This window comes from Paenibacillus sp. FSL H7-0350, assembly GCF_038593195.1.
Taxonomy (GTDB): Bacteria; Bacillota; Bacilli; order Paenibacillales; family Paenibacillaceae; genus Paenibacillus_AQ.
The window spans coordinates 1,095,759-1,326,444 of the sequence record NZ_CP151972.1 but is presented as its reverse complement, the minus strand read 5'-3'; the positions used below and the strand labels follow the sequence as shown (position 1 = coordinate 1,326,444).

Annotated in this window: 210 protein-coding genes (2 of these 210 only partly in view); 155 read left to right on the top strand and 55 right to left on the bottom strand. The window is 52.6% G+C overall.

Translation table 11 applies throughout. The features are described 5' to 3' along the window. Positions 1-745 carry the 5' portion of a LysR family transcriptional regulator gene (locus NYE24_RS06125; RefSeq protein WP_083677978.1) on the bottom strand. 146 nt of this gene lie to the left of the window's left edge, so only the first 745 of its 891 coding nucleotides appear in the window; the start codon lies at positions 743-745; its stop codon lies off the left edge, out of view. Between the two features lie 169 nt (positions 746-914). Between NYE24_RS06125 and NYE24_RS06120 the strand changes: the two genes are divergently transcribed. Genes NYE24_RS06120 through NYE24_RS06105 form a run of 4 tightly spaced genes read left to right on the top strand, consistent with a single transcriptional unit; the run spans position 915 to position 6,103 of the window. Continuing rightward, positions 915-1,919, top strand: a complete 1,005-nt coding sequence (locus NYE24_RS06120) for an ABC transporter ATP-binding protein (RefSeq protein ID WP_342478303.1) — start codon at positions 915-917, stop codon at positions 1,917-1,919. Between the two features lie 2 nt (positions 1,920-1,921). Then, the gene (locus tag NYE24_RS06115; RefSeq protein ID WP_036699181.1) at positions 1,922-3,007 is read left to right on the top strand and encodes an ABC transporter substrate-binding protein; all 1,086 of its coding nucleotides are present in this window, start codon (positions 1,922-1,924) and stop codon (positions 3,005-3,007) included. A gap of 25 nt (positions 3,008-3,032) precedes the next feature. Beyond that, positions 3,033-4,718, top strand: coding sequence for an iron ABC transporter permease (locus tag NYE24_RS06110; RefSeq protein WP_342478302.1), 1,686 nt, complete (start codon positions 3,033-3,035; stop codon positions 4,716-4,718). Next, the gene (locus NYE24_RS06105) at positions 4,715-6,103 is read left to right on the top strand and encodes an MBL fold metallo-hydrolase (protein WP_342478301.1); all 1,389 of its coding nucleotides are present in this window, start codon (positions 4,715-4,717) and stop codon (positions 6,101-6,103) included. The genes NYE24_RS06110 and NYE24_RS06105 overlap by 4 nt, the downstream gene beginning before the upstream one ends. Positions 6,104-6,573: 470 nt before the next feature. Here the strand turns inward: NYE24_RS06105 and NYE24_RS06100 are convergent, their stop codons facing one another. Then, a complete protein-coding gene (locus tag NYE24_RS06100; RefSeq protein WP_342478300.1) occupies positions 6,574-7,032 on the bottom strand; it encodes a GyrI-like domain-containing protein in 459 nt (152 codons plus the stop codon). A 223-nt stretch (positions 7,033-7,255) separates the two neighbouring features. On the opposite strand from NYE24_RS06100, the gene htpG reads away from it, so the two are divergent. Beyond that, positions 7,256-9,139, top strand: a complete 1,884-nt coding sequence (gene htpG / locus NYE24_RS06095; RefSeq protein WP_036699175.1) for a molecular chaperone HtpG — start codon at positions 7,256-7,258, stop codon at positions 9,137-9,139. Positions 9,140-9,322: 183 nt separating this feature from the next. Here htpG and NYE24_RS06090 read toward each other — a convergent pair whose 3' ends face one another. Then, entirely contained in the window at positions 9,323-10,192 is an 870-nt protein-coding gene (locus NYE24_RS06090; RefSeq protein ID WP_342478299.1) for a LysR family transcriptional regulator, read from the bottom strand. 161 nt (positions 10,193-10,353) lie between these two features. Here NYE24_RS06090 and NYE24_RS06085 point away from each other — a divergent pair, with 161 nt between their 5' ends. Both NYE24_RS06085 and NYE24_RS06080 read left to right on the top strand, forming a co-directional pair. Further along, positions 10,354-12,093, top strand: a complete 1,740-nt coding sequence (locus NYE24_RS06085) for an ABC transporter ATP-binding protein (RefSeq protein ID WP_076158473.1) — start codon at positions 10,354-10,356, stop codon at positions 12,091-12,093. Then, positions 12,090-13,829: an ABC transporter ATP-binding protein gene (locus tag NYE24_RS06080; protein ID WP_076158365.1), complete on the top strand. Its 1,740-nt coding sequence runs from the start codon at positions 12,090-12,092 to the stop codon at positions 13,827-13,829. Before NYE24_RS06085 ends, NYE24_RS06080 begins: the two co-directional genes overlap by 4 nt. Before the next feature lie 75 nt (positions 13,830-13,904). Here the strand turns inward: NYE24_RS06080 and NYE24_RS06075 are convergent, their stop codons facing one another. Continuing rightward, positions 13,905-14,777: an AraC family transcriptional regulator gene (locus tag NYE24_RS06075; RefSeq protein WP_063829056.1), complete on the bottom strand. Its 873-nt coding sequence runs from the start codon at positions 14,775-14,777 to the stop codon at positions 13,905-13,907. Between the two features lie 190 nt (positions 14,778-14,967). On the opposite strand from NYE24_RS06075, the gene NYE24_RS06070 reads away from it, so the two are divergent. Continuing rightward, on the top strand, positions 14,968-17,046 hold the full coding sequence (locus NYE24_RS06070) for a beta-galactosidase (RefSeq protein WP_341025605.1): 2,079 nt from the start codon (positions 14,968-14,970) through the stop codon (positions 17,044-17,046). A 106-nt stretch (positions 17,047-17,152) separates the two neighbouring features. On the opposite strand, the gene NYE24_RS06065 is transcribed toward NYE24_RS06070, so the two are convergent. Genes NYE24_RS06065 through NYE24_RS06055 form a run of 3 tightly spaced genes read right to left on the bottom strand, consistent with a single transcriptional unit; the run spans position 17,153 to position 18,475 of the window. Then, positions 17,153-17,788 (bottom strand): NUDIX domain-containing protein, encoded by a 636-nt coding sequence (locus NYE24_RS06065; RefSeq protein WP_036699168.1) that lies wholly within the window; start codon positions 17,786-17,788, stop codon positions 17,153-17,155. 26 nt (positions 17,789-17,814) lie between these two features. Next, positions 17,815-18,267 carry a hypothetical protein gene (locus NYE24_RS06060; protein WP_036699165.1) on the bottom strand — a complete coding sequence of 151 codons (453 nt, stop codon included), beginning with the start codon at positions 18,265-18,267 and terminating at the stop codon, positions 17,815-17,817. Continuing rightward, positions 18,254-18,475: a helix-turn-helix transcriptional regulator gene (locus NYE24_RS06055; protein ID WP_036699162.1), complete on the bottom strand. Its 222-nt coding sequence runs from the start codon at positions 18,473-18,475 to the stop codon at positions 18,254-18,256. The genes NYE24_RS06060 and NYE24_RS06055 overlap by 14 nt, the downstream gene beginning before the upstream one ends. A gap of 167 nt (positions 18,476-18,642) precedes the next feature. On the opposite strand from NYE24_RS06055, the gene NYE24_RS06050 reads away from it, so the two are divergent. Further along, positions 18,643-19,392 (top strand): ABC transporter ATP-binding protein, encoded by a 750-nt coding sequence (locus tag NYE24_RS06050; RefSeq protein ID WP_342478298.1) that lies wholly within the window; start codon positions 18,643-18,645, stop codon positions 19,390-19,392. Further along, positions 19,389-20,813 (top strand): hypothetical protein, encoded by a 1,425-nt coding sequence (locus NYE24_RS06045; RefSeq protein WP_342478297.1) that lies wholly within the window; start codon positions 19,389-19,391, stop codon positions 20,811-20,813. The genes NYE24_RS06050 and NYE24_RS06045 overlap by 4 nt, the downstream gene beginning before the upstream one ends. A 104-nt stretch (positions 20,814-20,917) precedes the next feature. Here NYE24_RS06045 and kduD read toward each other — a convergent pair whose 3' ends face one another. From kduD to kduI, 3 genes are read right to left on the bottom strand one after another with little or no spacing between them, the layout of a single operon-like run. Further along, positions 20,918-21,673: a 2-dehydro-3-deoxy-D-gluconate 5-dehydrogenase KduD gene (gene kduD, locus NYE24_RS06040; protein WP_036699159.1), complete on the bottom strand. Its 756-nt coding sequence runs from the start codon at positions 21,671-21,673 to the stop codon at positions 20,918-20,920. 38 nt (positions 21,674-21,711) lie between these two features. Beyond that, positions 21,712-22,467 (bottom strand): DeoR/GlpR family DNA-binding transcription regulator, encoded by a 756-nt coding sequence (locus tag NYE24_RS06035; RefSeq protein ID WP_036699156.1) that lies wholly within the window; start codon positions 22,465-22,467, stop codon positions 21,712-21,714. Between the two features lie 34 nt (positions 22,468-22,501). After that, positions 22,502-23,335: a 5-dehydro-4-deoxy-D-glucuronate isomerase gene (kduI, locus tag NYE24_RS06030; protein WP_036699154.1), complete on the bottom strand. Its 834-nt coding sequence runs from the start codon at positions 23,333-23,335 to the stop codon at positions 22,502-22,504. A 222-nt stretch (positions 23,336-23,557) separates the two neighbouring features. On the opposite strand from kduI, the gene NYE24_RS06025 reads away from it, so the two are divergent. From NYE24_RS06025 to ybaK, 4 genes are all read left to right on the top strand, one after another. Continuing rightward, positions 23,558-25,237, top strand: coding sequence for a hypothetical protein (locus NYE24_RS06025; RefSeq protein WP_076158385.1), 1,680 nt, complete (start codon positions 23,558-23,560; stop codon positions 25,235-25,237). A 239-nt stretch (positions 25,238-25,476) separates the two neighbouring features. Further along, the gene (aspA, locus tag NYE24_RS06020) at positions 25,477-26,901 is read left to right on the top strand and encodes an aspartate ammonia-lyase (protein WP_036699151.1); all 1,425 of its coding nucleotides are present in this window, start codon (positions 25,477-25,479) and stop codon (positions 26,899-26,901) included. An 89-nt stretch (positions 26,902-26,990) separates the two neighbouring features. After that, a complete protein-coding gene (locus NYE24_RS06015) occupies positions 26,991-27,263 on the top strand; it encodes a YolD-like family protein (protein WP_256706908.1) in 273 nt (90 codons plus the stop codon). 12 nt (positions 27,264-27,275) lie between these two features. Beyond that, positions 27,276-27,746, top strand: a complete 471-nt coding sequence (gene ybaK, locus NYE24_RS06010) for a Cys-tRNA(Pro) deacylase (protein ID WP_036699144.1) — start codon at positions 27,276-27,278, stop codon at positions 27,744-27,746. Between the two features lie 100 nt (positions 27,747-27,846). Here the strand turns inward: ybaK and NYE24_RS06005 are convergent, their stop codons facing one another. From NYE24_RS06005 to NYE24_RS05985, 5 genes are all read right to left on the bottom strand, one after another. Beyond that, the gene (locus tag NYE24_RS06005; protein ID WP_076158388.1) at positions 27,847-28,668 is read right to left on the bottom strand and encodes an aminoglycoside phosphotransferase family protein; all 822 of its coding nucleotides are present in this window, start codon (positions 28,666-28,668) and stop codon (positions 27,847-27,849) included. A 53-nt stretch (positions 28,669-28,721) separates the two neighbouring features. Then, positions 28,722-29,474 (bottom strand): YdcF family protein, encoded by a 753-nt coding sequence (locus tag NYE24_RS06000; protein WP_076158391.1) that lies wholly within the window; start codon positions 29,472-29,474, stop codon positions 28,722-28,724. Positions 29,475-29,739: 265 nt separating this feature from the next. Continuing rightward, a complete protein-coding gene (locus NYE24_RS05995) occupies positions 29,740-30,600 on the bottom strand; it encodes an IS3 family transposase (RefSeq protein ID WP_342479201.1) in 861 nt (286 codons plus the stop codon). Between the two features lie 11 nt (positions 30,601-30,611). Continuing rightward, positions 30,612-30,929 carry a transposase gene (locus NYE24_RS05990; protein WP_342477004.1) on the bottom strand — a complete coding sequence of 106 codons (318 nt, stop codon included), beginning with the start codon at positions 30,927-30,929 and terminating at the stop codon, positions 30,612-30,614. Positions 30,930-31,140: 211 nt separating this feature from the next. After that, a complete protein-coding gene (locus NYE24_RS05985; protein ID WP_342478296.1) occupies positions 31,141-32,103 on the bottom strand; it encodes an AraC family transcriptional regulator in 963 nt (320 codons plus the stop codon). A 174-nt stretch (positions 32,104-32,277) separates the two neighbouring features. On the opposite strand from NYE24_RS05985, the gene NYE24_RS05980 reads away from it, so the two are divergent. After that, entirely contained in the window at positions 32,278-34,395 is a 2,118-nt protein-coding gene (locus tag NYE24_RS05980; RefSeq protein WP_342478295.1) for a glycoside hydrolase family 52 protein, read from the top strand. A gap of 229 nt (positions 34,396-34,624) precedes the next feature. Here NYE24_RS05980 and NYE24_RS05975 read toward each other — a convergent pair whose 3' ends face one another. From NYE24_RS05975 to NYE24_RS05965, 3 genes are all read right to left on the bottom strand, one after another. Further along, a complete protein-coding gene (locus NYE24_RS05975; RefSeq protein ID WP_036699129.1) occupies positions 34,625-35,731 on the bottom strand; it encodes a glycoside hydrolase family 88 protein in 1,107 nt (368 codons plus the stop codon). A gap of 118 nt (positions 35,732-35,849) precedes the next feature. Then, a complete protein-coding gene (locus NYE24_RS05970) occupies positions 35,850-36,707 on the bottom strand; it encodes an AraC family transcriptional regulator (protein ID WP_051493913.1) in 858 nt (285 codons plus the stop codon). Between the two features lie 98 nt (positions 36,708-36,805). Beyond that, positions 36,806-37,912, bottom strand: a complete 1,107-nt coding sequence (locus NYE24_RS05965) for an endospore germination permease (protein ID WP_342478294.1) — start codon at positions 37,910-37,912, stop codon at positions 36,806-36,808. Between the two features lie 180 nt (positions 37,913-38,092). Here NYE24_RS05965 and NYE24_RS05960 point away from each other — a divergent pair, with 180 nt between their 5' ends. From NYE24_RS05960 to NYE24_RS05930, 7 genes are all read left to right on the top strand, one after another. Next, positions 38,093-39,601, top strand: a complete 1,509-nt coding sequence (locus NYE24_RS05960) for a spore germination protein (protein WP_036699126.1) — start codon at positions 38,093-38,095, stop codon at positions 39,599-39,601. 1 nt (position 39,602) lies between these two features. After that, positions 39,603-40,820 (top strand): Ger(x)C family spore germination protein, encoded by a 1,218-nt coding sequence (locus NYE24_RS05955; RefSeq protein ID WP_342478293.1) that lies wholly within the window; start codon positions 39,603-39,605, stop codon positions 40,818-40,820. A 6-nt stretch (positions 40,821-40,826) separates the two neighbouring features. Further along, entirely contained in the window at positions 40,827-41,057 is a 231-nt protein-coding gene (locus NYE24_RS05950; RefSeq protein WP_342478292.1) for a hypothetical protein, read from the top strand. Between the two features lie 173 nt (positions 41,058-41,230). Then, positions 41,231-42,769: a glucose-6-phosphate dehydrogenase gene (gene zwf / locus NYE24_RS05945; RefSeq protein ID WP_342478291.1), complete on the top strand. Its 1,539-nt coding sequence runs from the start codon at positions 41,231-41,233 to the stop codon at positions 42,767-42,769. A gap of 66 nt (positions 42,770-42,835) precedes the next feature. Continuing rightward, positions 42,836-43,729 (top strand): phosphogluconate dehydrogenase (NAD(+)-dependent, decarboxylating), encoded by an 894-nt coding sequence (gene gnd, locus NYE24_RS05940; RefSeq protein WP_342478290.1) that lies wholly within the window; start codon positions 42,836-42,838, stop codon positions 43,727-43,729. A 532-nt stretch (positions 43,730-44,261) separates the two neighbouring features. Further along, a complete protein-coding gene (locus NYE24_RS05935; RefSeq protein WP_036699115.1) occupies positions 44,262-44,456 on the top strand; it encodes a hypothetical protein in 195 nt (64 codons plus the stop codon). A gap of 106 nt (positions 44,457-44,562) precedes the next feature. Further along, positions 44,563-45,855 carry an L-serine ammonia-lyase, iron-sulfur-dependent, subunit alpha gene (locus tag NYE24_RS05930; protein ID WP_036699114.1) on the top strand — a complete coding sequence of 431 codons (1,293 nt, stop codon included), beginning with the start codon at positions 44,563-44,565 and terminating at the stop codon, positions 45,853-45,855. 32 nt (positions 45,856-45,887) lie between these two features. Here the strand turns inward: NYE24_RS05930 and NYE24_RS05925 are convergent, their stop codons facing one another. Both NYE24_RS05925 and NYE24_RS05920 read right to left on the bottom strand, forming a co-directional pair. Beyond that, positions 45,888-46,943 carry an ankyrin repeat domain-containing protein gene (locus NYE24_RS05925; RefSeq protein WP_342478289.1) on the bottom strand — a complete coding sequence of 352 codons (1,056 nt, stop codon included), beginning with the start codon at positions 46,941-46,943 and terminating at the stop codon, positions 45,888-45,890. Positions 46,944-46,996: 53 nt separating this feature from the next. Beyond that, positions 46,997-47,752: a DeoR/GlpR family DNA-binding transcription regulator gene (locus NYE24_RS05920; RefSeq protein ID WP_342479206.1), complete on the bottom strand. Its 756-nt coding sequence runs from the start codon at positions 47,750-47,752 to the stop codon at positions 46,997-46,999. Positions 47,753-48,017: 265 nt separating this feature from the next. On the opposite strand from NYE24_RS05920, the gene NYE24_RS05915 reads away from it, so the two are divergent. The 22 genes from NYE24_RS05915 to NYE24_RS05810 all read left to right on the top strand — a co-directional run bounded on the left by NYE24_RS05915 (position 48,018) and on the right by NYE24_RS05810 (position 73,643). Beyond that, positions 48,018-49,169: an iron-containing alcohol dehydrogenase gene (locus NYE24_RS05915; protein WP_076158409.1), complete on the top strand. Its 1,152-nt coding sequence runs from the start codon at positions 48,018-48,020 to the stop codon at positions 49,167-49,169. 29 nt (positions 49,170-49,198) lie between these two features. Further along, on the top strand, positions 49,199-50,671 hold the full coding sequence (gene rhaB / locus NYE24_RS05910; protein WP_342478288.1) for a rhamnulokinase: 1,473 nt from the start codon (positions 49,199-49,201) through the stop codon (positions 50,669-50,671). A gap of 15 nt (positions 50,672-50,686) precedes the next feature. Next, a complete protein-coding gene (gene rhaA, locus NYE24_RS05905; RefSeq protein ID WP_342478287.1) occupies positions 50,687-51,943 on the top strand; it encodes an L-rhamnose isomerase in 1,257 nt (418 codons plus the stop codon). A 70-nt stretch (positions 51,944-52,013) separates the two neighbouring features. Next, positions 52,014-52,859, top strand: a complete 846-nt coding sequence (rhaD, locus tag NYE24_RS05900) for a rhamnulose-1-phosphate aldolase (protein ID WP_342478286.1) — start codon at positions 52,014-52,016, stop codon at positions 52,857-52,859. 525 nt (positions 52,860-53,384) lie between these two features. Next, on the top strand, positions 53,385-54,479 hold the full coding sequence (locus NYE24_RS05895; RefSeq protein ID WP_342478285.1) for an NADH:flavin oxidoreductase: 1,095 nt from the start codon (positions 53,385-53,387) through the stop codon (positions 54,477-54,479). Between the two features lie 331 nt (positions 54,480-54,810). Then, complete coding sequence (locus NYE24_RS05890) at positions 54,811-55,128, top strand: transposase (RefSeq protein WP_342477600.1); 318 nt, start codon at positions 54,811-54,813, stop codon at positions 55,126-55,128. 11 nt (positions 55,129-55,139) lie between these two features. Continuing rightward, positions 55,140-56,003 carry an IS3 family transposase gene (locus NYE24_RS05885; protein WP_342477601.1) on the top strand — a complete coding sequence of 288 codons (864 nt, stop codon included), beginning with the start codon at positions 55,140-55,142 and terminating at the stop codon, positions 56,001-56,003. A gap of 43 nt (positions 56,004-56,046) precedes the next feature. Then, positions 56,047-56,391: a DMT family transporter gene (locus NYE24_RS05880; protein ID WP_342479205.1), complete on the top strand. Its 345-nt coding sequence runs from the start codon at positions 56,047-56,049 to the stop codon at positions 56,389-56,391. Between the two features lie 91 nt (positions 56,392-56,482). Then, positions 56,483-56,794 carry a cytidine deaminase gene (locus NYE24_RS05875; RefSeq protein ID WP_342478284.1) on the top strand — a complete coding sequence of 104 codons (312 nt, stop codon included), beginning with the start codon at positions 56,483-56,485 and terminating at the stop codon, positions 56,792-56,794. A gap of 449 nt (positions 56,795-57,243) precedes the next feature. After that, positions 57,244-57,942, top strand: coding sequence for an ABC transporter ATP-binding protein (locus NYE24_RS05870; RefSeq protein ID WP_342478283.1), 699 nt, complete (start codon positions 57,244-57,246; stop codon positions 57,940-57,942). Positions 57,943-57,971: 29 nt separating this feature from the next. Next, positions 57,972-60,173 carry an ABC transporter permease gene (locus NYE24_RS05865; protein ID WP_342478282.1) on the top strand — a complete coding sequence of 734 codons (2,202 nt, stop codon included), beginning with the start codon at positions 57,972-57,974 and terminating at the stop codon, positions 60,171-60,173. A gap of 62 nt (positions 60,174-60,235) precedes the next feature. Next, positions 60,236-60,544, top strand: coding sequence for a hypothetical protein (locus tag NYE24_RS05860; RefSeq protein ID WP_342478281.1), 309 nt, complete (start codon positions 60,236-60,238; stop codon positions 60,542-60,544). 669 nt (positions 60,545-61,213) lie between these two features. Further along, on the top strand, positions 61,214-62,764 hold the full coding sequence (gene miaB / locus NYE24_RS05855) for a tRNA (N6-isopentenyl adenosine(37)-C2)-methylthiotransferase MiaB (protein ID WP_076158415.1): 1,551 nt from the start codon (positions 61,214-61,216) through the stop codon (positions 62,762-62,764). A gap of 24 nt (positions 62,765-62,788) precedes the next feature. After that, on the top strand, positions 62,789-63,241 hold the full coding sequence (locus NYE24_RS05850) for a YlbF family regulator (protein ID WP_036699099.1): 453 nt from the start codon (positions 62,789-62,791) through the stop codon (positions 63,239-63,241). A gap of 140 nt (positions 63,242-63,381) precedes the next feature. Next, positions 63,382-64,152, top strand: coding sequence for an NUDIX domain-containing protein (locus NYE24_RS05845; RefSeq protein WP_036699096.1), 771 nt, complete (start codon positions 63,382-63,384; stop codon positions 64,150-64,152). A 47-nt stretch (positions 64,153-64,199) separates the two neighbouring features. Next, on the top strand, positions 64,200-64,751 hold the full coding sequence (locus NYE24_RS05840; RefSeq protein ID WP_036699095.1) for an isochorismatase family cysteine hydrolase: 552 nt from the start codon (positions 64,200-64,202) through the stop codon (positions 64,749-64,751). A gap of 57 nt (positions 64,752-64,808) precedes the next feature. Next, positions 64,809-66,260, top strand: coding sequence for a nicotinate phosphoribosyltransferase (locus NYE24_RS05835; RefSeq protein ID WP_036699092.1), 1,452 nt, complete (start codon positions 64,809-64,811; stop codon positions 66,258-66,260). Positions 66,261-66,617: 357 nt separating this feature from the next. Next, positions 66,618-67,847, top strand: coding sequence for a glycosyl hydrolase family 8 (locus NYE24_RS05830; protein ID WP_342478280.1), 1,230 nt, complete (start codon positions 66,618-66,620; stop codon positions 67,845-67,847). Between the two features lie 395 nt (positions 67,848-68,242). Next, positions 68,243-69,253: a 2-oxoacid:acceptor oxidoreductase family protein gene (locus NYE24_RS05825; RefSeq protein WP_036699189.1), complete on the top strand. Its 1,011-nt coding sequence runs from the start codon at positions 68,243-68,245 to the stop codon at positions 69,251-69,253. 26 nt (positions 69,254-69,279) lie between these two features. Next, a complete protein-coding gene (locus NYE24_RS05820) occupies positions 69,280-71,586 on the top strand; it encodes a thiamine pyrophosphate-dependent enzyme (protein WP_036699090.1) in 2,307 nt (768 codons plus the stop codon). A gap of 249 nt (positions 71,587-71,835) precedes the next feature. Beyond that, a complete protein-coding gene (locus NYE24_RS05815; protein WP_036699089.1) occupies positions 71,836-73,044 on the top strand; it encodes an MFS transporter in 1,209 nt (402 codons plus the stop codon). Beyond that, a complete protein-coding gene (locus tag NYE24_RS05810) occupies positions 73,044-73,643 on the top strand; it encodes a DUF1349 domain-containing protein (RefSeq protein ID WP_341025581.1) in 600 nt (199 codons plus the stop codon). Before NYE24_RS05815 ends, NYE24_RS05810 begins: the two co-directional genes overlap by 1 nt. A gap of 106 nt (positions 73,644-73,749) precedes the next feature. Here the strand turns inward: NYE24_RS05810 and NYE24_RS05805 are convergent, their stop codons facing one another. Together NYE24_RS05805 and NYE24_RS05800 are read right to left on the bottom strand one after the other, a co-directional pair. Continuing rightward, positions 73,750-73,965, bottom strand: coding sequence for a hypothetical protein (locus tag NYE24_RS05805; protein WP_084649044.1), 216 nt, complete (start codon positions 73,963-73,965; stop codon positions 73,750-73,752). Positions 73,966-74,074: 109 nt separating this feature from the next. After that, on the bottom strand, positions 74,075-74,590 hold the full coding sequence (locus tag NYE24_RS05800; RefSeq protein ID WP_036699087.1) for a molybdenum cofactor biosynthesis protein B: 516 nt from the start codon (positions 74,588-74,590) through the stop codon (positions 74,075-74,077). A gap of 183 nt (positions 74,591-74,773) precedes the next feature. On the opposite strand from NYE24_RS05800, the gene NYE24_RS05795 reads away from it, so the two are divergent. The 5 genes from NYE24_RS05795 (at position 74,774) to NYE24_RS05775 (ending at position 78,822) form a co-directional block, all read left to right on the top strand. Next, entirely contained in the window at positions 74,774-75,772 is a 999-nt protein-coding gene (locus NYE24_RS05795) for a GTP-binding protein (protein ID WP_342478279.1), read from the top strand. A 95-nt stretch (positions 75,773-75,867) separates the two neighbouring features. Next, positions 75,868-76,215, top strand: coding sequence for a four-helix bundle copper-binding protein (locus NYE24_RS05790; RefSeq protein ID WP_036699084.1), 348 nt, complete (start codon positions 75,868-75,870; stop codon positions 76,213-76,215). A gap of 205 nt (positions 76,216-76,420) precedes the next feature. Then, complete coding sequence (locus tag NYE24_RS05785) at positions 76,421-77,365, top strand: ABC transporter ATP-binding protein (protein WP_076158431.1); 945 nt, start codon at positions 76,421-76,423, stop codon at positions 77,363-77,365. A gap of 20 nt (positions 77,366-77,385) precedes the next feature. After that, entirely contained in the window at positions 77,386-78,072 is a 687-nt protein-coding gene (locus tag NYE24_RS05780; protein ID WP_342478278.1) for a hypothetical protein, read from the top strand. A 285-nt stretch (positions 78,073-78,357) separates the two neighbouring features. Continuing rightward, positions 78,358-78,822: a hypothetical protein gene (locus NYE24_RS05775; RefSeq protein ID WP_036699081.1), complete on the top strand. Its 465-nt coding sequence runs from the start codon at positions 78,358-78,360 to the stop codon at positions 78,820-78,822. Positions 78,823-79,389: 567 nt separating this feature from the next. Here the strand turns inward: NYE24_RS05775 and NYE24_RS05770 are convergent. The 3 genes from NYE24_RS05770 to NYE24_RS05760 form a co-directional block, all read right to left on the bottom strand. After that, complete coding sequence (locus NYE24_RS05770) at positions 79,390-80,709, bottom strand: winged helix DNA-binding domain-containing protein (RefSeq protein ID WP_342478277.1); 1,320 nt, start codon at positions 80,707-80,709, stop codon at positions 79,390-79,392. 173 nt (positions 80,710-80,882) lie between these two features. Continuing rightward, on the bottom strand, positions 80,883-82,976 hold the full coding sequence (locus tag NYE24_RS05765) for an ABC transporter ATP-binding protein (RefSeq protein WP_036699078.1): 2,094 nt from the start codon (positions 82,974-82,976) through the stop codon (positions 80,883-80,885). A gap of 22 nt (positions 82,977-82,998) precedes the next feature. Next, the gene (locus NYE24_RS05760) at positions 82,999-84,747 is read right to left on the bottom strand and encodes an ABC transporter transmembrane domain-containing protein (RefSeq protein WP_036699076.1); all 1,749 of its coding nucleotides are present in this window, start codon (positions 84,745-84,747) and stop codon (positions 82,999-83,001) included. 519 nt (positions 84,748-85,266) lie between these two features. On the opposite strand from NYE24_RS05760, the gene NYE24_RS05755 reads away from it, so the two are divergent. After that, positions 85,267-85,569, top strand: coding sequence for a hypothetical protein (locus NYE24_RS05755; RefSeq protein ID WP_036699074.1), 303 nt, complete (start codon positions 85,267-85,269; stop codon positions 85,567-85,569). Positions 85,570-85,795: 226 nt separating this feature from the next. On the opposite strand, the gene NYE24_RS05750 is transcribed toward NYE24_RS05755, so the two are convergent. Further along, positions 85,796-86,311 carry a hypothetical protein gene (locus NYE24_RS05750; protein ID WP_036699072.1) on the bottom strand — a complete coding sequence of 172 codons (516 nt, stop codon included), beginning with the start codon at positions 86,309-86,311 and terminating at the stop codon, positions 85,796-85,798. Positions 86,312-86,430: 119 nt separating this feature from the next. Between NYE24_RS05750 and NYE24_RS05745 the strand changes: the two genes are divergently transcribed. Further along, the gene (locus NYE24_RS05745) at positions 86,431-88,179 is read left to right on the top strand and encodes an ABC transporter ATP-binding protein (protein ID WP_036699069.1); all 1,749 of its coding nucleotides are present in this window, start codon (positions 86,431-86,433) and stop codon (positions 88,177-88,179) included. Between the two features lie 105 nt (positions 88,180-88,284). Here NYE24_RS05745 and NYE24_RS05740 read toward each other — a convergent pair whose 3' ends face one another. After that, positions 88,285-88,728 carry a DUF441 domain-containing protein gene (locus tag NYE24_RS05740; RefSeq protein WP_076158441.1) on the bottom strand — a complete coding sequence of 148 codons (444 nt, stop codon included), beginning with the start codon at positions 88,726-88,728 and terminating at the stop codon, positions 88,285-88,287. 21 nt (positions 88,729-88,749) lie between these two features. Beyond that, complete coding sequence (locus tag NYE24_RS05735) at positions 88,750-89,736, bottom strand: YpdA family putative bacillithiol disulfide reductase (protein ID WP_342478276.1); 987 nt, start codon at positions 89,734-89,736, stop codon at positions 88,750-88,752. 198 nt (positions 89,737-89,934) lie between these two features. On the opposite strand from NYE24_RS05735, the gene NYE24_RS05730 reads away from it, so the two are divergent. The 4 genes from NYE24_RS05730 to rsgA all read left to right on the top strand — a co-directional run bounded on the left by NYE24_RS05730 (position 89,935) and on the right by rsgA (position 93,781). Continuing rightward, positions 89,935-90,531: a metalloregulator ArsR/SmtB family transcription factor gene (locus tag NYE24_RS05730; protein ID WP_036699062.1), complete on the top strand. Its 597-nt coding sequence runs from the start codon at positions 89,935-89,937 to the stop codon at positions 90,529-90,531. Positions 90,532-90,651: 120 nt separating this feature from the next. Then, complete coding sequence (locus tag NYE24_RS05725; RefSeq protein ID WP_036699060.1) at positions 90,652-91,110, top strand: DUF3939 domain-containing protein; 459 nt, start codon at positions 90,652-90,654, stop codon at positions 91,108-91,110. A 155-nt stretch (positions 91,111-91,265) separates the two neighbouring features. Further along, positions 91,266-91,937: an HAD family hydrolase gene (locus NYE24_RS05720; protein WP_342478275.1), complete on the top strand. Its 672-nt coding sequence runs from the start codon at positions 91,266-91,268 to the stop codon at positions 91,935-91,937. A 740-nt stretch (positions 91,938-92,677) separates the two neighbouring features. Beyond that, complete coding sequence (gene rsgA / locus NYE24_RS05715) at positions 92,678-93,781, top strand: ribosome small subunit-dependent GTPase A (protein WP_235218522.1); 1,104 nt, start codon at positions 92,678-92,680, stop codon at positions 93,779-93,781. A 561-nt stretch (positions 93,782-94,342) separates the two neighbouring features. On the opposite strand, the gene NYE24_RS05710 is transcribed toward rsgA, so the two are convergent. Further along, positions 94,343-94,969 (bottom strand): FMN-dependent NADH-azoreductase, encoded by a 627-nt coding sequence (locus tag NYE24_RS05710; RefSeq protein WP_036699056.1) that lies wholly within the window; start codon positions 94,967-94,969, stop codon positions 94,343-94,345. A gap of 328 nt (positions 94,970-95,297) precedes the next feature. Here NYE24_RS05710 and NYE24_RS05705 point away from each other — a divergent pair, with 328 nt between their 5' ends. Next, a complete protein-coding gene (locus NYE24_RS05705; protein WP_179090468.1) occupies positions 95,298-95,435 on the top strand; it encodes a hypothetical protein in 138 nt (45 codons plus the stop codon). Positions 95,436-96,099: 664 nt separating this feature from the next. Here the strand turns inward: NYE24_RS05705 and NYE24_RS05700 are convergent. Next, complete coding sequence (locus NYE24_RS05700; RefSeq protein ID WP_036699054.1) at positions 96,100-96,339, bottom strand: hypothetical protein; 240 nt, start codon at positions 96,337-96,339, stop codon at positions 96,100-96,102. A gap of 183 nt (positions 96,340-96,522) precedes the next feature. Here NYE24_RS05700 and NYE24_RS05695 point away from each other — a divergent pair, with 183 nt between their 5' ends. The 23 genes from NYE24_RS05695 to ltrA all read left to right on the top strand — a co-directional run bounded on the left by NYE24_RS05695 (position 96,523) and on the right by ltrA (position 125,879). Continuing rightward, a complete protein-coding gene (locus NYE24_RS05695; protein WP_342478274.1) occupies positions 96,523-97,167 on the top strand; it encodes a hypothetical protein in 645 nt (214 codons plus the stop codon). A gap of 228 nt (positions 97,168-97,395) precedes the next feature. Further along, positions 97,396-98,406 carry an ABC transporter substrate-binding protein gene (locus NYE24_RS05690; protein ID WP_342478273.1) on the top strand — a complete coding sequence of 337 codons (1,011 nt, stop codon included), beginning with the start codon at positions 97,396-97,398 and terminating at the stop codon, positions 98,404-98,406. 14 nt (positions 98,407-98,420) lie between these two features. Then, a complete protein-coding gene (locus tag NYE24_RS05685; RefSeq protein WP_340753306.1) occupies positions 98,421-99,200 on the top strand; it encodes an ABC transporter ATP-binding protein in 780 nt (259 codons plus the stop codon). Then, positions 99,197-100,033, top strand: coding sequence for an ABC transporter permease (locus NYE24_RS05680; protein ID WP_342478272.1), 837 nt, complete (start codon positions 99,197-99,199; stop codon positions 100,031-100,033). Before NYE24_RS05685 ends, NYE24_RS05680 begins: the two co-directional genes overlap by 4 nt. Before the next feature lie 95 nt (positions 100,034-100,128). Further along, positions 100,129-101,118 (top strand): aromatic acid exporter family protein, encoded by a 990-nt coding sequence (locus NYE24_RS05675; RefSeq protein WP_341185488.1) that lies wholly within the window; start codon positions 100,129-100,131, stop codon positions 101,116-101,118. Between the two features lie 136 nt (positions 101,119-101,254). Then, positions 101,255-102,274, top strand: a complete 1,020-nt coding sequence (locus tag NYE24_RS05670; RefSeq protein ID WP_036699042.1) for an HD-GYP domain-containing protein — start codon at positions 101,255-101,257, stop codon at positions 102,272-102,274. Positions 102,275-102,534: 260 nt separating this feature from the next. Then, on the top strand, positions 102,535-103,092 hold the full coding sequence (locus NYE24_RS05665) for an outer spore coat protein CotE (protein WP_036699039.1): 558 nt from the start codon (positions 102,535-102,537) through the stop codon (positions 103,090-103,092). 411 nt (positions 103,093-103,503) lie between these two features. After that, positions 103,504-105,027: a hypothetical protein gene (locus tag NYE24_RS05660; RefSeq protein ID WP_342478271.1), complete on the top strand. Its 1,524-nt coding sequence runs from the start codon at positions 103,504-103,506 to the stop codon at positions 105,025-105,027. A gap of 904 nt (positions 105,028-105,931) precedes the next feature. Further along, the gene (gene mutS, locus NYE24_RS05655) at positions 105,932-108,790 is read left to right on the top strand and encodes a DNA mismatch repair protein MutS (protein ID WP_076158232.1); all 2,859 of its coding nucleotides are present in this window, start codon (positions 105,932-105,934) and stop codon (positions 108,788-108,790) included. A 476-nt stretch (positions 108,791-109,266) separates the two neighbouring features. Then, on the top strand, positions 109,267-111,351 hold the full coding sequence (gene mutL / locus NYE24_RS05650) for a DNA mismatch repair endonuclease MutL (RefSeq protein ID WP_076158229.1): 2,085 nt from the start codon (positions 109,267-109,269) through the stop codon (positions 111,349-111,351). A gap of 42 nt (positions 111,352-111,393) precedes the next feature. Then, complete coding sequence (locus tag NYE24_RS05645; protein WP_341025566.1) at positions 111,394-112,173, top strand: class I SAM-dependent methyltransferase; 780 nt, start codon at positions 111,394-111,396, stop codon at positions 112,171-112,173. After that, on the top strand, positions 112,163-113,143 hold the full coding sequence (gene miaA, locus NYE24_RS05640; RefSeq protein ID WP_342478270.1) for a tRNA (adenosine(37)-N6)-dimethylallyltransferase MiaA: 981 nt from the start codon (positions 112,163-112,165) through the stop codon (positions 113,141-113,143). Before NYE24_RS05645 ends, miaA begins: the two co-directional genes overlap by 11 nt. A 19-nt stretch (positions 113,144-113,162) precedes the next feature. Further along, complete coding sequence (gene hfq / locus NYE24_RS05635) at positions 113,163-113,402, top strand: RNA chaperone Hfq (RefSeq protein WP_036695479.1); 240 nt, start codon at positions 113,163-113,165, stop codon at positions 113,400-113,402. Positions 113,403-113,541: 139 nt separating this feature from the next. Further along, entirely contained in the window at positions 113,542-116,193 is a 2,652-nt protein-coding gene (locus NYE24_RS05630) for a PBP1A family penicillin-binding protein (RefSeq protein WP_342478269.1), read from the top strand. 158 nt (positions 116,194-116,351) lie between these two features. Continuing rightward, complete coding sequence (locus NYE24_RS05625; protein WP_342478268.1) at positions 116,352-116,906, top strand: DUF402 domain-containing protein; 555 nt, start codon at positions 116,352-116,354, stop codon at positions 116,904-116,906. A gap of 3 nt (positions 116,907-116,909) precedes the next feature. Continuing rightward, positions 116,910-117,566, top strand: coding sequence for a YdcF family protein (locus NYE24_RS05620; protein ID WP_051493564.1), 657 nt, complete (start codon positions 116,910-116,912; stop codon positions 117,564-117,566). Positions 117,567-117,656: 90 nt separating this feature from the next. Continuing rightward, positions 117,657-118,631 (top strand): AAA family ATPase, encoded by a 975-nt coding sequence (locus tag NYE24_RS05615; protein ID WP_036695476.1) that lies wholly within the window; start codon positions 117,657-117,659, stop codon positions 118,629-118,631. Positions 118,632-118,663: 32 nt separating this feature from the next. After that, positions 118,664-119,953, top strand: a complete 1,290-nt coding sequence (hflX, locus tag NYE24_RS05610) for a GTPase HflX (protein ID WP_036695475.1) — start codon at positions 118,664-118,666, stop codon at positions 119,951-119,953. Positions 119,954-120,155: 202 nt separating this feature from the next. Beyond that, positions 120,156-121,409, top strand: a complete 1,254-nt coding sequence (locus NYE24_RS05605) for a methionine gamma-lyase family protein (protein ID WP_341025563.1) — start codon at positions 120,156-120,158, stop codon at positions 121,407-121,409. Positions 121,410-121,469: 60 nt separating this feature from the next. Next, entirely contained in the window at positions 121,470-122,003 is a 534-nt protein-coding gene (locus NYE24_RS05600) for an ATP-binding protein (protein WP_305954386.1), read from the top strand. A gap of 260 nt (positions 122,004-122,263) precedes the next feature. Further along, positions 122,264-122,674 (top strand): MerR family transcriptional regulator, encoded by a 411-nt coding sequence (locus NYE24_RS05595; protein ID WP_019910684.1) that lies wholly within the window; start codon positions 122,264-122,266, stop codon positions 122,672-122,674. A gap of 29 nt (positions 122,675-122,703) precedes the next feature. Beyond that, entirely contained in the window at positions 122,704-124,032 is a 1,329-nt protein-coding gene (glnA, locus tag NYE24_RS05590) for a type I glutamate--ammonia ligase (RefSeq protein ID WP_036695473.1), read from the top strand. A 455-nt stretch (positions 124,033-124,487) separates the two neighbouring features. Further along, positions 124,488-125,879: a group II intron reverse transcriptase/maturase gene (gene ltrA, locus NYE24_RS05585; RefSeq protein ID WP_342477527.1), complete on the top strand. Its 1,392-nt coding sequence runs from the start codon at positions 124,488-124,490 to the stop codon at positions 125,877-125,879. 377 nt (positions 125,880-126,256) lie between these two features. On the opposite strand, the gene NYE24_RS05580 is transcribed toward ltrA, so the two are convergent. Beyond that, positions 126,257-126,844 (bottom strand): GNAT family protein, encoded by a 588-nt coding sequence (locus tag NYE24_RS05580; protein WP_342478267.1) that lies wholly within the window; start codon positions 126,842-126,844, stop codon positions 126,257-126,259. Between the two features lie 125 nt (positions 126,845-126,969). Next, entirely contained in the window at positions 126,970-127,095 is a 126-nt protein-coding gene (locus tag NYE24_RS05575) for a hypothetical protein (RefSeq protein WP_342478266.1), read from the bottom strand. A gap of 194 nt (positions 127,096-127,289) precedes the next feature. Between NYE24_RS05575 and NYE24_RS05570 the strand changes: the two genes are divergently transcribed. The 4 genes from NYE24_RS05570 (at position 127,290) to NYE24_RS05555 (ending at position 128,583) form a co-directional block, all read left to right on the top strand. Further along, on the top strand, positions 127,290-127,565 hold the full coding sequence (locus NYE24_RS05570) for a hypothetical protein (protein ID WP_342478265.1): 276 nt from the start codon (positions 127,290-127,292) through the stop codon (positions 127,563-127,565). Positions 127,566-127,580: 15 nt separating this feature from the next. Continuing rightward, complete coding sequence (locus NYE24_RS05565; protein ID WP_342478264.1) at positions 127,581-127,940, top strand: hypothetical protein; 360 nt, start codon at positions 127,581-127,583, stop codon at positions 127,938-127,940. Positions 127,941-128,032: 92 nt separating this feature from the next. Beyond that, positions 128,033-128,254 (top strand): hypothetical protein, encoded by a 222-nt coding sequence (locus tag NYE24_RS05560; RefSeq protein ID WP_036695469.1) that lies wholly within the window; start codon positions 128,033-128,035, stop codon positions 128,252-128,254. Between the two features lie 110 nt (positions 128,255-128,364). Continuing rightward, positions 128,365-128,583, top strand: a complete 219-nt coding sequence (locus NYE24_RS05555) for a hypothetical protein (protein ID WP_036695468.1) — start codon at positions 128,365-128,367, stop codon at positions 128,581-128,583. A 78-nt stretch (positions 128,584-128,661) separates the two neighbouring features. Here the strand turns inward: NYE24_RS05555 and NYE24_RS05550 are convergent, their stop codons facing one another. Together NYE24_RS05550 and lexA are read right to left on the bottom strand one after the other, a co-directional pair. Then, positions 128,662-129,000, bottom strand: coding sequence for a L,D-transpeptidase (locus tag NYE24_RS05550; RefSeq protein ID WP_036695467.1), 339 nt, complete (start codon positions 128,998-129,000; stop codon positions 128,662-128,664). A gap of 188 nt (positions 129,001-129,188) precedes the next feature. Further along, on the bottom strand, positions 129,189-129,815 hold the full coding sequence (gene lexA, locus NYE24_RS05545; protein ID WP_036695466.1) for a transcriptional repressor LexA: 627 nt from the start codon (positions 129,813-129,815) through the stop codon (positions 129,189-129,191). A 197-nt stretch (positions 129,816-130,012) separates the two neighbouring features. Here lexA and NYE24_RS05540 point away from each other — a divergent pair, with 197 nt between their 5' ends. The 18 genes from NYE24_RS05540 to NYE24_RS05455 all read left to right on the top strand — a co-directional run bounded on the left by NYE24_RS05540 (position 130,013) and on the right by NYE24_RS05455 (position 148,414). Beyond that, on the top strand, positions 130,013-130,429 hold the full coding sequence (locus NYE24_RS05540; RefSeq protein ID WP_051493562.1) for a LysM peptidoglycan-binding domain-containing protein: 417 nt from the start codon (positions 130,013-130,015) through the stop codon (positions 130,427-130,429). Between the two features lie 109 nt (positions 130,430-130,538). Further along, positions 130,539-130,748, top strand: a complete 210-nt coding sequence (locus NYE24_RS05535) for a DUF896 domain-containing protein (protein WP_036695465.1) — start codon at positions 130,539-130,541, stop codon at positions 130,746-130,748. 47 nt (positions 130,749-130,795) lie between these two features. Continuing rightward, complete coding sequence (locus NYE24_RS05530; RefSeq protein WP_036695464.1) at positions 130,796-131,323, top strand: hypothetical protein; 528 nt, start codon at positions 130,796-130,798, stop codon at positions 131,321-131,323. Positions 131,324-131,358: 35 nt separating this feature from the next. Then, positions 131,359-132,144 carry an HAD-IA family hydrolase gene (locus NYE24_RS05525; RefSeq protein ID WP_342478263.1) on the top strand — a complete coding sequence of 262 codons (786 nt, stop codon included), beginning with the start codon at positions 131,359-131,361 and terminating at the stop codon, positions 132,142-132,144. A gap of 425 nt (positions 132,145-132,569) precedes the next feature. Further along, positions 132,570-133,043, top strand: coding sequence for a FixH family protein (locus NYE24_RS05520; RefSeq protein ID WP_342478262.1), 474 nt, complete (start codon positions 132,570-132,572; stop codon positions 133,041-133,043). A 106-nt stretch (positions 133,044-133,149) separates the two neighbouring features. Beyond that, the gene (gene metH, locus NYE24_RS05515) at positions 133,150-136,587 is read left to right on the top strand and encodes a methionine synthase (RefSeq protein WP_076158198.1); all 3,438 of its coding nucleotides are present in this window, start codon (positions 133,150-133,152) and stop codon (positions 136,585-136,587) included. A 211-nt stretch (positions 136,588-136,798) separates the two neighbouring features. Continuing rightward, positions 136,799-137,749 carry a ribonuclease Z gene (rnz, locus tag NYE24_RS05510; RefSeq protein ID WP_036695461.1) on the top strand — a complete coding sequence of 317 codons (951 nt, stop codon included), beginning with the start codon at positions 136,799-136,801 and terminating at the stop codon, positions 137,747-137,749. 292 nt (positions 137,750-138,041) lie between these two features. After that, positions 138,042-138,830, top strand: a complete 789-nt coding sequence (locus NYE24_RS05505; protein ID WP_342478261.1) for a TIGR01457 family HAD-type hydrolase — start codon at positions 138,042-138,044, stop codon at positions 138,828-138,830. A gap of 45 nt (positions 138,831-138,875) precedes the next feature. Further along, the gene (locus NYE24_RS05500) at positions 138,876-139,691 is read left to right on the top strand and encodes a DNA-formamidopyrimidine glycosylase family protein (protein ID WP_036695459.1); all 816 of its coding nucleotides are present in this window, start codon (positions 138,876-138,878) and stop codon (positions 139,689-139,691) included. Then, the gene (locus NYE24_RS05495; RefSeq protein ID WP_342478260.1) at positions 139,681-140,538 is read left to right on the top strand and encodes a deoxyribonuclease IV; all 858 of its coding nucleotides are present in this window, start codon (positions 139,681-139,683) and stop codon (positions 140,536-140,538) included. The genes NYE24_RS05500 and NYE24_RS05495 overlap by 11 nt, the downstream gene beginning before the upstream one ends. After that, positions 140,535-140,858, top strand: a complete 324-nt coding sequence (locus tag NYE24_RS05490) for a thioredoxin family protein (RefSeq protein ID WP_342478259.1) — start codon at positions 140,535-140,537, stop codon at positions 140,856-140,858. The genes NYE24_RS05495 and NYE24_RS05490 overlap by 4 nt, the downstream gene beginning before the upstream one ends. Beyond that, positions 140,858-141,640, top strand: a complete 783-nt coding sequence (locus NYE24_RS05485; RefSeq protein WP_342478258.1) for an ATP-binding cassette domain-containing protein — start codon at positions 140,858-140,860, stop codon at positions 141,638-141,640. Before NYE24_RS05490 ends, NYE24_RS05485 begins: the two co-directional genes overlap by 1 nt. 17 nt (positions 141,641-141,657) lie before the next feature. Further along, positions 141,658-142,704 carry an SAM-dependent methyltransferase gene (locus NYE24_RS05480; protein WP_342479204.1) on the top strand — a complete coding sequence of 349 codons (1,047 nt, stop codon included), beginning with the start codon at positions 141,658-141,660 and terminating at the stop codon, positions 142,702-142,704. Positions 142,705-142,831: 127 nt separating this feature from the next. Next, the gene (locus NYE24_RS05475; RefSeq protein WP_342478257.1) at positions 142,832-144,352 is read left to right on the top strand and encodes a serine/threonine-protein kinase; all 1,521 of its coding nucleotides are present in this window, start codon (positions 142,832-142,834) and stop codon (positions 144,350-144,352) included. Positions 144,353-144,497: 145 nt separating this feature from the next. Continuing rightward, a complete protein-coding gene (locus tag NYE24_RS05470) occupies positions 144,498-146,054 on the top strand; it encodes an ABC-F family ATP-binding cassette domain-containing protein (RefSeq protein WP_036695454.1) in 1,557 nt (518 codons plus the stop codon). An 84-nt stretch (positions 146,055-146,138) separates the two neighbouring features. Further along, on the top strand, positions 146,139-147,206 hold the full coding sequence (locus NYE24_RS05465) for a ThiF family adenylyltransferase (RefSeq protein WP_342478256.1): 1,068 nt from the start codon (positions 146,139-146,141) through the stop codon (positions 147,204-147,206). 14 nt (positions 147,207-147,220) lie between these two features. Continuing rightward, complete coding sequence (locus tag NYE24_RS05460; protein ID WP_036695452.1) at positions 147,221-147,526, top strand: Dabb family protein; 306 nt, start codon at positions 147,221-147,223, stop codon at positions 147,524-147,526. Between the two features lie 129 nt (positions 147,527-147,655). Then, positions 147,656-148,414: a winged helix-turn-helix domain-containing protein gene (locus tag NYE24_RS05455; protein ID WP_342478255.1), complete on the top strand. Its 759-nt coding sequence runs from the start codon at positions 147,656-147,658 to the stop codon at positions 148,412-148,414. Between the two features lie 74 nt (positions 148,415-148,488). Here NYE24_RS05455 and NYE24_RS05450 read toward each other — a convergent pair whose 3' ends face one another. Continuing rightward, complete coding sequence (locus NYE24_RS05450; RefSeq protein ID WP_036695451.1) at positions 148,489-149,028, bottom strand: C40 family peptidase; 540 nt, start codon at positions 149,026-149,028, stop codon at positions 148,489-148,491. 281 nt (positions 149,029-149,309) lie between these two features. After that, complete coding sequence (locus tag NYE24_RS05445; protein WP_036695450.1) at positions 149,310-149,951, bottom strand: thiamine diphosphokinase; 642 nt, start codon at positions 149,949-149,951, stop codon at positions 149,310-149,312. Between the two features lie 166 nt (positions 149,952-150,117). Between NYE24_RS05445 and NYE24_RS05440 the strand changes: the two genes are divergently transcribed. After that, positions 150,118-150,591 (top strand): low molecular weight protein-tyrosine-phosphatase, encoded by a 474-nt coding sequence (locus tag NYE24_RS05440; RefSeq protein ID WP_342479203.1) that lies wholly within the window; start codon positions 150,118-150,120, stop codon positions 150,589-150,591. Positions 150,592-150,727: 136 nt separating this feature from the next. On the opposite strand, the gene NYE24_RS05435 is transcribed toward NYE24_RS05440, so the two are convergent. Then, entirely contained in the window at positions 150,728-151,459 is a 732-nt protein-coding gene (locus NYE24_RS05435) for an alpha/beta hydrolase-fold protein (RefSeq protein ID WP_342478254.1), read from the bottom strand. Between the two features lie 265 nt (positions 151,460-151,724). On the opposite strand from NYE24_RS05435, the gene pdhA reads away from it, so the two are divergent. The 7 genes from pdhA to NYE24_RS05400 all read left to right on the top strand — a co-directional run bounded on the left by pdhA (position 151,725) and on the right by NYE24_RS05400 (position 160,130). After that, positions 151,725-152,792, top strand: a complete 1,068-nt coding sequence (gene pdhA / locus NYE24_RS05430) for a pyruvate dehydrogenase (acetyl-transferring) E1 component subunit alpha (RefSeq protein ID WP_036695448.1) — start codon at positions 151,725-151,727, stop codon at positions 152,790-152,792. 15 nt (positions 152,793-152,807) lie between these two features. Beyond that, entirely contained in the window at positions 152,808-153,785 is a 978-nt protein-coding gene (locus NYE24_RS05425; RefSeq protein ID WP_036695447.1) for an alpha-ketoacid dehydrogenase subunit beta, read from the top strand. A 106-nt stretch (positions 153,786-153,891) separates the two neighbouring features. Next, complete coding sequence (locus tag NYE24_RS05420) at positions 153,892-155,544, top strand: 2-oxo acid dehydrogenase subunit E2 (RefSeq protein ID WP_076158180.1); 1,653 nt, start codon at positions 153,892-153,894, stop codon at positions 155,542-155,544. 3 nt (positions 155,545-155,547) lie between these two features. After that, complete coding sequence (lpdA, locus tag NYE24_RS05415; protein WP_036695445.1) at positions 155,548-156,960, top strand: dihydrolipoyl dehydrogenase; 1,413 nt, start codon at positions 155,548-155,550, stop codon at positions 156,958-156,960. Between the two features lie 243 nt (positions 156,961-157,203). Next, a complete protein-coding gene (thyA, locus tag NYE24_RS05410) occupies positions 157,204-157,998 on the top strand; it encodes a thymidylate synthase (RefSeq protein ID WP_036695444.1) in 795 nt (264 codons plus the stop codon). After that, complete coding sequence (locus NYE24_RS05405; protein ID WP_036695443.1) at positions 157,995-158,486, top strand: dihydrofolate reductase; 492 nt, start codon at positions 157,995-157,997, stop codon at positions 158,484-158,486. Before thyA ends, NYE24_RS05405 begins: the two co-directional genes overlap by 4 nt. Positions 158,487-158,642: 156 nt before the next feature. Continuing rightward, complete coding sequence (locus NYE24_RS05400; protein ID WP_342478253.1) at positions 158,643-160,130, top strand: glutamate synthase subunit beta; 1,488 nt, start codon at positions 158,643-158,645, stop codon at positions 160,128-160,130. A gap of 217 nt (positions 160,131-160,347) precedes the next feature. Here NYE24_RS05400 and NYE24_RS05395 read toward each other — a convergent pair whose 3' ends face one another. Further along, on the bottom strand, positions 160,348-162,348 hold the full coding sequence (locus NYE24_RS05395; protein WP_342478252.1) for a methyl-accepting chemotaxis protein: 2,001 nt from the start codon (positions 162,346-162,348) through the stop codon (positions 160,348-160,350). 528 nt (positions 162,349-162,876) lie between these two features. Here NYE24_RS05395 and NYE24_RS05390 point away from each other — a divergent pair. The 3 genes from NYE24_RS05390 to NYE24_RS05380 all read left to right on the top strand — a co-directional run bounded on the left by NYE24_RS05390 (position 162,877) and on the right by NYE24_RS05380 (position 167,477). Then, positions 162,877-164,607, top strand: coding sequence for a proline--tRNA ligase (locus tag NYE24_RS05390; protein WP_342478251.1), 1,731 nt, complete (start codon positions 162,877-162,879; stop codon positions 164,605-164,607). 64 nt (positions 164,608-164,671) lie between these two features. Then, positions 164,672-165,085 carry a hypothetical protein gene (locus NYE24_RS05385; RefSeq protein WP_076158169.1) on the top strand — a complete coding sequence of 138 codons (414 nt, stop codon included), beginning with the start codon at positions 164,672-164,674 and terminating at the stop codon, positions 165,083-165,085. 103 nt (positions 165,086-165,188) lie between these two features. Next, a complete protein-coding gene (locus tag NYE24_RS05380) occupies positions 165,189-167,477 on the top strand; it encodes a DNA topoisomerase 3 (RefSeq protein WP_342478250.1) in 2,289 nt (762 codons plus the stop codon). Positions 167,478-167,560: 83 nt separating this feature from the next. Here NYE24_RS05380 and NYE24_RS05375 read toward each other — a convergent pair whose 3' ends face one another. The 3 genes from NYE24_RS05375 to NYE24_RS05365 all read right to left on the bottom strand — a co-directional run bounded on the left by NYE24_RS05375 (position 167,561) and on the right by NYE24_RS05365 (position 170,101). After that, positions 167,561-168,298: a DsbA family protein gene (locus NYE24_RS05375; protein ID WP_342478249.1), complete on the bottom strand. Its 738-nt coding sequence runs from the start codon at positions 168,296-168,298 to the stop codon at positions 167,561-167,563. Positions 168,299-168,406: 108 nt separating this feature from the next. Then, positions 168,407-169,159, bottom strand: coding sequence for an HAD family hydrolase (locus tag NYE24_RS05370; RefSeq protein WP_036695436.1), 753 nt, complete (start codon positions 169,157-169,159; stop codon positions 168,407-168,409). A 24-nt stretch (positions 169,160-169,183) separates the two neighbouring features. Next, entirely contained in the window at positions 169,184-170,101 is a 918-nt protein-coding gene (locus tag NYE24_RS05365; protein ID WP_036695435.1) for a helix-turn-helix transcriptional regulator, read from the bottom strand. Positions 170,102-170,261: 160 nt separating this feature from the next. On the opposite strand from NYE24_RS05365, the gene NYE24_RS05360 reads away from it, so the two are divergent. The 5 genes from NYE24_RS05360 (at position 170,262) to NYE24_RS05340 (ending at position 175,699) form a co-directional block, all read left to right on the top strand. Beyond that, positions 170,262-171,422 carry an MFS transporter gene (locus tag NYE24_RS05360; RefSeq protein ID WP_036695508.1) on the top strand — a complete coding sequence of 387 codons (1,161 nt, stop codon included), beginning with the start codon at positions 170,262-170,264 and terminating at the stop codon, positions 171,420-171,422. An 89-nt stretch (positions 171,423-171,511) separates the two neighbouring features. Next, positions 171,512-172,237: an ATP-binding cassette domain-containing protein gene (locus tag NYE24_RS05355; RefSeq protein WP_342478248.1), complete on the top strand. Its 726-nt coding sequence runs from the start codon at positions 171,512-171,514 to the stop codon at positions 172,235-172,237. Between the two features lie 33 nt (positions 172,238-172,270). Beyond that, positions 172,271-173,578 carry a hypothetical protein gene (locus NYE24_RS05350; protein ID WP_179090463.1) on the top strand — a complete coding sequence of 436 codons (1,308 nt, stop codon included), beginning with the start codon at positions 172,271-172,273 and terminating at the stop codon, positions 173,576-173,578. Next, positions 173,571-174,269, top strand: coding sequence for a response regulator transcription factor (locus NYE24_RS05345; protein ID WP_036695433.1), 699 nt, complete (start codon positions 173,571-173,573; stop codon positions 174,267-174,269). Before NYE24_RS05350 ends, NYE24_RS05345 begins: the two co-directional genes overlap by 8 nt. Beyond that, entirely contained in the window at positions 174,266-175,699 is a 1,434-nt protein-coding gene (locus NYE24_RS05340; RefSeq protein WP_342478247.1) for a HAMP domain-containing sensor histidine kinase, read from the top strand. Before NYE24_RS05345 ends, NYE24_RS05340 begins: the two co-directional genes overlap by 4 nt. 87 nt (positions 175,700-175,786) lie before the next feature. On the opposite strand, the gene NYE24_RS05335 is transcribed toward NYE24_RS05340, so the two are convergent. Beyond that, positions 175,787-177,007 carry a glucose-1-phosphate adenylyltransferase gene (locus NYE24_RS05335; RefSeq protein ID WP_342478246.1) on the bottom strand — a complete coding sequence of 407 codons (1,221 nt, stop codon included), beginning with the start codon at positions 177,005-177,007 and terminating at the stop codon, positions 175,787-175,789. A 216-nt stretch (positions 177,008-177,223) separates the two neighbouring features. Between NYE24_RS05335 and glgB the strand changes: the two genes are divergently transcribed. Both glgB and glgA read left to right on the top strand, forming a co-directional pair. Continuing rightward, on the top strand, positions 177,224-179,140 hold the full coding sequence (glgB, locus tag NYE24_RS05330) for a 1,4-alpha-glucan branching protein GlgB (RefSeq protein ID WP_036695430.1): 1,917 nt from the start codon (positions 177,224-177,226) through the stop codon (positions 179,138-179,140). A 45-nt stretch (positions 179,141-179,185) separates the two neighbouring features. Next, positions 179,186-180,622 carry a glycogen synthase GlgA gene (gene glgA, locus NYE24_RS05325; protein ID WP_342478245.1) on the top strand — a complete coding sequence of 479 codons (1,437 nt, stop codon included), beginning with the start codon at positions 179,186-179,188 and terminating at the stop codon, positions 180,620-180,622. A 356-nt stretch (positions 180,623-180,978) separates the two neighbouring features. Here the strand turns inward: glgA and NYE24_RS05320 are convergent, their stop codons facing one another. After that, positions 180,979-181,350, bottom strand: a complete 372-nt coding sequence (locus NYE24_RS05320; protein ID WP_051493553.1) for a nuclear transport factor 2 family protein — start codon at positions 181,348-181,350, stop codon at positions 180,979-180,981. After that, the gene (locus NYE24_RS05315; RefSeq protein ID WP_342478244.1) at positions 181,343-183,106 is read right to left on the bottom strand and encodes an alpha-glycosidase; all 1,764 of its coding nucleotides are present in this window, start codon (positions 183,104-183,106) and stop codon (positions 181,343-181,345) included. The genes NYE24_RS05320 and NYE24_RS05315 overlap by 8 nt, the downstream gene beginning before the upstream one ends. A gap of 234 nt (positions 183,107-183,340) precedes the next feature. Between NYE24_RS05315 and NYE24_RS05310 the strand changes: the two genes are divergently transcribed. The 4 genes from NYE24_RS05310 (at position 183,341) to NYE24_RS05295 (ending at position 187,304) form a co-directional block, all read left to right on the top strand. Next, on the top strand, positions 183,341-184,165 hold the full coding sequence (locus NYE24_RS05310) for a transporter substrate-binding domain-containing protein (RefSeq protein ID WP_036695427.1): 825 nt from the start codon (positions 183,341-183,343) through the stop codon (positions 184,163-184,165). Positions 184,166-184,300: 135 nt separating this feature from the next. Continuing rightward, entirely contained in the window at positions 184,301-184,960 is a 660-nt protein-coding gene (locus NYE24_RS05305) for an amino acid ABC transporter permease (RefSeq protein ID WP_036695426.1), read from the top strand. Further along, on the top strand, positions 184,947-185,669 hold the full coding sequence (locus tag NYE24_RS05300; RefSeq protein WP_036695425.1) for an amino acid ABC transporter ATP-binding protein: 723 nt from the start codon (positions 184,947-184,949) through the stop codon (positions 185,667-185,669). Before NYE24_RS05305 ends, NYE24_RS05300 begins: the two co-directional genes overlap by 14 nt. A gap of 108 nt (positions 185,670-185,777) precedes the next feature. After that, positions 185,778-187,304, top strand: coding sequence for a Ppx/GppA phosphatase family protein (locus NYE24_RS05295; protein WP_342478243.1), 1,527 nt, complete (start codon positions 185,778-185,780; stop codon positions 187,302-187,304). Here NYE24_RS05295 and ppk1 read toward each other — a convergent pair. After that, on the bottom strand, positions 187,252-189,372 hold the full coding sequence (gene ppk1, locus NYE24_RS05290; RefSeq protein WP_036695423.1) for a polyphosphate kinase 1: 2,121 nt from the start codon (positions 189,370-189,372) through the stop codon (positions 187,252-187,254). The two genes, NYE24_RS05295 and ppk1, sit on opposite strands and share 53 nt — an antisense overlap. A gap of 300 nt (positions 189,373-189,672) precedes the next feature. Here ppk1 and NYE24_RS05285 point away from each other — a divergent pair, with 300 nt between their 5' ends. Continuing rightward, positions 189,673-190,356 carry a 3D domain-containing protein gene (locus NYE24_RS05285; protein ID WP_342478242.1) on the top strand — a complete coding sequence of 228 codons (684 nt, stop codon included), beginning with the start codon at positions 189,673-189,675 and terminating at the stop codon, positions 190,354-190,356. Between the two features lie 219 nt (positions 190,357-190,575). Here the strand turns inward: NYE24_RS05285 and NYE24_RS05280 are convergent, their stop codons facing one another. Continuing rightward, positions 190,576-191,475, bottom strand: a complete 900-nt coding sequence (locus NYE24_RS05280) for a polysaccharide deacetylase family protein (protein WP_036695421.1) — start codon at positions 191,473-191,475, stop codon at positions 190,576-190,578. A 179-nt stretch (positions 191,476-191,654) separates the two neighbouring features. Between NYE24_RS05280 and NYE24_RS05275 the strand changes: the two genes are divergently transcribed. From NYE24_RS05275 to glp, 8 genes are all read left to right on the top strand, one after another. Beyond that, positions 191,655-192,695, top strand: a complete 1,041-nt coding sequence (locus tag NYE24_RS05275; protein ID WP_076158153.1) for an NADH:flavin oxidoreductase/NADH oxidase — start codon at positions 191,655-191,657, stop codon at positions 192,693-192,695. An 86-nt stretch (positions 192,696-192,781) separates the two neighbouring features. Continuing rightward, on the top strand, positions 192,782-193,486 hold the full coding sequence (locus NYE24_RS05270; protein WP_076158150.1) for a dihydroorotate dehydrogenase electron transfer subunit: 705 nt from the start codon (positions 192,782-192,784) through the stop codon (positions 193,484-193,486). Next, positions 193,479-194,411, top strand: a complete 933-nt coding sequence (locus NYE24_RS05265) for a dihydroorotate dehydrogenase (protein WP_036695418.1) — start codon at positions 193,479-193,481, stop codon at positions 194,409-194,411. The genes NYE24_RS05270 and NYE24_RS05265 overlap by 8 nt, the downstream gene beginning before the upstream one ends. A gap of 57 nt (positions 194,412-194,468) precedes the next feature. Further along, complete coding sequence (locus tag NYE24_RS05260; protein WP_342478241.1) at positions 194,469-194,849, top strand: hypothetical protein; 381 nt, start codon at positions 194,469-194,471, stop codon at positions 194,847-194,849. A gap of 68 nt (positions 194,850-194,917) precedes the next feature. Continuing rightward, complete coding sequence (locus NYE24_RS05255; protein WP_036695416.1) at positions 194,918-195,586, top strand: PspA/IM30 family protein; 669 nt, start codon at positions 194,918-194,920, stop codon at positions 195,584-195,586. Between the two features lie 126 nt (positions 195,587-195,712). Next, positions 195,713-196,123 carry a DUF350 domain-containing protein gene (locus NYE24_RS05250; protein WP_036695415.1) on the top strand — a complete coding sequence of 137 codons (411 nt, stop codon included), beginning with the start codon at positions 195,713-195,715 and terminating at the stop codon, positions 196,121-196,123. A 38-nt stretch (positions 196,124-196,161) separates the two neighbouring features. Continuing rightward, on the top strand, positions 196,162-196,668 hold the full coding sequence (locus NYE24_RS05245) for a DUF4178 domain-containing protein (RefSeq protein ID WP_036695414.1): 507 nt from the start codon (positions 196,162-196,164) through the stop codon (positions 196,666-196,668). A 186-nt stretch (positions 196,669-196,854) separates the two neighbouring features. Continuing rightward, positions 196,855-198,129 carry a gephyrin-like molybdotransferase Glp gene (gene glp, locus NYE24_RS05240; protein ID WP_256706860.1) on the top strand — a complete coding sequence of 425 codons (1,275 nt, stop codon included), beginning with the start codon at positions 196,855-196,857 and terminating at the stop codon, positions 198,127-198,129. A 512-nt stretch (positions 198,130-198,641) separates the two neighbouring features. Here glp and map read toward each other — a convergent pair. From map to xerS, 4 genes are all read right to left on the bottom strand, one after another. After that, the gene (gene map / locus NYE24_RS05235) at positions 198,642-199,391 is read right to left on the bottom strand and encodes a type I methionyl aminopeptidase (protein WP_036695413.1); all 750 of its coding nucleotides are present in this window, start codon (positions 199,389-199,391) and stop codon (positions 198,642-198,644) included. Between the two features lie 43 nt (positions 199,392-199,434). Beyond that, the gene (locus NYE24_RS05230; protein WP_076158140.1) at positions 199,435-200,061 is read right to left on the bottom strand and encodes a TetR/AcrR family transcriptional regulator; all 627 of its coding nucleotides are present in this window, start codon (positions 200,059-200,061) and stop codon (positions 199,435-199,437) included. A gap of 142 nt (positions 200,062-200,203) precedes the next feature. After that, a complete protein-coding gene (locus tag NYE24_RS05225) occupies positions 200,204-201,073 on the bottom strand; it encodes a pentapeptide repeat-containing protein (RefSeq protein WP_036695411.1) in 870 nt (289 codons plus the stop codon). Between the two features lie 49 nt (positions 201,074-201,122). Next, positions 201,123-202,217, bottom strand: coding sequence for a tyrosine recombinase XerS (xerS, locus tag NYE24_RS05220; protein ID WP_036695504.1), 1,095 nt, complete (start codon positions 202,215-202,217; stop codon positions 201,123-201,125). A 135-nt stretch (positions 202,218-202,352) separates the two neighbouring features. On the opposite strand from xerS, the gene NYE24_RS05215 reads away from it, so the two are divergent. The 5 genes from NYE24_RS05215 to NYE24_RS05195 all read left to right on the top strand — a co-directional run bounded on the left by NYE24_RS05215 (position 202,353) and on the right by NYE24_RS05195 (position 206,182). Further along, on the top strand, positions 202,353-202,862 hold the full coding sequence (locus NYE24_RS05215) for a GNAT family N-acetyltransferase (RefSeq protein ID WP_036695410.1): 510 nt from the start codon (positions 202,353-202,355) through the stop codon (positions 202,860-202,862). A gap of 33 nt (positions 202,863-202,895) precedes the next feature. Continuing rightward, positions 202,896-203,963: a hypothetical protein gene (locus tag NYE24_RS05210; protein WP_342478240.1), complete on the top strand. Its 1,068-nt coding sequence runs from the start codon at positions 202,896-202,898 to the stop codon at positions 203,961-203,963. Positions 203,964-204,147: 184 nt separating this feature from the next. After that, the gene (locus tag NYE24_RS05205; RefSeq protein ID WP_342478239.1) at positions 204,148-204,780 is read left to right on the top strand and encodes a TetR/AcrR family transcriptional regulator; all 633 of its coding nucleotides are present in this window, start codon (positions 204,148-204,150) and stop codon (positions 204,778-204,780) included. Between the two features lies 1 nt (position 204,781). Next, positions 204,782-205,681 carry a hypothetical protein gene (locus NYE24_RS05200; protein ID WP_342478238.1) on the top strand — a complete coding sequence of 300 codons (900 nt, stop codon included), beginning with the start codon at positions 204,782-204,784 and terminating at the stop codon, positions 205,679-205,681. A 12-nt stretch (positions 205,682-205,693) separates the two neighbouring features. Beyond that, positions 205,694-206,182: a flavodoxin domain-containing protein gene (locus NYE24_RS05195; protein ID WP_342478237.1), complete on the top strand. Its 489-nt coding sequence runs from the start codon at positions 205,694-205,696 to the stop codon at positions 206,180-206,182. A gap of 731 nt (positions 206,183-206,913) precedes the next feature. Here the strand turns inward: NYE24_RS05195 and NYE24_RS05190 are convergent. Further along, positions 206,914-207,867, bottom strand: coding sequence for a Gfo/Idh/MocA family oxidoreductase (locus NYE24_RS05190; RefSeq protein ID WP_342478236.1), 954 nt, complete (start codon positions 207,865-207,867; stop codon positions 206,914-206,916). Between the two features lie 98 nt (positions 207,868-207,965). On the opposite strand from NYE24_RS05190, the gene NYE24_RS05185 reads away from it, so the two are divergent. The 8 genes from NYE24_RS05185 (at position 207,966) to NYE24_RS05150 (ending at position 217,077) form a co-directional block, all read left to right on the top strand. Further along, positions 207,966-208,937, top strand: coding sequence for a WYL domain-containing protein (locus NYE24_RS05185; RefSeq protein WP_342478235.1), 972 nt, complete (start codon positions 207,966-207,968; stop codon positions 208,935-208,937). 242 nt (positions 208,938-209,179) lie between these two features. Then, a complete protein-coding gene (locus NYE24_RS05180) occupies positions 209,180-210,970 on the top strand; it encodes a sensor histidine kinase (RefSeq protein WP_342478234.1) in 1,791 nt (596 codons plus the stop codon). Then, positions 210,963-211,730, top strand: a complete 768-nt coding sequence (locus tag NYE24_RS05175) for a response regulator (RefSeq protein ID WP_036695404.1) — start codon at positions 210,963-210,965, stop codon at positions 211,728-211,730. The genes NYE24_RS05180 and NYE24_RS05175 overlap by 8 nt, the downstream gene beginning before the upstream one ends. Positions 211,731-211,861: 131 nt before the next feature. Next, a complete protein-coding gene (locus tag NYE24_RS05170) occupies positions 211,862-213,151 on the top strand; it encodes a sugar ABC transporter substrate-binding protein (protein ID WP_342478233.1) in 1,290 nt (429 codons plus the stop codon). Between the two features lie 86 nt (positions 213,152-213,237). Beyond that, complete coding sequence (locus NYE24_RS05165) at positions 213,238-213,930, top strand: hypothetical protein (RefSeq protein WP_342478232.1); 693 nt, start codon at positions 213,238-213,240, stop codon at positions 213,928-213,930. An 18-nt stretch (positions 213,931-213,948) separates the two neighbouring features. Next, positions 213,949-214,863 (top strand): sugar ABC transporter permease, encoded by a 915-nt coding sequence (locus NYE24_RS05160; protein ID WP_341025522.1) that lies wholly within the window; start codon positions 213,949-213,951, stop codon positions 214,861-214,863. Beyond that, entirely contained in the window at positions 214,847-215,695 is an 849-nt protein-coding gene (locus tag NYE24_RS05155; protein WP_342478231.1) for a carbohydrate ABC transporter permease, read from the top strand. Before NYE24_RS05160 ends, NYE24_RS05155 begins: the two co-directional genes overlap by 17 nt. A gap of 14 nt (positions 215,696-215,709) precedes the next feature. Further along, positions 215,710-217,077 (top strand): FAD-dependent oxidoreductase, encoded by a 1,368-nt coding sequence (locus NYE24_RS05150; protein WP_342479202.1) that lies wholly within the window; start codon positions 215,710-215,712, stop codon positions 217,075-217,077. Between the two features lie 277 nt (positions 217,078-217,354). Here NYE24_RS05150 and NYE24_RS05145 read toward each other — a convergent pair whose 3' ends face one another. Continuing rightward, positions 217,355-218,596: an MFS transporter gene (locus NYE24_RS05145; RefSeq protein ID WP_342478230.1), complete on the bottom strand. Its 1,242-nt coding sequence runs from the start codon at positions 218,594-218,596 to the stop codon at positions 217,355-217,357. Between the two features lie 145 nt (positions 218,597-218,741). Between NYE24_RS05145 and NYE24_RS05140 the strand changes: the two genes are divergently transcribed. Next, positions 218,742-220,526: an ABC transporter substrate-binding protein gene (locus NYE24_RS05140; RefSeq protein ID WP_342478229.1), complete on the top strand. Its 1,785-nt coding sequence runs from the start codon at positions 218,742-218,744 to the stop codon at positions 220,524-220,526. Positions 220,527-220,683: 157 nt separating this feature from the next. Here the strand turns inward: NYE24_RS05140 and NYE24_RS05135 are convergent, their stop codons facing one another. Continuing rightward, positions 220,684-220,857: a hypothetical protein gene (locus tag NYE24_RS05135; protein WP_179090462.1), complete on the bottom strand. Its 174-nt coding sequence runs from the start codon at positions 220,855-220,857 to the stop codon at positions 220,684-220,686. Positions 220,858-220,932: 75 nt separating this feature from the next. Here NYE24_RS05135 and NYE24_RS05130 point away from each other — a divergent pair, with 75 nt between their 5' ends. The 6 genes from NYE24_RS05130 to NYE24_RS05105 all read left to right on the top strand — a co-directional run bounded on the left by NYE24_RS05130 (position 220,933) and on the right by NYE24_RS05105 (position 225,725). Then, positions 220,933-221,448, top strand: a complete 516-nt coding sequence (locus NYE24_RS05130; protein ID WP_342478228.1) for an AAA family ATPase — start codon at positions 220,933-220,935, stop codon at positions 221,446-221,448. Then, positions 221,445-222,449, top strand: a complete 1,005-nt coding sequence (locus NYE24_RS05125; protein ID WP_342478227.1) for a hypothetical protein — start codon at positions 221,445-221,447, stop codon at positions 222,447-222,449. The genes NYE24_RS05130 and NYE24_RS05125 overlap by 4 nt, the downstream gene beginning before the upstream one ends. 289 nt (positions 222,450-222,738) lie before the next feature. Next, a complete protein-coding gene (locus NYE24_RS05120) occupies positions 222,739-223,056 on the top strand; it encodes a transposase (protein ID WP_342477004.1) in 318 nt (105 codons plus the stop codon). An 11-nt stretch (positions 223,057-223,067) separates the two neighbouring features. Continuing rightward, complete coding sequence (locus NYE24_RS05115; protein WP_342479201.1) at positions 223,068-223,928, top strand: IS3 family transposase; 861 nt, start codon at positions 223,068-223,070, stop codon at positions 223,926-223,928. Positions 223,929-224,035: 107 nt separating this feature from the next. Beyond that, positions 224,036-225,256 carry an aminotransferase class I/II-fold pyridoxal phosphate-dependent enzyme gene (locus NYE24_RS05110; protein ID WP_342478226.1) on the top strand — a complete coding sequence of 407 codons (1,221 nt, stop codon included), beginning with the start codon at positions 224,036-224,038 and terminating at the stop codon, positions 225,254-225,256. Between the two features lie 112 nt (positions 225,257-225,368). Further along, positions 225,369-225,725, top strand: a complete 357-nt coding sequence (locus NYE24_RS05105; RefSeq protein ID WP_342478225.1) for a hypothetical protein — start codon at positions 225,369-225,371, stop codon at positions 225,723-225,725. A gap of 222 nt (positions 225,726-225,947) precedes the next feature. Here NYE24_RS05105 and NYE24_RS05100 read toward each other — a convergent pair whose 3' ends face one another. After that, positions 225,948-226,898 carry an alpha/beta hydrolase gene (locus tag NYE24_RS05100; RefSeq protein WP_342478224.1) on the bottom strand — a complete coding sequence of 317 codons (951 nt, stop codon included), beginning with the start codon at positions 226,896-226,898 and terminating at the stop codon, positions 225,948-225,950. A 135-nt stretch (positions 226,899-227,033) separates the two neighbouring features. Here NYE24_RS05100 and NYE24_RS05095 point away from each other — a divergent pair, with 135 nt between their 5' ends. Further along, complete coding sequence (locus tag NYE24_RS05095; protein WP_342478223.1) at positions 227,034-227,570, top strand: sigma-70 family RNA polymerase sigma factor; 537 nt, start codon at positions 227,034-227,036, stop codon at positions 227,568-227,570. Then, the gene (locus tag NYE24_RS05090) at positions 227,567-228,943 is read left to right on the top strand and encodes a DUF4179 domain-containing protein (protein WP_342478222.1); all 1,377 of its coding nucleotides are present in this window, start codon (positions 227,567-227,569) and stop codon (positions 228,941-228,943) included. Before NYE24_RS05095 ends, NYE24_RS05090 begins: the two co-directional genes overlap by 4 nt. A 98-nt stretch (positions 228,944-229,041) precedes the next feature. Here the strand turns inward: NYE24_RS05090 and NYE24_RS05085 are convergent, their stop codons facing one another. Beyond that, a complete protein-coding gene (locus tag NYE24_RS05085) occupies positions 229,042-230,316 on the bottom strand; it encodes an amino acid permease (protein ID WP_341025514.1) in 1,275 nt (424 codons plus the stop codon). A 119-nt stretch (positions 230,317-230,435) separates the two neighbouring features. Here NYE24_RS05085 and NYE24_RS05080 point away from each other — a divergent pair, with 119 nt between their 5' ends. Then, positions 230,436-230,686: the start of a LysR family transcriptional regulator gene (locus tag NYE24_RS05080; protein ID WP_076158094.1), read on the top strand. It continues 661 nt past the right edge of the window; only the first 251 of its 912 coding nucleotides appear in the window; it begins with the start codon at positions 230,436-230,438; its stop codon lies beyond the right edge, outside the window.

Here is a 230,686-nt window from a genome sequence, read left to right as displayed (position 1 = left end):
CCCACTGTACCGCCATCCGGGACATCACAGAGATGTGCCCGCCGAGCCGCACAAGCTGCTTGATAGCCTCCAGCGAATCCACCTCAATCGTATTGCGCAGCCGAAGCCCTTGCTGCTCGAACCAGCGTTCGGTCAGGCTGCGTGTGGTGGACTCGCTCCCATGCAGAGCAAAGGGAGTCTTACTGATCTCCTCCATGCTAAGCTGAGTCTTGCAGGCGAACGGATGCCCGGGAGAGCAGATCAGGACAAGGTCATCTGTAATCAGTGGCTCAGCCTGCAGGGCAGGCTCCGCGAAAGGCTCTGAGGAGATGACGCCTAAGTCAATTTCGTGGCGGATCAGCATCTCCCGGATCACAGGGGCGGGCTTTACGGACAGAGCCATACGGATGCCGGGGAACTCCCGGGAGAACGCATGTAATAAGGACGGCAGCAGATAGGTTGCAGGTACATAGCTGGCCCCAATCAGCAGCGCTCCCCGGTAGAGGGTGTCGAATTCGCCTGCTACCCGGCGGGCCTCACGGGCAAGCGCATTAATTTTCACGGAATAATGAAGGAGGGCTGCTCCGGCCTCGGTGAGAAAGGTTTTGCCGCTGCGGGCTTCGAATAGCCGGACCCCAAGCTCTTCTTCAAGCGACTTCATATGAAAGGTTACGGTCGGCTGTTTGATCCCGAGTACCTCGGCTACGCTGGTCATATGGTGCAGCTGGTCGATCAGTTCAATGATTTGCAGTTTCATCAGATTCATAGATGTACCTCTTCTATGCGTTAGTGGGAGATCCCCCACCATAGATTTTATCTATGAACGTTAACAGAATTCATATATAAAGTTAATTACATGTTTACATGAAAAATAAACAACCTGCGAATACAGACGTTAGACTGAGGACAGCTCAAGAAGACAGGCAGGGATCGAAATGAATATTCAGATGAAGGGGATTCATAAAAGCTTTGGCGGACAACCGGCGCTGCTGCCTGCGGGGCTTGAATTGAAGCACGGTAAGTTCACCACCTTGCTGGGGCCTTCCGGTTGCGGAAAAACCACGCTGCTGCGGATGTTAGCTGGCCTTGAGCGCCCGGATGGCGGGGAATTATACGCTGACGGGAAATGTTATTTCTCCGCTGCGCAGCGGATCGATCTTCCGGTACACAAGCGGAATTTGGGGATGGTGTTTCAGGATTTTGCACTCTGGCCGCATATGACGGTGTATGAGAATGTTGCTTTCGGGCTAAAGGCCTCAGGGCAACGTGCGCAGTTGCGGAGCAAGGTGCTGGAGACACTGGAGATGGTCCGGTTGCAGGGGATGGAGAATCGGTATCCGCATCAGCTGTCGGGCGGTCAGCAGCAGAGGGTTGCTTTTGCCAGAGCGGTAGTTGTCCGTCCGGGTGTGGTGCTCTTCGATGAGCCGTTAAGCGCGCTGGATGCCGTACTCCGGGAAGAGATGAGAGTGGAGATGATGTCGCTGGTCCGGGACATGGGTCTAACTGCACTCTACGTGACCCACGATCAGATCGAAGCGATGTCGATGTCCGACGAGATTGTAGTTATGAAAAGCGGGCGGATATTGCAGACAGGAACTCCTGAAGCAGTATACGAGGCCCCGTCAGAGCCGTTCGTCGCTTCGTTTATCGGCAAGTCCAACTGGCTTACGCCGGAGCAGGAGATGGTGCGGCCTGAGCATATCGGATGGAGCCGTACGGCGGGCGATGACCTGTGTTATTCCGCTGTTGTACGAAGTGTTAGTTATGTTGGAGAGCGTTATGAGATCCGCGCGGAGGTGGAGGGGGCCGGACTATGGACAGTTTATCTGAACAACCGGATTCCCGTAGGAGAAAGGGTCCAGCTCTATGTCACACCACGGCAGATATGCCGGATGAACTCGAATTCAAATGAAGAAGAACCTAAAAGGAGCGAATCATAACCATGAAATGGAACAAATCACGTAAACAAGGGGCAATGCTGCTGTTATCTGCTGTGATGAGTATGAGTCTGGCGGGCTGCGGTACGGGCAACAGCACCAGTGCCGGCGGGGCCAGCACGAGTACACCTGAGGCAACGGGTGCAGCTGCGTCAACTCCTGAAGCTACAGAAGCTGCGTTAAGCGGCAAGCTGGTACTGTATTCCGCCGGCCCGCAGGGCTTAGCAGACGATATTGTGAATGGCTTCAAGGCCAAGACAGGCCTCACGGTGGAGATGTTCCAGGGAACGACCGGCAAAATTCTGGCCCGGATGGAGGCGGAGAAAGCAAATCCGGTGGCCGACGTGGTGATTCTGGCTTCTCTGCCTTCCGCACAGGCGCTTAAGGCGGACGGTCTGACGCTACCCTACCCGGAAGCGGCCAATAAGGAGAAGCTGAATCAGGACTGGTCGGATGCCGAAGGCAATTATTTCAGTTCAAGCGCCTCTGCGCTCGGGATTGTCTATAATACGAAGCTGGTAGCGAATCCGCCCAAGACCTGGGCAGAGCTGGCAGGTATGGAGTGGAAGGATGCCGTCAACATTCCTGATCCGACGCTGTCAGGCTCGGCGCTGGATTTCATTACAGGCTATCTCAGTGTGAACGGCGAGCAGGGCTGGGATCTGTTCAAGAATTACAAGGCGAACGGTGTTGCTATGGCTGGAGCAAACCAGGAAGCACTTGATCCGGTGATTACAGGAGCTAAGAGTATTGTGGCAGCAGGAGTAGATTATATGGCCTACAAGGCCAAAGCAAAGGGAGAGCCGCTGGATATTATCTATCCTGAGGAGGGCACCGTGGTTAGTCCGAGACCGGCAGCGATTCTGAAATCAAGCCCGAACGTGGCGAATGCCAAAGCGTTCATTGATTATCTGTTGTCCGACGAAGCCCAGCAGTTGGTAGCGGATGCGTATCTCATACCGGGCCGCGAGGATATTGAAGCTTCGAACCGGACCAATCTGAAGGACATCCCGCAGCTTAAAGTGGACTGGGCCTGGATGAGTGAGCACGGGAATGAGACGGCTTCGAAATTCGCAGAAATATACAAATAAAGGCTTAAGGTTGAGGTGAAAAGCAATGAGTCCAGTCTCCATGGACAGTAACCGGATACTTCGGAGAGCGGGCTTGCTGCTCTCCTTCTTTTTGCTGGCGGTCAGCATTGGCATTCCGCTCCTGCTCATCTTCTTGCAAAGCGTCACCCCGAATCAGAGCCTGGACTGGATGGCCCCGCTCCGTACGATCACCGGACAGAGTCTGTCCGGGGTGCTGCTGAATTCGGTATGGCTGGGAATATGTGTAGTAGCTGGAACCACGCTGCTTGCGATGCCGCTGGCCTGGATGATGGCTAAGACCCGTATGGGGCTGTACCGCTGGATTGACGTTATTCTGCTGATTCCGTTCATGACCCCGCCGTATATCGGCTCCATGGGCTGGATTCTATTCATGCAAAAAGGCGGCTATCTTCAGCAGTGGCTTCCGGGTGCGGGTGCGTTAAGTGATTCTTTCTTCAGCTTCTGGGGGATGGTCTTCATCATGAGTATGCATCTGTTCCCGTTCCTGTATCTGCTGCTTAGGGATGCGCTTATTCGTATAGGCGGCAATCTGGAGGAGGCGGGAGCGGTGCACGGGGCAAAGGCAGGCTACCGCTTCCGGCGGATCATCATGCCGCTGCTGCTGTCGGCCTATGGCATGGGGGTGATGCTCGTCTTCGTTAAGACGATTGCGGAGTTCGGGACACCGGCTACCTTCGGCCGCAAGATCGGCTATTATGTCATGACCTCGGAAATTCATAAATACATTTCCAGCTGGCCGATTGACTTCGGCAAGGCTACGTCGCTTGCATCCGTGCTGCTGTCGGTCTGTCTGGTGATCTGGTATATGCAGTCGGCGGTCAGCCGCCGGTTCACTTACCGTCTGGTGGGCGGCAAGGGACAGCGCTCCAAGACGTATTCGCTGCGCGGCGGCGCAGGCTGGCTCGCAGGCTTATATCTGGCTTCACTACTGCTATTATCCATAGGCATCCCTTACTTCTCGATTATCGCCGCCTCGCTGATGAAGCTGCGCGGTGCCGGGCTGTCGCTGGACAACCTGACGCTCGATCATTACAGGGAGCTGCTCTCCTGGGGATCGGTGAGTCTGAAGGCAATTGGGAACAGTCTGGGGCTGTCGCTTGCCGCAGCATCGGTGGCTGTCATACTTGGAGCCGGCCTTGCTCTGGCCATCGGCAGGTCTTCTACCCGGCTGCAGCGGATCATTGATCTGCTGAGTCTTTTGCCTAATACGGTTCCGGGTATTGTAATGGTGGTAGGGCTGATTCTGCTCTGGAATGCGCCATGGATGCCCTTCACGCTCTACAACACCTACGGCATGGTAGTACTAACGTATGTGGTGCTGTTTCTTCCTTATACGGTGCAGTATGTGAAGTCCAGCTTCTCACAAATTAACGGGTTGCTGTTTCAAGCGGCCCAGGTTAGCGGAGCAGGCCCGTTCTATATCTTATGGCGGATTCTGCTTCCGCTCATTATGCCCGGTATGCTGGCAGGCTGGATGATGACCTTCACCATATCTGTAAGGGAGCTGGTCGGATCGCTGTTGATTCTGCCGCCTTCGATGCAGACCTCGGCTACGTATATTTTTGCCCAGTTCGAACAGGGGCAAGTATCGCTTGGTATGGCAATGGCGGTGGTATCGGTCGGCTTGACGGTGCTGCTGCTGCTCGGTATTGAACTGCTGAATTCCAGAAGAAAGTGGACCGGATCATGACGAAACTGACCATATGGGGCGGGGCCGGTGAACACGGGCGTTCTGCTTACCTCCTGAGTGGCGGCGGCTACCGTCTGCTGCTTGATTGCGGGGTGAAAAAAGGCGGAGCCGGACAATATCCCCTTATCGATCCCGGGCAGGTAGCCCTGCTGGATGCGGTACTGCTCTCCCATGCCCATGAGGATCATTCGGTAGCACTACCGCTGCTGTATGCGCAGGGTTACAAGGGAGAGGTATGGACAACGCGGGAAACCAGGGCTCAACTGGATGCCTATTTCCGCTCCTGGCGTTCGAGTATTAGCCGTGAGGGGCATGAACTGCCATACACTGAAGCAGATGTACAAGCGATCCGTTACCGGTATCTGGAGGAGGAGGGCAGCTGCCTGTCCTGGTTCGGACTGGTTCCCGGGGTTCAGGTCATGTGGGGGCGAAGCGGGCATCTGGCGGGATCAGTATGGTTCCTGATCGCTGGGGAAGGGCAGTCGATCTTCTATTCCGGTGACTATACGGCGGAATCTCTGCTGCTTGCTGCTGATTCACCGGCTGAAGCAATACAGGCAGCCGGGGGCATCCCTGACCTTGAACAGAGACTGAGGGCATGGTCACGCGGCCAGCGTCTTGATCTGGCGGTTGCCGATGCGGCCTACGGAATGGACGAGGAGAGCCAGTCTGATAAGCAGAGGCAGCTGGAGCAGGCCATACGCAGGACTGCGGCACGGGGAGGCAAGGTACTGCTCCCGGTTCCGGCAGGCGGACGCGGCCAGGAGATGATACTGTGGGCCGCCAAGCTTTATGCGGATCTGCCAATGGTAGTGGAGAAGAAGCTGATAGAGGGGATGAGGCAGCTGGCAGACTCGCCGTTCTGGCTTAGGAGCGCTGAGCGAACGGGAGAGTATTCCGCACTGGAGAACATAGCAGACTTTCTTGCCGCCCGCCGCTGGACGATGCCGCAGTGTGAGACGGAGCGGGAGGCGCTGCTGTCAGGCTCCGGCCCTTCCCTGTGGTTCGTACCAGATGGCATGATGCAATCGTCCTTGTCGCGTTGGTACTATGCGAGGTGGGCGTCCCATTCAACCTATTCCGTGCTGATCACCGGTCATGTAGCCGCCGGAACCTTCGGGTACAGGCTGCTGCATGAACCCGGACAGCATGGAGTATGCGAGGTGCTTAAGCTGCGTTACAAGGTGCATCAGGGCCGGAAAGATGTGCAGCGTATGCTGAAGTCCCTCCCCGTCCGGCACGCCGTGCTGGTTCATGCCGCGAAGCCGGAGACCGACAAGCTCCGTGAAGCTTTGATCCAGGGTGGACAGCTGACCGGCTGCACGCTGCATTCTATGGCGCCTGGAGAAGAGTTGGATTTGGAAGGCCAAGGAAATAACGGATGAAAAGAGGCTGTCTTATAAGTGGAATTTCACTTATAGAGATGGCCTCTTTTTTGTTGGGGGGTGACGCGTAGGCCAAATGTATGCGAAAACCGAACACAATGTGCAGACACGAAGGTAATCGACCCAATGTATGCGGAAATCCGAATACAATCGGTGCTGCTGCAGTGAGGAACGCGCCCCATGCTCCGCAGTCCGTAACATTGTAGAGAAATCATGCAAGAAATGCAGCAATACTGCCCGGTAGAAGCGACTGCTGCTGAAATCCTGCATAAAATGCAACAAATCCGGCGCTAACTTGCTCCCAGCACCGGAATTCCTGCAAGTGATGCAACAATGTACCACACCCAGTAACTTCTTTAGTGAAGTCCTGCAAAATGTGCAACAATACTGCTTCATACAAGTGGTCGGTGAGAGAAAATTTCAGAACTGGCTAGAGATGAGGAGCACTTTTTCAAAGCGCCTTCGCGCTCTTAATCAAGCACAGGAAAACACAACTCACAAAGATGCCTGCTGACCATGACTTCCGTGTATCTCTCTATAACCGGCCGTCCGGGATCAAGCTTATAGCTGCTGCGTGACAGCGCCGGGAGAATCTCGGCCCATGCTTGTAGTACAGCCTCAGCCGTATGCTGGATGGTTACCACTGCGTAGGCTCCGCCGGGAAGCTCGCCGTAAGGTACTAAGGCCTCGGCTGGAGAATTCTCAGGCAGGCTGATGCAGGCATCATATCTGCACTCCGCAGGTGGGGTGGTCTCAGGGTTGTCCTGCGGAATACCGAACAGCACCGCCGAGCCTTGAAGCAAGCCTTGTTCCCGCGCCCACTCCTTCAATTGTTCCATCGCCTGGACGTTACCGGGTCCGTAGGGACCTGTCCGCCGTACATAAGCTATGCGTGTTGCCGGAATGCTCTCGAGCTGAAGATTCATCATTGTTCATGATCCTTTCTGTGGTCAAATGAAGTACATTTCGAATGCTAACATGGACTAAAATAGAATGCATATCATTTTTCGGCAGCCTATTATATGCAGCAAGATATTGACATGAAAAACGAGAATATGGTATATAAAAGGGAGTGTTAGCACTCAAGTGAGTGGAGTGCTAAACGATGCTCCGCAATCCGAAGGTTACTTTTGAAAGGAGATTTATTTATTCATGGCTAAAAAAGAGTTTAAAGCTGAATCCAAAAGACTGCTGGAAATGATGATTAACTCCATTTATACGCAGCGCGAGATTTTTCTGCGGGAACTGATCTCAAATGCAAGTGATGCCATCGATAAAATCTATTACAAGGCACTGGCCGATGATAATCTTGTGTTCAATAAAGAGGACTACTACATTAAAGTAACCGCTGACAAAGAAAGCCGCATGTTAACCATTGCCGATACCGGCATCGGGATGACACAGGAAGAACTGGAGAACAATCTGGGGATTATCGCGAACAGCGGCTCGTTTGCTTTTAAGAAGGATAATGAAGCCAAAGACGGACACAACATTATCGGACAATTCGGGGTCGGATTCTATTCCGCATTCATGGTGGCTGACGATGTGACCGTAATTAGTAAGGCGCTGGGCAGCGAGCAGGCGTTCAAATGGGAATCCCAGGGGGCGGACGGCTATACGATTGAGCCTTGTGAGAAGGATACGGTCGGTACCGAAATTACGCTGAAGATCAAAGAGAACACCGAAGACGATAACTACGATGAATTCCTCGAAGAATACCGTCTGAAATCGGTCATCAAGAAATATTCGGACTTCATCCGCTTCCCGATCAAGATGGATATTACCGGCAGACAGCCCAAAGAGGGCGCTGAGAATGAATTCATCGATACGATTGAAGAACAGACGGTCAACAGCATGGTGCCGATCTGGCGCAAGAACAAGAAAGAGCTGACCGATGAAGATTACAACAACTTCTATGCTGAGAAGCGTTACGGGTTCGACAAGCCGCTGAAGCATATCCACATCAGTGCTGACGGCGCAGTGGTCTACAACGCGATTCTGTTCATCCCGGAGAATACTCCGTTCGACTACTACACTAAGGAATATGAAAAAGGCCTGGAGCTCTACTCCAACGGCGTGCTGATTATGAACAAATGCGCCGACCTGTTGCCGGATTACTTCAGCTTCGTCAAGGGGATGGTCGATTCCGAGGACCTGTCGCTCAATATCTCCCGTGAGATGCTGCAGCATGACCGCCAGCTTACAATGATCGCCAAGAACATCAAGAGCAAGATTAAGAGCCAGCTCTTGAGCTTGCTGAAGGATGAGCGCGAGCAGTATGAGACGTTCTATAAGTCTTTTGGCAGACAGCTGAAATTTGGGGTCTATAACGACTACGGTATGGAAAAAGAAACGCTGCAGGATCTCCTCATGTTCCACTCCTCCAAGGAGAAGAAGCTGGTGACGCTGGCTGAATATGTAGAGAGAATGCCGGAAGACCAGAAGTATATCTACTACGCTTCGGGTGAATCGGTAGAGCGCATTGAGAAGCTGCCGCAGACTGAAATGGTGCTGGATAAGGGCTATGAGATTCTCTACTTCACCGACGATATCGATGAATTCGCAATCAAGATGATCATGGCGTACAAGGAGAAGGAGTTCAGAAATGTCTCCAGCGGTGACTTAGGGATTGAAGAGAGTGCCGAGGATAAGCCATCCGAAGAGGAAGAGAATGAGAACAAGGGATTGTTCGAAGCCATGCAGGGCATTCTCTCCGGCAAAGTGAAGGCGGTCAAAGCCTCCAAGCGGCTGAAATCCCATCCGGTCTGCCTGTCCACCGAAGGTGAGCTGACGATCGAGATGGAGAAAATCCTCAAGGCTATGCCTAACGGCGGCCAGGATGTGCAAGCGGACAAGGTGCTGGAAATCAACATTCACCATGATGTCTTCCAATCACTTAAAGCGGCGGCCGAGGGCGATAAGGAGAAGCTGGGCCTGTACACCAACCTCTTGTACAACCAGGCGCTCCTGATCGAAGGTCTGCAGGTTAATGATCCGGTGCAGTTCACGAACGATATTTGTAAAATCATGGTCTAACACCGGCGCTGCCGCCGGTCAGTTGACCTTGGCTTATTAAAAGACCCCGCGACTGGCTTATGCCGGCGCAGGGTCTTTTTGAATGTTTGTGGGGGTATTTAGTGCATATATGGAAAGCATCCAAGGGCAGGATGACTGGCGCAGATAATGGACATCCTCCAGAAGGGAGGAGCCTGAGCGTATTCATAGTGACTTGAAGGTCTCGATGAACTTGGTCGCCATGGACGACAAATACTTATCCTTCATCCATACGGCGGCCACCCGGGTGCGCAGGGTCTCGCAAAGGATTTCTTTGTAGATCAGGTTGCTGTGATTAGCCAGCTCAAACGCCGACCTCGGCACAATGCCGATCCCTAGTCCCGCATTGGCCCATAGCAGCGTGGTGCGGGCATCATCGTTCATACAGAAGATCTGTGGCTCAAAGCCGTGCTCTAGACAGGTCTCGCGGATGAGCTGCTCGAAACGGCGGTAGATAATCAGCGGTTTGTCCTGCAGCTCGCCCAGCTGGGCAGCATTCTGGCTCGGGGCCCAGTCATAATCAGCGGTCATCACCGCGATCATCGGCTCCGAATGGAAATACAGGCATTCCAGATTACTGGTGTTGAACGGGGTGCGGACAATGCCCACCTCAACAATGCCCTTGTTCAGCAGGTCGATAATCATGAACGTATTGCCTTCGTGAATTTCAAAGGTTACACCCGAATAGCTCTTATGGAATGCTGTGAGCGGCTCGTGCAGCAGAGTAGCACCTGAAGAAGAGACCGTTCCAATGATAAGGCTGCCCTTCAGCCCTTTGGCATAGTCACTGATCTCCCGGGCGGTGGAATCCGTCAGCTCCAGGATCTGCTGGGCCCGGTTACGCAGAATGATTCCGGCATCTGTCAGCTGTATGCTGCGCGGTCCGCGCTCCACCAGCTTGACCCCCAGTTCCTTCTCCAGCAGCTTCAGCTGCTGGCTGAGCGGCGGCTGGGCCATCCTCAGCTTCCTGGCTGCGGATGTAATTTGTCCTTCCTCGGCAATGGCCAGGAAATACTTTAATTGGCGAATATCCATGGTTGAGCCTCCATTTGTAAGGGTTATGACATACGTTATCCATATGGGATTGATACGAAACCAATATTATCAATATGTAAGCAGGTATGACATAATCATAACGGGTCTTTTGTTTTTTTCAAGAGGGATTACATACTACGCTAAGTTAGGTGAGGATGAATGTGCGCAAAATTGCAGTTTTCTTAAAACCGTACAAAAAAGAAGTGACGATAGGGCCGATTTTCAAGCTGCTGGAGGCGATTCTTGAGCTGCTCTTGCCGACCATTGTTGCCCTGATCATCAACAATGGAATTGCCAAGCAGGATAGCAGCTACGTCTACAAGATGGGCTCCCTAATGGTGGTAATGGCCATCCTGGGCTTCGGCTGCTCTCTGGTATGTCAATATTATGCGGCGCGGGCTTCGCAGGGGTTCGGGACCTCGCTGCGCAACAAAATGTTCAAGCATATCTCTTCGCTGTCGTATGCGGAGCTGGATGTTATCGGCACACCTTCGCTGATTAATCGGATCACTAACGATGTTAACCAGCTGCAGGTGGCAGTAGCCATGCTGATCCGGCTGGTCATCCGTGCGCCGTTCATCTGTATCGGTGCTATTATTATGGCGATGTTCCTGGATTTCCGTCTATCACTGATCCTGATTGCAGCAACGCCGGTATTTGGAGTGATCCTGTACTTCATCATTACCCGCAGCTCGCCAATGTACCGCAAATATCAGGCGAAGCTGGACCGTCTGGCGCTGGTGCTCAGCGAGAATCTCTCAGGGATCCGGGTGATCCGGGCCTTCGCCGAGAGCCGCCGCGAGAAGCAGCGCTTCAATGAAGCCTCTGAGGATCTGACGCAGACGGCCATCCGTGTCGGACGGATCTCCGCTTGGCTGGGACCGATGACGACACTGGTAGTGAACGCGGCAATTATTGCTATTCTTTGGGTAGGCGGCATTCATATTGAAGCCGGGAGTCTGTCGCAGGGTGAGATTATTGCATTCATTAACTATGTAACCCAGATCCTGCTGGCCCTGATCGTAGTCTCCAATCTGGTCATTCTGTTCACCAAAGCCTCGTCGTCTGCCAGCCGCATCAATGAGGTGCTGTCTATGACAGCTTCGGTTGCTGAAGTGCCTGCTCTTGCACCTGCTGCGAAGCCGGACGGTGCAGCGCCGGTGATTTCCTTCCGCAATGTGTCTTTCGGTTATAACACGACCGGAGAGCTGGCCCTGGAAAATATCTCTGTAGATATCCTTAAAGGGCAGACGGTTGGATTGATTGGCAGTACCGGTTCAGGTAAGAGCACCTTCGTAAATCTGATTCCGCGCTTTTATGACGCTGTAGAAGGGGAGATTAGAGTCGAGGGTGTAAATGTACGGGACTACCGGCTGGAGCAGCTGCGCAGCAGAATCGGCATTGTACCGCAAAAGGCGGTATTGTTCACCGGGACGATTGCCGAGAATATCCGCTGGGGAAAGGCGTCTGCTACCCGGGATGAGATTATGGCCGCAGCAGAGGTTGCCCAGGCTGAGGAGTTCATCACCCGGCTGCCTGAAGGGCTGGATACGCTGGTCGTACGCGGCGGGCATAACCTGTCCGGCGGACAAAAGCAGCGGCTGACCATTGCCCGGGCTGTAGTAGGACGTCCGCCGATCCTTATCCTGGATGATTCCTCCAGTGCGCTGGACTTCGCTACGGATGCGGCACTGCGCCGTGCACTAAGCAAGAACAGTACAGATATGACCGTGCTGCTTGTATCCCAGCGGGTAAGCACAGTTAGGCAGGCCGGTCAGATTATCGTCTTCGAGGAAGGCCGGATTGCAGGAATTGGTACGCATGAGGAACTGCTGGAGAGCTGCGCAGTCTATCAGGAAATCTGCATGTCACAGCTCTCAAGCGAGGAGGCACTACAATGACCAGTACAATGACCTGGAAACGTTTGTTTCAATATACCCGTGAGTACCGGAAAATAACGTATGGAGCTATCTTCTGCGCCATCCTGAGCGTGGTTGCCAGCCTGATCGGGCCGCTCCTGATTGGCCGTGCCATTGACCACATGATCGGGCCGGACCGGGTGGAGTTCCCGGAGATTCTGCGCCTGCTGCTGATTCTGGGCAGTGTGTATCTGGTCGGCAGCTTCTTCGGCTGGCTGCTCACTTATTATACGAATAAGCTGGCGTTCCGCACGGTCTATGACCTGCGCCGCGAGCTGTTTGACAAGCTGGACGCCCTGCCCCTGAAATTCCATGATAACCATCCCCAGGGCGACAGCATCAGCCGGTTCGTGAATGACATGGATGCCGTCTCTGACGGTCTGCTCCAGGGCTTCTCCACGCTCCTGACTGGGATCGTAACCATTGCCGGAGCTATAGGGCTGATGCTCTATATCAGCCCTATAATGACACTGGTGGTGCTGCTGTCTGCTCCGGCAACCTTCTTCGTTGCCCGCTTCATTACGATGCGCTCCCAGCAGCTGTTCCGTGAGCAGGCCAAGATTCTCGGGGGGCTGAACGGCTATGTCGAGGAAATCGTCGGCGGGCAGAAGGTGGTGCAGGCTTATCATTACGAGGACCGTTCCTTTGCAGGTTTTGCGGAGCGTAATAATGAGCTGTACAAGACAGGGACGAAATCGCAGTTCTATGGCTCGCTCTCGAACCCGACCACGCGGCTGGTCAATAATATCACCTTCTCGCTGATTGCGATGATCGGGAGTGTGCTTGTTATCGGAGACCTGTTCTCCGTAGGGGATCTTTCCAGCTTCCTGATCTACTCCAGTCTGTTCGCGAAGCCGTTCAATGAGATAACCGGTGTGATCACACAGCTGCAGTCAGCCACTGCTTCGGCACAGCGGATCTTCACCATTCTGGATCTTCCGCAGGAAGCCCCGGATCAGCCGGATGCCTATGTGATGGAGAACAGCCGGGGAACAATCACCTTCGATAAGGTAAGCTTCGCCTATACACCAGAGCGTCCGCTAATCAAGGACTTCAGTCTGGAGGTGAAGCCGGGCACACGCGTGGCGATCGTCGGCCAGACCGGGGCGGGCAAGACCACTCTGGTTAACCTTCTGATGCGTTTCTATGAGGTTGACAGCGGAACGATTCGAATTGACGGAGTAGATATTACCTCCATCACCCGTGACAGTCTGCGGCGTAATTTCGGAATGGTGCTTCAGGAGACCTGGCTGTACGGGGCTTCCATCCGCGACAATATTGCTTATGGCAAGCCGGAGGCTTCCGAAGCGGAGGTGATTGCGGCTGCTAAGGCTGCGAATGCGCACAGCTTCATCAAGCGCCTGCCTGAAGGCTATGACACCAAGATCAGCACCTCGGGAGATAATCTCTCCCAGGGCCAGAAGCAGCTGCTCACCATTGCCCGCGTCATGCTGGTTGATCCGCCGATGCTCATTCTGGACGAGGCGACCAGCAGCATTGATACGCTGACAGAGGCGCGGATACAGAAGGCCTTCCTGGCAATGATCACCGGCCGGACCAGCTTCGTGATTGCCCACCGGCTGTCCACGATCCGCGAGGCGGATCTCATCCTGTTCATGAAGGATGGGGATATCGTGGAGAGCGGAACGCATGATGAGCTGCTGGAGAGCGGAGGCTACTACGCCCGCTTGTACAACAGCCAGTTTACGGCGGTGTAGGAATACTCTAATTTATTTAGCTGAGGCATAACTTCTCCGGAAGTGTGCCGCAGCTATTTTTTTTGCCCAGCAAGCTCAAAGTTGATCCTTGCCCGGATGCAGCCTGCTGCGCATCACCCCGGGAGTCACTCCATGGGCCTTCCGGAAGACCCGGATGAAGTAATTGGTCTCCATGCCGAGGTTGAGGGCGATATCCTGCACGGGACGCTCCGGGTCCTCGGTCAGCATCTGCATGGCGCGCTGAAGCCGCAGGTTCTGCAGATATTTATGCGGAGTGACGCCGTATTCCTGCAGGAACAGACGCTGGAAATGCTGGACGGAATAACCGACAGCCGCCGCCAGATTGGTGATCAGCAGCGGCTCGGTGAAATGCTCGTTGATCAGGCTGACTGCTTTGTTCAGTGCATCGTTGCGGACGTTTTCGTTCTGCAGCCGGGTCGCTGCACCTGTGGAGACTTCACTTTTGCGCAGCATCAGCAGCAGCCGGTACAGCGTCACCGATAACTCCTGCATCGGCTGTTCCTCCTGACGCGCCGAGCTGTTCCCGTTCACCGTGTGCCAGATCCCGCCGAGCATGTCCCAGCATTCCTCGAACCGCTCGGGGCGGAACGGGGCCGAAGGCAGCAGGCCGAGACCCTCCAGAACGGAGGCAGACTGGCTGCCGTGGAACCCGATGAAGCCGACATGCCACGGTTCGTGGGATAACGGATAATATTCATGTCCGCGGTCGGGCGGAAATGCATAGGCCATCCCCGGCTGCAGCACCGTTTCGGTGCCGTCCTCCAGATCACGGAACCGCCCGCTGCCGCTGCGGATCAGAAAAATCTGATGCACCGGGAATCCGGCAGGACGCACATGGTGATACTGGATATGACGGCCGACAGAATACGGATAGAGGGGAAAAGCACTCAGGTCACGCGGCATTTCAATCAGAGAGAAGGGGAGCATACGAACACCTCATATTCATTTTGTGCTATTCAAACGCTATTATTATCCTACCATTGAATACAGATTATCCTTTATTATAAATAGTGTAAATCGATACAAGCAAGAGGGAAAGCGCTACTGAAGAAATTGTATCAGTGAAAAGTCCCATCCTGACATCTACTACCACACATAAACGAGAGGATGAAATCATATGAGCAGCAAAGTTCCTGCAATCAGCAGCAAGGCTCCTGTAATGCTTCACGGTGCCGACTATAATCCCGAGCAATGGCTGAAATATCCGGGGGTGCTTGAAGAAGATATCCGCATGATGAAGCTGGCAGGCTGTAATGTCATGTCTGTAGGAATTTTCTCCTGGGTATCCCTGGAGCGCGAAGAAGGGGTATTTAACTTTGAGTGGATGGATCAGCTCCTGGACCGTTTTGCAGAGAACGGAATTTACGCCTTCCTGGCGACTCCGAGCGGTGCGCGTCCGGCATGGATGTCCGAGAAGTATCCTGAAGTGCTGCGGGTGGAACGGAACCGGGTTCGCAACCTGCACGGCGTCCGTCATAATCACTGCTTCACTTCACCGGTCTACCGTGAAAAGACAGCGCTGATCAACTCCAAGCTGGCTGAGCGTTACGCGCATCATCCGGCAGTGATCGGCTGGCATATCTCTAATGAATTCGGCGGCGAATGTCACTGTAATTATTGTCAGGATGCCTTCAGAGACTGGCTCAAGGCGAAGTACAACAATGATCTGGATGAGGTGAACCACGCTTGGTGGGCTACCTTCTGGAGCCATACGTATACTTCCTGGGAACAGATTGAGTCCCCTGCTCCGCATGGTGAGACACAGGTTCACGGACTTAACCTGGACTGGCGCCGGTTCGTAAGTGATCAGACGATAAACTTCTGCCAGCATGAGATTGACGCCGTGCGCGGCTTCAACCCTGATCTGCCGGTGACCACCAACATGCATATGATTGACGGCGTGGACTACCGCAATATGGCTAAGATTCTTGATGTGGTATCGTGGGATGCTTACCCGGACTGGGGATATACCGAAGACGATGATGACGCCCGCTTGGCCGCTTGGACAGCGATGCACCATGATATGTACCGCAGCTTCAAAAAGAAGCCGTTCCTGCTCATGGAAAGCACGCCTTCCCTCACGAACTGGCAGATTGTCAGCAAGCTGAAGCGTCCGGGGATGCACAAGCTGTCCTCACTCCAGGCCGTTGCGCATGGTTCTGATTCTGTACAGTACTTCCAGTGGCGTAAAAGCCGCGGCTCCAGCGAGAAATTCCACGGCGCGGTGATCGACCATAGCGGACATACGGAGACCCGTGTCTTCAAGGATGTAGCTGAGGTGGGCCGTACCCTGGCAGGACTGGAGGAAGTTGTAGGTACTACAACCCCTGCTGAGACAGCCATTCTGTTCGACTGGGACAACCGCTGGGCGGTGAAGGATGCTCAAGGTATCCGCAATTCCGGCCTGAAATATGAAGAGACGGTGCTTCAGCATTACCGGGGACTGTGGGAGCTGGGAATTCCGGTAGATGTGGTAGGTTCGGGCGATGACCTGTCCGGCTATAAGCTGGTAATTGCTCCGATGCTGTACCTGATCAGCGAAGAGAACGGGAAGCGGATTGAGAAGTACGTAGAGCAGGGTGGAACCTTCCTGGCCACTTATTGGTCGGGAGTGGTCGGCGAGACCGATCTGTGTCACCTGGGCGGCTTCCCTGGACCGCTGCGCAGAACGCTGGGCATTTGGGCCGAAGAGACAGAAGGGCTGCATAGCCGCGACCTGAACGGTCTGGTGCTTGACCCCGGCAATAGCTTGAAGCTGAGCGGGGAATACGATGCGCATGAGATTGCCGAGCTGATTCATCTGGAAGGCGCTGAGGCGCTGGGTCATTACCGCAGCGACTTCTACGCCGGACGTCCTGCACTCACAGTGAACAAGCTGGGAGCAGGTAAGGCTTATCATCTGGCAACACGTGTGAAGGACGCGCAGTTCTATGTAGACCTGTACGCCGCAATTACCGGAAAAGAGCGGATCAGCCGCACCCTTAACACTGAGCTTCCGACCGGAGTAACCGCACAGCTGCGTTCCGATGGCGAGCATGACTATGTCTTCGTGCAGAATTTCAGCGGCACCGAGCAAGTTGTGGCGCTGGACGGACAAGCCTACACCGATGTAGAGTCCGGCGCAGCCGCTCCGGCCGAGCTGAAGCTGGCAGTGAACGGACTGGCAATTCTGAAGCGTGAAGCGGCTAAGGCATAAGTGAAGCGGCTTAATCGCGTAATATAGTACATGTATCGGCAAAGTTACATTGAGTTACAGAAGAAGGCAGAACCCCATCGACGGGTTCTGCCTTTTTAAGTATGACTTAGGTTGTGGCTGGACCGTACAACCGCTCAATCCCCTCAATCACCCGCCTAAAATATTCATGCTCATGCGGGACAAAGCGCGTGAAGTCCACCAGCTCATCGATGCCCGTTCGTTCACCGTTCCCGTTAATCTGGAAGCCCTGTACTTGAAGTTTGCTGTCTGCTCCCGAGATGAAGCTGCGGAAATCAGCGAAGCGGGCCTCTACGATGCCTGCCACCTCTTCCAGCTGTGGGGTGAATGCACTGAGCGCATAGCGGTTCTCATAGACATATACATGTGCCCGTTCACGGTCCATGAATCCGGCAGAATCCATCTGGTAGGGGATGACCCCCAGCGGCTGCAACTCGTCAAAAGCTATCGCAAGCCCCAGTTCCTCCTGGACCTCGCGGATACCGTCCAAGGCCGTCTCCTCTGCCAGCAGATGTCCGGCAGCGGTGATGTCTAGCAGCCCGGCATAATCTTTCTTTTGCTGACTGCGCAGCTGGAGGCAGATTCTCAGCCCGCTGTCAGCTTTACGGACAAACCAGCAGTGGAAGGTCTCATGCCAGAGGCCTTGGCGGTGCACCTCGTCCCGGGGAGCCGTCCCCGTCCGGTTCCCTTGTTCATCAAATGTAGCTAATAATTCTTCGTTCATACAGTTCGCCTCCAATGTCCGGTAAGTTAAATTTTCCGGGAGTAGTATGCCGATAGCAGAAGGTACAACGACAGAAGTGTAATCAACGTAACGGCAATCGTTAAGAACACAGTTTGGTTAATCAAAGAGGCGGCGACAGCAGAAAGAGACAATAAAAGAAAGAAAAGCCGTATAGCAGCCCTGCCCGTTTTTAAGGCGATCATCCGGTTTCGTTCATCTTGCGCGGCAATATGTAACGCTTCTAGTATTTCAGGGTTTTTGAGCGCCTTGCGGAGTCTGGCAATACGGAGAGCGGCAGAAATCCACGAACCGGACAATAAACCGGCGAGAATCCCTATATCCCAGCTGTCCAGCGCGTCGAGCCTGCCCCACACGAATGCTTTGAGTATAAACGCCACAATAACGGTTATCCCCATACTTACCGCGTAGAAGGAATTGATAACGATCCGCCGCCGCAGCTCCTGTTCAAAAGACTTCATAGTCGATATCCTCCACATCTGAAAAATCAAAAATATCCTCGATCGGCAAACCGAAAAATTTTGAAATTTTATAGGCAAGCGGGAGGGAGGCGATGTACTTTTCATTCTCGATTGAAGTGATGGTGTGCCGTGTGACACGCAGTGCCTTAGCCAATTCCTCTTGGGAAATCCGCCGCTCTTTTCGCAGCTCGCGTATTCTTGTCTTCAATAATCAGCCACCTCCCCTGAAGTAATGTTATCTGCACCTCAACTCTGTTATTATGTTGCACGGTTACGGGCTTAGTCAAGTTCACTATACCATTTATGTGTAGTTGACTACACTAAATATGTGCAGTAAGCTATACATAAGATAACCTAAAGGATGGTGCGGGGAGCATGGAGAATATACGGTTCGCAGGAGTCAGAAAGTCCTTTGGCGATGTCGCTGCCGTAAACGGCCTGGATCTGAGTATCGCGGAGGGCGAGGTCTACGCACTGCTTGGGCACAATGGAGCGGGAAAGACCACAACGCTTCGCCTGCTGCTTGGTCTGCTGGAGCCGGACGACGGGGAGGTCATTGTTTTTGGGAAGAATCCTATACAGGAGGGGGATAGTGTGCGCGGGCTGTGCGGTGTTTTATCTGAAGATACAGGGCTGTACGAGTCTTTGAGCGTCTGGGATAACCTGATGTATTACGCTGATATTTATGGTATGAGCCGTGTAGAATCCAGTCGCCGTATTGACGAGCTGCTGCGGACATTTGAACTGCATGACAAGAAACGAACGATGATTAAGGGCTTGTCTACCGGCATGAAGAAAAAGGTTGCCCTGATCCGGGCCATACTGCATAAACCGCGCCTTCTGATCCTGGATGAGCCTACGAATGGGCTAGATCCTGTCAGCATAACCGATCTAAGGAAGATGTTATCGCGGCTGGCGAAGGAAGAGGGGACCACCATCATTATGACCACGCATCATCTGGAAGAGGTCCAGAAGCTGTGCGATAGAATCACGATTCTGCGGCACGGGCGGAATATTTTTACCGATTCCATCTCAGCGCTCCAAGACAGCAAGCATTACATGGACAACGGGCAATTCAGTCTTGAGAAGCTGTACATGGATATGGAGCAGGGGGGAGGCCGATGAACAGATCCTATCCCGTTTTTCGTATTCAGTGCGCAGAGTTTGTAAGTGACAAAGGGATGCTCTTCTTTTACGGCCTGTCCATAGGCATTACCGGTATAATCCTTCCACTGTTCATGCACGGGGTAGAAGTCTCCTTAACCGCCGCAGCATTACTTACGGCAGTCTTACTAAGACCCATGTTATCCGGCAGCATTGCGGGAGAACGGGAGCACCGCACTTTGGAGACACTCCTGTCCAGTCCCATCCATGGGAAAAGCATGCTCTGGAGGAAGTTTGAGTTCTGCTTCTTATTTGCGCTGGGCTACTTCACTATAACCGTTCTCTGCTCTGCGTTAACGAGCTATCTTGCCGGCGGCGGAGCGGCGTTGATTCTTTGGCAATGGATGTGCATCATGGTTGTAGCTGCATTGAATTATAGTGCAATATGCATGGGCGGGGTGTATGTTTCCTCCAATTCAGGAGATTTGCGGGCTGCCAACCAGCGGGTGTCGATAATGGCTTATCCTCTGAGCTTTCTGTTTGTCGTCTGTCTGTCGGTTATAGAAACCGCGGATTTGTTGTCGGCGCTGATCACAAGTTGTATCTGTACATTGATTTACCTTGGGGTTATATCGATGTTCGCAGCGAAGATCCGGAGGATGAAGCAGCCGGATTTCTTCCAGCCCATAACCATCCAGAAGCCGGAGAGCGCACATCAGCAGCGTATATCATTAGCTCTCCCGAGATCTCAGTTTGGCATAGTGTTGAGATTGGAGTGGAAGGTGTTAATGTCCTTGAAAAGGATGCTCCTGAGCTTTGGATTTCTGTGCTTCTCGCCCGTTGCTATGATGTGTCTGCTGCTGTATTATACGGGAACGCTTGACCTCAACTATGCCGTTCTGCTAACCGTGCTAATAATACTGAGAGTACCGACCAACTTAATAGCGTACTCCATAGGCGGGGAAAAAGTATATAAGACAGGGGAAGCCTTATTGTCTACACCTCTGCAGATCCGTCCGGTCTTTCTGGCCAAATGTATGATTCCAGTGCTGGTAACGTCGGTCATGCTGACCGTCTCATCCCTGCTGACGTTAACAGGCGTAACTATTGCAGCGCTGATCAAGCCTGATCTTGTCTCCATCCAAGGCTATACGGCTGCCCAGCTTATCCTGCTGTTTCCCGTTGGTCTGCTCTCATCCATCGCCATGATGTTCATAGCAGCTATTCTTTCTCTGCGGCTCAGAACTCCGCGTCAGGGCTTGTATGCGACAAGCCTTCTGTCGGTTCTGTTTGTGTTCCCGGTATTAGCGATCATCTACTTGGCTCCGAACATGCTAATGGGGTCCATGATCTATCTCGCAGTTCTCGTAATTGGTAATCTATTCTGTCTCAAAAGAATTTCGGACAACATAACCCGGCCTCAGCTCATGAGCAGACTATAAGGAACATACAAAACCCCCGGCCATGCTTCATTAAGAAGCAACCAGGGGTTCGTTGTATAGGTGCCGTTCCTGTAAGGACGGCACCCGTTTCCACTTGTCGTTCCTTATCTAGCCAACCAGCCGCCGTCCACATTGAGAATGTGGCCGTTCAGGTAGTCGGAAGCGGCAGAGGCCAGGAATACGGCAGGGCCCTTCACATCTTCGGCAGTTCCCCAGCGTCCGGCTGGAATACGGTCAAGGATGGAGTCGGAGCGGCTCTGGTCCGCACGGATTGGAGCGGTGTTCTCAGTAGCCATGTAGCCTGGAGCAATCGCGTTGATGTTAAGGCCCGAGCCTGCCCATTCATTGGCGAAGGCTTTGGTCAGACCGGCTACGGCATGCTTACTTGCTGTGTAGCCCGGCACGTTGATGCCGCCCTGGTAGGAGAGCATGGAGGCGATGTTGATGATTTTGCCGCTTCCCCGTTCCAGGAAGTGACGTCCGACAATCTGCGACAGCAGGAAGACCGTGTTCTGGTTGAGGTTAATGACATCGAACCAGTCCTTCTCACTATGGTCCTTGGCCGGAGTGCGGCGGATCATGCCTGCACAGTTGACGAGGATATCCACTTTGCCGGTGAAGGCAACGGCTTCGTCGAACATGCCTTGAAGCTTGGAATGGTCGCTGAGGTCAGTGGCGATGCTCAGTGCTTTGACGCCAAAAGCTTCACAGGCTGCTACAGTCTCGTCACTGGAATTAAGAGATACGGAGACTACGTCTGCACCGGCTTCTGCGAAGGCGATGGCAATGCCTTGTCCAAGCCCTTGCGCTGCGCCTGTTACGATTGCTGTTTTACCTGCCAAGCTGAATAAAGATGACATATGATTAATCTCTCCTTTGAGCTAGTTGAATTATATAATTACCCGCATTCAATGTTGACGCCAGCCTTGCGGAACAGCCCGGCAGTCTCCGGGGCAAGCCCGCTGTCTGTCAGCAGCACATCGACCTCCTGCAGGGAAGCGAAGGTGCGAAGCGCGGTCTGACCGAACTTGTGATGATCGCATGCGGCGAACACTTGGCGGGCTGTGGAGACTAAGGCCTGTTTGAAATCGATGAAGTCGCCGGTGTATATGGACAGGCCGTGTTCAATATGAACGGCTGTGGCCGAGAGAAAGGCTTTTTGAATATTAAGCTTCTGTACATAGGACACGGCTTCAGGACCGGCCAGCATATTGCGGACACGGTAACCGCCGGGAACGACCAGCCGGATGTTATCTCTGGAAACCAGCTCACTGATGATGTAGACATCATTGGTAATGACCGTAAGGGGAATATTCGTAAGCCGCCGGGCAATCTCAAGCGTTGTGCTTCCGCCGTCCAAGGCAATGATGTCATCTGGAGCGATATGCGCCAGCGCACACCGGGCAATCTCCGTCTTCTCCTCGGCGTATTTATCCAGCGGATTGCGCAGGGGCAGAATGCCGAACTGATCGCTCTGTGCCAGCACGGCGCCGCCGTGGACGCGCATAATCAGTCCCTGTTCCTCCAGCTTGCTTAAATCCTCGCGGATCGTTTTGCCGGTAACCTGGAGCTTGTCGCTCAATTCATTCACGGTTACATCCTTCTGGTTCAGCATAACTTCCATAATCATCTCGTGCCGCCGTATCGGGTTCATCCGCCTGCCTCATCTTTCCGTAGTTGATTTGCTTCTATTGTAATTCTTTCATCCCTACGGGGTCCATATCATCATACCGCTTATTGTCTCCGGCCATGCTCCAGATGAAGGTATAGTTATGCGTGCCCACACCGCTGTGAATGGACCAGCTTGGCGAGATGACAGCCTGTTCATTGTGCATTACAATGTGGCGGGTCTCGGTCGGTTCGCCCATCAGGTGGAAGACGATAGAATCATCCGGCAGATCGAAATAGAAGTAGGCTTCCATCCGGCGCGGATGCGTGTGAGATGGCATGGTGTTCCACATGCTGCCCGGCTTCAGCTGAGTCATCCCCATTACAAGCTGTGCGCTCTGCACGCCGTTCGTGTGGATGAAGCGGTGAATCGTCCGTTCGTTGGAATTCTCCAGACCGCCCATAGCCCCGGATTCGGATTCAGCCAGCGTAGTTTTCGTAGTCGGGTAGGACTGGTGAGCCGGAGCGGAATTCAGATAGAATTTTGCCGGTTTTGCGCTGTCCGCACTCTTGAAAATAACATCCTTCGAGCCTTGGCCCACATACAGGCATTCCTTGAAATCGACCTCATATTCAGTTCCGTCCACAACAACCGAACCTGGTCCGCCGACATTGATGATCCCCAGCTCGCGGCGTTCCAGGAAGTAAGTTACGCCAAGTTCCTTGAGGTCCGTAGTCAGAGCCACCTCGCCGTTCACCGGATTCGCTCCGCCAACGATCATGCGGTCTTCATGTGTCAGGACAAGCTTCAACTCGTCTGGTGCAAAGATAACCGGAATATGGAATTCCTTGCGCAGGCGCTCAGTGTCAAACTGCTTCACTTCATTCGGATGTGATGCAAAACGTCTTTCCATCGAATATTCAGTCTCCTTAGAAAACATATTTTCGTTCGTATAGGTACAATTTAATCCATATACGTTCATTTATCAAGTATAATCTTTTTTAGTGCGTTTATTTTAGTTTATTTATTCCGCAATATGATTGCCATCTGAACTGAAAGCGTCCACAATAGAGCGGGAGAGAGTGGATTGTATTGTAAGTTAACGACAGAAATATCACTGTGGAGGGTGAGCGATATGACAGACCAGCCTAAGCATCAGCAGAAGACTTCTTATAAAATGCGCCAGCGGGAGATTATATATTCGGCCGCGATGGAGGCAGAGCGCCTTCCGCTGCAAGCCAGCGGGCTATGGTTCCATGATGATGTGCGCAACAACTTCTATTATGCTTCCTATTTATTTGCCGCTGCGGTGGACGATACCCTGGAGCTGCCGTTCAACCGGGAGGAAGCGCAGCGGAAGGCGGATGCCGTCCTGCTGGAGACCGTTCTTCTGCAGAACCGTCAGCCTGGCACGAAGCTGTACGGACACTGGCCGCTGGGGCTAAATCCTGTTCCGAGAGAAGCAGCACCGCATGAGCTGCCGGTCGAAATTATGGGCAGCCTGATGGTCTGGTTCTGCAAGCAATATTCCGCCAAGTTCAGCGCGGGACTGCGCGTGGCATTCCATACGGCACTCGGACATATCTACCGCAGCGGCTTCTTCCGGAAGCAGGTAGCGGAGTTCGGCCACCATGAAGCGAAATATACGGCGGCGAAGCTGATCTTCGGCCAGCTGTTTGAGGATGAGGAGCTCAGGGAAGACGGGCGGCACAGCCTGGAGATTACACTTGCGCATATCCGTGCGAAGGGCATGCCGGAGTATGGCAGCCTGCCGTGGTTCTGGCACTGGGTGCAGGCGTTCACTTGTGCCTGGGAGCTTGAAGCGGACAGCAGCGTCAGAGAGACGCTTGGCGAGATGCTGGACTTCCTGTGGGCTGAGCGGAGCCAGTGGTATCTTCAAGGAGCCTGGGCAGGCGCGCATTCCCGGGGCTGGCCGCATGATATTCCGGCAGACGGCAATGTGCTGCATGACTATGTGCAGTTCGGGGATTTCGCGCTGCCTCCGGAGATGCCCCGTACCGAATACGCAGGGTTCCTCTATTATGAAGCGCCGGGGGAGGTGTGCTCTGCTGCATTGAACCGCCAGTTACCGGTAGAGGTCTGCAAGAAGACCGAGAAGGTGGTTGCCGGTTCCATGGAGCGCCAGCCGGCGCTGCATTCCTACGCCTATATCTGCCAGGATTACGCAGCAGGCGGGATGTGGGAGCGGGTGGAGGAATTCGACAATGAGCAGCTGCGTTGGGCCTTCTCACTGCCTGTTCCGGCGGCTGAAGGCGTGAACCGGCTTTACTTTTTCCATCCGGGTCAAGGCTACCAGCCGGGCGATCCCCGGCACCAGAGTCCTTATATGGAGGTGCTGTATCATCGGAACACGATCCTGTCGCTGTTCCCGGTGCCCGAAGGAGAGGATACGGCCATTGTCGGGGTGCTTCCGCTGGGCGAATGGATCAGGCAGCCCAAGGCGCTGCTTGGCTATGCGGGCAATGTGTATTTTGCCGTCTATGTATCACAGGAATATGAACTGCTGGAGCGGCCATCCTATCTGGAGGTAACGTCCATGAACATGCCGGGAGGCGTCGTGGTCGAAGCGCTTAGCACAGATCAGGCGGCAGAGCTGGGGATACACAGTCTTGACGAATTCGCCGCAGCCGCTATGAAGCGGGCACCGGAATTTACGGAGGGAGAGAACCTCTCGGCAGCGTATACGGCCTGGAGCGGGAATGAACACCTGCAGCTCAGCATTGACAATAAGCATACGGGAATACGTTCGCAGATTAACGGCAAACCGGTATCATTTGAACATTATAAGGTCTAAACGGGACACTCCGCCCCCTGGGGATCTTAAGATTTTTTCAGATTGGAACTATCTCAAATTTTAAGCTACAATGACATAGAGCCCGGGGGTCAGCAATGGCTGCCGGGTTCTTTGCGCTACTCGCATAGGGCCTGAGCATGGAGCAGCAATGAAGGTAATATCTTTAGGGCTGCAAGGAAAGAATAAGTTGACTAATTAGCAGCTGAGGATCTACTACTGAAGACATGGGGGAGAGCAGGATGACAGAGACAGAATATCGGCTGGAGAAGGATTTTTTGGGCAGCAAGCAGGTGGAGCATCAGGCCTATTACGGGATACAGACCCTGCGGGCGGTGGAGAATTTCCCGATTACCGGCTACCGTGTGCATCATGAATTAATCAAGGCGATGGGGATTGTCAAAAAATCCGCTGCGCTCGCCAACATGGAAATCGGCCGCCTCTATAAGGGCCTGGGGGAGGTCATCGTCCAAGCGGCAGATGAAGTGATTGCGGGGAACTGGGATGAGCAGTTCATCGTGGATCCGATTCAAGGCGGCGCAGGCACCTCGCTCAATATGAATGCCAATGAAGTGATTGCGAACCGTGCGCTGGAGCTGCTGGGCAAGGCCAAGGGAGATTACCTGCAGCTTAGTCCGAACACTCATGTGAATATGGCGCAATCGACGAACGATGCTTTTCCGACGGCGATTCATATTGCCACACTATCGCTGCTGGAGCAGCTGCTGATCACGATGCGGACGATGCACGGTGTGTTTTTGCAGAAGGCGGCTGAATTCGATTCCGTCATCAAAATGGGGCGGACCCACCTGCAGGACGCGGTGCCGATCCGTCTCGGACAGGAATTCGAGGCGTATAGCCGGGTGCTGGAGCGTGACATTCAGCGGATCGAGCATACGCGGGGCCATCTCTATGAGGTGAACATGGGTGCGACCGCCGTGGGTACCGGACTGAACGCCGATCCCCGGTATATTACGCGGGTCGTCGAGCTGCTGGCTGAGATCAGCGGTCTGCCGCTGGTCAGCGCGGAGCATCTGGTGGATGCCACGCAGAATACGGATGCCTATACCGAAGTCTCGGCTTCCCTGAAGGTCTGCATGATGAATATGTCCAAAATTGCCAATGATCTGCGCCTGATGGCCTCCGGCCCGCGCTCCGGCTTCAATGAAATTACGCTGCCGGCCCGCCAGCCGGGATCGTCTATCATGCCCGGCAAGGTGAATCCGGTGATGGCCGAGGTGATTAACCAGGTAGCTTTTCAGGTGATTGGCAATGATCATACGATCTGTCTCGCCGCTCAGGCCGGTCAACTGGAGCTGAACGTTATGGAGCCGGTGATGGTGTTCAATCTGATTCAGTCGATCAGCATCATGAACAATTCCTTCCGGGTGTTCACCGACTATTGTCTGGCAGGAATTGAAGCCAACAAGGAGAAGCTTGCGCGTGAGGTGGAGCGAAGCGTCGGCATCATTACCGCCGTGAATCCGCATCTGGGCTATGAGGTCGTCTCGCGGATTGCCAGAGAAGCCATTCTGACCGGAGAATCGGTGCGGGCCTTATGTCTGAAGTACAATGTGCTGAGCGAAGAGGAGCTGAACCTGATTCTGGACCCGTATGAAATGACCCATCCGGGCATCGCGGGGGCTGCGCTTTTGCATAATGATTGAATAATAATCGTGATTTGTGTAAAATCAGGCTTCCTCTCATGGTATAATAGACAGGAGCATTTACACCGGACATTATCCTATATTCTGTAATGGCTTACTGGAGGCAAAGTGTGGCGAAGGCAAAAGTGGCAAAACGTCCAACCCGCGACGAATTCGTGCTTGAAGAGCTGGGCAACCAGCTGGTAGAGGCGAAGCAGGAGAATTCTGAGATTCTGCTGACGGTCTGGGGGAAGGAAGAAGAGGTGCGCGGGGTTATTGTAGAGATGGATTCGCGTACCGGCAGGGTGCATGTCAGAAATAATGAAGAGATTATCAAGGTCCCGTTCATGGACATTATGCAAATCAATTACCCCCGGGATTAGGGGGAGCGGCAAATGAACAAAACGAATGCCATGCGCATACTGGATGCAAGGAAGATAAGCTACACCATTCATAGCTACGACAATGAGGATGGGCTCATTCACGGAACAGCGGTTGCTGAGAAGATCGGTCTGCCTCCTGAGGTAGTATTCAAGACACTGGTCGCACACAGCGGACCGCAGCCGTATGTCTATGTGATCCCGGTTGCTGAGGAGCTGGATCTGAAGAGAGCTGCCAGAGCTGCCGGAGTGAAGAAGATCGAGCTGCTGCCGCTGAAGGAGCTGCTGAAGCACACGGGATATGTGCGCGGAGGCTGTTCCCCTGTCGGCATGAAGAAGCTTTACCCTACGTTCATTCACAGCAGTGGGGCGGAGCTTGAGGTCATCGCAGTCAGCGCAGGCCGGATAGGCGTTCAGATGGAGCTTGAGCCGAAGCTGCTGGGCGAAGCGGTGTCTGCGGTTTTTACAGATTTGATTAAAGAGTAGAGTAAGCGGGATGCGAAATTCACTCTTCATTAGCAAAAATAAAAGCAGCAACTCTCCCCGGTCATGTGAGAATTGCTGCTTTTTTACTTTTTGCGCTTTTTCAAAGAGAAGCAGTAGTCCATTCGCTATAATGGTCAGCTATGAATTGCAGCTCGCGCTCGTAGTGGGCCAGGTGCCCTTCTTCCACCATTTTGACAAAAGCCGGGTTGCCTGCCTCAGCCTCCTTCTTCAGCGTATCGCACATAGCTGTGAGCCGCCGGGTCAACCAGTCGTGCAGATCTTCCGGGACAGGGAGTCCATAGGCTTCAAAAAACAGCTCAATCCGCCGCTGCCGGTCCGCTGCATGCAGGGCTGCCTGGTAAGGTACCGTGGAGCCTGTCAGATAGTCGGGTGCAAAACCGGCGAGCGGAACTGAAGTGTAGAGGGTATAGGCAATATCCCATAGGCGCGGGCCCGGACCGGCCATGTCGAAATCAATCAGCGCCACGGGCGCACCATGCTGAAACACCACGTTGTACAATGCCGCGTCATTATGGCAGATCACTTCATGTGCCGCAGGATCGGCATAGGAGAGCTGCCACTTCGTATGTATACTATTCGTTACAAAACCCTCCGTTGCATCATGATAGCTGCGTAACAGGCGCGCTAGGCTAGTAAGGGTCTCTTCAGACCACATGTACGGCTCCAGCAAAGGATAAGCATTGCCCGGAACCTCACCGGGAAGAAAGGATAGAATCTCGCGCCCTGCTTCATCTACGCCTAGGAATCTGGGTGCTCCTGCGAAATTCTGCTGCTCCAAATGATGGAGCAGTGCATGAATACTCGTGCTCCAGCTCCCTGTGGGACGGCGGACGGTGTCTGCCTTGCGGATGATCTCATTTACATTTCCGCCGGTTAACTTCTCTTCATCGTACGGGTTCATTGGTTATGTTACCTCACTTTCTTTGCTTCTTCCCTTCTTCACATACAGGCTACTTAAGGCAGCAGCTTCGCGGCCATTAACCCCAGATACTCCTTCAGCGCAAGTCCGGTTGTGGAGACGGCTCCGGCAGATGGAGTGAATTTGCTTACATAGAGTGACATAGGACGGCTGGCTTGGAAATCTACCGGAAAAGCCTGCGGCGTAAGTCCGGCATGCTCGAACTGGACCATGCTGCGCGGCATATGGAAGCCGGAAGTTACCAGAACGGGACGGCTTAAGCCATGTTCCTGCATGAGCTTCGCGGTATTGACCGCATTCTGCTCCGTATTGAGCGAGCGGTTCTCCGGCAGGATGTCCTCTGCGGGGATGCCGAGGCCGATGAGCTGCCGCCGGGCGATATCCGCTTCATTGCCGCTGTCGGCGAATACCTGTCCCCCGGAGAAAATGATGGGCAGGCCAGTCTCGCGGTACAGCCGCGCAGCCGCCAGCAGCCGGTTCGCCGCTGGACCGGACATATTGCCCTGCCCGTCCAGATCCGGGGTGCCGGAGGTGGCCCCTCCGCCAAGGATTACGATCACATCGCCCTCTGCGGCAGCAGGCTGAGGGTACTTCCGTTCCAGGCTCCCGATCAGCGTATCGCTGACAGCAGAGGTCATCGACAGATAGAGCAGGAGCGTGACGCATAGCAGCACGACCGCAGGACGGCGGCTATTTTTCCACAGCCAGACCACCATGCCCAGCAGCAGCAGGACGAATATCCCGGGTGGCAGGATGAAGCTGTATACGAATTTAATGAGATAGATCATAGGGTCACCAACTTTTACAAATATGATATAAGACATTTAACAAAAAATTCAACCGCATAGCAGCTCAATTCTAGTTGTATGGTACCACGGGTCCGGCTGGAGTCCCCGGCTTCACCCGGCTGATTCCGCAATTCTGCGCTGCGCTACTTCGTGCTTCTCGTGTCCTCCGTGTGCGCTCTCGGTGAGCTTACAACTGAAGTGGACTGAGGTACCTTTATTTTGCCATAATCAAGCTTGCTCTTCTGTCAATAAAGTGGACGCCCAATTAAACGACTGTCTGGTAGTAAAGTTGCTCAAAACGCACTGGCGACATGTATCCCAGAGTACTGTTGGAACGCTTACGGTTGTAAAACAACTCCAAATACCAGTATAGCTTTTGGTATGCCTCTTCCATGGTTTTAAACTTTGGATGACTGTAAATCAACTCGCGCTTCAGAATGCTGTGGAACGCTTCTATACAAGCATTATCGTAGCAGTTGCCCCTGCGGCTCATACTCGCTTTCATACGATAGGTTTGGAGCTGTTTCCGGTAATCCTTGGAGGCATACTGAGATCCTCGGTCGGAGTGGTGTATCAGGTCCTTCCCAGGCTTTTTCGCCTTGTAGGCCTGCTTGAGGGCGTCTAGAACCAGATCTGTGGTCATCCGGTCACTGAGCTTCCACCCCACAATCTGTTTCGTATACAGGTCCAGAATACTCGCCAAATAGAGTTTGCCTTGGCGACATGGAATGTACGTAATATCGGCCACCCATTTTTCATTTGGCCTTGTGGCCGAAAAGTCTTGCTTCAGTTCATTGGGCGCGATCGGCAGATTGTGATTCGAATCCGTGGTCGTGACCCGATATTTACGGGCCATACACGAACGTATCCCTTGCTCGCGCATGAACAGGCCGACGGTACGCTCGGAGACCTTCCAGCCCTCCTTTTGGAGTTCCCGATGAATCCTTGGGCTGCCGTAGGTGCCCCCTGAATCCTGGTGATACCACCGAATACGCTGAATCAGCTTCTCTTTTCGCTCGAGGCGTACCGGCTGCTCTGCCGCACGCCATTTGTAGTACCCGCTTCGGGATACCTTTAGGACCTTGCACATCTTCTCCAATCGAAAATCCGAGCGGTGATCTTCGATAAACTGGAACCTTAGTTCTTTTCTTTGCTGAAGATGTGCAGCGCCTTTTTTAGAATGGCCAGTTCTTCTTTCAGGTCCTCGATTTCACGTTCTTTGCGGTGATTCTCCGCTTCGGCATCCTTAAGCGTCTGTTCAATCTGACGCATTTTCTCCGGATGGTGAATGGCCTCCTGCTCGAATTGGCGGTACTGAGAGATCCATTGGTGAATTGTACTCTTGGGGATATTCAGCTCCTCACAGATATCCCCTATACTCTTGGTCTGCTCCTGCACATATTTCACCGTCTGCTTCTTAAATTCTTCATTGTATCGTTGCCGTCGTTCCCCCACATTGGACACCTTCCTTCGTTAAGCCTATTATCCAGTGTCTCTTAACGTGGCGTCCACTTTTTATTCTAATTGCACTCTGTCCGCTTAGCCCGGATTTTCACCTAATTTGCTCATATGGCGGAATCTCAGTCCTCTTAATTGTCAGTTAGAGAGTCATGTAGGCGGCGGGGTATGGGTTTGCCGGATTCTGGTTTGAAATAGTATATCTTCATTATGTACCTCTCCCTGAGTGTGGGAGGGGCGCTCCGTCGCCTGTCTTGCCCGGCTCTTCCGTAAGCTGGCGGTAGCCCATGGGGGGCAGACCGGTCCAGCGCTTGAACTGCTTGCTGAAATGGGACACATCGCGGTAGCCCAGCCGGTAGGCGATGCTCTCTACAGACAGGCTGTTATCCAGCAGCAGCAGCTTGGCATGGCGGATAATGAGATCGGAGAGATACTGCCTGGGCGGCAGCCCGTAGATCTGCCGGAAGGCGCGGTTGCAGTGGCTCGTGCTATAGCCGAGTCTGGCTGCGATCTCTTCGATACTTCCGGCTCTGCTTCCTGATGCCGCAGCCGTGAAGACGGATTCCTGCAGCAGCCCTTCAATGGCATTCGCCAGCGCAACGGTCTTCTCCGTCACTCCCGGCAGGGTGCTCCGGGCAGGGGAAGGCAGGGCAGCCAGTACCCAGCCGCTAAGGGCGGCGAAGAACTGGAGCGAAGCGCTCAGCATCACAAGCCGGCCCCGCTGCGCATCACTGGCCTCCGGGAGAATGGTCGAGCGGATGATGTCGTCCAGGGAAGAACGGATCGCCTTCAGCTCCGGGGTGTCTCCGCTTAGACTGACGGTATCCATTGTCATTAAGGAGCGGCGCAGAACCAGATCGTCAATGTCGAAGTGCAGGCAGTAATAAGACATCTCGTCGCCTGAGGCTGCGCCCAGACTGGAGTGCAGCACACCGGGGCGGATGAACAGAATGTCGCCGCTCTCCTGGATGTAGGATTGTCCGCCTACGGCCATGCGCTGCGAGCCCTGCAGAACGATGTTGATCTCGAACATCGGGTGAGTGTGTGCCGGATATTGCCACTCCTTGTTCACCTTGCGCCAGTGGGCGGCAAAGAGATGGAAGGCAGCCTGAACATCCGGGGACATGCGTCCATCCATGGAATGCTGTGTGCCGGGATCTAATACGTTCATGTTCAACCTCTTCTTTGTTAAAAGATGGATCTATTATAGCATAGGCCGCTGTGTCCGATTGATTTGTCCAAATAATTGGCGGCTTTGCGCCTGTTGCCTGAGGGGAGGATAGCGCTAACATAGAGCTAGAGCCCGGCACTGCCGGGACATAGCTGGAGGGAGTGTATATACTGTATGCCAACGAACAAATTCTTCAATGCCCATCATTCACCGATAGGATCATTCTCAAGCTTCACCCTCGGATTTCAAGGAGCGTCCGGTGGCTTTGACCTGGAACTTGGCAGACCGCCGAGACAGAACATATATATCGGCCTTGCGCGTAAGGATGGCCATGGTTACGACACGTTTCCTTTCCATGAGCAGGGCAGCGACGATGAGAGCAAACGCTACGACATCGAGAACCCGGACCCGAGTCCGGACAAGCCGCAGATGCTGTTTCACTTCGGGGAAGATGAAATTACGCGCGATTTCCGGCTTACAACGGACAGCTGGCAGGCCGGCGATCTGACCTTCCGTATTCTGTCACCCGTCCGGCCCGTTCCGGACCCGGAGACGGCCTCGGACGCAGAGCTGAAGGAAGTGCTGCTGCCAGCAGTGCTGGTAGAGCTTGAAGTCGATAACACAGCGGGCAGCTCTACGCGCCGTGCTTTCTTCGGCTTCCAGGGGAATGACCCGTATAGCGCCCTGAGAAGATTCGATGGCGGCCAGGAGGATCTGACGGGTGTCGGTCAGGGCCGGTTCCTGGCGATTGCCGCGAAGCAGGGAAGTGTTAAGGCGGCAATGCATTTTACAATGGAGGATATTCTTGCAGCGGAGCTGGAGGAGAACTGGACGTTCGGGCTGGGGCAGGTTGGCGCGCTTATTATGGATGTGCCCGCCGGTGAACGCAAGGTGTACCAGTTCGCGGTCTGCTTCCACCGCTCCGGTTATGTGACTTCAGGAATGGATGCGAGCTATTACTATAACCGCTATTACAGCAATGTGGAAGCTGTTGCGGAATACGCGTTATCCCGGTTCGACACGCTGAAGCAGCAGGCTGAAGAGGCGAACGGGATGCTGGAGGGAACGGGCCTCAGTGACGACCAGACTTTCATGCTTGCTCACGCTATCCGTAGCTATTACGGCTCTACCGAGCTCTTGGAGTACAAAGGCCAGCCGTTCTGGGTTGTCAACGAAGGCGAATACCGGATGATGAACACGTTCGATCTTACGGTAGACCAGCTGTTCTACGAGCTCAAGATGAACCCGTGGACCGTCCGCAATGAGCTGGATATGTTCGTGGACCGGTTCAGTTATGTCGACACCGTCCGCTTCCCTGGGAACCCGGCCGAGTATCCGGGCGGACTTAGCTTCACGCATGATATGGGAGTAGCGAACGCCGTGTCGCGTCCGGAGTATTCCTCCTATGAGCTGTACGGCATTGACGGCTGCTTCTCGCATATGACCCACGAGCAATTGGTCAACTGGATTCTTACTGCGGCGACCTATGTGGAGCACACGGGCGACCGCAGCTGGATGGAGCGCAACCTTACCGTTCTGGAGAGCTGCCTGCAGAGCATGCTGAACCGGGATCATCCGGACCCGGCGAAGCGCAATGGTGTGATGGCACTCGACAGCTCACGGACCATGGGCGGTGCTGAGATTACGACCTATGACAGTCTGGATGTCTCTTTGGGCCAGGCACGCAACAATATTTATCTGGCAGGAAAATGCTGGGCTGCTTATCTGGCTATGGAGCGGATTTTCCGCGACAACGGCAATACGGAGCTGTCCCAGACTGCCGGCCGGCAAGCTGAACTGTGTGCGGCTACCATCGTGGCTAGTGTGACCGAAGGCGGCTACATTCCGGCGGTCATCGGCGAAGGCAATGATTCGAAGATTATCCCGGCCATTGAAGGCCTGGTATTCCCTTACTTCACAGGCTGCAAGGAAGCCTTGGAGCGTGGAGGACGGTTCGGCGAATATCTTGAGGCACTGGACACGCATCTGAAGGCTGTGCTTGTGGAGGGAGTCTGCCTGTTCGAGGACGGCGGCTGGAAAATCTCCTCCACCAGCAATAACAGCTGGCTGAGCAAAATCTATCTCTCCCAGTTCATCGCCAGAGAAATTCTCGGCCTGGAATGGGATGAGAAGGGGCGCGCAGCAGATCAGGCCCATACGGCCTGGCTTACGCATCCGCAGCTCTCGATCTGGAGCTGGAGCGACCAGATTATCTCCGGCGAAATCACCGGCAGTAAATATTACCCGCGCGGGGTAACGGCCATTCTGTGGCTGGAGGAGCAGAAGAAGTAGGCAGTAGAAGCCGGATATCCGGCGGTGTTAACTTAAACAGCGAATCTCCCATGGCGGGGATTCGCTGTTTGTTTTTTATTGTTATTTTTGTATAACTGCGGCGGAACTCACTTGAAGAAAACAGGTGAAGTCGGAGAAATGCGCCCACGCAGTGCCGAATGTGATCGGTTTTCCGATTACATTGGACTCGCGCATCCATGCAAGCTGTCTGAGCCTGCTTCCAGCCAGACTAGAACAACCGGTGCTTCCAGCCGTTCAGCTTCGCTACGGCTTCAACATAGTAGTAGTCGCCGTAGATCAGCGACACATTTGTGAGCGAATCCCCGCTGGCGGCTCCATGCAGCAGAATGGCTTCATGGTCCGGCTGGTCCCAGGTGGCATAATTCTCTGTAAGTGAACGCAGAATCCGCTCCGCGGCATCCGCATACACACGTTTCTCACCCGGCGGCACAAGCTCTGCCAGCTCAAGGAGGCCAGAGGCGGCAATCGCGGCGGCTGAGCTGTCTCTGAACATGCGCTTGTCATCTGCAAGCCGGAAGTCCCAGTGCGGCACGTGATCCTCCGGGAGAGCCGCGATGAAATAATGGGAGATACGTTTAGCAGTATTCAAGAAACGCACGTCCCCGGTGTTACGGTAGGTGTTCGTGAAGCCGTATAGCCCCCAGGCTGAACCCCGGCTCCAGCAGGATTCAGGGGAATATCCCTGACCGCCGAAGTTCTCCAGATAAGCGCCGGTCGCGGCATCGAAAGAGAGAATATGCTTGGTGGACCCGTCCTCGCGCACACCATAAGTCATAGCGGTCTCGGCATGGCTGACCGCAATAAGACGGTAGCGCGGATCACCAGTCACCCGGCTGGCCCAGAACAGCAGCGAGATGTTCATCATGCAGTCGATGATCACCCAGCCGTGCTTGTCCCCGTTCCAGGCGCGGATGAACTTACCTGCAGGATTATAACGCGCAGCGAGGTAGTTAGCCGCTTCAAGTCCCCGGCGCAAACCCTCTGCATCACCGATCAGCGTATGCTTAATCACCGCAGTGGCCAGGAACTGAAAGCCTACGTCATGATGCAGCTCTTCGGTCGGTTTCGCGAACCACTGTCCAATCGTTTCGTCCCAGGGCCAGGCTGCATCCTTATAAGCTTCCTTGCCGGTCATGTCATACATAACCCAGAGTATTCCCGGCCAGAAGCCGGAGGTCCACCAGTCGGTCCCGGGATTATCGAATCTGCCGTCTGCTCCCGCAGCATGAGGACTCCGCGTTCCGATCTGCTGGATCATGCCGTTCACTTTCGGTTCCAGACGGTTCATTACTTCCTGCCAATAAGCTATAGTCATCGCTGAAGCCTCCAAAGGAATTAGATTATGGCCTCAGTATAACGCCTCTATCGAACTGGAAGTTGTCTTTTGATATCACGAAATGTTGTTATATTGTCCTATTCCTCGCAAGTACCTCTCAGGTTCCCTTGCGGTATTGCAGCGGAGAAAGGCCAAGCACCCGTTTGAACAGTTGGTTGAAGTAGGAAGGATTCGGGAATCCGACAGCGCTGCCGATTCGCTCCACCGTAAGGTCTGTGGTCTCTAGCATCCGGCAGGCCTGCTTCAGCCGCCGGGCTGTAAGATAATCTACGAGCCGTCCGCCGGTCTCCTGATGAAAAATCCGCGACACATAAGATTTCGACAGATGAGTCTCTGCGGCCAGCTGCTCCAGACTAATCTCCTCGTGGTAATGGGCTTCAATCCAGTTCATGATCTGCTCTGAATAGCGAAGCTGCCGCTTGTCTCCGGTATGGATCAGCGACTGTTCTCCAGTTCCCAGACAGCTGAGGAGCTGTAGAAGGAGCATGGAGATATCCTCACTCTCTTCCCCGCTCTTACTCCGGCACTGGTTATAATTCGAGTAGATCCATTCCACAGTCTCCATGCGGTCACTGAGATCGAAGCCGCAGGAGGGATTGCTGCCCTGCCAGAGTGTAGAGAAGGCGGCCCTGCGTTTGGGGAAGCCCTGGAGCAGCTGCTCGGCAGTATGCGGGTCGAGATAGAAGATGGTGCGTACGAACGGACGCTCTGGGGAGACCTCTGAATAGATCCGGTGCAGCTGATAGGGCTGGAAAAAGAATAGCATCCCTGGACCGATATCATACATCTGCTGGTTGACCACAATACTGCCTTGTCCCCGGTGCACGAACATGATTTCACAGCATTGATGCCAGTGGTAATACCCCTTGTAATGATCATCGGTATAGATCCGGTAGTCCCAGATCAGCGACTGCCGGTTATCGAACAGTACAGGCTCGAATAGCTGTTTCATCATGCTGCAGTTCATCCCCCACAATGACAAAATAGAAACATTTCATTGCTTCCTATTATAGGGGACCTGCCGGGAGAACGCTACAGTAACAGCTCCTTCTTTTATCCTTGTGAGGCAGGTTTGCGTTTTCTAACCTTATAGACGATAAAGATCGTCATTGGGAGAACGAAGGAGAGTGTGAGGTTCCAGTCGACCCAATAGGCCGGAATTTCTTTTACATAAAAAACAATATCATTGGAGCTGAGCTGGGACAGTCCATAGATCAGGAAGGCAACCGGGAAGATCAGCGGACGGTGGCTTTTCAGCTTGAACATTTGTGCAGTCCCCAGGACGAAGGCATAGAAATACAGCGCTGTTTTGAAATAAGTGGTAATAATCCAGGCGGTGGCCATGAGCGCTTCCAGCCGTTGCAGGAAGTTGGCAACATTGATTTTTTGGGCCAGGATATAAGCGGCATAGAAATTATGCTCCGAGAAATAGACGCCCAGCACGGTCAGCGAGAGGAACAGAATCAGATTCAGCCCAACGGATCCCGCGAAGAGTGCAATGAAGATGTCACGATTGATCTTGCTGTTCTTGCGGGTAAAGGGATACACCATTAAGAAGACGCACAGCTCCCCGAACGGGTAAAAGACCCCAAACATAATGGTATGCAGCATCCCAGGCAGCGGCGTGGTCATCATCGGGTACAGCCGGTCTATCTGAACCTGCGGAAATAAGAGGACCATCAGCGAGACCAGGAATAGGGCAAACAGCGGAAAAAACACCTGTGCCGCCCTGCCCACCACCTCCAGTCCCAGACGCAGGCCATACACCAGGATGACAAGACTCATGAACCGGATGACTCCGCCCGGTGTCCCCTCATAGATCTGGGTGGTCAGGAAATCCTCCATTTCGCGCACATATGTCGAGGCGGCCAGGACGAAGAAATTCAGATAGAATAAGCCTACTGCAATGCCCGCCCATTTTCCCAGCACCTGCTGACTGATCTCAATTATGGTTTGGTTTGGACTGATGTTCGCTACATTGATTAGCAGATAAATAAGGGCCATGCCGAGCGGTATGCTGATCAGTGCGGCGATCCAGGCATCCTGATGGGCTTCAGCCGTCATGGTGGTCGGATAGACCAGAGCCATATCCCCGATGAAAGTGAACAGACCGAGAATGACCATCTGCGCGGTGCTGATTCGTTCTTTTTCAATACCCACCTAACGCTCCTCCTTTCCTTTAACAAGTCATAAGGTTGCTTTGCTGCAATCTTCTTAGTATGACAGCTCCTTCCAGAAATTATGTGCTCATTGTCTTGTGTTCAGCAGCGGAATAATTAACTAGCCTTTCAACCAAACTATCAACGTACCGTATTGCTCAAATGAAGAGGGTGAAGCTGCATGGAGGATGAAGCGAACGGCAAATTATCTGCACGCCTGGAGGCCAATGAGGAACAACTGTCCCGGCTGCTCGGCCAGAGCACAGATCTGGTCAGCAAACGGCTGCAACTGGGAGAACATACGGAGCTTAATGTATTCTATATAGATGGTCTTATTGACAATCAGCTGCTGCATAACTCCATTCTGTATTCGCTGCAGGAAGGTAGGATCTGTGATCTGCTGGAAGCGGAGAGTCCTGAGCGGAAAATAGAGCTTCTCAGCAAGCGCATATTATTGGCTGGAGATGTTACTATCGTCCGGGACTATGTCCGCTTCATTCATGATCTGCTATCCGGCAATGTGATGATCATGGTGGAGGGGTCGGCAGAAGCGCTGCGCATCGGCCTGCCCGGCTGGGAGGACCGTAATGTAAGTGAACCCAACTCGCAGTCTGTCGTGCGCGGGCCAATGGAGGGCTTCACGGAGAACCTGCGAACGAACACAGCCCTGATCCGCCGCAAAATCAAAGACAGCCAGCTATGGCTCGAAACGATGCAGATCGGGCGTGTAACCCAGACCAGCGTATCAATCATGTATTTGAAGCATATTGCCAACCCGGAGCTGGTCGAGGAGGTTAAGCGCCGGTTGGACGCGATTGATACCGACAGTATTCTGGAGAGCGGTTATATTGAGGAGTTCATTCAGGATACGGTGGCTACACCTTTTCCCACAATCTATAACAGTGACCGTCCCGATACGATAGCCGGAGGTATCCTGGAAGGGAAGGTAGCTATTCTCGTGGACGGCACCCCTTTTGTGCTGCTGGCTCCGACGGTGTTTGTCTCCTTTTTCCAGTCGGCAGAGGATTATTATCAACGGGCGGATATTTCCTCGCTGCTGCGATGGATACGGTTTCTGGCTTTTTTCCTAACGATGTTCGCTCCAGCCTTCTATGTAGCAATCACCACCTATCATCAGGAGATGATTCCAACCAATCTGGTTATCAGTCTGGCTGCCCAGCGGGAGACGGTGCCGTTTCCGGCCTTTGTCGAAGCAGTGATGATGGAGCTGACCTATGAAATTCTGCGGGAGGCGGGGGTGCGAATACCGAAGAATGTCGGCCAGGCGGTCTCTATCGTCGGCACGCTTGTCATCGGCCAAGCGGCGGTTGCTGCCGGGTTCATCTCCTCGGCCATGGTCATCATTGTATCGATTACAGCGATTTCAAGCTTTGTTATCCCTGAAGCTGGAATGTCAGTGGCCGCAAGAATGATACGGTTCGTGTTGATCATGCTGGCCGGGTTTATGGGATTGTACGGGATTCTATGCGGAGTGTTCGTGCTGGTGCTGCACCTCGTAAGCCTGCGTTCATTTGGTGTACCCTATATGAGTCCGATCGGCCCCTTCGTCCGCGAAGATCTCAAGGACTCCATCTTCAGGCTGACCTGGCCGCTCCTGCGCACCAGACCTAGGCAGAACCGCACCCAGAACCTTAGGCGGCAGGCTCCGCCCAAGCGCGGGGGGTCTTAACATGAGGAAGCGAATGGCGAAGGTGCTGGCCGCCTGTATTCCGTTGTTGCTGCTTCCTATGCTGCTTAGCGGGTGCTGGGAGCGCAAGGAGCTGAATGAGCTGGCTTTTGTGCTGGGATTGGGTCTGGACAAGGCGGAGGACGGCTACAAAGTCTCCATGCAGGTAGTTATTCCTTCCTCCATCATCTCACAGAGCGCGGGTGGGTCAGGGGGAAGCGGTGTACCTGTCGTGCTCTATACCTTCAAAGTCAAAACGATTTATGAATCGCTGCGCAAATTCAATCTGGTCAGTTCACGTTCGCCTTATATGGGTCATATCCGTGTGCTGGTCGTAGGTGAAGAGCTGGCCCGTGAAGGCCTTGCCGAGACGCTGGATGTGCTCAAAAGAAGCCGCGAGCCGCGTATGGATTTCTATGTTATGGTGGCGCGCAAGACGACCGCTGAGAATGTGCTTAAGGTGCTAACTCCGCTGGACCGGCTGCCGGCGAACAAGCTGTTCAATTCACTGGACAAATCCTACCAAATCTCTTCCAAGACAGTTGCGGTTACAGTGGACGATTTCATCGAAGATCTAATCTACGAAGGCACGAACCCCGTGCTGACCGGAGTAGAGTTGCTTGGGGACCCTGAGGCAGGCGGCGACAAGGCCAATGTGGAACGGACGAATCCGGACGCAAGGCTTCATTATAAAAGCGTAGCCATCTTCCGAAGGGACAAGCTGATCGGCTGGATGGATGATGTTGTCACAGTCGGCTACAACTATGTCATTGATAATGTCACCAAGAACACGGGATATTTCAAAGACAAGAATGGAAGCCTGGTCGTTATGGAGGCGCTGACAACCACAACCAAGCGCAAGGTAAAGTTTATTGACGGCAAGCCGCATATTTACTTGAGTGTGGAGGCTTTATGCAATGTGCAGGAAATTGAAGGTCCGGACAAGATAGATACCGAGAGTAAAATCCATGAGCTGGAGCTGAAGACGCAGGAGCGGATTGTTCAGCGGATGGAAGCGGCAGTGAAGAACATAACTGAGCGGTATAATGCTGATGTTTTTGGGTTCGGCCAGTTGATATACCGCAAGAGTCCAAAAATATGGTCCAGCGTGAAAGAAAATGATGAATATCTCAAAAGCCTGCCTGTGCATTACAAAGCCGCTGTAACCATTAACCGGATCGGAACGATCGATAATTCTTTCATCGATGAAATCAAGGAGTGATCCTGCATGCTGATGTTACTGGTATTCCTCATCCTGGCTATGGGCTGTATGGTGATTGATCTCCCTAACCTGAAGGGCAGGCAGAAGCGGCGGGACCGCTGGGTGTACTTCGCCCTCTGGATTGGCGGACTCGCTGCTGCGGGCTGCACTATTCTGAAAATTAAGGTGCCAAGCCCGCTGCTGATGATTATGGTGATCTACAAGCCATTCAATGATCTCGTAGCCTCATGGTTCTGAGTAACGCAGCAGGTCTTCTAATAGAAGGCCTGCTTTTTGGCATGTTTGGGTATTTATCGTAAATGTCGAATTGAGATTGACGAATTGAGTTTATAGTCGTATGATGTGTTATAAAGTTCCTGAGTATTAATTAGTAACTATATAATAAAATGATAACAACGGGAGGAATGAAAGTGGAATCATCTACATTTGTACTTTTTGGCGCAACCGGGGACTTGGCGAAGCGGAAAATCTTCCCCGCTCTATACAACCTGTTTACTGATGGCAAGCTTTCCGGTCCTCTCTCAGTCATAGGGCTGGGCAGACGGGAACTCACTAATGAGACGTTCCAGCGTCAGGTGCTGGATTCGCTGCGCACCTTTTCGCGCCGTCCGGTAGAGGATACAGCGGTGCTGCAGAATTTCCTGCAGGCTTTTGAATATAGTGTGCTGGATGTCGGACGTCCTGAGGATTATGTGAAGCTGCTTGGCCATGTACAGCGCCGGGAGGAAGAGCTGGGGCTTCCGCAGAACCGGATGTTCTATCTGTCGGTCGGTCCTGAATTCTTCGGGGAGATTGCCGGTAATATCAATGCCAGCGGGCTCGGGGATACCAAGGGCTGGAAACGTCTGATTATCGAGAAGCCTTTCGGACGGGATTTGCAGTCGGCACGGGTGCTGAATGAGAGCTTGAGCGCAGCTTTTGCAGAGGAGGAAATCTTCCGTATTGACCACTTCCTGGGCAAGCCGATGGTGCAGAATCTGGAGGTGCTGAAATACTCTAACCCTGTGCTGCGGGCCTTGTGGCAGAACCGGTATATCGCGAATGTTCAGATTACCGCCAGTGAAACGGTGGGTGTGGAAGAGCGGGCGGGTTACTATGATAAGGCTGGCGCGCTGCGCGACATGTTCCAGAACCATATGCTCCAATTGCTCATGATGATGGCGATGCAGCTTCCGAAGGGCAGTACACCAGAGGACGTCCGCAGCAAAAAGCGGCATGTCATCCGTTCCGTCCGCCCTCTGCTCGCTGAAGAGGTAACACAGCATGTTGTGCGAGGCCAATACGCAGCAGGGGAGATGCGCGGACAGCAAGTGCCTGCGTATACCGCTGAACCGGGGATCGCAGCCGCTTCACAGAATGAGACGTATATTGCTGCACGCCTGTGGATTGAAGATCCGCTGTGGAACGATGTGCCGTTCTATATACGTACAGGTAAGCGTATGAAGGAGAAATCCACGCGGATTGTTATAGAATTCAAAGAGCCGTTTAATGATGTGCATAACAAGAACCGTAACAAGCTGCCGCTTGACCCTAATCTGCTGGTGATTGATATTGGTCCGAATGAGGGCATCTCCCTGACTCTGAATACCAAAAACCCGCTTCAGCATGGGGAGCTTGAGCCGGTTAGCATTAAGCATGAGCCGGGTAATCCCGACGTGCCGGAGGCCTATGAGAATCTGATCTATGATGCGATTCTCGGCGATGCCACATTCTTCGCTCATTGGGAGGAAGTAGAGTTGTCCTGGCAATGGGTTCAGCCTATAATCGAAGCAACAGCAGAAGGCAGCCTGCCGCTGCACCTGTATCCTGCCGGTTCTAACGGCCCGGCGGCGGCAGAACAGCTCCTTGGCGAGTTCCACTGGTGGCTGGATGAACCGGAGAATACAGAGCCTGCACGCGTTCACCGGACAGCAGGGATAGAGCCGGAAGTTATCCGGCCTGGAGCCTAAGCGGCGGCGGTAACAGCAAGTGGACAGTGTTAGGTTATATATGACTACAATTCGGAGGGATTCGTAATGAAAGTCGGTTTAATTGGACTAGGCAAAATGGGCTTCAATCTCGGCCAGAACCTGCTGGAGCATGCCCATGAAGTGGTAGCGTATGATGTGAATCCTGCTGCGGTGCAGGAATTGGCCGAACGTGGTGCGTCAGGGGCAGCAAGCCTGGAGGAGCTTACGGGCCGGCTTGATTCCCCGCGAGTTCTCTGGATTATGGTTCCCCATACTTTTGTAGATTCGGTTATTGCTGAACTGACGCCGCTATTATCCAAGGGAGATATCATCATTGAAGCCGGTAACTCACATTATAAAGAGTCGATCCGCCGTCATGAAGAGCTGGGTGCCCATGGAATTCACTTCCTGGATGCGGGAACCTCCGGCGGAATGGAAGGTGCGCGGAGTGGGGCCTGCTACATGGTTGGCGGCGATGAGGAAGCGTGGACGGTCGTTGAACCGCTGTTCCGTGACACTGCGGTAGAGAACGGATACCTGTACGCCGGCAAATCCGGGAGCGGACATTTCCTCAAGATGGTGCATAACGGCATTGAATACGGCATGATGGCTGCGATCGGTGAGGGCTTCGAGGTGCTGGAGAAAAGCGGATATGACTTCGACTTCGAGCAGGTGGCCCGCGTCTGGAACAACGGCTCGGTCGTCCGCTCCTGGCTGATGGAGCTGATCGAACGCGCCTTCTCCAAGGATGCCAAGCTGGAAGACATCAAAGGCGTCATGCATTCCTCCGGGGAGGGACGCTGGACGCTGGAGACAGCCTTCGACCTTCAAGCAGCGACGCCGGTCATTGCCATGGCTCTGCTCATGCGTTACCGGTCGCTGGAGACCGACACCTTCACCGGCAAAGTCGTCGCCGCCTTGCGTAACGAATTCGGCGGCCATGCGGTGGAGTCGAAGTAAGCAGAAGTAACTAGACTGAAGCGTTGATATCAGGGGGCTGTCCATAGCCATGCAATGGCTGTTTGGGCAGCCTCTTTGTTTTGGATTTGGCCGGAAGCCGGGCTGCAAGTTGGCTGTACGGGAAGTGAAAGGGATACATCCCCTTGAATCGGCCGAATCCCCGCCAATCGTGCAAATGAAGAGCATTAGTGCACCTGAATCGGCCGAATCCCCGCCAATCGTGCAAATGAAGAGCACTAGTGCACCTGAATCGGCCGAATCCCCGCCAACTAAGCAATCTGGCACCAGAGCAGTACTTTTCCAGCAATGTAGCCCATTGGAGAAGTACTGCTCTTTCTTGTGCCTGGCACAGAGAATCAGACAACCCGCAGACAGCATATAAGTACAGAAACATATATGATAACGGTTTTGCCGTCCTTTTCAGGCGGCACCGTTTCAGCGAGAAATGGAAGGACAATTTGTAGCTTGAAACATATATGTTCTGGCGTAATATATAATCCTTATATTTTGAAATAGACAGAAGGGGTGACCGGTGACGCACAATCAGGAATTCAGAGTCTATCTGATCACGAAGCGGGATATCCTGCGGTTTATTGTGGTCGAGGTGATTGTTGGCAGTATGACGTATTCGCTGGCCTGGAGCTTATTTCATAATACGATTCTGGCGGGAGCGGGCGGCTGGGCCTGTACGGAAGGGCTGAAGCGGCTGGTGAAGCTGGGCGGGTGATGGGTAATAACGGGGATTCCCCGGACTGTCTATCTGATGTACTATATAAAGAAATAGATATAGATACAGACATAGATCGACAGACAGAGGGAATGGTGATGCACAGATGATTAACCTACTGGAAGTACTACACAAAGAAATTATGCCCGCAGAAGGCTGCACCGAACCGATTGCAGTGGCTTATGCCGTCTCGTTGGCCGCTGAACTGGTGGAAGAGGAGATTACGGCGATTCAGCTGCTGCTCAGCGGCAATATCATCAAGAATGCGATGGGCGTAGGGATTCCTGGTACAGGCCAGACGGGCTTGCCGATAGCGGCGGCCTTGGGTGCGGTGGTGCGCCGCTCGGAGCGGAAGCTTGAGATTCTGTCCGGGCTGACCCCGGCGGAGCTGGCAAGTGCAGAGGGACTGCTGGAGCGTAAGCTGCTGGAGGTTGAGCTGAAGGATACGCCGGAGAAGCTATATATAGAAGCGAGAGTACACAGCAAGAACCATACCGCCACAGCAATCCTGGTAAAAGAGCACACGAATGTGCATTATCTTGCGAAGGATGGCCAGCGGCTTGAGCCGAAAATGGACAAGGCCGACTGCGGCGACCCGCATAGTCTGGACCCTGAGGTATACTCGGTCTCACTCGAAGATATCTATGCCTTCGTTCAGAATACACCATTCGAGGATCTTCGTTTCCTGCTTGAGGGAGCGGTTATGAATAAGGCGATCTCGGAGGAAGGGCTGCGCGGGGAATATGGCCTCCAGGTGGGCCGGAAAATGAGCCAGCAATCCGCCCTCAATCTGTTCGGCGCGGATGTGGCGAACCGGATTATCGCCGCAACGGCAGCGGCATCCGATGCACGCATGGACGGCAGTGCCATGCCGGTAATGACTACGGCAGGCAGCGGCAATCAGGGGATTGCCTGCACTATGCCGGTCATTGCCCTGGCCGAGCTCCTCGGCAAGGATGAGGAGACTCTGGCCAGAGCGATGGCGCTCAGCAATCTGATTACCATTCATGTGAAGCATTACATTGGCCGTCTGTCCCCGCTCTGCGGCTCAGGCATTGCCGGCGGAGTAGGGGCGGGCAGCGGTATTGTTTATCTGATGGGCGGAACGCTGGCGCAGATCAAACACTCCATCCAGAATACGATTGCCTCTACTTCAGGCATGATTTGCGATGGTGCGAAGCCAACCTGTGCACTCAAAATCTCCACGGCCACCAACGCAGCCATTCAGTCTGCCACCCTGGCTATGAACAATATCTCCGCGAGTCTGAATGACGGTGTCATCTTCGAGAAGGTGGAGGATACGATCAAGAATATGGAGACCCTGGTCCAGGAGGGGCTTGCCGCCACAGACCAGGCCATTCTGAATATTATGCTCTCCAAGGGAGCCGCTTCTTCATAAGGATCAGGACAAGCACTGGAATGTCTCAGCGTTTAGCGTTTGTAATCTGGTTGCGGTAAGGAAACAGGCTGTGGATTGGCTAGCACCCAATTCACGGCCAATTCGCATAATCTGGCTGGTTCATCGTTGCCGTTGCCTTGGCGCAGGTAACCGGCTAATTCCGCAGCTTCCTTCAGTTGCGCAGGGTCCAGAGGTATGCCTGAGGCGAAGTGCAGAAGCAGCGCACTGAGCATTTTACGGAAATCCGCACCCCAGTTGCCTCCGCCGTTATTCATGATTTCATAAGAGATCCGCCCAGTGATGCGAATGACCTCCCCTTGTACGGTAAGTGCGGGTCCTGAGCCGGGGATGAGCGCCTCCCATAGCTCTTGATGCTGATCCTGCCACCTTGTGCTCTTAACCTCGATCTTAGAAACACCGTCATGCATCACTCTCGCGGCTACAGGCTCCACACCGAACAGCTTGTAGAGCTTGTCCAGGGCCGTTACAGTTTCATCCAGGTAGTCTTTATTGAAATTAGCTTTGCTGAATTCAAATGCTTTGCCGATTGATTGTACCGACTCTTTCATCTCTGGAGTAAGAGTTGCCCCCGCCTCCAGCATCACCTGGGCGATCTCAGCCATGGCGGTGATATCAGCATTCCGGCAATTGATCAAGGCCTTCGCCAGCGGGGTATTCCCGCGCTTGCTCACAGCATGGATGTTGGCACCGTGAGCGATAAGATCACGGATCGCCCCAGTCCGGTAGTAGTTGGCAGCGGCGTGCAGCGGGGTCTCGTCCTGATAATCCAGAGCTTCCAGCTCAGCACCAAGCTCAAGGAACAGCGGGATATTACCCGACCAGTGTCCGGCCTGCGAATGCAGCGGAGTGCGCTGATATTTATCCCTGGCGTTGATGTCAGCACCCTGCTCCACCAGCCAGCGGACCAGCTCATCCGGAATTTGCCGGATGCTGAGCGCGGGTTCTTTGTAGGATCCCAAGGTTGCATTCCAGTCACATTTCTCAAAAACAGCCTTAAGTTGATCGATATCCCCTGATTTCACCAGCTCGCGGAAGTCCGCGGGTAAGGTTATTCTCTTTTTGCCCATTTGATTAACTCTCCTCCCTAAGATGAATCTCCTATGATAGATCTCTCATGAACTTAGTACAGCACTTCCACATTCTTCTCTGACAACAGCATCAGCCACGCTTCTGAAGGCTTGCGGTCGGTAATCAGCACATCGATCCGGCTTAGCTCTGCGAGCCTGGCGAAGGCTGTCTGGTCGAACTTGGTATGGTCTGCGAGCAGCACAACCTTGTGTGCCTGGCGCAGCATATATTTCTTCAGCTCACATTCCGGTTCATTGGAGTCGGTGACCCCGCGGTCCATATCCAGAGCCTTGCAGCTGATTATGGCAGTGTCCACATTGTAGCGCTGGATGGTCTCATGGGCTACAGGGCCGACAAGCGACAGGGAACGGTGGCGGAGTGAGCCGCCTGTAGAAATAATGCTGTGGCTTGAGCTCGCGAACTCATGAAGAATGTTGATCGAATTGGTGATAATCGTCAGATTACTTTTATTACCCAGCAGCTTCAGGAATTCAAACGAGGTCGAGCTGGGGTCCACCATTAGCGTATCCCCGTCATTAATCAGATCCAGCGCCTGGATCGCTATTCTGCGTTTGATATCCGTATTGAGTGCTCCCCGGGTCAGAAAAGGCAGGTCCTCATTGGTATGCCTGTTCAGCATGGCTCCGCCGTAGGTCCGGCTTACAATGCCATCCTTCTCCAGCTTCTCCAGGTCTCTGCGGATCGTCTCCTCTGTCACCTCGAACATCCGGCTGAGATCGGACACCAGCACCCGTTTGTCCTGATGGACAAGGTCGATTATTTTTTTGCGTCTTTCGGCAGCGAGCATACGTATCACCTTTCCAGAGTTGATAGTCTTAATATAGACTGTAATTTCTGTGTTGTACAACATAATGAACCTTATTTGCTCTGAAACCCACAATAATAATCGTTTATTCTCCATAAAACAAACAATAAACAAATAAAAACAACTTAAATAGTGTTTAAAGTGTTGACAACACAGATTAACGGCGATACGATGAAAAGGTCAACAGGTTGAATGTATGCTTACAGTGTTCATTAACTATTTATGTGCCCGGGAGGCTGGTTAAGCAATGAGTACTCATGTCTATTATGTGCCGTCAATTAACATTATGGGAAAGGGCTGTCTGAAGGACATCGCCCCGTACATTCAAGAGCTGAATCTGCAGAAGGCGCTTGTGGTCACAGACAAATTCCTGATGAAGAGCGGAATCGCCGGAAGGCTGCTGGCTGTGCTGGATGAAGCGGGAATTCAGTATGTGGTATATGATGAAGTGAAGCCGAATCCTACCTGCAAAAATGTTCATGACGGCGTGGAATTTCTGAAGCAGCACGAATGTGACTATCTGATCTCTATCGGCGGCGGCTCGCCGCAGGATACGGCCAAGGCCATCGGCATTGTTGCCACTAACGGCGGGCATATTGCAGAGTATGAAGGCGTTCACAAATCAAAGAACAAATCTCTGCCGATTGTCGCGGTGAACACGACGGCCGGGACTTCAAGTGAAGTGACGATCAATTACGTGATTACGGATGAAGAGCGCAAGATCAAGATGGTCATGGTAGACAAGAACAGTATCGCCACCATCTCGGTGAATGATCCGGAGCTGATGGTTGATAAGCCCGCTGCACTTACGGCGGCTACGGGCATGGATGCCCTGACGCATGCAATTGAAGCGCTGGTCACTCCAGGCGCATATCCGGTAACCGATGCTACCGCTCTGGCTGCGGTGGAGCTGATCTTCGCCAATCTGGCGCGGACGGTGACGAATGGACACGATATTGAAGCGCGTGAGCAGATGGTCTATGCCATCTTCCTCGGCGGCCTCGCCTTCAATAACGCAGGCTTAGGCTACGTGCATGCCATGGCCCATCAGCTCGGCGGGGTCTATGATCTGCCGCACGGCGTGTGCAATGCGATGCTGCTGCCATACGTGGAAGAAGAGAATGCCAAGCATGTGCCGGAGAAATTCAGAGCGATCGCCAGAGCTGCCGGTATGCAGACCGAAGGGCGAAGCGACAAGGAATGTGCGGATTACGTCATCGAGTCGATCAAGGCCCTGTCTAAGGAGGTTGGCATTCCTGCCAAGCTGTCCGAGCTGGGTGTTGCTGAAGTAGATCTCGATCTGCTTGCTGAGAATGCAATGAAGGATGCCTGCGCACCTGGTAACCCTTTTATTCCTACCAAAGATGAAGTAATCGCGTTATTCCGCAAAATTCTGTAAATCACCTTTCATAGAATAGGAGATTCCCTATGACCTATCATATCGCCGTCGATATCGGCGCCTCCAGCGGACGGCTTGTACTTGGACAGCTCGTGGACGGGAGACTCCAGCTTGCGGAGCTTCACCGTTTCAGCAATGGCTTCACGGAGCAGGACGGCTCCTGCTTCTGGGATATGGATTATTTATTGGATGAAATTATTAAAGGTCTGCACCAGGCGAAGCTAAGAGGCATTCACGAATGCACCCTCGGCATTGACACCTGGGCGGTAGATTATGTGCTGCTGGATGCCGAAGGCAAGCGGATGAACGAGGTCTATGCCTACCGTGACCGCCGGACGGACGGGGTGATGGAGGAGGTCGCGAAGCAGCTTCCGCCGCATAAGGTATACGCCAAGACCGGAATACAGCAGCTTCCCTTCAATACACTCTATCAGCTATATGCGCATGACCAGGAAGAGCTGAAGGCAGCCGATCAGATTCTGCTAGTGCCGGATTATCTCTATTACCGGCTCGGCGGACGGAAGATGAACGAGGCTACCAATGCCTCAACGACGCAGCTATTGAATCTTGCGACCCGTGATTTCGATGCGGAGCTGCTGGAATTCCTGGGTCTGCGGCGTGAACAATTTGCTCCGTTGACCGAGCCTGGGGAAGAGCTTGGCTTCCTCTCAGCGGAGCTGGTGGAACAGTATGATCTGCCGGAATGCCGCCTGATCTGCGTGGCCACACATGACACAGCATCTGCGGTACTCGGTGTGCCTGCTCAGAAGGACCGTTCGTCAGCCTATCTTAGCAGCGGGACCTGGTCTCTGCTAGGAGTAGAGCTGGATCACCCGCTCAATGACAGCAGAGCGATGGCAGCCAATTATACCAACGAATGGGGCGCTTACGGGACTTACCGGTTCCTGAAGAATATTATGGGCCTCTGGCTGATCCAGGAAGTTCGCAGACTGGACGGCGAAAGGTATAGCTTCGCGGAACTGGCAGAGCAGGCCGCTGATTGCGCAGCCTTTCGCAGCCTGATTCCCTGCAATCATCCGCGGTTTCTTAAGCCCGGCGATATGATTCAGGAGATCCGCCAGGCCTGCCTGGAGAGCGGTCAGCCTGTGCCGCAGACGGCGGGCGAGCTGGCCCGTTGTATCTTCGACAGTCTGGCGTTATCCTACTGCAGCTATTTGGCTGAATTGGAAGACCTCACCGGGGATTGCATAGAAGTGCTGCAGATTGTAGGAGGTGGAGCTAACAACAGTCTGCTGTGCCAGCTGACAGCGGATGTTACCGGCAGGGAAGTGCTGGCCGGACCGACCGAATCCACAGCCTTGGGTAATCTGGCTGTGCAGATGATTGAGGCGGGCCGCATGGCTGATATCCATGAAGCCAGGCAGATCATCAGCCAGTCCTTCGCGATTCCGTCTTATCTGCCGCAACCGGTTCCTCAGCTGGCGGAGCTGCTGATCCGCTGGGAGCAGCTTCAACCGGGAGCGAATGTTCACAATACGTAATTAGGAGGCAACAGCATGGATCAGAGCATCATTAACAGCTACAACGAAGCCAAGAAATTATATGCAGCCCATGGGATTCATACGGATGAGGTACTGGAGAAGCTGGCGCAGATCAAAGTATCTCTGCACTGCTGGCAGGGCGACGATGTACGGGGCTTCTTGTTCAAGGATAAAGAGCTGAGCGGCGGCATTGCCGTGACTGGCAGCTACCCCGGCCGGGCCAGTACACCGGATGAGCTGCGTCAGGATCTGGAGAAGGCCCTCTCGCTGATTCCCGGCAAGCATAAGGTCAATCTGCATGCGATCTATGCCGATACGAAGGAACAGGTGGATCTGGATGAGCTGGCGCCGCGCCATTTCACGAACTGGGTAGAATGGGCCAAGGAGCAGGGATTAGGTCTTGATTTCAATCCGACCTGCTTCTCGCATCCCAAGGCGGCGGACGGCTTCACCCTCAGCCATGCGGACGAAGAGATCCGCAGCTTCTGGATTAAGCATTGCAAGGCCTCCCGCAGCATTGCCGAGCACTTCGGCCGCGAGCTGGGCCAGCCGTGTGTCACGAATTTCTGGGTGCCGGATGGCTACAAGGATACTCCGGTGGACCGGCTGGCACCGCGCATGCGCCTGAAGGAATCGCTGGATGAAATCTTCAGCGAGGAGATGGATCCGCAGTACACGATCGATGCCGTGGAGAGCAAGCTGTTCGGTATCGGCTCGGAGAGCTACGTGGTCGGATCGCATGAGTTCTACATGGGCTACGGCCTGACACGCGGCAAGGCCATCTGCCTGGATGCCGGACATTTCCATCCGACGGAAGTGATCTCGAACAAGCTCAGCTCCATCCTGATGTTCAGCGAGCAGCTGCTGCTGCATGTCAGCAGACCGGTCCGCTGGGACAGTGATCATGTAGTCACGATGGACGATGAGCTGCTGGAGATTGCCCGCGAGCTGGTTCGCGGGGATCTGCTGCCGCGCACGCATATCGGCCTCGACTTCTTCGACGGCAGTATCAATCATCTGGCGGCTTGGGTAATCGGCACGCGCAATACGATCAAGGCCCTGCTGCGCGCCATGCTGGAGCCGGTAGAGGAGCTTCGGGCCATTGAACGGGCTGGAGATTACACCTCGCGGCTGGCCTTGGTGGAAGAATTCAAGTCCTATCCGTTCGGTGCCGTCTGGGATTACTACTGCGCTTCGCAGGGAACCCCGGTCCGCGAGGGGTGGCTGGCTGAAGTGAAGAGCTATGAGCAGGAAGTATTGGCTCTAAGATAAGATCAAGCTGCTGAAAACACAAAATAACAAGTACCCGCACGCTGAAGGGGCATATAGAAGGAGAGAGCATATGAGTACATCCGTAATTGAATCCAAGGGGTATATATCCGGCGTCACTGCACCTTTTATCGAGGAAATGTCCGAAATTACCCATCACATGTGGTCGCTGGGCTGGGATGAGCTGAACGGGGGCAATGTAAGTTACCTCCTGGATGAAGAAGAGGTAGCCAAATATATCAATATCCGCGAGCCGCTGCGTACGATCAGCCTTACCTTCCCTGTCGCGGAGCTGGCGGGCAAATACTTCATCGTTACCGGATCAGGCAAGTATTTCCGTAATGTGATCAAGGACCCGGAAGCCAACCTTGGTGTACTGCGTGTCAGCAGCAGCGGCGAGAGTGTGGAGGTATTGTGGGGACTGCGCAGCGGCGCTGTTCCGACCAGTGAGCTTGCTTCCCACTTCATGAGCCACATCGAGCGGCTGAAGGTAGATCCCGCGCACCGGATTGTGCTGCATACTCATGCAACGAACGTGATTGCCATGACGTTCACCCATGATTTGGATGAGCTGAAATTCACCAAGACTCTGTGGGAGATGTGCACGGAATGTCTGGTGGTCTTCCCAGATGGCGTCAGCGTCATTCCCTGGATGGTTCCGGGCAGTAGTGAGATCGGGCGGGCCACCGCGGATAAAATGAAGGATTACCGCGTGGTCATCTGGCCGCAGCATGGCATCTTCGTGACCGGCCAGACTATGGATGCGACGTTCGGATTAGTAGAGACCATTGAGAAGGCCGCCATCGTCTATAATCTGATCGGCGGACGAGAAATTAAGCAGAAGATTACCGATCAGCAGCTGGCTGATCTGGCTGCAGCCTTCCGGGTGACTCCGAAAGCCGGCATTCTGGATGTATGACCTGATGCGGCACAGGGATAATTGTAGAATGTACACTTAAAAGCAGCGAAAAAGTTTAATTTCATCCTATACCTGTAAGTCTATTCTAACTCCCATGTTAACCTAAGCGAATTGGTACTAACGGACCGGAGAGACCTTATTCCCAGGAAAACACCGCTTTGTGCGGCGAAACGGACCGAGTGGACCTTATCGTCTCTCTAAACGATGTTTAGGAGCATACTATCGGTGAAAAAGGTCGATGGGGTCCGTTGCTTGCCCGAATTTTGATTTGCAACCGGAATAAGTGCTGCTTAGTCCGTTACGCCAAACCAAACGCCCACGAAGAATACGCCTGTCTAGTGAGGCTATTCCTGAAGGCGAATTGAGAGAGCTTTACAAAATTAAAGCTGCTGCACTACTACCCATAAATTCTTATCGAATCTATTTGATTGACAGTCATTTGCATTTGCCGCCAGGAACCGTCATACTATGCTTACTTTAAGTAATTATCAAGTAATCATCGTATGAAATGGAGGCTTATGGATTATGAATGTTGCTGCATTGTTTGAACCTTTTGAAAGCGGAGGCTTGTCCCTAAGCAACCGCGTAGTTATGGCACCGATGACCCGGGTGCATTCACCTGAGGGCGTACCTGGCCCTGAGGTGGCGGCGTATTACCGCCGCCGAGCGGAAGGCGGGGTGGGCCTGATCATTACCGAAGGCACGGCCATCGATCATCCGGCGGCGGTCAGCCATCAGGATATCCCGAACTTCCATGGCGAAGCCGCCCTGGAGGGCTGGGCGCAGGTCGTACGTGAGGTGCATGCCGCCGGGGGCAAGATCATGCCACAGCTCTGGCATGTCGGCATGGCCCGTAGCATCGGTGAAGGGCCTAACACTTCGGCGCTGCCGATTGGCCCATCCGGGCTGAGTCTGGCCGGAGAGCAGGTCACGGAGCCGATGACGAAGAGCGAGATTCAGGCCATCGTCAGTGCCTTTGCCAAGGCGGCGAAAGCTGCCAAGGCCATCGGCTTCGACGGAATTGAGCTGCACGGTGCCCACGGCTATCTGATCGACCAGTTCTTTTGGGAGAAGACCAACCGCCGGACCGATGAATACGGCGGCGATCTGGAAGCGCGCACCACCTTTGCGGTGGAAGTGGTCGATGCCTGCCGCCGCGCGGTAGGACCGGATTTCCCGATCATCCTACGTTTCTCGCAGTGGAAAGCCGGAGCCTATGACGCCAAGCTGGCTGAGACTCCTGAGGACCTGGCCCGCTTCCTGGCTCCGCTCAGCAATGCGGGCGTGGATATCTTCCACTGCTCGACCCGGCGGTTCTGGGAGCCGGAATTCGCAGGCTCGGAGCTTAACCTGGCAGGCTGGACGAAGAAGATTACAGGCAAGCCTGCGATTACAGTGGGTTCTGTCGGCCTGGACAGCGCTTTTCCAAGCCCGGTTACGGAGAAGAATCAGGGGGACAACATCGAACGCGTGCTGGAGCGGCTAGAGCAGGGTGAATTCGATCTGGTGGCGGTCGGCAGAGCCCTGATCAGCGATCCGGCTTGGCCTGCCAAGGTACAGGCGGGTGCGATTCATGAGATCAATCATTTCACCTCCGATGCCACGAAGAATTTGTATTAATAGATAGAGTTGGAGAATATAGCACTCTATGCATAGTCATTTGAGATAAACCCAGGTTTATCTGCTGATGGCTGTCCGCATAGAGTGTTTTTTTTGCAAATATAAGCGCCAGGCTGTATTGATTTTACTCCATGAATCATTCTTCTATTTCTCGCTGGAACGAATACCCTCGTTTGAAAGACCGCATATCCAGCCGTTTCCGGTACTTATTTCGTTATGACATCATTTCAGATCCTTTCTAACGAAGAAAATCAGCGGGTTGGAGCTAGAATAGAAAGTGGACACCCGTTAACGGACGGAGCGATAATAGGGGCAACGGAGGTGTGTTCACGTGGGAGAACAACGACAACGCTACAACGAAGAATACAAGAAGCAAACGGTAAAGTTCATTCAAGAACAGACGAAGAGCATTGGTGACATCGCGGAAGAGCTTGATATTCCGAAAAGTACACTGCATCAATGGATGGGGCAATATCGGGAGCTAAAGAATGAACCGGCCGCGAGTAAGGATCGGGTACGGGAACTTGAAGCAGAGCTCCAAGAGATGCGCCGCCAGCTCCAGGAAAAAGACGTCCAACTTGCCGATACAAAGGAAGAATTAGCGATCATAAAAAAAGCAGTGCACATCTTCAGCAAACCAAGGAATTAAGATTCCAGTTCATGAAGAAGCATCGCTCCGAGTTTCGCTTGGAGAAGATGTGCATCATTCTACAGGTGTCCAGGAGCGGATATTACAAGTGGTATAACGCCAAACCCAGCCCACAAGAACTCCACAAGGCTGCGGTGCAGAAGCGAATCCAATATCATTTTGACGACCACCAAAAGCGGTATGGGAGTCCGAAAATCACCCGTCTGTTGCATCAGGAAGGCTATACGGTCACGGAACGTACCGTGAGTGTGTACATGAGAGAAATGCAGCTGCGCTCGGTCGTGTCTAAGCCCTACCGTGTACAAACCACCGACTCTAAGCATAACAACCCTATTGCACCGAACACGCTGAATCAAAACTTTAAAGTACTGAAACCCAATACCGTATGGGTGACCGACATCACGTATATCCCTTGCCGGGGAGGGCGCTTGTACCTGGCCAGCGTGATGGATCTATGCACGCGTGAAATCGTAGGGTGGCGGTTGTACAACCACATGGAAACCCGTCTGGTTCTGGACGCCTTACAGGCAGCATACACTGCAAAGCAACCTGGCAAGGGGCTGCTGCACCACTCGGACCGTGGGTCTCAATATACCTCTAAAGAATATGTCGACCAGTTAAAGACGTACCATATGGAGTCCAGCATGAGCCGCAGAGGAAACTGCTACGATAACGCATGTATTGAGTCTTGGCATAGTCTTTTAAAGAAGGAACTCATTTACTGTAACCCGCGTTTCAAAGATCCGGAGCAAGCATACACAGCCATTTTTCAATACATTGAGTTTTATTACAACCGCAAGCGAATGCACAGCGCGCTGGGGTATCTTTCCCCCGCTCGTTTTGCAAAACAATTCACTACAAAATCTGTTGCGTGAGTGTCTACTTTCTTGACAGAGGTCCAGGTTTCAATATAATACGATTCAGGCAACGCGGAGAGTTTTCTTATATGGATTGGTATTTATGATTCCGGCCTTGTTCATATTTGGATTTAAGCCAACCCTGAATGAGCTGCTGACACCAAACCATCTATTTAACATTCTTTTTCTGGGGTTGGCAGCATCCGCGCTTTGCTTTGTAACATGGAACTCAGCGGTCAGAATATTGGGTGCTGTAAAAACAAGCGTATACATATATATGGTTCCTGTAATAACTGTTGTTACTTCTGTTATTGTTCTTCAGGAAATATTGACAGTAGCCTCCGTGATTGGAATTGTACTTACATTAACAGGATTGTTTATATCGGAGAGAAAAAAACATAAATAAAGGGACTGAGAGATTACATATGAAGATTGAGCAGAGAGATCTGGAACTGATCCAGTAAGCAATTAAGGTCATTGACCGCAACTTCGATGGAGTGAATGAACGTCATACGGTAGGGGCGGCGGTGCGCTGTAAGAATGGTGAAATCTACACCGGAGTCAATTTGTACTCGATTCACGGCTCATGTGCGGAGTTTATTGCCATCGGTGCTGCAATTACGGCAGGGGAAAGGGAATTTGAGACTATCGTTGCAACCAGAACGCAAAGCGAAGGAGGGATTCTGCTTCCTCCATGCGGCAATTGCCGGGAGATAATGGTACGTTTTGCCCCTGATATCTATGTACTGCTAGAGACGGTAAACGGAGTGGAGAAGATTAGTATCAAGGAACTTATGCCGCATCATTAAGCTATCCTTACAATAGAGTACCTCCGCCTTCCCGCAGGTTTCGACAACCTGTGGAACATCTGCGTTCAGATTCTCGTGTAGAAAGTGGAATATACGGGTCAATCAAGCGCAGCACGCTGCAGGAGAGACAGACCGCCCGTAGGTATAGCTCTCGTCATCTACGAATTTACGCTGAATCACGTGCCGCCGTCACTTACTTTATACTGCATGGGGAGTTTATGCTTGTCTTAGACCAGCGGCGGCTGAGCCATGGCAAGGATTAATTAAAAATCTGAAAATCGTTGAGGCTCCTAGCGATCATTTAAACATGCTTGAGCAACGATCAATTACTATCGTGAAAAAAGAAATTGAGAAATTTATTTGTCGCAATAGTAAAGTGATGCTGTAAAGATAAATATATGAAAGTATAGATTTTATACCTTATAATGTAATAAAAGGGAGGTTGACCTATGTTTGTCGATATACAAAATATCACAAAAGAATATGAATCGGGTAATGTGTTATTTAAAGCCCTAAATAATGTGAGTTTAACTTTAGAGCAGGGACGGATCGCCGTTATACTTGGGCCATCGGGTTCTGGGAAGTCTACCTTATTAAATATCCTCGGAGGAATGGATTTGGTTAATCAAGGGACTGTCGAAATAGACGGCCGGGATATCACCAAGTGTAATGATTCCCAATTGACCGAATACCGGAGAGAGTGTGTCGGTTTTGTATTTCAGTTCTACAATCTTATACCGAATTTGACGGTATATGAGAACGTAGAAGTGTCGGCAAACATTAGTAAGCAGCCTTTAAGCATTGATGAAATGCTTAAGGCTGTTGGAATGAATGAAATGAAGCATCGTTTTCCCCGGGAACTAAGCGGAGGACAGCAGCAAAGGGTATCCATTGCCAGAGCCTTGGTGAAAAATCCAAAACTACTTCTCTGTGACGAACCCACAGGCGCACTAGATTACAAGACCTCCAAAGATATATTGAAAATAATTGAGGAAATTAATGAACAATTCAATACGACGATACTACTGATTACGCACAATCAGGCGATTGCACATATGGCACATCGAATTATCCGTATCCGCAGCGGTGAAATTATCGAGGATGTGATTAATGAAAATAGATTACCAGCGGAGAGGATTGAATGGTAATGGTCTTAGTTCGTAAATTAAGGAGAACGATGTTCGAATATAAAACACGTTATTTGGGTTCATTTATTCTAATCGTTTTGGGATGTATGCTGTTTGTTGGTTTGAATTTCGCTGGTGCTAGTGTCGATAGAAGCGTTGATCGTTATTTAAACGAGCATGTGGTAGAAGATGCCCAATTCATTGTTAAGGACCCGGTATCTTCAGTTTCGGAAGTCGAAAAGGACTATCAAATTCAATTGGAGGAAAGAGTTTCCTATGATTATCAATTCACTCCATCCTCCACCTTGCGAATCCTAAATTCCACCGAAAAAATAGATACTTATTCTGTGGTCAAGGGACAAAAACTACAACAAAATGGGGAGATTTTATTGGACCCCAAATATGCTAGAGCCCATGATCTCCCTATTGGTAGTAGCATGGATATTGAAGGGGAAAATTATAAAATTGTGGGTTATGTAGCTTTACCTGACTATATCCTAATGTTAAAGTCTGAAACGGACTTGATTTTTGACGCGAATGCATTTGGAGTTGCAGTGGTTTCCAAGTCAGACATGAATCATTTTCCTAATGTTGTGTCTTTTTACAGTGTTAAGTTTCAAAAGGACAATAAATCAGAATTCCAAAATTATCTTACACAATCCAACTCTATCGTCAAATGGATGGATCAATCGGACAACCCTCGTATTAAAGACATTGATGGAACAATTGATAGCTTTATTTTGGTCGGTAAAGTAGTACCGATAGTCGTTCTAATCTTAACATGCGTGTTAATTTCAATTGTTCAGTGGAGGCTTCTCAAAAATGAGTTTGTTCAAATTGGGACTTTCTATGCACTCGGATACCGAAAAGGAGAAATCGCTCGGCACTATTTAATGTATTCTCTGATTTTATGTTTAGCGGGAAGTATGGCGGGAACAGCAGCAGGTTTTCTCATCGCAAATCCGATAGCCTCTTTGCTAGATTACAAATTCAATTTACCTATAGTTACAATGCACTACGATGTTAATTATATTTGGGTGAGCTTCTTGCTTCCTTTTGTAATTGTATTGCCGACAACTTACGTTGTATTAAGGAAAGGACTTCAGATGCCTCCCTTGTTATTAATAAGTGGGGGGAAACATCTCGCTAAGGTCAACTTTTTGGAGCGTAATCTTAAATTAGACAAATTCTCATTTAATGTGAAGTATCGGATTAGGGAGTTTGTACGAAATATTCCGGTTTCGCTACTCCTGGTATTTGGTATTACATTTTCTTCCTTACTTCTATTGTTCGGATTTGCCACAAAAGATTCGTTGAATTATTTTGTGAAAGATAGTTATGAAGAGACTTATCAATATAATTACAACTATATTTTTAAATCTCCTCAGTCCGGAAAACCGAAGATAGGGGAAATTCTCTCTGCTTCACCACATGTGATTGTAGCGCAGGAGCAAAACGAAACAAAAATAGCGGTGTATGGAATTGAACCTGACGCGGAATTCATTCGTCTAGTGGATGGAAAGGGAAATGAAATCAACAAAGATCAAGTGATTGTAACTAAACCCTTGGCGGATACGTTGAATTTACGTATAGGGGATGAATTGGCTGTCCAGAATAAGCTGAACGCAAAGCAGTATAAAGTGCGCGTTGATCAGATAGCAGATACCTACATTGGAAACGCTATTTTCATGCCAATTTCTCAGTTTAACATCTTAAATGGATATCCTGTAGGGAGTTATATGCAGATTATGTCCTACGAAAAGTTGAATCTGGAGAAAGGAACTTTACTTTCAGAAGTGAAAAAAGATGAATTGATTAATAGTTACCGTACAGTTATCCGCCCTATTGAGTCTATGATCGGTGTTGTAGCTGTTATAGCTTTTATAATAGGTCTGATAATTATCTATATAATCACTTCTATGATCATTGAAGAGAATCATAAAACCATTTCCTTGTTAAAAGTGTTGGGATATAGTCAGAAGAGAATTTACACTTTGTTATTAAGTGGAAACAGTTTTTTGGTGTTATTAGGCTATCTGTTGGCGTTGCCCCTAATAATGAAAGCGATGGAATTCTTTTTTAGTACTCTTGGTGCTCAAATGCAATTGACGATTCCCGTGCGCTTGAATACAATTCATATATTTATTGCGTTTCTCATCATTTTCATAACGTATCATATTTCAAGTCGGATCAGTCGTAGGAAGGTCATTGATATCTCTATGGTAGACACATTGAAGTCAAGAGCGGAGTGACTATTAACACGACTTATGAGGTATGCGTTTTTTATATTCAGTTATCAAAAGGAAGTGGACCTATGGCGAAAGATTTAGAAATTAAAGAGCTGAAATGGTTAAGTGGAGAAATGGTGGATTGTTACATAAATTGTAATCAGGGGGTGATTGAAAATGTATATTTTCAAACCAATGATTCTGCTGCATCAGTAGATCTTTATACTAAGCTAATAAAGATATTTGAGGGCGTTTCTATTGAGGATTTATACTCAGATTCTTTTATCAAGAGATTATCATTTGAATTCATACCAAAAAGTTGCGAATCTATTGATATTGGGGTAAATATGTCGGAGAGGATACTACATGCTTATTTTAATAAATATTATACTTGATTAAAAAATGCCGATTCTTTTGTTTGAACTGTGACTTGAAAGATGGACACTTTGAAGGGGAAGACTCCATCGGAAATCTTTAATAAAGGTGGTTCTGGAAAGAGCAGTCCCAGAATTGAGGCACGAATAAAGCTCTTAGAAGCAGAGAATAAGTTCCTAAAAAAGCTCGAAGTGCTCGAGAAACAAGCCAAGCAGAACAAACGCGGGCGCCCACAGAGCGCTTCGAGCTCATTAAAAGTAATGTCCGTAAATACCAATTAGAAAAGATGGTGGATTATCTTTGTAAAATAGCTAGTGTCAGTAAGAGTGGCTTTTCGTCAAACGCAATGGAACAGTGGGAACTCTAAAGACGTGTCTAGACACAGAGATTAGCTATATGCTTTATGAGAAGGGTAATGTGCTTGTATATCATGTGTTAATATGATAAATTCGTTGCTACTAAGCAGATCCTCGCTCTTTACTTGTCCTCATACTTCTATTACTAGCATAGTCCCCTTAATACTATAGAATTTGGTCCTATCATACATAGACAGGTTTTTTATGAGTTTTATTAACTACTTCTTACAATAATAAGCCGGATACTTCTAAGTTATCCCAGCGTTATGATATAATTTGACATTAGAAAAGCACGGAAAATATGGGGACATCAGCAGAGGATGTGACGTTAGCATGGCGAAGGGGAGCAAGGATTACGGGCAGTATTTCGATTTCACAGATGCCAAGATCATCAGCGAGACTGAAGGCAAGACCACTTACCGGATCAAAGGCAGAAACGTACAGATCAACAGCCAGCCCGATTACAAGGAGGGCAAGCGGCGGGGCAAGGAAGAGATCGAGGTGCACTATCATTTCGACATTCCACCGGAGATGGCAGATTTCGGTGCAGGCAAGAGCTATCATATTACCACCTACGGCTGCCAGATGAATGAGCATGACACGGAGACGATGAAGGGAATGCTGGAGCAGCTCGGTTACCAGGCGGCGGAAGAACGCAGCGAAGCTGATATTATTTTACTTAATACATGTGCGATCCGCGAGAATGCGGAGGATAAGGTATTCGGAGAACTGGGCCATCTCAAAACACTGAAGCTCGAGAAGCCCGGCCTGCTCCTGGGGATCTGCGGCTGTATGTCCCAGGAGGAGGGCGTGGTCAACCGGATCATGAGCCGGTACGGCTTCGTGGATCTGATCTTTGGCACACATAATATCCACCGCCTGCCGGAGCTGATCAAGGAAGCGGTGTTCAGCCGTGAGCTGGTCATTGAGGTCTGGTCCAAGGAAGGCGACATCATTGAGAATCTGCCGAAGAAGCGGGAGGGTCTGCGTGCCTGGGTGAACATTATGTACGGCTGCGACAAATTCTGTACCTACTGCATTGTGCCGTTCACCCGGGGGAAGGAGCGGAGCAGACGTCCGGAGGATGTCATTGCCGAGGTGCGGGAGCTGGCCCGCCAAGGGTTCAAGGAAGTAACGCTGCTGGGGCAGAATGTGAATGCCTACGGCAAGGATTTTACCGACATTGATTATACCTTCGGCGATCTGATGGACGAGATGCGGGGAATCGATATTCCGCGTATCCGGTTCATGACCTCGCATCCGCGTGATTTTGACGACAAATTGATTCATGTACTGGGCAAAGGCGGCAATCTGGTGGAGCATATCCATCTGCCGGTGCAGTCGGGAAGCACAGCTGTGCTGAAGCGCATGAGCCGCAAATATACCCGTGAAGCCTATCTGGAGCTGGTCAGTAAAATAAAGGAAAACGTGCCGGATGCGGTGCTGACTACCGATATTATTGTCGGCTTCCCCGGTGAGACGGAGGAGCAGTTCGAGGAGACACTGTCCCTGGTGCGCGAAGTAGGGTATGATATGGCGTATACCTTCATTTATTCTCCGCGTGAAGGGACTCCGGCAGCCGGCATGGACGATAATGTTCCGTCAGAGGTCAAGAGCGCGCGTCTCCAGCGTCTGAATGATCTGATCAAGGAGCAGAGCCGGCTGGGGAATGAACGGATGCTGGGCCGGCGGGTGGAGGTATTGGTGGAAGGCGAGAGCAAGAATAATGCCCGGATGCTGGCCGGACGTACCCGTGACAGTAAGCTGGTGCATTTTGAAGGCCCGTCCTCCCTGATCGGCACGCTGGTGCAGGTGAGCATTACCGGCGCGAAGACTTGGTACATCCAGGGGGACTATCTGGCGGAAGCCGCAGCGGTCCTCTAATTATAGAGAAATGGGGCGAGAAGAATGAGCCAGGAAGAAGCACGACTGAATGAATATGGCATGCAGACCCACAATACCCGTGATTTAATTGTCCGGGAGGATATTATGGGCAAGGCGAAGGACTTGGCTGCACTCATCTCCACCAGTGAGGAGGTCCGTCATTTCCAGCAGGCTGAGCAGAAGATTCTGAATCACGAGCGTGTGCAGGGACTCATTGCTACGATTAAGAAGAAGCAGAAGGAGATCGTGGCGTTCGAGAGCTTCAAGAACCAGGCCATGGTCGAGAAGATTGAACGTGAGATCGAAGAACTGCAGGATGAAATCGACAGTATCCCGGTTGTGAACGAGTTCCAGCAGAGCCAGAGCGATATCAATTATCTGCTGCAGATGGTGATTTCAGTGATCAGGGATACCGTTTCGGATAAAATCAATGTGGAAGCAGGCACCGAGGCGCCGCCGTCCACATGCGGAGATTAAGGCGAACACCCCGGGGGCGGATGTGAATCCGTCCCTTTTTACATAGCAAGCGGGCCGGCTCAGGTTGATTTTGGGCGGACAGGTTTGGTACATTAAAAGATACGAACAACAAACAATAGCACGGCAAAGGATGATCTATAGTGACTGAGAACGCGGAACAAACCTATAACGCCAAGAAGTACCGCACACCGGATGGCGTTCCGGCGGATATTGTCATGTTTACACTAACCAAGCGCGAGCGGAAGACCGTCACGAAGACGTTGCCGCTGCGCGAGCTGAAGGTGATGCTGGTCCGGCGCAAAAAATGGCCGTGTGCAGGCATGTGGGCCCTGCCGGGCGGCTTTTGCCAGGAGGATGAATCGATCTATGATGCCGCTACGCGCGAGTTGAAGGAAGAAACAGGCGTGGACGGCGGACATTTGGAATATCTCGGCGTCTACAGCCAGCCGGGCCGTGATCCGCGCGGCTGGATTATCAGCCATGCCTTCTTTGCACTGGTCGAGGAGTGGATGCTGGAGCAGCGGCAGGCTTCGGATGATGCAGGCGAGGTTGGCCTGTTCACACTGCAGGAAGCGCTGGAGGAGCTGGAGCTGGCTTTTGACCACCATGATATTATTACCGATGCCTACCTGCGGATTCAGCAGCAGATGCTGCAGACGACGATTGCCCGGCAGTTCCTGCCGCGCCATTTCACGCTGAGCGAGCTGTACCAGGTGATCCAGACGGTGGTGCCGGAATTCAAAGAACCGAATTTTATCCGCAAAATTACGTCAACACGCAGCCGTCAGGGTATATTAAAAGAAGTGAGCGATGAAGCGGGGAATCCGCTCAGCTCCAATCAATACTCCCAGCGCCCGGCACAGCTCTATATGTTCACGGACCATGAGCCGTTATTATCCATTTATACGTAAGCTGCCGGGAAGTGCAGGCCCATTACCTTTTAGGAGGCTATCCTACCATGAGAGCACTGATTGTAATTGATTTCACGAATGATTTCATTGACGGGAACCTGCCTGTCGGCCAGCCTGGCATCGATATTGCGCCCAGAGTCAGTGAATTGACGGAGCAATTCGTGCGCAGCGGGGACTATGTGGTGATGGCTGTAGATCTGCATGAAGCCGATGACCCGTACCACCCGGAGGCCAAGCTGTTTCCGCCGCATAATCTGCGGGGAAGCCAGGGGCGTGAGCTGTACGGCAGCCTGAAGGCTGTCTACGAGGAGAATCGGGAAGCTATCTACTGGATGGACAAAACACGTTACAGCGCCTTCTGCGGCACGGATCTTGCGTTGAAGCTGCGTGAGCGGGGGATTACCGAGGTGCATCTGATCGGGGTCTGCACGGATATCTGTGTGCTGCATACGGCAGTGGATGCCTACAACCACGGCTTCGGGATTACGGTCCATGAGGATGCCGTCGCCAGCTTCAATCCTGACGGTCATGTTTGGGCGCTTGGACATTTCCGCGGCAGTCTTGGCGCGAAGGTTGTCACGGCGTTAGGAGAGCAGTAACACATCATCTGGGACAGAACCCGAATAACAACAGTGTAACGACTAGGAGATGAGGACTTGAGGAGAGAACTTGCTCTACATACAGACAAATACCAGATTAATATGATGTATGCCCACTGGATGAATGGCACACACAAACGCCGGGCAGTATTCGAAGCTTACTTCCGCAGGCTGCCGTTCGGCAACGGGTTCGCTGTGTTCGCCGGGCTGGAGCGGATTGCCCAGTACATCGCGGAGCTGCGGTTCACGGAAGAGGATATCCGCTACCTGTCGGAACAGGAGGAGAATTATGCGCCGGCCTTCCTGGAGGAGCTGCTGCAGTTCCATTTCCAGGGCAGTCTCCATTCCATGAAGGAAGGGGCCCTGGTATTCCCGGATGAGCCGCTGATCCGGGTCGAAGGCACAATTATGGAGGCGCAGCTGGTCGAGACTGCGATCCTTAACTTCATGAACTATCAGACGCTGATCGCTACCAAGGCGTCGCGGATCAAGCAGGTGGCCCCTAACGACACGCTGCTGGAGTTCGGAACACGCCGCGCACAGGAAGCGGATGCCGCAGTCTGGGGCGCCCGTGCCGCTTATGTCGGCGGTTTCCACGCGACCTCTAATATGCTGGCCGGTAAGAAATTCGGCATCCCTACGAAGGGCACCCATGCCCATTCCTGGGTGCAGAGCTTCCCGAGCGAGCAGGAGGCGTTCGACGCTTATGCGAGAGTGATGCCGGACGGCGTGACGCTGCTGGTGGATACGTTCGATACCCTGCGCAGCGGTGTGCCGAATGCGATCAACACGGCGAAGAAGCTGGAGGCGCAAGGCAAGCGGATGAACGGCATCCGGCTGGACAGCGGTGACTTGGCTTATCTGTCCCGCAAGGCGCGCGAGATGCTGGATGAAGCCGGGCTGCAGTATGTGAAGATCGTGGCCTCCAATGATCTGGATGAGAACACCATCATGAACTTGAAGTCGCAAGGGGCGGCAATTGACACATGGGGAGTCGGAACCCAGCTGATTACCGCTTCGGATCAGCCTTCACTGGGCGGCGTCTACAAGCTGGTCGAGATTGAAGCACCCGGCGGCGAGATGATCCCTACGATCAAGATCTCTTCCAATCCCGAGAAGGTCTCTACGCCCGGCAAAAAGGAAGTCTACCGCATTATCGGCCAGAACGGCAAAGCGCTGGCTGATTATATCAGCTTCGCGGATGAGCCTGCGCCCCGCAGCGGTGTCCGGCTGAAGCTGTTCAACCCGCTGCATCCTTATATGAAGAAGCATGTGGAGCGTTACGACGCGGTGCGGATGCTGGAGCCGATTGTGGTGAACGGCTTCCAGGTCTATACCCTGCCGGATTTGGCGGAGATCCGCCGCTACCATCAGGAGCAGCTTGACCTGTTCTGGCCGGAGTATCTGCGTAAGCTGAACCCGGAAGTCTTCCGCGTGAATCTCAGCGAGCAGCTATGGAACCGCAAGCAGCAGCTGATTGCAGAGCATATGATTACCGATGTGGAGTAGAACCTGGTCGGCATTTCATTAGAACAAGAATATAGTCAGCCCTCTCAGGCCTGCCGTGCGAACCCGGCGGTTTGAGAGGGCTTTTTGTGTGAGCGGCCATCTGCTTATTGACAGCAAGTCTATGAAATCATATATTGAATATGTTACAAATGACAAAAATGGAAGAAAGAGATCGATTTTTGCGACAAAATTGTAAGCGCTCTACAATCCGCCCTCAATCTCATTATATCTGCTACGCTCATTCATGTAGCCGCCACTCTCGGTGTAGGAGGTGAGCTTTTCCTGCCATTGCCCATTTGTGAGACAAGCAATTCTATAACGTTATCAATCCACTAACTGTTAAGGAGTGAAAGAATTATGAACAAGCAAACCAAGCGCAAGCTGCACTGGGCAAGTCTGCTGCTTCTATGTCTGGCCATCTTCATCCTGCCTGCCGGATCTGCCTTCGCCGCTGTGAACAAGCCGTTCCCGCAGCATACGGTCTACACCAGCGGAACTATTAAGCCGAATCATGTAAGCCAGACTGCACTTGATAATGCGGTGAAGACCAAATGGGATGCCTGGAAGGGGACGTACCTCAAGCCGGCCGGCACCGGGAAGTATTATGTGAAGTATAATTCGAACGGGGAGACCGTATCTGAAGCACAGGGCTACGGGATGCTGTTCACCGTTCTGATGGCCGGCTATGACGGCAATGCGCAGACCTATTACAATGGACTCTATAATTATTACACCGAGCATCCCAGCTCTATTAATCCTTACCTGATGTCCTGGAAGCAGAACAGCAGCTTCCAGAATGTCGAAGGCCAGAACTCGGCCACAGACGGCGACTTGGATATCGCTTACTCTCTGCTGCTCGCTCATAAGCAATGGGGAAGCAGCGGAACTGTAAACTATTTGCAGGCTGCGACCAATATTATCAACGCTATCATGAATAATGACATCAATCAGTCCCAGTGGACAATCCGTCTCGGAGACTGGGCGAACAGCGGCTCTTATAACACAGCCACCCGCCCGTCGGATTTCATGGTGAATCATTTCAAAGCCTTCCAGGCCGCTACGGGGGATGCCCGCTGGCAGAACGTAACGAACAAGACTTATACCTTGATCAACAGCCTATATAGCGGCTATAGCTCCACAACCGGTCTGCTTCCTGACTTCGTAGTCTATTCTAACAATACGTATCAGCCAGCTGCCGCGAACTTCCTGGAATCTCAGCGTGACGGGGATTACAACTATAATTCGTGCCGGGTTTCATGGCGGATCACCACCGATTACCTGCTCACCGGCGACAATCGTGCCTTATCCCAGTTGACTCAGCTTAACACCTGGATTAAGACCAAGACAGGAGGCACACCAGGCAATATCAAGGATGGCTACAAGCTCGACGGAACCACCTTCGGCAGCTACAACAGCGGAGCCTTTTACGGCCCCTTCGGTGTGGGTGCAATGACCTCATCCGCGAACCAGAGCTGGCTGAACTCCCTCTGGAGCCATACAGCTAACAGCGCACCAGAGAATTATTATGAAGACAGCCTTAAGCTGTTCTCGATGATTGTCATGTCTGGAAATTGGTGGGCTTACTAAGCAGGAATAGTAATGAAGATGGAACTCCTTCCTTGAGCGGACAGGAGTTTCTTTCTTTTGGTACCAGGCACCTGTGATATATATCATTATTTCTGTGATATTTTTAACATCTTAATTTTTAATTTTATTGCTAAATTAAGGATGACATCTCATCCACAGCTTGCTTAGGAAAGTGCGGAATTACACAGAATTTTCACATTTTGCCGTTTTCATGGAAGCTTTCCTTCTATTGAAATAACACCGCACTGTCGCGTATAAAGAAACCTGCATAAATCTATAAAGAATTGTGATTTCCTGAGTGTGGAAAATGCAAGATATGTCACTTCGCGGCTTACAAAATCAAGTTACAATCGTTGAAAAAGTCAAAAGGATGTACTAAGAAAGGGGTTATGTCGGTGGTACAATTGCCAATAGTAAATGAGCTGGGATTCTTTGAGATTCGTCTGGAGTCCATTGGAGGCCTGGGCGCGAACCTGGCAGGTAAAATGCTGGCGGAAGCAGGAGTGGTCGGCGCAGGGCTTAACGGCGTCAGCTTCTCATCGTACGGTTCGGAGAAGAAGGGGTCTGCGGTTAAGGCTCACATTCGTTTCTGTGATATGGATACCCATATCCGTGATACTTCGCCGGTCGAGCGTCCGCATGTTGTAGGCGTGTTCCACGAAGCACTTGCCAAGACCGTTAATGTAACCAGCGGAATTCATGAACACAGCACCGTTCTTGTGAACTCGGCCAAGACGCCGGACGAACTCAGAGAACTGCTGAAGATGAAAGCCGGCACGATTGCGGTGATCGATGCTACCAGCATCGCGCTCAAGGAGAAGAACCGCGTTAATATGGCGATGCTTGGGGCGCTGTTCCGGCTCTGCCCGTTCCTTGACACGGATATTATGAAGGGCGTCATTGAGAAGTCTCTCGGCAAAAAATATCCGCAGGCCGTCCAGTCGGCCATCTCCACCTTTGAGCGCGGCTACAATGAAGTGAAATTCATGCAGTTCGAGCTGGCTGCCGGCGACACTATGCCGGAATATGTACGTTCGGATATCTCGGCTCTCGGTTATGAGACTCAGCCGATCGGCGGAACGATCACGAACCCGGGCAGCAGCTTCCTGAAGAACCTCAGTATCTCCCGTTCCGGTATGCTTCCGGCATTTGAGATCGAGTCCTGTATCAACTGTGCACAGTGTGACACGGTATGTCCCGACCAATGCTTCGTGTGGGAAGAGCGCCTGGACCGCAAGGGCCGTTCGCAGATGTTCCTGCTTGGTATTGATTACCAGTACTGTAAAGGCTGCCTGAAATGTATCGGTGCCTGCCCGACCTCAGCATTATCCAGCATGAGAGAGAAGGAAGGCTTCGCAGACAGCCATACCGTGAAGCATCAGTTCGATCTGGTAACTCCAGTCTAAAACCCGGAAGAAAGGTGGAATACATTGTGGCTATTGATTATGAAAAAGAACTAGGCTCCGCCAAGGTGGAGCAGAAATTCCTATACGAGTCCGGCAATGAAATGGCGGCCTATGCCGCGCATCAGATTAACTATCATGTCATGGGTTATTTCCCGATCTCCCCATCGACTGAGGTGGCCCAGTTCCTCGATACGATGAAGGCCAGCGGCCAGCATGATATTATGCTGGTACCGTCCGACGGCGAGCACAGCTCCGCCGGGATCTGCTACGGCGCTTCGACGGCAGGCGGCCGTGTGTTCAACGCAACCAGCGCTCAAGGGTATATGTTCATGCTGGAGCAATTGCCTGTACAAGCAGGTACACGGATGCCAATGGTCATGAACCTGGTGTGCCGTTCGATCTCGGGACCGCTGAATATTCACGGAGACCACTCGGATCTGTATTTTGCCCTGAACACCGGCTGGCCGATCCTGATGTGCCGTGATCCGCAGTCGGTCTATGATATGAACCTGATGGCGCTGAAGCTGGCAGAACACGCCAAGGTCCGGCTGCCGGTAATGGTGGCCTCTGACGGTTACTTCACTTCGCACCAGAAGCGCCGGGTGCAGGCTTTTGCCCACCGTGAGGATGTCCACAAGTTCGTTGGCGAACAGCCGCCTGCAGGCTTCACCGATACCCTTGACCGCAATAACCCGGTCACTGTGGGACCTTACATGAATGAACCGGATTACATCAACAACCGCTATCAGCAATCCGTTGCGATGTACAATGCGGGTGAAGTCTTTGAAGAAATTGCCCAGGAATTCGCAGAGCTGACCGGACGCCATTATGAGATGATCGAGCAGTACCGGATGGAGGATGCCGATGTCGCTGTCTTCCTGATGAACTCCGCTTCGGAGATCATTAAGGACGTAGTCGATCAGCTCCGCGAGCAGGGAATCAAGGCAGGAGCGATCTCCCCGAACATGATCCGCCCGTTCCCGCAGAAGCAGATTGCCGAAGCGCTGAAGAATGTCAAAGCCATCACTGTAGGTGACCGTGCAGATTCGGTTGGCGGACACGGCGGTAATATGGTGAACGAGATTAAGGCAGCACTGTTCACTTACGGTAATACAACGACTAAGGTTATCAGCCGGATCTACGGACTTGGCGGTAAAGACTTCTACGCCGAAGACGGACACCACTTCTTCCAGCTGGCTATGGATGCCGTTGTTGCAGACCGTGTAGAGATTCCGTTCGATTACTATGGCCACAATCCGGGAGCGCCGGAGAATGCGCCGAAGCGTCTCTTGAAGCCGATGGACTTCGATAAGCTGAAGACCGGCCTGATCACGGTAACCCAGAACGAAGAGACCGGCAAGCTGAGTGTACGGGTTCCGCCGGTCCGCTCGCTGATGAAGAAGCCAAGACGTCTGTCTCCAGGGCACGGCGCATGTCCGGGCTGCGGGATTTTCTCCGGGCTGGAGCTGTTCTTCAAAGGGATCGAAGGCGATATCGTAGCGCTCTACCACACCGGCTGCGCGATGGTAACGACTACCGGTTATCCGTATTCCTCCCATAAATCGACGTTCATCCACAATCTGTTCCAGAATGGTGCGGCTACACTGTCCGGTGTGGTTGAGATGTTCTGGGAACGCAAACGCCGCGGTGAGCTTGACGGGCTGGGGCTGAAGGAAGACTTCACGTTCGTTATGGTTACCGGCGACGGCGGGATGGACATCGGAATGGGTCCTGCGATTGGTGCAGCGCTGCGCGGCCACAAGATGATCATCGTAGAATACGATAACGAAGGGTACATGAATACGGGTGCACAGCAGTCCTATTCCACACCGCTCGGACACCGTACTTCTACTTCAAGCATCGGCAAAACCCAACAGGGCAAGCTGACCCAGCACAAGGATACAGCGCAGATTATGGCGGCTACTAACATTCCTTATGTCTTCACCGGCTGTGAAGCTTATCCGCAGGATATGCTGAAAAAAGCGGCAAAAGCCCAGTGGTACGCGCAAAATGAAGGTCTGGTCTACGGCAAGATTCTCATTGCTTGTCCGCTGAACTGGATGAGCGAAGACAAGGACGGCACAGATATCGTGTCCCTGGCTGTCGAATCCTGCTTCTTCCCGCTATATGAAGTTGAGCAGGGAATTACAAGTATCACTTACAACCCGGAAGATAAGGACAAACGGATTGAAGTATCCGCCTGGCTGAAGACGATGGGCAAGACCCGCCATCTGCTGAAGCCGGAGAATGAACCGGCTCTGCGCAGCTTCGAGGGTGAAGTTCAGCGCCGCTGGAGCCGCCTCAAAGCGAAGCATGAGCATCCTGACTTGTAAGGTGTAAGATCTATTGGAAGCTTAGCATTCATAAGCATACGCAACAGCTAAAGTTAGCACCCGCCCGGCAGAGTCACTCTGCCGGGTTATTTGCAGCTGCAAATAACCCGAAAAAACTATTTATTAAAATACTTTTATAAAGTAATATAGTAACGAGGCGAAAGACAGTTAAAAAAGTGGTTTCGAGGTCAAGCCGCCACGCTACAGGTGGGGGAGTTCAACGATCATTGAAGGTTAGGCGGGGATAACATGGCAACGGTATTCTTAATCATTATTTATCTGGCGTTCATCAGCCTGGGACTGCCGGATTCGATGCTTGGCGCAGCCTGGCCGATTATCCGGCTGGATTTCGGAGCGCCGGTCGAGCTTGCCGGACTGCTGTCGATGATAGTAGTCGCCGGGACGATTATCTCAAGCTTGGCCAGCAGTGTAGTTCTGAAGCGGCTCGGAACGGGAATGGTTACTTTTATCAGCGTGGCGGTAACCGCTCTGGCCCTGCTCGGTTTCTCTTATTCCTCCTCGGTCCTCTGGGTGGCTATGCTGGCCTTACCGCTAGGTCTTGGGGCTGGTTCGATCGATACAGGGTTGAATAATTATGTGGCGACTCATTACAAAGCGCATCATATGAGCTGGCTGCATTGCTTTTGGGGAATCGGGGCTATGCTGGGGCCGATCCTGATGTCGCGGTATATTGCGAATGGCGAGTCCTGGAGAACGGGGTTTTTCGCGGTCAGTATGATTCAGTTCGCCCTAGTCGTGGTACTGTTCTTCAGCCTCCCGCTGTGGACAAAGGTAAGCAAACGGGGCGGACAGCAGCCTGTAGAGATGTCTGAGAAGTTAGATTCCCGGCCTGCGGCCGTTCCCGCTGAGGGTAAGGTGCTGCGGATCAAAGGCGTAAAGCTGGCGATGCTCACCTTCCTGTTCTATTGCGGAGTGGAAGCCACGGTGGGGCTATGGGGCAGCAGTTACCTGGTGAACGTCAAGGAGGTATCCCCGGCAACGGCGGCCGGATGGGTCTCGCTCTATTATGGCGGAATCACGGCCGGGCGGCTGATTACCGGCTTTATTACCTTTCGGTTCAGCAACCGTACGCTGATTCGCGGCGGGCTGGTGATTTCACTCGCGGGTGCGCTGCTGCTGGCCTTGCCGCTTCCGGCGGTATATTCACTGGTCGCTTTTATTCTGATTGGCCTCGGCTCGGCACCGATCTTCCCCTGCATGCTGCATGAGACGCCCGCCCGGTTCGGAGCGGAACATTCGCAGAAGATTATGGGGTATCAGATGGCACTGGCATACACCGGCGGTGCATTTCTGCCTCCACTGTTGGGTTGGGCGGCGGCGCGGAGTACCTTCATGATTCTCCCGCCGGCAATGATTGGGTATATCATAGTGATGATAGTAAGCTCTGAAATCATTAACCGGATGATGAGCAAACGACAAGGAGAGGTGAGCCTGTAATGAGATTCATAGATTGGCAGGATGGAGCATGGAGCAATGAACCGGTGTCAAGCAGGACCGCGGACGGTCAACTGGTGGCCCATGCAGCGGAGGGCAGCGATTACTGGGAAAAAACGATGTACGGCTTCCAGCATGACAACGGTCATGCTCTGCTTGCCCCATGGGATAAGGCAGAGGCGGTAGAGATCAGCTTTGCGCTGGACGGGTTCACGGAGCTGTATGACCAGGCAGGCATCATGCTATGGCACAGTGGTGAGCAATGGATCAAGGCCGGTATTGAGCTGAATGACGGTGTTCCTCATATAGGTGCAGTTGTGACGGACGGTTACTCTGACTGGTCATTGTCCCCTGTTCCCGAGTGGAAGGGCGAGGTGATTACCCTCCGGGCTTCGCGGATGAAGGATGCGGTAATCCTCAGAGCGCGAACGGAGAATCATCCATGGCGGACCATCCGCGTTGCCCGGTTCCCTTATGAGACTGGCAGCCAAGCGGGACCGTTCCTGTGTGCTCCAACGCGTGCCGGCTTTCAGGTCACCTTCACCCGCTGGGCGGCTACAGCACCCGATGCAGACGTTCATACAGATCCGCCAATCGTATAGCTTTCCCCGACAAAGGCAAAACCGCCGATGTGCTTATCCTTCAAGCGCAGACGGCGGTTTTGCCTTTTGCAATATACTATCTTATAGACCGGAGAGGCAGACTAGACTATCTTCTTCTGCTGCGCACCATTGCGGTAGGACCGCACATTTCATCCCGGACGGAATAAGTGTAGATATGGTGAGGGACCGGAACACAGTGGTGGCGTCTGACGACCTCGACATGGTGGACCACCTGGACCACCTGGGGATGATAGTAATCTTCATATACAACCTGTGTGGGATCTGTAACCGTTTCAGCAGGACATTTCGCACAATTTCTCATTACACTCAGCTCCTTCGCAGTGGACTTATGCCAGTATACGCGTTATGCAGGAGCCTGCTTGTTCATTCGTCTATTTTCCGGCAAAATAGGTGTCCGTCCATGCTGCGCATCAGGAACGCTTGTAGATCTCGCGCATGACATGGCGCAGTTCGGGCAGGATCAGCCGTTCCATGGCCAGCTTGATCGCACCGGTGGAGCCGGGCATGGAGAAGACAGCAGTACTGCCGATCGTCCCGGCTATGGCCCGGCTGAGCATGGCGGCAGAGCCGATATCTTCGGTGAAGCTCAGCAGCCGGAAAATCTCTCCGAAGCCCGGCAGCGACTTGTCCAGCAGAGAGGCTACGGCCTCATAGGTGGTGTCACGGGGGGAAATGCCTGTCCCTCCGGTCAGAAGCACAGCTTCGATGCCGGAATGTACCGAGCTTTTGTAGACCAGCTCCCGGATATCCTCATAATCATCCTTGACAATGGTACGGCCGATTACGGTATAACCGGCGGCTTCCAGCAGACTCTGGATCAGCGGCCCTCCGGTGTCCGTATCGATGGTCCGGGTATCCGAGACCGTTATGATGTAGCAAGCGACTGAATCCGGGGCTTCGCTCCGGTGTTCTTCGACGGATGATATACGAACCAGCTCCTTTTCTTATCTGCTGTGCAGCTTATATTTCTCATGATAGGGGATGGAAGCAGCAATAACAAGCTCCGGGGGAAGCTGCTGTAAGCCTCCATAGGCAGTGCCGCCTTGCACAGAGGCGGTCATTGTAGTACACTCGCTACCATAACCGATTGAGGCAGGGAGAGAGCAAACTTGGAACAGTCATTACCAGTATATATCTTGTCGGGATTTCTCGGCAGCGGCAAGACCACATTACTACAGCGTCTCTTGGATCATTGGAACATTCAGGGCCTGCGGCCGGCTGTAATCATGAACGAGCTGGGTGAGGTGAATCTGGATGGCTTGCTGGTGGAGCAGTCTGTGCCGATGGCAGAGATGCTGGGCGGCTGCATCTGCTGCACGAGCAGGGGCGACTTAAGTACGGAGCTGACCACGCTGGTCAAGAAAGAATCGCCGGATGTAGTTATCATCGAGGCTACGGGCGCAGCCAACCCGCTGGAGATTGTGGATGCCGTAACGGAGACCTCTCTATATCAGCAGGTGGAGCTGAAGGGGCTGATTACCGTCGTCGATGCCGCCCATCTCCTGGAGCTCTACCGCTCCCAGCAAGGGGCTACCTACCGTCTGATGCAGGAGCAGATCCGCTGTGCATCCGTCCTGATCCTGAACAAGACAGACCGCATTCAAGCCGCAGAGATTGCAGAAATCTCGGAGGTATTGCGCAAGTGGAACGCCTACGCGGAGATTCTGCCGGCGGTACGTTGTGAACTGGAGCCGGAAGTGCTGCTCGGCAGTGTGGGAGCCGTTCATATGGAAGACCGGCCCGCCGGGGAAGCGGGGGACAACGGAACTGAGGGAGCGATACACGCCTCACATGATCATGTGATGGCTTATACCCATTATTTCCAGAATCCCGTGAACAGCGAGGAATTCGAACGGTTTGTGAAGGAGTTGCCGCGCGATGTGTACCGGGCCAAGGGGATCGTAACTTTTACCGATACCTCTAGCCGGTTTCTGTTTCAGTACGCCTACAGGGAGGCAGATTTCATGAGAATTACGCCTCAGGGCGAGGTGCCGGATGTTGCGGTATTCATCGGTGAGCATTTCTCCTCCGGTGAGCTGCGCAAGGAGCTTCTGCGCCTGGAGAGACGTCTGCTGACCAGACCCGCAGCGGTCAAACGAAGCCTATAGTTAACAATCTGCAGTTCCTTATGAATGGTTCGTTCTTATTCTTGCAGGTTAATACATAGGCATACCCTATACTAATTGCAGGAGGTTGTAAGGCTATGACCCGAATTCAATATCAGGAATGCATTAATGCTTTGATTAAATGTATGGATGCCTGTAACTATAGCTATGTCTCAAGCCTCAAGGAATATGATCTGGCCGATCTGCGGGAAAGCATCCAGCTGGACCGTGAATGCGCAGATATCTGCTCCTTCGCTATTCAAGCGATGACCCGCCGAAGCCCGTTCGTGGCCGAAATCCTCAAATTATGCGCTGACATCTGTGACCGCTGCGCGGACACGAGCAGCCGTCATAAGCATAACCATTGCCAGGATTGCATCGATACCTGCCGCAATGCAGCCATGGCCTGCAGAAGGGTCAGTGAAGCTGTTGAAGTCTACGCCTGACATCACCCTTTAGGACTAACATATACTGCATTGAATACTTAACAGGAACCAGAGCGGCTGCAGACTTTATTCTGCACAGTTCTGGTTTTTTTGATGTGAAATGGATGGAACCGGGAAATTAAAAAGGAGAATAAAGGCATTCCGGCGAATGTTACATAAGAGAATAATCAGGCTGCCGTTCAGTGCGGCCCATAGGCATGCACGAATGGAAGGAGGCCTGAAAGCCACGAATGCATCACCTCTAATTACAATTATCGAAGGAAGCAAGCGGTATGGAAGCCGCCCGGTACTGACCGGGATATCGATGACGGTTCTTCCTGGCACGGCCACGGCTCTGGTTGGCCGCAACGGGTCCGGCAAGAGTACGCTGTTGTCCATCCTCGCGGGACTGCTGAAGCTGTCCTCCGGCGCTCTAACCTGTGACCGTCAGGCGATAACCACAGGTTATGCACCGGAAGCATTTCCCGGCTTGAAGCTCACCGCCGAAGACTATCTGCACTTCATGGGCCGGATTGCCGGACTCTCCGAAGCGGCTTCGGCGTCCCGGATCAACGAACTGTTGCAGTTGTTCAGTCTCGAATCCTCCCGCAGCCGCAAGCTGGCAGGCTTCTCCAAGGGGATGCTGCAGAAGATTAACCTGATCCAGAGTCTGCTGATCCGGCCACAGCTGCTCCTGCTTGATGAGCCCATGTCGGGACTGGATCTGCCGGCACAAGATAAGCTTATCGATATTCTGCTGGAGTTGAAGGCGGAGGGGACAGCACTCGTCTTGTCCGTTCATGAACCGCAGATCATCGAAGCTGTCGCGGATACAGTATATGTATTACATGAAGGGCAGACCATCCGGACGATTCATGGAGCGGAGAAGCTGAAGAGTGCTCCAGTAGTGAATATCGTCTATACAGCTCTGCCGGGACAAGCCCAGCAGGCTCTGGAAGCCTTGCCTGGAGTCATCCACGTGCTGCCGGAGCCGGACTTCGCCAGTACAACTAGTAGAGGGTTGACTGTAGATCAGCAAATGTCAGATACCTGCCTGAAGCAGATTCTTGCAGCGGGCGGTTCTATAGTTTCGGTGAAGCCTCTCGGGGGATTAAATGACCTGGCCGAGTGGATGGAACCCAAGGATCAGAGCGGGAGTGAACGCGGGTGAAAGGGCTAATCGGTTATTTTTTGCACAGTTATACAGTCTCCCAGCGGTTCTTCGGACCCGTTGCCGGCATTATGATTGCGGTATTAATTCTGTATTCCTATAAGCCTAACCCGGTCATGAGCAGCTACTCGGCAACGGCAGTCCTTCTATTCGTAGCCTGTGCGTGGCTCGGCCTAAGCTTCCTTAACCATGAGCAGGCGGTGCAGAAGCAGGTGGTTATCGTTCAGCTCCGTAGTGCCCGCCGCTACAGTATGGGCGGTCTGCTTACAATGATCTTGCTTACGCTGCTGCTGGATGTAGTTATTGTTATCTATCCGGTGTTGGCCGGAAGCTTCCAAGAACCTGCCGGACTTCAGCGGATCTTGCTTGGTTTGGCCGGACATGCTCTAATGGGACTATTAGGGATCACTCTATCCTTGTACCTGCAATCCTCGTGGGTACCGCGGGCTGGATATGCGGCCGGAATGATGCTGATTCTCCTCATTCTATCGATTAGCGCCGGTAAAGTGGCTGAAGTGGTGCCTGGGCCTGTTGTGTCCATTCTCCTGCCGCCGGTATACCCGGTCATGGATCGAATGATGAATGCTGAGACTCTGCCGGTGTCCTCCGTGCTAGGAGCCTATGCCCACGCATTGGCGTACATAATATTGCTTGCCGGATTCTACATTTACCGTTCCGGCCGCATGGACTATAACAAAACAAACTGAGCTGTCTCCTTTGAACTTGAAGATCTACAATTTGAAAAAAGTGACGGAGGGGAAATTTGGAACTGTAGGAGCGGTAGCGTCCGCCTGAAAGCTTTCCGTAGGAAAGCTCGCATCGTAAGCATAGGCTTGGTTTGGATTTCTACTGCGGCCAGCAGCTTGAATCGGGAAATCCAAACATAACAGCGGCCGGAAGTCCAAATGTTCACCGCAGTAACGGCCATTCCAAAATAGAACGATAGTTATATCTACACAGATCAAATAACCAGATTAAGGACGGGAGGAACGATGAAGGATACACAAATACCGGAGAGTGAACAATCCAAAGAGCTATTTGCCTATTTCGGGCTGGCTGTGTACTATTGCCAGGCACTGGAGCAGCAATTAACGAATCTGCTGCTCCTGACGAAGCTGTCGCAGGGCAAGACGCCAACCGATGCCGAAATCGCAGAGTTGTATCAACGCAAGCTTAGCAATTCACTCGGCCAACTCATCAAAGAAATCCAGCATCACTTCCCCTTCTCTGAGGAAGAGACCAGTCAATTGCAGGCCGTATGGAAGGAACGCAACTATATTGTCCATGATTACTTCAAGGAACGGATTCAAGAGACCTTCACTCCAGCCGGCCGGGCCCATATGATCCGTGAACTGAAACGCTTCAAGAACAAGGCAAGCCGGCTCGAGATTAAGCTGCAGGGCTATTGTACAGAGATGTACAGCAAGCTTGGTCTAGAGGAAGAGCATATCCAATAAGGCATCCAATAAAAGATTGCTAACCTTATCAGAAGCCTCCCCCTATGGCAGCAAGACTGCGCCAGAGGGGGAGGTTTTTTTGGATATATAAGTTTATAGGCACTTTCATATGTTACCGCATTTGCTACGGTCCTGCTGAAACGGTAGCGTTCCTGAAATGTATGCGGAAACCGAACACAATGTGCTGGTGTGGAGGTACGTGGGGGGAGTTGCTGACGGAGAGCCGCGAGGGGGAGAAGTACCCCTGAATTCAGCGGATCTGGGCAAAATAAGCAATTAAGGGCACTAGTGCTCCTGAATTCAGCAGATACAAGCCAAACGTGCGAATGTAGAGCACTAGTGCCCCTGAATCAATCGGATACGAGCCAAACGCCCAAATGAGGGGCACTAGTGCCCCTGGATCAGTCGCATATGAATCATACGTGCGAATGAGGGGCAGTAATACCCCTCATTCGCAGATTGCCCCTGAAGTGGGTGGATGAGTAATGGTGAGAGGTAGTCCACACAAGCTGTGTGGACCGCATAAGTCCCGACATCCTCCACCCGCTAGGGTATCAGATGATTGTATTAATTAGACTTTACAGGCGTAGCAGACAGCGCCTCCTCCAGCTCCTGCAGCCCGCAGGAGTGAACGACATCCGGCGCGAAGCGGATCGCGCTGGCCCCGGTCGAGCGTTGCAGCGAGGAGAAGGCTCCGGTGAGCGCGGGGAGCATGGTGCGTTCAAGCGTCTTCCCGTCCTCCCACCACCAGCGGACGATAGTCAGAACACCGGTCTTCCTATTCATCACCGGCTCCAGCCGGCCGATGAAGCGGTCGCCGTAGAGGAGGGGGAGGACATAGTACCCGTATTCCCGTTCAAGCACTGGCTTATAGACCTCCCAGCGGTATTGGAAGCCGAACAACTGGAGGATCAGCTCTCTGTCCCACAGCAGATTGTCCAGCGGGGCCAGTGCCGCCGCGAAGGAGGCCGCTCCTTCAGCATGACCGGCCCCGCCCTCATTACCAGCCTGAGACCCTGCTGCGGACTCATCTGCACCCGTAGTATCATCTTCAAGCAATACGGCTTCAAGCTCAGGGACGTCTGCTGTGCGGATGTATAGCGGGAGCTTCAGTCCGTCCACCTGTACCTCGCGGAGCAGGTCCTTCTGCAGCAGCCGCTGCACAGCCGCAGTCCGCTCCTTGCTCTTCAGGCCTGCGATGCCAAGCCAGCCGTCCCCCGACCGGTTCCATTGCAGGCCGATACTGCCGATCCGGCGCAGCACATACCAATCGTGATGCTGCTCCAGCGTCTCGTTAGGATCGCTTGCGCTAAGCAGTTCAGGAGGAAGCAGCTTGGCCGTGAAGTCGTAATAACGGCGGGTGTGCACCCGGTGATGGATGGATAGCTCGCCCCAGAAAAACATGCTCTCCATAGCAGCCCGGGAGAGTCTTGCCGGAGCCCAGGACCAGTCGATCTTCTCTTTGCTCGCAAGGTCCAGTGAAGAGAGTGGTCCGCGTGCATCCAGCTCCGTGCGGACATGAGTAATCATGGCCGCCATGGCCTCGTTATGCTGATGCCTGGCGGCAGCTTCCCGGCGCCGCTGGAAATACGGCCAATCCTCTGTACAGTAAATCGACATGTTCTTATCCCAGCCATCAATCAGCAGTCTGTCCTTATATAGCAGCTCATTGGCCATCTCGGGCACGAAGCCGGGGATTCTCGCCTGAAGCACCAGCTCGTGGTTATGTCCGGCTATGCTTAGCGGATCATACTGAATACAGCCTACATGCCGGACGAAGTCATAGATGCTCTGCTTGCCGCCGGTCAATCCGCCGCTGACGAGCCGCTGATGGCGCAGCAGGAACAGGCGGGCTTGCCGGTTGCTAAGACTGTAGGTTATCATCATCTTCACTCCATCCATAATATGTATTGCTCTATTATACAGAACAAACGTTCTGATATCAAGTGAAAGACACCCCCTGCTGCATAGCTGCGTCAGGGGGTGTTCTTGTTTCAATGTATAAGTGGTATATGCGGTTGCCAGCCATTGAACTTAATTTGCTGTATTCAAGCAGCCGCCTAGATCTGTTCCAGCGATGGCCGGAGTCCGGCGGCAGAAGCGTGGCCCCCGGACTCCGGAGCCAGCTCGCCCGGGCCGTTCCCGGCACCTGCACCAAGCTGAAGCTGATACATGCGGAAGTATCTGCCGCCCTGCGCCATCAGCTCATCATGGCTGCCGCGTTCGACAATCTGACCCCGGTGCAGCACCAGAATCTGGTCCGCACTGCGGATGGTGGAGAGCCGGTGGGCGATGATGAAGGTGGTCCGGCCCTTTTTCAGCACCTCCAGCGCCTGCTGGATAATGCTCTCGGTCTCGGTATCGATGTTGGACGTTGCTTCATCCAGAATCAAGATCGCCGGATCGAAGGATAACGCTCTGGCGAAGGAGATCAGTTGCCGCTGTCCGGCGGACAGGGTGCTGCCCTTCTCGATGACAGGTTCATCGAATCCTTGCGGTAGATGGGCCAGCAGTTTATCGGCTCCTACCTCGCGCAAGGCACGTTCGACACGCTCTCTAGAGATCCGTTCGTCACCCAGACTGACATTGGAGGCAATGGTACCGGTGAAGAGGTAAGGGTCCTGAAGCACGATGCCCATATGACTGCGCAGCCATTGCTTCGGCAGATCCTTGACCTCTTGCCCATCGATCGTTATGCTTCCTTGCTGCGGATCATAGAAGCGGAACAGCAGGTTGATGATGGAGCTTTTGCCGGAGCCGGTATGGCCGACAAGGGCGACGGTCTCGCCCGGGCGCGCCTCGAAGGAGATATCGCGCAGGACGAAGTCCTTTTTATAAGCAAAGGAGACATCCTTGAATACGACATTTCCCTTGTAACGCGGCATCGATCCGTCTGTGACCGGCTCTCCAGGCTCATCCATCAGCGTGAAGACGCGGCCGGCGGAGACCATTGAGCTGTCCAGATTCGCCAGCTGGTTGACCATGCCCGTAATCGGCTGGAACATCCGGCCCAGTACATCGACGAAGGCATAGAGGACGCCAAGCGATACGAAGGTTGAACCGTCCAGGCTGCCGAAGCCGAAGTACCACAGTACCAGCACGAAGGAGAGGCTGCGCAGCGAGTTCACCAGGTTGTGGGAGGTGAAGGCGTTGAGGTTCAGCATTTTGTTCTGATATTTCAGATAGTCGTCGTTGAGTTGCTCGAATTCAGCACTACTCTGCTTCTGGCGGCGGAAAATCCGGATGATTGACATTCCTTGAATCGATTCGTTGATAATGGCATTAATCTCACTAAGCCGCGAGCGGATGATCGTGTTGTATTTGGTAGCGATTTTGCGGTACAGCACGATCCAGAGAATAATAATCGGTACGACGAACAAACTGACCAGTCCCAGCTTCACATCGAGCAGGAAGAGGGCCACATACACACCGGTGATATTGATGATACCTGTAGCGAAGTTGGATAATACGGCAATGAACAGATCCTTGACCGCTTCCGTATCGTTGGTTACCCGGGAGACTACCTTACCGGCAGGCAGATTATCGAAGAAATAGACCGGCAGGCGCTGGATATGGGCATAGACATCGGTCCGCAGCTTGCGGATGACCTGATTGGCAGACGATTGCAGCCAGTAGGTTTTGCCGAATTCTGCAATAATGGAGATCACAAGGAACATGGCGTATAGAGCAACTAACTGATAGATTCCCGGAAGCTCCGGTTTGTAAAAGGAAAACAGATCACCAGCCGACAGCTTGACGGCCGGATAGACCGTCGTCTGCTCGCCGTATTTGATCTGGAGCTTCCCGTCCGCGAAGCTGCGCTCGCCTTCGGCCTTCGGTACAGCTTCATTGATGAAGTAGAAGCTTCTGCCAGCCTGAAGCAGGCGGACTTCCTGGCCCTTGGCTTCACCTGTGGCAAAGCGGTCACCGCGTTTGTAATAAGTGTTGTTATATTCTGCAGCATCCTCCGGCGAGGCTGTCTGGAAGTAGGGCTTCTCAATCGCAAGCAGATGATTGTCAATCATGCTCTTGGCGATAAAAGGCCCTGCCAGCTCAGCCGCTACTCCGATGGTCAGGAGCAGAAGGGCGGCGATGAAGGTCTTTTTGGCGGTCAGTGCATATTGCAGCAGACGTTTGCCTGTACTCTGTGTCAACGGTGACACCTCCTGTATGGGGTTATTCATTCGTCAGATTATTCTCGACCTGCTGGCGGTCGAACTGCTCACGGTACCAGCCGCCGAGTTCCAGCAGCTCCTGGTGAGTTCCTTGTTCTGTAATATGTCCGTCTTCGAGGACAACGATCAGATCGGCATGCTCAATCGCCGAGAGGCGATGGGTGGAGATGAGGGTGGTTTTGCCGCTGCGTTCCTCGCGGATATTCTCGATAATCTTTGCTTCTGTGCGCGCATCAACGGCGGACAGGGCATCATCCAGAATCAAAATATCGGGATTCGAGATGAAGGCGCGCGAGATCGAGACCCGCTGCTTCTGTCCCCCGGACAGGGAGACGCCGCGTTCGCCAACCATCGTATCCAGCCCGTCGGACAAGGTGCCGAGGTCATTCTGGAAGGCAGCGGCGGTAATCGCCTGCATGATCCGCTCATCGCTGGCCCCGGAATGTCCGAACTGGATGTTCTCGCGTACCGATTTGGAGAAGAGGATCTGTTCCTGCGGAACGTAGCCCATCCAGCTATGAAGCTTGTCGAGGGCGATCTGGGTGATCGGCACACCGGAGATCAGAATCTCGCCTGTGCCAGCCGGGTATTCATGCAGCAGCTGCTTCAGCAGCGTCGATTTGCCGCTGCCGGTCCGTCCGACCACGCCAAGCGTCTGGCCCTGGGAGAGGGACAAGCTGACTCCGCTGAGATTATTGATGGTAGAGGTTGGATACCGGAAGGTTACATCTTTCAGCTCGATGGTGGTTGGCTGGGCTACGGGAACCGGATGAGGTACATCCTTAACATCAGGCTTCGCATTCAGCGTCTCGTCGATCCGCTCCAATGAAGCGCCGCCGCGCTGCATGATATTAATCAGCTCGCCGATGGCGAACATCGGCCACACGATCATCCCGAGATACATATTGAACGATACCAGATCGCCCAGCGTAATCTGATTGCGGAATACGAGATAAATTCCGTAGGTCAGAGCGATGATATAACTGAGGCCCACGAACAAGCGGATCGTCGGCTCGAAGAAGGCATCGACCCGGGCAACCGCCATATTTTTGCGGTACACATCATCTGTAATGTCAGAGAAACGCTTCTCATCGTGCCGCTCTTGCACATAAGCACGGATGACGCGGATGCCTGATACGGATTCCAGTACTTGGTCGTTCATGTCACCGAAGGCATCCTGCGCCAGACTGTAACGGTCGTGGATCGCTTTGCCGTAGAACACCATGGCTACCGCAATCATCGGGAGCGGGATGACGGCGGCCAGTGTCAGCTTCCAGCTGACCAGGAACCCCATGGCGAACAGGACAACCGTGAGATACACGGTGGAGTCGACAAGGGTGAGCATCCCGAAGCCCACGGTGGCGGATACCGCCCGGATATCATTGGTGGCACGGGCCATCAGATCCCCGGTGCGGTTACGCTCGAAGAAGGCAGGGGTCATCGTCATGAGATGATTCATGAAGCGCGAGCGGAGCAGACGCTCCACCAGATTCGATCCCCCGAACAGCTTGTGCATCCATATGTAGGTGATCCAGTAAATGATCAGCAGCATAAGTACGATCAGGCCAATGTATTTCATGAGTGAACCTGCGGTGATGGCACCGGTGACGATTTCGTCAATGGCGTTGCCGAGCAGGCGTGGAGGCAGGAGTTCTAACACACCTACCACAATAAGAAGGATGAGGCCAATAGTATAGCGCCTTTTTTCCCGGCGGAAGAACCAGCCGAGATTTCGGAGTACGGAGAACAAGGTAAATCCCTTCCTTTCGTGCTTGGAGTAATTACTAAGTTAGCTTGTTTAACGGAACATTCATGGACACTTTGCAGCGGATCATGACCTCACAGCACGCGAAAAAGCGTACCATCCGAAAACGGATGATACGCCTGTAATTGCGGTTATCATGTCCACGGTGCTATAAGCAGCACAGAGACATGTGAGAGATAAGTTAAGCCTGTTCTCATACGTTACGCGTAATACGCATGAACCTCAGGAATTCTCCACTGCTCGGGCTGCTTCGGTATTCAGTTGGGTATAGTTTTCTACAATAGTGGCGAGGTATACCATATCCATGTTTAGCACCGAGATCACCCTTTCTTCATTTTGGTAATTACTTGAAGACGTTTCGTTATGTTCCGAGTTTATCATCACACTTTAAGAATTGTCAAATTTAATTTTGCGGCGCGGCAGGAGTTCTGGCAGGAGTGCTGCAGTGATTTGGTGAATTGAAGTTTTTTGAGTATGATTGGGGTAGAGGGGAGGAGTGGAGAGATGAACATATTAATTAGTCCGGAAGCAGCCGCCTGGTTCAAAAGAGAACTGAGCCTCCAGGAGGGTGCATATATCCGGTTGTTTCCCCGGTACAGCTCAGGCGGGGGCCTGCATCCCGGCTTCTCACTGGGTATTGCCACCGAGCAGCCTGGACGTCCTGCTGTACAGTTCGGGGAAGGCGGCTTGACCTTCTACATGGAAGAGCAGGATCTGTGGTACATGGAGGGGTACAATCTGTCGATTGTCTATTCGCAGGCGGACGATGACATCGATTACAAGTATGAGCCTGTGCCGGTGGCATAAGGGGTGAACTGGCGCGAATGGCAGATCCCGGCACTGCCGGGAATGCTGAACAAGCCCTTGCCGTCAGGCAAGGGCTTGTTCCAAAATATAAGAATTTATAGGTTTCACACAATAACTTATCCTTCTATTTCTCGCTGAAACGGTACCGTCCTTTAAAAGGACGGCCAAGCCGTTTCCACTTGTACGCACCAGGAAAGCGAAGCTGCCCGCTGCTCAGGTGACGCGATTAGTGCGAGCTGCGGAAGTTTTCTTCCTCCATGGCGAACTCGAAATCATCAATATCATATACCTGGACGGGAACTCCGCCTTCGATGATGCGCTGGATCAGCTCGAACTGGTCGGTCAGAATCGGCACCTTCTCACGCTGGGAGGCCAGCAGCAGCTCTGTCTCAATCGGATCGAACGCTTCTCCGTAGGAGGCATTGTCGATACTGTTGATGATGGTAATCTGCGCGTGTCCGCCGAGGAGGATGCCAGAGCTTTTGGCCCAGGGGATATTTAGGCAGCGGTTGATCTTCTTGGCATTCAGCGGCTCCTCGAAATAGTTGATCAGCTCGCGGATTCTGAGTCTGACATGCTTGTCGTCATCCGCCTGGCTCATCACCGGCTCATCGCTGTCGCGCAGCTCGTATAACTCCATAATTGTGGTATAAGGGACTATATATTCTACAGGGCTCCGCGGGATGAGGAGCTGGCCGTAAATCGCCATCATGACGGCTTCCGTCACAAATTGTCTGGGCATCATTATCCTCCTGAATTTTGGTACTGCAACCGTAACTGTTTAAAAATAATAAAACACTGCAGCGCGCAAATGTCAACTGTACCCTGATGAAGAATGAATTGGAAAGGACCTGACAAGCCGTGAAATCTTGGAAATCTTATTATACCTTTGTTCGGCCTTATATGAAATGGATTGTGCTCACTCTCATCATCGGGATGGTCAAATTCAGCATTCCGCTGACGCTGCCGATGATTCTGAAATATGTAGTCGATGAGCTGCTGGGCAATCCGGCACTAACGATAGCGGAGCGGGTCTCAAAGCTGATGACCGTGATCGGCGGGGGCCTGATTCTGTTCGTGATTGTCCGCGGGCCGGTTGAGTATTACCGCCAATATTTCGCCCAGTTGATTACGAGCAAGGTGCTATTCGATATGCGCAATAAGCTCTATGGGCATCTGCAGCGGCTGTCACTGCGTTATTACCAGAATACGAAGGTGGGCGAGGCCATCTCCCGGTTTATTAACGATGTGGAGCAGTCGAAGAACCTGGTTGAGGTCGGAATGATGAATGTTTGGCTGGATATGTTCACCCTGCTCTTCGCCCTGGGCTTCATGCTCTATCTGAATCCGGTGCTGACGCTGGTGGCGATTGCGATTCTGCCGCTGTATGGCATTGCCGTCAATACGCTGTACAAACGCCTCAAGGTGCTGACCAAAGACCGGTCACAGGCACTTGCCGTCATTCAGGGCTATCTGCATGAACGGATTCAAGGGATTGCGGTCATCCGCAGCTTCACGATGGAACGGGTAGACCTGCAGCAATTCGAGGAGATCAACGGCAAGTTTCTGCAAAAAGCGCTGGCGCAAACACGGTGGAATGCCTTCACCTTCGCTATTATCAACACCTTGACCGATATTGCACCGCTGCTTGTCATCGGATACGGGGGATACCAGGTCATCCAAGGCAATCTGACGCTCGGAACCTTCGTGGCCTTCTTCGGCTACCTGGACCGGATGTATGCCCCGCTGCGCCGGCTGATTAACTCTTCGACGGTGCTTACCCAGGCCTCGGCCTCTCTGGAACGTGTGCTGGAGCTGCTGAATGAGCCGTATGATATTGTCGATGCTCCGGACGCGAAGCCGCTGCTGAAGGCAGCCGGGAAGATCGAGTTCAACAAGGTGTGGTTCAAGTATAGCGACGAGCATGAGTGGGTGCTGCGGGACATTAATCTGAGTATCGCTCCGGGCCAGACGGTGGCTTTTGTCGGGATGAGCGGGGGCGGCAAATCCTCGCTGATTAGCCTGATTCCCCGCTTCTACGACATCAGCGAAGGCAGTCTGCGCATGGACGGCCACGATATCCGCGGGCTGACGCAGGAGAGTCTGCGGCGGACGGTGGGCATGGTGCTGCAGGATAATTTCCTGTTCAGCGGCTCAGTACGCGACAACATCCGGTTCGGGAACCCGGAAGCGGGGGAAGAGGAGGTCATGAAGGCGGCGGTAGCCGCGAATGCCCACGACTTCATCATGCAGCTGCCGGAAGGTTATGATACCGAGGTGGGGGAGCGTGGGGTGAAGCTGTCCGGCGGACAGAAGCAGCGCGTGGCGATTGCACGGGTGTTCCTGAAGGACCCCAAGGTGCTGATTCTGGACGAAGCAACCTCCGCGCTGGATCTAGAGTCCGAGCATCTGATCCAGCAGGCGTTGCAGTCCCTCGCTTCCGAGCGGACGACGCTGATTGTGGCCCACCGGCTGTCTACGATTACCCATGCCGACCAGATTATCGTGCTGGAGAACGGTGAGATCACCGAACGCGGCACCCATGAGGAGCTGATGGGACTTGCGGGGAGCTACGCCCGGCTGTTCAACGTTCAGCGGCTGGATGCTTAGCGCGTCTATACTATTCTTATTCAAATCAAACAGGCTGCAGTTCCACCCGTATAGGTGGACTTGCAGCCTGTTTCGTCTTGCCTTGGTCTTGAGGTTGATCTGGACTTACATCCGGCCAATCAGCAGCGACAGGATGCCTGCAGCAATTAGCGGTCCCACGGGAACGCCTTTGAACAGAGCCACGCCAAGGACAGTTCCGATGAGTAACCCGGCGACGATGGTCGGTTGGCTGCCCATGAGCACGGCTCCGCGACCGCCCAGGTAAGCAACCAGGACACCAACTCCGATGGCGGCCAGGGATTTCCAGTGCAGGAACGACTGTCCGATGGTCTGGAGGGAGATCTTCCCGCTGGCGAGCGGCGTCATGACCCCGATGGTCAGGATGATAATGCCGACGGTCAGCCCGTATTTCTCCAGCCAGGGAAAAGCCTGCTGAAGTCCCAGCACACGGATCAGCAGCAGCACGACCATGGCAATGGTAATCGGCGAGTTGCTGCTGATGACACCGAGCGCTGCCAGACCCAGCAACAATAACGAGGTTATATCCATAGCTTGGATACACTCCTTCTCTTAAGTAAGCCTTGTGCTCACAATATGATCGGCAATCAGCTTGCCGTGCCCCCGCCCGCTCTCGATGAATACCTCGTTGGCATTCCGTCCGGAAGCGATAACCCCGGCGACATAGATGCCCGGTATATTACTCTCCATTGTAGCGGGGTTAAAGGCTGGCTTATCCATAGAGTCATCCATCTGCACCCCGGCAGAGGTGAGCAGGGCCCTGCTGGGGCGGAAGCCAGTCATCGCCAGCACAAAGTCATTATCCAGCTCGGTAGGTTCCCCGCTCACGGAGGAGGTTAGCAGGACCGAGGCCGGGGTGATCTCCGTGACGCGCGATTCGAGATGCAGCGTTATGCTCCCCTTTTGCACCATACTCTCGAAGATCGGGCGCACCCAAGGCTTGATGTTGTCCGAGATACTGCTTCCCCGGTAGACCATATCCACCTTGGCGCCTACCCGCAGCAGCTCCAGCGCAGCGTCCACCGCTGAATTACTGCCCCCGATTACAGCCACCTTCATACCGGAATAAGGATGTGCCTCGCCAAAATAATGCGTGACCTTCGGCAGCTCCTCCCCGGGAATCCCGATCAGATTAGGCTGGTCGAAGTAACCTGTAGAGATGACTACGTTCGCTGCTCTACGTTGCTGTTCCTCGCCGCGCTTGTTGACCGTATGTACAACGAAGCTGCCATCCTCCTGCGGCAGAACGGACAGCGCTTCTTCATAAGCGGCAATCTCTAGCTGATGCTGCGCGGCAGCACGGCGGTAGTAGACCAGCGCCTCATGGCGGTAGGGCTTGTCGTTCGGAGAGGTGAAGGGCACATCTCCAATCTCGAGCAGCGGGGTGGTGCTGAAGAACTGCATGTTGGTCGGATAGAGGTAGATGGAATGGACAATGAAGTTCTTTTCCACAATCAGGCTGGAAAGCCCTTGGCGCTGGCATTCGATGGCTGCAGACAGTCCGCAGGGACCGGCGCCGATAATAATAACGTCTAGCATAATATCTATGTCCTCCTAAGGTAGTATTCTATTCAGTAAATGGTACCTTATATTTTTGTTTTTTGCCATGGCCGGTGAATTCCGCAAATTGGGGATTGATCAGATGTCAAGATGGGTATATAATTAGATATATATCTAAAATGTAAATTGGCAGTCCCCCCAACTGCCTTACGAATATCCGTAGGAGTGTGATCCCGCTTGCAGTTAGACAAAATTGTCGCCTATCACAAAGCTTTATCCGATCCCACCCGGCTGCGCATTCTTCTACTCTTGTCCCGGGGCGAGGTTCACGGTCACGCCTTAGCCGAGAAGCTGAATCTGTCTCAGCCTACGGTGACCCACCATGCAGCCAAGCTGCGTGAAGCCGCTCTCATTCAGGAGCGCAGAGACAAGAACACTGTATATTTCAAGCTGAATCCCGAGTTTATCCAGTCAGGCTCTGAGGCCTCGCTGAAATTTATTTTTGCAAAGGGGGTGGAGGAGATGGAAGAAGAGTCGCCTGAACACAGTCTGAAGGAGTCGGTGCTCCGTAATTTTTTTGCCAAGGACGGACGCTTGCGCCAGATTCCCGCACAATACAAGAAGAAATTAATCGCGCTGCAATATATGGTGGAGAAGCTCGAACCGGGTGTGGTCTATTCGGAGAAAGAGATCAACGAGTTCATTAAGCCGTTCCATGATGATTATGCCACAATCCGCCGCGAGTTCATTATGCACCAATTCATGTACCGGGAGAATGAGCGATACGAGCTCAACCCGCCCGAACTCTGGACTCGCTGGGAAAATGTCAAATAATGAACTAATAAATGGGGATTTTTTATGACAAGTGCGAAACTGCTGATTAATTGTTCAAATAACGAATAAAATGGTATTGTAAGCGTTATCTGACAAAAGCTTCGAAAGGAGACCTTCAGTATGATATTCAAACGTGCCAAAAAAAACTTGCAACCCAATTATCCAACCGTTACCTTGCCGCAGATCAAGCAGGCTGTAAGGCAATTTGAAGAAGATATGCCCGCTCCCATTAACCGTACCGCTCTGATCCAGGAAGATAAGAGTATTGACCTGAACCGGCTCAAACGATATTTAGGCGGGGTCCCGCAGCAGAAATTCTATATGTCGAGCGAGACCTTTGAGATTTTTGAAGAATCTGACAAGCTGGTGCCGTACTACCTCGACATGGTTCAATCGGCGGTAGACAATTATATCAGTGACACCGGCAAGCTGCCGCTGCTCGAAGATGCCTGGCTCCCTGAGGTTCATTACCGGCTGTTGTCCACCGAGCGTTATCTGAAGGAGACACCGCCGTTCCCGCTATATATTACCGACGAGGAAATGATGCTGACGCACCGGGCAGAGCATTTTGAATCCTGAAAGCTCACGTACCTGATTCCCCCTATACAGGCCATTCTGACGAAGGAGAGGTTGTCTTTCCGGGCAGAATGGTCTTTATTTTGCGACACGGGGCGTAGTACAATAAGCATCTGGTGTTTTATCGCAGAAATGGACGACAGAAGGGGAGCGTATACATGAGAGAGGTACGAGCTTTGCTATTTGATCTGGACAACACCCTGATGGACCGTGATCAGACCTTCCGCAGCTTCAGCATGAAGTTTGTGCAGGATTTCCTGGAACATCTTAGCGAAGAGCAGGCCGTGCAGGTGGTGGAGGATATGATTATCAGGGATGCCGACGGATACCGGGATAAGGACGGGTTCTTCGCGGAGCTGAGCGAGGTTCTGCCTTGGGAGAAGGCATTGACCGCTGCGGACATCCGGGCCTATTATGACGAGACCTATATCCGCCACGGGGCGATGATGAAGCATGCGGTGGAGACGCTGGAGTATTGCCGGGACCGCGGATATCCGCTGGGACTGGTCACGAACGGCGGCACGGATATTCAATATGGCAAAATCGATCTGCTCGGACTCCGCGGCTACTTCCGCACGATCGTCATTTCGGGCGAAGCCGGGATCAGCAAGCCTGATCCTGCGATCTACCGGTTAGCCCTGGAACGTCTGGGTTCCACGGCGGAACAGACTATATTCATTGGGGATCATCCCGTGAATGATATCTGGGGGGCGGCGCAGAGCGGGATGGATACGATCTGGCTGAAGCGCAATCATGCCTGGGATGAATCACTGAATGTGAAGCCGGTTGCGGTCATTCAGGAGCTGGACGAGCTGCGGGGCATTATTTGAGAAAGTTAGGGCCTGCTGTTGACAAACGGCATTCGGGCCGTATATTATAACAGCATATTATTTCGGAAGGAGACGATGTCAAATGGCAGTTTATACTAGCGGTTCAGGATTGGTTGCAACTGTTGTGGATACGTGTCTTCCGGGAAATGCGGCTGTGGAGTAGTTATTAATCCCCAGCTTCACAAGCAAGCTCTATGATGCCTTCTAGAGCCGCCGGGAACCGTATCGGTTCCGGCGGCTTTTTTGCGTGTGCAGTTTTGCTGCATCACGCCCGAAATAGCGGTGTCTGCTCCTTCTCGCGAAGAGAGAGAGTAGCCTCCGCTATTCTGGAATGACTCTGCCCAGCGGGCGGTTCTTTGCTGTATAGCAGCATAGAACCGAATCGCAGCGGAGTCTGCCTCTGCCGCCGGAACCTTTGGGTTCCAGCGGTTTTTTTGTGTACGCATGTGGAGCCAATGCTGCCCGGAGATACATGGATTTGTAGTAAGCGGAGGTAGGAGACGCACTTAAGAAATTAACAAAAAGCAAAAAGAAACGGAGGGGAAATTTGGAACTGGAGGAGCGGTAGCGTCCGCCTTTGTGTTTGGATTTCTACCGCGAGGAGCGGTTTTAAACCAAGAAATCCAAACACAACAGCGGCTGGAAGTCCAAATGTTCACCGCAGTTACGACCATGCTTCGAGTTTTAATCTTAAGTGCGTCTTAATAAAGAAAGATAATAACCCATTCAGGAGGAAATACATGAATATCGATATCAAGCTTGAACAGTATGGCTGGAATGAAGAATGGAACAGAAAATGGACAGATAAGCTGCGGCTGCTGGACGACAGGAAGTATGCAGCGGGCCGGATTGCCGGAGATTTCGGCAGTAAATACAGAGTAATTACCACAACAGGTGAAATATGGGGTGAGCTGTCAGGCAAGTTCCGGCATTCACTGAGCGGTTCCGGCGAATATCCGGCGGTAGGCGACTGGGTGGTACTGGCGATGCAGGATGGGGGAGCGCATGCTGTGATCCATGGCGTGCTTCCCCGTCACAGCGTCATCTCGCGTAAGGTGGCGGGCCCGACGCAGGAGGAGCAGATTGTGGCTTCCAATGTGGATACCTTATTCCTGGTCAGTGCACTGAATGATGATTTCAATGTGCGGCGGATGGAGCGTTATCTGATTATGGCGTGGAACAGCGGGGCGAATCCCGTCATTCTATTGACTAAGGCAGATCTGTGCACTGATGCGGAGCTGAAAATGGCCGAAATGCAGCAGGCGGCTCCCGGTGTCCCGGTCCATGTGGTCAGCGCCTTGCTGGGCGACGGACGGGAGGAGCTCCAGCCCTACATCAGCAGCGGCCAGACGGTAGCACTGACCGGTTCGTCCGGCTGCGGTAAATCGACGATGGTCAACTGGCTCAGCGGCCGCAATCTGCAGCTTACCCAGGATGTGCGGGAAGGGGACAGCCGCGGACGTCATACGACTACACACCGCGAGCTGTTCGTCCTCCCGGACGGCGGAATCATCGTCGATACGCCGGGAATGCGCGAGCTGCAATTGTGGGAGGATGACGGCGGATTGGACCTGGCGTTCGGTGAGATCAGCACCCTTGCGGCGGAATGCCGCTTCAGTGACTGTACTCATACACGGGAGGAAGGCTGCGCCGTGCTTGCGGCGGCCGCAAACGGTGTGCTGGACGGAAAGCGGCTGCAGAATTACCACAAGACGCAGAAGGAGCTGCAATTCCAGAACAGCAAGGAAGCGCGACAGAAGCGCAAGACAGCCGCCGCCTCCACCAAAAGCACCCCGCCCCGTGCGAAGGGCAAAAGCTGGCAGCGGGTGCTGGACGAATATTAAGCGGCGATGAAATCCCAGGGCGTTGTAGAAGCATGGAAGCTAGCATGGGAACAGGTATTAAAGTTTGCATAACGGAATAAGCTTGTTGGATGCTGAGGATTGTGTAAGTAGGAGCTACGGCATCCGGAGATTAGTTAGAAAAACGTATCTTAATTTGGTGACTCATGAGCATTTTGGGAAATTAGGTGGATAAACGTCACTTGTTACACCGCTAATACCTCAATTGGGAAGAGTTGCAGGAGATCAAGTGTCTTTTATCCAACTGTTCCCTAGCTTGAGGCTACTTATTGAATAGCAAGTGGAAAAAATCCACCTGCTTCAGCAACTGTTATAGCAGTGGCAAAGCTTCAAACATTAAAAAAGCAGCGATTCCCGTTATTGGGAATCGCTGCTTTCCGTTTTTGGTTTTTTAAAAAGAATGTTCGCATCCCGCTTAAACAGCACAGCGATTGGAACATCGGTCCGTTCGCGGAGCGTCCACCCAAGTACTCACGTTGATCCAACTCCGAAATAAAGAGCTGCCCCAAGTATGGACAGCCCCTTTTACGTATTAATAGCAGATTAGAACGATGCTGCTGCTGTCTTAGCCAGTTGCAGGCCGGAAGCGATAATGTCAGCGGATTTGTCCGGGTTCTGGTTGTGTCCTTCGATGATTACCTGTGTAGTTTCCTTGAAGCCCCAGAAGTTCAGGTTGCCCATGATGAAGTTAACAGCCATTTCAGCACTTGCGGCCGGGCCTTCGGAGTACACGCCGCCTCTGGCGTTCAGAACAGCTGCTTTTTTACCAGTCAAGAGTCCTACAGGACCTTCAGCAGTATATTTGAAGGTAGTTCCAGCCTGGTTCAAGTAATCGATATAAGTGTGCAGTACAGCCGGAACGGTCATGTTCCAGAGCGGGAAGGCGAATACTACTTTGTCAGCAGCCAGGAACTGGTCCAGATATTTCTTCACAAGTGCGGCGCCTGCTGCTTCTTCAGGAGTAGCTTCGAAGCCTTGAGCGGCTTTGTATACACCAGTGATCAGAGTGTTATCGTAGTATGGAAGCTGTTCAGCGAACAGGTCGAGTTCAGTGATCTGGTCCTGCGGATGAGTCTCCTTGTAGCTGGACAGGAATTCGTTGTAGAGCTGAACACTTACGGATTGCTCGGCAGGGCGGTTATTAGCTTTGATAAACAGTACATTCGACATTATGATTTCTCCTTAGATATCTATTTAATATTAACTATCGATAATATAGCATTTAATTTTTAGTTTGTAAATATCCGTCGGATAAAATTTTTATTCTGCCTGCAGAAGCTGCTATCCTTCGCAAATGTACCATATCTTCTATAACAGCTCTCTAATACGCCCGAGAACGGTCTATATGTAGTATTCCTAATTTCGCAAGCGGTGCAGGCGCAGCCAGGGACAAGTTTAAGGTATCAGCGGCCCGGTTATATAGGTGATATAAGGAGAAGAGGAAATGATTCCCTCTCCAGATCACGGGACTAAGCCCCCATTTAAAGGAGCGATTGACATGTCCATAGACCGTTTCATCCTGAAGAAACTGGACAGCTGTCACGAAGAGCATACCCGGCGTAATCTGGTGAAGTTGTTCAAATTGCGAATTAAAAAGGCGGAGAAAGAGGAGAACCGGAACCTCCGGATTGGCTGAGTGCCGGTATAATGTTGAGTGTTAAGCCCCTGTAAACCATAGACTAAGCGCATCCCTCACTTGTAGGAATGTGCTTTTTTACATTATAGGGGGCTGTTTCAAAAGTGAATTCTTTGAGCGGCGACAGTCACTTGCAGAAATCTCCGGAACTCAAAGTGGTACCTCCATTTTACCAAAATGAGCGATTTTTTGTTTCTTTTTATAGATAGACAAGTCGTTTTTCGCTCAAACAGCGGAGCGGACGGAACGACCCGCGGAAAAGCGGCAGCGGTCGCCTTTGTGTCCGGATTTACACCGCTAAGGGGAATGAAAAAAATCTGGAAACAACAGCGATTGTAACAACGTTCCGTTTGCGGAGCGTCCATCCAAGTGCTCACGTTGATCCTACTCCGCAATAAAGAGCTGTCCTAAGTCTCCATTTCATGGCTTTAGACAGCCCCTCCTGCTGTGGAAAAGGTGAGCGTACATATGTAAATAAGAATTTTTGGAAAGAATCATAGAGTGACTTTGATACTGAATGTGACTGAAGGCTGAATGTATGTGAAAAACAGCATACATCGTACTCGCAAGCAGGCAGATGGAACAAACGTATGTGGAAAAAAGCATACATTGTCTTCGCGCGAAGGTAATCATATTCATCCGCAAAAAAAAAATATCCCTCTGTTTAATAGAGGGATAAGGCCAATGAATCATTTTCACTGTAACTGTGCAATATAGCTTCTGAGCCTTTAATTTCGATACTGATCAGGGAATTCAAACAGGTCTGCAGGGCGTTTTTGCCTTTTTGAATTTTGAGTTCAAGGGTGCTGTTTAGCAGTCGAAGTACTTTTTGGGTCGGCTGTTTGTTTTCTGTTGTGAAATATACAGGGACAAGCTTGTTTTGAAATGTGATGAGCATTCTCATTTTGAAAACCACCTCGCTAAAAGTATTTCATGGTATTGATCTTACCCTGTGTTTCTTAATTTTACCTTAAAATTAGCTTATGATAACATAAAGATTGCAAGTTTTATAGTTTTGCTGTTTTTTTGAAAGCCACTCATTTACATTAATACTTACATGTATGCCTAAATGGAAGGGATAAAGAATGTGAATAAGCAAGAGGTTATCTGTCTGGCACAGTATCTGTTCCCGGGTGAGACCCAGCGTCGGGTGGTGGCAGAGCTCCTGCACACAGCCTCCGGCTCCAAGCGGATCTGCAGAATGAAATTCAATGAGCGTGAATATGCGCAGGATGTATGCCTGCAAGTACATAAGGATAAGATCCTCATGACAGGGTTAACGGAAGAGGATGATTTCGCCTACGGGCTGAAGGAACCGGCAGAGATGAAGCGCGCCTGCTATTATCTGTTCAATTGCTTCGAGTGTGCGCAGCCCGGGAATCAGTCCGCTCCAGCGGTATTCCTGTCCAGACGGAGTTATGAGGAGATTCATGAGAAGGCCGGAACGTGGAACCTCTGTGTGCTGGCGGCTTCACTGGAAGCGGAGACGGGAGATCCCGACAGCTCTGTGGAATTGGCTAAAGTGTTGAAGAATAGGACAGCGTCCGGTGAACTGCGGTTATGTGCAAGGAATGATGAAGGCTGGACCCTGCAGCAGATCTCTTACATTGAAGCTTCTTCGGGCGGATGGCTTCTGCGCAGCAGCAGTGAGCAGGAAAACGGTTATATCATTGCGTTCCCGCTGACCCGGGCGGAGTTATGTCATGCTTTTGGGGAATGGCTGCTCTGTTAAGATTATTCTTGCAAAATAGCTTTGGCGGAAGCACCGCTCAACTCTGAAGAGTCTGGCTCGCTGGTCTGGTACAGCGTGAATACGGCGCTGCGATCGCTCATAATGTGGGCGGCGTTGACGAACCGAATAAAATGTAAGCGCTTTATACATTGTGCTTTAACCTTTCCATAGACTCCCGCATATGCATAGAGCAAGGGCGAATGACCCGGGAGGAAAGGAGTGGAAAGGATGAAAGGGTTCAAAAGACTGTCATTGCCATTCTTGGTGATGCTTGTGCTCGGCTCTGTTCTTGCAGGCTGCGGCAGTAAATCCGGTAATGTAAAGGTGAAGATCGGCGAAGTTACCCGTTCCGTGTTCTATGCGCCTGAATATGTGGCCTTATCGCAGGGCTTTTTCAAGGATGAAGGGCTGGATGTAGAGCTGCAGACGATACCGGGCGGAGATAAAACCATGACGGCCCTGCTCTCAGGAGCAATCGATGTGGCGCTGGTCGGTTCGGAGACCTCCATTTATGTGTACCAGCAGGGGGCGGATGATCCTGTAATCAATTTCGCCCAGCTTACGCAGCGGGATGGAACCTTCTTGTTCGCGCGTACACCGGACAGCCATTTTACATGGGACAAAGTGAAGGGCTCGACCTTCCTGGGTCAACGGCAAGGGGGCATGCCTCAGATGGCGGGCGCATTCACGCTGCGCAGCAAGGGGATTGATGCGGGGAAGGATCTGACGCTGATCCAGAACATTGATTTTGCTAATATTGCCGGCGCGTTTGCTTCAGGGACCGGGGATTATGTGCAGCTGTTCGAGCCTCAGGCATCGATCTTCGAGAGTGAAGGCCGGGGCCAGGTGGTTGCTTCCTTCGGGGTAGAGAGCGGTTATCTGCCGTATACGGTATTCATGTCCAAGCAGAGCTACATTACTAAGAATCAGGACACGGTGCAGAAATTCACCAATGCGGTCCAGCGTGCCCAGTTATGGGTGAAGGCTCATAGTCCTGAGGAGATTGCTGACGCGGTCATGCCTTATTTTGAAAAGATTGACCGGGGCATTGTGGTCTCTGCCATCAGCCGTTATAAGGAACAGGATACCTATGCGGTGAATCCGGTAATTGATGACAAGGAATGGAATAATCTGCTGGATGTTATTGACCATGCCGGTGAGCTGAAGGAACGAATCCCTGCCGCTAAAATAGTTAATAACAGCTTTGCAGAGCAGGCAGAGAGCACCATCAAGGAGTGAGGAGGCCGACCACTATGCTTCCAGTAGTCGAGTTGAAGGAAGTCACGCACGCCTATCTGGGAGACCGCGAGGCTTCGCTTGCTATAGAGGATCTGAATCTCAGCGTTGGCCAAGGCGAGTTCGTCAGTCTGGTCGGACCGAGCGGCTGCGGCAAAACAACGATTCTGTCGATCATCGCCGGGCTGCTGCAGGCTTCACGCGGTGAGGTGCTGCTCAGCGGACGTAAGGCCGCGGGACCTTCGCCGGAAGTCGGCTATATGCTCCAGCAGGACTATCTGTTTCCCTGGAGGACGATTGAGGATAACGCGCTGCTCGGGCTGGAGCTGACCGGAAGGCTCACCGGAAGCTCGCGTGCCAAATCCTTGCAGCTGCTGGCCGATATGGGGCTGGAAGGCAAGGAGCAAGCCTATCCGGCACAGCTCTCAGGAGGGATGCGCCAGCGTGTTGCCCTCGTGCGGACACTGGCTACCGACCCCAGCCTGCTGCTGCTCGATGAGCCATTCTCGGCGCTGGACTACCAGATTAAGCTGCAACTTGAGGATCTGGTCTCGGAGACGCTGATGCGCCGGGGAACCACGGCTATTCTGGTTACGCATGACCTGTCTGAAGCGATTGCGGTCAGCAGCCGGGTCATTCTGCTCCAGCCGAATCCGGGCAGAATCCGCAGAATTTTTGAGATTCCGGAAGCGATTCGCCGCACCCCGCCGCTGTATGCGCGGGACCTGCCGGGCTTCGCGGAGCTTTTTCACGAGGTATGGAAGGAAATGGAGCTGGCAGGGAGGGAAGAGATGTGAATACAGAAGTGCAGCCCCGTGAGACGGCCTCCCGTGCGCAGTGGCTGGAACAGAAGCATGCGGATTACAGGAAGAAGAAGCTGCGCCGCAAGAGTCAGGTGCTTATGGTCCGGAGCAGCCTGCTGCTGGTGTTCTTCGTGTTCTGGGAAGCCGGGGCCAGAATGGGCTGGATCGATGAGCTGCTGTTCAGCTATCCGACGAAGGTGTTCGGGCAGATCTGGGAGGACATGATCAGCGGCAGTCTGTGGCCGCATCTGGGAATGACCGTGGGCGAGACCGCGGTGGGCTTTATTCTGGGTACCTTAATCGGAACGCTGCTGGCTGTCGTCATTTGGTGGTCGCCTTTTCTGTCCGCCGTCCTGGACCCTTATATGGTTGTGTTCAACAGTATGCCGAAGGTGGCGCTCGGCCCAATCTTCATTGTAATGTTCGGGGCAGGCTTCACCGCCATCGTCATTACCACCTTATCGATTACCGTGATTATCACGACGCTGGTAGTGTACAACAGCTTTTGCAGCGTGGACCCGAATCTGGTCAAAGTGGTTCGCTCCTTCGGCGCTTCCAAGAGCCAGGAGTTCTGCAAAGTAATTCTCCCGGCGTCGTTCCCGGCTGTGGTCTCCACTCTCAAGGTGAATGTCGGTATGTCCTGGGTCGGCGTCATTGTCGGTGAATTTCTGGTTGCGAAATCGGGGCTGGGGTATCTGATTATTTACGGTTTTCAGGTGTTCAACTTCACCCTGGTCATGTCGAGCCTGCTCATTATTGCGGCTGTGGCTACGGCCATGTACCAGCTGGTGGTGTATGTGGAGAAGCTGCTGCTGTCGAGACGGTAAGAACCATGTCATATTGTGTCTCTTGGCAAAATCTTGTACCATGACTATATCTTTATCTGAATGTTGAAGCTTAACGGTGTAGGAGAGATATTCACATGGGATTTCGTATTATTAAAACGGCGGCTGCAACTCTGCTGTCTATTCTGCTGGCAGCCGCCGCTGGTATCCCTAATGCCCAAAGCGCGGGATTGCTGGCCATTCTCGGGGTGGAAACGACCCGTAAAAGGAGTCTACGCACGATTTCGGCGCGCTTTTTCGCCTCATTGGTGGGACTCTTTTTGGGCTGTATTCTGTTTTGGGCCCTAGGCTTTCATTATTGGGTACTAGGACTGTATGTATTGTTCGGCTTCCCGCTGATCGTCAAATCCGGCTTCAAGGAAGGGATCGTCACCAGCTCGGTCATTGTGTTCCGCGTGTTTGGACAAGCTGATATCACGGTTCATATCCTGCTGCAGCAGGTGGAGCTGCTGATTATCGGCCTCGGCTCCGCCGGACTTGTGAACTTCATCTACATGCCGCAGACCGGCGGGATCATTGCGGGCATCCGCAAAGAGGTGGACGGCTACTTCTCGGTCATCTTCCGGCAAATGGCCAGAACGCTCCGTGATCCCGGCTATATCTGGGACGGGAAAGAGCTGATCGGGGCAGGGGAGGCTGTGCAGAAGGGGCTGAGCGCAGCATCCAGGGAAATGGAGAATCATGTGATCCACCCGGATGAAGCCTGGAATGTGTACTTCTATATGCGTAAGGAGCAGCTGGAGTCTATCCAGAATATGATGCAGCTGCTCTCGCAGGTCTACCGGCAGCTGCCGCACGGAGATATGGTGGCAGAGCTTTTCGACCAGCTTAGCGGCGATGTGCTGGCTGAGGAATATACCGGCCGGACCGAACGGCTGCTGGAGGAGCTGCAGCAGGAGTTCCAGGAGATGGAGCTGCCGGATTCGCGTGAGGAATTCGAGATCCGCTCCGCGATTCTGCAATTATGCCGTGAGCTTGCGCTGTATCTTAAGATTGCCAAACGCTATAAAAGCCCGGTGGAGCTGCGTCCGGCGAAGGACAAGCAGCCTGCGAAGGGCAAAGCGTAAGCAAATCCATGTAATTTAGGTGTCAGGTATTCACAATCCGGTGTAAAATAACGATAAGAAACATAAGCACCGCAAGTGAGCTTGTCTCTTAAGTGATGTCCAAAACTCAAGAATCTTGGTCTGGCAGGTGAGGAATATGAATAACAGCAATGATCAATATATCGGCAAACAGCTGGTAGCGAACCTTTTCAATCATAGCGGTGTATTTGTCTTGCCGGCATTGACCCTGCTTACCGGAGAGCATATCCGCCTGATTACACAGCACAAGATCGTTCTGGAGCCGCAGGATGTGGTCCAGGTCGATAGCGCTGCATTCTATCAGTTGGCTGTGGATGACTGTACGGCGGCGATGGAGAGTATTTTTGAGCAGCTGCGCTATACGAAGACGAAGCGTCTGCCGATGATTGAGCTCAGGAATGAAGTGATCCCGTTCATTCAGCAGGTGAGCGAGAAGAATGATTTCTTTGGAATATTGTCTGCGCTGCAGACTAAGGATGACTATACATACAGGCATAATGTGGCGGTGGGCATCATCTCTACGCTGCTCGGCAAATGGCTGAAGCTGAAGCCGGACGAGCTGAGTATGCTGACGATTGCTGCGACGCTGCATGATATCGGCAAAATTATGATTCCGGCCGAGATCCTCACCAAACCGGGTCCGCTGAGTGAGGATGAATATGCCCTGATGAAGAAGCACACGACCTATGGCTATGAGATGATCCGCGATACGGTGGGCACCAATCATATGCAGGCGCTTGTGGCGCTGCAGCATCACGAACGGATGGACGGCAGCGGCTACCCCTTCGGCGTGCTGGGCCACCGGATTACGGATTTCAGCAAAATCGTGGCGGTGGCGGATATTTTCCACGCAATGACTTCAGACCGGTTCTACCGTACAGCTGCGCCGCTGTATGAGGTGCTTAAGCAGATGGATGAGAACGTCTACGGCAAGCTGGACCCGTATATCTGCAGTGTGTTCATTAATAAGCTGATGCAATCGATGATCGGCAATGAGGTGCTCCTGACGGACGGGCAGATCGGCAAAATCATTATGATTCTGGCCCATGACCCGCTGCGTCCGCTGGTGAACATCGGTGAGGATTTCATTGATCTCAGCCGCCACCGGCAGCTTGGCATCGTACGTGTACTTTCCTAGCAGGGAGCCTGGCCCCTTCCCGGCTTAAGATGTTGGCACAACAAAAAGTAGCGGTTTTCCCGGTTAGGGGGAGCCGCTACTTTTGTTTTTTTTCGGGTCAGGAGATTCATAATGGACTAAATCCGGCAATAAAATGAAGCAAAGGGCTTCAGTTACGGCATCTGAGGGCTTACCCAAATTTATTTCTACTCTAACAATCAACAAATGCCCAGAACGTGCATACACTTGATAGTGAATGATTGTATGGAGGAGGTTCAAAGATGTCATTAAGCCATAAACGTCAAACAAGGGAGATCATTACGAAGGCAATTTGCGGCAAAGGTCGTAAGTTCTCTACCGCAACCCATACCGTGACTCCGCCACATCATCCGACTAGTATTCTGGGGGCTTGGATCATTAACCACCAGTACGAAGCGGTTGCCGCCGGGAACGGAATCGAAGTAATCGGTACCTATGATGTGAACATCTGGTATTCGTACGACAAAAACAAGCAGACCGAGGTTGCCAAGGAAACGGTCTCCTATGTGGAGCTTATTCCATTGTCGTACCTCGACCCGAGACACCGTGCTTCCACGGCACAGGTCTCTGCGGAGGCAACGCAGGAACCCAATTGTGTGGAAGCCGGGGTATCGCCGGGCGGAGGCAGTGTGACACTCCGGGTGGAACGCGAGTTCGATGCGGAACTGGTGGCTGAGACCAAGCTCCGCGTGTTTGTCAGTGATCAGAGTGACGATCTGGAAGACAAGGATTATGATTTTGAAGGCGAGAATTATGATTACGATGATCTGGACCCTGACGCTCTGGATGATGAGTTGTAGGAAGGAATATGCCGCTGCCTGAAGTACTGTGTGGGTTATGATCCATTATATGATGAGAGGGCAGCGGCGTAGAGGGCGAATGCCCTCTTTTTTTTAAAATATTTTTTTAAATGGTAAGGATGTAGGCTTCATACTGTTAAGTATCCTTCAAGGCACAGAGATGCGTAGGGGAATGCTTGCGCTGGAGGCGCGGCATTCATCAGGAAAGTTAAACGGGGCAGCGTTTGAATGTCCAAGTATACACCGCAGCGGCGATCAAGCTTCGGGTGCAATTTTTGTGCTATTTCCACTTGAACATTTGGGGGTCAGGCTTCCTCAGCGGCTTATCGCTCAAAGGGTATTGTCCGGTATTAGGACGGTGCGCGAGGGGATACGGCTCTGAGGAATTTCGTATGGGCGGAGGCATTAGACATGAATGAAGGGCTGAACATATTCCGGCAGCTTGCGCCGGAGCAGATCGAACGCAGGCTCCGGCGCTGCGGGATTGAGGCCGACTCCAATTCTATCGCTAGAGGGGCACGGCGTGAAGATACAAGAGACACCCATGCTCATTCACATGGACAAGACCCCGCAAGCTACAGACAGCACTACCGCGTGCTTATTTTCAATCTGACCGTGTTGGACTGCCAGCCGCTCGGAGCTGGAGCGGCTATGGGCGGGGGGCGGGGGGTTGGAAGGTTGGGTAGGGATGATGGGGGAGTAGCTGGATGGCAAGGGGAGTATAGGAATGGTGTGGGAGGAGCTGGGGGGCAAGATGAGTATAGGAATGGTGTGGGAGGAGTTGGAAGTCAAGGCGGGAATGGGAGTGGTGGGGGCGTATCTGGAAGGCAAAGTGAGTATGGGAGTTTCGTGGATGAGCTTGGCAGTTTAGGTGGTGGGGTAAGGGGGCTGCGGGGGGCTGCAGGGGTTCTGCAGACTTCAGCGGTGCGGGCGCTGTATAGTCTGGGCCTGGATAGCGGCGAGGTGGAGCTGCGGGCCATGGGCGAGCGGCGGTACATGGTGACAGGGATCACTCCGGTGATGCCCGATCCCGCTGGAGCGCTGCCTGAGCCGTACGGGTCAGCTTCCGCAGCGCTTGCGCGGATGCTTGACAGTGAGCAGCCGGGCCGGCCTGGGCTGCTCATGGGCATGGACCCGGAGTTCCTGCTGCTCCGGGAATCCACGGGCCGCGTCGTGCCGGCGTCGCGGTACCTGCCCATGGACGGCGTCGCGGGCTGCGACGCCGGACCCCCGGGAACGCGCGGCGTGTTCCCGGTGGCGGAGCTGCGCCCTGCGCCGCGCGGGGAACCGCGCGCGCTGCTGGCGCAGCTGATGTCCGCCGCACGCGAGGCGGACCGGCTCATTGCCGACCGCTCGCTGCGCTGGCGGGCGGGAGGGATGCCGCTGCGGGGCTGGGCCCTCGGCGGCCACCTGCACTTCAGCGGCGTCACGCTGTGTGCGCCGCTCCTGCGTGCGCTAGATAACTATCTAGCGCTGCCCCTGTTCCTGCTGGAGGACATCCGGGCTGCGGCCCGGCGTCCCCGCTATGGCGTGCTCGGCGATTTCCGCCCTCAGCCGCATGGCGGCTTCGAGTACCGGACCCTGCCGAGCTTCCTGGTCTCCCCGGTCATCGCCAAAGGCGCGGTCTGCCTGGCTCACCTGATCGTGAGCCATTATGAAGACCTGCCACTGCGCCCGCTCGACCGGGAAGACCTGCATGCCGCCTTCTACAGCGGCGGCAAAGCTCCTCTGCGCACAGCCTGGCCTCCTCTGGAGGCGCAGCTGCGCACACTGGGCGGCTACGCAGCCGCCGCCCGGTGGATTGATCCGTTGCTGCGCGCCATAGCGGAGCAGCAGAGCTGGGATGAGTCGCGGGATATCCGCGGCTCCTGGGTACAGAGCGCCCCGCCGGATTCCGGGGCGCTGCCGTCCGGGCGGGCGGATGCTTATCAATAGAGTCCGCCGCCCGTCAAGTCCCGATAGCCGCCGGTTACAGCTTTTCTGCACCACTAGGTGTGGGAAGCTGCTGCTTTGGCGGCTATTTTTTAAAACAAACAATTCTTCATGAAATTTCGTTCTAGTTTGACACAGAAAACGGTGGCACTCTGAGGTTACTTTTGATCATTCACTCATGGCTCGCTTATACAGGAGACGGATGGTTAAACTGATTTTCACTACTTCCACGTAAAATCTGATATCTGCTACCAATACAAGTGACTATTCTAATCCCGCTATCGCAACTACATGGGTCTGTTGAAGTAATTAACGAAGTGAATATCAAAGTGGTTGTATTTACTGCAGCAGAATCGTCGTTTGCCAGCGCTGAGATACATTCTGATGTAGTTTGTACATTAGAATTCTGGAATTTGGTCCGAAAACTCTCCTTGTAAGGATTTCTAATGTACGAAGTGCAGCAGATCCCATTTATCAGCCAATTACAGGGCCATCTAATGTACAAACTACAATAGAATAAAAAGCCTGCCGGAAATCTCATCTCCTTCCCCCAAGTTACTCACGGCTGCCCCTACATCCTCGCCCAGCCCAGCATCCTGCCTCACCCGCTCCTCGCACTCGCATCCTGCCTCACAAGTTACTCACACCCGCCCCCCACATCCTCACACGCCCCAGCATCGACTTACACCTGCTCCAACATCTTCACATTCCTCCCACCCCCAAACCATATATCTCCCACACTCTCACCCCTCACTCCCCCCTATTCCTCTAAGTGACACCCCTCCCTCTACCGCCATGAACATCCGCCCCAACTTTTAGCAACCGCCGCAGGCGTGCCGGGGGTAACCCGGGGAGCGGAGTTTCTGCTATAATAGAGAACAGTATGAAGTAGGTATGGAGGTAGACGATGGCAAACTATACGCCGATGATTCAGCAGTATCTCAAAGTCAAGGAGGGGGCTAAAGACGCTTTCCTTTTCTTTCGTCTGGGCGATTTCTATGAAATGTTCTTCGAAGATGCACTGCTTGCATCCAAAGAGCTTGAGATTACATTAACAGGCCGTGACGGCGGGATCGGTGAGAAAATTCCGATGTGCGGGGTGCCGTATCATGCCGCCGAGGGGTACATACAGCGACTGATCGAGAAGGGCTACAAGGTCGCGATCTGCGAGCAGCTGGATGATCCTGCGGTGACCAAAGGGATGGTCCGCCGCGATATCGTCCGGGTCGTTACACCGGGTACAGTGATGGACGGCAAGATCATTTCGGACAAAAGCAACAACTACCTCGTCTGCGTAACAGAGGAAGACGGGATGATGGCGCTGGCCGCCTGCGATTTGACGACAGGTGAGCTGTATGTCACCTCGGTACTCGCAAGCACCGAGTGGCTGCGCGACGAGATTGGCATCTACGAGCCCGCAGAGATTATTGGGGATTCGGCCCTGCTGGAGGAGCTGCGCAGTGAAGCTTCCCTGCTGGCCAAGCCTGTGGTCTATACCCCGTGGGACAAGCAAGAGGAAGCGCTGGCCCGCCGCCAGTTCGGTGAAGCGGCCTGGGTCCGGCTGGAGAAGGAGCGCGGCCGTGCCCTGGCGCTGCTGATCTCCTATTTCAGCGAGACACAGCGCCGTTCACTAGGGCAACTTACCCAGATCTCGCCTTACGAACCAGGGAATTATATGATTCTCGATCCGTTCACCCGGCGTAATCTGGAGCTGACCGAGACCGTGCGGGAACGCTCCAAAAAAGGCTCGCTGCTCTGGCTCCTAGACCGTACCGAGACCTCCATGGGCGGCCGCCTGCTGCGCCGCCGGATTGATAAGCCGCTGCTGCAGCGCGCGCCGATTGAGCGCCGTCTGGAAGCCGTTGACTATCTGTATAACCAGTTTATTGTCCGCGAGGACCTGCGCGGGGCGCTGAAGGAGATCTATGATCTGGAACGGCTTGTCGGACGGATTGCCTTCGGCAGCGCCAACGGGCGGGATATGAACGCACTGAGGCTGTCCCTGGCCCAGATTCCTGCGCTGAAGGAGATGTGCCTGACCTCTGGTTCCTCTACCTTAAGGGAGATCGGCGCAACCATGGATGAATGCGCGGAGCTTCGTGAAGATATTGAACGGGCGATTGTGGAGGATGCACCGGTGTCCGTGCGTGACGGCGGAATTATCCGTGTGGGTTACCATGAGCGGCTGGACGAGCTGCGGGAAGCCAGCAGCAGCGGCAAACGCTGGATTGCCGAGCTTGAAGCGAAGGAACGCCAGGTGACCGGAATCAAATCCCTTAAGATCGGCTACAACAAAGTCTTCGGATATTATATAGAAATTACCCGCTCCAATCTGTCCTCGCTGCCGGAAGGCCGTTACGAGCGCAAGCAGACGCTGGCCAACGCCGAGCGTTATGTAACTCCTGAGCTGAAGGAGAAGGAAGCACTGATCCTGGAAGCCCAGGATAAGATGACAGATCTGGAATACAGTCTGTTCACCGAGCTGCGCGAGCGGATTAGCAGCCAGGTTCCGCGCCTGCAGGCGCTGGCCGAGAAGGTGGCGGAGATTGATGTGTATCAGTGCTTAGCAGCGGTCAGCGCCGAGCACCGGTTCGTGAAGCCTAAGCTATCCGACAGCTACGATCTGCGGGTTGAAGGCGGACGCCATCCGGTAGTAGAGGCAGTACTGAAGGATTCGGCGTTCATTGCCAACGGCAGCACACTCAGTAAGGACGAAGGCAATATCCTGCTGATCACAGGACCGAACATGGCCGGCAAAAGCACGTATATGCGCCAGGTGGCGCTCATCTGCATCATGGCCCAGATCGGCTGCTTCGTGCCTGCGGCCAGCGCCGAGGTGGCACTGATCGACCGCATCTTCACGCGGATCGGTGCAGCGGATGACCTGATCGGCGGCCAGAGCACGTTCATGGTCGAGATGGCTGACATTCAGGTCATGACCGAGAAAGCAACTGCCCGCAGCCTGATCATCATCGATGAGCTGGGCCGGGGGACCTCGACCAGCGAAGGGATGGCGATTGCCCAGGCGGTGATCGAATACGTGCATGATACCATTGCCTGCAAGGCACTGGTATCGACGCATTTCCATGAGCTGGCCCATCTGGAGCAGAGCCTTGAGGGGCTGCGGAATTATTCGATGGCAGTCCAGGAGAGCGGCGACAAGGTGAACTTCCTCCGTAAGCTTGTGCCGGGAGCTGCGGACAGCAGCTACGGGATTTATTGTGCAAGGCTGGCTGGATTGCCGGAAGGGATTATCGACCGGGCCTACGGACTGCTCCAGAGCATTGAGCAGGCTTCTCCGCCGGGCAGCGCAGCGCTGAATTACGGCACGGGTTACAGTGACCGGAGCGGGGGCGGAACAGTCATACAGGAGCATCAGGCTAGCGCTGCGCAGACGCCGGATGCCGGAGAAGGAGCTGCCACAGGCAGCCAATCCTATTCGGCTGAACGCACCACGCAAGCTTCAACTCATTCGGACCCGTCTTCCGAAGCAGCAGCTTCTATGGCTGCCGTACAGCGGGAAGCTGCCGTATCCCTTGCTTCTCCTGTAGAGGAAGAGGACAATGAAGTAGTGCAGCTGTCTATTTTTGGCGAGGAAGAGCCGCGTAAGAACCGTAAGGGCGGTGCAGCGGCACCGGCCGTCAAAGACAATCCGCTGCTCAAAGAGTTAATCAACGCCGTGCAAGGCGCCGATCTGATGAATATGACCCCGCTGCAGGCGATGGGCCTCTTGAATGAGCTGAAGCTGAAGGCAAGAGAGCTATAGTTCAGCGGTATATGGGCCAAATATATGTGAAAAACAGCATACATTGTACTCGCAAGCAGGCACACGGCCCGAATGTATGCGAAAAACAGTATACATTGTGTTCACAAGCAGGCACACGGCCCAAATGTATGTGAAAAACAGTATACATTGTGTTCGCAAGCAGGCACACGGCCCGAATATATGTGAAAAACAGCATACATTTTGTTCACAAGCAGGCACACAGCCTGAATGTATGTGAAAAACGGCATACATTGTGTTCGCAAGCTGGCACACGGCCTGAATGTATGTGGAAAACAGCACGCATTGTTGCTCGCACGAAGGTAATCTTAATCATCCGTTAGGATGATTATCTCGCTGAAACGGATGCTGTCCCCGAAAGGACTGCAAAGCCGTTTCTACTTGTCAGAATAAGGCTTTTACAGTCCGTTAATATTCAATACTATCTATAAAAATTAGTAAATGCGGGGTGAACGAATATGGCTAAAATTCATGTGCTGGATGAGCATATTGCCAACCAGATTGCGGCCGGGGAGGTAGTCGAGCGTCCTGCTTCCGTAGTGAAGGAGCTGGTGGAGAACGCGATCGATGCGGGCAGCACCCGTATTGAAGTCTCTGTGGAAGAGGGGGGACTGCAGAGCATCCGGGTGAAGGATAACGGCTCGGGAATCGAGCCGGAGGACTGCGAGACTGCCTTCTACCGCCATGCGACCAGCAAAATTGCCAGCGGCCGTGATCTCTTCCTGATCACCAGCCTCGGCTTCCGTGGAGAAGCGCTGGCGAGTATCGCGGCGGTCTCGAAGCTGACCCTGCTGACCGCAAGCGGAGACGACGGCAAGGGACGGGTGCTGGATATCGAGGGCGGCAGGCTGATCCGTAATGAAGATGCAGCTTCCGGCAAGGGAAGTGACCTTACCGTGCGCGAGCTGTTCTATAATACGCCTGCACGCCTGAAGTATATGAAGAGCATCCAGACTGAGCTGGGCCATATCTCGGATGCCATGTACCGGATGGCACTGGCCCACCCGGATATCTCCTTCACCCTCCAGCATAACAGCAATCAATTGCTGCATACGCTGGGCAACGGAGACCTGCTGCAGGTGATAGCTGCTGTATATGGTACCTCAGCGGCCAAGGCAATGCTCCCTGTGTCTGCGGAAGATCCGGACTTCCGGATCTCCGGCTATATCAGCCGCCCCGAGTGGACACGCTCGAATCGCAATGCGGTTACGACGCTGGTCGGGGGCCGTTACATCCGCAGCAACGGACTGAATGCAGCCATTATGCGCGCTTACCATACGCTGCTGCCGATCAACCGTTATCCGCTGCTGGTCCTGAAGCTGGAGATGCACCCGTCGCTCGTGGATGTCAACGTGCATCCAGCTAAGCTTGAAGTGCGCTTCAGCAAAGAACCCGAGCTGTACGGGTTCATAGAGCAGCAGCTCCGCTCGCTGCTGATGGGCCAGAGCCTGATTCCGCGCCCCACTAAGGAGATTATCGGCGGCAAGAACAGCAGCTCATTCATTCAGGAGCAATTTGCCTTCTCCAAAGGTGCAGCTCCGGGCAGTGTTCAGCAAGGTACGGAAGCAGGAGGCACAGATAAGTCTGTAGATCCGCGCAGCTACGGACAGGGATTACCTGGCGGTGCTGGCGCTGGAGGGGGCAGCCAGCTGCCTTCCAGCGGAGCGAACGGCGCTCTTTTCTCTGGCAGCGCTGGTCCATTAACTAACCCTGCCGCTGGAGGCCCTCACGCTGCTTCCCAAGCATTCGGGAATACCCAGCCATATAGCAGCAATACGCAGCAGGCCAGAGAGACGGCCGCTGCATACAGCGGCGGTAACGCCACCCAGGGTTCATACCGCCAGCCGTCCACCGGCCCCCGCGACAGCTACCGTCCTCAGGCAGCCATCGCTGGCCGGGGGCAGCAGCAGGCGGCCGGGGAGCTGTACGCACCTGCGGAGCAGACCGGCTCGGGTCTTCCTCAGTTTCCCGAGCTGAATTATATCGGCCAGCATCACGGAACCTATATCATCGCCCAGAATGACAGCGGGCTGTACCTGATTGACCAGCACGCTGCGCATGAGCGGGTGAATTATGAATTTTATTATGAGAAATTTGGCAAGCCGGAAGATGCCTCCCAGGAGCTTTTGCTGCCGATTACGCTGGAGTTCACGCCTTCGGAGAGCAGGCAGCTTAGCGAACGGCTGCACTGGTTCGAGCAGGCGGGGGTTGTGCTTGAGCATTTTGGCGGGCAGACCTTCCTGGTTCGTTCCCTGCCGTACTGGTTCCCGGAAGGGGACGAGAAGGCGGTCATTGAAGAGATGGCAGAGTGGGTCTTAAGCGAACGGTCGATTGACCTCGCCAAGCTGCGCGAGAAATCCTCCATTCTCTGCTCCTGTAAGGCTTCGATCAAGGCCAATCAGAAGCTTACAGAGCTGGAAGTGGAATCGCTCCTCACCAGGCTCGCGGCCTGCCGTCAGCCTTATACCTGTCCGCATGGACGTCCGATCGTTGTGTCGTTCTCGGCTTATGATTTGGAGAAGCTGTTTAAGCGCGTTATGTAGTGGCTATATTGTACATTTATAGAGTGCAGGATCGGAGGCAACATGATTATAACCACGGGCTTTGACCCGATACCGCAAGTGGTGGCCCGGGCCCGGGAGCTTGCGGAACGCACAGGCTGCGCCTATGCTCCGAGAGCGAAATTCTCGATGGGCAAGATGGTGGAGCATTATGGGGACGAACAGATTCTGGTAGTCCTCCAGGAGGCAGTCCGGCTGATTACACCGGCAATGCCGCCGATGGAATTCCATCCCAGCATGGGTTTTGTCCGCGCCAAAAGATTCTTAAGAGGTGAGCCGGACCCCATGATCGATGCCGCAGGCATGCTCCCCGGCGACAGTGTGCTGGACTGCACGGCCGGACTCGGAGCGGATTCGCTGCTGTTCGCAGTCACTGGAGGAGAGACCTCCAAGGTGACGGCGCTGGAGAGTTCGCTGCCGCTGTACGCCTTACTGCTGGAAGGGATGAGCGGGTATGTATCCGGCCAGGTGAAGGTGAATGAGGCGCTGCGCCGTATTGATGTGCAGCACGGGGACCATCTGGAATACCTGCGGGCCCAGCCGGACAAGAGCATCGACATTGTCTACTTCGACCCGATGTTCCGGGTGCCGCTGACGGATTCGGCGGCGATCTCGCCGCTGCGGCAATTCGCCAATCCTGCTGCGCTATCGGCTGACAGCGTGGCTGAGGCCACCAGGGTGGCACGCAAGACCGTGCTGCTCAAGGAGAAGGCGCTGAGCGGAGAATTCACCCGCCTCGGCTTCAAGGAGCTGCTGCGGGCCAATGCCAAAACATCGTACGGGGTGATTACCATTGACAACTGAGACGAAACGCAAAGTGCTTGTACTGCTGGGACCAACTGCGGTCGGAAAAACCAGACTGAGCCTGGAGCTGGCCGAAGCGCACGGAGCCGAGATCATCTCCGGGGACTCAATGCAGGTCTACCGAGGGATGGATATCGGTACGGCCAAGATTACGCCTGAGGAGATGAAGGGGATCCCCCATCATCTGATTGATATTCATGATCCGCAGGACGCGTATTCCACGGCTGAATTCCAGGAACAGGGGGCCCGGCTGATCGAGGAGATCAGCGCGAGAGGCAAGCTGCCTTTTATTGTGGGCGGAACAGGACTGTATATTGAATCGTTATGCTACGGCTTCCGCTTCTCTGAAGCAGTGGCTGACGAGGCATTCCGCGAGCAGCAGGAGGCTTACGCCGAAGAGCATGGGGCTGATGCCCTGCATGCCCGGCTGGCAGCGGTGGACCCGGCCAGCGCGGAGCGGCTGCACCCCAATGACCGCAGGCGGATCATCCGCGCGCTGGAGATTTTTCACCAGACGAACGTCCCGTTATCCGACTCCCTGGCCGGCCAGAACAAGGAGTCTCCCTATGATTTATGCCTGATCGGTTTGACAATGGACCGGAAAATACTATATAAACGTATTGAAGAGCGAATCGATCAGATGCTGGCGGATGGCCTCGTGCCTGAGGTGCAGCGGCTGCTGGATCAAGGCTACGGCAGGAGTCTTGTGTCTATGCAGGGTCTGGGCTACAAGGAAATTGCCGCCTACCTGGAAGGGGAGATGACGCTTGAGGAAGCCGTGGTGCTGCTGAAGCGTGATACCCGCCGGTTTGCCAAGCGGCAGTTGTCATGGTTTCGCCACATGAAGGAGATTCAGTGGATTGACGTCCTGGAGAGCCAAAACTTTTCTGAGAATTTTGCGAAATTAAATGGTATAATAGCAGGAAAGTTTCTTACAGGTCTTGAATATACTTCTGAACAATCTAATTGAACCATTGGGGGTACGTCATATGAACAAGTCCATTAACATTCAAGATACGTTCTTGAACCAGCTGCGCAAAGAGAATATCCCTGCTACAGTATATTTGACCAACGGCTTTCAAATCCGGGGAATTATCAAAGCGTTCGACAACTTCACCATTGTCATCGACAGTGACGGGCGCCAGCAGATGGTGTACAAGCATGCGATCTCCACGTTTACTCCGCAGCGAAGCGTATCACTGATGCAGGACAACAATAACGAGAATTAAGATTTTACTGTTTTGAAGCGAAACCTTTTTGTTTATAAATCGTTTGAATAGAGAGTGCGAGAGAGCAACCTGAGAAGGTTGTTCTTTTCATTCGTGAACATCATTTATGTTTTTTCCGTTAAGGGAGTCAGGAGGCAGCATGTCCAGAGACCAACTAACCCGGAGCGGCGGCAATAGAAACAGAGGAAGTCAGCCGTCTAGCTCCCAAGGGAAGCCGAAGAAAAAAAAGAAAAGGTTCTTAACCAAAAAACGTGTGCTGTGGAGTTTGTTTTTTTCAGTTGCGCTGGCTATTTTTTGTGCGCTGGGCGGGTATTTGTTCATCATGCTGAACGGGCAGAAGCTGCTGGATGAGAACCGGGATAAGCTGACGGTGAATCCGCCGACGCAGATTTTTGACCGGAACCGGAATCTGATCGGCGAGCTGTCGCTGGAGAAGAGCGACCCGGTGGAATACCAGGATATTCCCAAGCTGCTGATTGACGCATTCGTAGCCACCGAGGACAAAAGGTTCTTCGAGCACAACGGGGTGGATCTCTGGTCCATCGGACGCGCGGCTGTCAAGGATATTGCGGCGCGCAGCATGGTTGAAGGCGGCAGTACGATCACCCAGCAGCTGGCGAAGAATATCTTCCTGACCCGGGATAAGACCTTCTTCCGTAAGGCGACCGAGGTTTCGATTGCCGTGGCACTGGAGAAAACAGAAACCAAAGAAGAAATCATTAAGATGTACCTGAACCGGATTCCTTTCGGCGGAACGGTTTACGGGATTAAGGCTGCTTCCATCCGTTATTTCGGGGAAAGCAATCTGAATAAACTTGAGCTGTGGCAAATAGCGACCTTGGCTGCAATGCCCAAAGGGCCATCCCGTTATAATCCGCTGCGTAACCCCGAGCTGTCGAAGGAACGCCGCGGCGTAGTGCTTCAACTCATGTATGAGCAGAAGCTGATCACCAAGGAGCAGATGGACGAGGCGAAGGTAGTGGATTACAACTACAAGCCGCCTGAGAAGAAGCAGCGTTACCAGGCATTCATCGATTATGCGATTGGTGAGGCTGAGGACAAATTCGGGCTGACCGAGGATGATCTCAACATCGGCGGCTATAAGATTTATACAACCATGGATAAGCATGCCCAGGAGACGATTGAGGATGCTTTTGCCGACAGTGATAACTTCGAGAAGAGTGTGGACGATGAGCTGGTCCAGGGCTCAATGACTATTGTGAATCAGGAGAATGGCAGCGTTGTAGCCTTGATGGGCGGACGTAATTATGAGAAAAAAGGCTACAGCCGGATCGACGGCAGCCGCCGCTCACCGGGTTCTGCCTTCAAGCCCCTGGTATCCTATGCACCGGCACTGGAATCCGGCAAATTCACGAATGATTCCATGCTGAGTAATGAGAAGCAGTGCTTCGGCAAATATTGTCCGAACAATCTGCACGGGTACTCGAAATCGATCAGTATGAGTGATGCGCTGACGAAGTCGGAGAATATTCCGGCGGTCTGGCTGCTGAATGAGATCGGTGTGAATACCGGCTTCCAGTTCGCCAAGAAGCTGGGGATCAACCTGAAGGATGAAGACAAGAACCTGTCGCTCGCCCTCGGCGGGATGAGTGAGGGGACGAACACGATGGAGATGGCCCAGGCTTACAGCGCCTTCGCCAATGGCGGAGAGTTGCGGGAGGCATATGCTATCAAGTCGATAGCCGACAGTGATGATAAGACGGTCTACAAGGCGAACACCAAGCCAGACCGTGTAATGAGTGAACAGACGGCTTATCAGATGACAGAGATGATGCAGCGTGTTGTACAGGACGGTACGGGTAAAAAAGCGAAAATTAACCGTCCGGTAGCCGGTAAGACCGGTACAACGCAGAGCGGGTATAAGGGCATCAGCTCGAACCGTGATGTCTGGTTCGTCGGCTATACGCCGGAATGGACGGCTGCAGTATGGATGGGCTATGACAAGCCGAGCAAAACCCATCTGCTTAAGAACAGCAGTCCGCTGGCCGCTGCCTTCTGGGGCAAGGTGATGGAGAAGGCGCTAGAAGGTGTACCTGCCAAGCAGTTCCCGGTACCGAAGGGTGCTGCTCCAGAGGTAGAGGCTACACCGACACCTGAAGCGGTATCGGCGGTAGCGGGCTTCCAGGCTGCTTATGATCCATCCACGATGACGGTGAACATGAGCTGGAATCCTGCTGCGGCCAGCGGGGTAGAATACCGTATTTACCGCCGTGAGACCTCTGAGACGGACTTCACATCGATTATGAACACCATGGCCTCGAATATCGGAGACATCAGTGCGATGCCGGGACTGTCCTATGAATATTATGTGACTGCATATTATCAGGAGCTTGATCAGGAGAGCGAACCGTCCGAGACTGTAACTGTGTCCGTTCAGGATGAGCTTCAGACCCCTGAGCCAGAGATAACGCCTGACCCGAATATGCCTACGGATAACCCCGATAACGGCGGCGATTCAGGAAATGGCGATAACGGCGGCAATCCGCCGGATAATGGACCAGGAAATAACGGTTCTGGTAATAATGGACCGGGCAACCATGGTCCAGGTAATAACGGCAATGGTCAAGGAGGGGAGGGCGGCAGCGGAGCAGCCACATCCCCTCCTGAGATGACACCGCCGCCTGCCACGCCAGAGCCGTTACCGACACCGGCACCGGAGGCGACGAGCGGTACTGTCGATCCCGGAATCATCCCTGACCCGAATGCCGGAACCGATCCGGCAAGTGATCCGGGCAGCGGTTTTGTTGAAGGCCCCGGCAATGTGCATTAGACTGACATGAAGTCAAATTTATAGCATTAACGATTACCCTGACAGCTCCGGGAGCTCTGCACTATGCAGAATTGCCGGATGTCGGGGTTTTCTTGTTTTGAGTGTCTTTGCAAAATGTGTTAAGCTGAATGCACCATTATCAGAAGAGGGTTATTCATATGAAACGTAAATTCGGAGACCGGGCCAACTGGCGCAGGATTACCCGCCGCCATTTTGCCTGCCGCTATGTGGAGACCCGGGAGTTCAGCGGTTATATCACACTCTACACTATATACGGGCTGAAGGAGCCGCTGTGGAAGAGTTACGGCAGGCATACATACCGCATTGCGGACAAGGGATATTCATGGCTGCAGTATTTTCCCAAGGACAGCCACTATATTGTGACGGCCATGTTTGATGAACGGCAAAATATTGTGCAGTGGTATATTGACACCTGCAAGGTCCAGGGTGTGACGGATCAGGGGGTTCCCTGGTTCGACGATCTGTATCTGGACGTTGTAGTGCTGTGGAATGGCGAAGTGTTTTTGCTGGATGAGGATGAACTGGAGGAAGCGCTGGAGCGGGAAGATATCACGGAGAGTGATTATCAGTTAGCCTGGTCAACAGCCAATGCCATACTGCGTGCGGTAGACGCTCATGCCTTTCCGTATTTCTCCCTTTCACTGAAGCATCGCGCCGAATTGTTTCATCACGGAGAATTTAGGAGGAAGTAGATCATGGATTGGTATGTCTATCAGCGGGGCTCATCCCCGATCCGCAAAGTATCACGCAAGCGCCATCACCGTACGAAGAGGGTGGTTACGCTATCGCTGCTGGTTCTGATTGTGGCCGGATTCATCTGGTGCGGAGTAGTCTTTAACAGAATTAACAGTGCAGCAACTACCTCGCCCATGGTGAAGGCGGATGCCGGAGTCATTCTGGGCATGTCGATGTGGGGGGATGAACCGAGTCCGGGGCTGAAGGAACGGCTGGATTATGCGCTTGAGCTGTATAAATCTGGTGCATTCAGCCATTTTGTTGTCTCTGGAGGGCTGGATCAGCCGGACTACAAATACACGGAAGCCGAAGGTATGAAGAGGTATCTGGTTGCCCATGGAGTACCGGATAAGGTGATCTATCTGGAGGACCAGTCTACCAGCACTTACGAGAACCTGCTGTTCAGTAAGACAATCATGCAGCAGGAGGGATTGTCTTCAGCCGTCGTGATTACTCATGAATTCCATGGCCGCCGCGCCTTGGAGATTGCGCGTAAGCTGGGGTATAAGAACCCGGAGCTTGGTGTCACGGAGTCTAAAGTGATGTCGATGCTTAAGTATAAGCCCCGCGAGATTCTGGCCTACACCAAATGGAAATTGCAGGAGCTGTCGCTGTAAAACTGCTAATTTCCAAAACTGCTAATAACCCCTTTTATACTGGAATAGACTGGTTAGAGCAAGTCAGACCTGTATAATGAGGTGAACTAGGTGAACGGACATGTAGCGGCGGCAAGCAGCGGACGGGAAGAACGCAGACCGTCCAGGCAGATTAACATTGTGCTGAATAATCAGGCTCCGGCTCCGGTGTCCGGCTTGCCGGCTGATAACGCAAGCGGCACGGCAGCTCCCAAGCCCGGCAGCCATAGCGGACTGTTCCAGGAGCTGAGCCGGGAGCTGGATGCACTTGTAGGTCTGGATAACATCAAAGAGCTGGTCTTCGAGATCTATGCCCTGCTGCAGGTGGCCCAGATGCGCAGTGAAGCCGGACTTGCCACCGGAGGTCAGGCCTACCATATGGTATTTAAGGGCAATCCGGGAACAGGCAAAACCACGGTTGCACGGATTGTGGCGAAGCTGTTCCAGCGGATGGGTGTGCTCAGCAAAGGGCATCTTATTGAAGTAGAGCGCGCAGATCTGGTAGGCGAATATATCGGACATACTGCCCAGAAGACGCGTGATCTGGTTAAAAAAGCGCTTGGAGGCATTCTCTTCATCGATGAAGCTTACAGTCTGGCACGCGGCGGAGACAAGGACTTCGGCAAGGAGGCCATCGACACATTAGTCAAATCGATGGAGGACCACCGCAGCCAGTTTGTCCTGATTCTGGCCGGGTACTCCGGCGAGATTGATTATTTTCTGATGAGCAATCCGGGTCTGCCCTCGCGGTTTCCGATCCAGGTTGAATTTCCCGACTACACCATCGACCAGCTGTTGCAGATTGCCGAGCTGATGGCCAAGGACCGTGATTATATTCTGATGCCGCAGGCCATACTCAGACTCAAGCAGCATTTGCTTACAGAGAAGACAGAGAGTCTGCACGCTTTCAGCAATGCAAGGTATGTGCGCAACAGTATTGAGAAGGCCGTACGTGCACAGGCTGTACGTTTACTGAACCAATATGAGAGCACAAGTCCGGGCAAGCAAGAGCTGATGACGCTGCGGATTGAGGATTTCAAAGGATAGTATAGGAAGAATAGATAAGGAGCATGGAATGAATGGCAATCACAACACATGATACAGAGACCGAAGTACAGGACCGCGCGATCCTTGTCAGTCTGGTTACGGACAAAATCAAACGCACGGGCATAGACCCGGAGCTTTCGCTTCAGGAACTGGTACAATTAGCCGAGACCGCCGGGGTGGAGGTGCTGGATGTACTGCGGCAGAATAAGGAGACCCCGGATTCTAGATGGTTTATCGGTAAAGGCAAGGTGGAAGAGCTTCGGATGGCCGCTGACGGGCTTGGCGCGAATACCGCCATCTTCGATCAGGAGCTGTCCGGGGCGCAGGTGCGTAATCTGGAAGAGGCGCTGGATCTCAAAATCATTGACCGTACGCAGCTGATTCTCGATATCTTTGCCGGACGCGCGAAGACCCGTGAAGGGATTATCCAGGTAGAGCTGGCCCAGCTGTCTTATCTGCTGCCGCGTCTGTCCGGGCAAGGTAAGAATCTGTCGCGTCAGGGAGGCGGAATCGGTACGAGAGGCCCCGGAGAGAGCAAGCTGGAGACGGATCGCCGGCATATCCGGGACCGCATTACCGAGCTGAAGCGCCAGCTGGATGAGGTGGTCAAGACCCGCGAGCTGCACCGTGAACACCGCCGCAAGAGCGGTGCGGTTCAAGTGGCGCTGGTAGGATATACCAACGCTGGCAAATCCACGCTGCTGAAGCAGCTGACAGATGCCGATGTGTACATCGAGAACCAATTGTTCGCTACCCTTGACCCTACCTCACGTGTGCTTCAGCTTCCGGGCGGCAAGGAGGTCGTGCTTACGGACACCGTCGGCTTCATTCAGAATCTGCCGCATGATCTTGTAGCCTCCTTCCGTGCTACGCTGGAAGAAGTGAATGAAGCCAATCTGGTGCTGCATGTGGTGGATTCCTCTTCTCCGATGCGTGAGGAGCAGATGGAGGTCGTTCAGACGATTCTGCAGGATCTGGGCGCAGCAGGCAAGCCGCAGGTTGTATTGTTCAACAAAATTGATCTGTGTCAGCCGGAACAGCTGGAGATGCTTCCGACCGGTGAGGGCTTCCTGAAGATCAGTGCTTTTAATGAGGACGACCTCTCACGGATCACGGAGATCATCAGCGACCAGCTTGCCGGGGATACTCTAATCTTCCGCATCCCCGGAGACCGGGGGGATCTGTCTTCTCTGCTCTACCGGGTGGGCGAGGTGCTTGAACCGGATTATGACGGAAGCGATGTACTCTATAACGTGCGGCTGAACAAAGAGGACTACGATAAATGGAGCTACAAGCTGGCTGAATTCGTGGAGCCGCAATAATTGCTTATCTGACCCGTTTGAAGCTGACTTGGCTGGTTAGAGATGAAGCATCTATATCCCCGCATTGCAACAGTCTGCTTTGGAGATTGATCCAGGCAGGCTTTGCTGTGCGGGTTTTCCCGGAATTTGTGCCTATCAGGCAGCACTGGACTTGCATAAGCGGACATCATTATACAGAAATGTTAGGAGAGATGAAGGAGACATGGCAGGATTTGCAGAGGATTTATTACAGGCAGCGGAAGCTGCAGAGCTGGAAATCGAAGGAGCGGTCAAGGCGCTGGACCGGATTGTGGATCATAATCAGTGGAAGGTGATCGAAGCCTTTCAGCGCCAGCATGTGAGTGATTTTCACTTCGCAGGCTCTACCGGGTATGCTTACAATGACCGGGGACGTGAGGTGCTGGATCTGGTCTATGCCGAAGTATTCGGTGCGGAAGCTGCGCTGGTCCGGCCGCATTTCGCTTCAGGAACTCATACTATATCTACTGCTCTGTTCGGTGTGCTACGGCCCGGAGATGAGCTTCTGTACATTACAGGACGCCCCTATGATACGCTACATAAGGTAGTTGGCAAGCCTGGAGACGGAACAGGCTCTCTGGCAGATTTCGGCATCGGCTACCGTGAGACTGCACTGACAGAAGAGGGTAAGGTTGACTGGGATGAGGTCGCCTTGGCGATAAATGGAAACACTAAGGTGATCGGAATCCAGCGTTCGCGCGGCTATGACTGGCGTTCATCCTTCACGGTCGCTGAGATTGGCGAGATGGCAGCACGGGTAAAAGCCATTAAGCCGGATGTCATTGTATTCGTGGATAACTGCTACGGAGAGTTCACCGAGACACTGGAGCCGCCGCAGGTTGGCGCTGATCTGGTCGCCGGTTCGCTGATCAAGAATCCCGGCGGCGGGATCGCCGAGACCGGCGGTTATATCTGCGGCCGCGCAGATCTGGTGGAGCTGGCGGCCTACCGCCTGACTGCCCCTGGAATCGGCGGCGAGGTAGGGGCGATGCTGGGCACGACGCGCGGCCTGTATCAAGGTCTGTTCATGGCCCCGCATACGGTGGGACAAGCGGTGAAAGGCAGTATTTTCGCTGCGGCGGTGTTCCAGCGCTGCGGCTTCACCACCAAGCCTGTCTGGCATGAGCCGCGTACGGATCTGATCCAGGCGGTGGCTTTTGACGGACCCGAGCATCTGATAGCCTTCGTACAAGGCATCCAGCGCGCAGCAGCGGTAGACAGCCATGTCGTGCCTGAGCCTTGGGACATGCCGGGGTATGAGCATCCGGTCATCATGGCTGCCGGGACCTTCATCCAGGGCGGAAGCCTGGAGCTGTCTGCAGATGCGCCCATCCGAGCACCGTATATCGGGTATATGCAAGGCGGATTAACCTATTCTCATGTCAAATACGGGGTCTTAATGGCTTTGCAGAGTATGAGGGAGCGCAAGCTGCTGTAGTATCTGTGCGACATAGAAACCGTTATGTTCATATATCAGGCTTGGAGAGGAGGGCGGACTTTGGAGGAAGCAACAGCTATTGAAAGCTTGCTGCAGAGAAAGCAGGAGAATGAAGCTGCCGTCGCTGTAATGATGTGTGGAGTAGCGGGATCGGGCAAGACGACCTTTGCGCTCAAGCTGGAGCAGGAGGGATTCGCCCGGCTGTCCATCGATGAGGATATCTGGAGTACCCATGGCCGTTATGGCCTTGATTACCCGGAAGAGGCTTATGAATCCTTCAAGGAACAGTCGGAGCGCAAGCTGCGTAAGGAGCTAATAGAGCTGCTTGCCGGAAAGCGCCATGTCGTGGTTGATTTCAGCTTCTGGCAGAAGCGAAGACGTGACGAATACAAAGAGCTGATCGAGCAGCACGGAGGACAGTGGGTCTTGGTTCACCTGAAGGTAGAGCCGGTAGAGCTGCGCCGGAGGCTCCGCATCCGCAGCGCGCGGTTTGACGCCAATGCGGCATTCACCATTACCGGGGAGATTCTGACCCGTTTCCTGAACGGATTTGAGACGCCAACGGGCGAAGGGGAATGGATCATTGAAGCATAACATGACATGAAGCGGGACACCGGAGTTGTAAAGTCGAATACTGGCTTGCCGCAGCTTTCGCAGCAGCCTGTGATTTTGCGTGTGGATTGCTCTATGTGGTATACTTCGGGAAACCAAATCCCATGCATCTGACAGTTTGATCTCTTAATCTCACAATAGGTGAAAGAAATCTTGTGAGAAAAACTCACATACCATTGACACGCCATATAAGGAAATGTACAATGAGATGAGAAAAAGATCATTGGAAGGTTGGATGAGTCATGGGTGATGAAATCCGCAGAAATATGGCATTATTTCCTATTGGAATCGTAATGAAGTTAACTGATCTATCCGCCAGACAAATTCGTTATTATGAGCAGCACAGCCTGATCGTACCTGCGCGTACCTCCGGCAACCAGCGTTTGTTCTCCTTTAATGATGTGGAACGTCTGCTTGAGATTAAGGCGTTGATTGAGAAGGGTGTTAATATTGCCGGCATCAAGCAGGTGATGAACCCTGTCTCGAAGGAATCTGAAGAAGCTACGGTTATTACCCCTGATACAGAGGTGAGACGTAGAGAGTTGTCTGATTCGCAGCTTCACCGTCTGCTGAAGCAGGAGCTGGTTTCCGGTAAAAGACCGGGACAAGTGTCTCTAATCCAAGGTGAGCTATCCCGGTTTTTTAATAAATAATATAGAGCAGTTGAAAGGGAGAGGGTAACGTGAGCTTTACTAAAGAGGATATTCTGCGCATTTCCAAGGACGAGAACGTCCGGTTTATTCGCCTGCAATTCACCGATTTGCTGGGAACGATCAAAAATGTAGAGATTCCAGTAAGCCAGCTTGAAAAAGCACTCGACAATAAAATGATGTTCGATGGTTCTTCCATCGAAGGTTATGTGCGGATTGAAGAATCCGACATGTATCTGTATCCGGACCTGAGCACTTGGGTAATCTTCCCTTGGGTGACAGACAGCCGTGTGGCACGTTTGATTTGTGATGTGTACATGCCGGACGGAACACCGTTTGCCGGAGATCCGCGCGGTATCCTCAAACGTTGTCTGCAGGAAGCGGAAGAAATGGGCTTCACTGCTATGAACGTTGGACCTGAGCCGGAATTCTTCCTGTTTAGAACTGATGAGAAGGGCAATCCGACCACTGAGCTGAATGACCAGGGTGGATATTTCGATTTGGCGCCGATGGATCTTGGGGAGAACTGCCGTCGTGAGATCGTATTGACACTGGAGGAAATGGGTTTTGAGGTTGAGGCTTCCCACCATGAAGTGGCTTCCGGCCAGCATGAGATTGACTTCAAATACGCCGATGCCATCAAGGCAGCGGATCAGATTCAGACCTTCAAGCTTGTCGTGAAGACGATAGCCCGTCATCACGGCCTGCATGCAACCTTTATGCCTAAGCCTTTGTTCGGTATGAACGGATCGGGGATGCACGCCCACCAATCCCTGTTCAATGGCAGCGAGAATATGTTCTACGATGAGAGCGATAAGCTGGGTCTAAGCAAGACAGCCCGTTATTACATGGCAGGGATTCTGAAGCACGCACGTGCATTTGCTGCAATCACTAACCCGACGGTCAACTCCTACAAACGTCTGGTTCCTGGTTATGAAGCACCTTGCTACGTTGCATGGTCTGCAAGCAATCGCAGCCCGATGATCCGTATTCCGGCTTCGAGAGGGCTTAGCACACGCGTTGAGGTTCGTAATCCGGACCCGGCGGCTAACCCGTACCTTGCACTGGCTGTAATGTTGAAGGCAGGTCTTGATGGAATCAAGCGTAAGCTGGATCTTCCGGCTCCAATTGACCGTAACATCTATGTCATGTCCGAAGAAGAGCGGATTGAAGAAGGCATTCCAAGCCTGCCATCCGATCTGAAGGAAGCTCTGAACGAAATGATCCGCAGCCACGTGATCACAGAAGCCCTCGGCGAACATGCCCTGGCCCACTTCTACGAGCTGAAGGAAATCGAATGGGATATCTACCGTACCCAGGTCCACGAGTGGGAAAGAGATCAGTACATGACGCTTTACTAGGATACAGCAGCCCCTGGCGCTATACGCGCCGGGGGCTTTTTTGTGGTACGCCCAGCATGGGCGTCATCTTTAGGGTGAAAGTCCCGAGCGGGGGCTGGCAAGCGCCTACCGTTAGCCAAGGGCAAGGGTGTCTACCGTGAGGTGGAATCTGAAGGAAGCCGGAGGCAAAAGCACGGCCTGAGGTACACGAATCCAATTAGAGGCGGCTGCAGCCGGATGAGTCACCCACACATGACAAAATCCAAAGCTGCCAAGTGCTGTAGCCGTAGACTTGGGCAGGCGCGGGCGGAAAGATGACGTTCTTATCTGGGGAGGCCTGTCGGATATGCAAGGAAAAAAACTTGTAACCGTAGCTGAGAGGCTACGCTGAACTGGCAGGAGTCAGCAGAAGCCATAGTACGTAAACTGTTGCAACCGTTTACGGAAGGGCTGAACCGAAAGGAGAGAGGAAACCGATGCGTTCGCATGAAGAGCAACGACAGCAGAATATCTCGCAAGAGAGCTTGCGGCAAAGAGAAGCGGTGAAGCCGTCAGGGTATGCCGGAGCGCCGAGTTCTTCATCGGCACAAGTCGGCCTTTCCTCTCGCAAAGCAGAGAGCCACCTGCTGGAGCGAATGCTCGAAGGAGATAACCTTCGGCTCGCATACAAACGAGTGGTCCAGAACGGAGGAGCACCCGGTGTGGACAATGTAACGGTAGCGAATCTACAGGCTTATTTGAAAACACATTGGGAACCGGTGAAAGCCGAACTTCTTGCGGGTACCTATAAACCTGCACCCGTCAAACGGGTGGAAATCCCCAAACCCGGAGGCGGCGTACGGCTGCTAGGCATCCCGACGGTAATGGACCGCTTTCTCCAGCAGGCTCTTCTACAAGTCATGAATCCGGTCTTTGACGCAGGATTCTCGTGGTACAGCTACGGATTTCGGCCGGGAAAGAGCGCCCATGACGCCGTGAAACAAGCACAAAGATATATCCAAAGTGGTTTGAGATGGGTCGTAGACCTCGATCTCGAGAAATTCTTTGACCGGGTAAATCACGATAGGCTCATGGCAAGGGTTGCGCGGAAAGTAGCAGACAAGAGAGTACTAACACTGATTCGCGCGTATCTTAGCGCCGGAGTGATAGTCAATGGAAAGCTGGAGCATAGCCGGGAAGGAACGCCACAAGGCGGTCCGCTCAGTCCGCTTCTGGCAAACATTCTATTGGATGATCTGGATAAGGAATTGACCGGACGCGGACTGCGGTTTGTACGCTACGCGGACGACTGTAATATCTTTGTGGCGAGTAAACGAGCGGGCGAACGGGTCATGGAATCGGTCAGCCGATTTGTAGAAGGAAAGCTAAAACTGAAAGTGAACCGGGAGAAAAGTGCGGTAGCCAGACCCTGGCACCGGAAGTTCCTAGGATTCAGTTTCCTGAGCCAGAAACAGGCAACCATACGAATAGCGCCGAAGAGTCTTAAAGCATGCAAAGAGAGAATTCGAGAGCTAACGAACCGAACCTGGTCCATCTCAATGGAAGAACGAATAAGCCGATTAAATCAATATCTGATGGGCTGGCTAGGCTATTTCCATTTGGCATCGGCCAAGAAACACCTCCAAACGCTGGACCAGTGGATTCGAAGAAGGTTGCGAATGTGCCTGTGGAAACAGTGGAAACGAGTACGCACACGAATCCGCGAACTCCGGGCACTAGGAACGCCCGAGTGGGCCTGTTTCACAATGGCAAACTCACGGCGAGGCGCATGGGAAATGTCCCGGAATACAAATAATGCCCTTCCGACTTCCTACTGGGAAGGGAAAGGGCTGAAAAGTTTGCTTTCACGTTACTTAGAGCTTTGTTAACCTTTTGGAACCGCCGTATGCGGACCCGCATGTACGGTGGTGTGAGAGGACGGGGGTTTGCCGCCCCCTCCTACTCGATTTTTTTTAGAGAGTATGGTTTATATCTGAACGTGGATAAGTGCTCTTGCGTGTCGGCCGCGAAGGGTTAGTTAGATTGTGGTAAAGACATACCAAAAAAGTAGGCTTCCTAAAGCTAGCACAGCAGTCATACCAAGGAGCACACCAATAATGACTTTTTCAGATCTGTTATATTTCTTCACAATGCTCACCTCAATAAACTCTAATATAAAAACCAACAGCTTTCTTTTACCGAGAAATAAATCCCGGACTGCTGTTGGTTTATTGAACTGAACGTCTCTGATTAGGTTAATGCATGATTATTTATTGTGATGATCCTTATGATGAAGATCCCTATATTCATTCTTTGTTAAACCAAACAACATAGAATCATGATATTTACCATTGATATAGAAGATTTGACGTCGGACTCCTTCTTGAACGCATCCTACTTTTCTAAGCATAGCAGCCGATGCTTCATTTCCCTCCAGAACATAATCATTAAATTTATTAAGTCTGCGCTCGAAAAATGCATATTTTAAGAGCATGTGCACTGCCCTGGTACCGTAACCCTTCCCTCGATAGGGATGATCAATTACAATACCTATGCTGAACGTACCATTCCTCTCGTCAATACTGTTTAAATTAATACCACCTACCGTGTCACTGTTCATATTTTCAATAGTAAACATGATTCGGCCATTAGTGGATGTAAATTCAACATTCTCTTCAACGAATTTCTTCGCAACCGAGCTTGTGGGCGGCAATTCAATAGTACATTCCAGAAAACGACGGGCAGGGGTATCGAATGCAGATAAATATATATTTTCCCAATCCTCAGCCTCTATTGAACGCAATCTAATTTCATCATCTTGCCAATAATAGTTTGTATAATCTACATTTAGCATTAGTACACCTCCAAATAATATCACGATTCTATAAGTTTATCTCATGAAATATATATTTTGGAGGTGCTTTTTGATTATAAGTAATCTTAACATGATAATATTGGTTAGATGGTGTAGTTCTTAGATTATTCTTCAATGGAAACCGAGGACCGGAAGGCATACCATAGCAATCCATAAGCTAATCCGAAGTAAAGGAGTATACCGAGGATGGATATGGACAGAAGAATGATGATAACTTTATTTCCATTCATACATTTACCTCCTAAATAAAAAACTCTCCCAATATTAAAGTGTGGGGGAGAGACTGAAAATGAAGACTAAACAAAGCCTTTACATCATAATATAAAGGAATTACAATTCCAGATCAATCCAATTCATTTTACATACTATTCCATCTCCTATATACTTAACCAGAAGAGAATTCTAGTGGCAGACATGGGAGTGGATGATGAAGAATACATATAAGATTATGCTTTCGCTATTGCTTGTCCTGGCGTTGATAGGTCCGGTGGTGGCTGGAGCGGAAGGAGCGGCTGTGCCAGCGGAGACCCAAGAGAGGCTTATGGAGCAATATGGGCTGGATGCGCCGCCTCTGCCGGTATGGGATTGGAGTAGCGTTGATGTCGGGGGCAGTGGGATTGCAGGCGGGATGCTGTTCGTGTACCGGATGTTTGTGAATCCGCTGGGGTTCTTGTTGCAAGAGATACTGTATATTCTGTAGTTGAGGGGGAAAAGAATGAATTCGCGTTATGATATCCCAAGTCCTGCACGCAGAGTCCGTAGGAGATCGGGCGGTAAATCATTACTGGTCCTTATTCTTGTTCTGATTGTGATGGCTGTTACGAATCCGGGGAAGGAAGCCTTCAGTGAATATTCTGTGAAGAATCTTGAGAATACGCTAGATCAGGTAATAGGCGACGGAATTAGCAAGCTGGTGGCTCAGCCTGTAATTGAGTCTTTGACCGAGCGGGATAACTACATTTTGTTCTCAGTATTTAGCGTACCAGACCTTAAAAATACCAATTTTTTTACCAGGGATGGCGGGGCTACTAAGAAGTATATTGGATTGTTTAAAATCCTTTTTATCAAGCTGTAAATATGGTTTACATATTGTTCCATGACCCGGTATAATTAAATAGATGGTTGTCGGAATCTTTTATCATGGTTGTGGAACAAGGAGGAACGAAGTTGAATACGGCTTATAAAGTACTGTCCAGTGATGCTGATCTATTCGCTGCCGCACTGGCACAGGTACAGGTCTACGTCGTTCAGCTGGTTGATGGCAAACCGCATGTGATTGCTGATTATGCCGGACCTGTACAGAAATGGACACCGGAGTACATAGTGCTGGCCGGAATGACTTATAGACGCGATGAATTTGAATTCCGGGTACGGTTGAACAAAAAGTAAGCAGATTACCTGTCCGCTGCTTGCTGCTCTTACATTACTGCCGAATCACACAAGCTTTGGAGTCATTCTTGGCATCTCTTATACTATCCAAGTGTAAAAGAGGTGTAAAGATGAGCCAAAGAGAACGTAACCGGATTCGCAGAGCCATTAATGTCCTGCTGACACAGCGGGCTGTCCTGCTGGAGAGACTGGAAGAAATCAATGAGAATCTGCGCAGAGTGCCTAGAGGTTCGCGGGCCAGAAGAGAGCTGCTGGCAGCCAGAGAATCGATCCGCGAGGCTATCCGTTTGAATACGGTGGCTATCCGTCTGTTGAGAAGTGTGCTGTAGTCTGTATCCGCTCTAATTCATTTGAATCACTGGAACCCTTGGGGCGCAATCTGGCGTCTCAAGGGTTTTTGTGAGTTCCTATTCCCTGATGGTGACACGGGTACCTATGGGAACGAGGGCAGCCAGGGTGAGAACATCTGCGTTATACATGCGGATACAGCCATGGGAGACCATGTGGCCGATGGAAGCAGGGTTATTGGTTCCATGGATGCCATAATGCGGCTTGGATAGACCCATCCAGAAGGCTCCGAACGGGCCACCCGGATTGGGCTGCTTGTTAATGATGGTGTATTCGCCTACAGGCGAGACGGTTAACATTTTGCCGATGCCGACAGGGAAGCCTCTGGTGACGACGTCATTATCCAGCAGGTACAGCATGCGCTGTGACAGATCGACGATAATTCGGTAATTGGGCATACAGATCAGCACTCCTTTGTAACAGGATATGTGCGGAGCTATGCAGCGGTTCTCAGAAAAAGTGGCCAAAAAGCTTAGTGCGAACAAATGTTTGCATTCGGCTTTTTGGCCACTTTAATAAGTGAAATGAACAGAAAACAGGCTGCTTCGCATGGTGCGGAGCAGCCTGTTCTTAAGCGGGGAGTAGATTAGTGGATATCGCGGAATAATCCGATGACCCGTCCCAAAATCGTAACCCGGTTAAGGCGGAGAGGCTCGTATGCCGGATTCTCCGGCTGCAGCCTGATATGATCCCGTTCCTTGTAGAAGGTCTTGACAGTTGCTTCATCTTCTTCGGTCATCGCTACAACAATATCGCCATTGTCGGCAGTCTGCTGCTGGCGTACGATGACATAATCCCCGTTCATAATTCCGGCATCCACCATACTGTCACCAAGGACAGATAGCATAAATACCTTGTTATCGCCTACATAATGAGCAGGTAACGGGAAGTAATCCTCAATATTCTCTGTAGCTGTAATAGGAACACCAGCTGTAACCTTACCCACTACCGGGATGCGGGTAACGGTCTGGACGAATTGATGCACATTCTCTGAATCTTCCTGGCCGAGCAATTCAATCGCACGCGGCTTCGTAGGGTCACGGCGGATCAGGCCCTTCTTCTCAAGCCGGTCCAAGTGACCATGCACGGTAGAGCTGGAGGCCAGGCCGACAGCCTCGCCAATCTCGCGGACGGACGGAGGATAACCCTTGCTGCGGACTTCATTACGTATAAATTCCAGGATCGCCAGCTGACGACTAGAAATCTTTGACATCGGTATCAACCCCATATACTATGTTTGGGAAAATTATAACATAGAACTTCCGTTCGTACAAACATAAGTTCTAAAATGAGGAAAAAAAGAGAACGCAAATAAAGAGAACAGACGTTCCGAAAAAACTATTGATCGAAACACATGTTCGTGTTATATTATTTTCGAAAGCAAGAACATGTGTTTGGAGGATGATGATCATGTTAAAGTATAGTACATACAACAGCATCTACAATAATGAGGATATCAAGGTGTCCGCTCCCGGTAATCCAACTGCTCATAGTAATGTAACCAAGGTCAAGGATGCGATTCTTCATAGTCTCACTGCGCTATCATCACTATTCCGTCAGGTCAGCCTGATGAAGATGGTTTTGGTGCTGATGCTTGTTATTTCGGGATTCACTGTGGTGGGGAATGTTTTTGCCGGTTCGGTCTCTTCACTGAAGCCGGATAAGCGGATCGTAGTCGAACGCGGTGATACCTTATGGAGCATTGCGTTAAGTAACAAGCCTGAGGACATGAGGACAGCCGTATATATAGAAGGAATAATGAAGACGAATCATTTGGAGAACAGTGTCATTAAGGCCGGAGATATTCTGACTTTACCTTTATACTGAAGGATTGTGTCAGACTAATGATCGACTCGGAGAGCTTTCAGGGGGTAGACCTTGACAAGCTCTTTTTCTCATGGCAAAGTTAAAATGAATTTAGAGGGAGGGAAACGTATTGAATATTGACGAATTGGTCGCACGCATCAATGAATTGGCACGCAAAGCTAAGAACGGCGGCCTGAATGAAGAGGAACTGGCTGAACGTGCCAAGCTCCGCGAGATTTACCTGGGGAATATCCGCACTAACTTTCGGGCCCAGCTTGATACTATCGAAATTGTGGACAATCCGGAGCATGAAGAGGGCAATAACGGACTTAAGCATTAGCCTGTTGCCTTTTCATAGATAATACAGGATGACTAGGGGGAACTTACATGGCCCGTTCTTGGGAAAGAATGGTTCAACGCAATACCAAGCAAATTAACCAGCAAAGAAAGAAGCAGGGGAAGGATTCCATTTACACTTCCAGCACTAAGACTGCCGCGAAAAGCATTGATATTTTCAAAGGCCGGAATATTGTATTCCCCGTTGTACTGATGCTGCTTGGCATCATGTTCTGGGTGGTAGGCTCAATTGACGAGGCCAAAGGAAGCGGGATTCTGGCCAACTGGCTGGGTGTGGTGCTGTACTTCCTGCTTGCTGCGCTGCTGTTCTTCCGCCGTCCGTTCCTTAAGGTTGAGCGTGCGCGTATCTCTACTATTAAATACAACCGCGAACGCTTCCTCGCTGCGGCGGATATTGAGAAGATCACTTTATCACGCAGTGTAGTAACCATTAAGTATAAGGGTAAGCGCAAGCAGTGGATTTTCTCCAAGCTGATTAACCGTTATGACACCGCTGCGATGGGGGAACGTCTGGAACAGTTCGCGAAGAACAACAATATTGAACTAGTGCACGAATAGGAAGACAGACCAGCATATAGGGAGTGGGAGAAGAAATGCCGATTACCGCCGTACTATTTGACCTTGACGATACCCTGCTGTGGGATGACCGCAGCGTGGAAGAAGCCTTCCGCTATGCTTGTGAGGCTGCTGGAGATTCCGTTGATCCACAGGAGCTGGAAGCTGCTGTACGCAGAGAAGCCCGTGCCCTCTATGAATCCTATGAGACATATCCGTTCACCAAGCTGATCGGTATTAACCCGTTTGAAGCGCTATGGGCGAACTTCACTGCCGGTGAACAGCCGGAGTTCCGTCAACTGGAGCAGCTTGCCCCCGTCTACCGTAAGGAATCCTGGCGCCGCGGCCTCGCCTCACTCGGAGTAGAGGATGAAGCGCTGGCTGCACAACTGGCCGATAAGTTCGCCGCTGAGCGCCGCAGCCGTCCCTATATCTATGAAGAGACGCTTCAGGTGCTGGACGAGCTGCACGGCAAGGTGAAGCTGCTGCTGCTGACGAACGGCTGCCCGGCACTTCAGCAGGAGAAGCTGGATGGTGTACCGGAGCTTACCCCGTATTTTGACCATATTGTGATTTCGGGAAGCTTCGGCAAAGGCAAGCCGGACAAGGGAATCTTCGAGCATGCGCTCGGACTGCTGGATATTGCTCCAGAGCAAGGTATAATGGTGGGTGATAAGCTTACGACAGATATTCTAGGCGGCTTATCCGCCGGACTGACCACAGTCTGGATCAACCGGAATAGGAAAGCTTCGGACCCGGAGATTACGCCGGATTATCAGATCAGCCATCTCTCAGAGCTTCTGCCGCTGGTAGACTCCCTGTAAATTGAATTCCATGAAGCCAGTATCTTATTTATGTGGATATTGGCTTTTTTCTATCTGCTATATTGTTTGAACTTGAAATAATACTGTATAGGGAAAAGTGGCGGAGGAGAAATTTGGAACTGAAGGAGCGTTAGCGTCCGCCTGAAAGCTTTCCGAAGGAAAGCTCGCGTCGTAAGCATCAGCTGTTACCCGATTTCAACTGCTAGCAGCGGTTTAATTCAAGAAATCTGGGAACAACAGCGGCCGGAGGGCCAAACATTCTTTGGAGTCACGGCAATCCCAATACAAACACTTGAATCAAAGATATGACTATTCTCATATTCACGAGTGAATCATGCAGCTTCTTTAAGGCAAATTGAATAAAATGTGTATAATAAGGAGAGTAGCGATCTGACTTTCATTGTAATATAAAAATGATATGTTTCATGGATGAAGAAGAATCTACCTATGAACCGGGAGGACTTCAGATGATGAAGCCAAGGATACGCAGGGGACTGATGTGCATTGTGATGGGGATGACGCTAGCAGGATGCTCGGGGAATAAGGAAGACGAGATGCAGATGCAGATGCATGCTGCGGCCAACTCCTCCATGTCACCGATTAAGGTGGAGCTGAGCTGGAACCCGGAGGAAGTAACCGCAGGTACGGCAGTTAGCTTCAAGGCTGTCGTGACACAGGACGGTGAACCGGTAGATGATGCTAGAGAAGTTATGTTTGAGGTCAATGAGGCCGCGGATAAGACCAAGAAGGTTGAAATCAAGGGTGAAAGTGCCGGAGAAGGGGCTTATCTCGGGGAACATACTTTTGAAGAGGCGGGCGAATTCAGTGTCACTTCACATGTGACTGCCCGGACGCAGCATTCCATGCCAAGCAAGAAACTTATGGTAGCGCCGAAATAGAAATGAAATTAATGGAAATACAAATAATGCAGGGTGGAAAGGAAGGCTTTCCGAAATCCCTTTATTCTGCTAAAATTACTCTAATGTTTCACTGGGGGGATGGAAAGTGGCCAAATACACACTTGCTGAGAGCTTGCAGCAGCGCATATTGATACTGGATGGAGCTATGGGTACCATGATTCAACAGGTGCCGCTCACCGGCGAGGATTTCGGCGGGGATGACCTGGATGGCTGTAATGAAATGCTGGTGCTGACCCGTCCGGAGGTTATTCAGGACATTCATGAGAAATACCTGGAGGCCGGTGCGGATCTGATCGAGACAAATACCTTCGGTGCCACCTCAGTGGTGCTTGCTGAATATGATATTCAGGACCGTGCCCGGGAGATTAACCTTGCGGCCGCCAGACTTGCACGTAATGCCGCAGATAAATATGATACACCGCAGCGCCCGCGTTATGTTGTAGGAGCTATGGGACCAACCACGAAAACGCTCTCTGTCACCGGGGGAGTCACGTTCAAGGAGCTTGTAGACAGCTATGAAGAACAGGCGGTTGCACTGATCGACGGTAAGGTGGATGCACTGCTCCTGGAGACATCCCAGGACACCCTGAACGTGAAGGCTGGAAGCATTGGTATCCGTAACGCCTTCGAGAAGAGCGGAATTACGCTGCCGGTGATGATCTCGGGAACCATTGAACCTATGGGAACTACGCTGGCCGGACAGAATATCGAAGCCTTCTATATTTCACTGGAGCATCTGAAGCCGGTGTCCATCGGACTGAACTGTGCTACCGGACCGGAATTCATGCGGGATCATATCCGTTCGCTGTCAGCGATCTCTTCAGCAGCTGTCAGCTGTTACCCGAATGCGGGTCTGCCGGATGAGAACGGGAATTATCATGAATCCCCGGATTCCCTGGCCCGTAAGCTGGGCGGCTTCGCGGAGAAGGGCTGGCTGAACATTGCCGGTGGCTGCTGCGGAACCACTCCGGATCATATCCGTGCGATGGCTGAAGTCATGGCGGCTTACCCGCCGCGTAAGCTTGACGGCCAGCATCCTCCGGCCTTGTCGGGGATTGAGCCTGTGTATGTGGAGAGTGAGAACCGTCCGTATATGGTCGGTGAACGGACCAATGTCCTCGGTTCCCGGAAGTTCAAGCGTCTAATCGTCGAGGGGAAATACGAGGAAGCTTCGGAGATTGCCCGGGCCCAGGTAAAGAGCGGTGCACAGGTCATTGATGTCTGTGTCCAGGACCCGGACCGGGATGAGACGGAAGACATCATGCGGTTCCTGGAGCTGGTGGTGAAGAAGGTCAAGGTGCCGTTAATGATCGATACGACGGACCCGAAGGTCATTGATCTGGCCTTGCAGTATTGTCAGGGCAAAGCGATCATTAACTCCATTAACCTTGAAGATGGTGAAGAGAAGTTCGAGCATGTCACACCTCTTATTCATAAATACGGAGCAGCGATTGTTGTAGGAACTATCGACGAGACTGGTCAGGCTATCCTGGCAAAGGACAAGCTCGAGGTTGCCAGACGTTCCTATGATCTGCTGGTCAACAAATACGGTCTGGCTCCCGAGGATCTGATCTTCGATACCCTGGTGTTCCCTGTAGGTACCGGGGATGAGCAGTATATCGGCTCCGCGAAGGAGACGATTGACGGCATCCGTCTGATCAAGGAGGCTATGCCTGCTGTTCATACAATTCTTGGCATCAGCAATGTCTCCTTCGGTCTGCCTGAATCCGGCCGTGAGGTGTTGAACTCGGTATTCCTGTACGAGTGCACCAAGGCCGGTCTGGATTATGCCATTGTGAACACCGAGAAGGTGGAGCGGTACGCATCGATCCCTGAAGAGGAGCGCAAGCTCGCTGAAGAGCTGATCTATAATACGAATGATGACACCTTGTCTGCGTTCGTAGCAGCTTTTCGCGGCAAAAAGGTGGAGAAGAAGGAGAAGATCTCCAATCTCTCCCTGGAGGAGCGCCTAGCTTCCTATGTGGTAGAAGGCACCAAGGAGGGGCTGATCCCGGATCTGGATGAAGCGCTGAAGACCTCCGCTCCGCTGGAGATCATTAATGGACCGCTGATGGCAGGGATGTCTGAGGTCGGACGGCTGTTCAATAACAATGAATTAATCGTGGCCGAGGTGCTGCAGAGTGCGGAGGTTATGAAGGCCTCAGTGAACCATCTGGAGCAGTTCATGCAGAAGGATGAGACCTCGGTTAAGGGGAGAATCATGCTTGCGACCGTCAAGGGTGATGTGCATGATATCGGCAAAAACCTGGTCGAGATTATTCTCTCCAACAACGGTTATGAGATCGTCAATCTGGGGATCAAGGTTCCGCCAGAGAATATTATTGAGGCCTTCCGCAAGGAAAAGGCCGACGCCATCGGCTTGTCGGGACTGCTGGTGAAGTCGGCGCAGCAGATGGTGCTGACTGCGCAGGATCTGCGGTCCGCCGGGATTGATGTGCCGATTATGGTGGGCGGTGCAGCACTGACCCGCAAATTCACCAAGACCCGAATCCGTCCGGAGTATGACGGACTCGTCTTATATGCCAAGGATGCCATGGACGGTCTGGATATCGCCAACCGGCTGATGAACCCGCTGGAGCGGGTGAAGATTGAGGAGGAGGTCCGCCAGGAGGCTGAGGCTGCTGTAGCTGTCGCTCCGCAAGCGCCCCTTCCCGAGCTTACGCGCGCAGTCCGCTCCAAAATTTCGGGTGATGCCCCAGTGTTCATCCCGCCGGATATGGAGCGTCATGTCCTGCGTAATTATCCGCTGGGACATGTGATTCCTTATGTGAATATGCAGATGCTGCTCGGCCATCATCTCGGTCTGCGCGGTTCTGTAGAGGCGCAACTGGCAGCGCGAGATCCGCGTACCGTAGAATTGAAAGAGACCGTGGACGATATTCTGCATCAAGCGATGATCGAAGGCACGATCGTGCCGCATGCGATGTACCAGTTCTTCCCGGCCCAGTCACGCGGCAATGACATTCTGATCTATGATCCGCAGGATCAGGCTAAAGTGCTGCATACCTTCACCTTCCCGCGCCAGAATGTGGAGCCGTATCTCTGTCTTGCTGACTTCCTGAAGCCAGTGGAGAGCGGAGTCATGGACTATGTAGGCTTCCTGGTGGTTACTGCGGGCCATGGCGTCCGTGAATTATCGACTGTACTTAAAGATAAGGGAGATTATCTCCGTTCCCATGCTCTGCAGGCTGTCGCCCTTGAGGTCGCAGAAGGTCTGGCTGAACGTGTCCACCATATGATGCGCGACACCTGGGGGTTCCCGGACCCGGCAGATATGACCATGAAGCAAAGACACGGCGCACGTTACCAGGGTATCCGGGTATCCTTCGGCTACCCGGCCTGCCCGGATCTGGAGGATCAGGGGCCGTTATTCAAGCTCCTGAAGCCCGAGGATATCGGCGTGCAGCTTACCGAGGGCTTCATGATGGAGCCGGAGGCTTCGGTCTCGGCGATGGTCTTTGCCCATCCGGAAGCGCAATACTTCAATGTGGAGAAGCTCTAAGCCTTCCGCATGCTCACCGGCCAGAAGGGGCCATGCCCTGACTTTTCGGAACCTCCCGTTACCGGGAGGTTTTTTGTTGGAGTATAAGAATTACCTTCGAGGTGCTGTAAAAGATGCTTTTGCAGCCAAAACAGAGTAGAATTCTTGTCATAAGAACGGGCAAGATCACAAAAAGTAATCAAGACCTTAGAAGCGAGAGAGGAGGGGCATGATGGAAATCTATTTTTTGGGAACGAATGCCGGTGTGCCGACGCTGCAGCGCAATGTGACCTCGGTTGCGCTCCGGCTGCTTGAAGAACGGCGTACCTTCTGGATGTTCGACTGCGGGGAAGGGACACAGCATCAGGTTCTGCGCTCGCCGCTACGGCTGGGTAAGCTGGAGAAGCTGTTTATCACCCACCTGCACGGTGATCATCTGTTTGGCCTGCCCGGACTTATCTCCAGCAGGGGCTACCAGGGCGGGACTTCACCGCTTACGGTGTACGGACCTCCCGGGCTCAAGGCATATCTGGACATATCGCTGTCTGTCAGCCAGTCCCGCATTCCTTATAAGCTGGAGATTGTGGAGCACAGCGGCGGGCTGATTTTTGAGGATGAGACCTTCAAGGTAGAAGCGGGACTGCTGGAGCACCGGATTGACAGCTATGGTTACCGGGTCACGGAGAAGGACAGTCCGGGTAACCTGAATACAGAACTTCTCAAGAGCTATGGACTGAAGCCGGGACCGCTGTATGGCCGGTTAAAAAAAGGCGAGGATATCACTACCGATGATGGCGTGCTGATCCGGGCGGCCGAGGTGATTCATGCGCCCAAGCGCGGACGGATCGTAGTGATTCTGGGAGATACCCGGCCTTGCCCGGGTTCACTGCCGCTGGCGCAGGATGCCGATCTGATTATCCATGAGGCTACCTTTGCCCAGACCCTAGCGGAAATGGCTCATCAATATCATCACAGCACGGCACAGCAGGCTGCGGAACTGGCAAGGGATGCAGGCGGGGCTGAGCTGCTGCTGACTCACTTCAGCTCGCGTTACACTTCGCAGGAGGAGCTCGCTCCACTGCTGAAGGAAGCGCAGGAGATCTTCCCGAATACACTGCTGGCAGAGGAATTCTGCACCTTTCCGGTCTATCGGAGAACCCCGGGAAATGACGCTATTGACTGAATTATTTTCCGGGAAAGCGCAGGAAATGACAGGCCTGTGCCAAAAATAGCGGGGGGCTGCAGGAGTTCGCTAGCGTTCGACGAAGAACGTTAAATTTAAAGTAAAAGCTGAGGATTAAGCGTACGAAGCAGTAGAGAAAATGCCGAAACAAAGCGGCTAAAAATCGCTACAGGCGGGTAATAAATCCACTTGCAGCACGCTTCCCGCAGAAGCCGCTGCTGCTCTGAAATATAATTCATAGGATTAATAATAAATAGGATGAATCACTTAGTTCGAGTCTACAGGAGGAGTTATGAACAATATCGGAGGCTTGTTAATTGATCTGGATGGCACCTTGTATCATGGCGGCAGAATGATCCCCGGGGCCCAGCGGCTGATCGCGGCACTTCGTGCGGCGGAGATTCCGTTCCTGTATGTGACGAACAACTCTTCAAGAACACCTGCCAGTGTAGCTGCACATTTACGCGGAATGGGCATTGAAGCAAGGCCTGAGGAGGTCTGCACATCATCGCTGGCTGCCGCCCGTTACATTGCCGGAGAATCTCCGGGGGCTTCCGTGGCGATACTTGGAGAAGAGGGGCTGGTGGAAGCCTGCACAGAGGCAGGGTTAACCCTGGTCACCGAGCATCCCCAGGTTGTCGTGCAGGGGATCGACCGTTCTTTTACATATGAAGCACTGGCCCGCGCCTCGCGCTGGATTCGGGAAGGGGCGAGATTCGTCCTGACCAACCCCGACCTGATGCTTCCCTCTGATGACGGAGTGATGCCTGGTGCCGGTACGATAGGTGCAGCTATTGAAGCAGCCAGCGGTGTGGCGCCCGTGGTCATCGGCAAGCCCGAGCCGCATCTGGTAACGTATGCGACATCTCTGCTCGGCATCAAGCCGGAGGATGCGGTGATGGTGGGCGATAATATGAGAACGGATATCTTGGCTGGTGCTAATGCGGGCTGCCGGACTGTGCTGGTGCTTACGGGACTTACAACCCGGGATAATCTGGAGCATTACCAGCAGCTAACCGGAGTTAAGCCTGATGAAATTTGTGCTGATTTAGCTGAACTTATGGTACTGCTCGGTGTATAATGACAAAGGTGACCTTTTGACCATCCAAGAAGGGAAGATGACAATATGCCGGAATTGCCGGAAATGGAGAATTACAGAAAGCTGCTTAGCCAACATCTAATAAACGTACCCATTACAGGGGTAACCGTAAATAGAGAAAAAACCATTAATATGGAGACTGAAGAATTCGTGAAAGGTTTGGTCGGGGCTCGAATTGTATTCGTCGAACGCCGCGCCAAGCATATTCTTTTCCACCTGCATGACGGACGCAGACTGCTGCTGCATCTGATGCTGGGCGGGCTACTGTTCTATGGTACAGAAGAAGAACGTCCTGACCGTACTACACAGGTTGAGCTTGCGTTCGGTGATCATATCCTCTACTTCATGGGTCTGCGGCTGGGGTATCTCCATCTGTTGTCTGTCAAGGAAGGCGAAGCGGCAATGGGGAAGCTTGGACCCGAGCTGCTGGACCGCCGGATGACGGCCGATCGTTTCGCCGGACTGCTCAAGGGACGGCGCGGCGCGCTGAAGAGTCTGCTGGTTAACCAGCATGTAATGGCTGGAATTGGCAACTGCTATGCCGACGAGATTGCTTATGAAGCCCGTCTGCTTCCGTCTACGCTTGTTCAGAATCTGTCACCGGAAGCGGTGACCCGGCTGTACGACAGCGTGCGTAAGGTATTAACCGAAGCCACTGAAATCGGCGGGTATATGGAAATGCCGTTCATGACCGGCGACACCGTGACCGGTTCTTATAATGATGCCTGTAAAGTGTATGACCGTGAAGGCGAGCCTTGCCTGCGCGGCGGGGGAACCATAGTGAAGATAGAGCTGTCCGGACGCAAGGTATTCTATTGCCCGGATTGCCAGCATGACGCATAGACCCTTCATAGGGGCGCATGTCAGCATACGCGGCGGGTACGGGCAGGCTGCCCGGTCCGCTAGGGAGAGCGGTGCTACATGTTTTCAGTATTTTCCGAAGAATCCGCGCAGTCTGAAGCCGAAGCCGGTAGACTACCGCGATGCAAGAAGCTGCGCAGCATACTGCCGGGAGCAGGGGATGGCTTCCATTGCCCATACCCCGTATCCGACGAATCTGGCCGCTGGTCCGGGCGGCAGAGGGGTGATGATTGCCTCCCTGCGCAACGATCTGGAGATTGCCGAGGCGTGCGGATCGGTGGGCATTGTGGTGCATTTCGGACACTTTGCCGGGATGGAGCCATTGCAGGGTTATCAAAATATAATACAATGTATGAATGAGGTGCTGGCAGACTGGACGGGACATACCAAGCTGCTGCTTGAGAATATGGCAGGGAATCATGGTCATGAGGGTATGACGCCCGAAGAGCTGGTCAAGGTCCGTGAACTGTGCCGCTACCCGGAGAAGATCGGCTTTTGCTTTGATACCTGTCATGCTTTCGCTGCGGGGATCTGGAATCCGGTGCAGACGGAGGAGCTTATCGCACGCGGTGAGCGGCTGGGGTACTGGGCGGATCTGGCGGCTGTGCATTTGAATGACTCACGGTTCCCCTTCGGCTCCCGGCGGGACAGACATGCCGGAATCGGCAGCGGATATATCGGGGGAGCGGCGCTTAGCCGGCTTTTGAAGATGGAGGGCCTGGCTGATAAAGTGGTCGTTATGGAAACAGAAAAGGGACCGGATGGCACGCACAGAGCGGAAATTGCTGCTGTGAGGTCCTGGTTTGAGGCGGGGGATGGTGGAGGATGAAGGAAATGAATCAGCCGGAGCTGCTGGAGCTGCTGGCCACGCAGGGCGAGCCGCTTGTTCTGTTTCTGCATACCCCGCTGTGCGGAACCTGCAAGGCAGCCCGGCGGATGATTGAGGTGGCGGAGCATTTGCTTCCGCCTGGTCTTTTGATTGCGGAGGGGAATATTAATATGCTCCCTGAGCTGGTGAATACCTATCAAATCTCAAGTGTGCCCGCTCTGCTGGCCGTATCTGCTGACCGCAGCGCTGAACCGGACATCATCTATTCCATACACTCGGTTGAACGGGTGCTGGCATACATAAGGAGAGTGACATTATAATGATATCATTACAACATCTGTCCCTGCGCAGGGAGGAGAGCCTGATTCTTGACGATGTATCGCTTACCATGAAGCAGGGAGAGAACTGGGTCGTTCTCGGTCGTAACGGCTCCGGCAAAACCACCCTGCTGGAAATGATGACCGGTTACCTGTTCCCCAGCAAAGGCTCAGTTGAAGTGCTGGGATACAAATATGGTCAATGTGATCTGCGCGAGGTACGTAAGGAGATTGGTTATATCGGCCCGTCCCTGATGGAAAAGCTCTCGCTTACTGACCCTGTCTGGGAGGTTGTCGCTACGGGCGCCTATGCGTATTTGCGCTTCTACCAGGAGATTCCGCAAAGTGTGAAGGACCGGTCGCTTAAGCTGCTGGAGGAGATGAACCTCGGCGAACTGGCTTATCATCCGTTCGGCTTGTTATCCCAGGGGGAGCGCAAGAAGGCTATGCTGGCCCGCTGCCTGATCGCAGAGCCTAAGCTGCTTATTATGGACGAGCCTTGCGCCGGTCTTGATTTATATGAACGGGAGAAAATGCTCGCCGAGATCGACAAGCTGCGGCAGCATAATGTTGGAGTGGTGTATGTCACCCATCATGTGGAGGAGATTGTTCCGCTCTTCACTCATGTGGCGCTGATCCGTGACGGGAAGCTGGCAGGAGCCGGTCCCAAGGAAGAGGTGCTGTCTCAGGAGATGCTGATGGCTACCTTTGACATTCCGGTGACGGTTGAATGGGATAATGGACGTCCCTGGATTAAAATAAGTTCTGGAGGCACATCGATTTGAACGATTTCACAGAAGACATGCCGGAGCAGGATACTGCTCCCCAAGACAAGATTATTTCAAAATATATCTGCACGGCGAACCATGGCTTTGCCCCCTATGCACAGGAGGAGCTTAGACGACTGTTCGGAGCGGTGAAAAGCACCTTGCTGCTGCCGGGGGAAATCTTCCTGGCTACGCTTGAGGCGGAGCCGGAGGAGGTATCGCAGCGGCTGGCACAGAACCTGCCGATCTTCCTGCGCCACATCCAGCCTGTTGATTTCCAGGACACCGGCGATCTGCCGGCTCTGGAACGGCTGGCCGTATACTTAGGCCGGCGTTCGGAGCTGCAAGGCGAGAAGGTATCGCTGCATGTCCGCAAAGGCTCGTCCTCCTTCTGGGAGCAGAGTCCTGGCGAGCTGCGCGAGTGGCTTCAGAGCAGGCTTGACAGCCTGGACGCCGAGTTCACCGTACAGGAGCCTGCTTGGGTGATCTCCGTCTATGCGGACGGTGACGCGCTGTATGCCGGTGTATCCCGGCCGGAGGCGAACCTGTCCAGCTGGAATGGCGGCATGATCCGCTTCCGCAAGGAGGACGGGCAGATCTCGCGGGCCAAATTCAAGCTGATGGAGGCGGAGAAGGAATTCGCCATTCCGTTCTACAGCTTCAAGAATGCGGTCGATATCGGCGCTTCTCCGGGCGGCTGGACCTCGTTCCTGCTGGAGCGCGGCCTCAAGGTTACCGCTGTTGATCCGGCGCTGATGCACGAATCCTTACGTAAGCATCCGGCACTCAAGATTCTGCGCAAAAATGCCGGAGAGGTTAAATTCCGTGATAACGAATTTGATCTGCTGGTCTGCGATATGAGCTGGAGTCCCAAGCTGATGGCCAAGCTGGTCACAGAGCTGCTGCACAGCCTGACACCAGGCGGCAGCGCAATTGTTACGGTGAAGCTGATGCACAAGAAGCCAATGGCGATGATCAATGAGATTATCACACTGTTTGAAGGCCAGCGGATGCAGATTCAGCGCGCGAAGCAGCTGTTCCACAACCGTGACGAGATTACACTTTATATGATTAAGTATTAATTCATAGTTTCAGGATTAAGGGAAAGCATCCCGCAGTCTGCACCTCCGGCTTCGTGCCGGTTCCGGTGCGGGCAGTGGGGGCTTTTTTTGCGTGATTCATTATTCTATAAGAACAGGCGGGGAAGAGATGGAATTCAATGGAAAGCTACATCCCGGACAGATCCTGGGAGGGCGATATTATGTGACCGGTCTGATAGGAACAGGCGGAATGAGCCGGGTATATCTGGCGGAGGATGAACGGCTGCCGGGCATGCTGCGGGCCATTAAAGAGAGCGTAATCCGGGAGGGGAATTATGGTGCAGGCGCCATTCAGGCGGAAGCGGAGCTATTAATCTCGCTCCGTCATCCTCTGCTGCCGCAGATTGCGGATTTCTTCCCGCCGGATTCTGATGGCTACACCTACCTGGTGATGGATTATATTGAGGGCATCACCCTGCATCAGTATATGGCAGAGCAGCCTGCTGCAATGACGGGGGAGCGAATTCTAAGCTATGCGCGTCAGCTGCTGGAGGTGCTGCATTATTTGCACAGCCATCAGCCGCCAATCATATACCGGGATCTCAAGCCATCGAATATCATGCTGACTGGAGAGCATGAGCTGAAGGTCATTGACTTCGGGATTGCGCGCAGGCTGAGGAGCGGCTCCGGTGAGGACACAGAGAAGCTAGGAACAGCCGGATTCGCAGCCCCGGAGCAGTACGGCGACGGGCGCAGCAGCCAGGTGTCGGACCTGTACGGGCTTGGCGCGCTGCTGCTGTATATGGCCTCTGGCGGTGAGTTCAGCGCCTGGCAGCCAGGGATGGAGCGGAAGCTGCAGGGGCGTCTCCCGGGCCGGATGATTCCGGTCATCAGACGGCTGCTGCGGCATCACCCTGAGGAACGGTATGGAAGTGCTGAAGAGGTAAGAGCAGCCCTCTTGCAGCTGGAGGTTGGCGGAGCGGGGGAAGCTGGACATGGGCGGACGAACATGCGCAAGGTTGCGGATGACAAGGAGTGGCAGTCCTCTGTTGTGGTGGTGGCAGTATTAGGGGTGTCACCAGGGATTGGGACCACGCATACCTCGCTTGCTGTCAGCCGCTGCCTGTCGCCTGCAGGACGGACGGCATGGGTAGATTGTAATCCCGGTTCGCAGGTATTTAATCGCATGAAGGAAATGGCGGGGAGGCCTGAAATAAGCGGTGTTCAGGGGACACAGGAGCAACCGTTCACCTGGATGGGTGTAGACTACTGGAGGTTGCTCCCATCGGAGGGACTCCCGCAGGTGCCGGATCAGGCCTATGCTTACATCGTCCTGGATCTTGGAACCGGCGGCAGTGAGGGGGCGCTGGAAGCGTTCACCGGCAGCGGGTTTCCATTATTGATTGCCTCCGGTGCAGACTGGCGGCTGGAGGATACCCTGTACTGGCTGCGCCGCAGAGGTCTGACTCCCCGGCCCGAATGGCGGATCGGCCTGCCGCTGGCCGGGGAGCATACTGTGGCGCTGCTGGCTTCTCTGCTTGAACCTGCCAGCGTATGCAGCCTGCCGCTTCAGCAGGACCCTTTTCAGAGCAAAGGCAAGCTGGTTCAGGCCATCAGGGCAATGCTTGGACCGATGAAAGGTGGTCGTTTTCCTGCAAAATATATTGGAATATTTCAGAAAAAAGGTTAAACTCTCAGGTTCTTTTGGCTGTTTTTCAGAAATTAGGCTTAATTTCTATTTCGAAGCAGGGTGCAGGTGTGCTAAAATGTAGTGATATCTATAAGTTATGGACCTATTAGTATTTACAATATAGACAGGAGCTTGCGGAGAAATTATGAGTTTACTTAGTGTAGAAGACGTTTCCCATAATTTTGGGGACCGGGTGTTGTTCAAGGATGTGTCTTTCCGTCTGCTGGATGGAGAGCATGTAGGTATTGTAGGCGCGAACGGCGTAGGCAAATCGACGCTGATGAATATTTTGACCGGCAAATTATTGAAGGACAACGGCAAGGTGGAATGGACGCCGCGGGTCCGTTACGGATATCTGGATCAGCATACCCTGCTTACAGCAGGCAAAACCGTGCGCGATGTGCTTAAAGATGCTTTCCTGCCGCTGCTGGAGCTGGAGCATGAGATGCTGGCGATTACCGATAAAATGGGGGAGGCGACTCCCGAGGAGCTGGACCTGCTGCTTATGCAGATGGGCGACATTCAAGAGCAGCTTGATATTGGTGACTTTTACCTCATAGATGTGAAGGTTGAAGAAATGGCCAATGGGCTGGGGTTGACAGCGATCGGTCTGGACCGGGATGTCACTTCCCTCAGCGGGGGACAGCGGACCAAGGTACTGCTGGCGAAGCTGCTGCTGGAGAAACCGAATGTACTGCTGCTCGATGAGCCTACCAACTATCTCGATGTGGAGCATATTGACTGGCTGTCGAATTATCTTAAGCAATATCCGTATGCCTTCATGCTGATCTCCCATGATACGGAATTCATGAATAAAGTGGTTGATGTGATTTATCATCTGGAGTTCTCCAAGCTGACCCGCTATACGGCCAATTACGAGAAATTCCTGGAGATGGCGGGGATGAACAAGGCCCAGCATATTGATGCGTACGAGAAGCAGCAGGATTTCATCAAAAAGCAGGAGGATTTCATCCAGCGCAACAAAGCGCGTGCCTCCACTTCTGGCCGGGCGAAGAGCCGTGAGAAGCAGCTTGGCAAGATGGAGCGGATCGACAAGCCGGAAGAGGCGATGAAGCCTACGTTCCAGTTCAAGGAGAGCCGGGCCAGCGGAAAGACCGTGTTCGAGGGCGTTGATTTCGAGATCGGGTATGACCGCCCGCTGCTGCCAAGCAAGCTGAATATGATGATTGAACGCGGAGAGAAGATTGCGATTGTCGGCTACAATGGGGTCGGTAAATCTACGCTGCTCAAAACCATCCTGGGTGTTATCCCTACGTATAGCGGAAAAACCTACCTGGGAGATTACCTGAGTTCAGCGTATTTCCAGCAGGAAATGAAGGCGGAGAATATCACGCCGATTGAAGATGTGTGGAATGAATTCTCGAGTCTGACCCAGAATGAAGTGCGTGGGCATCTGGCGCGCTGCGGACTGAAAAACGAACATATTACCCGTCCGCTCAGCATGCTGAGCGGCGGCGAGCAGGCTAAGGTACGTCTATGCAAGCTGCTGATGCGTGAGAGCAACTGGATTCTTTTCGATGAGCCTACGAATCACCTTGATATTGTGGCCAAGGCTGAGCTTAAGCGGGCGCTGCAGGAATACAAAGGCACAATTCTGCTGGTATCCCATGAACCGGAATTTTACGAGGATTGGGTAACGAAGGTCTGGAATGTAGAGCAGTGGTCTGCGCAGACCGTATAACAATGGATTCCGGGAAAAGTGGAGGCTTGCGCGCTTTTCCCGGTTTTTTACCAATAACCTACGTACATAGGGGGCTGTTCAGAGATGGGTCCTGATCAAAAAACGCCGGTTCCTGCTTCATCAGCCGGCAGGGACGGCAGATATTCAAGACAGGTGCGCTTTACACCATTCGGCGCAGCTGGACAGCAGGGGCTGGCACGCTCCTGTGTGCTGGTCGTTGGCATGGGGGCGCTGGGGACTGGCATTGCCGAGACCTTAGCCCGCTGCGGGGTAGGACGGCTTATACTGGTGGACCGTGACTATGTGGAGTGGAGCAATTTGCAGCGCCAGCAGTTGTACACGGAAGAAGACGCCCGTGTGCGCACGCCCAAGGCGGCTGCAGCCCGTACCCGGCTGATGGCGGTCAATTCGGAGATTGTGATCGAGGCCCATGTGCTTGATGTGCGTGCAGAGGAGCTGGAGAGCTTGCTCCCCGGCGTGGATCTGATTATGGACGGAACGGATAACTTCGACACCCGGCTAATCATCAATGACCTGGCGCAAAAGCACGGCATCCCCTGGATCTACGGAGCCTGTGTCGGAAGTTACGGCATTACGTATACGATTCTGCCGGGTGAAACCCCTTGTCTGAATTGTCTGTTGGGCACGATTCCGCTGGGTGGGGATACCTGCGATACGGCGGGGATTCTTCCGCAAGCGGTACAGCTGGTTACAGCGAATGGAACTGCTGAGGCGCTGAAGCTGCTCGGCGGATTCAAGGACAAGCTGCGCAGCAAGCTGCTGACCTTCGACATCTGGCGTAATGAGCAGCAGGAGATTGGCGTGAGGGCGGCGAAGAAGCAGGGTTGTCCCTCATGCGGTGAATCACGGAGCTTTCCGTATCTGTCGGCCTCTAACACAGAGCGCAGCGATGTGCTGTGCGGCAGGGATACGGTGCAGATCCGTCCGGCACAACGCAGAAGTCTTAATTTGGAGGAGACGGCTGCCCGCTTGTCCAGGCTGAACAGCGGCAAGGTGGAGAGCAATCCGTATCTGGTTTCTTTTACAGAGGAGCCGTACCGGATGGTTGTGTTCGCAGACGGAAGAGCCTTAATACATGGAACCAGTGATATCGCTGCCGCCCGCAGCTATTATCACCGCTATTTCGGATAATGGAGGAGATCACAATGAACGAGGGAACCATCCGTCATATGGCTGTATTTACACTGAAATCCGCCCCGGATTCGGAGGAGACCAGAGCCTTCTTGCGGGATGGAGCTGAGATTCTTAGCGCTATTCCTATGGTCGGGAATTTCGAGGTGCTGCGACAGGTCAGTGTCAAATGTGAGCACCAGTACGGCTTCTCGATGGAGTTCGCCGATCAGGCGGCTTATGATGCCTACAACAATCATCCGGCGCATCAGGCTTTTGTCGCAGAGCGCTGGGACACCCAGGTGGCTGCATTCCAGGAGATCGATTTCGTTCAAATATAAGAAATTATAGGCTATAATTAGTACTGCAAAGAGACCATTCCCCTGAATGGTCTCTTTGTTTTGCGGGAATTCTAAGCATCATCTGCGGCGGCACAGCCGGTGCAAGACTGGTGGAGGGGGACGATCCCGGTGAATGAAAAGATCGCATGGTACATACCCGGGCCGCACCCGGATAGCCTTGAATCTGATGCAGACAGAGAGCAGAGGGCAGCCGGTCATGCCAGGCTGGAGGAAGCCATCCATAGCCTTGGGATGACAACAGCAATAAGCGAAGACCTGGATAGTCTTCGCTTATTGCTCTCAGGCGGTGAGCCTGTGCTTCTGCTCGCAGAGCTGGATGAACCCGGAGCCTGGGCGGGCTGGGAAGCCGTCTCGGAGATGCGGAAGGAGGGGATGATTCTGCCGGTAATGGTCCTATCCGGGGGGACACCTGAAGAGAGAGGGAAAGCGGCTGTCTCCGTATTCGATGCCGGAGGCAACGAATATATGGAGAAGCCTGTACATACCGGTGAGTTCAAACGCAGAATATTGAATATACTTAAGCTGACAGGCCGCCGTAGAGATACGGCCTCGCTGCTTAAGGTGGACGGATTGATTCTCGATCGCGGACGCCGGCAGGTCAGCCGGGATGGAGCCGAGCTGAAGATGACCCCCAAGGAATTCGACCTGCTATATTATCTGGCAGAGAATCTGAATGAAGTCTGTCCCCGGGCTGAGATATTGCAGCAGGTGTGGGGGTATCATTTTCATGCGGACACCAATGTGGTGGATGTGTACATCCGGCATCTGCGACTGAAGGTGGATAAAGGCCGCCGGAATAAACTGATTCATACGGTGCGTGGAACCGGATATGTACTGCGGACACCGGAGAGCGGGGCCACAAGCTGACGGCCGATGCAAGCAGCTCTCCGGCTAATAGGCATGTACTCTCTTGGTACAAGCTATAATAGATCTTTTGGCTGTTACAGTACGCGGCGCGACTTCAGGTAGGTTTTTTTCCAGTTCCCTGAATTCAGATCTGATATGGTTACGCCGGGTGAACCGTAAGTGTGAAGAATCTTGCCATTGCCGGCATATACAGCGACATGGGTGACGTTCTTGCCGTTGGCCCGGCTTCCGCTGGAGAAGAACACCAGATCGCCGACGCGCAGATTGGCCTTGCTGACCGATTTACCCACTTTAGATTGGGCTACGGACGTTCGGGGCAGATCTACACCATATTTTTTGAAAATATATTGAGTAAAGGAGGAGCAGTCAAAATAACGTGTAGTTGAAGTGGAGGCACCGAACTGGTAACGGGTACCCAGGTACTTTTTGCCGAAGCTGATCACTTTGGAGCCGGTGGAAGATGCGGATACGGAATCGGCACTTACAGCATCAGCGGATACAGCTGAAGCGGCGGCAGGGGCTGTTCCTGCTCCGGTTGCGAGTAAGGCGCTGAACCCGATTGTTGTGCACAGACCGATTGTCATTGCTTGCTTAAACCATTGTTGCTTATTCATGTTGTATACCTCCAAGTTTGTAATCTATTCTAGTAGTTTCGTTCTCTGATTCGTAGTATAGCAGGTTATGACAGACCTAAATTATGGAATAGATGGGCTAAAAGCAGGCGGGATATACAATGGAAGCGTTATATTAAAATCGCATTAAAAGTTACAAAATATTAATATTTAGATATTTTACTCGACGAAAAAAGCCGAAAATCCCTTGAACGTCAAGGGATTTTCGGCTTTATGATTTTGAAACAAAGGTTACAGCTATGTCTCCAAATAAATCTATGTATTCAGTCCTTGCTCTGAATAATCAGCAGCAGTCCGCTCTCGATATGAACGGTTCCCTTGTGCTCCTGCAGCACATTGCTCACGGCCAGGGACTGGCCTAATTTGAGGGTGGCGTTCTCCAGAGGATATTGGAAGCCCTGAAGGGTGATGCCTGTTACCTCAGGAGTCAGAGGCAGCAAGGAGACATAGGTATATCCCTGTTCCTCTACAACCGCCTGAGAGCCGGTAAGCGTAATGTAGTTGTTCGCATCCATAATGGAGCAGGCTACCTGCCGCTGTAGCGCTCTTGTCATCATCTGAATACTGGCCAGCGTATGGTCCATGCGTGTTCCCGTTACCCCGATCATCAGAATAGACTGCGGCTGGAGGTTCAGGGCAAGATCCAGGGCCATTTCACTGTCGGTAAGGTCTTTGTTGACCGGATCGCAGCTGATCGTCTCCTTGCTTCCCGCCTGAATCCGCTCCAATGCCTCAGGAGAGACAGAGTCGAAATCACCGACGGCAAGCTGGGGGGTGAAGCCATGGTCAATCAGGAACAGCGCTCCCCGGTCAGCGCCGATAATATAATCCTCTTCATCTAATAAGTGCAGGCATTCCGCTGTCAGTTTACCGCCTGCAACAATTACAATACGCCCGGATGGCAATAGCTCCCCCTCCTTGTAGTTGAATTAAGTTCATCATCCTGAACAGTATATAGCAGTTTCAAAAGTTGTACAATTGCCGCGCTGACGCTAAAATAGGGTTAGTGCGGCTGGCCGCACCTATCCATAGAGGATGATGAGGAATGCTTGAGCGCAGGAGGTGAGAGGGATCGTTAACGTGTTGTTTGTATGTCTGGGGAATATTTGCCGTTCTCCGATGGCGGAGGCTGTACTGCGCAGCAAGATTGAACAGCGTCAGCTTGCGGATCAGATTACAGTGGATTCTGCAGGAACGGGAGACTGGCATATCGGGAAAGCGCCGCATGAAGGAACAAGGCGTATCCTTGATCTGCATGGTATCAGCTATGAGAATATGAGAGCAAGACTGGTTGCCAGTGAGGATTTCGGGAGATTCGAATATTTCATCTGTATGGACAAGTCCAATGGGGAGAATGTGCGGAAAATTCCCGGCGGTGAGCAGTCCAAGCTGTTGTTCTTCATGGATCTGTTGCCGGATGAGGAGCTGCGTGAAGTGCCTGACCCGTATTTCACCGGTAATTTCGAGCAGGTCTATGATTTAATCAACGCCGGTTGTGATGTGCTGCTGGAACGGATCATTCAAGAGAAGCTACAGCAGGCATAGTGTTACAGCCGGACCGGTTGCCGTCCTTATTATGTAAGGAACGGCACCGTACATCCTCCTGAACATGAAAGCGTAGTCAATCGTGCTGCATACATAAGTTCGTAAGATGTTCACTTTTGGGGTTCTATTTGCTGTTTCAGGAGCTGAAGAAATAGAGTAATGATTCCGGGAGCTCTTTTTGCCAAAAACCCCAAAGATGCTGGCCATCCTTCTCGCGGTAGGATACGGTGGCTCCTTTGGATTCAAGCATAGCCCTGGTCTCCCGGTTCATTTCAACGAAATCATAGACTCCGGTATCTGTCTTGTAGTCTCTCTCTTGAAGCCCGACAACCATATTGATCTGAAGCCAGGAGAGATCCTCTTCTTGTGCTAACAGCTCACGGGTCTCTGGATAGTAAGCACCGGAGAGGCTGAGCACACGGCTGAATAATCCCGGATACGCCAACGCCAGGTGGAGGGAGACACTGCCGCCCAGGGAATCACCGGCTACGATCCGCTCCTCCGGTGTGCGCCGGACCGGATAATTATGTTCAATGAAGGGAATAATCTCTTCGGCGAAGCATGCAAGGTACTGCTTGAAGCGGCTGCCGAACGGAGCGTATTCAGCGGTGCGGACTGCCACGTTGACTTCGACGCCCACTATAATGAAGGGTTCCACATCCTGCTCCAGAATCAGCTGCCCGGCCAGGGTAGCAATCCGGCCGAAGTTGAAGAATTCTTCACCGTCCTGGCAGTAGATGACGGGATAGCTGAGTACTTCATTATATCCGGGGGGAAGATAGATACGCAGCTTGCGCTCTTCCTGCAGGTGTTCGCTCCACAGTGTTTGTTTCACAATTGTACGTTTCAGAAAAACAGGTTCGCTCATTGTCAAATCGTCGCCTTTCATGTCGAATTTTGCTTAAGACTTAGTGTTACGTTAAAATTACCCAAGCAGAGAATGTGGGATATATCATTTACTTGATAAATATCCTTTAATCTGTTATAGGATATTCAAACGCCTGTTATACATACAAAATTTATGGAAACATAAATTTTATGCGTATTTCTTTGACGAAACAGATACAACAGGTGTATAATAATTCTATAACAGAGACCACTGATATTCAAATTTTTTTATTGAGGTGAAGATAATGACTAGAGTTCCTTATGAAGTGTATACAGAGGACGTTGAAGCCCTTACGGTTCTTTCCCCGGATGGAGAAATTATCAATAAGGAAATGATGCCTGACCTTACCGATGATCAATTGAAAGAAATTATGTACCGTATGGTATTTACCCGTACCTGGGATGACCGTGCTGTCAACCTGGGCCGTCAAGGCCGTCTCGGCTTCTATGCGCCGGTATCCGGACAGGAAGCTACAATGATCGGCAGCGAGTACGCTTTGCAGAAGGAAGATTTCGTCTGCCCTGGCTACCGCGATATTCCACAGCTCGTATGGCATGGCCTTCCATTATATCAGGCATTCCTGTATTCCCGCGGACATCAGCATGGCGGACAGATTCCTGATGGCGTGAATGTACTTATGCCGCAGATCATTATCGGAGCACAAATCCTTCATGCTACCGGTATTGCTATGGGCTTCAAATTGAAGAAACAGCAGAACGTTGCAATCACATATACCGGTGACGGCGGTTCGTCTGAAGGCGACTTCTACGAAGGCCTTAACTATGCAGGAGTATTCAAGCTGCCAGTGATCTTCTTCGTTCAGAACAACGGCTATGCTATCACCACTCCGTTCTCGAAGCAGACGGCAGCGAAATCCATCGCCCACAAGGCGGTTGCCGCAGGGATTCCCGGAATCAAGATCGACGGCATGGACGTATTTGCAGTAATCTCTGCTGTACAGCAGGCTGCTGAACGTGCCCGCAAAGGCGAAGGCGCAACACTGATCGAAGCGGTAACCTACCGTTTCCGTCCGCATTCCCTGTCCGATGATGCCAGTAAGTACCGTACGAAGGAAGAAGAAGGTCAATGGAATGAGAAAGATCCGATTGCCCGTCTTGCCAAGTACCTGGAGAAGAAAGGCCTCTGGACTGAAGAGGACACTCTGCGCGTAAGAGAAGAAGCGAAAGCAACTGTGAACGAGCAGATTAAGAAAGCAGAACAGACCGAAAAAATGACCATTCCCGGCTTGATCGACAGCATGTTCGAGGTAACTCCGAAACATCTTGAAGAACAAAAAGCCGATTTTGAATAAGGGGGATATCAGGCAATGGCACAGATGAATATGAAAGAAGCAATTCGTGACGCAATGCGCGTTGAACTGACTCGTGACCCTAATGTTCTTATCTTCGGAGAAGACGTTGGTAATGTAGGCGGCGTATTCCGTGTAACGGAAGGGCTGCAGAAGGAATTTGGCGAGGAACGCATTTTCGATACACCGCTGGCTGAGTCCGCCATTGGCGGCTTGGCTTTCGGTCTCGGCATACAGGGCTTCCGCCCGATTGCTGAGATCCAGTTCGTAGGCTTCATCTTTGAAGCTCTTGATCAGATCGTTATTCAGGCAGCACGCCTGCGCTGGCGTTCCGGGGGCAAATACAATGCTCCTGTAGTCTTCCGCACTCCATTCGGCGGCGGCGTTAAGGCAGCCGAGCTGCATACCGATTCCCTGGAAGGTCTGATTGCCCAGAGTCCTGGTATCAAGGTAGTTATTCCTTCTAACCCATATGATGCGAAGGGACTGCTGATCGCTTCGATCCGCGACAACGACCCTGTATTCTTCATGGAGCACTTGAACCTGTACCACGCTTTCCGTGCAGAGGTGCCTGAAGGTGAATATACCATTGAACTTGGCAAAGCGAATGTAGTTCGCGAAGGTACGGATGTATCTATCATTACCTACGGTCTAATGGTACATACAGCGACCAAAGCGGCTGACCAGCTCGAAAAAGAAGGCATCAAAGTCGAAATTATCGACCTGCGTACCGTTAGCCCGATTGATATCGACACCATTGTGGCTTCCATCAAGAAGACTAACCGTGCGATTGTTGTACAAGAAGCTCAGAAGAGCTCGGGCGTAGCCGCTGAGGTTATTGCCCAGATTAACGAAAAAGCTCTGCTGCACCTGGAAGCCCCTGTGCTTCGTGTAGCAGGTCCTGATACGATTTTCCCGTTCGCTCAAATCGAAGATACCTGGATTCCTACCCCTGCACGCGTCATTGCGGCAGTTAAGAAAGTCATGGAATTCTAAGAAGTAACGACCTTGCCGTCCTTGTAAAAAGGGCGGCACCCGTTTCTGTCATCTATTGGACGGAGCTGTTGGAGTATCTCAACATAATTTATAGGAGGTTATCAAGGTGGCAAAATTTGAGTACCGGTTCCCTGAGCTGGGCGAAGGTCTGCATGAAGGCGAAATTATCAAAATGCATATCAAAGCCGGCGACAAAGTAACCGATGACGATATCGTAATGGAAGTTCAGAATGACAAGGCGGTAGTAGAGGTTCCTTGTCCGGTCAACGGCACAGTGCTTGAAGTCTTCACCAAGGACGGCCAAGTATGCCGTGTAGGCGAAGTTGTAGCAATTATTGATGCAGAAGGCGACATCCCTGAGCAAGAGGGCGGCCATCCGGCAGAGCATGCTTCCCAGGAAGCTGATGCAGCCAAAGGCGGAGCGGATACTACTTCTTCTCCGGCAACCAGCAGCCCGGCTACCGGCGGAGCAACGAACTTCGAATACAAGTTCCCTGAACTGGGCGAAGGCCTGCATGAAGGGGAAATCATCAAGATGCACATCAAGGTTGGAGACAAAATCACTGACGACGATATCATTATGGAAGTTCAGAATGATAAAGCAGTGGTGGAAGTTCCTTCTCCGGTCAACGGTACTGTAGTCGAAGTGTTCACCAAAGACGGCCAGGTCTGCCGCGTAGGTGAAGTTGTGGCTATCATTGCTGCAGAAGGTGATGTTCCTCATGAGGAGGGCGGCCATGCTGAAGCATCCGGTGCCCAGGCAGCAGCTCCTTCCCAAGGTACAGCTCCGGCAGCGGCAGCAGCTCCAGCTCCTGACCGTGAAGTGCTGGCAACACCAAGCGTACGCAAGTATGCCCGCGACAAGAGCGTAGATATCTCCAAGGTGAACGGCTCCGGCAAGAACGGCAAGATCACACTTGAAGATGTGGAAGCCTTCCTGAAAGGCGGCTCTACAGCTCCTGCGGCAGCGGCTCCTGCAGCTTCTGCACCAGCGGCGGCAGCACCGCAAGCCAAAGCCAAAGAAGCAGCACCGGCAGCAGCTTCCGGCAATGCAAACCTGGAAGAAGAACGCGTACCATTCAAGGGTATCCGTAAGGCGATTGCCAATGCTATGGTTAAATCGGCTTACACTGCACCGCATGTTACCATCATGGACGAGGTGGATGTTACGGAGCTTGTTGCCTTCCGTGCCCGCATGAAGCCGGTAGCCGAGAAGAAGGGCGTGAAGGTTACTTATCTTCCGTTTATCGTAAAGGCACTCGTTGCTGCTTCCCGTCAGTTCCCTGCGCTTAACGCGATGATTGACGAAGCTTCGAACGAAATTGTCTACAAGAAGTACTACAACATCGGTATCGCTACGGATACAGACAACGGTCTGATCGTTCCTGTCATCAAGGACGCTGACCGTAAGAGCATCTGGATGATCGCAAGCGCGATTACAGATCTGGCAGTACGCGGACGCGACGGCAAGCTGGCTCCTAATGAAATGAAGGGCAGCACGATCTCGATCAGCAATATCGGCTCTGCCGGCGGTATGTTCTTCACTCCGATTATCAACTTCCCTGAAGTAGCTATTCTCGGAACCGGACGTATCACTGAGAAGCCTGTCGTGAAGAACGGCGAAATCGTTGCCGCACCTGTAATGGCTCTGTCCCTGAGCTTTGACCACCGGATTATTGACGGCGCAACAGCACAGAATTTCATGAATTACATTAAGACCCTGCTTGCAAATCCTGATATGTTAGTTATGGAGGTGTAATTAATGGTAGTCGGAGACGCTTCAATCGAAATCGACACATTGGTAATTGGTGCAGGTCCCGGCGGGTATGTGGCGGCAATTCGTGCCGCCCAGCTCGGCCAAAAGGTCATCATTGTAGATAAATCGGAACTCGGCGGTGTGTGCTTGAACCGCGGCTGTATTCCTTCCAAGGCCCTGATCTCGGCCGCTCATCAATTCGAGGCTGCCCAGCACGGTGAAGTATTCGGTGTTACAGCCGAGAACGTGAAGGTAGACTGGTCCAAGACTCAGGCCTTCAAGAATGGCGTAGTCAAGAAAATGACTTCCGGCGTTACCAGCCTGATGAAGGGCAACAAGATCGAAGTATTCAGCGGAGAAGCTATGTTCATCAGCACAAACGAAGCCCGTCTGTTCAATGATCATGAATCCCCGCGTTACAAGTTCAATAACTGCATTATCGCAACGGGCTCCCGTCCGATTGAACTGAAGCCATTTCCGTTCGGCGGACGCATCCTGTCCTCCACGGAAGCGCTGGATCTGCCTGAGATCCCTAAGAGCATGATCGTTATCGGCGGCGGCTACATTGGTGCGGAGCTGGGTCAGATGTACTCCAAATTCGGCACCAAGGTTACCATCATTGAAGGTCTGGACACCGTTCTGCCTGGCTTCGACAAAGACATGACCCGTCTGGTTGCCAAGAATATGGCTAAGACTGGCATTGAAATTGTAACCAACGCCAAAGCAGAATCTGCGGTTCAGAACGACAAGGAAGTTACTGTGAAGTACTCCGTCGGCGGAGAATCCAAAGAAGTGACTGCTGAATACCTGCTGGTAACCGTAGGACGCCGTCCGAATACTGACGGCGAGCTGGGCCTGGATCTGATCGGCGTTGAGCTGGATGACCGCGGTCTGGTGAAGGTAGACCATCAGGGACGGACTAACATTCCTAACATTTTCGCAATCGGCGATATCGTTCCAGGTCTTGCCTTGGCGCACAAAGCTTCTTACGAAGGTAAGATTGCTGCGGAAGCCATTTCCGGACACAAATCGGTTGTGGATTACAAGGTAATGCCGGCTGTAGTATTCACAGATCCAGAATGCTCCAGCGTAGGCCTGACCGAGAAGGAAGCGAAGGATAAGGGCTATGCGGTCAAAGCCGGCAAGTTCCCGTTCGCAGGCAACGGCCGTGCCGTGTCCCTGAATGCTCCTGAAGGCTTCATCAAGATTGTAGCGAAGAGCGACAACAATCAGGTGCTTGGCGCACAAATCGTCGGTATCGAAGCTTCCAATCTGATCGCTGAGCTGGGTCTGGCGATTGAAATGGGCGCAACGCTTGAAGATATCGCACTGACCATCCATGCGCATCCAACCCTTGGCGAGATCGTCATGGAAGCGGCTGAGCTGGTAGAAGGCCACCCGATCCACGTAATGAAATAATAACCGCTTAAGCTTATGCGGTAAGAACATAGGAGGATGTTCCCGAAGCCATGCAGATGGTCAGGGAGCATCCTCTTTTAAATAATGTCACTGTCATGAACGTTCGGAAATAGCTGGAAGTCAGCCCAATTCAGGTAAAGAAAAGTATGCTTTTTTGCTTTTTTTTATCATTAGGGAAGTTACAACGACCGTCAGCTCATGGTAAACTGGTAGAAGAGAAAAGAGAGTGGGGTGCGATACGGCTTGCGTAATTACTTGGATTTATTACAGGATATTCTGGACACCGGTACAGCTAAGAGTGACCGGACAGGTACAGGTACTGTGTCCGTCTTCGGGCGTCAGCTCCGCTTCGATCTGGCGAAGGGCTTCCCGCTGATGACCACCAAGCGCATTCATCTGAAGTCGGTGGTACATGAGCTTCTATGGTTCCTCAAAGGGGATACCAATACAACTTATCTGAAGGAGAACGGCGTCTCGATCTGGGATGAATGGGCCGATGAGAACGGGGAGCTGGGACCGGTGTACGGTTCGCAGTGGCGGGCCTGGGAGAGCAAGGACGGGCAGCATATCGATCAGATTGCGAATGTTATTGAGTCGATCAAGCATAATCCCGATTCACGGCGTCATATTGTTAGTGCGTGGAATGTAGGCGAGATCGAGCAGATGAAGCTTCCGCCCTGCCATTTCGTATTTCAGTTCTACGTAGCGGGCGGCAAGCTCTCCTGCATGCTTACGATGCGTTCGGTGGATACGTTCCTTGGACTTCCGTTTAACATTGCCAGCTACGCGCTGCTTACGCATATGGTGGCGCAGCAGACGGGGCTAGAGGTCGGAGATTTCATCTGGTCCGGCGGAGATGTGCATATATATACAAATCATATGGAACAAGTGGCTACACAGCTTGCGCGGGAGCCTTATGCGCTGCCGAAGCTTAACATCCGTAGAGTACCGGACAGTATTTTTGATTATACCTTTGAGGATTTTGAATTTACTGACTATGTCTATCACCCGGGAATCAAGGCACCGGTTGCTATATGAGCATTACCATGATATGGGCGATGGCCTCGAATGGCGTAGTTGGAAAGAATAATGATATGCCCTGGCATTTGCCGCTGGATTTCGCTTATTTCAAAGCAGAGACACTCGGCAAGCGGATGCTGATGGGCCGCAAAACCTGGGAGTCGCTGGGCAGCAAGCCGCTGAAGGGCCGTACCAGCCTCATCCTGACCCGCGACAAGAGCTTCGCACCCGAAGGGGCTGAGGTCATCCATACGCTGGCTGAGGCGCTGGCTGAGGGGCGCAAGGAGGATGAGCTGATGGTGATCGGCGGAGCCGAGATCTATAGCCTGATGCTACCTTATGCCGACAAGCTGCGTGTTACACGGATAGAGGCGGAGATTGAAGGCGATACGAGATTCCCTGAGGTAGACTGGAGCCAGTGGAAGGAAGTTTCCAATACACCGGGACTCAAGAATGAGCAGAATCCCTATGATTATCGTTTTATGGTGTACGACCGCAAGGAGTGACAATGAAGCGTTTTCTCTGACACAAGATGTGAAATAGTACAAATAATCAGCAGATTAGTCCATTACAGTGCGAAAGTATTGAATGCTAATATAATTAAAATTAGAAATGGTGTACTATACATCAACACGAAGAGAACGGATGGGGGAAACGTATATATGTCTACACCTACTGGATTTATGGAGTATAAGCGCCAGCTCCCAGGGGACCGCGATCCCGAGCAGCGCGTGAAGGATTGGGAAGAATTCCACGAGCATCTGACCGAGGACGAGCTTCGGACCCAGGGTGCCCGTTGTATGGATTGCGGCACACCGTATTGCCACACCGGCATGGATATGAGCGGCGGTACTTCAGGCTGTCCCGTGCATAACCTGATCCCGGAGTGGAATAACCTGGTCTACCGCGGCTTGTGGAAGGAAGCGCTGGAGCGCCTGCACAAGACGAATAACTTCCCTGAATTCACCGGCAGCATCTGTCCTGCACCCTGCGAGGGCTCCTGTACCGTCGGTCTGATTGGACAGCCTGTTACGATTAAGACGATCGAGCTGGCCATTGTGGACAAGGGCTTTGAAGAGGGCTGGGTAGTCCCGAGTCCGCCGGAGAAGCGTACAGGCAAACGGATTGCCATTGTCGGCTCCGGTCCGGCAGGACTGGCCGCAGCAGCCCAGCTGAACAAAGCGGGTCACACGGTAACGGTCTTTGAGCGAAGTGACCGGATCGGCGGTCTTCTGATGTACGGTATCCCGACGATGAAGCTGGACAAACGTGTCGTACAGCGCCGTGTCGATCTGCTGGCTGCAGAAGGTATCGAGTTCGTGGTTAACACAGAGATTGGCAAAGACATTCCGGCGCAGCAGCTGGTGGATGAATATGATGCCGTTGTACTCTGCGGCGGTGCGACCAAGGCAAGACGCTTCAACGTGGAGGGCAATGACCTCAAAGGGGTTATGTATGCCATGGATTACCTGAACGGCACGATCAAGAGCTATCTGAATTCCAATCTGGAGGATGGCAATTATGTATCCGCCGCAGGCAAGGACGTAATCGTGCTGGGCGGGGGCGACACCGGCTCTGACTGTGTAGCAACTTCCCTGCGGCATGGCTGCAATAGCATCACCCAGTTCGGCACCCATGACAAAGCGCCGCTTACGCGTGATCCGATTGCTAACCCTTGGCCGCAGTTCCCGAATGTCTACACCCTGGATTATGCCCAGCAGGAAGCCAAAGCGGTCTTCGGTGAAGACCCGCGCGAATTCTCTATCATGACGACGAAATTCGTCGGCGATGAAGAGGGCAACCTCAAGGAGCTGCACACGGTGCAGATCCGCCGGACAGTGGACGAGACGGGACGGAAGATCTACCAGCCGGTTCCGGGAACCGAGGCTGTCTATCCGGCTCAGCTTGCGCTGATTGCCATTGGCTTTGACGGACCGGAGCAGGATATCATTGAGCAGCTTAAGCTGGATACGGACCGCCGTACCAATGTCAAGGCCCGTTATGGCAAATTCAATACGAATGTGGATAAAGTATTCGCAGCCGGAGATATGCGCCGCGGACAGAGTCTGGTCGTCTGGGCCATCAACGAGGGACGCGAAGCAGCGCGTGAAGTGGATAAATACCTGATGGGTTCGACTGTACTTGCTTAATCCTATATGCACCAAAAAGCCGTCCTCCAGCATTGCTGAGAGACGGCTTTTTATTAAAATATAAGAATTTATATGTTTCACGCTATACATTATCCTTCTATTTCTCGCTGAAACGGTACCGTCCTTAAAAGGACGGCAAAGCCGTTTCTACTTGTGCGCTATCGGATTATGCGGCAATGGAAATGAATGGCCTTCAATGTTCAAAAGATCACGGGGGCTAGTCTTCCAGCTTGAACCGTTCAATCTTAAGCTGCAGATCGCCTGCCATCCTGGACAACTCCGTAGAAGAGGCGGAGATTTCTTCCATGGAAGCGAGCTGTTCTTCTGTAGCTGCCGTTACACTCTGGAAGGTGTCTGAGGTAGACCGGGAGATGCCGGAGATCTCGTGTACGGAAGCGGCGACCTCCTGCGCTCCCGCTGACATCTGCTCGGTAATAGCCGAGATGTCATGCAGCTGGCTGTTGATTTTGGCCGTAGACTGTTCAATACTGATGAAGGATTCCTTGGCTTCCGCGGTAACCTGAATACCCAGCTCTACATCGGCTGCAACGGTATGGCGGATCGCTTCATAGGTCTGGTCGATCAACGAGGTCATCTGCTGGAGGGTATCTTGAATATCCCCGGCGGTATTCTTCGATTGATCGGCCAGCTTCCGAACCTCTGCCGCCACGACGGCGAAGCCCCGGCCCTGCTCTCCGGCCCGGGCCGCTTCAATACCAGCGTTCAGGGACAGGAGATTTGTCTGTACGGCAATGGCCGAAATTGCACTGCTCATCGCGGAGACTTCATCGTTCAGGCCGTTTAATTGCCCGATCAGCTGCGAAGAGTGGTGAGTAGAGGTCCGGATGGCATCCATTTGCTGGCTGACCTGTTCCATCTTCCGGCTGCCGCTGCGAACATCTGCTTCAGTGTTCGCGGAAGAATCGACGATGGAGGCGGCAGCTTCGGCAATCTTTTGAATCCCGGAGGACATTTCCTCCATCGCGCGCGAGGTTTCTGCCATGGCCGAGGTCTGTGTCTGCGCACTCTCAGAGGAGTCCTGCACCAGTTCTGCCACATAAGCGGTGGCTCTGGAGTTCTCTTCGGTTGTGGCATTCAATTGCTGGCTGGAGGCTGCCAGTTGTCCCGAGGTATCCGAAATATCCGAGACGATGCCGCGCAGAGAGCCAACCATCAGGTTGTAATTCTGTGCCAGCTGCCCGATCTCATCCACCCGGCTTATCTCAATCTGCTCATTCAGATAGCCTTCGCTTACCCGCTGTGCAGAACGGTTCAGACTGCGGATCGGCTTCGTGATGGAGCGGACAATCAGGTACATCAGGGTCAGGGCGACTAGCAGGGCAATGGCCAGAACCATCAGTCCTGTATAGATAATGGGCTGTGAGGCATCCGAGAATTCTTGGGTAGGCAGGATGCCGACAATTTTGAACCCGGTATTCGGATCGGTTGTATAATAACCCTGCATGTCCATCTCCGTATCCGGATTGGTATAGTGCAGGTCCCCGCTGTCGTTACCGAGCAGCTTCACTACATAGTCTGCTACATCCTCACCTGCTGCTTTGCTGGGATGAGAAACGAATTTATGATTACGGTCCACAATGTAGAAGTATCCGGTCTCACCTGGATGGGTGGTATTTATTCTTTCACTCATTGCCTTGAGATTGAGGCTGGTGGTGACTGCTCCTTTACCATCCTTCAGCGAATGGGAGATGAACAGCGTATAGTTGCCGGTTGTTAACGAGACAAAAGGATCAATGATTGTAGTTGTACCAGCATTTTGCATGGACGCCTTATACCAGTCCCGCGTACGCGGATCATAATCCTGTTTGCCGGGGTCCGGGGCCTTCATCCACGCTCCTTGTTCGTTGCCCACCGTAAGAACCTCAAGCTCGGGATGTGCCTTCATGAACTGATCGATCAGTGTACGTGTTGCGGGAGCCGTAACATCGACCTCGGAAGACTCAATCTGGCGGCTGAGTAAATCTACATTCCGCATAGCAGCGGATACATATTCTTGAATGGTCCCGGCGACCAGCTCGACACTGGAATGCGTGGCTTTCTGCATTTTAATCTCCAATTGCTGTTTAGCACTGGAATAGGAGAAATAACTGACCAAGAGGATCGGGATCACTAGCATAATGGTGAAAAGCATCATCATTTGTCTTTGCAGCGATCGTGATCTGAGCTTGCGGATGAAGCGGTTGACTGACTTGAACATTGGAATGGTTCCCCCTCTGGTACATAGAAATCGGCCGGTAGCATAGCTTGCCGTTTCTCTCTGAATATCTCAACTCATATTCGGTTTATCGACACATTCTGTTCATATCTGAAGGTATTTCATCCAAAATAATTAATTGCATTCATAAGCTATTTATCGCCAGCTTGACGCGGCCTGGAATATCGTATAGATTAAGTACCAACATTTATAACGTAACAGCGTTGACCAAGGACCTGGTATCTGTAAGCGCCGGAACAGCGAGGGGATTCACCGGCTGAAAGATCCCCCGAGTGCGTAAGACACCAATCCTGCCTTGGAAGCTGCAGCTTATGCTGAAGATGGGCATAATTCTGCCGGACCCGGCCGTTATCCGGATTAGAGGACCGCAGGCTTGGATAGTCTTGAGGTTGAAACAGGGTGGTAACACGGCGCATTCGTCCCTGACGGATGCGTCTTTTTTGCGTTCTCATTATGGCAGCGAAATGTTTTGGAGCTGTACACACTTATCTACGAAAGAGGCTGATCTGTATGCGTCAAACCAATCTATTAGTTACCACTCTGCGCGAAGCTCCTGCCGAAGCAGAGACAAGGAGCCACCAGCTGCTGCTGCGTGCGGGATATATCCGGCAGGTGGCCGCCGGGGTATACACCTATTTGCCGCTCGGACGGCGGGTGCTGCGCAGGATAGAGCAGATCGTGCGCCAGGAAATGGAGTCCGCCGGTGCGCAGGAGGTTCTTATGCCTTCCATGCAGCCAGCAGAGCTCTGGAGAGAATCGGAACGTTATGAGGTGTACGGCAAAGAGCTGATGAAGCTCCGCGACCGTCACGACCGTGAGTTCGTGCTGGGTCCGACCCATGAGGAAGTGGTTACGGCGCTAATGCGCGGAGAGATCAGCTCCTACCGTCGGCTGCAGGTGACCGTCTATCAGATCCAGACGAAGTTCCGGGATGAACGCCGTCCGCGCTCAGGACTTCTGCGTGGAAGAGAATTCCTGATGAAGGATGCTTATACGTTTGATACGGACTGGAATGGCCTGGATCTGGCCTATCAGGTGATGTACAGCGCTTATGAGCGGATATTTGACCGCTGCGGCCTGAAGTACCAGGCGGTGCAGGCGAATGCCGGAGCGATTGGCGGCAAAGGCCAGAACCATGAATTCATGGCTCTGTCAGAGATAGGCGAGGATACGATAGCTGTGTGCTCCCTGTGCGGATATGCTGCGAATCTGGAGCAGGCAGAAGTGCAGAGCGGGGCTGCGCCGCATAGACAAGATTATGCCGCACGGCCTGCTCCAGAGCGATTCCACACCCCTGCCCAGAAGACCATTCAGCAGCTGGAGCAGGAGAGTCAGCTCAGACCGCAGGATATCATCAAGACATTAATATACACAGGCGGCGGCAAGATATTTGCTGTGCTGGTCCGTGGAGATCATGAGGTGAATGAGCTGAAGGTGCAAAAGTACCTCGGCTGCGGTGACATTACACTGGCTGATGCCATGCATGTACAGGAGACCGCCGGAACCGTAAGCGGTTATGTCGGTCCTGCCGGATTGTCCATGCCTCTCCTGGTAGATGCTGCTGTTGCAGCCATGACAGAAGCAGTCACAGGCGCGGGGGAAGAGGATTACCATCTGCGCGGAGTGGTGCCCGGCCGGGACTTCCCGCTGATGCAGGTGGGGGATTTCCGCAATGCTGTTGCCGGCGACTGCTGTCCGCAGTGCAGCGAAGGGGAGCTGGATTTCCATCAGGGCATCGAGGTAGGGCATGTCTTCAAGCTGGGTACGGTCTACAGTGAGAAGCTGGGGGCAGATTATCTGGATGCGGACGGCCGCACCCGGCCTATGGTAATGGGCTGCTACGGTATTGGAATCTCCCGCTTGCTGGCCGCAGTGGCAGAGCAGAGCAACGATGACCAGGGGCTGATCTGGCCGCAGAGCCTGGCTCCATATACGGTTCATATTCTGCTGATGTCTGTCCAAGATACAGCGCAGCGTGAGCTTGCCGAAGCTCTGTATGTACGGCTGACCGCCTTGGGCATTGATACCCTGCTGGACGACCGCGATGAGCGGGCTGGGGTCAAATTCAAGGATGCCGGATTGATGGGTATACCGGTGGCGTTGGTTGTCGGTAAGCTGGCCGCAGAGCAAAGGGTTGAATACATGGACCGCAGAACGGGTAACAAGGAAGTAATCGATATGAGCGAGGCCGTGCTGCGCGTAAGCAGTCTGAAGTCCGCACCGGATTCTACTTTTGCTTGAATTGAGGATTTGGTAAAATAGGGCAATACCGCATAAATTGCCGCCCTGGAGAGGAGGGAGATGCATGTTTGGACGCTTGAGACGCCGTCTTGACAATGCCAGACAGATGCAGAAAATGCGTAAGGAGCATCCTGAGGAGATCCGCCGCTTACTGGAAGAGCGGGCCAGGGAACAGCAAGTCCCGGTAAAACCTGCACCCGCAAAGTCCGGGCCGTGGATTATCTTCTTCCGGTGTATTCTGTATATTCTGACGGTGCTGGTTGTGCTGATTACCTTCATCGGAGGCCCTCAGAGGAATGCCCCTATTTTCACCATACTTTCCTTTGGTCTGCTGCTGGCTGTTCTGTATCTGATAGCGGGGCTTGCCCAGCCTGCAGTCGTATTTTTCCGCAAGCACTGGCCCAGGGGAGATGTGCTCGAACTGTTCAGCCTGATTATCGGGGCACTGCTCATTATGATGGCTATCTTCCGCCCTTAGGTTACAGGCTTTAATAATGTGAAGCGGATTTTGGGGTCCGGGAATGGTATAATAGACTACTGGACAACTTTTGTAATGAACCGAGGGTAAGGAGCGATTATTGTTGAAGACACTCATTATTGCGGAGAAACCGGACATGGGGCGGAATATCGCCGCCGCAATAGAACCGAAGGCCAAAAACTACCGTTCCTATCTGGAAGGGGAGCAGTACATCATCACCTGGGCGATTGGGCATCTGATTGGCCTGGCAGAGCCCGAAGCCTACGACAATAAATATAAAAAATGGAACATTAATGATCTGCCGATCATCCCTGAGGAGTTCAAGCTGCTGCCTAACGCACGCACCATGGATCAGCTGAAGGTGATCGGGGAGCTGGCGAAGCGCAGTGATCTGCTGGTGAACTCCTGCGATGCCGGGCGTGAGGGCCAGCATATTTTCTCGCTGATCCAGCGTTACCTGGAGCTGAACCAGCCGGTGAAGCGGCTGTGGATCTCCGATCTGACACCGGAGACGATCCGCAAGGGCTTCCAGGAGCTGAAGGACGGGTCGGAATACGAGAATCTGACCAAAGCGGCCCGGGCACGCAGCGAGGCGGACTGGCTGATTGGGATGAACGGCTCGCGCGCGTTTACCACCAAGCATAATGTGCTGCTCTCCGTAGGACGAGTGCAGACGCCCGTGCTGGCGCTGATCTATGACCGTCAGAAGACCATTGAAGCGTTTTCCTCGCTGAAGTTCTTTGAGGTGGAAGGACATTTCACCCAGAATGAGCTGACGTATAAAGGAATGTGGCAGGGCGACCGGTTAACGGATGGTGCGAAGGCAGAGGCGCTTGCAGCCAAGGTCAAAGGCAAGCCCGCCCGGATTGTTCTCTATGAGGTTAAAGAGACCAAGGAATATCCGAACAAGCTGTACGATCTGACGCTGCTGCAGCGTGAGGCGAACGGGAAATATGCCTTCTCCGCCAAAAAAACACTGGATATCGCCCAGGCGCTGTATGAGAAGCACAAGGTAATCTCTTACCCGCGTACCAACTCCAACTATGTTACGGAGCAGAATATTCCTGAAATGCACAAGACGCTGTCGGCCCTTCAGGGCACGCAGTACGACGATTGGGTGAAGGGTGCAAACCGTAACCTGGTTCATAAAGGCAACAAGTTTATTTGTAATCCGTCCAAGGTCGAGGATCACCATGCGATTCTGCCTACGAACCGTAAGGCGAACGGGCTGAGTGCGGACGAGGCCAAGCTGTACGATCTGATTGTCCGCCGCTTCCTCTCCCAGTTCTATCCGGCTGCGGAATATAAGGTGCATACGGTGATGACCGAAGTGGAAGCTGAGAAGTTCAAGACTACGGTCAAGGAGCTGCTCAGCCTCGGCTGGAAGGTAATCTACGCTGACCAGAAGAAGGACAAGTCTAGACCGGCCAAGGGCAAAGGCAAGGAGGACGAGGAGGAAGAAGAGCTTGAGGTGAACGAGCCGTTCTCGGTTCAAGCGGAGGGTGAAGTGATCTGCAGCGATGCGATTGTGAAGGAGAAGGATACCCAGCCTCCGAAGCATTACACCGAAGGAACCTTGCTGAAGGCAATGGAGAGCGCAGGCAAGCAGATTGAGGACGAAGAGCTGCGCGATGCCATGAAGGATTCGGGGCTGGGCACTCCGGCGACCCGGGCCGCTACAATTGAACGGCTGAAGAATGTCGGCTATGTGGAGATGCAGGGGAAAAAGATCGCCATCACCCAAAAGGGGCGGACGGCGGTTGAGCTGATCCGCGGGGCAGGTGTGGAACTGCTGACCTCCCCGGAAATGACCGGGCAGTGGGAGCGCCGGCTCAATGAAATTGCCCGCGGCACCGCAGCGGACGGACAATTCATGGAGAATGTGAAGAGGTTCGCTTCCATGATTGTGGACAAGGTCCGTGTACAGTCGCGCGCTGCTAAGACCTCCTTCGAAGGGGATACGCCTTCGCTGAACAGCGGCGGCAAGGGCCGCGGTTCGGCTGCTGCGCCGCGCAAGGCGGCCGGCAGCAAAGCGGGTGATGGCCAAGCGACTGCCCGGCCGGCAGCAGCAAGACCGCGCAGTGCGGCGTCTGCCGCTGCCGGGAAGAACGGGGATACCGGGCCGAAGGTCATCGGCTCCTGCCCGCGTCCCGGTTGCGGCGGCATGATCTTCATGGGCCGCAAGGGCTACGGCTGCTCTCATTATAAGGAGGGCTGCGGCTTCGTGATCTGGAAGGAGAATCACGGGCGCACGCTCACCGACACCCAAGTGAAGGCCCTGATTGAGAAGGGCCGGACCGGGAAGCTGAAGCTGACCGGTGAGGACGGCGCACCGCTTGAAGGCAAGCTGGTGCTGCAGAATATGGATACCGGCCAGCTGGCCGTGGAATAATTCATTCATACAAGAGCGCCCCGGCCATCTCTTCCCGGCCGGGGCGCTCTTGTAATAGAGAATTTATACGTTGTGGGGTTAAATTATTTAGCTGCACTCAAGGTTGCTTCAACGGCGGCACTTAAGCCTTCATAAGAGGAATCCGGCAGCAGGACGCCGTTCACCATGAACTTTGGTGTGCCGTTGACGCCGTAAGCTCCGGCGATTTTGAAGTCTTCTTTGACATCGTACATATACGTATGGTTCTTCAGATCCTGTTCGAACTGCTCTTGGTCAATCCCTGCAATATTGTCCTTCACGAACTTAGTGATGAACTTCTGCGTTGCCCAGATCTTGCTCTCATCGCCCTGGCTCTCGTAGAGCTTGTGGAGATACTCCCAGAACTTCTCATTATTCTGCTGATAGATAGCTTCCCCGGCACTGGCGGCCAGGTAAGAATCCCGGTCAATGAAGGCGAAGTTCATGAAGTAGAACTGGACTTTCCCGCTGTCTACGTAGTCCTTGATGAACGTATCGAGGTAGGAGGCGGTCCAATTTTTGCAGGCAGGGCATTTGAAATCGGCGAATTCGATCACCTTCACCTTGGCGTCTTCGCTGCCCAAATGCGGCTGCTTCTCGTATTTCAGCCCGTCCACTACGATCTTGCCCTTCACATCAGTGTAGTTAGGGAGATTATCGAGCGCCTCGGTGCCGGACGATTTGCCCTGTGTAAGGAAGAAGGCAAGAAGGGCGATCAGCAGCACGGCAATCACTGCAAGCAGCATAGGGAGCAGTCGCCCGTGATTCGGGGTATTCTTGGAACGGTTAGCTTTGTTATTCATGGACAGCCTCCTGCGCGATGTAAAAATCTACTCAAATAGTATAATCTTACCGGTGGCAGGCTGCCTATGCCATTTGTAACAATTGCCTGATCCTGATGAAGCCGTCAATCAGCCGTGATGCTCCCGCAGCGCAGCGGTGCGGATCACCGGAGGCACCTCGTGAATGGCAGAGATGGTCATGACGGACTGCTGCATCTCCCGCTCCAGCTCAATCAGATTGTAGAGCCACTCCGTCGGCTGCTTCAGATAGATGCTGTTGATCCCGGCAGTCAGCGCGGGCAGTACATCCGTACGCAGGGAGTTGCCGATCATCCAGGTGATTTTGCGGTCGAACGGGTAGGTGGTCAGGATATTCTCAAGCGCCTCTACATTCTTGTGCTGGCGGATATAGATGCGGTCATCGAAATAGGCGTCCAGCTTCATTTGGGCGATTTTGCGCTGCTGGATGGTGTCGTCGCCGCCGGTATAGAGATAGAGGGAATGGCCGTCCTGCTTGAGGGTATCCAGCGTCTCCACCATACCTGGATAAGCCTCTACCTCTTGGTCGTATACGCTCAGGCCCAGCTTCATCAGCTGCCGCTCCTCGAAGGCATCAGGCTTGCGGCTATATTTGCTGCAGAAATAACGGTAGGTGGCAATCAGTGATTTCGGGAAATTGTCGCTGGCCAGGCCGCTTGTGCTAACGGTCTCGACATCAATCTCCACCTGCTTGCTGCGCAGTTCGCCGATGGTAGGCTGATAATCGCTGAACCAGTCTGACATCAGCTCGAAATACTGTCCAAGAATGAGGTCAAAATACTTATTGCAATGCACCAGGGTATCATCAAGATCAAAGATTACTTGTTGGGTCAAATACTTCATGAGGTTCACTCCTAAGTTGGTCTGTTAGATACGGATATAGGACTCCAGAAACATCTGGAGCTCCGAGGCCCCGTCCGGGCGTATGCTGTAGCGTTCGGTACCTTCACCACGCAGATGGACCCGCAGCAGCCCTGCGACCCGCAGACTAAGCAGATGATGCATCAGCATCTCCCTGGACAGGCTCAGTTCGGACTGCATCTCCCACAGCGTCTTCGGTTCGTTCGCCACGAAGCGCAGCAGTCTCAGCCGGGTGGAGTCAGAGAGAGCCTGTGTTAAACGAAGCAGCACTGTGGGCGGCTCCTCCTCATTGTCTGAAGGGACATCTACCGGATATTGCACCAGCATCAGATTCTTAAAGAAGCAATACGTGTTGATCGGCCGGTTATGCACGGTAGGCAGCAGCACGATCGTCTCCAGCCCGGGAATGTCCTCAATGACAATTCCGCCGGAAGCGTATTCGATTAGCGGGACCATATCCATTTTGCTCTCCAGCATTTTTTTCTCAGAAGCGTCTTCAATCAGCAGCGGCAGCAGGGTATGCTCCACATGGCGGAAATAATGCTCATACCATATCCGCAAAAGAGGCGTGTACCCGTTCTTGATCCGCGCGCATTCCCCGGCCGTGAAGTTATGGAAGAACGGCTCGGTCCGCCGGAGGCAATCCTCAAGTGAAGAGTTCTCCAGCTCAGCCAGGAACTGCAGCACCTTGGATGCCTCGCCCCGGCTGTAAGCCCAGGCATAGAGTACATCATAATCTTCGAACGGCCACTCGGCGGCCTGTTTCAGTGCAGCCAGCTGCGCGGGGGTGAAGCGGCCGTCCACATCCCGGATCCAGTCGGTGCCGATGTCCAGATTGGAGGTCCATTTCTTGGTTACATATAACATGAAACTGTCCAGCAGTTCGTATACGGGGGAAACATCAATGTTCAGTTCATACTTCATTTAAGCCGGGTCACCTCCAGAAAATCAGACACTTCTATATATTATCTCTTGTTTTGAAGAGGGTTGTCTACTATAATGTTCGGTGTTTGCCGTATGGACATCAGATTCCGCACATCAATGAATTACATAGGAGGATTTACTTGTGTCAGATTCTACACCGATGCCGCTTGGACAGAGCGGTAGAATGAATTATTCGATTTTGATTGCCGTGATTATTCTGGCAGGGCTTAGCCAGGGGATGCTGCTGCCGGTCTTATCCATTCTGCTTGAGCAGGAAGGCGTATCGTCCTCGTTGAACGGACTTAACGCGGCTGCCTTGTATGTAGGCTCATTTGCCATGACTCTGATTGCGGAACGGGTGCTTGGTGCCATCGGCTTCAAGAAGCTGATCGCCGCCGGTCTCGCGCTGGTTCTGGTATCACTGCTGCTGTTCCCGCTCCTTACCGGCGTGAAGGTCTGGTTCGTGCTCCGCGTGCTTGTCGGGATCGGCGATTCGGCGGTTAATTACGCTGCGCAGCTATGGGTGCTGCTCATGACACCAGCGGAGCACCGTGGACGGAACCTGTCACTCTACGGGATGTCCTATGGACTGGGCTTTAGCCTCGGTCCACTTGGCATCAGCCTGCTGCGGTTCGGGCAGCCCGCACCGTTCCTGATTACAGCTCTGCTGTTCGTAATCGTCCTGCTGATTGTCGGCTTCAAGCTGCCTGACTCGCGGCCGGAAGCTATGGATCATAACGAAGGCCAGGCTAGCAGGTTCGGCCGGAGCTACCGGCTTGCTTGGTATGCGCTGATTCCAGCGCTGCTATACGGCTATATGGAAGCCAGCCTGAACAGCAGCTTCCCGGTATACGGGCTGCGCACCGGGTTCAGTGCAGACCAGATTGCTGCTTTGCTGCCTTTTGCAGGCATCGGAGGCCTGGTGCTCCAGCTGCCGCTCGGCATATGGAGCGACCGCTTTGGCCGCAAGGCCATCCTGATTGCTGCGGGGACAGGAGGAGGCCTGGCCTTCACACTGCTTCCGCTTACCGGCGACCATTTCCTGCTCACCCTGCTGGTGCTGATGGTGGCCGGGGGACTTGTCGGCTCCTTTTTCTCACTAGGATTAAGCTATGCCGCCGATATTTTGCCGCGTAAGCTTCTTCCCGCTGCCAATGTAGTCGCTTCCTTCCATTATAGTCTGGGAAGTATAGCGGGGCCGGGCATCGGCGGGCTGCTGCTGCAATTCGGCTGGGGAGGCAGTGTGTTTGCCGTGATGGGCGGTCTGTACATTGTATTTGGGCTGGCAGGGTTATTGTTCTCGCCACGGAAGATGATATAAGGTAGAATAAGAACGAATGCTCGCATGGAATTTGATCCCGCTTTCAGAGTACACTATAGAGTAGAGTCGAAGACAGGAGAGGCTGACCTATGATTACAGTTGAACATTTGGCCAAAGCGGTCGGGGAAGATAAAACACCGGTGCTTCAGGATATCGGATTTCAGTTAGAACCGGGAGAATTTGTAGCGCTGTTGGGAGCCAGCGGCAGCGGGAAATCAACACTGCTGCGCTGCCTTGCCCTGCGTGAGAAGTGGGACAGAGGGAATTTCAGGGTAGATGGGCAGGATATTATGAAGAGCCCCTTCGCCGGAAAATCTAAAATCCGCCGGGAATGGGCCTATCTGGAGCAGAATGCGGAGCTGAATCCGAACCGCACTGCACTCAAGAATGTGCTGATTGGACAGGCCTCCCAGACGCCGCTGTGGCGGATGGCTACAGGCATGGTCCGCTCAGATGATTATATGGGGGCGATGGACCAGCTTGATCTGCTTGGATTGCTGGACAAGGCCAAGCTGAAGTCCGGCCAGCTCAGCGGCGGTGAACGTCAGCGTGTAGCCATTGCCCGGGCATTGGTCCATGGCGCCAAGGTCATCCTGGCGGATGAGCCGGTGACGGGCCTTGACCCCAAGACTGCGGATAATGTGCTGGAGACCCTCCGCAATCTGTGCAAGGAGACAGGACTTACCGTGCTTACGGTGCTGCCGATTGAGCTGGCCGAGCGTTACGCCAGCCGTCTGTGGGTGCTGGAGGACGGAAGAATCAAGCATGATGTCAAAGGACGCCGGCTGACCTCACAGGAGCGGCTGCACCTGTGAAGTAAGACAAGGCGTTCAGTAAGGAGAGCGTAAATGAAGTTGAATATGCGTATGCGTGTCCTGGGAGGACTTGCCGCAGCCGCCCTGTCGCTGTTTGCCCTGCCCGGCTGCACCTTCATCAGCGATCCTGTATCCCAGATGAGGGTGCCCCAGCTGCCTGCGGACAAGGCTTCGCTGATGGCAGCGATTAACTCTTCCTTGAAGGCGCTGGATGGTACCTTGACCCGTCCGGCCAATGATGATAACAGCTCTATTTTTACGGAGGACCTGGACCGGGATGGCGTGATGGAGACGCTTGTGTTCTACCAGACGAAGAATGAAGCCGTAGTTAATCACGGGATGATTCTGGAGAAGCAGGGGGATGCCTGGGTCAAGAAGCTTACGTTCGATGGTGTTGGCAACATTCTGGATTCTGTAGATCTTCAGGATGTTACTGGTGACGGTAAGCTCAACATTATTGCCGGGTATTCCCGCACCGAAGATAAGGGTGTGAAAGGTATGGTTGTCTACAGTTATTCCGGGGGAGTGCTGGAAGAGATTCTAACCAAGCCATATACTAAATATATCATCGATGATCTGAATGAAGACGGGATTGCGGATATTACCGTGGTATACTTCAAGCGCAATGAATTCGCTACAATAACAACCTACCAGTACAATGACAGCTTCAAGGTGCTGGATCAATTGGACGACTTAGACCCTTATTTCAATAGCTATTACAATATTGTCTCAGGAAAAGTTGCTGCGAACAAAGAAGGGATTGTACTGGATTCAGCCGTGGATTCTCACTCAGCGTATACAACAGTGGTTGTAATGGAAAATAACAAGCTGCGTGTCGCTATTCCAGGGAATGACCTAACCTTCAAGGACCGCAAAATTGTCAGCGAGGATATTGATTCGGACGGAATTATTGAGATTGGCATGCTGGTTCCCCCCAAGGGCTGGGAGTATTTCGACCCGGAGACCATTCCGTATTTCAATTCTTATTACAAATGGGACGGGAAAGACGGCCTGACCTTCAGTACCCAGCTCTATAATGATCCACTGGACCGGTTCACCATCAATTTTGCCCCCGAATGGCAGGAGCGTGTGACCGTGGACACGAAGTCGGTTCAGAACAAATCGCTCAAATTCATAATGACGGATACCGGAGAGACGGTCGCCGAAGTAACATTCTTCTCGCCTGCGGAATGGGACAATGTGAAGAACAACGGCTGGAAGCTGCTCGGACGCGATCTGGATAAAATGATCGGGTACCGGGGAGGACTGGAACAGAATACAATCGGAGGAGGGGATGGGCGAATCCAATCCACTATTGAAAGGAAGGGAATCAATGAGTAAAGTATTAATTCTGGAGGATGAAGAGTCCATCCGCAGTTTTATTGTGATTAATCTGAAGCGCAACGGTTTTGAGGTGCTGGAGGCGGCGGATGGCCATGAGGCGCTGCATAAGCTGACTACTATCCATGACATTGATATCGCCCTCTTGGATGTAATGGTACCTGGAATCGACGGCTTTGAGGTATGCAGACGTATCCGGGAGACCAATGAACGGCTGGGGATTATTTTCTTGACGGCCAAAGTACAGGAGCAGGATAAAGTTTATGCGCTGTCGGTGGGAGCAGATGACCATGTCAGCAAGCCGTTCAGTCCCACTGAGCTGATCGCCCGTATCCAGTCGCTGCTGCGCCGGGTCAATGTTCACCGCGAGCAGTCAGCCAAGGTATCGTTCCAGTCGGGTCCGTTCACCCTGGATCTGATCTCCAAGCAGTTCAAGCGGAGCGGGGAAGCCATTGAGCTTACCCCAACAGAGTTCTCACTGGTGCAATTCTTCCTGGAGAAGGAGAATACGCCGCTCAGCCGTGATTCCCTGCTCGATCATGTCTGGGGCAAGGAATATATGGGCGACCCTAAGATCGTTGACGTCAATATCCGTCGCTTGCGCCAAAAAATCGAGAATAATCCATCGGAGCCTGAATATCTGCAGACAGTGTGGGGACACGGCTATAAATGGAAAGGCCAGGTACAATGATCAAGAAGGGGATGCGCAGACAGATCGTACTGCACTATATTCTTGTAGTCTTTGTAGCGCTTCTCCTGGTTGAGACAACCTTTCTGCTGGCGATCCGCACCTATTATTACGACAGCATCTACACCAAGATCACTACACAGATTAGTGCAGCTGAAAGTATGGTTAAATATGGTAACTTAAACGGCGCATCGGCGAACCAGTTGCAGGGTTTACTCGAATTGTTCAATCTGGAAAATACAGAGCTTGAGGTCCTGACTCTTAAAGGAGATATTATCACCAGCTCGACCGGGTTTCAGCCGGACCGGACCATCACCACCAGTGATGTCCCAGAGGCGGTGGGCGGTAGTATAGGACGCTGGGTGGGGCGGCAGGCCGGCACGAATGAAAGTGTCATGGCCGTATCCAAGATGGTGCGGATCAACACTCATGATTCTTATGTCCTGCGGTATCTGTCCTCGATGGAAGGTATTAATAAAGATCTGCTTAATCTGACCTTGCTCTCCCTGGGCATCGGGGTGGCAGTCCTCACCATCGTGCTGTTGCTGAGCTTCGGGCTCGCCAATTCGATTGTGCGACCGCTGAATAATATTACGGCCGTATCGGCGCAAATGGCGAAGGGCAAGTTCACGACCCGGATCAAAGGCGATTACCGGTACGAGATCGGCGGACTCGCTTCAACGCTCAACTATATGGCGGACGAGATTGTCCGCAGCAATCAGATCAAGGATGATTTCATCTCCTCAATCTCTCATGAGCTGCGTACTCCGCTGACCAGCATCAAGGGTTGGAGCGAGACGCTGGTCTCCGGGGGCTATGACCCTGAAGAGACTAAGCTTGGGGTCGGAATTATCTCCAGAGAGAGTGACAGGCTGATTGGGCTGGTGGAAGAAATCCTCGACTTCTCGAAGCTTCAGCAGAATGAAATGAAGCTGTCGATGGGGCAGGTGGATATTAAGGTTCTGCTGCAGGAGACGCTGCTCAATATCTGGGCGAAGGCCGAGAAGAAACGGATTCATCTGCTGCTGGAATGCGAGGAGACGATCTTCATCAAGGGGGATGCCAACCGCCTCAAGCAGGTCTTCCTCAATCTGGTGGATAATGCGGTGAAGTTCTCGCCGGAGGATTCCAGTATTGTGCTGTCGGCGGAGCGTTTATCCGGTATCGAGATGGCTGTTACTGTTCGTGACAGTGGTATTGGAATCAGTGAAACGCATCTGTCCAGAGTGCGGGACCGCTTCTTCCAGGTCGATGCCCTTAACGGGGGAACGGGCCTCGGGCTAGCGATCTCCCAGCAGATCGTGGAGCTTCATAACGGCAAGCTGGAAATGGACAGCGAGCTGGGCAAGGGTACTCAGGTTACCGTCATTCTACCTCTGGATGACAGCCAGCAAGGGAATACCCGACCCGGCAACCCACAGTTAACTTCATAGCAAGATACAAAAGGGATACAGCTATCGTCCGGGCGGACCGGAGCTGTATCCCTTTGTATGTAGCAGCCCTTAGGGCTGAACTTTTGATTATGAAGGCATTCCTTCCGCGCGCAAACGGCCGGCCTTCTCATAGACCTCCTGAAGCAAGCGGGCAGGCTGAGTACGTACCAGCGGCTTAGCAGCTACAATCTCATGCGGGCCGACAACCACGATGTTGTCTGCACTGCCTTTGATTACAGCGCCGTCCTTGATCACAGCACCTTCACCGATAATGGCGTGTTCAATCAGAACACCGCGTCCAATGCGGGCACCCGGCATTACCACGCTCTGCTTGATTCTGCTCTGCTTGCCGATCTCCACACCGCTGAAGATGACCGAACGCTGCGGGCTGCCTTCGAGCTGGCAGGTTTCATGAATCAGGCAATTTGCTGAAGCAGATTGAGTGCGGGGTCTGATCGCAGCCAGCTTGGTGCGTTGTGCCCGGCTGTACATCGGCCAGCGGGAGTTATCTAGCTGGAAGCCATCCTCTTGCAGAAGATCCATATGAGCTTCCCAGAGGCTGCCAACGGTACCAACATCTCTCCAGTAACCTTCGAAGCGGTAAGCGAACAGTTCATCGCTCGCATCCAGCATGGACGGAATAACATCCTTACCGAAATCATGACCGGACTCCATATTCGTTGCATCCTGCAGTAAATGAGCCTTCAAGTAGGACCACTCGAACAGATAGATGCCCATAGACGCCAGGTTGCTCTTCGGAGCTTGTGGTTTTTCGGCAAATTCGGAGATCTTGAAATCTTCATCCACGTTCATCACGCCGAAGCGGCTCGCTTCATCCCAAGGAACCTCCATAACCGATATCGTTGCCTTCGCAGACTTGGCGATGTGATAATCGAGCATTTTGCGGTAATCCATGTGGTAGATATGGTCTCCCGACAGGATAAGTACATGCTCCGGGTTCTGACTGTCTATATATTCAATATTCTTATAAATAGCATCGGCGGTGCCTGTATAGCTGTCTCTGCCTTCAACACCTGAAGGGAGCAGCCTTACACCCCGGTCACTGCGGCTATGCAGCCCCCAGGGCTCGCCTTCACCGATATGCTGATGCAAGGATTCTGCTTCATACTGTGTCAGTACTCCGATGGTATCAATCTTGGAATTCACACAGTTGCTGAGGGGAAAATCAATAATCCGGTACTGTCCGCCGAAAGGGACTGCAGGCTTAGCCATACTGGAAGTCAAGGGGGCCAATCTGCGGCCTTCCCCGCCCGCCAGGAGCATGGCGATACATTCTTTCTTACTCATGTGTTATCCCTCCCATTTTTTTGTCAATGCTTGTAATATACACTCAGAACAAGCGCTTGAAACGACATAGGTGAATTATATTGCTGTATCTGTGGAAAAATTACATGTTTATTTTCAATATTCAGAAATTGCCCGGACTTCTCTCAAAATCATTTTCAAAATCTATATATTCGGGTAATGTAATAGGTGCATCATATATCCTAAGGTGGTGATGATTTGGCCGATTTACCAAAAACAGAAAACCTCCCGTCCGCTGAAGATATTTATCTGTTCCATGAGGGCACGAATTATCGCAGCTATACGATGCTTGGCGCGCACATTGCCGTCCAAGAAGGGCAGGCCGGCGTTCGTTTTACCGTGTGGGCTCCTCATGCGGCATATGTAGGACTGGCGGGAGATCATAACAGCTGGGATGGAACATCTGATCTGGATACGTTATATAAGATACCCGATTCAGGATTTTGGAGTCGTTTTTTCCCGGGAATGGAGCCGGGAACTTTTTACAAATACAGGATTACAGGAACAGATGGTACAAGCTTCCTCAAAGCAGACCCCTATGCCTTCCACGCTGAAGTGCGTCCGGCAACGGCATCCGTTGTGGCCAATCTGGACGGCTACAAATGGGGGGATGCCGCATGGCGGCGGAAGAGTAAAGGTCCGTATCAGGCACCCATGAACATTTATGAAATGCATTTGGGCACCTGGCGGCAAAAGGAAGACGGCGAACTCTATACTTATCGGGAGATCAGCAGCCTGCTGATTCCCTACCTGAGTGAAATGAGCTATACCCATGTGGAGTTCATGCCGCTGGCTGAACATCCTTATGATCTGTCCTGGGGCTACCAGGGAACCGGTTATTTTGCTGCTACCAGCCGTTTCGGAGAGCCGCAGGATCTGATGTACCTGATTGATCAGCTGCATCAGGCAGGCATTGGGGTCATTCTGGACTGGGTCCCAGCCCATTTTGCGAAGGATGCCCATGGTCTGCGCTTGTTCGACGGTTCGCCGCTGTATGAATATGCCGATCCGATGCTGGCGGAGAAGCCGGGCTGGGGCACCTTGTCCTTTGACTTCAGCAAGCCGGAAATCTCATCGTTCCTAATCTCCAATGCCTTGTTCTGGTTCGAGAAGTATCATATTGACGGCATGCGTGTGGATGCGGTTACGAGTATGTTGCGGCTTGATTTCGAGAAGGAACACCATCAGTACCGGACGAATGAGCATGGAGGGCTGGAGAATCTGGAAGCCATCCGGTTCATTCAGCAGCTCAACCAGACGATTTTCCAGTATTATCCGAAGGCGCTCATGATGGCGGAAGAATCCAGTGCCTGGCCGGGCGTAACCTCACCGGTGCATGAAGGCGGCTTGGGCTTCAACTACAAATGGAATATGGGCTGGATGAATGACACCTTGGGCTACATAGAACGGGATTTCGGATCACGCCCGTATCATCATAATTTGTTGACCTTCCCGATATGCTATGCTTATGCCGAGAACTATACGTTGCCGCTGTCACATGATGAGGTAGTGCACGGCAAGAAGTCGCTGCTGGACAAAATGCCCGGGTCCTATGAGCAGAAATTCGCCGGTCTGCGCCAGCTTCTCGGATATCAGATCAGCCATCCGGGCAAGAAGCTGCTGTTCATGGGCGGAGAGTTCGGACAATTCATTGAATGGAAGGATCAGGAGCAGCTTGACTGGCTGCTGCTGGATTATGAGAGCCACCGGCGGATGCAGGCCTATACGGCTGCGCTGAATCAGCTATACCTTGCCGAAAAATCGCTGTGGGAGCTGGACCATGACATGGCTGGCTACCAGTGGATTGATGCTGACGATAGCGGGCAGAGTATCGTATCCTATATCCGCAGAGGCAAACGCCCGGTGGACACGCTGCTGATTATCATCAACTTCCAGCCGGAGGAGCGCCGCCATTACCGTATCGGCGTGCCGCGTCCGGGCGTATATGAGGAATTATTCAGCTCGGAGAGCAACGAATACGGCGGATCGGGCTTCCATAATGAGCCGCTGAAGAGCACCAAGACCGAGTGGCATAATCAGGTGAATAGTATAGAGCTGACCCTGCCGCCGCTTAGCTTCTTGGTGCTTAAGAAGTCAGGCCGCAAGACCGTTTAAAGGCAGGAATTGTCCGAATAAGCAATTAAATAAGGGGGAGATGGAATGAAAGTACTATTTGCCGCGGCGGAAGCCCATCCATTTATCAAAACAGGCGGACTGGCCGATGTCATCGGCGCTTTGCCGAAGGCCCTCAAGGCGGCCGGGGTCGATGTCCGGGTGATTTTGCCCAAATACAAAGGAATTCCTGAGAAGTATTCCTCACTGATGGAGCCTGTCGCTACGCTGGAGGTTCCGATTGGCTGGCGCAATCAGTATTGCGGGATTGAAAAGGTCGTGTTTGAAGGGATTCCCGTCTATTTCGTTGACAATGAGTATTACTTCGGCCGTGACGGGATTTATGGCTATATGGATGACGGCGAGCGCTTCGCGTACTTCAACCGGGCGGTACTGGAATGCCTGCCGGCGATTAGCTTCCAGCCGGATGTGATCCATTGCCATGACTGGCATGCTGCGGTTGTTCCTCTGCTGCTGCAGGCGCACTACCGGCATAATCCGTTCTACAGTGAGATGCGTACGGTATTCACCATACATAATCTCCTGTACCAGGGAGTCTTTCCGTATACGGTGCTGGGTGAGCTGCTGGGTCTGGATGACAGCTATTTCCTGGGCGTGGAGTATTACGGGAATGTGAATTATATGAAGGGCGGGATTGTCTACAGTGATCATGTCACTACCGTTAGCCCGACCTATGCCGATGAGATTCGGACCCCATACTACGGCTATGGTCTCGATGGCCTCCTGACTTCGCGTTCTGATGCGCTGAGCGGCATTGTGAACGGAATTGATACCAAGAGCTATAATCCGTCCAGTGATACGGCAATCTTCACCAAGTACCGGTCCAACCTGGCCAAAAAAGCCGAGAACAAGCTGGGACTCCAACAGGAGCTGGGATTGCCGGTGGCTCCTTACATTCCAATGATAGCTATGGTCACGCGTCTGGTGGATTCCAAAGGACTGGATCTGCTGACCCGTGTGCTGGACGAGCTGCTATACTACGATGATATTCAGTTCGTGCTGCTGGGGACGGGGGATGAGGTATACGAACGCTGGTTCCGCGAGGCGCAGTGGCGTTACCCGACTAAGCTGTCGTCACAGATTACTTTCAGTGATGCCTTATCCCGCAAAATCTACGCCGCCAGCGACATTTTCCTGATGCCGTCCAAATTTGAGCCTTGCGGCATCAGCCAGCTTCTGGCGCTCCGTTACGGCAGCATTCCGGTGGTTCGTGAGACAGGCGGGCTGAACGATACCGTACAGGCATACAATGAATATACTGGGGAGGGAAATGGCTACACCTTCCAGGATTATAACGCCCACGATATGATGCATACGCTCCGCCGCGCCGTATCGTTCTACCATAAGCCCGAGCACTGGAAAAAGGTAGCCAAAAACGCATTCTCCGGCGACTACAGCTGGAACGTATCCGCACAGCAGTACATTGATATTTATAACAACATTACGGCCGCTCCAGCGGAATAGGAAATAGCAGGATCAGGATGGAAAAGGCACCCCTCAGTTCATCATGGACTAAGGGATGCCTTTTTCTGTTGCACTTGGTTCACTGGATACGAGGAACCATAATTACCAGGGGGATTTGTGCCGATTAGCTGGAGGGAATAGGTGTATTTCAGGCACTTGTTAACGGAAGGAAAAACACATCCTCAGCAGCAAATGGAAAAATGGCACTTAATTAGCCCAAACTTCCTCATATTAAGGAATTCAGCGAAAAGAGATGACGTTTATCCAACTAATTGCCTCTAACCATGAAAATTGGCTAAATTAAGATGCGTTTTTCCAACTAAACAAGTAGCATTAAAGAAATAAGAAAATTCAAGTCAGGTATAAGGATAAGAATGCGGTATTTTCGATTGAAATTCTTTTAGACTCACGATCTGGTTTCCGGGATTAAATTCGATTAAGGAGACCCCGTCAAAAGCATCGGTCACTGCATCATACTCACACTTAAAGTACCATTCCACCACAGTCATATGGCCCTGATGGATGAATTGCTTGATCGTCCAGTTCAATACCGTACCACGCGTATTCCAGTCCTCGAACCACAACAACAGGGTGTCAAATCCCCGATACTGAGGGCCGTAGCTTTCGGTATACACAATGTTGGGATCGAAGATGGTACTTAATATAGAGTTGTCCTTGTTAATCCATGAATCGAAATATTGTCTGATCTGCTGCTCGCGTTCAATCATTAGATGCCTCCTCCACAATATGCCGGAACAGAATCCGGTACTCGTACGGCTCAAGCGCCACGTTCATCATCCCGCGTTCTGGAACGACCGCCTCACCCGTAAGTGCATCCAGCCAGTCACTGGTCTCCATCGGGTGGCTGAGCGTGCGGGGCTGCGGCGAATTGTTCATCCAGACCGTGAAGTGGATCAGCTCATCGGCGCGCTCATAGACGATGCACGGGTCGTGCTCGCAGGACTGAAGAATCCGGAAGCGGCCTTCGCGGAGGACTTTATGCTCCTTGCGCAAACTAATCATCATCCGGTAAAAGTCATACAGCTCGCGGTCCTGCTTGCCCTGATCCCATTCCATACATTTGCGGCAATCCGGGTCCTCGTTGCCGGTCAGGCCAATCTCATCGCCGTAATAGATGCAGGGAGTGCCCATGAAGGTGAACAGGAAGACGACCGTCAGCTTCAGCTTCCGTTTATCTTCACCAAGCACGGTGAGCAGGCGGGGGGTGTCGTGACTGCCGAGCAGATTGAAGACCACCTCGTTCGTCTGCTGCGGATAACGCATGAGCAGGCCGCCGATCCGGTGACCGAAGGTGATGCCGTCCATCCCGCCATTGAAGAATTCCAGCACCGTCCCCGAGAAGGGATAGTTCATCACCGAATCGAACTGGTCGCCGAGCAGCCAGGTTAAGGAGTCGCTCCACACCTCGCCGACGATGTAGGCATCCGGGTTCGCGGCTTTGACCACCTTGCGGAAATCGCGCCAGAAGTGATGGTCCACCTCGTTGGCCACATCCAGCCGCCAGCCGTCCACCTTGATCTCCTTAATCCAGTATTCGGCTACCTCCAGCAGGTAAGATTTTACTTCATGATTGGCAGTGTTGAACTTCGGCATATTGCCGTAGAAGCCGAACGTGTCATAGGTGGGAATGCCGTCCACAATCTCAGCCGGAAAAGAGTTCACATGAAACCAATCCCGGTAGAGCGAGTACTCCCCCTTGGCCAGAACATCCTGGAAGGGCGGGAACTGATCGCTGCAATGGTTGAATACGGCGTCAAGCATGACGCGCAGGCCCCGTCTGTGGCATTCCTCGACGACCTGCTTCAGCAGCTCATTATCGCCGAAATGCGGGTCGACTCTCCGGTAATCCACGATGTCATATTTATGATTGGAAGAGGAGACGAACAGCGGGGTGAAGTAGAGGGCATTGACGCCCAGCTCCTGCAGATCATCCAGATGATCCAGCACGCCTTGAAGGTCGCCGCCGAAGAAATTATTCAGCTCGGGCTTACCGCCCCAGGGCTGCGTGCCTTCCGGATTAATCAGGGGATTGCCATTCGCGAACCGCTCGGTCATGATCTGGTAGAACACCGCATCCTTTGCCCAGGGAGGAACCCGGAACAAGTCGATCCCGTGGATATAGGGGAATTCGTAGAAGTGATTTGGAGCGGGCGGGCATTCGGAGCGGATACCATTATCGAGCAGATAGACCGTCTCCATACCTTTACTCACGCGAAAAGTATAGCTAAGCCGCTTATACTTGGGCCGGACCGCCGCTTCCCAGTAGTCGAATTTGTCATCGGAGGCGGCCTTCTCCATGATGATGTCATAAGAAGTATGCTGCCAATCGTACTTGTCGCCGGTAAGGGCGACTACATAGTCCACATCATCACGTTTGGTGCGCACACGCAGATGAATCGTTTCAGTATCATAGGCATAAGCCCATTTGTCACGGGGAACATGGTACATCGCTTCAAGCAGCATAGTAGCACCTCCTGTAAGTTGGGTGGAAACTGTAATGATTCATGAGGCAATTGGAGATAATCTATAGTAGGTAGTATTATATACCACCTCCATAGGATGTGCATTTTTTTGTCGCCGTAACAGGTTTTTGTCACAAAATTGTCTTTGCATATTCATGCGAAGTGATTTATAATAAATCGGTCAATGAGACGGAACAGTAGAGAGAACATAAATAGAATAGGGGAGACGGGACAAATGAACAAATGGGGTAAACTTTCTATGGGACTGCTGCTGGCAGCAGGACTGCTAGCCGGATGCGGCTCCAATAACGATAAGAACAATACCGCAGCAAGCGGGAATGGCGGTGCTGCAAGCACAGAAGCGCCGGCTAAGAAGCTGATTATGGGCACAAGCGCAGACTTTCCTCCATATGAATTCCACAAGATGGTTGAAGGCAATGATACGATTGTTGGTTTCGATATCGAGATTGCCAAGGAGATCGCCGCTGATCTGGGCCAGGAGCTGGAGATTAAGGATCTTCCGTTCGACTCTTTGCTGAATGAGCTGGCAAGCGGCCGGATCGATATGGTCATTTCGGGACTTAGCCCCACGCCGGAACGCGCTGAAGCCGTAGGCCTTTCGGACATCTACTATAAGGCAGAGCAGGCTGTCGTAGTGCGTGAAGCCGATAAGGACAAATTCGCTACCATGGACGCACTGAAGGGCGCCAAGATCGGAATTCAGACCGGTTCCATTCAGGAGGGTATCGCTAAGGGCATCGAAGGCGCACAGCTGACCTCCCTCAGCAAAATCTCCGAAATCGTCCTGCAGCTGCAGTCGAACCGGGTGGATGCTTCCATCATGGAAGGACCTGTGGCCAAGTCCTTTGTGAAGAACGTCAAGGGCCTCGTGATCACCGATGCCAAGCCGGAGGTTGAAGATGACGGTTATGTCATCGGCGTGAAGAAGGGCAACACCGAGCTGCTCGATCAAGTGAATAAGACACTCGGACGCCTGAACTCCGAAGGCAAGATTGATGAATTCGTAGCGGCAGCAAGCGAGCTTGCTGAGAGCAAATAACACGCGAACCGCATATACGGTTAGCAGAGATCAAGGATAGGCCCGCAGCTGGCTGCGGGATCATGCTCTACCATGCAGAAAATGGCGGTGATCCGCCGTTTTCTATTTTTTTGAGAAGAGGAGGGTCTGAGGGCAATGAATCTATTCGATATGGCTTATGAGTACCGCAATTTATTCTTATCCGGTCTGCAGTACACACTGCTGCTTGCAGTACTGGGGGTATTCTTCGGTTTCGTACTCGGCATCCTGGTGTCGCTCCTGCGGATGTCCAAATGGAGAATTCTGCGCTTTATCGCCACCGCATGGGTCGAATTCTTACGCGGGACGCCGATGCTGGTGCAGCTGTTTCTGATTCACTACGGGTTAACGGAGCTTGGACTTGAGTTTACGCCGATCCAGTCCGGTGCGATTACATTAACCATCAACAGTTCTGCTTATCTGGCGGAGATTTTCCGCGCCGGGATTCAAGGGGTGGACCGCGGTCAGGTTGAAGCGGCGCGTTCACTCGGAATGAAGCAGGGGATGACGCTGCGCTATATCGTGCTGCCACAGGCGATTAAGAATGTGCTGCCGGCCATCGGCAATGAATTTATTACCATCATCAAAGAATCTTCAATCGTGTCTATGATCGGGGTTGCAGACCTGTTCTTTCAGGCGAAGACCATTACAACGATTACGTATGAGGGCCTAACACCCTATGTTATTATTGCCATCATGTATTTCGTACTGACATTCATACTATCCAAGCTGCTGGGTATATTGGAACGGAGGCTGAACACGGATGATCGAGGTTAAGAACCTGCGGAAGAGCTTTGGGAAGCTGGAGATCCTGAAGGGCATTGATCTGAATATTCACAAGGGCGAGGTCGTTGTCGTCATCGGCCCCAGCGGATCGGGCAAAAGCACCTTTCTGCGCTGTCTGAACCTGCTGGAGCAGCCTACGGGCGGCGAGATCAGCTTCGAGGGTCAATCCATTACCGCGAAGCGCCATGACATCAACGTGACCCGCGAGAAAATGGGCATGGTGTTCCAGCAGTTCAACCTGTTCCCGCACAAATCGGTGCTGCAGAACATTATGCTCGCCCCGCTCAAGGTGAAGAAGCAGCAGGCTGCAGAAGCAGAGAAGTTCGCGATGGAGCTGCTGCGTACGGTAGGCCTTGAGGACAAGCGCGATGCTTATCCGGCCCAGCTCTCCGGCGGACAGAAGCAACGGATCGCAATCGCCCGGGCGCTGGCTATGCAGCCGCATGTTATGCTGTTTGATGAGCCAACCTCGGCGCTGGACCCGGAGATGGTCGGTGAAGTGCTGGAGGTTATGAAGCAACTGGCAGTGAACGGCATGACTATGGTGATTGTAACGCACGAAATGGGCTTCGCCCGTGAAGTGGGGGACCGTATCCTGTTCATGGACGGCGGAGTGGTTGTGGAGCAAGGGACACCGGCAGAGGTGTTCGGTCATCCCAAGCATGCCCGCACGCGTGATTTTCTCAGCAAGGTATTATAGAAGGCCGGCTAATAACCCCACCGCATGGGGTTATTTTATTTTGGCGGAGTGTACAATGTTTGATATAGTATACAAATGATCAATCTACTTGAAAAGGAGTACATACAGATGAGAGATGATCTTTGCCGGATCGGCATTATTGATATTGGTTCCAACTCCATACGACTTGTAATTTATGACACGACACAGGCAGGCGGCTACAAAATCATCAAGGAATGTAAGTACTCTGCCCGTTTGAGCGAGAAGATTACGAAGGAAGGCCGGCTGGAGAAGAAGGATATGAATACAATCATACCTGTTCTTCAGCAGTTCAAGGAGATTTGCGATGATTTTGAAGTAGAGAGAATCCGTGCAGGCGCCACCGCCGCCATCCGTAATGCAGCTAACTCTGCGGAGATCATCAGCTATCTGTCCGAGGGTTCGTCTATTCCGATTGAAGTGGTCAGCGGATATCAGGAGGCGTATTTCGGCTTCCTTGGGGTGATCAATGCTTTTGACGTCCAGGACGGCTTCGTGATTGATATCGGCGGAGGGAGTACCGAGGTTACCTTATTTCGAGGACGGCGTTATCAGCAGAGTATCTCGTTCCCGTTCGGTGCGGTCAACACGAATCAGATGTTCAGCCAGGGCGGCAACTGGAATGCGGAGCAGATCCGCAAGCTGCAATTATACGTAACCGGCAGGCTGGTGGAGCATGACTGGCTATCGACGGGCACCGGACTTCCGCTATACGGGCTGGGAGGAACACTTCGCTCACTGGCGAAGCTCGATCAGCGGAACCGCGATTATTCGCTGCCTAATTCCCATGGCTATGTTCTGGAGAACGAGACGATCGAACGGTTCATGGAGGTTCTGCCTGTTACCCCCTTTGAGAAGCGTAAGGACCTGGACGGGCTGTCCAAAAGCCGGGCGGATATCATCGTGTCCGGGCTGATTATTTTCCATACCGTCTATCATTACATTGGTGCCAGCCAGGCGCTGATCAGCGGGGAAGGCCTGCGTGAGGGCATGCTGCATGATCTGCTGGAGCCCGAGCAGCCGGTGCGTGACAGCGCGCTGGAATACAGCCTGGATACGATTATCCGCTTCGATATCCGTACCTCTAAGCGGCATCTCGACCATATCAACAAGCTGGCGCTGAGCCTGCTGGGGGCCTTTGAGCGGGAAGGGGACCGGGAGGAGCAGGAGATGCTGGTCTATGTGGCGATTATGCTGCACCGGACAGGCTCCAACATTAACTATTATCAATCTAAGCGGCACACCCACTACTGGCTCATGAATTCACCCATCCGCGGACTGACGCACCGCCAGCTGATTCTTAGCGCGTACATCGCTTCTTACAGCACAAAAAGCCGGAAGCAGAAATTATCCCTGATGCATAAGGACATTTTGCTGCCTTCCGACGAGGAATGGATTCATAAGCTGGGTACATTAGTGCAGTTAAGCATCGCGCTGGACAGCACCGAGATCGGCATTGTCAGCGGGCTGAAGTCCCGTCTGCATAATCATACGCTGGATCTGGAGCTTCAGGGCGGACAGGTGCTAATTGGCCTGGAGGACATTGAGAATGCGCTCAAAACCTTCAGGAATGCTTGGTCGGTGAAGGTAAAGCTCGGCTTCCCTTCCAGCGGGTAACATCCATAGCGGCGAACTGGCTCCGGAGCGGGGCCTTTTTGTCGTCGATCCGTTCATAATATCCGTTTGGCTGAAGGAAGCTGGATTTGATATTGTCCATCAGCGACAGCTCCAGAATTTTGACAATCTGATCGCGGATACCGCTATCCTTGACCGGACACATCAGCTCGATCCGCCGGGTCAGGTTACGCGTCATCCAGTCGGCACTGGACAGGTAGACCTCGGGATCGCCGCCGTTCTCGAAATAATAGATACGTGAGTGCTCCAGGAAGCGGTCCACTATGCTGCGTACCGTAATGCGCTCACTGAGGCCTTCAATTCCCGGACGCAGGCAGCAGACTCCCCGGACGATCAGGTCGATGGACACTCCCGCCTGGGCTGCGCTGTACAGATAATCAATAACCTCCTGGTTCGACAGGGAGTTCATCTTGGCGATAATCCGTGCAGGCCGGCCTGCGGCAGCATGTTCTGCCTCACGCAGAATCAGCTTCTGGAGCGACAGGCTCATGTTAGTCGGTGCTACGATGAAGGAGTTCCAATTGTAGTTGGCAGAGTAGCCTGTCATCTGATTGAACAGCTCGGACGCATCCAGGCCAATCTCGTGATTGGCGGTGAACAGGCTAAGGTCGGTATAGGCCTTGGCCGTGCTGTCATTGTAATTGCCTGTTCCCACATGAACATAGCGGCGCAGCTCCGAGCCTTCCTGGCGGACGATCAGCGTTACCTTCGCATGGGTCTTGAGGCCGACGAGACCGTAGACCACGTGGCAGCCGGACTGCTCCAGCTTACGCGCCCAGGCGATGTTGCGTTCCTCATCGAAGCGGGCCTTCAGCTCCACGACCACCGTAACCTGCTTGCCGGACTCGGCTGCATTGGCGAGCGCAGTAATCAGCGGAGAATTGCCGCTGACCCGGTACAGTGTCATTTTGATCGCCATCACCTGCTCATCCTCGGAGGCCTGGATAATGAAATCCGTCATCGCATCGAAGGATTCATACGGATGATAGACCAGCACATCACGCTGGCTCAGCACCTCGAAGAAATCTTCATTCTCATCGAATTCCGCCGGATACATCGGCTCAACAGGCGGATAGAGCAGATAGCTGAAGCCCTTCAGACTGCTGGTGAAGCTGCGCAAGAAGCCGAGATCAAGCGGGCCTTCGATTTCGAAGACGAAGTCCTCCAGCTCGAATTCAGCCTGCAGCTGCTCCAGCGCATACGGATGGATGCCTTTCTGGACTTCCAGACGGGCAGGCACACCGCGGCGGCGTTTGCGGAGCTCTTTCTCAATCTCCTCCAGCAGGTCTTCTGCGCCTTCTTCATCTATCGTCAGGTCAGAGTTGCGGGTCAGGCGGAATTCACTGACGGCTACCGGATCATAACCGCTGAACAAGGTCTGAATATGATGGCGGATCACATCTTCAATGAATACGAATTGCCGTTTCTTGCTGTTCGCGCGGTGCGGCAAGGGAATGCAGCGCGGCAGATTGGACGGAATCTGCAGAATGGCGAAGTAAGGTTCTTCCTCCTGGCTGTTCTTGCGTGTCAGTACGACAGCCAGATAGATGAACTGGCTGTGGACCAGCGGGAACGGACGGCTCTGGTCGACTGCCATTGGAGTCAGCACAGGGAAAATAATATCACGGTAGTATTCCTCAATCGACTGCTCCTGTGCCGGTGTTAAGTCTTCATAATCAACGAACACAATGCCCTCTTTATGCAGGCTGCGTGAAATATCCTTGAAGGTGCGATACTGGTCGGCGACGATTTTGGTGACCCGTTTGCTGAGGCGTTTATAGAGGCCGGAGGGCGTGTAGCCGGTGAAATCTTTTTTGGTATATCCCGCCCGGATCTGATCCTGGATGCCGGCTACCCGGACACTGATGAACTCATCCAGATTACTGGACACGATGGCCAGGAATTTAGCCCGCTCAATCAGCGGGTTCTCCGGGTCCTGTGCCTCGCCGAGCACCCGGCGGTTGAACTCGATCCAGCTGAGGTCACGGTTAAGATAGGCTGTTGCAGGACTGATGGTGTTGATTTTTTTCTCATCTGTATTCACGTTCATGGACCCTCCAAGGTTGCTTCAATGTCTAGTTAAGATATCGTATTCTTTCATTCTACTATTTGCTTGAGTGAGAAATGTTAAAACTGTGTAAAATTTTTGCGAATATTCAGGAAACATGGCATATTTATACCGGGTCCCTTAATAATGATTAAGAATATGTAATATTTACATTCGTGATAACGCTTTATTTAGGATAATTATTTCCAATTGCCACAAAAACATAGCCAATGGTTACAAAGTTGTGATATATTCATTACTGTTAGTTTACAAACCTGGCGTCACCATTGAAGGAGGCAATTCATGAAACTCAAGATCAGAGCCATCACCGCCCTGGCGGCCGTACTGGGACTCGGCACCTTGCTTCACGTAGCTCCCGTTCAAGCCGACAGCGTACATATCGCTGGAGATACTACTACCTATTATACTCTATCCAATCATTATGGCATAAGCGTTGATGAGCTTATGAATGCGAACCCGCAGATTTCAGCGCTAAATATCTATCCCGGGCTGAAATTCACCATTCCGGGTGATGTTCAAGCAAAGACTGTGGCAGTAGCCAATACTGCAGCAGCTTCAGTAGAAGCTGTGGACGCAGCAGAAGTTCAAGCCCTGAGTGTGCAGCCGGCAACCAACACAGTTCAAGCCTGGGGCAAAGAATTTAATTATGCCAAAGTGCTGCAGGTCAAAGCTTCCGCCTATTCCTCGGCAGCCAGCGAGAATGGCAAGTGGGGAGCGGTCGATTATTTCGGCAATGCGCTGAAGCTCGGAACCATCGCCGTTGACCCGAGCGTGATTCCGCTGGGAACGAAGGTGCTCGTGACCGGGTATACCCATCCGGGCCTTCCGAAGCAAGCCTTCGTAGCGACAGCGACGGATATGGGGAGTGCGATCAAGGGCAACCGGATCGATATCTTTATTCCGGGCAGCCAGAGCTTTGTAGCCGATTTCGGTTATCAGTATGTACATTTATATATTATTGAATAAACCGATAATGAATCTTTGCACCATAGTAAGCGCAATACGTAATCATGAAAAGGAAACAAAACCAGGCAGCTTCCGCCGGTTTTGTTTCCTTTTTTTAAAATATAAGAATTTATATGTTACACACGATAACTTATCCTTATATTTCTCGCTGAAACGATACCGTCCTTAAAAAGGACGGCAAAGCCGTTTCCGCTTGTTAGGACTCTAATGATCAAGCGGTTATTTGCTCTTGCTGACCTGGAGCATCTGGGGAACGGTCACGAAGCTGTATCCCCGCTGCCGCAGAATGCCGATGATCTCTGGCAGCGCCTGCAGCGTCCCTTGGAGGTTACTGCCTCTGCCGCCGCCCCCGTGCTGAAGGATAATAGCCCCTCTGCCGGCCCGGGAGAGGATATTGTGCTTGACCTGATTTTTGGACAGTCCTCTCCAGTCGAGCGAGTCAACGTTCCAGTTCACCAGCTTATAGCCATGTGACTTCGCCCACTTCACCTGCGGCTCGTTGATATCGCCATACGGCGGGCGAATCAGCTTCGGCTTGTATCCGGCCAGCAGCTGCAGAATATTCTCCGTGCGGATAATCTGGATGCGGAAGGCATTCATACTCAGCTTGCTGAACTGGGGGTGATTATAGGAGTGGTTGCCGATGGCATGGCCTTCGCGGATCATCCGTGCTACCAAGGCAGGGTGCTTCTCCGCACGGCTGCCGACCACGAAGAAGGTGGCTTTGACTTTATATTTACGCAGCACATCCAGGAGCTGCGGGGTGAAGCGCGGATCAGGCACATCATCGAAGGTAAGAGCGATCATTTTACGGCGGGGACCCTGGGTCTTGAGGGTCTCCGGGTATTTGCGCAGCAATTGGCTGAGGGAGAGGCCCTTGCTCTTTTTATGGCGGCTTACTGAAGATTGGGAGGCTGACGATCCGGCCGGCACCGCCGTTTCGTCTTCAATAGAAGCTCGGGGCCGGGAAGATGGCAGGATCTCTTGTGCCGGCACTGGCGCAGGACTATCTGCCGCTGCTGCTGCAGAGACAGATACTAGCTCAGCAGCAGGTGCAGACAGGGCCAAGGCAATGACAGATATAAACAGCACAATGCGGCGGAATATTGTCAGTTTCATCAGGACGATGCCTCCTCCAACCACGGGTCCGGTTAGTTTAGAATATAAGGGTTGTTATTTCCAAGCAGCCGTGAATTTATGCCGATGCCGTACCATCTGCAGAGTATTCAAAGATTTATCACTTTCCCAAATCGTTGTATACTGAGATGGATCATAGATACGGGAAGGATGAGACAAGCATGGCTGATTTGTTTACACCTTATGAACTTAAGGCTTTAACCCTGAAGAACCGCGTGGTTATGCCGCCGATGTGCCAGTATGCGGTTGAGAAGCAGGACGGTGTTCCCACAGACTGGCATCATGTGCATTATGTCAGCCGTGCTGTCGGCGGGACAGGCTTTATTATTGTAGAGATGAGTGGAGTTCACCCCGATGGACGGATCACCAATCAGGACACCGGGATCTGGGACGATGGACAGATTCCGGCGTACAAGCGGTTAACGGAGGCCGTTCATGCCTTTGGAGCGAAGATAGCGATTCAGCTCGGTCATGCCGGTCGCAAAGCTGTCGATGCCGCCCCGCCGGTTGCTCCTTCAGCGATTCCGTTCGACGGCAACTATGCTATGCCCAAGGCGCTTAGCCGTGAAGAGATTGCGGAGCTGATTATCGCCTTCCGGGAAGCGGCGCGGCGCGCGGTTGAAGCGGGATTCGATACTGTCGAGCTGCATGGAGCCCATGGATACCTCATCCACCAGTTCCATTCCCCGCTCTCCAACGTCCGGGATGATGAGTATGGCCAAGACCCCATCTTGTTCGGGGAACAGGTGGTAGAGGCAGTGCGTGAGGTACTGCCGGCTGAGATGCCGCTAATCATGCGGGTGTCCGCCAAGGAATATGTGGAGGGCGGTTATGATGAAGCTTATGCGCTGGAATTCTGCCGCCGCTATAAGGATGCAGGCGTAGACCTGTTCCATGTATCCTCGGGCGGGGAGGGGCCGATAGGCTCGAATGGCGGCCCTAATGCAGGATCAGCCTATCAGGTGGGGCTTGCCGAGTACATACGCAGTGGATTACAGGTCCCCGTTATCGCTGTAGGACGCCTGGAGTCCTATGAGGAAGCGCAGGCTGTGATAACGGAAGCGAAGGCAGAGCTTGTAGCTGTAGGCAGAGGCCTGCTCAGTGACCCGTACTGGACGCTTCATGCTGCTGAGGCGCTGGGCGGAATTGATTCGTCCGATCTGCCCGCACCCTATGTGCGCGGAATCTGGAACAAGAAATAGAGGGCATCATTTGTGAATAATGTCACAGATTTTAAGTTCCTTCTAAGGCATGGTTAATAAGATTAAATTTGAAGGAGCTTGATAACGTGGCGACGGTGATTAGTAATGAGCGGCTGGCTGAAGGAGTATACCACCTGGTAGTTGAAGGGGGGAACAGCGGGGAGATGGGTCAGTTCTACATGCTGCGGGCATGGGGAGCCTATCCGCTGCTGTCAAGACCCCTTAGCATACATCAGGTGAATGATAACGGTGTTGAATTCTTGTATCACATAGTAGGCGAGGGTACTGAGATCCTTGCCGGATTGAATCCGGGCGATCCGGTGGAGCTGGAGGGGCCGTTCGGTACAGGCTTCCCGCAGGTAGAAGGTAAGGTTGCGTTAGTGGGCGGGGGGATCGGAATTGCTCCGCTGTATTATTGTGCGCAGAAGCTTCCGCGAAGCGATATCTATCTCGGCTTCAGCCGTGAGCCATTCCGTACTGAAGCCTTCCGTCCTCTGGCTGCTGAGCTGACCGTCGATGTAGGCGGACTGATCCTGGACAGCGTGGATTTCTCGGCGTATGACCATATCTTCGTCTGCGGCCCGCATCCGATGCTGAAGGCTGCACAGCTCAAGGGCATAGCCCTAGATACCGCAGGTAAGCGCCCAGACGTCTATCTGTCCCTGGAGAACAGGATGGCCTGCGGCATCGGCGCTTGTCTGGTCTGCAGCGTCTCCTGCAAGGACGGGCAGCGCAAAGCCTGTGCAGACGGTCCTGTCTTCCTGGCTGAGGAGGTATTATTCCATGATTAATACAACTGCAACGATTGCCGGTGTATCCTTCAAGAACCCGATTGTGATGGCTTCCGGCACCTTCGGTTTCGGCCGTGAATATGGCCGGTTATATGATGTTTCACTGCTTGGCGGAATCTCCGGCAAAGGGCTTACGCTTCATGCCAAAGCCGGTAATCCCGGAATCCGCGTCTATGAGACCCCTTCCGGGATGCTGAACAGCGTAGGACTTGAGAATCCTGGTGTAGAAGCTTTTCTGGCCAAGGAACTTCCTTATTGGGAGACACTGGATACCGCACGTATCGTGAACCTTGGCGGCAACACGCTGGCGGATTACGTACTGGGTGCTGAACTGATTCAGCGTGATGCGGATGCCCGTCTTCTGGCCGGAAAGCCGGCCGTGGATATGATTGAGCTGAATATCTCCTGCCCGAACGTGAAGGAGGGCGGGATTGCTTTTGGCATCAAAACTCCGGCAGCCCAGGAAGTGGTTCGTGCGGTACGGGCGGCTACAAGCCTGCCGCTGGCCGTGAAGCTGTCGCCGAATGCCGAGGATATCGCAGAGATGGCAGTGATGTGCGAAGCAGAGGGCGCGGACGCCGTCTCTCTGATCAACACGATCTCCGGGATGAAGATTGATGTCCGCCGCCGCCGCAGTGTGTTCAATAACCTCTATGCGGGACTGTCCGGACCGGCGATTAAGCCGGTGGCTCTGCGTATGGTGCATCAGGTATCCCGCAGGGTAACCATTCCGGTAATCGGTATGGGCGGCATCACTTCGGCTACGGATATTATTGAATTTATTATGGCTGGGGCCACTATAATACAGGTTGGAACCTACAACTTCATGAATTTGCGGGCGGGCAGTACGCTTGTAGAAGAATTGCAGCAGTTTATGGAGGAAGAGAATATTTCCTCACTGGATGAGATCCGTGGTATTGTATAGGCAGCAAGCCGGTATACAATGATCTTTTTGCCGCAGAATGAGAGATCTCTACAGCCTATGGTTAATATAAAGGGAGGGGGGGTCAGCTTGCCAATGAATCCGGTGCATCCTGATGATATTGTGTTATCCGAGACCGAGGTGGGCCGTGATCTGCTGCTGCTGATTACCGGGGGTGTGCGCCATATCGGTGCCGCAAGTACAGCGTACATGGACGGAGACCTCGTGCGGGTGATGACCTCTGCCGTTCCCCATCATAAGGAGCATACGATCAGTGAAGCCATTGCGCTCAAGGCTGCTGCCGCATTGAACCGGACAGTCACGGTTGTGATGGGCATTCACTATGACGATCTGAGCAAAGAGGGCATCCTGGAGGTCGTAAATATTGTGAATGATAAGGTGGAGCAATATTTATTACAGAAGACCGGAACAAATTTTTGAAACGATCCTCTTCTCTCTGCGTAAAAGATACCATTGAACCACTAACTTTACTTTTGGAGGAATGAACCATGTCTATATTTAAAAGATTGCGTGATCTGACCATGTCCAATGTGAATGCGATTATTGATAAAGCAGAAGATCCGGTTAAAATGACCGACCAGTACATTCGTGACATGACGGAGGATCTGGAGGATGCCGAGAAAGCGGTAGCTGCCCAGATCGCTATTGAGAAGAAATTCAAACAATTGTACGAAGAGCAGGAAGCGCTGGTGAACAAGCGTAATCAGCAAGCTCATGCAGCCGCTCAAGCCGGTAACGCCGATCTGGCCCGCCGTGCTCTTGAAGAGAAGAAATCGGCTGAAGCCAAGCTTGTAGAGTACAAGGCCAGCTTCGACCAGAACAAGGCTTCCGCCGACAATCTGCGCGGCAAGCTCGACGAAATGCGCAAACAGCTTACCCAGATGAAGAACAAGCGGGAGACACTCGTTGCCCGTTACAACGCTGCGAAGGCGCAGACCGAAATCAACAAAGCGATGAGCGGCTTCAGCTCCGACTCTGCTTCTGCCGGACTCAAACGGATGGAAGACAAGATGCTGCAGGCCGAAGCACAGGCAGAAGCCAGCAACGAGATGAGCTCGGGCAACAAATCGCTGGATGATGAGTTCGAGAAGCTAGGCAAAGACCAGGCGGTTGAAGATGAGCTGGCTGCGCTGATGAAGCAATACGAGAAACAATAACATATTGGCATAAGCCGGACTTCAGGCAATTGTCCACAGGCGAAGGGGAGACAGAACCAGCGGTTTCTCCTTCGCTTTATGTTTGTCTTACCGGTTAGGAAATATGAACAAGCGGGGGCTGGAGTAATGGATTTCGATACCCTGGTGTCCATGGTAGTATGGACGGTCAGCGGCGCAGTGCTGCTGTGTGTGCTGATGCTCGTGGATTCGTTGTTTACCCGTTATAATGATATGGAAGAGCTGAAGGCGGGGAATATGGCCGTGACTACCCGGCTGGTGTTGAAGCTGCTGTCACAAGGCTATATTTTATCGGCATCCATTGCTGCGGCGAACCGGCTCGGGACCGCCCTTATAGTCTCTATAGTATCTTTTGTCCTGTTATTCGTGCTGGAGAAGACGGTAGAGCAGCTCCTGAGCCGGTGGGGGAATCTTGAACTGGATCATGGCACCCAGCTTGGCAAGGTCGGCTACGGCCTGATGGCAGGCTCGCTGCATGTGACCGGAGCATTGATTATTGCGGCCTTTATTCGCGGATAAGAAAGATTAGCGTACCAATCTGTAGGAGGATGATGGCTTTGGGTCTTTGGAAAAGAATCGGCAATCTGTTCTCGAAGCCGGAGGCGCCTAAAGCGCCCGCAAGCATGCTGACTCTGTCTCCCGGAGATATCTGTGAGGTCTCCCTGGTCACCTATGAAGTGACGGGCCGGACGAAGACGAGCGGCCGTAATGCAGTTGTACTGACACTGCGCGACGGGAGCCGGATCGCCTATCTGTATATAGAAGAGCGGGAAGAGCTGCAATACAGATTGTATCACCCGATAGACGGGCGTCTGGACAGTCCTTCCGAGGTCCCGGCTACCCTGGAGCTGGATGACCGGACCTTCTACCTGGAGGAAGAATATGAAGGGTATGCCGCCGTTACCGGGCAGACGCCTTATATGAACGGCGGGGAGCAGCATGTCTGGCAATACCAGTCGGATGATTCGCGGCTGCTGCGCGTGGAATGGCAGAATGGACGGTTCATGCTGTATGAGGGTGAAAGTGTCCTTTCGGCTGACGTAAGAGTGATCCGCGCATCTTAAGCTTGAACTGGAGCAGGGCAGGGCTGCTGGCAGCAGACAATTGAATAGAATCGGGATTGAATAAGGGGTGCATGCGCTTGTTACAGGCCAGTGCATCCCTTTTGCCATGTCTTCATGTTAGAATGGGGCATAATTGGCTTAATGAGCAGCAAACCACCGGATGGAACAGAAGGAGTGAATTCAACAGTGACAAACGAATACAGTAATGATAAATTTCAGCGCTCAGCGCTTCAAGTTACAGTGGCGCAAGGCAGGCTTAAGCCTTATGCTGCGCTGCTTGCGCTGGAAGCTGTACCCCTGGATCGCAGCAGCGGGCGGTATCTGGGTGAATCTATTGCTGCACCGCATCCTTTTCCGGCATTTGACCGCTCCAGCATGGACGGCTTCGCCGTGATTGCGGCAGATACTTTAGCGGCAGGGGACCCTGACACGGTCTGGCTTGAAGTCGTTGATGTCATTCCCTGCGGCGCAGTAGCCTCCAGAGAGATTACGGCTGGCACTGCTGCGCGCATTATGACTGGCGCTCAGATTCCAGGCGGCGCAGACACCGTGATTATGATGGAAGCTACGGAGAGCCGGATGGAGGGCGGAGTCACTTATGTCGGTATCCGTAAGCCGCAAGAGCGGGGGTTGCATATTACCCCTTGCGGTTTGGAGCTTAGAACAGGTGATCCAGTGCTTCCTGAAGGGACTCTAATCGGCGCTGGCGAAATTGCTGTTCTGGCAGCGCTCGGGGTGGCGGAGGTTCCTGTCCGCCGCAGACCCAAGGTGGCTGTCTTCGCTACCGGAACTGAACTGCTGGAGGTGGACGAGCCGTTAGTCCCGGGCAAAATCCGCAACAGCAACTCTCCCATGTTGGAGGCGCTAATCCGGGAAGCGGGCGGTGAGCCCGTGATGCTGGGTGCGATCATCGATGATCTGGAGCTGGCCCGCAGTAAGGTGCAGATGGCACTGGAGAGCTACGATTTGGTGATTACTACAGGCGGCGTATCTGTCGGGGATTATGATATTATGGGGGATTTGGTCCGTGAGCAGAGTGGAGAGATGCTGTTCAATAAAATAGCCATGCGCCCCGGCAGCGTCACTACGGCAGCCGTTCGCGGCGGGAGCATCCTGCTCGCCTTATCCGGCAATCCGGGCGCCTGCTTCGTAGGATTCCAGCTGTTTGCCCGTCCGGTCATCGGACTGATGCAGGGGGCAGCACAGCCGTATCTGCCGGAATGGACAGTAGTGCTGGGTGAAGATTATAAGAGAACCAACAGCTTCACCCGTTATGTCCGTGCCCGTCTGGAGATCCGCGAAGCAGTGCTCTATGCTTATCCAGCCGCTGTAGACGAGTCATCCGTCACGGTTACGATCAAAGACAGCGACTGCCTGATCGTCATCCCGCCGGACAGCGGACAATTATGTGCCGGGGACAAGGTAACTGTGCTGAAGCTGCCGGGTGAGATCTGGGGGTGAGTTTTGACTAAATGAATTGGGGAGCATCAGAACTTAAGAGGTGAGTTCATTTAGAAGTGAGATGAGGCGATGGATGGACGGATGAATGACTGAATGAATGACTGGAAGAGGTTCGCTTGAGGCGAGCTTTCAGGGATAGATGTATTCTGTACAATTAAAAACGGTAAAAGCAAGGAGTTCCTTGACTAATTGTAGTCTGTACAACTAAATTTGCCCGTATGGGCGAGAATCGAGCAAAGAACTAACCAACTAAATCTTTATTATTTAATTTCATCATATGAAAAATTCACAATAGTAAGTTCAAAACACTAACCAGCACCCAACAAGCAGAATCACCCAATCGCGCGACAGCATCCAACGCCGCCGTAACCGCAAAACCCGGTCACAAAGGTAACAAACAGAACCCTCCAGTATTCTATTAGGGGACAGTCCCTAGACAGAAACGGGAGGGCTTTTAGGATTCATAAGGGGACAATAAGGTCTAGCCTATGTGTTAAAGTCGACTACAATGATTACTGGGCCGTTAAAATCAGCGGTCCATCTGCGGTGATGGCAATGGTGTGCTCATACTGCGCGGATAGTTTGCCGTCAGCCGTTCTCGCGGTCCATTCATCATCGTCTATGGAGATCTGGTATGTGCCTTCGTTAATCATGGGCTCAATCGTAAACACCATGCCTTCTTTGAGGCGGATGCCTTTGCCTGCGGTGCCGATATGCACGTAGCTCGGCTCCTCATGCAGGCTTCGTCCGATGCCATGCGCCAGCAGATCACGCACAACCGAATAACCGTGTGCTTCGGCATGCTGCTGGATAGCCGATGTGATGTCACCCAGCCGTCCTCCCGGAACAGCCCGGGCGATGCCCAGGTCGAGGCATTCCTTCGTAACCTGCATTAATCTCTGCGCCTCCGGCCCGATCTCACCCACAGCGTAGCTCATGCATGAATCTCCGAACCAACCTCCGTATTGCGCCACAATGTCCAGCTTCAGCAAGTCACCTTCCTTCACGACCCGCTTGCTGGATGGAATCCCGTGAGCAACCACATCATTAATAGATATGCAGGTCTCGGCAGGGAAACCGTTGTAGCCTTTGGTAAACTGCTTGCCGCCGAGCTTGGTGATATGTTTGGCCACAAAATCATTAATTTCAAGCGTGGTGATACCGGGTACGATCCGTTTGGACACCTCACGGTAGCAGTCGGCAACAATTTGGCTGGCTTGCTTCATCTCTTCAATTTCTCTGGGGGATTTAAGAATAATCATGTTGTGTGTATCCGCTCCTTAATCTTTCAATAGTTTCAATATTTTATAGTTTAAGAATTCTGACGATCTCCGTTGCATCTTCATTAAGCTGCCCTCTGCGGAGGGACAATGCAGCACAGCCGACCAGAGCGGCTAACAGCATCTCCGTGTGCTGCAATTCATGCTGTGCATCGACAGTTGCTCGCTCATGAGACACTAAGACCTCCGTAAGTCCGGTGCCAAGCAACGTGGACAACGGGGTCAGCACCTCCCGGCGGAACTCGGCAATGAGCGGGGAAGAGCGGGCTTCAGGCAGAGTAGGGAATCCCTCACCCGCCTGCTTACACAACAGATAGATAGCGTGATCTTCCGCCCATAGCTGCAATAGCCGCACCCCGGCGGCAGAACTGTCAAGCGGTATCTTTAACGGCAGCTCCGGCTCTGCCATATGCAGGGACTTCAGCCATTCCCCGGCCCGGTCGAGCGCATCCCATAACAAGTCGTGAAGCAAATCGCCCTTGTTGCTGTAATAATGATAGACCGTACCATAACCGAGACCGGCCTCCGCAGCCACATCCCGGATTTCTAATAGAGGCCCTTTATTCAAAAATACGTCCGCTGCTGCCTTGCGGATCTGCACCAGCCGCCGCAGCCGGATATCTTCGTTCTGTTCCTTCGTGCGGGGAGTCATCTTATCCGTTCACCTCGTTTATTTTAGACCTGCTGTCATGTCAATATAAAACATCAGCAGGCAAATGGCAAGGGGAAAACGTTGAATAAATATGCTGAACATCACAAAAAAACCGGATAGAACATCATCCGGTTTATTCATCTCAAGCCCAGTGCTCTGGATGCCTTAAGGATTCTGGCAGCTTGGTGGACGGGCTGCCTTGCGCAGCTTGCAGCTGTGCCTGAGTCAGGAAGAGGCTGCCCCGCAGATCGGCTCCGCTTAGATTCGTGTCGCGGAAGTCCGCGCCAATCAGATCGGCGAACCGCAGGTCAGCGCCGCTGAGATCCGCAGCGATCAGATATGCGCCGCGTAAGCTGAGGCAACGGAGGTCGGCCCCGCGCAGCTTGGCCCCAATCAGATCGGCCCCGCGTCCATAGTTCTTCTGGCGCTTCGGAGCCGGGGCAAGCTGCTTGCGGGCAGCGGTGCGCGCTAGCTCGCTGGCACGCAGCAGCAGCTCGTTGACTTCAGCGCGGTGCACAGGCACTTCGAGCTGAAGCAGCTTTTCCGGACTGAGCAGGGTGAGAGCCTGTGTCTGATCCAACATTTTGATAAGTGAATCATGCAGGGTCTCGGTCCCGCGCAGCGCCAGTGCCTCGTGCAGATACCATAGCAACTCATGCAGCTGGCGCATAACAGGAAGAACCTCGAACATCTGTCCAGCAGTCTCGGGAGCCTGACGCCAGTCGCGTCCGCCATAGGTTAGATTGGAGATTTTCTGCCCGGCCCCGAAGCAGTCATATACCGTACATCCCCGGAAGCCGCGTTTTCTCAGCTCAGTATGAATGCCGCAGAGGAAGTCCTCCCGCAGATTGGGACAGGGCTGTCCGGCAGGCTTGTCTATGGCGAAGTCTGAGGAAGCAGAGAAATGAAGTGCTGCGCAGCATAGTCCGAAGCAGTTCAGACAATCCGATTGCAGCTCCGGCAGTCCGGGGTTCGTAGTATGGGATTCAGAAAATGAATGATTGTCTAACAAATGTATTCCTCCAAAAAATGAATAGGATTAACATAGCGGTTCATGCAGATTACTGCGGCGGTTCATTGTCCATACGGCGTTCAATCGCCTCAGACATCGTTTTATCCGTGAGATGGGCATAGATCTCGGTAGTCTCTGTAGAAGCATGGCCCAGTTGTTCCTTTGTCCGGTAGATGTCATTCTGCAGGTAATAATCGGTGGCAAAAGAGTGCCGCAGCTTATGCACCGTCAGATAAGGCTTGCCGAACCGTTTGGCGTATTTGATGATCATCTCCTGGATCGCCCGTTTGGTCATCCGTTTGCCTTCTTTGCTGCCGTTGGGCAGGGCAATGAAGAGGGCTTTTTCCCGTTTCGGCGTCTTATACCTATTCTGGCGGAGGCTTAGATACAAGCTGAGATCATCCTTCGACTGTTCCCGGAAATAGACCGGGGTCTTGAAGGTCTCGTCGTTATGACCCTTGCGGAATACATAGAGCAGCTTATTAGTGACATCTATATCATCCACGCTCAGATTAACCACCTCGGAGACGCGCAGGCCGGAATTCAGGATCAGACTGGCAATACAGGCATCCCGTTCACGGTTAAGCTGCCAAGAATAATAAGCCTGCTTATTGGCTTCCACATCTGTGCCATATCCTTCATAGATGTAGCCTACGAACTCCAGCAGCTCCTCGTCCTCCAGAATTTTACCTTTGAGCTTGGCGGCGGTATCCTTCGGTTTGTGAATGCGCTTGATCTCAACCTTGGCCATAATATTACGCTTCAGCAGCGGGTAAAAGTTCTCATCCTCAGCAATCTGGCTTAAGTAATGGAACAGGGAGCGCAGCGCAGACAGCTTACGGGATACGGTCACCCGCGAATTGGCATTCTCAGCCCGGGTGGTCAAGTGCAAACGGTAGCCGACAATGCTGTCCATATGCAGGGTCTCCAGCTCAAGGAGTGTGATGTCAGCATTGCTGGCCGCAACAGACAGACCTTCACCCCGCAGCCAGCCAAAAAAGGATTCATAGTCACGGATATACTCCAGCAGCGTGGAGGGGGACAAATCCGGCCGTTTATAGTCGATAAACTGCTGGACAAACCAGGGCATTTGCGGCAGCCGCTGATCCAGGTTTGCCCGGTCGGCCGCTTTTTGAATACTGATGTGCTTCACCTTCTTTATAGTTTCCCCAAGGGGGAGGGCTGTCCTTCTATCTTACCATGTTTCTGGCAAACCTTGCTCCTGATGAGACAAAGTTATATGATGGGTAGTAAACGAAAACGGCAGAGGTGAACCTTAATGGAACTTGGAATCGAGCTGGTTCCTAAAGAGCAGAAGCAGATGATAAGCAGATTGATGCAGTTCTATTTGTATGACTTTACCCGCTACCTGGAGCTGCAGGTGGACCGTGAAGGATTGTTCCCGTCCTATCCGGGACTTGAGGCTTACTGGAGCAGCGGTAAAAATAAATTCGTCTACCTGTTCACCGTAGACGGCAATGTCGCAGGCTTTGCCCTGATCGACCGTCTGCTGCGCGACCCGGAGGGCGAGTTCTATATGACGGAGTTTTTTGTGATGCAGCGCTACCGTCGCAGCGGTGTAGGAACCTGGGCGGCGCACCGGCTGTTCGACATGTTCCCGGGCAGCTGGAAGGTGTCGCAGATTCGTGCCAACATCCCTGCGCGGGATTTCTGGCACCGGGTCATCGGAGCTTATACCGGCGGTGATTTCCAGGAGCGGTTCAACTCCCGCCAAGGCAATCCCAGCCAATATTTCAGCACATTAAATACTAATAGAGTTAAGAAATAAATTCGCCTATTCCTGGAAGGATTTAGCGCAACTTTGGATCGTATCCGGCGTCTGGTAACTGAGGTGATTAAATTGTCCAAGCGAATGAGCTTATGGGGAGCGGGCTGTATAGCGGCTGCAATAGCAATCAGTACAGGCTGCAGTAATACTGCGGATCAGGGATCTTCGGTTGTTGAGCATACGGATCAGCCGTCAGCAACACCCTCAGCCGTTACGGCTACAATAGCTGCTCCTGCATCCGCGGTTCCGACTCCGTCTGCAACAGCCGCGCCTGCTGCTAAATCCGTGTCGCTGATTCCCGAAGAAGTACCGGAGTATTCAGGAAGCGGCAGTGGGTACGAGCTGGATGGCGTCAATGTCCAAGCAGATTACTCCGCAGACCAGACCTTACCGCTCGGGGTGTTTTTGCCGGAGACGATGATCCGTTTTGAACAGGATGGCAGAACGGCGTGGGGAACAGCGGACAAGCGTAATTATATTACGTTAATTAAGCTAAGCTCAGCGAAGGATGTAACTGGCGGGAAGCATGAACCGGGCACAGACCGGGGACTGCTGAAGTTCAAGGAATATGAAGGAAGCAGGGTGGAGGGGGACCGGAGGGTTGAGGTATTTATTTTCACAGCCCACAAGGATTCTTTCCGGGCCGAGATCCATATTCAGGACGAGCAACGGGATAAGCTGCTTCCCCTCTTCACATCTATGCTGAGTGGTATGGAATACATGGAGAAGCAACCGCCGATTAAGCCGGGAGTGTTCTTCAAGGTCCCTGATGTAGGCTCCAGTCCGGGCAATAAGCAAGCGCTCCAGGAGACACTGGACTGTATTGCAGCCTGGGCAGCTAAGGACAAAGAAAAGTTCGCTGCCACGATGTATTCACCGCTGCTTAATGACAACTTACAGTCCTTCTTACTGGACAATAAGAATGTCTACCGCTTCAATAAACTGACCCTAGTCGGAATTCCTATCGAGGGAACTAAGCGGGCAGGCTTCTATGTTGAGTTTACTCAGATGACCTCTGAGGGCTATATTACTGAGAGCACTTACGAGATTTCATTGCTGCCGAATAAGCAGGGGGAGTGGAAGATCGCTAATATTGATTAGGCAGAGCGCCTGCCGAAGCTCGAAAGCTTGAGACACCTATGGGGTTTCAGGCTTTTTTGCTGTATAAATAATCACAACCTTCCCAGGTCCTGACGTCTATAATCTATGTTGAACGGTGTTCAAAAACATTACAGTGTTCAATCAAGCGAACCAGCAGCACCTTAACAGAAGGAGTATAACGATCATGAGCAAAGCAGAGAGACAAGAGCAGGAGCGCGAAGCGATGCGTAATCTGATTCTCACTACGGCTGGCGAGCTGCTGGCAGAGAAGGGGATCAGGCAGCTGTCGATCCGCAAAATCGCTGAACGGATGGAGTATTCGGCAGGCATTATTTATCACTATTTTCAGGGAAAAGAAGACATTGTGGAACAGCTTCTTCAGCGGGGCTACCGGGAGCTAATGGGCGGACTGATTGCCGGATCGGAAGCTTCACCAGATGAAAACTCTCCAGAAGAGTGCTTAAGACGCTCGCTGAGACAGTTCATTAAGGTCACAACCGCAGAAGGCTCACAGTACCGGAGTATGATGCTGAATGATTCGCCGTCCGTGCTTAGCTATACCGGGGTTTTACATCAGGGAGCAGCCCTGGAACGCAGCGGGATCGCGGGTCTCTGTGATACGCTCCGTCAATTTAGCGGTATGGCCTCCTGTGATCAGAGGGAGCTTGAGCTCACCGCCCAAATTATCTGGAGCGCAGCTTTTGGGCTGATTATGAGGCTGATGGTGGAGGGGAATCTGCCTGAGGCGCAGAAGGAGGCTCTGATTAACCGGCACATAGAAGCGATGGTCCATATTGCACAAGGATCGGGGGATTAAGGTGAGACATAGACGAACCATTAGCTTGTTAACGTGGATGGTGATAGTGCTTGGGATTGTTGCGTCAGGAATCGGGCTCTTTTCAGGTGACGGGGCGGAGAAGGGGGGAAGTCATCCATTCTATACCTCCATCCGGGGAGAAAAGATTGAGTTGTACGGTACCGGCATCTACAAGGATGATTCTTTATCCGCAGCCTCTCAGGCGATCGCTCAAGATGGCATTACGCTAGTGGCGGGAATTCCTTTGTTGCTCGTATCTCTGCTCCTGAGTCTTAGAGGAACGATCAGAGGACGGCTATTGCTGGCCGGAGCGCTCGGATATTTCACCTATACCTATGCTTCATACTGTTTTCTGGCCATGTATAATGATCTGTTTCTGGTCTATGTCATGCTCTTCTCGGCAAGCTTATTTGCATTTATTATGGTTTTTCGCTCGGTGGAACGGGACGGGGTGTCGATGAAGACGCAGCTTCCCGCGGTAAGCATTGGCTTCATCCTGCTGCTGATTGCTTTCCTGATTATCATGTTATGGCTGGGCCGGATTGCCGGCGGCTGGCGGCAGGGTACTTCACCTGAGGGGCTGGAGCATTATACCACGCTGGTGATTCAGGCACTGGATTTAGCTGTATTGCTTCCGGTCATGGTGCTAACAGGGGTATTGCTCGTCCGTAGGCAGTCTTACGGTTACCTTCTGGCTCCTGTTGTCCTGGTAAAAGCGGCAACCCTGCTAACCTCTATCTCCTCCATGATGATTGGGATGCTGAGGGCAGGAGTTCATGTCTCCATGGTAGAGTTGATCCTGTTTCCAATCTTCAATCTGGCAGTCATCTGGTGTCTCATTCTTGTACTTCGCAACGCGCAGGAACCCGCACCACCTGCAATCCCATTACCTATAGAATAGAGGCGGACTTAAGTGAGCAATCGGATAATGATCGTGTATGCAAGCAAATACGGATGTACTGAAAAAGCCGCTTTACTGCTGCAAGCCAGGCTGGACGGGGCTGAGGTGGTGAATCTGAGATCTGGCAAGTTGCCCGATCTGACTGGCTACGACACAGTAATTTTAGGCGGCTCGATCTACTATGGAAGAATCCGTAAGGAGATGGCTGCATTTACAGCCCAGCACAAGCAAGAGCTTTTAACCAAACAGCTGGGATTGTACATCTGTGCAGGAATGACAGGGGAGAAGGGGGAGCAGGAGCTTAAGCAGGCATATCCCGGGATCATCTACAACAAGGCGCTTGCCAGGGAGATCATGGGCGATGAGATCTACCCGGACCGGATATCTGCCTTAGACAAGTGGATTCTGCGTATGGTAAAAGGCAAGGAGCACAAGACAGGAGGCGGGCTGTCCATGGATAAGCTGGAACGCTTCGCGCATACGATGGCGGCAGGCGAGTAGGGTAGAGGGGAACAAAAGTTAGCGGCGATGGAATGAAGTGGAGCATCAGCATTTTGAAGCGGCAATGCGTTAAATCGAAGGGTGAATTAGGTGACAAGAGTGATAGTAGGACATTGAGAAACATAACATAGATTATGTTAACTTATAGCCAATAACTATAGCGTATCAAAAAGAAAACTCTCAAAAAGAAAACTCTCAAAAAGAAACACACCAACTCTGCACACCTTAATTACTATATTTCATCATATGAAAAATTCATAATAGTAAAAGCAAAAATACAAGCTCCCCTTCATTACTACGCCTAAACCCAAACCTACATCTAACCTTAGTAACTAACTAAAGGAAAAAGAGAGCTGAACCCCTGCCAAAACAGATCATCGCTGTCAACCCATACGGGCGGGTTACGCATCTGGACTTGTCGTTGATCAGCCAGTACAGGGCTGCGGAGCGGAGCTAGTTGAAGGAAACACGTGGGAAAATGTATCTTTTTTCACCTGTATCAAGGTGGATCTCCTGAAGCAATTGGAAAAACAGCATCTACTGAAGGCGATGTTGCGTATTTGCCGGGAATGCGCCCGAAGAAGTGTCATTTTTCCAATTGTTATCTCAAAAGGGATAATTCGTTCATCAGCAAATGTAGAAAATCCAACTACTTTCGTTTCCCAAACTTCGCTTAGTACCGGGCGGCCCGATACGTGAAGCCTGCATTGGCCAGTTTCTGGCCGGCAGAATCACAAAGCTACTATACCCGCTGTAAGCTGATCTGTCATTTGGAAGGCCATGTTCAGAGACTTCAGCGCATGTCGCAGCGACAGCGTAGAATTTGTTCTGTCCCGGAGGCTCAGGAGGGCGTGGCGCAAGCTTTTGGCATAGGTATCACTCGGAATCAGCGGGATGGCCACTTGCCCCTCGGAAGTATACGCGGCAAGGCTCGCCTGGATCCCCCCATTCGCATCACTGCACTCACGGAACTCCAGCTTCGCCTGCTCGAAATAGGCTTCATACCCGATAGTAAAAGGATAACTCCCCGGCATCTGCGAAGAAACAGTGAGCTGTGCACTCCACTCAGGCTGCAGGAAGGAGGCCAGGACCAGCGCCTGTCCATCCTTGTCACCGGAGGTACCCCAGACCGCAGAAGGTACAGGTGAATCCATCAGCCAGGCGATGAAATCCAGCTCATGAATCATCAGATTGGCAGCGATGGCCGAGAGGCCCAGATCCCCCCAGAGCGGAGCGGTCTCTCGGCGCATACTCAGATGCAGAAGCTTCCCGTAGGTCTCCTCACGAACCGCCTGCTCCAGGTATTCATAGGCATAATCGAATTTGATGAATTGGTTAACGAGGATTCTGCGGCCATACCGCTGTTCAGCGTCCAGTAGCTCCCGCCCTTCTTCAGGCTCCAGAACAACTGGCGTCTCACAAAAAACATGTTTGCCCCGTCTCAGCGCCTCTAACGCATAGGTCTTATGTAGTGAAGACGGCAGACAGATATCCACTACGTCAATCGCGGGATCAGACAAAATGTCCTCAGCATTCATCGTGATCTCTACCCCTAGTTCTTCCTTCAGCTTCAGCAGCTTGGCCTCATTCCTCCCGAAGACCACGATCCGGTTCACGAACTCCATTTGCTTCAGCAGAGAGGCATGATACGCCCCGAATCCAGTTCCCAATATGCCAATATTCATTTGCAGCAGCTCCTTACATTTGATACATTCATCTTAACGCCCTATTGTTGACAACAGAGTGGCAAGAATAGACGAATAATGAGAATTGGGGGAGACACATGCGGCTGCACCGACTGATTGCTATACTTTTACTGCTTGAATCCCGGGGCAAAATGAAGGCCAAGGAGCTGGCCGAAGCACTGGAAACCTCTGTCCGTTCGATCTACAGGGATATTGATGTCCTGGCGGAATCGGGCCTTCCACTTGTGTCGGCCACCGGGCCGAACGGCGGGATTTCGCTCATGGAAGGCTATACGGTCAATCTGCGGAGGCTGCATGGGGAAGAGGTGGTACAGCTCTTTTTGACAGGGATGGGCATGCCGGCCAGCGGTTCAGGAGAGACGAGTCTGCTGCTCAAGAGTGTGCTTTTGAAGCTGGAAGCAAGTTTGCCCGCACCTTACCAGGAGGATATACGTACCGCGCAGCGCCGGTTCCTTTTCGATGCTACGCCGTGGTGGAGCGGTCAGGCAACAGTGCCGTATCTTGAGACTCTGCGCACTGCGGTGTGGCGGGAGCTGAAGATTACGGCAGATTATCTTAAGGTGAATGGGGAGAAATCACTGCGGAAGCTGCAGCCCTATGGACTGATCGTGAAGCAGGGGGAGTGGTATCTTGCGGCCTATTGCGAGCGGGCAGGTGATCTGCGAACATTCAAATGCGAAAGGTTCACAACCGTTACTTTATTGGACGAGACCTATGCCATCCCTGAGCAGTTCTCTCTCCAGGCATACTGGAGTCAAGCAGAGCAAGCCTTCGTTCAGACCAGCAGAGCGCGGGAGTTCTATCCGGTGGTCATCCGTACTCGCGTTAAGAATGAGCAGATATTGCAGGGGCTGGATGTTATGAATACTGAATCTGATGGAGAAGCAAGGCTTGTAACGGTGAATATGTATGATTATAGCTCGGCCTGTGCGAGGGTGCTGCCGCTATTGGTTCATGCTGAAATTGTGGGACCGCCGGAGCTGAGAGAGTATGTCAGCAATCAAGTACGAATGTGGGATAAAATGTATAATTGCAGTCAGGTGACATAAATAATATTATGTTAACTATTTAGCAATCTAAGAGTGACAATAATAAACCCCAGACCTTGCGTGTCAGCAGGTTTGGGGTTTATTGACTTTGTTGAACCGTACCTTTTCCAAACATAAGAGGATAGAATTCAATTACAGAACATTATACGATAAACTGTACAGAGGTTTAGATGTCAGCTTACTTAACAAAAGGAGGACTTGAGATGCTGCAAGGGCTGATCCTACGGTTGAGAAGAAGTAAAATGCGCACCAGACTGCTGCTCTTGTTCACCATGCTGACGCTGCTGCCGTTAAGTGTACAGGGGATGGTGACGTACCGTCATTTCTCCTCCACCTTGAACGAGAAAACAAAGCAATATACGGTAGATGTCGCCGGACAGGCCAACGCCAATCTGGATAGGCTGCTGAAGGATCTGGAGCGGTTGTCGCTGATGCCATTGTATGACGAGCAGGTGTTATCTATTCTGGCTAAATATGATGGTCCTATGGGCTCAGGCACATGGGCGCTGTCTGACGATTATCAGAAAATGAAGCTATATACCTCTGCACAGGCCTATGACCGACCGGAAATCCGGGGCATTCACCTGCTGAGCAACAGCGGAACCCTGTTCTCCAATGTAGAACCGCTTGCGGTCAACACCTCGTGGGATGCCAGGCATGACGAATGGTTCAGCGCCCTTACGCGGTCGGACGGCGAGTGGATCATTCTTCCTCCGCATCGTCCGTCTTATTATGCCGGAACCGACCCCTCATCTTATATTTCGGTGGCCAGAGTTATCAAGGAACCCAGGACGCTAAGGCGTCTGGGTTACATCCTTATTGACGCTAAGCAATCGGCCTTTGGCTCTGTTTTTGCGAAGCTGAAGATTGAAGAGTCCACGAATCTGATGATCATTGATGGAGATCAGCGGCTGCTGTATGAGCAAAAGCCGGATAACGGGCAGTCGGCCTACGGCCAGCTTATGGGCTCCGGGCGGATTAAAGAGCTGCGTGGCGGGGAGCGGGAGAGGCTGGGCGGCACAGATTATTTGTTTATCAGCCATAAGTCCCCGTATTCGGGCTTGTCCGTGATCGGCTTGACTCCGATCGGAGTCATTCAGAAGGAGTCGCGTGCGTTGATGATTTTCACGTTATGGCTTGCCCTCTTTTGCCTGGTGACGGTGCTGCTGCTCGCTTATGCGGTATCTTACCGGATTACCCTCCCGCTGGTGGAGCTCAAGAGCAATATGTCCAGGGTGGAGCGGGGCGATTTCAACATGCGGGTTAGTCCGCTGGGGGGAGATGAATTCGGGCAGCTAGGGCGCGGATTCAATAAGATGATGGACGAAATCAACCGCCTGTTTCATGAGGTGCTCGTGACCCGCCTCCGGGAAAAGGAGGCAGAGCTGTCCGCCCTGCAGAGTCAGATCAACCCGCATTTTATCTATAATACGCTGGAATCGATCAATATGATGGCCGTCCAGCGCAGGCATGATGAGGTATCGGATATGGTATCCGCACTGGGCAAGCTGCTTCGCTATACGATTGACAAGGCCGGCCGGCTCGTATCGCTGGGAGAGGAAATTGCGTTCGTAGACTCCTATGTGCGTATCCAGCAGATTCGTTTCGGCGGGAAGCTGACGGTGCATAACGAGATTGAAGAAGAAGTACTGCATTTGCGCATACCGAAGCTCACGATTCAGCCGCTGGTGGAGAACGCCATTGAGCACGGGATCGCGGGGCGCGAAGAAGGGACGATCTGGGTGTCAGCGCTGCGTTTTGACAACGAGCTATTAATTACGGTCCGCGACGACGGGAACGGATTAGAGGAGGAGGCACTCACGGAGCTGAACCGGGAGATCGAACAAGATCCCTCCATGGATTCGCTCCGGCGCAGCGAGGAGGAGAGTCTGGGGCTGCGCAATATCGGCCAGCGGATCAAGCTGCTGTACGGGGAAGGCGGGAGTCTCACGGTTGACGGAAGTCCGGGGCAAGGGCTGGCCGTGACCATTACAATAACGATACCGGAATCAGGGGGAGAAGAGGATGTATAAAGTGCTGCTCGTAGAGGACGAAATCGTAATTAGACAAGGGATGCGTGAGCTGATTAGCCGGTCGGCGCCCTTTTTTGAGGTGACGGCTGAAATGCCGGGTGGACGGGAAGCGCTGCTGTACTTAAAGTCTGAGCTGCCGGACGTAATGATTACCGATATCCGTATGAAGGAAATGGACGGTCTGGCGCTGGCCGAAAAGGTGAAGTCGATGTATCCCGGGCTGCTCGTCATCATTGTGAGTGGATACGGCGAATTCGAATACGCCCAAAAAGCCATTGAATACGGCGTTCTTCATTACCTGTTAAAGCCGGTAGAACGTCATGAACTGGTTAGTGTGATGGAAAAAGCACGGTTGCTGCTCGATAAGCGTCATGGCATATCTTCCCTGGAACATACGCCAGGCCCGCTGCGGGTGGAGAGCGGGGGAGATACGCGCAAGATCATACGGGATGTTAAGGAATATGTCAGACTGCATATTGACGGTGATCTGCGGCTGCAGACGGTAGCTTCCCATGTCAATCTGAACGCTACGTATCTGAGCCAGCTGTTCAAGGGGGAGGCGGGCTGCAATTATTCAGACTATGTAACCGATTCCCGGATGGAACGTGCGAAATGGCTGCTCAGCCATACCCAGCTCAAAATTTATGATGTCGCCCGGCTATCCGGCCATCAAAGCCCGAAGCATTTCATGCTGGTGTTCAAGCAGCAGACGGGGATGACGGGTGGAGAATACCGCAATCAATTTAATAGTCAAGAATGAAATGTTAGTTAATCTAACGTAAAAACATAAATATAACGAACCATTCCTGTATTTTGGATGATTTCTACACCGGATACGTCTCCTTTATACTAAAAGAGTCATTAAAACTAACATATCAAAGGGGGATATTCATGAAAAAAGCAGGAGCAGTGCTTCTTTCAGCCATGCTGCTGGGTTTAACGGCAGGTTGTGCCAAGCCCACAGCAAGCGGAAATGCTGAGAGTCCCGGGAAACAGGGAGATGTGGAGTTAAAGTTTCTGATGTGGGGCAATCAAGGGCATATGGATGTTTACAACAAGCTGATCAGCCAATTTGAAGCAGATAATCCGGGCATTAAGGTGACCATGGATTCGGTGCCATTCACGGATTATCAGCAGAAAATATCCGTGCTGGCCGCAGGGAAATCCCTTCCGGATATCGCCTGGGTATCGGAGCGGATGATCCCGCAGTTCAAGGCCAACGGGATTCTGGCGGATGTCTCCTCCTTCAAAGACGATGCTTCCTTTAACCTGGATGATTATATTCCGAGCACGCTAGATTTGTTCCGGGACGGGGATCAATTGCTTGGCCTGCCGTTCTCGACACCGCCGGTGGTCATGTTCTACAACAAGACGCTGTTCGATAAGGCGAACCTGACCGACCCGAATACACTGGCCTCCGAAGGGAAATGGACCTGGAAGACCTTCGAGGAATCCGCCAAAGCAATTGCTGTCAAAGACGCTGGGGGCCGGGTATATGGCGCGAACTTCTTCCGTGACTGGAAGACCTGGGCCATTCTGTCTTCGTACGCCTGGTCTTATGGAAGCGGCCCGTTCAATGAGGATCTGACCGCTTTCACCTGGAACGACCAGTACGGCGTGGAGACCCTGGAGCTGCTGGAGCGGATGATGTATAAGGACGAATCCCACCCGAAAGCAGGCGAGCAGATCAGCTTCGATGCGGGGAATCTGGGAATGTTCTTCGACAACTACAGCTATGTCTCGAAAGCGCGTGACATTAAAGGGTTTGAATGGAGCATTGCACCGATGCCGTCCGGCTCCGCAGGCAGTGTTCCGATGCTGGGCCAAGCAGGCTATACGCTGTTCAAGGACAGCAAGCATCCGGAGGAAGCCAAAAAACTGCTCAAGCTGTTCGCCAGCCAGTCAGGCATTGAGGCGACTTCCACTTATTTCGTACCTCCGCGCACATCGGTGCTGAGTTCCGATGCGTTCCTGAATCAGCCGAACAACCCGCCAGCCGAGCACATCGTGCAAGCTGTTATCGATGAAATGCCGAAGGCGCGCATCATTCCAGGCCACTTCCGCTGGCAGGATATCGACAATGCTGTGCTGCAAGGCTTTGACCGCCTGTTCGGCCAATCCGCGTCCGCCAAGGACAATATGGCGAAGATGCAGAGCGATGTCGAGGCTATTTTGAAATAAGACTCCGGGCAAGGGTCCGTCAACCGGCGTTCAACAGAGTGCAGCGTCCGGCTTGACGGACCGCCCGAAATGGGGAGCGAAATACAATGGGTAAATTGAAGCGCAGATTGGAGCAAAGCGGCCTGTCCTTGATCATCAGCCTTCCTGCCAATGATGTAAGACTGGCAAAGGCAGCGCTTGAGGAAGGCGCCGATGCTTTGAAGGTTCATTTTAATGTCGGCCACCGGGCCAGCGGTACGCATTTCGGTCCGCTTGAGGGCTATGAAGATATTTTTAGCGAGATCCGCTCTACCTTTGACGGTCCCTTTGGGGTAGTGCCCTCAGGCAGCTTAGGGGGTGTGTCGGAAGAAGAGATTAGGCGGCTTGCTCCGCTCGGGTTCGATTTCTATTCGATCTATGCCCATCATCTGCCGTCCTTTATGCTGGAGGATCACAGCTTGGACCGGACCTTTGCCATTAATGACACCTATGATCTCAGTCAGGTCCGGGAAGGGGCGCAGTTCGGGATCACAGCGCTTGAAGCTTCGATTGTACCTGGCAGCGAATACGGGACGGGTCTTAGCTTCGCAGATCTGCTGAAATACCGGTATTTGGCCGACCATTCCGGTCTTCCCGTCCTGGTGCCTTCCCAGCGTAAGCTGGTTACAGGAGATGTACCGTCCTTGCAGCGCGCGGGAGTGAAAGCGATCATGTTAGGTGCAGTGGTGACGGGCAAGACAGAAGATGAGCTGCGGCGTGCGGTTAGCTCGTTCCGTGGTGCCATAGACAAATTGAGCTAGGGGGCGGTGAATTCCGGCATGAACAGAAAGCTCAAGAGACGAAACAAGGGTCCGCTTGCCCGCGAGGCACAGGTGACCGGATGGCTTTTTATATCGCCAATGCTGCTTGGTTTCACGTTATTATTGTTATTTCCAATGGGGAAAGCGCTCTATATGAGCCTAAATGACTGGCCGCTGCTTGGCGAGCACCGGTTTGTCGGTCTGGAAAATTACAAGGATATTGCGGTGGACCCGCTGTTCTGGAAGGTCTTCGGCAACACGGCTTATTTCACACTGGGTCTGGTGCCGTTTAACATTGTGCTGGCTCTGATGCTGGCGCTGCTGTTATCCCGTAGCCTGAAGGGCATCGGCATCTTCCGTACCGCGATCTTCGTTCCCGTAATGACTTCGCTGATCGTCTGGTCCATCGTCTGGAAGTACATGTTCGCGACCGATTCCGGGCTGATCAATCAGCTCTTGATGCTCTTCAACATTAAAGGGGCAGCTTGGCTGTATGACGAGAGACTGGCAATGCCGGCTGTTATCGTGACAAGTGTACTGAAGAACGTGGGGCTAAATATGGTGCTCTTCATCGCTGCGATCCAGCAGGTATCGCGTTCGCTCTACGAGGCGGCTGAGCTGGACGGGGCAGGCAAGACCAAAACCTTTTTCAACGTGACCCTTCCCATGATTACGCCAACCGTATTTCTGACCGTGGTGATGACCGTAATTGGCTCGCTGAAGGTGTTCGGCCAGATCTATGTGATGACCCAGGGCGGGCCGAGTAACAGCACCAAGGTACTGGTCTATTACATCTGGGAAAAAGCGTTCAAGCTGTTCCAGATGGGCTACGCTTCGGCGCTTGCATTTGTGTTGTTCTTTGTGGTGTTGATCTTGACTCTGCTGCAGTGGCAGCTGCGAAAGAGGTGGGTATTCAATGAGAGCGATGCCTAGCGCCGGCAAAAAGTGGTCTGTAGCAGGAGTGTATGCTGCATTAACGGCGGTATCGCTGATTATGCTTATTCCGTTTCTGTGGATGCTGTCTACTTCCTTCAAACGGCCGCAGGATATTTTCACCTACCCGCCGCAGCTGATTCCGCCGGTATTTCAGTTTCAGAATTATGTGGATGTCTTTACGCTGATCCCGTTTCACCGCTTCTATTTTAACAGCATCTATATCTCATTTGTCGTCGTGGCGGGAACAGTGTTTTTCGCTTCGCTGGCCGGTTATGCGTTTGCCAAGATTCCCTTCACCGGAAGAAATGCCGTATTTCTGGTGCTGCTCAGTGCCATGATGATCCCGCATGAAGTGACGGCGATCCCGATGTTCCTGTTCATGCGCGACCTGGGCTGGATTGACACGCATCTGCCGTTGATTCTGTTGCCGATCTTCGGCGCAAGCGGTGTGTTCGGGATCTTCGTCATGCGCCAATTTTTCATCACTGTACCCACGGAGCTTGAGGAAGCGGCGATGATCGACGGCTGCAGCCGGTTCCGCATTTACTGGATGATCATGCTGCCGATTGCCCGTCCCGGGATGGCAACACTGACGATTTTCACGTTCGTGTCCATCTGGAATGAATTCTTCGACCCGCTTATTTTCATTAATACGCGTGAGCTGATGACCTTGCCGCTGGGATTATCGTTGTTTACAGATGAAGTGGGCACTTCCTGGCATTATCTGATGAGCGCCACCGTCATGGCAACCGTGCCGCTGCTGATCGTTTTCTTCCTGGCGCAGAAGCGGTTCATCGAGGGCGTAGCTATGACGGGGCTGAAGGAATAGCATACCAGGAAGGAATAACATACCAGAGAGGAGTAGATGATATGAATCCTGCAATAGAGGCAGAGGTCGTTGTTGTAGGGGGAGGCCCGGCAGGAATCACGGCGGCTATTGCCGCCGGACGGCTGGGGGCGCAGACGGTGCTCATTGAACGATACGGGTTCGTAGGCGGAATGTCTACCGCTGCTATGGTCTATCCTTGGATGACCTTTCACACAGACTCAGGTGAACAGGTCATTAAGGGCATCGCCCAGGAAATTGTAGACCGGCTGCAGGCCAGCGGCGGTTCGCCGGGCCATCTGCGGGATACGGTCGGCTTCGTGCATACGCTGACGCCGTACCATCCTGAGATTTATCAAGTGGTAGCTACAGATATGCTGCGCGAAGCCGGGGTGAAGCTGCTGCTGCACAGCTTTGTGGATGAGGTGATGACCCGTGACGGCGTCATTGAACATGTCGTCGTGACTAACAAATCTGGACGCACGCCTGTTACGGGGCGTATCTTCGTGGATTGCAGCGGAGATGCCGACGTAGCCAAGCTGTCCGGGGCCGAAACGCTGCAGGGCCGGGAGGGGGATAACCGTTCCCAGCCGATGACGATGAAGTTCAGAATGCGCGGCGTTGATTTGCATAAGGTCAAAGCATATATGATCAGTCATCCCGAGGAGTTCTACAGCAAAACGCCGATCGCCGAGCTGCCGGACCTGCCGCTGACCGGGGTAAGCGGGTTCTACTCGCAATGGAAGCGGGCCGAGGTGCCGATTAACCGTGACCAGGTATTGTTCTTTGCCGGTCCGGCAGACGACGAGGTGCTGATCAACTGTACCCGCGTTCAGGGTCTGGACGCAACGAGTGCAGAGGATCTGACCTTGGCCGAACAGGAGGGCCGCAAGCAGGTGCTGCTTATGGCCGAGTTCCTGAAGCGCGACATTCCGGGCTTCGAACGGGCCTCAATCTCAGCGGTAGCGCCGCAGATTGGCATCCGCGAATCACGGCGGATCAAAGGCTATTACCAGCTGACCAAGGAAGACGTCGTAGAAGGCCGGAAGTTCAGTGATGTCATTGCCCGCAGCGGCTACCCGATCGACATTCATGATCCGTCCGGCAAGGGGGTAACAGCCTCCTTCATCGCCGGAGACGGCGCATACGATATTCCGTACGGCTGTCTGCTATCCGCCAATGTGTCCAATCTGCTTGCCGCAGGCAGATGCATCTCGACTTCGCACGAAGCGCTGGCCACGACCCGCTTGACACCAAGCTGCATGGCTACGGGCCAGGCAGCCGGAACAGCGGCAGCGCTCGCGGCTGCCGCAGGGGTGAAGCCGCAGGCGCTCGATATTCCGCAGCTGCAGGAGCAGCTGAAGCGGGATGGGGTTGTATTGTAGAGCTATGGAGCGGGAATGTAATCGAAAAACCGACCACATTGGGCACTGGGAGAGTCCATGGGCGGAATGTAATCGGAAAACCGATTTCACTAGGACTGGGAGGGTCCATGGGCGCTTTAGTTGCAGTATAATCATTATTTATCAACATAACAAATATTATGTTAACTAATTGATTATTAGAGACGATCACAAGAGTTAAAAACAATGATAAGTATATATCAATAAACCCCACCCCCGCTTCACAGCAGGTCTGGGGTTTATCTTAGTCTCAAATACCTCAAGCACCAAGCTCACGCTGCGCACTTGTTTCAGCAAGCTCGCGGATGCGGAGTCTTTTATGTGCGGTAATCAGGAAAGGAAGACCGAGCGCCGTGGTCAGCGCAAGCGGCACGAACACAGCGGGCCCGTTCAGAACGCCGAAATGATCCAGCAGCAATCCTCCGAGAATAGGCGCCATGACGCTGCCTATATTATTGAAGCCAATCGTACCGAAGTAAGTGCCTTTCCACTCCGGCTTGGCAATCCGGTCGATCAGCATATCCATCATCGTGAAGAGCAGGACTTCCCCGACAGTGAACAGAACCACGCTGAACATCAGTAGGGGTACCCCTCCAGGCATCCCGAACAGCAGCAGACTAAGGGCTACGCAGACATTGCCCAGAATCAGCGGGATAATTGGCGGGAACTTGCTGGCTGTACGCACAATAGGATACTGAACGACCAGCACCGTCACTGCATTAAGCGACAGCATATAAGAGAAAACTTGGCTGCCATTGCTGAAATGGGGGTTCATCGCGAGGTACTGCGCCAGTGTAGAGCTGAAGTGGCCATATCCGAGTACGCAAAAGATGGTTCCCAGCAGAACGGGCAGAAATACCTTGTCCCGGCCGGTGACTGCGAGCGCATCCAGCAGCTTCGGGGTCCGGGCTTCTCCATGCACAGGCAGGCTGGCACGGTGGACCGAGAATTGCAGGAAGAGAACAAGGCCATAGGCGATATAGACGATCCCGGCGATCATGAACGGGAAGGTGGACTTGGCGGAGCCGAGCTGGAGGCCGATAATCGGGCCGAAGACCACACCCAGATTTACTGCCGCATACCGCAGATTGAAGACCAGCAGCTTCTGTTCCGGCGGGGTAATATCCGACAATAATGCCCGTGAAGTCGGTTCAAATACGGCGCGGCACAGTCCGTTAAGCGTGTTCACCAGGAAGAAGACCCACAGATGCTGCGCTGCGGCGAAGCCGAAGAATACGCAGGCCCAACCGAACACAGAGACCAGCATGACGATCCGGCGCCCGATCACATCCGAGATATAACCGCCGTAGAAGCTAATCATTACCCCTGCCAACGAGCTGACGGCCACCGTGAACCCGGTCTGGGTAGCGGACGCGCCAAGCACCTGCGTGAGATAAATAGAGAGAAAAGGAATACTCATTGAAGTAACCAGCCGGCCGAACATCGTTCCGATGATGATGGTCCAGGCCAGCGGGTGAATGTGGCGCAGATGTTGTTTCATTTGAATCCCCGTCTCCTAGTCCATGTTTTTGATTATGAAGCATGCTTCATATCGAATGATTATGTATAATTGTATAGAACAAAGGGGGAAGTAAAAGTGTAAGGTTTATATGTAACTTTTCACCTTTTAAAAGGAGATTGAGATTATGGACACCAGCAGCACGCATTATCTCTGTTTGGCCGCAGCCCTGGCTCCCGTATATAGCCTCCAGCAGCCGATTCCGGTGACGATTGAGCAGTTGACCGGTATCCTGTGCTGCACACCGCGCAATGTGAAGTTTATTCTGCGGAAGCTGGAGGAGCAGCAGCTGATTGCCTGGATACCTGGGAGAGGGAGAGGGAATCACTCGCTAATGACTTTTTTACGTCATGTGGATGAGGTGCTGGAGGAGAGATTTCAGGAGCTGGTCAACAAAGGCCGGATTAAGCCTGCCATCGAATTGATTGGTCAATACCCGGTTAACGAGCCGCTCAAAGAACGCCTGCTGGCGGTTCTAGATAAGCAAATGGGCTTCTGGAGCGAAACCGGCTCCACTTCCGGGCAGGAGGTGCTGCGGATCTCCCGTAACCGTGCGATGGAAAAGCTGGACCCGGCTACCGTATACACCGCTTTTGAGACCTATTTGCTGGGGCATATTTGCAGTACCTTGATTACCTATGATGCACAGAACGGGGTTTTCCTGCCGGGGCTGGCCCACACGTGGGAGGCTAACGAGAGCAGTACGAGTTACCTGTTCTATCTGCGCAAGGGGGTGCGCTTCCACCACGGCCGCATGATGACTTCCCGGGATGTAAAAGAAACCCTCCAGCGTCTGATCGGACTTAAAAGTCCGGCGATCTGTCATTTTGAGGATATCAAGCATGTGGAGCTGGAGGGGGATTACGTTATCCGGTTTGATCTGGTGCAGCCTAATTTCTTCTTCCTGCATCTGTTCAGCTCGATCTATATGTCGATTGTTCCGTACGATGTGGATTTCGCTGCGCATCCGGTCGGCACGGGGCCCTATCAGGTAGTGGATCTGAGCCAGGATGTGCTTGTACTCAGCGCTTACGATCTTTACTACGGAATCCGCCCACTGCTGGACCGGGTCGAGATCTGGTACCTGCCGCATTTGGCCTCGGGGGTACGTCAATATCAGCTGACGGGTGCCAGTACCAGTCTGAGCAGTGTGGCCGCAGCAGAGGAGGGGAGGAGCCACAGTATCGATTATCCGGCTGTCGGGTGCAGATACCTTCTGTTTAATTTTCGAAAAGAAGGCGTACACCATCATCCCGCAGTCCGGCAGGCCATGCGTATTCTCTACAATCAGCTTGCGCTGATCCGTGAGCTGGGAGGCAACCGGATTATGCCGGCAGACAGCTTCCTTCCCTGGCAGAGCAGTAAGCGGGAGTTCGTAGAAACGTTATTAGAGGAAGCGAAGGTGCTGCTTCAGGACGGCGGATACAGAGGAGAGGTAGTGAAGCTGGCCTACCGGCCCTGTAAAGAGGATCGGGATGAGGGAATTTGGCTGCAGGAGCGCAGCAGGAAGATTGGATTACAGCTTGAGCTGTATCCATTAGCAGATTATGAACTGCCGGACTTGGTGAACCATGCGGATCTTGTGATCTGCGAAGAAGTGCTGGAGGATGACTGGCAGTGGGGGATGATCAATTATTTTCGCAATGAGTCCAATTATCTGCATCACCTGCTGCTGGACAGCCAGAAATCTGAGCTCACAGAGGTGCTAAAGCCTTTCTCACGGTTGGCCGCCGGGGAGAGGGCAGAGGTGCTGGAGCTGGCCGAAGGCAAGCTGCGTGATAACGGATGGGTACTGTATGGCTGTCACATGAATAAAAAAGCGCAATTAAGTCAGAATCTGTTTGGTCTACAGGCTGGCTCCTTCGGATTTCTGGATATCTCCAAGCTGTGGGTGAAATCGGGGTTTCAGTAATTTGTCTCTAGCCGACTTGCTTAATTGTGAAACGGCTGCTGTCATGAAGGGCAAGGCAAGCAGCCGTTTCTTTGTGCTTTATGCTGGCGGTTAGCGTTATGCTAATGCCCCTGAATTCGCAGAAAGTCGGCGCGAGGCGGGAATGAGGGGCATTAGTTCAGACCGCTTGCTGCTGCTTGCCGTCACATTTTTTGCAGACCGTCAGCTTCTCACCCGCCGGGCCCTTGCCGAAATACAAAAGCTTGATTCGGGTGCTTCCGCAAATCGGACAGGTGCCCCTGGCCCGCGAGGGGGTAGTGTAAAGTGCTTTGCCACGCTTATTTTTGGACATGTGAGTTCCCACTTTCATCAGTAATACTCTATCCTATGCCTTATTTAGCTAAAAAATCATTCGAAGGAGGGCATTATGAAAAAGCTTGTCATCGTAAACGGAACCATGGGAGTCGGAAAAAGTACGATTGTCAGTAAGCTATATAAAGAATTACAACATTCGGTGTGGCTTGATGGAGATTGGTGCTGGCAAATGAACCCTTGGAAGGTTACCGAAGAGAACAAAACTATGGTAATGAATAACATTCATTATATGCTCAATCAGTACCTTGACAATTCTATGTTCGAGTACGTATTCTTCTCTTGGGTGATTCATAAGGAAAGTATATTAGAGGAAATTCTTGCAGGCTTAAAGGGAAAGGGATATGAGCTAATAAAAGTTACGCTAATGTGTTCTGAAGAAGAGTTAATAAAGCGTATGCGTCAGGATGGAAGAAGCGAGAGTGAAATCGAGAATAGCATCAACCGGTTAGAGAACTACAAAGAACTGAATACACATAAGCTGAATACGAATGGGAAGGATGTGGATGCAATCATAAAGGAATTTCTACCTATAATAAGAGATCTCAAATCAACAGAGGAGGACAAATGAATCCATTATCTTTTACCCTTTGGAATGATTTGGAGCGGTTTGAATGGGGAGACTATAGCGTCCGCACGGGAAGCTATAAGGGCCGTCAAGCGGCATATCTCGAACAAGCAGGTTCCGCCGTGTTTCTTCGCGAGGACATTACTTTTCCCTGCTATCGTCTTCAAGCTGAGGTTGCGATTCCTGGAGAAATAGGTTTTGTTGGACTTCTATTCGGTGCTAAAGATGCCTGTAATTATGAGCTGGTCTATCTGGCTCCAATCGAAATTCAATACGACCCCGTTATGAATGGCTCAATGACCTGGCAAATTCACAATGGCCCTAAGTATCAGAAGCCGTTACCCAATACGACGGGGAAATGGGTGAATTTTGCCGTGGAGGTGCAGCCGGAAGGTGCATGGGTCTATATGGGTGAAGATTCCGCTCCTCAACTGGTGATTCCTAATCTTCAGCACGGAGTTCCTGCCGGAAGGATAGGGTTCTGGGGATTCGCCCCTTGTTACATACGCAATCTTGTCATCGAAGAAATACAACCAGCCCCAATCCCGCGAAGGGAAACTGATCTAAAGCAGCTGTCCGCCGATACCTTTGTAACCGAATGGATGGTTTCTGCAACAACTGGGGACGACTGGAATAAAGCCGTTGTAGAAGAAAATGGAATCCTGAACTTCAATCGCCGCTTCACTGCTAAGCAAGGGAGTGTGGTGCGGGCAAGAAGTACCTTTCATCTTGCTGAAGAAGCAGAGAGTTATATAACGCTCAGTTTCAGTGACCAAGTGCATTTGTGGGTTAATGAAGAAGAAATCTACCAAGGAACCTGGTGTTGGAATCCTCCTGTGAGTGATGGGCGTATCTATTCAGATTATGCCAGGGTGCCTGTTCAGTGGAAAGCCGGAATGAACACCATTTACGCCGAAGTGATGAACACAGAGCAGTTTGGCTGGGGACTTTGTGTACGAACAGGACTGTCCAACATGGATTACATAACTGAAGAGGCTGAATGAATTCATACTGAATCAACAAATCATATTTGTTCAGCAGAAAAACGGCCCTTTCTACTCTAAAAAAACAGCGTATAACATAAATTATACGCTGTTTCACTTCAGATCGACTTTTATATGTCTTCTCGCACTAGTTGTCACCTTAAATAGAGTGCTTTTAGTAGAATAATATATTATTAATGGTATTATAATCCATGTAAAGAGTATTGCAGAGAATGTGCAATTAGAATAAAAAGTGGACGCCACGTTAAGAGACACTGGATAATAGGCTTAACGAAGGAAGGTGTCCAATGTGGGGGAACGACGGCAACGATACAATGAAGAATTTAAGAAGCAGACGGTGAAATATGTGCAGGAGCAGACCAAGAGTATAGGGGATATCTGTGAGGAGCTGAATATCCCCAAGAGTACAATTCACCAATGGATCTCTCAGTACCGCCAATTCGAGCAGGAGGCCATTCACCATCCGGAGAAAATGCGTCAGATTGAACAGACGCTTAAGGATGCCGAAGCGGAGAATCACCGCAAAGAACGTGAAATCGAGGACCTGAAAGAAGAACTGGCCATTCTAAAAAAGGCGCTGCACATCTTCAGCAAAGAAAAGAACTAAGGTTCCAGTTTATCGAAGATCACCGCTCGGATTTTCGATTGGAGAAGATGTGCAAGGTCCTAAAGGTATCCCGAAGCGGGTACTACAAATGGCGTGCGGCAGAGCAGCCGGTACGCCTCGAGCGAAAAGAGAAGCTGATTCAGCGTATTCGGTGGTATCACCAGGATTCAGGGGGCACCTACGGCAGCCCAAGGATTCATCGGGAACTCCAAAAGGAGGGCTGGAAGGTCTCCGAGCGTACCGTCGGCCTGTTCATGCGCGAGCAAGGGATACGTTCGTGTATGGCCCGTAAATATCGGGTCACGACCACGGATTCGAATCACAATCTGCCGATCGCGCCCAATGAACTGAAGCAAGACTTTTCGGCCACAAGGCCAAATGAAAAATGGGTGGCCGATATTACGTACATTCCATGTCGCCAAGGCAAACTCTATTTGGCGAGTATTCTGGACCTGTATACGAAACAGATTGTGGGGTGGAAGCTCAGTGACCGGATGACCACAGATCTGGTTCTAGACGCCCTCAAGCAGGCCTACAAGGCGAAAAAGCCTGGGAAGGACCTGATACACCACTCCGACCGAGGATCTCAGTATGCCTCCAAGGATTACCGGAAACAGCTCCAAACCTATCGTATGAAAGCGAGTATGAGCCGCAGGGGCAACTGCTACGATAATGCTTGTATAGAAGCGTTCCACAGCATTCTGAAGCGCGAGTTGATTTACAGTCATCCAAAGTTTAAAACCATGGAAGAGGCATACCAAAAGCTATACTGGTATTTGGAGTTGTTTTACAACCGTAAGCGTTCCAACAGTACTCTGGGATACATGTCGCCAGTGCGTTTTGAGCAACTTTACTACCAGACAGTCGTTTAATTGGGCGTCCACTTTATTGACAGAAGAGCAATGTGTCTGTTCTTTCTCCTCTTCGGATTGGAACCCATGCTATACTATTTAAAAAAACATTCGCTGGAGGGAGTCCATTGATTCATAGCAGCAAGCAGCATAAATGGAGATCAGACAAGCTGGCTCATCTGGGATCATCAATCTTTGCCGAGGTGGCTGCCTGGAAGTCGGAAGCCCGGCAATCGGGACTTAACATCATCGATCTTGGAATTGGCAGTCCGGACCGGGGGCCTCTGCCCGGGATTCGTCAGACATTAAGCGATGCGGTACTGCGGGAGGATAGCTATGCTTATCCGTCGTCCAAGGGAAGTGCGGCGTTCCGTAATCAGGCGGCGAGATGGATGAAGCGGCGATTTGGCGCGGAGGTAGATCCGGAGGAGGAAATCGTCTCCCTGATGGGATCGCAGGATGGACTCTCGCATCTGGCCCTGGCCATCTGTAATCCCGGCGATCTGGCGATTGTGCCGGACCCTGGTTATCCCATTTATTCAGGGGCGCTCGCCATAGCAGGGGTTAGGTCTTGGATGCTGCCTCTCTTGGAGGAGAATACGTTCCGGCCGGATCTGGACAGTATTCCTGAGGAGGTCTGGCGCGAAGCGGCTTTTATCCTGCTCAGTTTTCCCGGCAATCCGATTTCGGTTACGGTGGATATGGCTTATATGGAGCGGCTTGTGGAGCTTGCCCGTAAGTGGGATGTGCTGGTTGTGCATGATCTGGCGTATTCAGAGATGGGGTTCGATGGATATCAGCCGATCAGCATCCTCCAGGTGCCTGGGGCGCGGGACACCGCTGTTGAATTTCATTCCTTCTCCAAAAGCTTCAACATGGCCGGCTGCCGCATCGGCTTCATGACGGGTAATGCTCAGGCCGTCGGGGCGCTGCGGGAGCTGAAAAGCAATGTAGATTACGGCGTCTTCGAGCCGATTCAGGAAGCGGCGGTTGTCGCGCTGGAGCAAGCGATGGTCTCCGGGCCAGACCAAGGAGTGGCTTCGCTATATGAGCGGCGGCGGAATCTTGTGGTAGAGGCGCTACACATTGAAGGTTGGGCGGTACCCTCGCCGGAAGCTACTATGTTTATTTGGGCAAGACTGCCGGATGCCTATGGAAGTGCAGGAGAAGCCGGAAGTTCGCGCCGCTTCGCGCATGATCTGCTGCAGAGAACCGGAGTAGCGGTCATTCCGGGAGATGCTTTTGGCAGCCAAGGGGAAGGGTATGTGCGGATCGCACTGGTTGAGGAAGAAGAACGCCTGTTAGAAGCCACCCGGAGGATCGGGGAGTTTCTGCGTTCAGGCAAGTGAGGTTGAGAAGTGCCATAGAGTAACATAATCAATATTATGTCAACCTATATAATTCGCTGATCTGAATTCGGGGTAATAAGGATCAACTACAGTTATTCAGGAGGTTGACCTTATGGGATTTAACATTGGAGGCTTAGGCGATAAAATACAAGGAGTAGTCGGTTCCCTTAAAGAAGGACGTGCCTACGAGCTGCTGCAGAAATTACCGCTGGACAAGCTGCCTGTCGAGCAACTGCTGCAGAAGCTGCCGCTGGAGCAGCTGCTATCGAGTTCTTTTCTGCAAAAGTTCACTCCCTTCGAGTCCTTGAAGGATCTGCTGCATAAAGGAGGATTCTCTGCCGGCTCGGCAGAGGAGATAAAATCGCTCCCGCAGGGTCAGCTCGATGAGCATGTATCGAAGACTACTTCCTTCGGTTCACTGAAGGATATGCTGATCAAAGCAGCGGAGTTCTATTCCCAGCGGAAATAAACGGACCGCAGGTTGTTCTCAATCGGACTGCTGCCGGTTCCGGCAACCTCATATATGTAATCAAGCCCGCACTGGAATTCTCCGGTACGGGCTTGAATTTTTTGAAATATAAGAATTTATATGTTTCACACGATAAATTATCCTTCTATTTCTCGCCGAAACGGTACCGTCCTTTAAAAGGACGGTACCGTTTCGGCTTGGATAACGATATATTCTAGTAACTTAATGCTTCAACCAAGCTGTAGCCAGCAGCAAAGCTCCTTGGTTAGCCTTAGTATCTGCCAGAGCGTTCAGCATCACGAAATCGTGGATGATGCCCTGGAAGCGTACGGCTGTGACAGGGACTCCTGCTTCGCGGAGCTTATTCGCATAGGCCTCCCCTTCATCACGAAGCACGTCGGCTTCACCTGTGATAATCAGGGCTTCCGGCAGACCGCTAAGCTGGTCCAGACTGGCCCGTAGCGGAGAGGCCGTAATCTGTGCCCGCTCCTCAGGATCGGTGGTATATTGATCCCAGAACCATTTCATCCCTTCGCGCTGGAGGAAATAGCCTTCCGCGAACTGATGATACGATTCGGTATCGAAGGAAGCATCTGTAACCGGATAGAAAAGCAATTGCTTAGAGATAGCCGGACCGCTGCGTTCTTTGGCCATCAGGGTGATGGCAGCAGTCATGTTGCCGCCGACACTGTCTCCGGCCACACTCAGTCTGGTTGCATCCAGTCCGTACATGGAGCCTTCACGGGTAATCCATTCCAGGACCGCGTAGATTTCTTCAATGGCTGTAGGATATTTGGCTTCCGGGGACAGGCTGTATTCCGGGAATACCACGGCAGCGCCCGTACCCACAGTCAGCTCGCGGATGAGCCGGTCATGCGTGTGGCTGTTGCCGAATACCCAGCCTGCTCCATGAATATAGAGAATCACCGGCAGGGAAGTGCCGGAAGTTCCTACTGGACGAACAATGCGGACCTTCACTTCACCGCCGGGGCCGCCGGTTACGGTCAGATCCTGAAGATCTGCCTCGGGTTTTTCGATATCATCAGCCTGAACGGTGTTGACCGTTTCGCGGCCTTTTTCCGGACCCAGATCGGGCAGGAAGGGAGGCTTGGCATTATCATCGGCGAATTTCTGAGCTGCTGGTTCAAGAATCACTCTTTTATAATCAGACATAGGTTACAGTCTCCTTCTTCTAGCAGATTAGGTCTAGCTCTCCTCATCCATAACCGCCTGACAAGTTTCTGAAACGTAAAGCGAACGGATAGCCCGGGTCAAAGCGTATATCCAGTATGAAAGGGGGAAGCCAGCGTGAAGGATTATCCCATCACAGAACAACAGGCCAAGGACATGTTTGAAGTACACTCCTCTTATATTTATGGGATTGCCCTTATGATGACCAAGCAGCGGATGCTGGCCGATGATATTACCCAGGAGACTTTTCTGCGTGCTTTTGCAAAATACCATTTGTACGATCCCTCCAGGCCGCTTCGGCCTTGGCTGTACCGGATTGCCGTCAATACGTCCCGTAATCTGTTACGCAGGAAGACGTGGATACAACTGCTGGCGGGCGTTCCTATAGAGGGAAAAGAGCACTCCGCCGAGAGCTTCGCTCTGCATAGTGAGAATCAGCTGGAATTATGGCAGGCGGTCAGCCATCTGTCCGCGAAGCTGCGCGAAGTGATCACCCTGCACTATTATGCCGGATTATCGCTTCCAGAAACCGCAGAGGTATTAAGTATTCCGCTGGGAACCTGTAAATCCAGGCTTCATGCGGCACTGCGCAAGTTGAGAGAATGCGGTGAACTTGACCCCTGCGTGCTGATGATGAAGGAGGGTCTTAAATGACGACAGCTAAGGACAGGCTGGATGTTGAATCTGAGGCAGTAATCGTACAATTACAAAAGGAAGCTGAACACATGATACACAGTATGCCTTCTTCTGTTCATTTTGATGAATTGTGGCAACTACATACAGGAGGAGTAAAGCAAGCTCCAAGGGGCAGACACCAGTTATCATCGTACAAGAAGTGGATCATCAGTGTCACAGCTGCGCTGACGGTTACAGCCGGATCAATTATTGGGATCGGATTCATCTCGCCCACGGTAGCAGAGGCGCTACGCGTCATTCCGTTCTTCGATTATCTGTATGCCAAAGGTGCGGATCGAGACGAATTGAAGCCCATTGAAGAGAAGCAACTCAGTAATCCGGCAGGCGCCTTGGTTACCGATAAAGGCATTACCTTCAATCTGGTAGAGGAATACTATGACGGTATTTCATTGGTGCTTAATTATGAGGTGACCTACCCATCATCCTCAGAGCGCATTACCGGCAAGGAAGCGGCAGTTTTCTATAAGCTCAATTTCGAAGGACATCATCCGCAAAGAATCTCGAGCCACGATTTTACGATTACAGGAGATCATACCTTCGTAGGTACAACCCGTCTAAGCTTTGGGGACAAGGATCTGCCGGATCAACTTAGGCTTAATATGAGTATTGATTGTATCGGGACAACGAGGGGGAACTGGGATGTATCTGTCCTGCTGGATAGGGGGAAGAGTGCTGCGATAAGTACAACCGTCTATCCCAAGGACTTGAATTTCATGTACGATAACTCAATGTATACTGTAGACAAGCTGACTCTTGGTCCAGTAACTTCGCAAGTTATTGTGATGAAAAGATATCCTCATCCAATTCTTTATGCAATGCTTGAAGATGATATTGGGACCTTGTATATGAATCAAGGTGGAGATGGAGCGACTGAAGAGTACTATTATTTCAACTTCTCGCCGCTGACAGAATTTAATCCCAAACCGGAATATATGACACTGGTTATCGCTGAGACAGAGAAAAATAATCAAGTTAAATCGTATGAAGATCGTCAGCGCTTGAGCGGTTCACTCCCGCTGACTCTAAAGGGGAATGAGGGAGGAAACGTTACAATTACGGCTGTTGAATATGAGGAGAAGCAGACGGTTGTATACTATGAGGCCAGTCAGGTGATGAGCCAGTTAACTTCAATAACCCTACAGGAAGGACACGATCAGCCGATTTCACAGATAGGAACGCGGGTACGTATGAGCAAAGATAAACTGGCGTTTAAGCTGATTTTTCCGCCCGTACAGCCTTCTGATAAGCTTGAGATTATAACCGGGTACTTCTCATTTCCAGAGGATATGCAGCAATTCCGTCTGCGGATTCCGGTTCAGTGGACCCCATAGCTGCTGAAATTCATCGCCTATAAAAGAAATGCCGCGCCTGTCCTGCCATGGATGGGTGCGGCCTGTTTGTGTTGGAAGGAAGTGACTTTAAATTCCCCTCACGGCTCCCCCACACGCCTTACCCCGTATCTCAAATAGTCCACCCCGGCAAAGACCACCGTAATCAGCAGCGGGTAGAGGATTGCCCAGCCTGTAAACGGGAACACAGCCAGTGTGGCGGCAAAAGAAATGAAGCTGATCGTTACGCCCGTACGGCTGCCGCGCAAGAGGCGGATTCCGGCGGCGCAGCCTCCGATATAGGTAAGAATGAAGGTGGCGTTGGGGAAAGTGATCAGCGTGGTTATCGAGAGTGCTCCGCTGCCGTAGAGCGACAATATCAAGGTGAAGCAGAGCGTTAGGAAGCCGATTGCCCCCACAGGCGTCTGATAACGACTCGATAAAAGGCCCATCCAGCCCGGAGCATAGCCTTGCCGGGACAAGGCATAAGCCACGCGTGAAGCTGCGCCTGCATAGGCAATGATTGTCGCCGTGCAGATGAAGAGACCGGTAAGCCCGGCGATGAAGCCACCCCATGCCCCCAGCGGCTGGCTGATGATCCAGAGCAGGGAGCTATCTGCCCCGCCGTGCAGATAGCTCTGCGTACCTACGGTAGCAAGTGCCGAGAGGAAATACAGGATGCCGACAATGATGGCCGCGATGGTTACACCCTTGACCGCAGCCCGTTCAGGGTCCTTGAACTCTTCGGACAGATGCGAAACAGCTTCCCAGCCGATGAAGCACCAAAAGAGGATAGCCGCCGCCTGCCCGACACTCATCCAGCCATGCGGCGCAAATGGAGTGAAGTGAGCACGCTCCATCCCCGGAAGCGCAGCGGCAAAAGAGAAGACCAGTACGGCAATAATTGCAATCACCACAGCGATCTGTACTTTACCGGCGACCTGCATACCAATCCAGTTCGTTAGAAGTCCAATCATCAGCATCCCGGCGGCAAGAGCGATTCTCGTCGGATCGCCCCAGCCCATCGCTGCCGTCATATATCCTGCACCAGTCAATGCGGCGACTGGCGCGCCGATCGGAACGGACATCAGGAAGAACCAGCCGACCAGGGCCCCGGCCTTCGGCCCGAAGGCTAGTGTAACGAAGTGGGAGACGCCCCCGGCGTTAGGGAACTTGGCAGAGAGCAGGCCCATGGATAAGGCAAGCGGAAGAATGAGTAAGGTCATGAAGCCCCAGGCCAGCAGCGAAGCAGGGCCAGCTATCTCGGCTGCCAGTCCGGGTACAATCAATACCCCCGAGCCAAGGACGGCTCCGATGTATAAGGCGATTGCCTGAGGCATGCCGATGGTACGCCCTAAAGAAGTGTGTTTCTTCATATATATAATCCCGCTTTCCTTGTATTTAGTTATAGAGTATCAGATAATAGATCCATTGGAAAAACGGAATTATCAAATAACATCCATTCGAAAAACCGATGGATCAAAGGAGGTCCGCCATGGAATCTAAGCATCTGTTCACCTTTCTCGTTGTGGTAGAGACCGGCAGCTTCACCCGCGCTGCGCAGAAGCTGGATTATGCCCAGTCCAGCATTACCGCTCAGATACAGGCGCTGGAAGCAGAGCTGGGGCAACCCCTGTTCGACCGGATCAGCAAAAAGATTATGCTTACCGATGCAGGCCGCCGCCTGCTGCCATATGCTCAAGAAATCTCCAAAATGCACACGATGGCTGAGAATGCCCTCCGCTC

Bases quoted from the DNA above. Each gene is read 5' to 3' on its own strand.
- NYE24_RS05165 (WP_342478232.1), top strand. From the start codon at position 213,238: ATGGGTAAATTGAAGCGCAGATTGGAGCAAAGCGGCCTGTCCTTGATC.
- mutS (WP_076158232.1), top strand. From the start codon at position 105,932: ATGGCAAACTATACGCCGATGATTCAGCAGTATCTCAAAGTCAAGGAG.
- NYE24_RS05625 (WP_342478268.1), top strand. From the start codon at position 116,352: ATGAAACGTAAATTCGGAGACCGGGCCAACTGGCGCAGGATTACCCGC.
- NYE24_RS06080 (WP_076158365.1), top strand. From the start codon at position 12,090: ATGACCAGTACAATGACCTGGAAACGTTTGTTTCAATATACCCGTGAG.
- NYE24_RS05985 (WP_342478296.1), bottom strand. From the start codon at position 32,103: ATGAACGTATTAGATCCCGGCACACAGCATTCCATGGATGGACGCATG.
- NYE24_RS05930 (WP_036699114.1), top strand. From the start codon at position 44,563: ATGATTAACCTACTGGAAGTACTACACAAAGAAATTATGCCCGCAGAA.
- NYE24_RS06025 (WP_076158385.1), top strand. From the start codon at position 23,558: ATGACAGACCAGCCTAAGCATCAGCAGAAGACTTCTTATAAAATGCGC.
- NYE24_RS05355 (WP_342478248.1), top strand. From the start codon at position 171,512: ATGATTACAGTTGAACATTTGGCCAAAGCGGTCGGGGAAGATAAAACA.
- NYE24_RS06110 (WP_342478302.1), top strand. From the start codon at position 3,033: ATGAGTCCAGTCTCCATGGACAGTAACCGGATACTTCGGAGAGCGGGC.
- NYE24_RS06015 (WP_256706908.1), top strand. From the start codon at position 26,991: ATGGCTTACTGGAGGCAAAGTGTGGCGAAGGCAAAAGTGGCAAAACGT.
- NYE24_RS05305 (WP_036695426.1), top strand. From the start codon at position 184,301: ATGAATCTATTCGATATGGCTTATGAGTACCGCAATTTATTCTTATCC.
- NYE24_RS05805 (WP_084649044.1), bottom strand. From the start codon at position 73,965: ATGAGAAATTGTGCGAAATGTCCTGCTGAAACGGTTACAGATCCCACA.
- NYE24_RS05345 (WP_036695433.1), top strand. From the start codon at position 173,571: ATGAGTAAAGTATTAATTCTGGAGGATGAAGAGTCCATCCGCAGTTTT.
- NYE24_RS05525 (WP_342478263.1), top strand. From the start codon at position 131,359: ATGCCGATTACCGCCGTACTATTTGACCTTGACGATACCCTGCTGTGG.
- NYE24_RS06070 (WP_341025605.1), top strand. From the start codon at position 14,968: ATGAGCAGCAAAGTTCCTGCAATCAGCAGCAAGGCTCCTGTAATGCTT.
- NYE24_RS05710 (WP_036699056.1), bottom strand. From the start codon at position 94,969: ATGTCGAATGTACTGTTTATCAAAGCTAATAACCGCCCTGCCGAGCAA.
- NYE24_RS06105 (WP_342478301.1), top strand. From the start codon at position 4,715: ATGACGAAACTGACCATATGGGGCGGGGCCGGTGAACACGGGCGTTCT.
- NYE24_RS05475 (WP_342478257.1), top strand. From the start codon at position 142,832: ATGGAATTCAATGGAAAGCTACATCCCGGACAGATCCTGGGAGGGCGA.
- NYE24_RS05140 (WP_342478229.1), top strand. From the start codon at position 218,742: ATGGACACCAGCAGCACGCATTATCTCTGTTTGGCCGCAGCCCTGGCT.
- NYE24_RS05435 (WP_342478254.1), bottom strand. From the start codon at position 151,459: ATGAGCGAACCTGTTTTTCTGAAACGTACAATTGTGAAACAAACACTG.
- rnz (WP_036695461.1), top strand. From the start codon at position 136,799: ATGGAAATCTATTTTTTGGGAACGAATGCCGGTGTGCCGACGCTGCAG.
- aspA (WP_036699151.1), top strand. From the start codon at position 25,477: ATGACAGAGACAGAATATCGGCTGGAGAAGGATTTTTTGGGCAGCAAG.
- hfq (WP_036695479.1), top strand. From the start codon at position 113,163: ATGAACAAGTCCATTAACATTCAAGATACGTTCTTGAACCAGCTGCGC.
- NYE24_RS05385 (WP_076158169.1), top strand. From the start codon at position 164,672: ATGTTTGGACGCTTGAGACGCCGTCTTGACAATGCCAGACAGATGCAG.
- pdhA (WP_036695448.1), top strand. From the start codon at position 151,725: ATGACTAGAGTTCCTTATGAAGTGTATACAGAGGACGTTGAAGCCCTT.
- NYE24_RS05405 (WP_036695443.1), top strand. From the start codon at position 157,995: ATGAGCATTACCATGATATGGGCGATGGCCTCGAATGGCGTAGTTGGA.
- NYE24_RS05175 (WP_036695404.1), top strand. From the start codon at position 210,963: ATGTATAAAGTGCTGCTCGTAGAGGACGAAATCGTAATTAGACAAGGG.
- NYE24_RS06065 (WP_036699168.1), bottom strand. From the start codon at position 17,788: ATGAACGAAGAATTATTAGCTACATTTGATGAACAAGGGAACCGGACG.
- NYE24_RS05170 (WP_342478233.1), top strand. From the start codon at position 211,862: ATGAAAAAAGCAGGAGCAGTGCTTCTTTCAGCCATGCTGCTGGGTTTA.
- NYE24_RS05665 (WP_036699039.1), top strand. From the start codon at position 102,535: ATGTCATTAAGCCATAAACGTCAAACAAGGGAGATCATTACGAAGGCA.
- NYE24_RS05450 (WP_036695451.1), bottom strand. From the start codon at position 149,028: ATGAATAAGCAACAATGGTTTAAGCAAGCAATGACAATCGGTCTGTGC.
- NYE24_RS05280 (WP_036695421.1), bottom strand. From the start codon at position 191,475: ATGAAACTGACAATATTCCGCCGCATTGTGCTGTTTATATCTGTCATT.
- NYE24_RS05105 (WP_342478225.1), top strand. From the start codon at position 225,369: ATGGGATTTAACATTGGAGGCTTAGGCGATAAAATACAAGGAGTAGTC.
- NYE24_RS05155 (WP_342478231.1), top strand. From the start codon at position 214,847: ATGAGAGCGATGCCTAGCGCCGGCAAAAAGTGGTCTGTAGCAGGAGTG.
- NYE24_RS05295 (WP_342478243.1), top strand. From the start codon at position 185,778: ATGAGAGATGATCTTTGCCGGATCGGCATTATTGATATTGGTTCCAAC.
- NYE24_RS05960 (WP_036699126.1), top strand. From the start codon at position 38,093: ATGGAGGATGAAGCGAACGGCAAATTATCTGCACGCCTGGAGGCCAAT.
- htpG (WP_036699175.1), top strand. From the start codon at position 7,256: ATGGCTAAAAAAGAGTTTAAAGCTGAATCCAAAAGACTGCTGGAAATG.
- NYE24_RS06060 (WP_036699165.1), bottom strand. From the start codon at position 18,267: ATGAAGTCTTTTGAACAGGAGCTGCGGCGGCGGATCGTTATCAATTCC.
- NYE24_RS05950 (WP_342478292.1), top strand. From the start codon at position 40,827: ATGCTGATGTTACTGGTATTCCTCATCCTGGCTATGGGCTGTATGGTG.
- NYE24_RS05480 (WP_342479204.1), top strand. From the start codon at position 141,658: ATGCCGGAGCAGGATACTGCTCCCCAAGACAAGATTATTTCAAAATAT.
- NYE24_RS05810 (WP_341025581.1), top strand. From the start codon at position 73,044: ATGAGATTCATAGATTGGCAGGATGGAGCATGGAGCAATGAACCGGTG.
- NYE24_RS05740 (WP_076158441.1), bottom strand. From the start codon at position 88,728: ATGGATATAACCTCGTTATTGTTGCTGGGTCTGGCAGCGCTCGGTGTC.
- NYE24_RS05645 (WP_341025566.1), top strand. From the start codon at position 111,394: ATGATTATAACCACGGGCTTTGACCCGATACCGCAAGTGGTGGCCCGG.
- NYE24_RS05315 (WP_342478244.1), bottom strand. From the start codon at position 183,106: ATGCTGCTTGAAGCGATGTACCATGTTCCCCGTGACAAATGGGCTTAT.
- NYE24_RS05145 (WP_342478230.1), bottom strand. From the start codon at position 218,596: ATGAAACAACATCTGCGCCACATTCACCCGCTGGCCTGGACCATCATC.
- NYE24_RS05595 (WP_019910684.1), top strand. From the start codon at position 122,264: ATGGGTGATGAAATCCGCAGAAATATGGCATTATTTCCTATTGGAATC.
- NYE24_RS06075 (WP_063829056.1), bottom strand. From the start codon at position 14,777: ATGCTCCCCTTCTCTCTGATTGAAATGCCGCGTGACCTGAGTGCTTTT.
- NYE24_RS05275 (WP_076158153.1), top strand. From the start codon at position 191,655: ATGGCTGATTTGTTTACACCTTATGAACTTAAGGCTTTAACCCTGAAG.
- NYE24_RS05815 (WP_036699089.1), top strand. From the start codon at position 71,836: ATGGCAACGGTATTCTTAATCATTATTTATCTGGCGTTCATCAGCCTG.
- NYE24_RS06090 (WP_342478299.1), bottom strand. From the start codon at position 10,192: ATGGATATTCGCCAATTAAAGTATTTCCTGGCCATTGCCGAGGAAGGA.
- NYE24_RS05520 (WP_342478262.1), top strand. From the start codon at position 132,570: ATGGATGAAGAAGAATCTACCTATGAACCGGGAGGACTTCAGATGATG.
- NYE24_RS05090 (WP_342478222.1), top strand. From the start codon at position 227,567: ATGACGACAGCTAAGGACAGGCTGGATGTTGAATCTGAGGCAGTAATC.
- NYE24_RS05790 (WP_036699084.1), top strand. From the start codon at position 75,868: ATGACCCGAATTCAATATCAGGAATGCATTAATGCTTTGATTAAATGT.
- glgA (WP_342478245.1), top strand. From the start codon at position 179,186: ATGAAAGTACTATTTGCCGCGGCGGAAGCCCATCCATTTATCAAAACA.
- mutL (WP_076158229.1), top strand. From the start codon at position 109,267: ATGGCTAAAATTCATGTGCTGGATGAGCATATTGCCAACCAGATTGCG.
- NYE24_RS05125 (WP_342478227.1), top strand. From the start codon at position 221,445: ATGAATCCATTATCTTTTACCCTTTGGAATGATTTGGAGCGGTTTGAA.
- NYE24_RS05320 (WP_051493553.1), bottom strand. From the start codon at position 181,350: ATGATTGAACGCGAGCAGCAGATCAGACAATATTTCGATTCATGGATT.
- gnd (WP_342478290.1), top strand. From the start codon at position 42,836: ATGAAAGTCGGTTTAATTGGACTAGGCAAAATGGGCTTCAATCTCGGC.
- NYE24_RS05980 (WP_342478295.1), top strand. From the start codon at position 32,278: ATGCCAACGAACAAATTCTTCAATGCCCATCATTCACCGATAGGATCA.
- NYE24_RS05705 (WP_179090468.1), top strand. From the start codon at position 95,298: ATGTCCATAGACCGTTTCATCCTGAAGAAACTGGACAGCTGTCACGAA.
- NYE24_RS05750 (WP_036699072.1), bottom strand. From the start codon at position 86,311: ATGCCCAGACAATTTGTGACGGAAGCCGTCATGATGGCGATTTACGGC.
- NYE24_RS05540 (WP_051493562.1), top strand. From the start codon at position 130,013: ATGTTAAAGTATAGTACATACAACAGCATCTACAATAATGAGGATATC.
- NYE24_RS06120 (WP_342478303.1), top strand. From the start codon at position 915: ATGAATATTCAGATGAAGGGGATTCATAAAAGCTTTGGCGGACAACCG.
- NYE24_RS05395 (WP_342478252.1), bottom strand. From the start codon at position 162,348: ATGTTCAAGTCAGTCAACCGCTTCATCCGCAAGCTCAGATCACGATCG.
- NYE24_RS05885 (WP_342477601.1), top strand. From the start codon at position 55,140: ATGAAGAAGCATCGCTCCGAGTTTCGCTTGGAGAAGATGTGCATCATT.
- NYE24_RS05460 (WP_036695452.1), top strand. From the start codon at position 147,221: ATGAACGAGGGAACCATCCGTCATATGGCTGTATTTACACTGAAATCC.
- NYE24_RS05130 (WP_342478228.1), top strand. From the start codon at position 220,933: ATGAAAAAGCTTGTCATCGTAAACGGAACCATGGGAGTCGGAAAAAGT.
- NYE24_RS05425 (WP_036695447.1), top strand. From the start codon at position 152,808: ATGGCACAGATGAATATGAAAGAAGCAATTCGTGACGCAATGCGCGTT.
- NYE24_RS05975 (WP_036699129.1), bottom strand. From the start codon at position 35,731: ATGACTATAGCTTATTGGCAGGAAGTAATGAACCGTCTGGAACCGAAA.
- NYE24_RS05375 (WP_342478249.1), bottom strand. From the start codon at position 168,298: ATGAATAACAAAGCTAACCGTTCCAAGAATACCCCGAATCACGGGCGA.
- NYE24_RS05100 (WP_342478224.1), bottom strand. From the start codon at position 226,898: ATGTCTGATTATAAAAGAGTGATTCTTGAACCAGCAGCTCAGAAATTC.
- ybaK (WP_036699144.1), top strand. From the start codon at position 27,276: ATGAACAAAACGAATGCCATGCGCATACTGGATGCAAGGAAGATAAGC.
- NYE24_RS05840 (WP_036699095.1), top strand. From the start codon at position 64,200: ATGAGAGCACTGATTGTAATTGATTTCACGAATGATTTCATTGACGGG.
- NYE24_RS05630 (WP_342478269.1), top strand. From the start codon at position 113,542: ATGTCCAGAGACCAACTAACCCGGAGCGGCGGCAATAGAAACAGAGGA.
- NYE24_RS05360 (WP_036695508.1), top strand. From the start codon at position 170,262: ATGCCGCTTGGACAGAGCGGTAGAATGAATTATTCGATTTTGATTGCC.
- NYE24_RS06100 (WP_342478300.1), bottom strand. From the start codon at position 7,032: ATGATGAATCTTCAGCTCGAGAGCATTCCGGCAACACGCATAGCTTAT.
- NYE24_RS05300 (WP_036695425.1), top strand. From the start codon at position 184,947: ATGATCGAGGTTAAGAACCTGCGGAAGAGCTTTGGGAAGCTGGAGATC.
- kduI (WP_036699154.1), bottom strand. From the start codon at position 23,335: ATGGAAAGACGTTTTGCATCACATCCGAATGAAGTGAAGCAGTTTGAC.
- NYE24_RS05580 (WP_342478267.1), bottom strand. From the start codon at position 126,844: ATGCTAAATGTAGATTATACAAACTATTATTGGCAAGATGATGAAATT.
- NYE24_RS05190 (WP_342478236.1), bottom strand. From the start codon at position 207,867: ATGAATATTGGCATATTGGGAACTGGATTCGGGGCGTATCATGCCTCT.
- NYE24_RS05735 (WP_342478276.1), bottom strand. From the start codon at position 89,736: ATGCTAGACGTTATTATTATCGGCGCCGGTCCCTGCGGACTGTCTGCA.
- NYE24_RS05400 (WP_342478253.1), top strand. From the start codon at position 158,643: ATGTCTACACCTACTGGATTTATGGAGTATAAGCGCCAGCTCCCAGGG.
- NYE24_RS05575 (WP_342478266.1), bottom strand. From the start codon at position 127,095: ATGAATGGAAATAAAGTTATCATCATTCTTCTGTCCATATCCATCCTC.
- NYE24_RS05725 (WP_036699060.1), top strand. From the start codon at position 90,652: ATGATATTCAAACGTGCCAAAAAAAACTTGCAACCCAATTATCCAACC.
- NYE24_RS05180 (WP_342478234.1), top strand. From the start codon at position 209,180: ATGCGCACCAGACTGCTGCTCTTGTTCACCATGCTGACGCTGCTGCCG.
- NYE24_RS05700 (WP_036699054.1), bottom strand. From the start codon at position 96,339: ATGAGAATGCTCATCACATTTCAAAACAAGCTTGTCCCTGTATATTTC.
- NYE24_RS05390 (WP_342478251.1), top strand. From the start codon at position 162,877: ATGCGTCAAACCAATCTATTAGTTACCACTCTGCGCGAAGCTCCTGCC.
- rhaA (WP_342478287.1), top strand. From the start codon at position 50,687: ATGGATCAGAGCATCATTAACAGCTACAACGAAGCCAAGAAATTATAT.
- NYE24_RS05365 (WP_036695435.1), bottom strand. From the start codon at position 170,101: ATGAAGTATGAACTGAACATTGATGTTTCCCCCGTATACGAACTGCTG.
- NYE24_RS05865 (WP_342478282.1), top strand. From the start codon at position 57,972: ATGTTCGAATATAAAACACGTTATTTGGGTTCATTTATTCTAATCGTT.
- NYE24_RS05620 (WP_051493564.1), top strand. From the start codon at position 116,910: ATGGATTGGTATGTCTATCAGCGGGGCTCATCCCCGATCCGCAAAGTA.
- NYE24_RS05215 (WP_036695410.1), top strand. From the start codon at position 202,353: ATGGAACTTGGAATCGAGCTGGTTCCTAAAGAGCAGAAGCAGATGATA.
- ppk1 (WP_036695423.1), bottom strand. From the start codon at position 189,372: ATGAACGTGAATACAGATGAGAAAAAAATCAACACCATCAGTCCTGCA.
- NYE24_RS05925 (WP_342478289.1), bottom strand. From the start codon at position 46,943: ATGGGCAAAAAGAGAATAACCTTACCCGCGGACTTCCGCGAGCTGGTG.
- kduD (WP_036699159.1), bottom strand. From the start codon at position 21,673: ATGTCATCTTTATTCAGCTTGGCAGGTAAAACAGCAATCGTAACAGGC.
- NYE24_RS05550 (WP_036695467.1), bottom strand. From the start codon at position 129,000: ATGCCCAATTACCGAATTATCGTCGATCTGTCACAGCGCATGCTGTAC.
- NYE24_RS05490 (WP_342478259.1), top strand. From the start codon at position 140,535: ATGAAGGAAATGAATCAGCCGGAGCTGCTGGAGCTGCTGGCCACGCAG.
- NYE24_RS05285 (WP_342478242.1), top strand. From the start codon at position 189,673: ATGAAACTCAAGATCAGAGCCATCACCGCCCTGGCGGCCGTACTGGGA.
- NYE24_RS05085 (WP_341025514.1), bottom strand. From the start codon at position 230,316: ATGAAGAAACACACTTCTTTAGGGCGTACCATCGGCATGCCTCAGGCA.
- rhaB (WP_342478288.1), top strand. From the start codon at position 49,199: ATGACCTATCATATCGCCGTCGATATCGGCGCCTCCAGCGGACGGCTT.
- NYE24_RS05505 (WP_342478261.1), top strand. From the start codon at position 138,042: ATGAACAATATCGGAGGCTTGTTAATTGATCTGGATGGCACCTTGTAT.
- NYE24_RS05485 (WP_342478258.1), top strand. From the start codon at position 140,858: ATGATATCATTACAACATCTGTCCCTGCGCAGGGAGGAGAGCCTGATT.
- NYE24_RS05605 (WP_341025563.1), top strand. From the start codon at position 120,156: ATGGCAGGATTTGCAGAGGATTTATTACAGGCAGCGGAAGCTGCAGAG.
- NYE24_RS05530 (WP_036695464.1), top strand. From the start codon at position 130,796: ATGGCCCGTTCTTGGGAAAGAATGGTTCAACGCAATACCAAGCAAATT.
- NYE24_RS06035 (WP_036699156.1), bottom strand. From the start codon at position 22,467: ATGAACCCGATACGGCGGCACGAGATGATTATGGAAGTTATGCTGAAC.
- NYE24_RS05470 (WP_036695454.1), top strand. From the start codon at position 144,498: ATGAGTTTACTTAGTGTAGAAGACGTTTCCCATAATTTTGGGGACCGG.
- rsgA (WP_235218522.1), top strand. From the start codon at position 92,678: ATGAATATCGATATCAAGCTTGAACAGTATGGCTGGAATGAAGAATGG.
- NYE24_RS05870 (WP_342478283.1), top strand. From the start codon at position 57,244: ATGTTTGTCGATATACAAAATATCACAAAAGAATATGAATCGGGTAAT.
- NYE24_RS05895 (WP_342478285.1), top strand. From the start codon at position 53,385: ATGAATGTTGCTGCATTGTTTGAACCTTTTGAAAGCGGAGGCTTGTCC.
- NYE24_RS05310 (WP_036695427.1), top strand. From the start codon at position 183,341: ATGAACAAATGGGGTAAACTTTCTATGGGACTGCTGCTGGCAGCAGGA.
- NYE24_RS05860 (WP_342478281.1), top strand. From the start codon at position 60,236: ATGGCGAAAGATTTAGAAATTAAAGAGCTGAAATGGTTAAGTGGAGAA.
- NYE24_RS05955 (WP_342478293.1), top strand. From the start codon at position 39,603: ATGAGGAAGCGAATGGCGAAGGTGCTGGCCGCCTGTATTCCGTTGTTG.
- NYE24_RS05755 (WP_036699074.1), top strand. From the start codon at position 85,267: ATGAACATATTAATTAGTCCGGAAGCAGCCGCCTGGTTCAAAAGAGAA.
- NYE24_RS05770 (WP_342478277.1), bottom strand. From the start codon at position 80,709: ATGATGATAACCTACAGTCTTAGCAACCGGCAAGCCCGCCTGTTCCTG.
- NYE24_RS05265 (WP_036695418.1), top strand. From the start codon at position 193,479: ATGATTAATACAACTGCAACGATTGCCGGTGTATCCTTCAAGAACCCG.
- NYE24_RS06115 (WP_036699181.1), top strand. From the start codon at position 1,922: ATGAAATGGAACAAATCACGTAAACAAGGGGCAATGCTGCTGTTATCT.
- NYE24_RS05495 (WP_342478260.1), top strand. From the start codon at position 139,681: ATGACGCATAGACCCTTCATAGGGGCGCATGTCAGCATACGCGGCGGG.
- NYE24_RS05205 (WP_342478239.1), top strand. From the start codon at position 204,148: ATGAGCAAAGCAGAGAGACAAGAGCAGGAGCGCGAAGCGATGCGTAAT.
- NYE24_RS05775 (WP_036699081.1), top strand. From the start codon at position 78,358: ATGAAGGATACACAAATACCGGAGAGTGAACAATCCAAAGAGCTATTT.
- NYE24_RS05660 (WP_342478271.1), top strand. From the start codon at position 103,504: ATGAATGAAGGGCTGAACATATTCCGGCAGCTTGCGCCGGAGCAGATC.
- NYE24_RS05970 (WP_051493913.1), bottom strand. From the start codon at position 36,707: ATGATGAAACAGCTATTCGAGCCTGTACTGTTCGATAACCGGCAGTCG.
- NYE24_RS05850 (WP_036699099.1), top strand. From the start codon at position 62,789: ATGAGCCAGGAAGAAGCACGACTGAATGAATATGGCATGCAGACCCAC.
- NYE24_RS05685 (WP_340753306.1), top strand. From the start codon at position 98,421: ATGCTTCCAGTAGTCGAGTTGAAGGAAGTCACGCACGCCTATCTGGGA.
- map (WP_036695413.1), bottom strand. From the start codon at position 199,391: ATGATTATTCTTAAATCCCCCAGAGAAATTGAAGAGATGAAGCAAGCC.
- NYE24_RS05350 (WP_179090463.1), top strand. From the start codon at position 172,271: ATGAAGTTGAATATGCGTATGCGTGTCCTGGGAGGACTTGCCGCAGCC.
- NYE24_RS05690 (WP_342478273.1), top strand. From the start codon at position 97,396: ATGAAAGGGTTCAAAAGACTGTCATTGCCATTCTTGGTGATGCTTGTG.
- NYE24_RS06000 (WP_076158391.1), bottom strand. From the start codon at position 29,474: ATGATCTATCTCATTAAATTCGTATACAGCTTCATCCTGCCACCCGGG.
- NYE24_RS05570 (WP_342478265.1), top strand. From the start codon at position 127,290: ATGATGAAGAATACATATAAGATTATGCTTTCGCTATTGCTTGTCCTG.
- NYE24_RS05255 (WP_036695416.1), top strand. From the start codon at position 194,918: ATGTCTATATTTAAAAGATTGCGTGATCTGACCATGTCCAATGTGAAT.
- NYE24_RS05565 (WP_342478264.1), top strand. From the start codon at position 127,581: ATGAATTCGCGTTATGATATCCCAAGTCCTGCACGCAGAGTCCGTAGG.
- NYE24_RS05555 (WP_036695468.1), top strand. From the start codon at position 128,365: ATGAGCCAAAGAGAACGTAACCGGATTCGCAGAGCCATTAATGTCCTG.
- NYE24_RS05670 (WP_036699042.1), top strand. From the start codon at position 101,255: ATGAATAACAGCAATGATCAATATATCGGCAAACAGCTGGTAGCGAAC.
- NYE24_RS05915 (WP_076158409.1), top strand. From the start codon at position 48,018: ATGAGTACTCATGTCTATTATGTGCCGTCAATTAACATTATGGGAAAG.
- NYE24_RS05500 (WP_036695459.1), top strand. From the start codon at position 138,876: ATGCCGGAATTGCCGGAAATGGAGAATTACAGAAAGCTGCTTAGCCAA.
- hflX (WP_036695475.1), top strand. From the start codon at position 118,664: ATGGCAATCACAACACATGATACAGAGACCGAAGTACAGGACCGCGCG.
- NYE24_RS05335 (WP_342478246.1), bottom strand. From the start codon at position 177,007: ATGAGTAAGAAAGAATGTATCGCCATGCTCCTGGCGGGCGGGGAAGGC.
- NYE24_RS05465 (WP_342478256.1), top strand. From the start codon at position 146,139: ATGGGTCCTGATCAAAAAACGCCGGTTCCTGCTTCATCAGCCGGCAGG.
- NYE24_RS05675 (WP_341185488.1), top strand. From the start codon at position 100,129: ATGGGATTTCGTATTATTAAAACGGCGGCTGCAACTCTGCTGTCTATT.
- NYE24_RS05370 (WP_036695436.1), bottom strand. From the start codon at position 169,159: ATGAAGTATTTGACCCAACAAGTAATCTTTGATCTTGATGATACCCTG.
- NYE24_RS05250 (WP_036695415.1), top strand. From the start codon at position 195,713: ATGGATTTCGATACCCTGGTGTCCATGGTAGTATGGACGGTCAGCGGC.
- miaB (WP_076158415.1), top strand. From the start codon at position 61,214: ATGGCGAAGGGGAGCAAGGATTACGGGCAGTATTTCGATTTCACAGAT.
- NYE24_RS05340 (WP_342478247.1), top strand. From the start codon at position 174,266: ATGATCAAGAAGGGGATGCGCAGACAGATCGTACTGCACTATATTCTT.
- NYE24_RS06050 (WP_342478298.1), top strand. From the start codon at position 18,643: ATGGAGAATATACGGTTCGCAGGAGTCAGAAAGTCCTTTGGCGATGTC.
- NYE24_RS05920 (WP_342479206.1), bottom strand. From the start codon at position 47,752: ATGCTCGCTGCCGAAAGACGCAAAAAAATAATCGACCTTGTCCATCAG.
- NYE24_RS06005 (WP_076158388.1), bottom strand. From the start codon at position 28,668: ATGAACCCGTACGATGAAGAGAAGTTAACCGGCGGAAATGTAAATGAG.
- NYE24_RS05830 (WP_342478280.1), top strand. From the start codon at position 66,618: ATGAACAAGCAAACCAAGCGCAAGCTGCACTGGGCAAGTCTGCTGCTT.
- NYE24_RS05160 (WP_341025522.1), top strand. From the start codon at position 213,949: ATGAACAGAAAGCTCAAGAGACGAAACAAGGGTCCGCTTGCCCGCGAG.
- lexA (WP_036695466.1), bottom strand. From the start codon at position 129,815: ATGTCAAAGATTTCTAGTCGTCAGCTGGCGATCCTGGAATTTATACGT.
- NYE24_RS05185 (WP_342478235.1), top strand. From the start codon at position 207,966: ATGCGGCTGCACCGACTGATTGCTATACTTTTACTGCTTGAATCCCGG.
- NYE24_RS05135 (WP_179090462.1), bottom strand. From the start codon at position 220,857: ATGTCCAAAAATAAGCGTGGCAAAGCACTTTACACTACCCCCTCGCGG.
- NYE24_RS05230 (WP_076158140.1), bottom strand. From the start codon at position 200,061: ATGACTCCCCGCACGAAGGAACAGAACGAAGATATCCGGCTGCGGCGG.
- NYE24_RS05260 (WP_342478241.1), top strand. From the start codon at position 194,469: ATGGTTAATATAAAGGGAGGGGGGGTCAGCTTGCCAATGAATCCGGTG.
- rhaD (WP_342478286.1), top strand. From the start codon at position 52,014: ATGAGTACATCCGTAATTGAATCCAAGGGGTATATATCCGGCGTCACT.
- NYE24_RS06045 (WP_342478297.1), top strand. From the start codon at position 19,389: ATGAACAGATCCTATCCCGTTTTTCGTATTCAGTGCGCAGAGTTTGTA.
- NYE24_RS05720 (WP_342478275.1), top strand. From the start codon at position 91,266: ATGAGAGAGGTACGAGCTTTGCTATTTGATCTGGACAACACCCTGATG.
- ltrA (WP_342477527.1), top strand. From the start codon at position 124,488: ATGCGTTCGCATGAAGAGCAACGACAGCAGAATATCTCGCAAGAGAGC.
- NYE24_RS05785 (WP_076158431.1), top strand. From the start codon at position 76,421: ATGGAAGGAGGCCTGAAAGCCACGAATGCATCACCTCTAATTACAATT.
- lpdA (WP_036695445.1), top strand. From the start codon at position 155,548: ATGGTAGTCGGAGACGCTTCAATCGAAATCGACACATTGGTAATTGGT.